The sequence below is a fragment of the Vibrio sp. D3 genome, from assembly GCF_043995865.1.
GTDB classification, from domain to species: Bacteria; Pseudomonadota; Gammaproteobacteria; order Enterobacterales; family Vibrionaceae; genus Vibrio; species Vibrio diabolicus.
In genome coordinates this window covers 173,014-403,699 of record NZ_CP171886.1, presented here as the reverse complement: position 1 = coordinate 403,699, position 230,686 = coordinate 173,014, and the positions used below count along the sequence as shown (strand labels likewise).

At 44.0% G+C, this 230,686-nt stretch carries 209 protein-coding genes and 3 pseudogenes (2 of these 212 running past the window's edge); 112 read left to right on the top strand and 100 right to left on the bottom strand.

Translation table 11 applies throughout. The annotated features are described in order from the left end of the window. From ACHFJ9_RS01785 to ACHFJ9_RS01770, 4 genes are all read right to left on the bottom strand, one after another. On the bottom strand, positions 1-939 hold the beginning of the coding sequence (locus ACHFJ9_RS01785; RefSeq protein WP_395354966.1) for a M48 family metallopeptidase. 951 nt of this gene lie to the left of the window's left edge; 939 of the gene's 1,890 nt are visible here — the first part of the coding sequence; the start codon lies at positions 937-939; its stop codon lies beyond the left edge, outside the window. Then, complete coding sequence (locus ACHFJ9_RS01780) at positions 939-1,529, bottom strand: LemA family protein (protein WP_395354964.1); 591 nt, start codon at positions 1,527-1,529, stop codon at positions 939-941. Before ACHFJ9_RS01780 ends, ACHFJ9_RS01785 begins: the two co-directional genes overlap by 1 nt. Before the next feature lie 226 nt (positions 1,530-1,755). Continuing rightward, complete coding sequence (gene dcuC / locus ACHFJ9_RS01775; RefSeq protein ID WP_005398199.1) at positions 1,756-3,123, bottom strand: anaerobic C4-dicarboxylate transporter DcuC; 1,368 nt, start codon at positions 3,121-3,123, stop codon at positions 1,756-1,758. Positions 3,124-3,478: 355 nt separating this feature from the next. Next, positions 3,479-4,603 carry an acyl-CoA desaturase gene (locus ACHFJ9_RS01770; RefSeq protein WP_395354962.1) on the bottom strand — a complete coding sequence of 375 codons (1,125 nt, stop codon included), beginning with the start codon at positions 4,601-4,603 and terminating at the stop codon, positions 3,479-3,481. Between the two features lie 272 nt (positions 4,604-4,875). On the opposite strand from ACHFJ9_RS01770, the gene ACHFJ9_RS01765 reads away from it, so the two are divergent. Then, a complete protein-coding gene (locus tag ACHFJ9_RS01765; protein ID WP_005398196.1) occupies positions 4,876-5,424 on the top strand; it encodes a GNAT family N-acetyltransferase in 549 nt (182 codons plus the stop codon). Positions 5,425-5,510: 86 nt separating this feature from the next. On the opposite strand, the gene ACHFJ9_RS01760 is transcribed toward ACHFJ9_RS01765, so the two are convergent. Beyond that, the gene (locus ACHFJ9_RS01760) at positions 5,511-6,128 is read right to left on the bottom strand and encodes an HAD family hydrolase (protein ID WP_395354959.1); all 618 of its coding nucleotides are present in this window, start codon (positions 6,126-6,128) and stop codon (positions 5,511-5,513) included. 367 nt (positions 6,129-6,495) lie between these two features. Here ACHFJ9_RS01760 and ACHFJ9_RS01755 point away from each other — a divergent pair, with 367 nt between their 5' ends. Beyond that, positions 6,496-8,541, top strand: coding sequence for a response regulator (locus ACHFJ9_RS01755; protein ID WP_074190596.1), 2,046 nt, complete (start codon positions 6,496-6,498; stop codon positions 8,539-8,541). A 104-nt stretch (positions 8,542-8,645) separates the two neighbouring features. Here ACHFJ9_RS01755 and cqsA read toward each other — a convergent pair whose 3' ends face one another. Both cqsA and ylqF read right to left on the bottom strand, forming a co-directional pair. Further along, positions 8,646-9,827, bottom strand: a complete 1,182-nt coding sequence (cqsA, locus tag ACHFJ9_RS01750) for an alpha-hydroxyketone-type quorum-sensing autoinducer synthase (protein ID WP_395354957.1) — start codon at positions 9,825-9,827, stop codon at positions 8,646-8,648. Between the two features lie 340 nt (positions 9,828-10,167). Beyond that, complete coding sequence (gene ylqF / locus ACHFJ9_RS01745; protein WP_005376521.1) at positions 10,168-11,112, bottom strand: ribosome biogenesis GTPase YlqF; 945 nt, start codon at positions 11,110-11,112, stop codon at positions 10,168-10,170. A 678-nt stretch (positions 11,113-11,790) separates the two neighbouring features. Here ylqF and ACHFJ9_RS01740 point away from each other — a divergent pair. From ACHFJ9_RS01740 to ACHFJ9_RS01725, 4 genes and pseudogenes are all read left to right on the top strand, one after another. After that, positions 11,791-12,978, top strand: a complete 1,188-nt coding sequence (locus ACHFJ9_RS01740; protein ID WP_258614588.1) for an EAL domain-containing protein — start codon at positions 11,791-11,793, stop codon at positions 12,976-12,978. A 19-nt stretch (positions 12,979-12,997) separates the two neighbouring features. Beyond that, a pseudogene (locus ACHFJ9_RS01735) lies at positions 12,998-13,099 on the top strand (LuxR C-terminal-related transcriptional regulator); the annotation flags it as partial. A gap of 6 nt (positions 13,100-13,105) precedes the next feature. Next, positions 13,106-14,467: a GGDEF domain-containing protein gene (locus ACHFJ9_RS01730; RefSeq protein ID WP_395354954.1), complete on the top strand. Its 1,362-nt coding sequence runs from the start codon at positions 13,106-13,108 to the stop codon at positions 14,465-14,467. A 136-nt stretch (positions 14,468-14,603) separates the two neighbouring features. Continuing rightward, complete coding sequence (locus ACHFJ9_RS01725) at positions 14,604-15,491, top strand: LysR family transcriptional regulator (RefSeq protein WP_005395258.1); 888 nt, start codon at positions 14,604-14,606, stop codon at positions 15,489-15,491. Here the strand turns inward: ACHFJ9_RS01725 and ACHFJ9_RS01720 are convergent. After that, positions 15,488-16,096, bottom strand: coding sequence for a response regulator (locus tag ACHFJ9_RS01720; protein ID WP_395354952.1), 609 nt, complete (start codon positions 16,094-16,096; stop codon positions 15,488-15,490). The two genes, ACHFJ9_RS01725 and ACHFJ9_RS01720, sit on opposite strands and share 4 nt — an antisense overlap. A 478-nt stretch (positions 16,097-16,574) precedes the next feature. Between ACHFJ9_RS01720 and ACHFJ9_RS01715 the strand changes: the two genes are divergently transcribed. Continuing rightward, positions 16,575-17,555: a chemotaxis protein gene (locus tag ACHFJ9_RS01715; protein ID WP_025998672.1), complete on the top strand. Its 981-nt coding sequence runs from the start codon at positions 16,575-16,577 to the stop codon at positions 17,553-17,555. Between the two features lie 48 nt (positions 17,556-17,603). Here the strand turns inward: ACHFJ9_RS01715 and ACHFJ9_RS01710 are convergent, their stop codons facing one another. Then, positions 17,604-18,134 carry a prepilin-type N-terminal cleavage/methylation domain-containing protein gene (locus ACHFJ9_RS01710; protein ID WP_046876029.1) on the bottom strand — a complete coding sequence of 177 codons (531 nt, stop codon included), beginning with the start codon at positions 18,132-18,134 and terminating at the stop codon, positions 17,604-17,606. 446 nt (positions 18,135-18,580) lie between these two features. Here ACHFJ9_RS01710 and ACHFJ9_RS01705 point away from each other — a divergent pair, with 446 nt between their 5' ends. From ACHFJ9_RS01705 to ACHFJ9_RS01690, 4 genes are all read left to right on the top strand, one after another. Further along, positions 18,581-19,303, top strand: a complete 723-nt coding sequence (locus ACHFJ9_RS01705; RefSeq protein WP_074190601.1) for a sulfite exporter TauE/SafE family protein — start codon at positions 18,581-18,583, stop codon at positions 19,301-19,303. A 101-nt stretch (positions 19,304-19,404) separates the two neighbouring features. Continuing rightward, on the top strand, positions 19,405-20,310 hold the full coding sequence (rarD, locus tag ACHFJ9_RS01700) for an EamA family transporter RarD (RefSeq protein WP_395354949.1): 906 nt from the start codon (positions 19,405-19,407) through the stop codon (positions 20,308-20,310). A 207-nt stretch (positions 20,311-20,517) separates the two neighbouring features. Next, positions 20,518-20,904 carry an MAPEG family protein gene (locus tag ACHFJ9_RS01695; protein WP_395354947.1) on the top strand — a complete coding sequence of 129 codons (387 nt, stop codon included), beginning with the start codon at positions 20,518-20,520 and terminating at the stop codon, positions 20,902-20,904. Beyond that, positions 20,898-21,431 carry a DNA mismatch repair protein gene (locus ACHFJ9_RS01690; protein ID WP_182032830.1) on the top strand — a complete coding sequence of 178 codons (534 nt, stop codon included), beginning with the start codon at positions 20,898-20,900 and terminating at the stop codon, positions 21,429-21,431. The genes ACHFJ9_RS01695 and ACHFJ9_RS01690 overlap by 7 nt, the downstream gene beginning before the upstream one ends. A gap of 292 nt (positions 21,432-21,723) precedes the next feature. On the opposite strand, the gene ACHFJ9_RS01685 is transcribed toward ACHFJ9_RS01690, so the two are convergent. Continuing rightward, complete coding sequence (locus ACHFJ9_RS01685; RefSeq protein ID WP_395354944.1) at positions 21,724-23,088, bottom strand: endonuclease/exonuclease/phosphatase family protein; 1,365 nt, start codon at positions 23,086-23,088, stop codon at positions 21,724-21,726. A gap of 352 nt (positions 23,089-23,440) precedes the next feature. Between ACHFJ9_RS01685 and ACHFJ9_RS01680 the strand changes: the two genes are divergently transcribed. Together ACHFJ9_RS01680 and ACHFJ9_RS01675 are read left to right on the top strand one after the other, a co-directional pair. After that, positions 23,441-25,546 carry a M4 family metallopeptidase gene (locus tag ACHFJ9_RS01680; RefSeq protein ID WP_395354942.1) on the top strand — a complete coding sequence of 702 codons (2,106 nt, stop codon included), beginning with the start codon at positions 23,441-23,443 and terminating at the stop codon, positions 25,544-25,546. A 150-nt stretch (positions 25,547-25,696) separates the two neighbouring features. Continuing rightward, positions 25,697-26,011 (top strand): DMT family transporter, encoded by a 315-nt coding sequence (locus ACHFJ9_RS01675; RefSeq protein ID WP_005395239.1) that lies wholly within the window; start codon positions 25,697-25,699, stop codon positions 26,009-26,011. Between the two features lie 82 nt (positions 26,012-26,093). Here ACHFJ9_RS01675 and ACHFJ9_RS01670 read toward each other — a convergent pair whose 3' ends face one another. Then, positions 26,094-26,999, bottom strand: coding sequence for a DMT family transporter (locus tag ACHFJ9_RS01670; RefSeq protein WP_005395238.1), 906 nt, complete (start codon positions 26,997-26,999; stop codon positions 26,094-26,096). 184 nt (positions 27,000-27,183) lie between these two features. On the opposite strand from ACHFJ9_RS01670, the gene ACHFJ9_RS01665 reads away from it, so the two are divergent. The 3 genes from ACHFJ9_RS01665 to ACHFJ9_RS01655 all read left to right on the top strand — a co-directional run bounded on the left by ACHFJ9_RS01665 (position 27,184) and on the right by ACHFJ9_RS01655 (position 29,864). Next, positions 27,184-27,642, top strand: a complete 459-nt coding sequence (locus ACHFJ9_RS01665) for an NUDIX hydrolase (RefSeq protein ID WP_006742305.1) — start codon at positions 27,184-27,186, stop codon at positions 27,640-27,642. 111 nt (positions 27,643-27,753) lie between these two features. Continuing rightward, positions 27,754-28,326, top strand: coding sequence for a GNAT family N-acetyltransferase (locus tag ACHFJ9_RS01660; RefSeq protein WP_049873552.1), 573 nt, complete (start codon positions 27,754-27,756; stop codon positions 28,324-28,326). A 125-nt stretch (positions 28,327-28,451) separates the two neighbouring features. Beyond that, entirely contained in the window at positions 28,452-29,864 is a 1,413-nt protein-coding gene (locus ACHFJ9_RS01655) for a coniferyl aldehyde dehydrogenase (RefSeq protein ID WP_330942938.1), read from the top strand. 168 nt (positions 29,865-30,032) lie between these two features. Here the strand turns inward: ACHFJ9_RS01655 and ACHFJ9_RS01650 are convergent, their stop codons facing one another. Next, on the bottom strand, positions 30,033-30,512 hold the full coding sequence (locus tag ACHFJ9_RS01650) for an aminoacyl-tRNA deacylase (protein WP_006742302.1): 480 nt from the start codon (positions 30,510-30,512) through the stop codon (positions 30,033-30,035). A gap of 157 nt (positions 30,513-30,669) precedes the next feature. Here ACHFJ9_RS01650 and ACHFJ9_RS01645 point away from each other — a divergent pair, with 157 nt between their 5' ends. From ACHFJ9_RS01645 to ACHFJ9_RS01630, 4 genes are all read left to right on the top strand, one after another. Next, positions 30,670-32,211 (top strand): glutamate synthase-related protein, encoded by a 1,542-nt coding sequence (locus ACHFJ9_RS01645; RefSeq protein WP_395354938.1) that lies wholly within the window; start codon positions 30,670-30,672, stop codon positions 32,209-32,211. Positions 32,212-32,396: 185 nt separating this feature from the next. Then, positions 32,397-34,568, top strand: a complete 2,172-nt coding sequence (gene katG / locus ACHFJ9_RS01640; protein WP_395354936.1) for a catalase/peroxidase HPI — start codon at positions 32,397-32,399, stop codon at positions 34,566-34,568. Positions 34,569-34,745: 177 nt separating this feature from the next. Further along, positions 34,746-35,198 (top strand): antitoxin Xre/MbcA/ParS toxin-binding domain-containing protein, encoded by a 453-nt coding sequence (locus ACHFJ9_RS01635; RefSeq protein WP_006742299.1) that lies wholly within the window; start codon positions 34,746-34,748, stop codon positions 35,196-35,198. A gap of 1 nt (position 35,199) precedes the next feature. Continuing rightward, on the top strand, positions 35,200-35,670 hold the full coding sequence (locus ACHFJ9_RS01630) for an RES family NAD+ phosphorylase (RefSeq protein ID WP_005376497.1): 471 nt from the start codon (positions 35,200-35,202) through the stop codon (positions 35,668-35,670). An 80-nt stretch (positions 35,671-35,750) separates the two neighbouring features. On the opposite strand, the gene ACHFJ9_RS01625 is transcribed toward ACHFJ9_RS01630, so the two are convergent. Further along, positions 35,751-37,601, bottom strand: a complete 1,851-nt coding sequence (locus ACHFJ9_RS01625) for an acyltransferase family protein (RefSeq protein WP_395354933.1) — start codon at positions 37,599-37,601, stop codon at positions 35,751-35,753. A 241-nt stretch (positions 37,602-37,842) separates the two neighbouring features. On the opposite strand from ACHFJ9_RS01625, the gene ACHFJ9_RS01620 reads away from it, so the two are divergent. Then, positions 37,843-38,118, top strand: coding sequence for a nitrogenase-stabilizing/protective protein NifW (locus tag ACHFJ9_RS01620; protein WP_005498697.1), 276 nt, complete (start codon positions 37,843-37,845; stop codon positions 38,116-38,118). Positions 38,119-38,237: 119 nt separating this feature from the next. Here the strand turns inward: ACHFJ9_RS01620 and ACHFJ9_RS01615 are convergent, their stop codons facing one another. Then, complete coding sequence (locus tag ACHFJ9_RS01615) at positions 38,238-39,338, bottom strand: alkene reductase (protein WP_395354931.1); 1,101 nt, start codon at positions 39,336-39,338, stop codon at positions 38,238-38,240. 11 nt (positions 39,339-39,349) lie between these two features. Beyond that, entirely contained in the window at positions 39,350-39,736 is a 387-nt protein-coding gene (gene gloA, locus ACHFJ9_RS01610) for a lactoylglutathione lyase (RefSeq protein ID WP_046876039.1), read from the bottom strand. 211 nt (positions 39,737-39,947) lie between these two features. On the opposite strand from gloA, the gene ACHFJ9_RS01605 reads away from it, so the two are divergent. Together ACHFJ9_RS01605 and ACHFJ9_RS01600 are read left to right on the top strand one after the other, a co-directional pair. Further along, positions 39,948-40,376, top strand: coding sequence for a PaaI family thioesterase (locus tag ACHFJ9_RS01605; RefSeq protein ID WP_395354928.1), 429 nt, complete (start codon positions 39,948-39,950; stop codon positions 40,374-40,376). Between the two features lie 26 nt (positions 40,377-40,402). Then, the gene (locus ACHFJ9_RS01600) at positions 40,403-40,792 is read left to right on the top strand and encodes a MazG nucleotide pyrophosphohydrolase domain-containing protein (RefSeq protein WP_395354926.1); all 390 of its coding nucleotides are present in this window, start codon (positions 40,403-40,405) and stop codon (positions 40,790-40,792) included. 45 nt (positions 40,793-40,837) lie between these two features. On the opposite strand, the gene ACHFJ9_RS01595 is transcribed toward ACHFJ9_RS01600, so the two are convergent. Next, the gene (locus ACHFJ9_RS01595; RefSeq protein WP_395354924.1) at positions 40,838-41,713 is read right to left on the bottom strand and encodes a universal stress protein; all 876 of its coding nucleotides are present in this window, start codon (positions 41,711-41,713) and stop codon (positions 40,838-40,840) included. Positions 41,714-41,925: 212 nt separating this feature from the next. Here ACHFJ9_RS01595 and ACHFJ9_RS01590 point away from each other — a divergent pair, with 212 nt between their 5' ends. From ACHFJ9_RS01590 to def, 7 genes are all read left to right on the top strand, one after another. Then, entirely contained in the window at positions 41,926-43,272 is a 1,347-nt protein-coding gene (locus ACHFJ9_RS01590) for a magnesium transporter (protein ID WP_395354922.1), read from the top strand. 272 nt (positions 43,273-43,544) lie between these two features. Next, the gene (locus ACHFJ9_RS01585) at positions 43,545-44,081 is read left to right on the top strand and encodes an AAA family ATPase (RefSeq protein WP_180769412.1); all 537 of its coding nucleotides are present in this window, start codon (positions 43,545-43,547) and stop codon (positions 44,079-44,081) included. Positions 44,082-44,194: 113 nt separating this feature from the next. After that, positions 44,195-45,640 carry an N-acylglucosamine 2-epimerase gene (locus ACHFJ9_RS01580; protein WP_395354920.1) on the top strand — a complete coding sequence of 482 codons (1,446 nt, stop codon included), beginning with the start codon at positions 44,195-44,197 and terminating at the stop codon, positions 45,638-45,640. 100 nt (positions 45,641-45,740) lie between these two features. Then, entirely contained in the window at positions 45,741-45,992 is a 252-nt protein-coding gene (locus tag ACHFJ9_RS01575; protein WP_005395194.1) for a DUF2999 family protein, read from the top strand. Positions 45,993-46,306: 314 nt separating this feature from the next. Then, entirely contained in the window at positions 46,307-46,636 is a 330-nt protein-coding gene (locus tag ACHFJ9_RS01570) for a YceK/YidQ family lipoprotein (RefSeq protein WP_395354917.1), read from the top strand. A gap of 31 nt (positions 46,637-46,667) precedes the next feature. Continuing rightward, positions 46,668-47,126: an ABZJ_00895 family protein gene (locus ACHFJ9_RS01565; RefSeq protein WP_029817912.1), complete on the top strand. Its 459-nt coding sequence runs from the start codon at positions 46,668-46,670 to the stop codon at positions 47,124-47,126. A gap of 220 nt (positions 47,127-47,346) precedes the next feature. Beyond that, complete coding sequence (gene def, locus ACHFJ9_RS01560) at positions 47,347-47,853, top strand: peptide deformylase (RefSeq protein WP_395354915.1); 507 nt, start codon at positions 47,347-47,349, stop codon at positions 47,851-47,853. A 64-nt stretch (positions 47,854-47,917) separates the two neighbouring features. Here def and ACHFJ9_RS01555 read toward each other — a convergent pair whose 3' ends face one another. Next, on the bottom strand, positions 47,918-48,325 hold the full coding sequence (locus ACHFJ9_RS01555; RefSeq protein WP_024701298.1) for a helix-turn-helix domain-containing protein: 408 nt from the start codon (positions 48,323-48,325) through the stop codon (positions 47,918-47,920). Between the two features lie 85 nt (positions 48,326-48,410). Here ACHFJ9_RS01555 and ACHFJ9_RS01550 point away from each other — a divergent pair. From ACHFJ9_RS01550 to ACHFJ9_RS01535, 4 genes and pseudogenes are all read left to right on the top strand, one after another. Next, positions 48,411-48,913: pseudogene (locus ACHFJ9_RS01550) on the top strand (DUF2938 domain-containing protein). Positions 48,914-49,146: 233 nt separating this feature from the next. Continuing rightward, the gene (locus ACHFJ9_RS01545) at positions 49,147-50,175 is read left to right on the top strand and encodes a phospholipase A (RefSeq protein ID WP_006742284.1); all 1,029 of its coding nucleotides are present in this window, start codon (positions 49,147-49,149) and stop codon (positions 50,173-50,175) included. A gap of 94 nt (positions 50,176-50,269) precedes the next feature. After that, positions 50,270-50,728 carry an exoribonuclease R gene (locus tag ACHFJ9_RS01540; protein ID WP_395354912.1) on the top strand — a complete coding sequence of 153 codons (459 nt, stop codon included), beginning with the start codon at positions 50,270-50,272 and terminating at the stop codon, positions 50,726-50,728. A 333-nt stretch (positions 50,729-51,061) separates the two neighbouring features. Continuing rightward, positions 51,062-52,066, top strand: coding sequence for a metal-dependent hydrolase (locus tag ACHFJ9_RS01535; protein ID WP_282156611.1), 1,005 nt, complete (start codon positions 51,062-51,064; stop codon positions 52,064-52,066). A 40-nt stretch (positions 52,067-52,106) separates the two neighbouring features. Here ACHFJ9_RS01535 and ACHFJ9_RS01530 read toward each other — a convergent pair whose 3' ends face one another. The 3 genes from ACHFJ9_RS01530 to ACHFJ9_RS01520 form a co-directional block, all read right to left on the bottom strand. Beyond that, on the bottom strand, positions 52,107-52,499 hold the full coding sequence (locus tag ACHFJ9_RS01530) for a hypothetical protein (RefSeq protein WP_395354910.1): 393 nt from the start codon (positions 52,497-52,499) through the stop codon (positions 52,107-52,109). Positions 52,500-53,003: 504 nt separating this feature from the next. Next, complete coding sequence (locus ACHFJ9_RS01525) at positions 53,004-54,764, bottom strand: ABC transporter ATP-binding protein/permease (RefSeq protein WP_258678015.1); 1,761 nt, start codon at positions 54,762-54,764, stop codon at positions 53,004-53,006. 173 nt (positions 54,765-54,937) lie between these two features. Then, positions 54,938-55,552 carry a PolC-type DNA polymerase III gene (locus tag ACHFJ9_RS01520; RefSeq protein WP_193447266.1) on the bottom strand — a complete coding sequence of 205 codons (615 nt, stop codon included), beginning with the start codon at positions 55,550-55,552 and terminating at the stop codon, positions 54,938-54,940. A gap of 195 nt (positions 55,553-55,747) precedes the next feature. Between ACHFJ9_RS01520 and ACHFJ9_RS01515 the strand changes: the two genes are divergently transcribed. Next, positions 55,748-56,008, top strand: coding sequence for a DUF5062 family protein (locus ACHFJ9_RS01515; RefSeq protein ID WP_005376453.1), 261 nt, complete (start codon positions 55,748-55,750; stop codon positions 56,006-56,008). A 240-nt stretch (positions 56,009-56,248) separates the two neighbouring features. Beyond that, entirely contained in the window at positions 56,249-56,743 is a 495-nt protein-coding gene (locus ACHFJ9_RS01510; protein WP_317395788.1) for a YcxB family protein, read from the top strand. Between the two features lie 201 nt (positions 56,744-56,944). On the opposite strand, the gene ACHFJ9_RS01505 is transcribed toward ACHFJ9_RS01510, so the two are convergent. The 3 genes from ACHFJ9_RS01505 to ACHFJ9_RS01495 all read right to left on the bottom strand — a co-directional run bounded on the left by ACHFJ9_RS01505 (position 56,945) and on the right by ACHFJ9_RS01495 (position 60,894). Continuing rightward, positions 56,945-57,802, bottom strand: coding sequence for a LysR family transcriptional regulator (locus ACHFJ9_RS01505; protein WP_256898681.1), 858 nt, complete (start codon positions 57,800-57,802; stop codon positions 56,945-56,947). A gap of 277 nt (positions 57,803-58,079) precedes the next feature. Beyond that, complete coding sequence (locus ACHFJ9_RS01500) at positions 58,080-58,937, bottom strand: alpha/beta fold hydrolase (protein WP_395354905.1); 858 nt, start codon at positions 58,935-58,937, stop codon at positions 58,080-58,082. Positions 58,938-58,995: 58 nt separating this feature from the next. Continuing rightward, a complete protein-coding gene (locus ACHFJ9_RS01495; RefSeq protein WP_395354903.1) occupies positions 58,996-60,894 on the bottom strand; it encodes an alkyl sulfatase dimerization domain-containing protein in 1,899 nt (632 codons plus the stop codon). A gap of 104 nt (positions 60,895-60,998) precedes the next feature. Here ACHFJ9_RS01495 and ACHFJ9_RS01490 point away from each other — a divergent pair, with 104 nt between their 5' ends. After that, a complete protein-coding gene (locus tag ACHFJ9_RS01490; RefSeq protein WP_395354901.1) occupies positions 60,999-61,898 on the top strand; it encodes a LysR family transcriptional regulator in 900 nt (299 codons plus the stop codon). A 164-nt stretch (positions 61,899-62,062) separates the two neighbouring features. Here ACHFJ9_RS01490 and gcvP read toward each other — a convergent pair whose 3' ends face one another. The 3 genes from gcvP to ACHFJ9_RS01475 all read right to left on the bottom strand — a co-directional run bounded on the left by gcvP (position 62,063) and on the right by ACHFJ9_RS01475 (position 66,785). Next, positions 62,063-64,927 carry an aminomethyl-transferring glycine dehydrogenase gene (gene gcvP, locus ACHFJ9_RS01485; protein WP_046876055.1) on the bottom strand — a complete coding sequence of 955 codons (2,865 nt, stop codon included), beginning with the start codon at positions 64,925-64,927 and terminating at the stop codon, positions 62,063-62,065. A gap of 128 nt (positions 64,928-65,055) precedes the next feature. After that, on the bottom strand, positions 65,056-65,436 hold the full coding sequence (gene gcvH, locus ACHFJ9_RS01480; protein WP_046876056.1) for a glycine cleavage system protein GcvH: 381 nt from the start codon (positions 65,434-65,436) through the stop codon (positions 65,056-65,058). A gap of 53 nt (positions 65,437-65,489) precedes the next feature. Further along, positions 65,490-66,785: a serine hydroxymethyltransferase gene (locus ACHFJ9_RS01475; protein ID WP_395203571.1), complete on the bottom strand. Its 1,296-nt coding sequence runs from the start codon at positions 66,783-66,785 to the stop codon at positions 65,490-65,492. Between the two features lie 377 nt (positions 66,786-67,162). Here ACHFJ9_RS01475 and ACHFJ9_RS01470 point away from each other — a divergent pair, with 377 nt between their 5' ends. Beyond that, a complete protein-coding gene (locus tag ACHFJ9_RS01470) occupies positions 67,163-67,786 on the top strand; it encodes a helix-turn-helix domain-containing protein (RefSeq protein ID WP_395354898.1) in 624 nt (207 codons plus the stop codon). A 260-nt stretch (positions 67,787-68,046) separates the two neighbouring features. Continuing rightward, entirely contained in the window at positions 68,047-69,165 is a 1,119-nt protein-coding gene (gcvT, locus tag ACHFJ9_RS01465) for a glycine cleavage system aminomethyltransferase GcvT (RefSeq protein WP_053808456.1), read from the top strand. A gap of 133 nt (positions 69,166-69,298) precedes the next feature. Here the strand turns inward: gcvT and vdeR are convergent, their stop codons facing one another. Further along, complete coding sequence (gene vdeR, locus ACHFJ9_RS01460) at positions 69,299-70,027, bottom strand: efflux transporter transcriptional repressor VdeR (protein WP_006742273.1); 729 nt, start codon at positions 70,025-70,027, stop codon at positions 69,299-69,301. A 161-nt stretch (positions 70,028-70,188) separates the two neighbouring features. Between vdeR and ACHFJ9_RS01455 the strand changes: the two genes are divergently transcribed. The 4 genes from ACHFJ9_RS01455 (at position 70,189) to ACHFJ9_RS01440 (ending at position 76,271) form a co-directional block, all read left to right on the top strand. Then, complete coding sequence (locus tag ACHFJ9_RS01455) at positions 70,189-71,262, top strand: efflux RND transporter periplasmic adaptor subunit (RefSeq protein WP_395354895.1); 1,074 nt, start codon at positions 70,189-70,191, stop codon at positions 71,260-71,262. Next, positions 71,262-72,323: an efflux RND transporter periplasmic adaptor subunit gene (locus tag ACHFJ9_RS01450; protein ID WP_109169935.1), complete on the top strand. Its 1,062-nt coding sequence runs from the start codon at positions 71,262-71,264 to the stop codon at positions 72,321-72,323. Before ACHFJ9_RS01455 ends, ACHFJ9_RS01450 begins: the two co-directional genes overlap by 1 nt. After that, complete coding sequence (locus ACHFJ9_RS01445) at positions 72,323-75,382, top strand: efflux RND transporter permease subunit (RefSeq protein WP_395354893.1); 3,060 nt, start codon at positions 72,323-72,325, stop codon at positions 75,380-75,382. Before ACHFJ9_RS01450 ends, ACHFJ9_RS01445 begins: the two co-directional genes overlap by 1 nt. Positions 75,383-75,557: 175 nt before the next feature. Next, the gene (locus ACHFJ9_RS01440) at positions 75,558-76,271 is read left to right on the top strand and encodes a hypothetical protein (RefSeq protein WP_225461510.1); all 714 of its coding nucleotides are present in this window, start codon (positions 75,558-75,560) and stop codon (positions 76,269-76,271) included. Between the two features lie 82 nt (positions 76,272-76,353). Here ACHFJ9_RS01440 and fruA read toward each other — a convergent pair whose 3' ends face one another. The 3 genes from fruA to fruB are packed head-to-tail and all read right to left on the bottom strand — an operon-like array spanning position 76,354 to position 80,226. Beyond that, entirely contained in the window at positions 76,354-78,093 is a 1,740-nt protein-coding gene (gene fruA, locus ACHFJ9_RS01435) for a PTS fructose transporter subunit IIBC (protein ID WP_005397982.1), read from the bottom strand. An 18-nt stretch (positions 78,094-78,111) separates the two neighbouring features. Continuing rightward, positions 78,112-79,083: a 1-phosphofructokinase gene (pfkB, locus tag ACHFJ9_RS01430; protein ID WP_104972548.1), complete on the bottom strand. Its 972-nt coding sequence runs from the start codon at positions 79,081-79,083 to the stop codon at positions 78,112-78,114. Between the two features lie 9 nt (positions 79,084-79,092). Beyond that, complete coding sequence (fruB, locus tag ACHFJ9_RS01425) at positions 79,093-80,226, bottom strand: fused PTS fructose transporter subunit IIA/HPr protein (protein ID WP_395354890.1); 1,134 nt, start codon at positions 80,224-80,226, stop codon at positions 79,093-79,095. A 374-nt stretch (positions 80,227-80,600) separates the two neighbouring features. On the opposite strand from fruB, the gene cra reads away from it, so the two are divergent. Beyond that, positions 80,601-81,581: a catabolite repressor/activator gene (cra, locus tag ACHFJ9_RS01420; RefSeq protein WP_395354888.1), complete on the top strand. Its 981-nt coding sequence runs from the start codon at positions 80,601-80,603 to the stop codon at positions 81,579-81,581. A 9-nt stretch (positions 81,582-81,590) separates the two neighbouring features. On the opposite strand, the gene ACHFJ9_RS01415 is transcribed toward cra, so the two are convergent. Further along, the gene (locus tag ACHFJ9_RS01415; RefSeq protein ID WP_395354886.1) at positions 81,591-82,544 is read right to left on the bottom strand and encodes an endonuclease/exonuclease/phosphatase family protein; all 954 of its coding nucleotides are present in this window, start codon (positions 82,542-82,544) and stop codon (positions 81,591-81,593) included. A 226-nt stretch (positions 82,545-82,770) separates the two neighbouring features. Between ACHFJ9_RS01415 and ACHFJ9_RS01410 the strand changes: the two genes are divergently transcribed. Continuing rightward, positions 82,771-83,304, top strand: coding sequence for an RNA-binding S4 domain-containing protein (locus tag ACHFJ9_RS01410; protein ID WP_281190285.1), 534 nt, complete (start codon positions 82,771-82,773; stop codon positions 83,302-83,304). A 103-nt stretch (positions 83,305-83,407) separates the two neighbouring features. On the opposite strand, the gene ACHFJ9_RS01405 is transcribed toward ACHFJ9_RS01410, so the two are convergent. The 7 genes from ACHFJ9_RS01405 to ACHFJ9_RS01375 form a co-directional block, all read right to left on the bottom strand. Continuing rightward, positions 83,408-84,226: an EAL domain-containing protein gene (locus ACHFJ9_RS01405; RefSeq protein ID WP_005397994.1), complete on the bottom strand. Its 819-nt coding sequence runs from the start codon at positions 84,224-84,226 to the stop codon at positions 83,408-83,410. A gap of 92 nt (positions 84,227-84,318) precedes the next feature. Continuing rightward, positions 84,319-85,239 (bottom strand): amino acid ABC transporter permease, encoded by a 921-nt coding sequence (locus ACHFJ9_RS01400; RefSeq protein WP_395354883.1) that lies wholly within the window; start codon positions 85,237-85,239, stop codon positions 84,319-84,321. Between the two features lie 81 nt (positions 85,240-85,320). Further along, positions 85,321-86,139, bottom strand: coding sequence for a transporter substrate-binding domain-containing protein (locus tag ACHFJ9_RS01395; protein WP_395354881.1), 819 nt, complete (start codon positions 86,137-86,139; stop codon positions 85,321-85,323). A gap of 9 nt (positions 86,140-86,148) precedes the next feature. Further along, complete coding sequence (locus tag ACHFJ9_RS01390) at positions 86,149-86,946, bottom strand: amino acid ABC transporter permease (RefSeq protein WP_395354879.1); 798 nt, start codon at positions 86,944-86,946, stop codon at positions 86,149-86,151. Next, on the bottom strand, positions 86,946-87,680 hold the full coding sequence (locus ACHFJ9_RS01385; RefSeq protein ID WP_395354877.1) for an amino acid ABC transporter ATP-binding protein: 735 nt from the start codon (positions 87,678-87,680) through the stop codon (positions 86,946-86,948). The genes ACHFJ9_RS01390 and ACHFJ9_RS01385 overlap by 1 nt, the downstream gene beginning before the upstream one ends. A gap of 162 nt (positions 87,681-87,842) precedes the next feature. Further along, positions 87,843-88,499, bottom strand: a complete 657-nt coding sequence (locus ACHFJ9_RS01380; protein ID WP_005376394.1) for a lysoplasmalogenase — start codon at positions 88,497-88,499, stop codon at positions 87,843-87,845. A gap of 295 nt (positions 88,500-88,794) precedes the next feature. After that, positions 88,795-89,943, bottom strand: a complete 1,149-nt coding sequence (locus ACHFJ9_RS01375; RefSeq protein ID WP_395354875.1) for an iron-containing alcohol dehydrogenase — start codon at positions 89,941-89,943, stop codon at positions 88,795-88,797. A 206-nt stretch (positions 89,944-90,149) separates the two neighbouring features. Here ACHFJ9_RS01375 and ACHFJ9_RS01370 point away from each other — a divergent pair, with 206 nt between their 5' ends. Together ACHFJ9_RS01370 and ACHFJ9_RS01365 are read left to right on the top strand one after the other, a co-directional pair. Beyond that, positions 90,150-91,031 carry an AraC family transcriptional regulator gene (locus tag ACHFJ9_RS01370; RefSeq protein WP_053808441.1) on the top strand — a complete coding sequence of 294 codons (882 nt, stop codon included), beginning with the start codon at positions 90,150-90,152 and terminating at the stop codon, positions 91,029-91,031. 277 nt (positions 91,032-91,308) lie between these two features. Continuing rightward, complete coding sequence (locus ACHFJ9_RS01365) at positions 91,309-94,473, top strand: chitinase C-terminal domain-containing protein (RefSeq protein ID WP_395354872.1); 3,165 nt, start codon at positions 91,309-91,311, stop codon at positions 94,471-94,473. A gap of 97 nt (positions 94,474-94,570) precedes the next feature. Here the strand turns inward: ACHFJ9_RS01365 and glgC are convergent, their stop codons facing one another. The 4 genes from glgC to ACHFJ9_RS01345 all read right to left on the bottom strand — a co-directional run bounded on the left by glgC (position 94,571) and on the right by ACHFJ9_RS01345 (position 100,191). Beyond that, entirely contained in the window at positions 94,571-95,788 is a 1,218-nt protein-coding gene (gene glgC / locus ACHFJ9_RS01360) for a glucose-1-phosphate adenylyltransferase (protein ID WP_006742254.1), read from the bottom strand. Between the two features lie 410 nt (positions 95,789-96,198). Further along, positions 96,199-97,947, bottom strand: coding sequence for a formate--tetrahydrofolate ligase (locus ACHFJ9_RS01355; protein WP_253651136.1), 1,749 nt, complete (start codon positions 97,945-97,947; stop codon positions 96,199-96,201). Positions 97,948-98,183: 236 nt separating this feature from the next. Further along, positions 98,184-99,488 (bottom strand): inosine/guanosine kinase, encoded by a 1,305-nt coding sequence (locus tag ACHFJ9_RS01350; protein ID WP_005397615.1) that lies wholly within the window; start codon positions 99,486-99,488, stop codon positions 98,184-98,186. Positions 99,489-99,720: 232 nt separating this feature from the next. Continuing rightward, positions 99,721-100,191 (bottom strand): CreA family protein, encoded by a 471-nt coding sequence (locus tag ACHFJ9_RS01345; protein ID WP_005397614.1) that lies wholly within the window; start codon positions 100,189-100,191, stop codon positions 99,721-99,723. A gap of 262 nt (positions 100,192-100,453) precedes the next feature. Between ACHFJ9_RS01345 and ACHFJ9_RS01340 the strand changes: the two genes are divergently transcribed. Together ACHFJ9_RS01340 and ACHFJ9_RS01335 are read left to right on the top strand one after the other, a co-directional pair. Continuing rightward, the gene (locus tag ACHFJ9_RS01340; protein WP_124007868.1) at positions 100,454-100,963 is read left to right on the top strand and encodes a flavodoxin; all 510 of its coding nucleotides are present in this window, start codon (positions 100,454-100,456) and stop codon (positions 100,961-100,963) included. Between the two features lie 194 nt (positions 100,964-101,157). Further along, positions 101,158-101,826 carry an HAD-IA family hydrolase gene (locus ACHFJ9_RS01335; RefSeq protein ID WP_005397612.1) on the top strand — a complete coding sequence of 223 codons (669 nt, stop codon included), beginning with the start codon at positions 101,158-101,160 and terminating at the stop codon, positions 101,824-101,826. A 429-nt stretch (positions 101,827-102,255) separates the two neighbouring features. On the opposite strand, the gene ACHFJ9_RS01330 is transcribed toward ACHFJ9_RS01335, so the two are convergent. Next, positions 102,256-103,686, bottom strand: coding sequence for a methyl-accepting chemotaxis protein (locus ACHFJ9_RS01330; RefSeq protein WP_395354868.1), 1,431 nt, complete (start codon positions 103,684-103,686; stop codon positions 102,256-102,258). A gap of 569 nt (positions 103,687-104,255) precedes the next feature. On the opposite strand from ACHFJ9_RS01330, the gene ACHFJ9_RS01325 reads away from it, so the two are divergent. Both ACHFJ9_RS01325 and ACHFJ9_RS01320 read left to right on the top strand, forming a co-directional pair. After that, a complete protein-coding gene (locus ACHFJ9_RS01325) occupies positions 104,256-104,858 on the top strand; it encodes an ACP phosphodiesterase (RefSeq protein ID WP_048625021.1) in 603 nt (200 codons plus the stop codon). A gap of 67 nt (positions 104,859-104,925) precedes the next feature. Further along, complete coding sequence (locus tag ACHFJ9_RS01320; protein WP_203342509.1) at positions 104,926-106,185, top strand: DEAD/DEAH box helicase; 1,260 nt, start codon at positions 104,926-104,928, stop codon at positions 106,183-106,185. 27 nt (positions 106,186-106,212) lie between these two features. On the opposite strand, the gene ACHFJ9_RS01315 is transcribed toward ACHFJ9_RS01320, so the two are convergent. Then, entirely contained in the window at positions 106,213-107,001 is a 789-nt protein-coding gene (locus ACHFJ9_RS01315) for an EAL domain-containing protein (RefSeq protein WP_203347439.1), read from the bottom strand. A 186-nt stretch (positions 107,002-107,187) separates the two neighbouring features. Further along, positions 107,188-107,820 carry a hypothetical protein gene (locus tag ACHFJ9_RS01310; protein WP_005395531.1) on the bottom strand — a complete coding sequence of 211 codons (633 nt, stop codon included), beginning with the start codon at positions 107,818-107,820 and terminating at the stop codon, positions 107,188-107,190. 186 nt (positions 107,821-108,006) lie between these two features. On the opposite strand from ACHFJ9_RS01310, the gene ACHFJ9_RS01305 reads away from it, so the two are divergent. The 3 genes from ACHFJ9_RS01305 (at position 108,007) to ACHFJ9_RS01295 (ending at position 109,529) form a co-directional block, all read left to right on the top strand. After that, on the top strand, positions 108,007-108,249 hold the full coding sequence (locus tag ACHFJ9_RS01305; protein ID WP_005395529.1) for a DUF2164 domain-containing protein: 243 nt from the start codon (positions 108,007-108,009) through the stop codon (positions 108,247-108,249). 174 nt (positions 108,250-108,423) lie between these two features. Further along, positions 108,424-108,963, top strand: a complete 540-nt coding sequence (locus ACHFJ9_RS01300; RefSeq protein ID WP_048625024.1) for a cytochrome b — start codon at positions 108,424-108,426, stop codon at positions 108,961-108,963. Further along, positions 108,960-109,529, top strand: coding sequence for a YceI family protein (locus tag ACHFJ9_RS01295; protein ID WP_395354864.1), 570 nt, complete (start codon positions 108,960-108,962; stop codon positions 109,527-109,529). Before ACHFJ9_RS01300 ends, ACHFJ9_RS01295 begins: the two co-directional genes overlap by 4 nt. 138 nt (positions 109,530-109,667) lie before the next feature. Here ACHFJ9_RS01295 and focA read toward each other — a convergent pair whose 3' ends face one another. Further along, positions 109,668-111,119, bottom strand: a complete 1,452-nt coding sequence (gene focA, locus ACHFJ9_RS01290; RefSeq protein WP_012842317.1) for a formate transporter FocA — start codon at positions 111,117-111,119, stop codon at positions 109,668-109,670. Between the two features lie 304 nt (positions 111,120-111,423). Here focA and ACHFJ9_RS01285 point away from each other — a divergent pair, with 304 nt between their 5' ends. Together ACHFJ9_RS01285 and ACHFJ9_RS01280 are read left to right on the top strand one after the other, a co-directional pair. Next, positions 111,424-112,329 (top strand): LysR substrate-binding domain-containing protein, encoded by a 906-nt coding sequence (locus ACHFJ9_RS01285; protein ID WP_005395522.1) that lies wholly within the window; start codon positions 111,424-111,426, stop codon positions 112,327-112,329. Positions 112,330-112,771: 442 nt separating this feature from the next. Beyond that, positions 112,772-113,254 (top strand): DUF1097 domain-containing protein, encoded by a 483-nt coding sequence (locus ACHFJ9_RS01280; protein WP_005395520.1) that lies wholly within the window; start codon positions 112,772-112,774, stop codon positions 113,252-113,254. A 151-nt stretch (positions 113,255-113,405) separates the two neighbouring features. Here the strand turns inward: ACHFJ9_RS01280 and ACHFJ9_RS01275 are convergent, their stop codons facing one another. Next, positions 113,406-115,040, bottom strand: a complete 1,635-nt coding sequence (locus tag ACHFJ9_RS01275; protein ID WP_012842315.1) for an ATP-dependent endonuclease — start codon at positions 115,038-115,040, stop codon at positions 113,406-113,408. Between the two features lie 271 nt (positions 115,041-115,311). Between ACHFJ9_RS01275 and ACHFJ9_RS01270 the strand changes: the two genes are divergently transcribed. From ACHFJ9_RS01270 to ACHFJ9_RS01260, 3 genes are all read left to right on the top strand, one after another. Then, positions 115,312-117,054, top strand: coding sequence for a bifunctional metallophosphatase/5'-nucleotidase (locus tag ACHFJ9_RS01270; protein WP_395354861.1), 1,743 nt, complete (start codon positions 115,312-115,314; stop codon positions 117,052-117,054). A 626-nt stretch (positions 117,055-117,680) separates the two neighbouring features. Beyond that, positions 117,681-118,700, top strand: a complete 1,020-nt coding sequence (locus ACHFJ9_RS01265) for a TerC/Alx family metal homeostasis membrane protein (RefSeq protein ID WP_395354859.1) — start codon at positions 117,681-117,683, stop codon at positions 118,698-118,700. Positions 118,701-118,978: 278 nt separating this feature from the next. Then, complete coding sequence (locus ACHFJ9_RS01260; RefSeq protein ID WP_005376351.1) at positions 118,979-119,170, top strand: hypothetical protein; 192 nt, start codon at positions 118,979-118,981, stop codon at positions 119,168-119,170. 191 nt (positions 119,171-119,361) lie between these two features. Here ACHFJ9_RS01260 and ACHFJ9_RS01255 read toward each other — a convergent pair whose 3' ends face one another. From ACHFJ9_RS01255 to ACHFJ9_RS01240, 4 genes are all read right to left on the bottom strand, one after another. Further along, positions 119,362-119,919 carry a PhnA domain-containing protein gene (locus tag ACHFJ9_RS01255; protein ID WP_005395511.1) on the bottom strand — a complete coding sequence of 186 codons (558 nt, stop codon included), beginning with the start codon at positions 119,917-119,919 and terminating at the stop codon, positions 119,362-119,364. A gap of 289 nt (positions 119,920-120,208) precedes the next feature. Continuing rightward, on the bottom strand, positions 120,209-120,418 hold the full coding sequence (locus ACHFJ9_RS01250; RefSeq protein WP_041853072.1) for a YgdI/YgdR family lipoprotein: 210 nt from the start codon (positions 120,416-120,418) through the stop codon (positions 120,209-120,211). Positions 120,419-120,553: 135 nt separating this feature from the next. After that, on the bottom strand, positions 120,554-122,962 hold the full coding sequence (locus ACHFJ9_RS01245; protein ID WP_395354856.1) for a VolA/Pla-1 family phospholipase: 2,409 nt from the start codon (positions 122,960-122,962) through the stop codon (positions 120,554-120,556). 20 nt (positions 122,963-122,982) lie between these two features. After that, on the bottom strand, positions 122,983-124,227 hold the full coding sequence (locus ACHFJ9_RS01240) for an outer membrane protein transport protein (RefSeq protein WP_005395507.1): 1,245 nt from the start codon (positions 124,225-124,227) through the stop codon (positions 122,983-122,985). Positions 124,228-124,650: 423 nt separating this feature from the next. Between ACHFJ9_RS01240 and ACHFJ9_RS01235 the strand changes: the two genes are divergently transcribed. Beyond that, positions 124,651-125,679, top strand: coding sequence for a site-2 protease family protein (locus ACHFJ9_RS01235; RefSeq protein WP_395355363.1), 1,029 nt, complete (start codon positions 124,651-124,653; stop codon positions 125,677-125,679). 73 nt (positions 125,680-125,752) lie between these two features. Here the strand turns inward: ACHFJ9_RS01235 and ACHFJ9_RS01230 are convergent, their stop codons facing one another. Beyond that, entirely contained in the window at positions 125,753-126,541 is a 789-nt protein-coding gene (locus ACHFJ9_RS01230) for a M48 family metallopeptidase (protein WP_152814675.1), read from the bottom strand. Between the two features lie 203 nt (positions 126,542-126,744). Here ACHFJ9_RS01230 and ACHFJ9_RS01225 point away from each other — a divergent pair, with 203 nt between their 5' ends. The 5 genes from ACHFJ9_RS01225 to cutA all read left to right on the top strand — a co-directional run bounded on the left by ACHFJ9_RS01225 (position 126,745) and on the right by cutA (position 129,790). Continuing rightward, positions 126,745-127,179, top strand: coding sequence for a hotdog fold thioesterase (locus ACHFJ9_RS01225; protein ID WP_012842307.1), 435 nt, complete (start codon positions 126,745-126,747; stop codon positions 127,177-127,179). A gap of 6 nt (positions 127,180-127,185) precedes the next feature. Then, positions 127,186-127,419 (top strand): DUF3389 domain-containing protein, encoded by a 234-nt coding sequence (locus ACHFJ9_RS01220; protein WP_054867596.1) that lies wholly within the window; start codon positions 127,186-127,188, stop codon positions 127,417-127,419. A gap of 79 nt (positions 127,420-127,498) precedes the next feature. After that, complete coding sequence (locus tag ACHFJ9_RS01215; protein WP_395354852.1) at positions 127,499-129,208, top strand: SgrR family transcriptional regulator; 1,710 nt, start codon at positions 127,499-127,501, stop codon at positions 129,206-129,208. Continuing rightward, entirely contained in the window at positions 129,192-129,443 is a 252-nt protein-coding gene (locus ACHFJ9_RS01210) for a hypothetical protein (RefSeq protein ID WP_053349877.1), read from the top strand. The genes ACHFJ9_RS01215 and ACHFJ9_RS01210 overlap by 17 nt, the downstream gene beginning before the upstream one ends. Before the next feature lie 14 nt (positions 129,444-129,457). After that, positions 129,458-129,790 carry a divalent-cation tolerance protein CutA gene (cutA, locus tag ACHFJ9_RS01205; protein WP_031780471.1) on the top strand — a complete coding sequence of 111 codons (333 nt, stop codon included), beginning with the start codon at positions 129,458-129,460 and terminating at the stop codon, positions 129,788-129,790. Here the strand turns inward: cutA and ACHFJ9_RS01200 are convergent. Next, positions 129,752-130,348: a DUF2238 domain-containing protein gene (locus tag ACHFJ9_RS01200; RefSeq protein ID WP_395354850.1), complete on the bottom strand. Its 597-nt coding sequence runs from the start codon at positions 130,346-130,348 to the stop codon at positions 129,752-129,754. The genes cutA and ACHFJ9_RS01200 overlap by 39 nt on opposite strands. Before the next feature lie 242 nt (positions 130,349-130,590). Here ACHFJ9_RS01200 and ACHFJ9_RS01195 point away from each other — a divergent pair, with 242 nt between their 5' ends. Together ACHFJ9_RS01195 and ACHFJ9_RS01190 are read left to right on the top strand one after the other, a co-directional pair. Beyond that, positions 130,591-131,430 carry an isopenicillin N synthase family dioxygenase gene (locus ACHFJ9_RS01195; protein WP_005376329.1) on the top strand — a complete coding sequence of 280 codons (840 nt, stop codon included), beginning with the start codon at positions 130,591-130,593 and terminating at the stop codon, positions 131,428-131,430. 203 nt (positions 131,431-131,633) lie between these two features. Continuing rightward, positions 131,634-132,254 carry a DNA-J related domain-containing protein gene (locus ACHFJ9_RS01190; RefSeq protein ID WP_074190661.1) on the top strand — a complete coding sequence of 207 codons (621 nt, stop codon included), beginning with the start codon at positions 131,634-131,636 and terminating at the stop codon, positions 132,252-132,254. 82 nt (positions 132,255-132,336) lie between these two features. Here the strand turns inward: ACHFJ9_RS01190 and ACHFJ9_RS01185 are convergent, their stop codons facing one another. From ACHFJ9_RS01185 to tesA, 4 genes are all read right to left on the bottom strand, one after another. Next, the gene (locus tag ACHFJ9_RS01185) at positions 132,337-133,992 is read right to left on the bottom strand and encodes a P-loop domain-containing protein (RefSeq protein WP_395354847.1); all 1,656 of its coding nucleotides are present in this window, start codon (positions 133,990-133,992) and stop codon (positions 132,337-132,339) included. Between the two features lie 71 nt (positions 133,993-134,063). Further along, positions 134,064-135,974 carry an EAL domain-containing protein gene (locus tag ACHFJ9_RS01180; RefSeq protein WP_395354845.1) on the bottom strand — a complete coding sequence of 637 codons (1,911 nt, stop codon included), beginning with the start codon at positions 135,972-135,974 and terminating at the stop codon, positions 134,064-134,066. Between the two features lie 180 nt (positions 135,975-136,154). Beyond that, complete coding sequence (gene fabV / locus ACHFJ9_RS01175; protein ID WP_395354843.1) at positions 136,155-137,354, bottom strand: enoyl-ACP reductase FabV; 1,200 nt, start codon at positions 137,352-137,354, stop codon at positions 136,155-136,157. 82 nt (positions 137,355-137,436) lie between these two features. Beyond that, positions 137,437-138,039 (bottom strand): multifunctional acyl-CoA thioesterase I/protease I/lysophospholipase L1, encoded by a 603-nt coding sequence (gene tesA, locus ACHFJ9_RS01170; RefSeq protein ID WP_005395483.1) that lies wholly within the window; start codon positions 138,037-138,039, stop codon positions 137,437-137,439. Here tesA and ACHFJ9_RS01165 point away from each other — a divergent pair. The 3 genes from ACHFJ9_RS01165 to ACHFJ9_RS01155 all read left to right on the top strand — a co-directional run bounded on the left by ACHFJ9_RS01165 (position 138,038) and on the right by ACHFJ9_RS01155 (position 142,979). Next, the gene (locus ACHFJ9_RS01165) at positions 138,038-138,730 is read left to right on the top strand and encodes an ABC transporter ATP-binding protein (protein WP_395354841.1); all 693 of its coding nucleotides are present in this window, start codon (positions 138,038-138,040) and stop codon (positions 138,728-138,730) included. The genes tesA and ACHFJ9_RS01165 overlap by 2 nt on opposite strands. Beyond that, on the top strand, positions 138,730-141,186 hold the full coding sequence (locus ACHFJ9_RS01160) for an ABC transporter permease (protein WP_395354839.1): 2,457 nt from the start codon (positions 138,730-138,732) through the stop codon (positions 141,184-141,186). Before ACHFJ9_RS01165 ends, ACHFJ9_RS01160 begins: the two co-directional genes overlap by 1 nt. 353 nt (positions 141,187-141,539) lie before the next feature. Beyond that, the gene (locus ACHFJ9_RS01155) at positions 141,540-142,979 is read left to right on the top strand and encodes an FAD-dependent oxidoreductase (protein ID WP_395354837.1); all 1,440 of its coding nucleotides are present in this window, start codon (positions 141,540-141,542) and stop codon (positions 142,977-142,979) included. A gap of 27 nt (positions 142,980-143,006) precedes the next feature. Here ACHFJ9_RS01155 and ACHFJ9_RS01150 read toward each other — a convergent pair whose 3' ends face one another. The 3 genes from ACHFJ9_RS01150 to ACHFJ9_RS01140 are packed head-to-tail and all read right to left on the bottom strand — an operon-like array spanning position 143,007 to position 145,377. Further along, positions 143,007-143,942 carry a biotin-dependent carboxyltransferase family protein gene (locus ACHFJ9_RS01150; protein WP_046876110.1) on the bottom strand — a complete coding sequence of 312 codons (936 nt, stop codon included), beginning with the start codon at positions 143,940-143,942 and terminating at the stop codon, positions 143,007-143,009. Further along, entirely contained in the window at positions 143,939-144,622 is a 684-nt protein-coding gene (locus tag ACHFJ9_RS01145; protein WP_301658017.1) for an allophanate hydrolase subunit 1, read from the bottom strand. Before ACHFJ9_RS01145 ends, ACHFJ9_RS01150 begins: the two co-directional genes overlap by 4 nt. Further along, on the bottom strand, positions 144,622-145,377 hold the full coding sequence (locus tag ACHFJ9_RS01140) for a 5-oxoprolinase subunit PxpA (RefSeq protein ID WP_152814691.1): 756 nt from the start codon (positions 145,375-145,377) through the stop codon (positions 144,622-144,624). The genes ACHFJ9_RS01145 and ACHFJ9_RS01140 overlap by 1 nt, the downstream gene beginning before the upstream one ends. 319 nt (positions 145,378-145,696) lie before the next feature. On the opposite strand from ACHFJ9_RS01140, the gene ACHFJ9_RS01135 reads away from it, so the two are divergent. Both ACHFJ9_RS01135 and galE read left to right on the top strand, forming a co-directional pair. After that, positions 145,697-147,655 carry a diguanylate cyclase domain-containing protein gene (locus ACHFJ9_RS01135; protein ID WP_395354834.1) on the top strand — a complete coding sequence of 653 codons (1,959 nt, stop codon included), beginning with the start codon at positions 145,697-145,699 and terminating at the stop codon, positions 147,653-147,655. Positions 147,656-147,709: 54 nt separating this feature from the next. After that, positions 147,710-148,726, top strand: coding sequence for a UDP-glucose 4-epimerase GalE (gene galE / locus ACHFJ9_RS01130; protein ID WP_301575879.1), 1,017 nt, complete (start codon positions 147,710-147,712; stop codon positions 148,724-148,726). 334 nt (positions 148,727-149,060) lie between these two features. Here the strand turns inward: galE and ACHFJ9_RS01125 are convergent, their stop codons facing one another. Beyond that, positions 149,061-151,142, bottom strand: a complete 2,082-nt coding sequence (locus ACHFJ9_RS01125) for a TonB-dependent hemoglobin/transferrin/lactoferrin family receptor (RefSeq protein WP_395354831.1) — start codon at positions 151,140-151,142, stop codon at positions 149,061-149,063. A gap of 232 nt (positions 151,143-151,374) precedes the next feature. Between ACHFJ9_RS01125 and ACHFJ9_RS01120 the strand changes: the two genes are divergently transcribed. Beyond that, positions 151,375-152,262 (top strand): LysR family transcriptional regulator, encoded by an 888-nt coding sequence (locus tag ACHFJ9_RS01120; RefSeq protein ID WP_005395465.1) that lies wholly within the window; start codon positions 151,375-151,377, stop codon positions 152,260-152,262. Between the two features lie 77 nt (positions 152,263-152,339). Here ACHFJ9_RS01120 and ACHFJ9_RS01115 read toward each other — a convergent pair whose 3' ends face one another. After that, positions 152,340-154,973: a GNAT family N-acetyltransferase gene (locus ACHFJ9_RS01115; protein ID WP_395354828.1), complete on the bottom strand. Its 2,634-nt coding sequence runs from the start codon at positions 154,971-154,973 to the stop codon at positions 152,340-152,342. Positions 154,974-155,209: 236 nt separating this feature from the next. On the opposite strand from ACHFJ9_RS01115, the gene ACHFJ9_RS01110 reads away from it, so the two are divergent. The 4 genes from ACHFJ9_RS01110 to yciH all read left to right on the top strand — a co-directional run bounded on the left by ACHFJ9_RS01110 (position 155,210) and on the right by yciH (position 157,746). Further along, entirely contained in the window at positions 155,210-155,779 is a 570-nt protein-coding gene (locus ACHFJ9_RS01110) for an SPOR domain-containing protein (protein WP_005390018.1), read from the top strand. Between the two features lie 149 nt (positions 155,780-155,928). Continuing rightward, positions 155,929-156,918, top strand: a complete 990-nt coding sequence (locus tag ACHFJ9_RS01105) for a D-alanine--D-alanine ligase (protein ID WP_047010388.1) — start codon at positions 155,929-155,931, stop codon at positions 156,916-156,918. A 128-nt stretch (positions 156,919-157,046) separates the two neighbouring features. After that, entirely contained in the window at positions 157,047-157,433 is a 387-nt protein-coding gene (locus ACHFJ9_RS01100) for a DUF3319 domain-containing protein (RefSeq protein ID WP_005395460.1), read from the top strand. Position 157,434: 1 nt separating this feature from the next. After that, positions 157,435-157,746, top strand: coding sequence for a stress response translation initiation inhibitor YciH (gene yciH, locus ACHFJ9_RS01095; RefSeq protein WP_012842285.1), 312 nt, complete (start codon positions 157,435-157,437; stop codon positions 157,744-157,746). Between the two features lie 210 nt (positions 157,747-157,956). On the opposite strand, the gene ACHFJ9_RS01090 is transcribed toward yciH, so the two are convergent. Then, positions 157,957-158,325: a DUF3693 domain-containing protein gene (locus ACHFJ9_RS01090; RefSeq protein WP_395354825.1), complete on the bottom strand. Its 369-nt coding sequence runs from the start codon at positions 158,323-158,325 to the stop codon at positions 157,957-157,959. A gap of 123 nt (positions 158,326-158,448) precedes the next feature. On the opposite strand from ACHFJ9_RS01090, the gene ACHFJ9_RS01085 reads away from it, so the two are divergent. The 11 genes from ACHFJ9_RS01085 (at position 158,449) to ACHFJ9_RS01035 (ending at position 166,689) form a co-directional block, all read left to right on the top strand. Next, positions 158,449-158,721, top strand: a complete 273-nt coding sequence (locus tag ACHFJ9_RS01085; RefSeq protein WP_080540067.1) for a hypothetical protein — start codon at positions 158,449-158,451, stop codon at positions 158,719-158,721. Positions 158,722-158,723: 2 nt separating this feature from the next. After that, positions 158,724-158,939 (top strand): hypothetical protein, encoded by a 216-nt coding sequence (locus ACHFJ9_RS01080; RefSeq protein WP_005488200.1) that lies wholly within the window; start codon positions 158,724-158,726, stop codon positions 158,937-158,939. Further along, positions 158,923-160,071, top strand: a complete 1,149-nt coding sequence (locus tag ACHFJ9_RS01075; RefSeq protein WP_273992008.1) for a replication initiation factor domain-containing protein — start codon at positions 158,923-158,925, stop codon at positions 160,069-160,071. Before ACHFJ9_RS01080 ends, ACHFJ9_RS01075 begins: the two co-directional genes overlap by 17 nt. A 3-nt stretch (positions 160,072-160,074) precedes the next feature. Further along, complete coding sequence (locus tag ACHFJ9_RS01070; protein WP_017822035.1) at positions 160,075-160,428, top strand: DUF1293 family protein; 354 nt, start codon at positions 160,075-160,077, stop codon at positions 160,426-160,428. A gap of 11 nt (positions 160,429-160,439) precedes the next feature. Next, on the top strand, positions 160,440-160,685 hold the full coding sequence (locus tag ACHFJ9_RS01065) for a hypothetical protein (RefSeq protein ID WP_017822034.1): 246 nt from the start codon (positions 160,440-160,442) through the stop codon (positions 160,683-160,685). Between the two features lie 10 nt (positions 160,686-160,695). Next, the gene (locus tag ACHFJ9_RS01060; protein WP_015975175.1) at positions 160,696-160,929 is read left to right on the top strand and encodes a major coat protein; all 234 of its coding nucleotides are present in this window, start codon (positions 160,696-160,698) and stop codon (positions 160,927-160,929) included. 131 nt (positions 160,930-161,060) lie between these two features. Then, positions 161,061-162,590 (top strand): methyl-accepting chemotaxis protein, encoded by a 1,530-nt coding sequence (locus ACHFJ9_RS01055; protein ID WP_395354820.1) that lies wholly within the window; start codon positions 161,061-161,063, stop codon positions 162,588-162,590. A gap of 1 nt (position 162,591) precedes the next feature. Then, positions 162,592-162,906: a DUF2523 family protein gene (locus tag ACHFJ9_RS01050; protein WP_274024933.1), complete on the top strand. Its 315-nt coding sequence runs from the start codon at positions 162,592-162,594 to the stop codon at positions 162,904-162,906. Further along, positions 162,903-164,045, top strand: coding sequence for a zonular occludens toxin domain-containing protein (locus ACHFJ9_RS01045; RefSeq protein WP_395354818.1), 1,143 nt, complete (start codon positions 162,903-162,905; stop codon positions 164,043-164,045). Before ACHFJ9_RS01050 ends, ACHFJ9_RS01045 begins: the two co-directional genes overlap by 4 nt. A gap of 358 nt (positions 164,046-164,403) precedes the next feature. Continuing rightward, the gene (locus ACHFJ9_RS01040; protein ID WP_069501733.1) at positions 164,404-165,312 is read left to right on the top strand and encodes a hypothetical protein; all 909 of its coding nucleotides are present in this window, start codon (positions 164,404-164,406) and stop codon (positions 165,310-165,312) included. 63 nt (positions 165,313-165,375) lie between these two features. Beyond that, positions 165,376-166,689: a deoxyguanosinetriphosphate triphosphohydrolase gene (locus tag ACHFJ9_RS01035; RefSeq protein ID WP_395354816.1), complete on the top strand. Its 1,314-nt coding sequence runs from the start codon at positions 165,376-165,378 to the stop codon at positions 166,687-166,689. Positions 166,690-166,727: 38 nt separating this feature from the next. On the opposite strand, the gene ACHFJ9_RS01030 is transcribed toward ACHFJ9_RS01035, so the two are convergent. Together ACHFJ9_RS01030 and ACHFJ9_RS01025 are read right to left on the bottom strand one after the other, a co-directional pair. Further along, positions 166,728-167,093, bottom strand: a complete 366-nt coding sequence (locus ACHFJ9_RS01030; RefSeq protein WP_069501737.1) for a phage protein — start codon at positions 167,091-167,093, stop codon at positions 166,728-166,730. A gap of 147 nt (positions 167,094-167,240) precedes the next feature. Continuing rightward, entirely contained in the window at positions 167,241-167,441 is a 201-nt protein-coding gene (locus ACHFJ9_RS01025) for a hypothetical protein (RefSeq protein WP_395354814.1), read from the bottom strand. Between the two features lie 508 nt (positions 167,442-167,949). Here ACHFJ9_RS01025 and ACHFJ9_RS01020 point away from each other — a divergent pair. After that, positions 167,950-168,066: pseudogene (locus ACHFJ9_RS01020) on the top strand (LysR family transcriptional regulator); the annotation flags it as partial. A 306-nt stretch (positions 168,067-168,372) separates the two neighbouring features. Continuing rightward, positions 168,373-168,585 (top strand): hypothetical protein, encoded by a 213-nt coding sequence (locus ACHFJ9_RS01015; protein WP_152814274.1) that lies wholly within the window; start codon positions 168,373-168,375, stop codon positions 168,583-168,585. A gap of 102 nt (positions 168,586-168,687) precedes the next feature. Here the strand turns inward: ACHFJ9_RS01015 and ACHFJ9_RS01010 are convergent, their stop codons facing one another. From ACHFJ9_RS01010 to ACHFJ9_RS00965, 10 genes are all read right to left on the bottom strand, one after another. Further along, the gene (locus tag ACHFJ9_RS01010) at positions 168,688-169,077 is read right to left on the bottom strand and encodes a universal stress protein (RefSeq protein ID WP_012842271.1); all 390 of its coding nucleotides are present in this window, start codon (positions 169,075-169,077) and stop codon (positions 168,688-168,690) included. 929 nt (positions 169,078-170,006) lie between these two features. Next, positions 170,007-170,168, bottom strand: coding sequence for a YoaH family protein (locus tag ACHFJ9_RS01005; RefSeq protein ID WP_104970713.1), 162 nt, complete (start codon positions 170,166-170,168; stop codon positions 170,007-170,009). A 42-nt stretch (positions 170,169-170,210) separates the two neighbouring features. After that, complete coding sequence (locus ACHFJ9_RS01000) at positions 170,211-171,332, bottom strand: conjugal transfer protein TraF (RefSeq protein ID WP_395354812.1); 1,122 nt, start codon at positions 171,330-171,332, stop codon at positions 170,211-170,213. Between the two features lie 60 nt (positions 171,333-171,392). Next, complete coding sequence (locus ACHFJ9_RS00995; protein WP_005394478.1) at positions 171,393-172,274, bottom strand: DUF2861 family protein; 882 nt, start codon at positions 172,272-172,274, stop codon at positions 171,393-171,395. 6 nt (positions 172,275-172,280) lie between these two features. Continuing rightward, positions 172,281-172,943 (bottom strand): response regulator transcription factor VxrB, encoded by a 663-nt coding sequence (gene vxrB / locus ACHFJ9_RS00990; RefSeq protein WP_005394480.1) that lies wholly within the window; start codon positions 172,941-172,943, stop codon positions 172,281-172,283. Continuing rightward, positions 172,918-174,372: a sensor histidine kinase VxrA gene (gene vxrA, locus ACHFJ9_RS00985; protein WP_005394482.1), complete on the bottom strand. Its 1,455-nt coding sequence runs from the start codon at positions 174,370-174,372 to the stop codon at positions 172,918-172,920. Before vxrA ends, vxrB begins: the two co-directional genes overlap by 26 nt. Positions 174,373-174,527: 155 nt before the next feature. Next, complete coding sequence (gene pntB, locus ACHFJ9_RS00980; RefSeq protein WP_124007934.1) at positions 174,528-175,904, bottom strand: Re/Si-specific NAD(P)(+) transhydrogenase subunit beta; 1,377 nt, start codon at positions 175,902-175,904, stop codon at positions 174,528-174,530. 8 nt (positions 175,905-175,912) lie between these two features. Next, positions 175,913-177,469 carry a Re/Si-specific NAD(P)(+) transhydrogenase subunit alpha gene (locus ACHFJ9_RS00975; protein ID WP_005394487.1) on the bottom strand — a complete coding sequence of 519 codons (1,557 nt, stop codon included), beginning with the start codon at positions 177,467-177,469 and terminating at the stop codon, positions 175,913-175,915. Positions 177,470-177,905: 436 nt separating this feature from the next. Further along, positions 177,906-178,187: an HlyU family transcriptional regulator gene (locus ACHFJ9_RS00970; RefSeq protein ID WP_005394488.1), complete on the bottom strand. Its 282-nt coding sequence runs from the start codon at positions 178,185-178,187 to the stop codon at positions 177,906-177,908. A 41-nt stretch (positions 178,188-178,228) separates the two neighbouring features. Further along, positions 178,229-178,597 carry a late competence development ComFB family protein gene (locus ACHFJ9_RS00965; protein WP_005394489.1) on the bottom strand — a complete coding sequence of 123 codons (369 nt, stop codon included), beginning with the start codon at positions 178,595-178,597 and terminating at the stop codon, positions 178,229-178,231. 254 nt (positions 178,598-178,851) lie between these two features. Here ACHFJ9_RS00965 and ACHFJ9_RS00960 point away from each other — a divergent pair, with 254 nt between their 5' ends. Beyond that, the gene (locus ACHFJ9_RS00960) at positions 178,852-180,090 is read left to right on the top strand and encodes a GGDEF domain-containing protein (protein WP_395354807.1); all 1,239 of its coding nucleotides are present in this window, start codon (positions 178,852-178,854) and stop codon (positions 180,088-180,090) included. A 24-nt stretch (positions 180,091-180,114) separates the two neighbouring features. Here the strand turns inward: ACHFJ9_RS00960 and ACHFJ9_RS00955 are convergent, their stop codons facing one another. Further along, positions 180,115-181,107 (bottom strand): Solitary outer membrane autotransporter beta-barrel domain, encoded by a 993-nt coding sequence (locus ACHFJ9_RS00955; RefSeq protein WP_256951745.1) that lies wholly within the window; start codon positions 181,105-181,107, stop codon positions 180,115-180,117. Next, positions 181,104-182,063, bottom strand: coding sequence for a diguanylate cyclase (locus ACHFJ9_RS00950; RefSeq protein WP_012842266.1), 960 nt, complete (start codon positions 182,061-182,063; stop codon positions 181,104-181,106). Before ACHFJ9_RS00950 ends, ACHFJ9_RS00955 begins: the two co-directional genes overlap by 4 nt. A 273-nt stretch (positions 182,064-182,336) precedes the next feature. Here ACHFJ9_RS00950 and ACHFJ9_RS00945 point away from each other — a divergent pair, with 273 nt between their 5' ends. Next, entirely contained in the window at positions 182,337-182,774 is a 438-nt protein-coding gene (locus tag ACHFJ9_RS00945) for a DUF3069 domain-containing protein (RefSeq protein ID WP_005394495.1), read from the top strand. A 72-nt stretch (positions 182,775-182,846) separates the two neighbouring features. Here the strand turns inward: ACHFJ9_RS00945 and modC are convergent, their stop codons facing one another. The 4 genes from modC to ACHFJ9_RS00925 all read right to left on the bottom strand — a co-directional run bounded on the left by modC (position 182,847) and on the right by ACHFJ9_RS00925 (position 186,943). Next, positions 182,847-183,953 carry a molybdenum ABC transporter ATP-binding protein ModC gene (modC, locus tag ACHFJ9_RS00940; protein ID WP_104970716.1) on the bottom strand — a complete coding sequence of 369 codons (1,107 nt, stop codon included), beginning with the start codon at positions 183,951-183,953 and terminating at the stop codon, positions 182,847-182,849. Continuing rightward, entirely contained in the window at positions 183,953-184,639 is a 687-nt protein-coding gene (gene modB / locus ACHFJ9_RS00935) for a molybdate ABC transporter permease subunit (protein ID WP_170891720.1), read from the bottom strand. Before modB ends, modC begins: the two co-directional genes overlap by 1 nt. A gap of 27 nt (positions 184,640-184,666) precedes the next feature. Then, the gene (gene modA / locus ACHFJ9_RS00930) at positions 184,667-185,422 is read right to left on the bottom strand and encodes a molybdate ABC transporter substrate-binding protein (protein ID WP_182036284.1); all 756 of its coding nucleotides are present in this window, start codon (positions 185,420-185,422) and stop codon (positions 184,667-184,669) included. Positions 185,423-185,491: 69 nt separating this feature from the next. Next, positions 185,492-186,943 (bottom strand): cobyric acid synthase, encoded by a 1,452-nt coding sequence (locus tag ACHFJ9_RS00925; protein WP_053808500.1) that lies wholly within the window; start codon positions 186,941-186,943, stop codon positions 185,492-185,494. Between the two features lie 155 nt (positions 186,944-187,098). On the opposite strand from ACHFJ9_RS00925, the gene ACHFJ9_RS00920 reads away from it, so the two are divergent. Next, complete coding sequence (locus tag ACHFJ9_RS00920; protein ID WP_395354802.1) at positions 187,099-187,473, top strand: YgiW/YdeI family stress tolerance OB fold protein; 375 nt, start codon at positions 187,099-187,101, stop codon at positions 187,471-187,473. Between the two features lie 153 nt (positions 187,474-187,626). Beyond that, positions 187,627-188,163 carry a hypothetical protein gene (locus tag ACHFJ9_RS00915; RefSeq protein ID WP_005394515.1) on the top strand — a complete coding sequence of 179 codons (537 nt, stop codon included), beginning with the start codon at positions 187,627-187,629 and terminating at the stop codon, positions 188,161-188,163. Between the two features lie 113 nt (positions 188,164-188,276). Here ACHFJ9_RS00915 and ACHFJ9_RS00910 read toward each other — a convergent pair whose 3' ends face one another. The 3 genes from ACHFJ9_RS00910 to ACHFJ9_RS00900 form a co-directional block, all read right to left on the bottom strand. Then, positions 188,277-188,960, bottom strand: coding sequence for an ATP-dependent zinc protease (locus tag ACHFJ9_RS00910; RefSeq protein WP_395354800.1), 684 nt, complete (start codon positions 188,958-188,960; stop codon positions 188,277-188,279). Between the two features lie 11 nt (positions 188,961-188,971). Further along, a complete protein-coding gene (locus ACHFJ9_RS00905) occupies positions 188,972-190,159 on the bottom strand; it encodes an aromatic amino acid transaminase (protein ID WP_395354798.1) in 1,188 nt (395 codons plus the stop codon). A 155-nt stretch (positions 190,160-190,314) separates the two neighbouring features. Then, on the bottom strand, positions 190,315-191,172 hold the full coding sequence (locus ACHFJ9_RS00900) for an AraC family transcriptional regulator (RefSeq protein ID WP_053808398.1): 858 nt from the start codon (positions 191,170-191,172) through the stop codon (positions 190,315-190,317). Between the two features lie 120 nt (positions 191,173-191,292). Here ACHFJ9_RS00900 and ACHFJ9_RS00895 point away from each other — a divergent pair, with 120 nt between their 5' ends. After that, positions 191,293-192,678: an MATE family efflux transporter gene (locus ACHFJ9_RS00895; protein ID WP_395354795.1), complete on the top strand. Its 1,386-nt coding sequence runs from the start codon at positions 191,293-191,295 to the stop codon at positions 192,676-192,678. A gap of 84 nt (positions 192,679-192,762) precedes the next feature. On the opposite strand, the gene nrdG is transcribed toward ACHFJ9_RS00895, so the two are convergent. Beyond that, positions 192,763-193,233 (bottom strand): anaerobic ribonucleoside-triphosphate reductase-activating protein, encoded by a 471-nt coding sequence (gene nrdG / locus ACHFJ9_RS00890; protein ID WP_005394529.1) that lies wholly within the window; start codon positions 193,231-193,233, stop codon positions 192,763-192,765. An 84-nt stretch (positions 193,234-193,317) separates the two neighbouring features. Further along, complete coding sequence (nrdD, locus tag ACHFJ9_RS00885) at positions 193,318-195,438, bottom strand: anaerobic ribonucleoside-triphosphate reductase (protein WP_395354792.1); 2,121 nt, start codon at positions 195,436-195,438, stop codon at positions 193,318-193,320. A 309-nt stretch (positions 195,439-195,747) separates the two neighbouring features. Here nrdD and ACHFJ9_RS00880 point away from each other — a divergent pair, with 309 nt between their 5' ends. Next, entirely contained in the window at positions 195,748-196,665 is a 918-nt protein-coding gene (locus ACHFJ9_RS00880) for an endonuclease/exonuclease/phosphatase family protein (RefSeq protein ID WP_395354790.1), read from the top strand. Between the two features lie 37 nt (positions 196,666-196,702). On the opposite strand, the gene ACHFJ9_RS00875 is transcribed toward ACHFJ9_RS00880, so the two are convergent. From ACHFJ9_RS00875 to ACHFJ9_RS00855, 5 genes are read right to left on the bottom strand one after another with little or no spacing between them, the layout of a single operon-like run. Next, the gene (locus ACHFJ9_RS00875) at positions 196,703-197,758 is read right to left on the bottom strand and encodes an efflux RND transporter periplasmic adaptor subunit (RefSeq protein WP_104970722.1); all 1,056 of its coding nucleotides are present in this window, start codon (positions 197,756-197,758) and stop codon (positions 196,703-196,705) included. Then, on the bottom strand, positions 197,755-201,063 hold the full coding sequence (locus ACHFJ9_RS00870) for an efflux RND transporter permease subunit (protein ID WP_395354787.1): 3,309 nt from the start codon (positions 201,061-201,063) through the stop codon (positions 197,755-197,757). The genes ACHFJ9_RS00875 and ACHFJ9_RS00870 overlap by 4 nt, the downstream gene beginning before the upstream one ends. A gap of 28 nt (positions 201,064-201,091) precedes the next feature. Then, positions 201,092-201,550: a YeeE/YedE family protein gene (locus ACHFJ9_RS00865; protein ID WP_005479357.1), complete on the bottom strand. Its 459-nt coding sequence runs from the start codon at positions 201,548-201,550 to the stop codon at positions 201,092-201,094. 10 nt (positions 201,551-201,560) lie between these two features. After that, on the bottom strand, positions 201,561-201,980 hold the full coding sequence (locus tag ACHFJ9_RS00860) for a YeeE/YedE family protein (protein WP_256898608.1): 420 nt from the start codon (positions 201,978-201,980) through the stop codon (positions 201,561-201,563). Positions 201,981-202,008: 28 nt separating this feature from the next. Then, complete coding sequence (locus ACHFJ9_RS00855) at positions 202,009-202,317, bottom strand: ArsR/SmtB family transcription factor (protein WP_012842251.1); 309 nt, start codon at positions 202,315-202,317, stop codon at positions 202,009-202,011. 178 nt (positions 202,318-202,495) lie between these two features. On the opposite strand from ACHFJ9_RS00855, the gene ACHFJ9_RS00850 reads away from it, so the two are divergent. The 3 genes from ACHFJ9_RS00850 to ACHFJ9_RS00840 all read left to right on the top strand — a co-directional run bounded on the left by ACHFJ9_RS00850 (position 202,496) and on the right by ACHFJ9_RS00840 (position 204,699). Continuing rightward, the gene (locus ACHFJ9_RS00850) at positions 202,496-202,681 is read left to right on the top strand and encodes a DUF2892 domain-containing protein (protein ID WP_012842250.1); all 186 of its coding nucleotides are present in this window, start codon (positions 202,496-202,498) and stop codon (positions 202,679-202,681) included. 71 nt (positions 202,682-202,752) lie between these two features. Further along, positions 202,753-202,917: a pyridine nucleotide-disulfide oxidoreductase gene (locus ACHFJ9_RS00845; protein ID WP_258692309.1), complete on the top strand. Its 165-nt coding sequence runs from the start codon at positions 202,753-202,755 to the stop codon at positions 202,915-202,917. 78 nt (positions 202,918-202,995) lie between these two features. After that, positions 202,996-204,699: an FAD-dependent oxidoreductase gene (locus ACHFJ9_RS00840; RefSeq protein ID WP_395354783.1), complete on the top strand. Its 1,704-nt coding sequence runs from the start codon at positions 202,996-202,998 to the stop codon at positions 204,697-204,699. Between the two features lie 76 nt (positions 204,700-204,775). On the opposite strand, the gene ACHFJ9_RS00835 is transcribed toward ACHFJ9_RS00840, so the two are convergent. The 4 genes from ACHFJ9_RS00835 to ACHFJ9_RS00820 all read right to left on the bottom strand — a co-directional run bounded on the left by ACHFJ9_RS00835 (position 204,776) and on the right by ACHFJ9_RS00820 (position 209,658). Next, on the bottom strand, positions 204,776-205,471 hold the full coding sequence (locus ACHFJ9_RS00835; protein ID WP_395354781.1) for an aspartate/glutamate racemase family protein: 696 nt from the start codon (positions 205,469-205,471) through the stop codon (positions 204,776-204,778). A 145-nt stretch (positions 205,472-205,616) separates the two neighbouring features. Beyond that, positions 205,617-206,417 carry a PhzF family phenazine biosynthesis protein gene (locus ACHFJ9_RS00830; RefSeq protein ID WP_395354779.1) on the bottom strand — a complete coding sequence of 267 codons (801 nt, stop codon included), beginning with the start codon at positions 206,415-206,417 and terminating at the stop codon, positions 205,617-205,619. Positions 206,418-206,558: 141 nt separating this feature from the next. Next, positions 206,559-207,035, bottom strand: a complete 477-nt coding sequence (locus tag ACHFJ9_RS00825; RefSeq protein WP_046875407.1) for a DM13 domain-containing protein — start codon at positions 207,033-207,035, stop codon at positions 206,559-206,561. 298 nt (positions 207,036-207,333) lie between these two features. Continuing rightward, positions 207,334-209,658: an FdhF/YdeP family oxidoreductase gene (locus tag ACHFJ9_RS00820; RefSeq protein WP_395354776.1), complete on the bottom strand. Its 2,325-nt coding sequence runs from the start codon at positions 209,656-209,658 to the stop codon at positions 207,334-207,336. A 663-nt stretch (positions 209,659-210,321) separates the two neighbouring features. On the opposite strand from ACHFJ9_RS00820, the gene ACHFJ9_RS00815 reads away from it, so the two are divergent. The 10 genes from ACHFJ9_RS00815 (at position 210,322) to ACHFJ9_RS00770 (ending at position 223,775) form a co-directional block, all read left to right on the top strand. Beyond that, positions 210,322-211,206, top strand: coding sequence for a LysR family transcriptional regulator (locus ACHFJ9_RS00815; RefSeq protein ID WP_005460961.1), 885 nt, complete (start codon positions 210,322-210,324; stop codon positions 211,204-211,206). A gap of 53 nt (positions 211,207-211,259) precedes the next feature. Then, a complete protein-coding gene (fdhD, locus tag ACHFJ9_RS00810) occupies positions 211,260-212,090 on the top strand; it encodes a formate dehydrogenase accessory sulfurtransferase FdhD (protein ID WP_395354773.1) in 831 nt (276 codons plus the stop codon). Positions 212,091-212,496: 406 nt separating this feature from the next. Next, positions 212,497-213,891: a hexose-6-phosphate:phosphate antiporter gene (gene uhpT / locus ACHFJ9_RS00805; protein WP_021707729.1), complete on the top strand. Its 1,395-nt coding sequence runs from the start codon at positions 212,497-212,499 to the stop codon at positions 213,889-213,891. 139 nt (positions 213,892-214,030) lie between these two features. Continuing rightward, positions 214,031-214,639 carry a transcriptional regulator UhpA gene (gene uhpA / locus ACHFJ9_RS00800; RefSeq protein ID WP_046875403.1) on the top strand — a complete coding sequence of 203 codons (609 nt, stop codon included), beginning with the start codon at positions 214,031-214,033 and terminating at the stop codon, positions 214,637-214,639. Next, positions 214,639-216,141, top strand: a complete 1,503-nt coding sequence (gene uhpB / locus ACHFJ9_RS00795; protein ID WP_395354771.1) for a signal transduction histidine-protein kinase/phosphatase UhpB — start codon at positions 214,639-214,641, stop codon at positions 216,139-216,141. Before uhpA ends, uhpB begins: the two co-directional genes overlap by 1 nt. A gap of 6 nt (positions 216,142-216,147) precedes the next feature. Then, positions 216,148-217,488 (top strand): MFS transporter, encoded by a 1,341-nt coding sequence (locus ACHFJ9_RS00790; RefSeq protein WP_025554330.1) that lies wholly within the window; start codon positions 216,148-216,150, stop codon positions 217,486-217,488. 124 nt (positions 217,489-217,612) lie between these two features. Continuing rightward, the gene (gene manA / locus ACHFJ9_RS00785; RefSeq protein ID WP_395354768.1) at positions 217,613-218,848 is read left to right on the top strand and encodes a mannose-6-phosphate isomerase, class I; all 1,236 of its coding nucleotides are present in this window, start codon (positions 217,613-217,615) and stop codon (positions 218,846-218,848) included. 354 nt (positions 218,849-219,202) lie between these two features. After that, positions 219,203-220,465, top strand: coding sequence for a hydroxymethylglutaryl-CoA reductase (locus tag ACHFJ9_RS00780; protein ID WP_395354766.1), 1,263 nt, complete (start codon positions 219,203-219,205; stop codon positions 220,463-220,465). Positions 220,466-220,871: 406 nt separating this feature from the next. Then, positions 220,872-222,440 (top strand): DUF1800 family protein, encoded by a 1,569-nt coding sequence (locus ACHFJ9_RS00775; RefSeq protein ID WP_395354764.1) that lies wholly within the window; start codon positions 220,872-220,874, stop codon positions 222,438-222,440. A 9-nt stretch (positions 222,441-222,449) separates the two neighbouring features. After that, on the top strand, positions 222,450-223,775 hold the full coding sequence (locus ACHFJ9_RS00770; RefSeq protein WP_395354762.1) for a DUF1501 domain-containing protein: 1,326 nt from the start codon (positions 222,450-222,452) through the stop codon (positions 223,773-223,775). A gap of 86 nt (positions 223,776-223,861) precedes the next feature. On the opposite strand, the gene ACHFJ9_RS00765 is transcribed toward ACHFJ9_RS00770, so the two are convergent. After that, positions 223,862-224,956 carry a ketoacyl-ACP synthase III gene (locus ACHFJ9_RS00765; RefSeq protein WP_005394577.1) on the bottom strand — a complete coding sequence of 365 codons (1,095 nt, stop codon included), beginning with the start codon at positions 224,954-224,956 and terminating at the stop codon, positions 223,862-223,864. A gap of 162 nt (positions 224,957-225,118) precedes the next feature. Between ACHFJ9_RS00765 and trxC the strand changes: the two genes are divergently transcribed. Together trxC and ACHFJ9_RS00755 are read left to right on the top strand one after the other, a co-directional pair. After that, the gene (trxC, locus tag ACHFJ9_RS00760; RefSeq protein ID WP_005394579.1) at positions 225,119-225,553 is read left to right on the top strand and encodes a thioredoxin TrxC; all 435 of its coding nucleotides are present in this window, start codon (positions 225,119-225,121) and stop codon (positions 225,551-225,553) included. A gap of 176 nt (positions 225,554-225,729) precedes the next feature. Then, complete coding sequence (locus tag ACHFJ9_RS00755) at positions 225,730-226,890, top strand: MFS transporter (RefSeq protein WP_395354759.1); 1,161 nt, start codon at positions 225,730-225,732, stop codon at positions 226,888-226,890. Between the two features lie 48 nt (positions 226,891-226,938). Here the strand turns inward: ACHFJ9_RS00755 and ACHFJ9_RS00750 are convergent, their stop codons facing one another. Both ACHFJ9_RS00750 and ACHFJ9_RS00745 read right to left on the bottom strand, forming a co-directional pair. Then, on the bottom strand, positions 226,939-227,328 hold the full coding sequence (locus ACHFJ9_RS00750; RefSeq protein WP_152814325.1) for a nitrous oxide-stimulated promoter family protein: 390 nt from the start codon (positions 227,326-227,328) through the stop codon (positions 226,939-226,941). A 13-nt stretch (positions 227,329-227,341) separates the two neighbouring features. Then, positions 227,342-227,851 (bottom strand): GNAT family N-acetyltransferase, encoded by a 510-nt coding sequence (locus tag ACHFJ9_RS00745; protein ID WP_395354757.1) that lies wholly within the window; start codon positions 227,849-227,851, stop codon positions 227,342-227,344. Positions 227,852-227,987: 136 nt separating this feature from the next. On the opposite strand from ACHFJ9_RS00745, the gene ACHFJ9_RS00740 reads away from it, so the two are divergent. Then, entirely contained in the window at positions 227,988-228,179 is a 192-nt protein-coding gene (locus ACHFJ9_RS00740; RefSeq protein ID WP_012842232.1) for a DUF2986 domain-containing protein, read from the top strand. A 53-nt stretch (positions 228,180-228,232) separates the two neighbouring features. On the opposite strand, the gene ACHFJ9_RS00735 is transcribed toward ACHFJ9_RS00740, so the two are convergent. Both ACHFJ9_RS00735 and ACHFJ9_RS00730 read right to left on the bottom strand, forming a co-directional pair. After that, complete coding sequence (locus ACHFJ9_RS00735; RefSeq protein ID WP_395354754.1) at positions 228,233-230,404, bottom strand: TonB-dependent receptor; 2,172 nt, start codon at positions 230,402-230,404, stop codon at positions 228,233-228,235. A gap of 89 nt (positions 230,405-230,493) precedes the next feature. After that, positions 230,494-230,686: the 3' portion of a siderophore ferric iron reductase gene (locus tag ACHFJ9_RS00730; protein WP_104970740.1), read on the bottom strand. It continues 545 nt past the right edge of the window; the window shows 193 of its 738 coding nt (coding positions 546-738); the start codon falls outside the window, past its right edge; its stop codon occupies positions 230,494-230,496.

Sequence of the window (230,686 nt, the reverse complement as noted above, 5' to 3'; positions counted from 1 at the left end):
GCCAGAAAAGCCGGAGAGTTTGCTTTGACCAAACATCATATGGCTCATCTCATCGCTTGCTTTTGTATTCAATGAAGAACCCGCCATATGACTACCAATTTTCTTGAGTGCACCAGCAATGCCTTGATCGTTTCGAGTAAATTGAACGGCACTGGCATCAGCGAGAAATTCACGTTGACGAGAGATTGCAGCTTTGATCATCGAGCCAAACAAGGTGCCAATCCAGCCCAAAACCAAACAGATAATCGCAATCAGCATGATAACCGCAAAGCCTTTATCGGAATCGGAAGAACTTCTTGATACGCGGCTCGTATGATGAGTGTTATCTAAGACCAAGTGTCCAAAATGTGCAATGCAAGTGATGCCAAACAGTACGCCGATAAGACGCGTATTCAAACGCATATCTCCGTTTAAGATATGGCTGAATTCATGAGCAATGACACCTTGTAGTTCATCTCGCGTGAAGCTATCCAGTGAGCCTTGTGTGACGCCGATGACGGCATCATCAATGCTCATGCCTGCTGCGAAAGCATTGATACCGCGCTCTTCCTGCATCACATAGACGGGAGGAACCGGAATACCAGATGCAATTGCCATCTCTTCCACAACGTTGAGCAGTTGTCTATGTTTTGCATCTAAGGTGTTTGAGGAAATCAGCTTGCCACCTATGCTCTCAGCAACCCCTCGACCTCCATTGGAGGTGAGGGCGGATAAGCGAACCATTGAACTTATCGCAACAACCAGCAATACGCCAGCAAAGCACAACAAGACGTAGGTAAGTGCGGTTTCTTGATCAAAGTGTTCGCCTGTTACTCCGTAATAGATACCAATCGATAATACGCTTACCAAACCAGTGATGGTGACAACTGCTAAGGAAAACAGGAACACCAAAAGCCCAGTGCGTTGACGCGCGGTATCTTGATGGTCAAAGAAATCCATTAGAACTCAACCTTCGGGGCAGCTTGTATTTCAGTACTGTCAGAAAACTCTAACAGTTTGCCATCCTGGAATCCGAATGCGTTGGAAAACAACACTGGCGGGAACGTTTGTTTGTATGTGTTGTAGCTGGTTACCGCATCATTAAATGCTTGGCGAGCAAACGCAACTTTGTTCTCAGTGCTGGTTAATTCTTCTTGAAGCTGACTCATGGTTTCATTCGCTTTAAGCTCAGGGTAGGCCTCCACTACAACATTAAGTTTGCCCAACGCACTTTGCAGCATGCTTTCTGCTTGGTTTAGTTGGCTAATTGCCGCATCACTACCAGGCGCGTCACTGGCTGCTTTCAGGCCAGCAATTGCTTGATTACGAGCTTGGATGACACGTTCAAATGTTTCTTTTTCGTGTTCCATATAGCCTTTTGCAGTATTAACTAAGTTCGGAATCAAATCGTATCGACGTTTTAATTGAACTTCTATTTGAGCGAAGCTGTTTTTGAAACGGTTTTGTAGAGTAACGAGCTTGTTGTAGATACTGACGGCGTACACCACAATGAGCAGGACAATAACGATAAAGCCAATAAATGCAGTCATAATAAATCCCATTTTCTTAATGTATTCAGTTCTTATATAAACTGTTGAGATATTAAGCAAATGCTTCTGAAGAAGCGATGTAATAACCGAGAAATATGTCACGAGTTGAGTAACAATTAAAATGCATTTACAAAGCAATACAGAAAGAATAATGGCACTGGCGAGATGAAAGAAATAGGCCCAGCTAGAAGCCGGGCCTTGTCGATAAGCAATATTGGCGATGCCGTTAGGCACTCATTGGAACAAGCACCATAGTACCAATTATAACTGTGATAAGACCTGCAAGAACCGGAACGGATGTACGTTTTACAACCTCAAACGGGCTGATGTTCGCCATACCGGATGTCGCAACGATTACGCCAGACACTGGTGAGATAGTACGACCTAGGTTTGATGCTTGAAGCATCGGGATAATTAGGAAAGCTGGGTTTAGTCCCATTTTAGCAGCCAAAGATGGTGCCAACTCTACAAATGCATAGAAAGGCGCGTTACCAGACCCCGTTGCAATTGCTGCTGCAACTGTCAATGCAGTAAGGATAAGCATTAAAGCAACACCGCCTGCACCTGCATTGTCTGCAAGGTGAAGTAGGTTATCGATAGCGCCGATAGACATTAGACCTTGCGCAAAAACCCCCGCTGCAACCAAAAGCATCACAACGCCTTTGAACGCGTCAGCCATGCCAGCGTAACAAGAATCTAAATCTTCCAGTGATTTCTTACCATCAAACTTATTTACAACGTAATGGATCAGAGCGCCAAGGAAAATTGAACCGACCACAATAGTGTAAATGTCTAGGCTAAGTCCTGGAATGGTACGACCGTTGAATAGGAACACGCCGATGATAGGTAGAAATGGCAGTGCCGCATAAAACGCTGGTGCATCGGCTTTGATCTCTGATACGTCAATTTTTTCCATTGGCGTATTTTCTTTCTTATCTAAGTATTTGTTCCAGAAGAAAGCCGCGGCAGCCATCACGATGATTGCGCAGATAGAAACAGGCAACACTGTTTGTACCGCAAACACATCAAGCGCCAAGCCAGATTTTTCGGCGGCGATCACCACATCACCAGAGGTTGGAGAAAGAATGATTGCCGCAGGAGAGGCACAAACTGCAACCGCTGCTGGACGAGAGATCCCCATTGCGACCATCATTGGGAACAATGTCGCCATTAATAGTACGCCAAGGCCAGTTGCAGAACTTACCGCAAGAGACATCAAACACGCCACAATGTAAGCCGCTACCAAAAGGACATAAGGAGACTTGATAACAGAAAGCGGTTTAGAGAACTGTTTCACTACAACGTTATTCGCGCCGATGTGAGTCATATAGGAAGCGAAGCCACATAGCAACATGATTTGCATACCAAGGCCGCCGCCGCGGTATTGTAGCATGTATTTCACGTATTCTAGCGCGTCTGTCACCATGTTACCGGTTGAGGTGATTTTTGAGGGCAGCACGTCATGCCCCAATACGCCAGTCATAAGAAGTAAAGCAATACCAGCTGTCAGTAACACGCCCGCAGCTTTATAGCCTTTGACGATAAAGTAACCCACAGCAATGGTGACAACTAAGCCAATTAAGAGCTCTAACATAGGGATCTCCGAATGTTATGAAAAAAAGAAAGAAACTGTTTCATTTTATGACAAGGAATTTACAGAATTCTTAACTGTGGCACGAGACAAATATGGGGCTTGCATGATCTGAGACAAATAATAATTTAATAATTAATTTCGTTAGATTGTATTGTTGGAATTTGGTTTTCTAAGTGTTATGTGCTGGTTTGAAGCTGTTTGCAGGAAGGAAAATATGACCAGAAATTTGAATAAATAGTGAGGGAATTGATTCAAAATGAGAAAAAGAAACAACTCAGTGAGTTGGGAGAGGGTAATAATCCTTGCAACAAAAAAGCTTCGCCGAAGCGAAGCTAAATCGTAAGGATGGGTTAAGTTAAGCGTATCGGCGCACCATGAGGTTCCAACTGCGTTGTTGCCGTTCGAACTCCGCTTTGATTTGCTGATACTTTATCTTTGTCACAGAGCACTCGTATTTTTTTACCACACTGGCTGTTTTTGCACCGAGTACTTCCTTGCGCATTTCATAATATTCCTGCATGTGATGAACTAGCGCATCAAACTCGTGTTGTAACTGATCGAGAATCGTCTGCGTATTCGGTTTTGCTCCCAGTTTTTCTTTTGCTTTCTTCAAGAGTTGAGTTGCGCGAGCTTTTTCTATTCTAAATGTTGGCGTTGTGCGTAATTTAGATGTCAGTCCTAGCCAAGAGCATGACTTAATCAACCACTTGGTTGGGTCGTAATGCCACCAATACACACCATTACGATAGTCATTCTCGAAGATATGATGGAAATTGTGGTAGCCCTCACCAAATGTAAAAAAGGCTAACACGCCGTTGTCGCGAGCGGTGTTTTTGTCCGTGAAAGTCTGTTTTCCCCAAACATGCGCAAGTGAGTTAATGAAAAAGGTCGTGTGGTGGCTCAAAAATAGTCGAGCGGCACCAACTACTAATAACATACCCCAAATATCGCCGTAGATAATACCAAGAGCGACCGGAAAGCCAATATTGGTGAGTAGAGCAAGTGGAACATAGTACTTATGTTGCCACATGACGATTTTGTCACGCTTTAAATCGCGGCAGTTGGTGTATTCGTTTTCCTGCGATTTATTGTAGTCGCGTAACATCCAACCAATATGAGAATACCAAAAGCCACGTTTCGCTGAGTAAGGATCTTTGTCGTTATTGTCGACATGCTTGTGGTGTACACGATGATCAGAAGACCAGTGTAATGCACTATTTTGCAAAGAAAATGCTCCTCCAATCGCAAAAATAGCACGTAAAATTGGATGAGCTTCGTATGTTTTGTGGCTCCAGAGTCGGTGATAGCCTGCTGTAATAGAAAGATTCGTAAAACTGAATGCTATCACTCCCCAAACTAGATGCTCCCAACCCAGTCCAAAATGATATGCATACCAAGGCATTACAATAAAAGTCAGAACAAAACTGGAAGAAAATATCAATGTATTCAACCAGATAATGGGTGGTTTGTTTTGAGTCACAGGTGTATTCCTAACTTTGAGCTAACAACTGTTCGCCAGAATATCAGCGTACACGTGTAAGTCAAATTAAAGTTAGACAAATGTGACTGTTCCTTTGGATGTACATTAAGGAACTTGATGGGATATTTTGCTTTTAATTGAATAATGAGTAGTATTAAAAAATGAGCTCTGGCTTAAGGTGTATAAAATCTGCCAAGAAACAAGTGTTATAAAGGTGGAATATGCCGAGACTCTATAAAGAAGTAAAAAATGTAAGAAAATAGGAATACGTAATGGATTTACGATTAGCGGAATATAAGGACTACGAGCGCATTGCGCATCTTCATGCGGATAGTTGGAAGCGTCATTACCGTGGCATTCTTAGTGATAACTATCTTGATAAAGAGGCGATTGACGACAAACTACTGATCTGGCAAACCCGTCTGACCAACCCACCATTCAACCAGCACATTGTCTTGGCGGAAGAGGGTGGTTTGTTGCTCGGCTTCGTTTGTGTGTTTGGCAACCATGACTTCGAGCGTGGAACCTTTATTGACGCACTGCATGTTGATGACAGCTACCGTGGTCGTGGTATTGGCAAGCAGCTATTACTTGCTGTCGCAGAATGGCAGCAACAGTACTTTAAAGACACTGGCCTTTATCTAGAAGTCGTATCGCAAAACATTTCTGCAATTGAATTCTACCGCCATATTGGAGGTCAAGAATGTCAAGAGCGAACTTGGCGTGCGCCAGGTGGTACAGAAGTATTGGAGAAGGTATTCCGTTGGAAGAATGCTCAGTCATTAGTCAGTGGGATAGAAGAAAACGTTATTTACTCCTAGTCTGACGTTTTAGCTTAGCAATAAGAGCAGCATCAACGCTGCTCTTTTTTGTGCCTGTCCTAAAGTTTAGTGTTTCAGTGGGCGACTTAAAAGCAAAGCCCCATGGCTTTTAGCTCTGACTCGCATTGCTGAGCATTTTCAAATTGAATGGCTTCCATGCCTACCACTCGGGCCCCTTCGACGTTGTATGGCATATCATCAAGAAATACCGTTTCCTCGGCCTGAAGCTGATATGTTGAAAGTAGGGCTTGGTAGATCTCAGCTTGTGGCTTTAGTAACTGCACTTCAGAAGAGATGATTGTACCGTCAAACAGCGGCCAGAATTCATAGGTAGCACGAAGATGCTCAACAATTTCGTTGACGTTGTCTGTGAGCGCATAAACGCTATATCCTGCACTTTTTATTCTTTTTAGCAGTTCGACACTGCCGTAAAGTAATATTTGTGTATGTTTTACGTAGTAAAAAAAGCGGTCCATTTCTTCCGCTGTCACTTTGTGCTCACGTTGATAGCACAGTTTGGCTTCCTCTTCGGAAATGATTCCTTTGTTTAAGTCTTTCCAGATTTGTGATGAAAACAGCAACTGGGCCATTTTTTCCGCTTCTACTGAGTGACCAAATGTTAAGCTAACAATCTCTACCGGAGACCAGCGTACTAATACATTTCCCACATCAAAAATTACGTTTTTTATTTGTAAAGGTTCCATAACACACCCCAAGCCAATTGTTCATCACCGCGTTACATCCACAGTGAGTGCTGTCGTTAAATCTTTGGAAGTTCGAGCCAAAGGCGCGGTTTAAATGTCTCGAACGTATATGAGATTAACATCCCTTAGGATACAACGCGATTATCGCAAAATTACACTAAACTATATGCAACTTCATTTATTTGGTTGTAAATCAAGTGTCTCCATCTTAAAAGATTGAAATTAAAGACAAGCGTCGCGAAATATTTGCGCCATTTCGCGCTGCTTATAAGCGTTAAGTAATATATAATTACTTAATAATAAAACGATAAGAATGAATGCAAATCACACTATTGGGACGTCAGGCGGAGTAGGCAAAATAGATAATATGGACTCGATACGTAAGGTTTATCAATATGCAGAACCCAACCTGACTCTCGTTGGTTGGATGGGGTTTCTTGGCTTTCCGCTGTACTACTTTGTTTGGGATTTTGTTTTCCCACAGGCTTATGAAAACTTGCCGCTCAGATTGTTTTGTTCACTATTGTTCTTTGGCATCATTTTTAGAAATCGCCTGTCGTCAACGTGGCGAAAATATATCCATATTTACTACCAAGTGACGATAACGATCTGCTTACCGTTTTTCTTTTTCTATATGTTACTGATGAATGACTGGTCCAATGTTTGGGTCATGTCCTTTATGTCCGCGATTTTCTTGCACATTCTATTGGTTCATGTCACAAGAGTTATGTTCGCTCAAACTTTTGCCGGAATAGGTTTAGCGACGTTCTTTGCTTGGGTGGCGAAAGGGTTTCATCTCGATTTAACAATGGACTGGACGCATGTGCCAATCTTTCTCTTTATTTATGTATTTGGCAATTTATTCTATTTTCGGAACCAAGTGGAGCACGAAGCGAAAGTGTCGTTGGCCAAGTCATTCGGGGCCGGAATTGCGCATGAAATGCGTAACCCTTTAAGTGGCCTTTGCACGTCAATCGATGTTATCCAATCAGTCTTACCCAATAAAAAAGAAGCCGAGAAAGACCAATATCTAATGAGTGGAGAGGATGTCACCCTGCTGCGTGAAGTTAGTGAGGATGCGATGAACATCATCCAGTCGGGCAACGAGACGATAGATTTACTTCTGACATCGATAGACGAAAACCGTGTCTCGCGATCCAGTTTTCAAAAGCATTCTGCTCACTCAGTGGTTGAAAAAGCGATTGAAAGCTTTAGTTATAAGCGTGCGACGGATCGCTTTGCTATATCCCTAGATGCGAGAAGTGAGTTTGATTTTCTTGGTAGCGATACCTTACTCAAATACGTTATGTATAACCTTTTCAAGAACGCCTTCCATCATCGCACATCTGAAGATTTCCACATACATGTGTCCATGACGAGCACGGAGCACTCAAACCAAATCGTTGTAACCGATAATGGTGCTGGTATTGCTCCTGATGTCCTACGTAATATATTTCAGGACTTTTACACAACTGGTAAGTCAGGCAGCTATGGTTTGGGTTTGCCATTTTGTAAAAAAGTGATGCGTTCTTTTGGAGGTAACATTGAATGCCAGTCTCAGCTAGGTGAGTGGTCTCAGTTCACGTTAACTTTCCCGCCGATCACATCTGATATCGTGACTGAAATTAAAAACGATTTGACCAAACTCAAAACCATCCTAACGGTGACTAATCAAGATATTCTTGTGTCGAAAGTGACGGACATTAGCCGTTTTATGGGTTTTGAATCAACGATCTTAGATGTTAATCAAGTGCTCAAAAAGAAAGAGTATGAGTTCGAATTCGACCTAATTTTTATCGACCTTGAGAGCTTGGACGCAAGAGCAAACCAATTAGATAGATTAGAATCTCTTCTGTCTTTCACGGAAGCTCGTATCGTTTATCTTTTTGAGCATCACCCGACACAGAGAGCATGCAAAGCGGCATATGAGCCTATTTGGGTCGAGACTCAAGCCTGGTTATTGAATACTAAGCCAACCATTGACCGTCTCTTGTATGATTCAAGCTATGTGTCGACACCAACGGCCTCAGTGGCTTTGGATACGTCAAATAAGCGGACAATTATGGTCGTGGATGATAACGAATCTTTGCGAAAATTTACCGCGATGTTACTCGAAAAGCAGGGCTTTGAAGTGATTCAGAAAGAAGACGGGCAGCAAGCACTGGATACATTAGAGCAAGAGAACGTTGACCTCATTCTTATGGATATCGAGATGCCCATCATGGATGGTGTAGAAGCTTCAAGGCGAATTCGAAGCTCGGATAAAAACTATGCGTCGGTACCGATTATTGCGCATACTGGGGATAGCTCACCTGTTACGCTGGACAAAATAGGCTCTTCTGGCATGTCTGACTTTATCGTGAAACCAGCGGATAAAAATCGCTTATTCGACAAAATCGCAAACTGGATTTAATCACTCGCAACTGTGTTATCTTGAGACGAGTTGCTCATAACGACGAATACGAATAAAGAGCTCAGCAAAACTGCTGAGCTCTTTATTTTTACGTACACTCTAGCTTATACAAACTCTAGATCGGGATGAACAAACGCTTCTTGGCAGGCGGAAAGAACGCGATCGACTTCGGCGGCAGTCATGTCCGCATTGACAGAAAAACGAATGATGTTCTTGTTTCTTCCTGTTGCAGGGCGACAGAAAACTGCACCAAAGACATTCCTTTCTTCTAAAAAGTCGCGAACTCGCTCAGTGTTTCTTTCGTTGCCACATTCTAGCGCGATAATTTGCGACTCACTGCGAATAGTAAACCCAATACGTTTTAAACCAACGGCTAGAGACTTCGCTCTTTTAAACAAAATCTCCCGCTTGTCATCGACTTTTTTTATGACGTCCAGTGTTTTTTCTAACCTAATAATCTCTTGCGGTAACACGGTAGAGCTGAAAATGGCAGGGTACGCGACAAATGGAAGCGTCTTCGCCAGCTTTTCTGCCCCTAAAATTGCGCCAGCACGATAAGCAAATGTCTTTGCAAGACTTACGGTTACAAAATCCACCATATGAGTCAAATCCAGCTCTTGCAGTAGCCCAGCGCCTTGCGGACCGTGCGTACCTAACGAGTGCGATTCATCCACAACTAAGCCGCAGTCAAACTCTTGTGCTATTTCGTAGATATCACGTAGAGGAGCAATGGTTCCGATAGTGCTGTAAACCGAATCCACAACAATAATTCCCGAACCATGGCGTGAAATCTGTTTTCGCAAGTGGTTGGTGTTGTTATGCATGAACGGATGAATTTGTGCTCCTGCGATACGTGCGCCTTCCCATAAAGACATATGCGCAAAGAAGTCGATATACACAGGTATGTTCGGTGCACAAATAGTCTGTAATAAACCGACATTCGCAGCCCATCCCGATTGAGAAAGCAGACAGCTAGGCATGCCGACAAAACTGGCTAGTTGAGTTTCAAATGCAGGTTTCGACTCATCATCTTGCAAGAAAATCGCGGACATCACGACGTTGTCATCGTGTTGAGCAATCGCATCACGATGCGCGTTTTGAATCTCCTTGTTATGAGACAGTGCCAGGTAATCATTGCTTTGCATAACAACGGCATTACACGGTGGACGTTTACCAAGAACAAGGTGTTTTTTGTTCTCGTTCGGTTCAATTAGATCTTGAATATGAAAATCTAGGCGTTCCTCAATAAAGGAAGGAAGTGGTTTGCTTTGTATAGTTTCACTCATAATAAATCTCTTCTTCATATGGAAAAACGCCAGCGCTGACACTTATTCATATTGCGGATTTTGGGGAGAGTGTCACTAACCAGGTTGCATAAGTTTGCAGACCCTTGCAAACTCGACATTTGAGGGTTGGATGGTGGCTGTAACTCTATAGGGGCCCGGGGTCTAAACTAGTTTGTGCTTAAAGTTTATACGGCGATTTTGCGGTGTTTTTTTCGTGCTTCATGTCTGGACTTTGTATGAGGAATATAAAGTTTGAAAAGTGAAAAAATGGACGCATTAGATAACAAAAAAGGCGCGAAAATCGCGCCTTAAAATATGATTGGGAAAAGATAATATCAGTTTATCGCTTATTACGTAGATAGCGCTTGCGGCGCTCTTCTTTACGCTTCGCTTTTTCTTCTTCTTTACGAGCGGTTTCAATCTCGACTTCAATCAGCTCTTGAGTGATCATTTCTGGGCGCTCTAGTGTAATTTGGCCTAGTGTTCCTTGGCGAAGTTCGTGCAACAAAATCTCTGATACTTTGTGCAAGTCCACACGTCCACCTGCGCGTAGTGCACCACGGCGACGACCAATTTCTTCCATGATCTCGATATCTGATTCAGGAAGCTCTTCGATTTGGTAACGCTCTTTAAGCTTGTCTGCATAGTGGGCTGCTAGGTACTCAATGGTGTAAAACGCAACCTCGTCGTATTCCATCGCAGTATCTTTTACAGCGCCTGTAGCAGCTAAACGGAAGCCACTGTGTGGGTTTTCCACTTTTGGCCACAGAATCCCTGGAGTATCGGATAAAACGATGCCATTTTGCAGGTTGATGCGCTGCTGACGACGTGTTACCGCGGGCTGGTTACCAGTCACCGCGATCGTTCGACCAGCTAGAGTATTGATGATTGTCGATTTCCCAACGTTTGGGATCCCCATGATCATGGTACGAATGTTTTTACCGATCTCTTCACGGTGTGGGGCAAGTTTACGGCAAAGCTCCATGATTCGATGCACTTCTTGCGGTTCTGACGTCGTGATTGCCATTGCTTTTACGTGTTGCTCTTGCTCCAAGTGCTCAATCCATAATTGAGTTAACTCAGGATCGGCCAAATCACGCTTGTTCAAGACTTTAACGACCGGCTTGTCACCACGGATTTGAGAAATCAAAGGGTTTTCACTACTGAAAGGAATACGAGCATCCAGTACTTCGATGATCACATCCACTTGTGGGATTGCTTCTTCGATCTCTTTGCGTGCTTTGTGCATGTGGCCAGGAAACCACTGGATTGAGTTATTAACCATTTGAATTTAATACCTTAATTTTCTTACTGCTCCAACGGGCGTACGAGTAGTAATTTGAGCTTCGAGCAGCATAGTTTTAGACAGAGTGTGTTAAAACCGTACTTACTTTTGTGGCTCTGTACCGCAAAGTTGAGCGTTTCTTTCGTGTTAATGAGCTAGTTTATCACGGAATGAAGGCGAAGCATTCAAGATGGAGACAAAAAGCCACGGTTTACAAACGAGCAAGCAAATATTTGTTGAGTATGCTCGCCAACGGACTTACAACAAGTATTCACTTTGGTGAGATATTGAGCGCAAATATTGTGTAGTCAAAGGTGGATTGTTTTGTCGGTTTTTTCTGACTTATTTTAAATTTTTATCTTTATATCAGTAATTTATATTTCATTTCGCTATTAGTCGAAATTTGACATTTAGCCGACACAAATTAATCTGACTGCCCAGTCCGAGTAAGGCTTTATGCTCAGTACGATAAGTCGTATTACAGCCTTGTCCGTTGCCACATTTTTGCCAGTAGTTTCTTTTTTAATTCATTGATAGTGAGAGTTATTGAGAAGTGACAAGCAGACGGAGTTTTACATTGAGGCTGAGTAATGCTGGTCGATTTTGATCAGCGAGTGGCAGGATTAATTTAACCAATCGAGCAGGAGATCGAAAATATAGACTATTGGATAGAGATAAATGAATACACAGCTTAATGTGATGGTGATTGATGGTCATCCTCTACAAACCAAGATACTTACCCAAATATTGGGCCATAGTGGCGCTTCAGTCAGTACATTCAATTGTGTGGACACTGCTAGTCAATATGCACAAGAGCAATATTTTGATGTGATCTTTTGCGATCTCCAGATGCCGGGAAAAGGCGGTATCGACATCTTGGAAGTATTCGACCAAATTCAGTATCACGGGCAAGTCGTGCTAGTCAGTTTGTTGGAGCAGAGCATCATCTCGGCAGTACGAGAAATGTGCGAAGGGTTTAGTTTTGAGATATTAGGAGAACTGCCTAAGCCGTACGACGAAATGCAAGTGGTTAAACTCCTCAACCAAATAAAAGATGAAAGAACGCGAAAAACAGCGTTTGCTCAACCTATCGTACTGCAAGACCAAGAGTTTTTATTTGCTTTGGGTGAAGGGCGAGTGAAGAATTATTACCAACCTTTGGTAGACGCACACAGTGGTGAGCTTTTAGGTTATGAAGCGTTAGCGCGTTGGGTGCATCCTATTTATGGCGTGTTGTTACCAAACCACTTTCTTCCGATCGTAAAACGATGCCATTTGTCTTCTGAACTTTTTCAATCAGTGCTGATTAATACAATCTATGACATCAACAATAGGGGATTAACCCAAAAGGTCTCGATTAATGTCGACCACGAAAACTTGAACGACCCTGACTTCTCGCATCGTTTTATTCAACAATGCTCGGAGAGCGGTGTCGACCCGTCACAAATCACCATTGAGATTACAGAGCGAGAAGCTTTCCAAGCTAGCACATCTATCTACAAAAACCTCATCAAGCTCAGAATGAAAGGTGTCACGGTATCAATTGATGATTTTGGTACGGGCTCATCTACATTTGAAAAGTTGGCAAAGTTACCTTTTAACGAGATCAAACTTGACCGCGTTTTTGTCTACGGAGCGAGTGAAGATCTGAAAAAGAAAAGCATTGTCATCGCCATTTGTGCTTTAGCGAAAAGCCTCAATATTCGTATTGTCGCCGAAGGTGTCGAAGACGAAGTAACCTATAAAACCATGCGCGAATGTGGAATAGACATCTGCCAAGGCTTTTATATTGATAAGCCCATGCCGTTAGAGGTAATCACTATTTTGAAGCAAAGATATGAAAAAATTGAACGGTTTGATCTTTGATGATCAGATGCTTATCTGTATGGCTATCAGTGATAAAACCGTGAGTACCAAGAAACGTCGATTTCTAGACAAGTTTAATGTGAATAATGTTGTTGAACTTGCAAAAGTATTGGGAACATAAAGTGTTATGAATGTAAGAAGTTTTGTTTCTTCTTTTGCGGTTGCGATGTTGTTATTTATTGTATCGGTGACCATGATTGGTGCTGTTCTCATCTCTTATGAGGAGAAGCAATTTAATACGTACGCTAACAATTTAGCAAAAACAAAGCAGAAGGTTATTCTGCTAGGCTTGTTGACCGAAGCTCAATTGGCGCAGTATGAAAACTTCAGCATCGAACAAATAGAAGCACTGACTGACTTCAGTTTTCAAGATGCAATTTATGCTTTAAGGCCGTATAAAAACCTAGATTATGTAGAAACTGTTGCTCGTAAAGCCCTACACCAAGCAGAAGCTCATTTGTCCAATGTCTACGATAGAGAAGACGCCATATTGTACTTTCGGTCTTACACTAGTGACAAACTCATCTTAGAACGACCAATCCCAGATCTAGAGGGCTCTAAAGAGACGTTTGATATAGAATGGTGCAGAGTGAATTACGCTTGTATTCTTGCCGCGTGGAAAGAGCAGCTCTCCGACCGAGTTCTTATCTCTAAGCCCTTCAAAACCACGTATTCTGATGAGATGGCATTAAGTATCATGAGTCCCGTCTACTATAGAGGGAAGCTTGTCGGCGAATTTTCGGAACAACTGTATTTATCATCGCTTTATAATGAAGGCAAAGCCGTTGACGTAGAGGTTAGTAACGGAAATAAGCAGATAATTATTTACTTTCCGAGCTACCCCTTAGCTCATTTTGCTTACACTCAATCCTATGTTGCCGACAATAATAATCTTGTTATTTACCAATATCCGTTTAGTAAAATAGTGGTGGACTACAGCTTTATTCTTGTCATCTATTCTGTCGTAGCGTTCGCCTATTATCGAAAAGCCAATGAATCTAAACAGAGCAAAATTCAATTAGAAAATGCTCTGAGTGATGTAACGCAAGATGACTTGACCGGATTATTAAATCGGCGAGTATTTAAAGAAGAGCGGTTTAAACATCGAATGGAGGTTGAACCATACTCTATCATTGCGATTGACGGAAATCGTATCAAGAAGATTAATGATCGTTACGGACACCATGTTGGCGATGAAGTCATTGTTATTATTGCAGACTCAATGAGAAAGGTTTTTCGGAACAGTGACTACTTAGTCAGGACAGGTGGTGATGAGTTTATTGTAATTTTGCCCGGATGCAGCATGAGCAAAGCTTCCATGTTAGCGAAAAAGCTCCGTGGCGTTGTTAAACACAATCGTTTAAATACATTAGATATAGAGATCAGCGTTAGTACTGGTGTTGCTGTGCGCGAAGAGGATGAAACGCTGCAAGAGGTGATCGTGAGAGCAGATGAAGAGTTATATGAAATGAAAAAACAGCGTGTTTGAGGACAACAATACATAACCATGACATAACTGTTTGATAAATTTGACCAAGCAGTACCCTTGGTCTTTTATATTAGTCGAGCAATGCATAATGCTCCTTTGATTGCTGATTAGCATAAGACCCAACTGGTACTGTATCGTGAACAAAGACCTTGATCTAAACCTATTAAAAATACTGGTTCTGTTAGAAAAGCATCGTCAGCTTAAACCCGTAGCGAAAGCCCTGGGTAAGAGTGAGGCGTCGGTCAGTAAATATCTTGCTCGCTTACGCATCCAACTTGGTGATGAACTATTCATTCGTCACCCACATCATTTAGAGCCCACCAACTTTCTGATGCGTCAGCTACCCAAAATTGCAGATGCATTAGATAACTTAGAAACATGCTTAGTTCGATCAGAATTCAAACCAGAAAAATACAGTAAGGATATAACGGTCTGTTTACCCCAAACGGCTCAGTACTCATTTGGACACTTGTTGGCGATGGATTTAATGACGCTGTTTCCTAAAGCTCATATTACTGTCGCAACCATCACGGAATATACGGTGGACGAAATCCTTTTAGGCAAAGTGGATGCCCAGCTTCATTACTTCAATGATGAATTGCCAAAATCTATCCATCAGAAATTTATTGGCTACGCGCCTGCTGTGGTTGTTGTTCCGGAAGAGCTTGGGATCACCACTCTTGAAGAGGCTGCCAAACTGCCATTTATTATGCTTGAAATTATCGGTTGGAAAGAGAAAGAGCAGCTTGCAAAACGAGCAATGGAGAATCACGGTATGGTGATCAATCGAATTGCAGCGCTAGATAACGTGAGCAGTGTGCTAAAGCTGCTCAAACAAAAAAAGGCGGCGACGGTTTTTCTGGAGTATCAGGCGCCAATCGAAGGATACCGTTTTATTCGTATTCCTGAATCTTATTACCCCAACGGCTGGCCAAAGGTTGTACTTCAGATGAAGCAAAGCCATCGTCACGACGCAATGCACCAGATATTAACCGATGCCATTGCAAAATATATGAAGAACTAACGATCGCATTGAATGTTTTCAGCGCTTGGGATCGTATGCAGTAATTCAATCAATGAATCTGCATGGTATTTTTTCAAAATACGAGTTTTGTAAGTGCTGATGGTTTTAGCGCTGAGCGATAGTTGTTCTGAAATACGTTTATTTGAATAGCCCTGAGCTAAGTAGTGGAACACCATGGCTTCGCGATTGGATAGCGTGACATCACCAGTAGAAGGAGCGTGAGTAGACTTAAACATAGAGTACCCACGTGAGACACTCACAATCGCGTCAGTAATCGCTTCTTTTGTCTCGTTTTTATTTAAGAAACCATGAGCTCCCATCTCGTAAGCCGCTTTAGAAAGGCTGGAATAGTCGCGTGAAGAAATAAAAAGTAATTTACCTTGATAGCCCGTTGCTAAAATATTCTTCGCCAAACGCATACCATCTCGATCACCAAGGACAACGTCTAGAATAATAAAATCAATTTTTGTATTTCGAACTAAGTCCATTACTTCTGCGCTGTCTTTCGACTGAATGACTTTGGCTGTGTTGATTACGCTCTCAACAAGAGAAGTCAGTGCTTCGCTGTAAAGTGGTTGGTCATCAATGATAAGAACATTATTCAAATGGAGCCTCACTACTATCCGAGCTGTCATACCGCCCAACGCAATATGATTGTATTAAGAGGGATTGTAGGAAAAACCTTGCTGATGGAAAGGAAAATGACATTTTCTATAATTGAAATTCACTGAGCACAATTGAATAAGATACTGTCGAATACGCCAATACACGAGGGATTTCATATGTGTGGGTATAGTGATAGGCCAACGAAAAACATCAATATTAACCCTAAACTTTTCATCGAAATGGCCGCTAAAAGTGGGAAGGTAAGTTCGCACTAAGTTAACTCATGTTATCCTGTTCAAAAATGAGACATTTTTTCACAGTTTGATATGGAAATGTGCGTTGACCGTCCTTTTGGTGGTTTACAAACTTTGTTGTAACGACTAAAAAGGATGCTTGGATTTTTAGCCTGAGAATGGCTTCTCATGGCGTTTGCATCAAACTTTTTCTGATGCGTATTTTGGTTGGATAATTGGCTTTATGAGTAACGTAACCAGCACCATTTTGACAGAAAGTGGTACCAATGAGCTTGAAATCATCGAGTTTCATTTAGAAAAAACATTGCCGGATGGCAGCACAAAAACTTGTTATTACGGCATCAACGTTGCGAAAGTACGAGAAGTGATTCGCGTACCAGAGACAACCGATTATCCAAACGCACAACCTCACATGATCGGGGTGTTTTCGTCCAGAGATGTATTGACGCCTTTAGTAGATTTAGCTGGTTGGTTAGGTGTACCAACACGCCAGGACCTAGAGCGTAAGTTTGTTATCGTTACTGATTTCAACAAAATGACCAATGGCTTTCTGATTGATAGTATTTCACGTATTCATCGTATCTCTTGGAATGATGTGGAATCACCAAGTCAGTTTTTGGAAGCGGGCGAACAAGATTGTGTAGTGGCCGTTGTTCGCAAAGAAGGCAACCTGATCATGATTCTCGACTTTGAAAAAATCATCGCGGATATTAACCCAGAGCTGAGTATGGAAAAATACGATGTGAAAGGGGATAAGTCGGTAGATCTAAACCAGAGAATGGTGGGTAAGCGTAATGCTAAAACGATCATGGTGGTGGATGACTCAGCATTTATTCGCTCTTTGATTCAAGATACATTAGCTTCTTCAGGTTACAATGTGATCACTTGTAAAGACGGTGGTGAGGCTCATGAGAAATTAATGAGCTTAATCGAGGTCGCGAAAGAAGAAAACTTGCCAGTTAAAGAGCTGTTAGATGCGGTGGTTACAGACGTAGAAATGCCTCGAATGGATGGTATGCACTTAGTGAAGAGACTACGCGATACTGAAGCGTTTCATGAAATGCCGATCATTATGTTCTCATCATTGATGAGTGAGGATAACCGAGCGAAAGCACTGTCTCTTGGCGCAAATGATACGATTACCAAGCCAGAGATTGGCCGTATGGTGAATATGATGGATAAATACGTATTTAACTTTGCGTAAACAAACCCGATAAGATTAAAAATAAGGCTGCCGATGGGCAGCCTTATCTTATTGTGGGCATGGAAGAATTTTTAAGGTGTAACTTTCGTTTGGAGCCTGCGGTGGTCCATATAAAATCCCGCATTGTGTCAGGCTTGCTCTTTTTTCGTCTACTGCTGCAATGACCATTTCTCGTGTTGTTGAACCCGCTGGGTGATGAAATGTTTTCCAATCTGAGCCTTCTTCGTTCAGCCCTTGCACAAGCAATTTCATCGACTCGCTATCAGAATCAGGATACCCATATAAGAAAACACAGCGTTTTGAACCACCAATATTACAACCGTCAAATGGTAAATCGGCCATTAAAGCACTGTCTACGAAGTTTGAAACGTAAGATTTGCTCTCCAACCCTGCAATCGCCATTTTCCCATAACCGACACCGAGCGCTGATGCAATCGCGCCCTTCATGCCTTCTAAACGCGCTTCACGCGCATCACTTTGAAGGTTTAAAAAGCGTGGTGCGGCAGTGACAGCAAGAATGCCAAGCACGACAATAACTACGACTAACTCTATTAGAGTAAATCCAGTTTGTTTTCTCATATTATTTTCACAGCAAGTTAAAGGTAGAAAAAGTAACACTGACCGTACACTTGTTGTTGTGTAAATAAGTACGGTAATGACAAAATGATCAATAGTATAAAGCGATGAGTCATAAAGTGCTATACCGACGTAGTGAGAATCGGCTACGCCTACATAGAGCGGGAGGAGGGTTCAAAGATCTAATGCGGCCGTTTTTGAGCAGTCATTAATTCCGTGTAAGAAATGCTGCATGAACAGTCGAGCATGAATTCGCCTAGATATAAGCATACGTGTACATCGGCTGAATGAAAGACGAAAAGAAGTGACAGCAAACCGCACAAATGGATTGTCTTTTTGTTCACTTTGATGAATGCTACGCGAGATTCATATCACAACACACTCGACGCATTCATCGTGCGAATGTGCTTTGGTTTCGTGTTTGGCTTTCAAATATAAGAATAATCTAAATGGAATTCGATTCGATAAACTTGCTTGCGATAGGGCTAATATTTCTTGGCTCTTATGTACAAACCGCAATAGGCTTTGGCTTGGCAATTGTTGCCGCACCTTTACTGATTCTTTGGGCGCCGGAGTATGTGCCTGCACCAATCTGTTTAGTCGCGTTATTTATTTCGTTGATGAATTCGATGAAGCACCGCAGTAGTGTTGAAATCGGCGGTTTAAAAATGGCATTGATTGGGCGTGTGCCCGGATCGGTCGCTGGCGGCTTGCTACTGTTTTTTGTCTCGACTCAAGCTCTTACACTTTGGATTGGTTTTTTGGTGTTATTCGCGGTTGTGGTGAGTGTTTTACCGTTTCGGGTTGAACCGACACCAGCGCGTATGACATTAGCAGGATTCTTTTCAGGATTGTTTGGTACCAGTTCGGCGATTGGAGGCCCACCGATGGCGTTGTTGTTGCAACATCAAGAAGCGAATCAGTTACGTGGTAACCTATCGGCATTTTTTGTTTTCAGTTCCATCATTTCGCTCGTTGTTCAAATTCCCGCTGGTTTCTTCACATTACACCATTTGGTGATTACTATTCCGCTATTACCTGCGGCAGCGCTTGGGTATTGGCTCGCGATGAAAACCACCCAATCGTTACCAAAAGAAAAAATTCGGTTTGGAGCACTTATGTTGTGTTTTGTGAGTGGGTTTACAGCAGTAGTACAAGCGTTGAACCAGTAATGCCCTCAGCATCTTAAACTCACAGGGATATCGATCTCCTTTTATTATGCATAGCGCCATTTGTTTGCGCTGACTTGTTCGTTTAGATGAGCGATAGTTTTATGAATAACACTCGTTATGGCACTTTTATGGCAGCATTCTCCTTTGTAATTTGGGGGCTGCTACCCATTTATTATCGTTATTTACCGAATGCTTCAATGGATGAGTTGCTGGCATGGCGAATCATCGGCTCAGTTCCTGTCGGTTTTTTAATTGTGCTTGGTATAACCCGTCGAGGACCGAATTGGAAAGAAATCTGGTGTGACAAAAAATCTTTGTGTTACACATTTGTCGCGAGCAGTTTGATGTGTATTTCATGGAGTGCGTTCACTTGGGCTTTGACTCACCATCGAGTCATTGATGCAAGCTTAGGCTTTTTTATTGGACCGTTAGTGTCAGTGGCACTAGGTGTGTTTATTCTTGGAGATAAGCTCTCAAAAGGCAAACTCATCGCAATTGTGCTAGCAACAATTGGCGTGATGTATCAAGTGATTCATTATGGCCAGTTGCCTGTTATCGCACTAACGATGGGGTTGTTCTTTGCTTTGTATGGGTTGTACAAGAAGAAGATAACATACGACTGGAGCACCACCTTATTTGTTGAGGCGCTGCTATTGACTCCAGTTGCCGTGGCGTATTTGTTCTACAAACAATGGACAGTGGGTGAGTTGGCTTCAGGCGTAGATATCACAACATTGCTTTTGTACTTTGGCAGCGCACCGATCACGCTTTTACCACTGATTTTTTATTCTATCGCGATACGTATAACAAACTTATCGACAGTTGGTTTAATGCAATACATTGAACCAAGCTTGCAATTTTTTTTGGCTGTGATGTTTTTCGGTGAACTGTTTGATGAAGTTAAAGCAGTGACCTTTGCCTTTATTTGGGTGGGGCTGTTATTTACAATCTTTGAAAGTATTGTCAAAGGGCATAAGCGTAAAAAGCTGGCCAATCATCCTTTATAGTGCACTATTCTTGAATATTCACGATTCCACTCTCACGCCCTCTATTCGAGGGCGTTTTTAGTTCCATAAGGTATTCTCTTACTCGTTTTCTTATATTCGAGTCAAAGCATAATTTGAGGTTAACTGACGCATTATCATTAGGATACCGCTATATTTATAGCCAAGTAACACGCTATATAATGAAAACCGGATTAAAAAGGACGACATATGATCACAGCTCTATACGCTAGCATTCTTGCAATACTGATTATTTGGTTGGCCGTTCAAGTGATTAAGCAGCGTCGCTTAAATCAGATTGCTTATGCTGATGGAGGAGTGGAGGCTCTCCAAATCGCTCGTAGTGCACAGAGTAACGCGACAGAATATATCCCCATTACTCTGATTCTAATGGCACTGTTAGAATTCAATAGCGCTTACCCAATCTGGATACATCTCACAGGCATTATTTTCGTGATCGGTCGAATTATCCATGCTCGAGGTATATTGAAAGAGGACTTAAAAAGGCGAGTTAGGGGCATGCAGGTGACATTTCTAGTGATACTTTCTCTGGTTGTGCTGAATATGATTTATCTTCCGTACGATAAGTTATGGTAAGTCTTCGTAGCTATATCCCGCCGCCATGGGTACTCGTTCTGATTGGGTTAGTACTGAATATTGGCGCGATCGTTCTTACTAGCTTGGTCCTTGATAGGCTTGGCAAACAGTATTCGCAACTCGCAGAGCAAAAGGCGGAAAACTTGTATTCCATCCAACTCGCGTGGAATAGCGTTGAAACTCTAGAAAGAAAAAGAGAGGCGTTGCTGCTTCACTTGCACATAAGTCAGAGCGAAGCGATACCTTCGGAGATAGAGCAGATAGTGGAAGGGCATTTATCCTCTTGGACTCATCACGAATCGGATGAAATACAAATAGATAAACTCCCTCAGCTAATGTCAAAGATAAACCAAGCACAAGCTTCGTATAGAGATCGCATTGATGACTATTACATTGAGAATGTAGAGCTCAATGAGCTAATGGCAAAGCAAGATGAAAAGATCGCTTGGTACAAGAATATCGGGCTCTTCTTGCAAGTATTCGGACTCGCATTAATCCTCGCACGTGATTTGGCTAGGAAGCCATAGAACAAAAGTTAATGGTAGGGTTTATTGCGAAATGCCAATAATAATTTGCAAATTGCAATTCATTGCGTGAGCAAACAGTGGCTATTGGTGAAGTTTTAATGAAAGTGATTAAATAACAACCTGTTTTTGTGCGCTACAAAGTTGGCACGCCTCATGCTTTAGTATGAGTGACCCTTTCTAAGCCGAGGGTCACCTAGCCAACTGACGTTGTTAGTGAACCACTTTGTTCACAAATATATACAGCCAATCACGAATCCTTGTTGTTGGCTTTTTTTTATTTAAATGACACAGTTTAGAACTGTGCTTTAATCCAGATCATGCGATGGTCGGAAGACACATCTTTGCCATCACCATACTTACCAATACGCGCATCGTTAAATAGCTTACGACCTTCTTCATAAGAAGCTGACCAGTATACGCCAGAGTCCACCACATTTAGGTTTGCAGAAGGCAAGGCATAATCTACACCCAAGCCAAACGTCGAAGTGATGCGATTCGGATATGGGTGGGTGGAGCTGCGGTCAACAGCGTGTTCGGCTGCACCAAAGCTTGTCGGATAAAGCTTGCCATTCATCACGGTTTGGTTAACCAATGGATCATTATGCAGTTCTTGCATTACTGAGCTAATCCCGTCACCGGCTACTGGATCAAGGTTTTGATCGCCCATCATTACGAATTTAGCCCCGCTCGCTAAGCCGCCTTTCTTACCTGCATCGTCGTAGAAATAGTCTTTACCTTGAATGTAGTGATGCCAGAACTCTACTTCGGCTGCGTTTTGCGCTCTGTTTTTACCTGGGTCGAATACTGGTGGAGTAGGGTGCGACATCAGTAGATGCACAACTTCCTCACCATTGCGAGTCGGAATGATAATTGGTGCATCTACGTGGTTTTTAGAAGATAGGCGTACTTGATCCCATTCTTCTGCAGAGTACCACTCATCATCACACTTCATGCCATCTGGAATTTTTTGTGAGCCGTCACAGATAGTAATGGTTGGAATCTTCGCACCTTCCATATCTTTCCATTTAAACGCTTGGAACGTGCGCGTATTTGCCGTATCAATCTTGTATTTAGACATTAGGGCAAAGGCATATTGACCGTGGTACATGCCAAAGCCCCATGCATCGCCCGGCATTTGACCTGCAGTTCCATTGTTGTCGAGGTCAAACTCGCTTAGCAAACCTGTGTTGGTAGAGTAAGACTCCGCGTAAGGATATTCGATAGGTTCAAGGTTCGCTTCACCGCCTGCACCATTGATGCTTTGCGCGACAGACAGGTAGTTCTTCTGGAAGCCTTCAAGGGCAGCTTTGTTTTCGCCTGTTCCGTCGTTGTTGTATTCCGCCATCATAAGAACGTCAGGGCGATTCTTCTGAATAATCGCAGCAACGTTCCGAATTTGAATGACTTTTTCCGCAGTGGTTTTGTCTTCAGCGGCGATAGAACCGTCTAAATAGGCAGTAACCAATACAGTTTGCTGCGCTGGTTCAATTTGCATTTCACTCACTAAAGCTTCAAAAGTTGCACGGTCAAAAGAGAGGTTGTAAGTCGCTATTTTTACTTCTTTAGGCTGAACATTGACGTATTCAGTGTCGTCATTACATCCAGGTAATAGAGCGGCGCCAACCAGGAGAGCGATAGAGGTTTTGATTGTTTTCATGGGTACGTCATACCTTATAATTGATTCGGCTGAATATTAAAGTCATCAGTGATTGTTTTAAGCGATATCAATCACACAAACGTTTTCATATTTACATGTTCAATTAGTTTTTGTGTGATTTGTGCAATAAACGCAACACTTTCAACACCAAAAGGTTATATGCAAATTGTTAAAAAACGGTGTCGCTTTTAATAGATGAAATGGCACTAAAACATAAGCTGTATGATTGTGTGTGCTAAAATCAATGAGCGGGATGATTACGATAAGTTTGACTTCACTTTCGGGTGAGAAACAAACAAATAAGAACTGGTCAGTTTGGCTTTGCTATTGATGCAAAATAGGGGGCTAACCGATGGGTTCAGTATCAAACTACCAGAGCAGGTTATTTGTCACGGCAATGCTTGCTTCACCACTTCTTTTTTCAACATCTTTATCCGCCGCTCAGTCCGAACGGCTAGAGCAAAACCATGGTCTTGTTGTTGCTTTAGAAAAACGCAACCTTGCAGCCACACAAAATATAGATCGTGTGTTAGGTTTACAAAATGGAAATCGTGTACAAAAGCTGAAAACCAACAAAGGTAAAAACGGCGGTACGCATAGTCGTTATCAGCAGATGTTTAAAGGCGTCCCGATTTGGGGCAAGCAAATTGTCGTACATCGTGATAAACAGGGCCAAATCAAGCACATCAACGGCACTCTCGTAAAGGATATTGCCCGAGATATCAATGATATGGTGCCTAGATTGTCGCTTTCTCAAGTAATGTCTTCAACGCAAAAGTCGTACCGTGAAAACGGGTACCAAATAGATAATCAGCGCCAAGGTTTGCGTATTTATGTCGATAAAAGTGACGTGGCGCACTTAGCTTATATTGTCCAGTTTTTTGCTGATAATGAGCATGGTGGTAAGCCTACGCGTCCCACCTTTCTTGTTGATGCTAAAACAGGAAACATTTTGCTGCAATATGAAGGGTTAGCGCACGTAGAAGCGAATGGTCCAGGAGGAAACCAAAAAATTGGTCGTTATCATTATGGTGTGGACTTTGAGTCTCTATTAGTCCAGCAATCCGGTGATACGTGTTTGATGGACATTCCTGGCGTGGTCAAAACCATCAACTTGAATGGTAGGACGTCTGGCAATACACATACGTTCGTTTGTCCAACCAATAGTGTTAAAGAAATTAATGGAGCGTACAGCCCGTTAAACGATGCGCATTACTTTGGCAAAGTGGTATACGACATGTACAAAGATTGGCTAAATACCGCTCCCTTAACGTTTCAGCTTCAAATGCGAGTGCATTACCGCAAACGTTATGAAAACGCCTTTTGGAATGGCTCGAGCATGACTTTTGGCGACGGTGCGAGTTATTTCTATCCTTTAGTGAGTTTAGATGTCTCAGCGCACGAGGTTAGCCATGGATTTACAGAACAAAACTCTGATCTGATTTATTCAGAGCAATCAGGCGGAATCAATGAGGCTTTCTCAGATATGGCAGGTGAGGCGGCTGAATTCTATTCACGTGGTTCTAACGATTGGAAAGTTGGGTACGATATTAGAAAGGCTGCCAATGCGGCGCTGCGCTACATGGATAATCCGCCCCTTGATGGTCGTTCAATTGATCACGCGTCTCAGTATGTGAGTGGCATGGATGTGCATTATTCAAGTGGTGTGTTTAACAAAGCGTTTTATCTATTGGCGGTTGAGTACAATTGGGGAACGCGACAAGCGTTCGAGGTTTTTGCGTACGCTAACCAGAACTACTGGACGCCAAGCGAAACGTTTGACTCTGCAGCTGCGGGTGTATTGGCCGCCGCCCAAAGCTTAAACGTGGCGGCGAATGATGTAGCCGATGCTTTTGCTCAGGTCGGTGTTTCAGTTGATGGCGGAGTCGTCGAGCCACCATCTAGCACGTGTGAGGCTATCGCCCTAAACAATGGTGTTTCCAGCAACATAGACTCTTCATCTACTGGTGAGTGGCATTGTTTTACGATTGATGTGCCTACCAACAGTTCAGACTTTACTGTTACCACATCGGGAACAAACGGCGATGCGGATCTTTACGTTAAGCTGGGAAGTGAACCAAGTTTAACCAGCTACGATTGTCGCTCATACAGTAGCAACAGTAATGAAGCATGTAGTATTACTTCTCCGAATGAAGGAACGTGGCACATTGGCGTGTACGCTTACAGCAGTTACAGTAACTTGAACGTGGAAGCAAGTTATGTAGGACAAGAAGCGCCACCACCATCTGATGAAGTTACTACACAATCAATCAACAATGGTAAAACATGGACGGCGATTATTACTGGTTCTGGCTTGATGAATGGCGTGTGGAATGTTATTTCAAATACGCCGTGTGATAACGATAACGAGTGCAGTTTATCCGGTATCGGAAAGAAAACCAGTGAGGTTAGCTTTACGTTGACGGATGGTACCGTATTCATCATCGCTAAGCCCTAGCGATTTTTATGTAAATAGGCCCTGAAATATCAGGGCCTTATTTTTTTACGTTCAATTTTCTGTATATAATAGCGAGTCACAAAGAAGTGAGGACGACCTCACCGCTCTATCTTTTCTCGGGGACGACCCCATCTCGTTGGGAAATATGACATGGCTTGGGGAATTCTCTTCATTGCTGGCTTATGCGAAGTGGCATGGGCTGTCGGACTAAAATACTCACAAGGTTTTACCAAATTGGCGGCATCTGGCTTTACCGTTACGTTTATGGTGTTGAGCTTTTGGTTACTTGGAATTGCATTAAGGACGCTACCACTCGGTATCGCTTACGGCGTTTGGGTAGGTATAGGAGCGATTGGAACGGCAATCGTCAGTATCTACATATTTAACGAGCCCGCGACGCTGATAAAATTGCTGAGTTTACTGCTTATTGTTGCCGGTATCGCTGGATTAAAATTATCCGCTTAACGTCAGGTTAAACATAAAAAGAAAGCCAGAGTCGACTCTGGCTTTTTACGTTTTAGTGTTATCTCGCTTTGGGGCTGAAGGGTTAAGCGCTGCGCTTAACGAATGGCAATCGCAAATGGTGGCCAAATACGTTAATGAGTGCGCCCGCTACAATTAGTGCACCACCGATGTACGTCCAGATGAGCGGGATTTCGCCGAAGAAAATGATGCCTAACAACACAGAAAATACGATCTGAATATACGAGTAAGCAGACGCTTTGCCCGCTTGCTGAGTTTGCATTGCTTTGGTTAATCCCAATTGCCCAACTTGGGTGAATACACCAACCAAAACCAACATGAAAGTCAGATACAGGTCGGGCATAACAAAATCATCGCCAATCAGTAAGAGTGAAGCGGGCAGAGCAACCAGAGGGAAATAGAAAATGATCACTGAACTATCTTCAGTTTGGCTAAGTTTTCTAACAATGACATAAGCAATTGAGCTACCAAATGCGCCCAAGATTGCAATCATTACGCTAAACATAGGTAAAGTGCGTTCTGCTTCTTGTCCGGTTTCTGGACTTACCATTATATAGATGCCGAGTAAGCACAAGGCAATACAAAGGAACGTCGATGGTTGAATGCGTTCCTTCAAGAAAAAGACGGCTAGGAGCGCAGTAAATACTGGGTGAATGTATTGGAATATGGTCGCTTCTGCCAAAGGTAAGGTAGTCACCGAATAATATACGCACATCAATGCCATGGTGCCCACTGCGCCACGCGCAAACAGTAATGGCTTATTATTGCCCCATACAGAAATTCGTTTTCGCTTAACATCTAAATAGCTGATAACAAGTGAGACGAGTGCCCTCGCTGCAACAATCTCAAATACAGGGATACCATGAAGACTGACATGCTTTACTGTGGCAGACATTAGCGCGAAACCGAATGCGGAGAGCACCATAAAGCGCACACCAATGGGAACCAGGGTGTTGAATGAATTAGACATTTTACTGCTCATTTGTTGCGACAGATCGCACTTTAGCATACTCAGCTCACAAAATGATCCGTGATATTCAAACACATCTGCCGAGAGTGAGAATAAGCAGTAGACTATGGAGTCTCAAGCAACCCTATCTTTGATTCGCGCATGGAGCGCATCTAGGAAATATCTAGATATTTAAGGAGCATACATGATCCCAGTACAAGCGACGCATACTTCTGGCGTTGTCATTTCTAAAATTGATGGCGTCGATAAAATGCTGTTGCTCAAACGTGTTAAAGGTGGTTATTGGTGCCATGTTGCTGGTGGTGTAGAGGCCGGTGAAACCGGATGGCAAACTATTCTCAGAGAACTGAAAGAAGAGACGCAAATTGACGATGTTGAGTTACATACTGCAGACTTTCTAGAACAGTTCTACGAAGCAAAAAATAACCGCATCATGGTTATTCCATGCTTCGTATTATTTTGTCCACCTAACCAATCGGTTGTACTTAACGAAGAACACACAGAGTATTGTTGGTGTACGCTTGAAGAAGCAAAGCGACTAGCCCCGTTTGCAAATCAGCACCACCTTTACGAACATGTGTGGAGGCATTACGTGGATGTGGAGTCGTTGACGCCATTTACGTTGATTGAACAAACAGACTAGACGAGATAACCATCCTTTTAAGCACGTTTGAAATAACGAATATGGAAGTTTGTTCTCAACGCAATGAGGCGGTAGGATTTGTGAGTAGTTACTGAAAAAGGGATAATGTGGATGGATGAGGTCATGTGCCAAAAGGCGTATCAAGGAAATAGCATGCAGGCCAGTTTTTCTGTTTCAGACAGGGTCTCAATTGAGCCTCTTACCACCAAACACGCGACCGTTTTACTGGAAGTTGTGAACACGTATCGAAACAGCCTCTCTGGCTATTTGCCTTGGACGGACTTTGTGACCAACCGCAGAGAAGCGGTGAACTACATCTCTCAGCGCGTGAACAGCAAAGCGTTAGATGCCCACTGGTGCGCTATTTATTTTGATGGGCAGTTTACGGGTGTTATTGGCATTAAAGGTGTGGATTCGCACACACGCGTCACTGAGATTGGCTATTGGCTTGCCAACAATGGGCGAGGACACCGAGTGATCGACCAAGTACTCGCGGTGTTGATTCCTTTTTTGAAGCAGAAAGGGCACGCGCAATTCATCCAATTCCACTGTATGGAAGACAACATTGCCAGCATCAATATTGCTGAGCGTGCTGGTGCTACATTAAAAGAATACATTGATCACGAGTTCGAGACGCTTGACCGCTCTCAACGGCTCGGCATTTATGAGTTGCGTCTGACTTAGCTCCAAACCCACTGATATTTTAATCAGAGTTCGAACTCTAATTTCGCGAGCGCTACAATAGTAACATTGTTGCGCTCGTGTTAATTTGGAGCGTCATTGGTTGAAACTAGGTTAGGAGAAGCATCATGAACGCAATCGCAGAGGTTGAAGTGGACAACCTGTTACAACAAAGCCTTGATCGCTTAAAAGCGGCGTATGCCGCCGAACCTTATCCTAGTTTGGATGAGCGTAAGCAGCGCCTTGTCTTGCTAAAACAAGCTCTGATTGCGAATAAACAAGCATTGGTGGAAGCGCTGAGTGACGATTTTGGTTATCGTTCCGAATTTGATACCGCCATGACCGACGTTTTGCCGACGGTCTCGCACATCAATTACACCATCAAGCAGCTAAAAAAGTGGTGCAAACCAAGTAAGCGTGAATCCGGTCTGTTGCTTGCTCCGTCGAAAGTGACTGTTCAGTATCAGCCACTCGGCGTGGTCGGGATCATTTCGCCGTGGAATTTTCCTGTCATTTTGAGCCTTGCGCCTTTAGTTACTGCTTTGGCCGCAGGTAACCGTGTGATGATGAAGCTCAGCGAATTTACGCCCAAAACCAATAAAGTCATCGTCAATATTTGTCGCGAGTTGTCTGAATATGTCGAAGTATTTGAAGGTGAAGCGGACGTTGCACGATCATTCAGCCAACTGCCATTCGATCATCTTTTGTTTACTGGCTCGACAAATGTTGGTCGCGCTGTGGCAAAAGCAGCGGCTGAAAACCTGACTCCAGTGACGTTAGAGCTGGGCGGGAAATCTCCGGTGATCATTGCAGAAGATGCAGACATGAAGAAAACCGTTGATGCGATTTTGTTTGGTAAATGCATCAATGCTGGCCAGATTTGTGTGGCGCCTGATTACGCGTTTGTACCACAAGAACGCGTCGAAGAGTTCATCACGCTGTTCTTAAAACGTTTTGAAAAACTCTATTTGAAATCCAACAAGAATCAAAAGCTGACCCATATTATCAATCAACGACAGTATGATCGTTTGACTGCGCTACTTGAGGATGCCAAAGCTCAGGGCGCAAGCATCCATACTGTTGAAGCGTCACCTCAACAGGAAAGGCTTTTGTATCCTCATTTGATCACTGACGTGTCGAGAGATATGCGCATCATGCAAGAGGAAATATTTGGGCCATTTCTACCCATCAAGCCTTACAAAGCGGTAGATGAAGCGATTGACTACATTAATCAGCACCAGCGACCACTTGCGCTGTATGTTATGTCGGACAACAAATCGACCATCAGACATATTGTACGCAACACACACAGTGGCGGCGTCGGCATCAACGACACGGTATTACACGTTGGCGCTGAAGATGCGCCTTTCGGTGGCGTTGGTGAGTCAGGCATTGGTCATTATCACGGAGTGGAAGGATTCAGAACCTTTAGCCACGCGAAAACCGTACTCCACACGCCTAAATGGCTGCCAAGGACGGGGGCATTAATGCGTCGCAGAGCTATGGCGATAAAAGCGATTCAAAAGATTTTTGTTCGATAGTGGTTGGATTGAAAAAAACGCCCAAACGGGCGGTTTTTTTGGTTTCTATGCGTTCTAAATTGCGGATTACTAAAAGCCGAGAAGCTTCCGACATGCACCGCCAATAGAAAAAGAAAGGCTCTTTTTGAAAGAGCCTTTTTCACGAAATGTCGACAGATTTTTGGAAGTTTAATGCAGAACTTCACTGCTGAATCTTAAGTATTTGCAGTCGTTCATTAGCTCTTTAAATGCCTTTCTATCTAGCTTAATCAGAGTTTCATGATCGCCGGCTTCAAGATAGACATGTTCCAAGTTTGCTAATCTTTCATCACAAACGGTCGACATGTGGTAAGGACTACCAATCGGTGGAATTGCGCCGTGCTCACAATCAGTGAAGAGTCGGTAAACCATACGCTCTTTCACCAAGTGGAAAGTAGCGTTAAATTCATCGTTTAATCTCGACAAACTGATTTTGTTGTTGGCAGGTAAGACTGCCATCATATGATGCCCTTCATGATCCTCAAGAATGACGCCTTTTGCGATATTCATTAAAGGCACACCTGCGGCAACACCACTTTGTAGCGAGCTATGACTGTGGCTGTGATTCACGGTTTGAAAGTGAATGTTATGCTCAGTCAAATATTCATCTAATCGGGTTGCAATCGTCATATAGCCTCCACGTGTATGAGACCCATAAAGAGTATAGGTGAGGCAAGCGACAATCGCGTATTTTACTCTGGTTTCGCTGACGCTCTTTCCGCTCCTGTTCTACGCTTATTGCAAGCCAGCGAGAAAGCGTGGTTAACAATAATAAACAGGGGGCAACATGAGCAAGCCAATCATCGCAGATAATAAGCCGATTAAAGTGAATCTAACCGAAGGGCAAGAATATTACTTTTGCCGATGTGGACGTTCTAAAAATCAACCTTATTGCGATGGGTCGCATTCGGGAACAGGCTTAAAGCCAATGAGCTTTACTGCGGAAAAAGATGAAGAAGCGTATCTCTGCCAGTGCAAGCATACCTCTAATGCCCCATTTTGTGATGGAACACATAAGCGTTTTTCTGCTGAGCAAGTCGGCAAAGAAGGCCCTGAGAAAAAACGAGAGAAAAGTGACAAACCGACTGCGTCTGCTACTCAAGAAGAACCAACCCTAGAGTTTATCCACCAATTAGCGAGAGAAGGGCTCTCTAAACTCGGTCATCATGGTCCGATGGCTGCAATGGGGGTTCCTAGGCATTTGCTACCACATTGGGATGCTATACAAATCATGGTGGCGCAAATGGCGACACAACCGTTGTTGGAAGACGTTCCCGTATCAACTGAGTTGATTGTAGGGCCAAACGCGCGTAAGCCGCTCAAACTTGCTATCCCTTTATTGGTATCGGACATGAGTTTTGGCGCACTTTCGGAAGAGGCGAAAATTGCGCTAGCAAAAGGTGCTGAGTTGGCAGGGACTGGGATTTGCTCCGGTGAAGGGGGGATGTTACCTGAAGAACAAGCTGCAAATTCGCGGTATTTCTATGAGCTTGCCAGTGCTCAGTTTGGCTACGATGAATCTAAGCTTCTTAATGTTCAGGCTTTTCATTTTAAAGGTGGGCAGGGCGCCAAAACAGGCACGGGAGGTCATCTTCCAGCAAATAAAAATGTGGGTAAGATCTCTCAGGTGAGAGGTATCCCCGAAGGGCAACCAGCGATCTCACCGCCAACATTTAAAGATCTTCATACTACTCACGATTTCAGAAAGTTTGCTGACAGAGTCCGTGGCATCACGGGCGGCATTCCAATTGGCTTTAAACTCAGTGCAAACCATATTGAGCAAGACATACAATTTGCGCTCGATGCGGGTGCCGATTACATCATCTTAGATGGTCGCGGTGGTGGCACGGGCGCGGCGCCAACTATGTTCCGTGATCATATTAGCGTGCCAACCATTCCTGCGTTAGCTCGTGCGCGTAAGTACTTAGATGAAAAAGGCGCAAGTGACCGCGTCACATTAATCATCACTGGTGGGTTGCGAGTTCCTATGGATTTTGTCAAAGCGTTGGCACTTGGTGCAGACGGAGTGGCGATAGCAAACAGTGCGATGCAATCGATCGGTTGCGTCGCGGCCAGGATTTGTAACACCAATAATTGCCCTGCGGGGATCGCAACGCAAAATGCCGATTTGAGGCAGCGTCTCGATATCGAAAAATCATCTCAGCAACTGAAAAATTTCTTCGAATCCTCGGTCGAGCTCATGCAAGTTATGGCAAGGGCATGTGGTCACCACGCTCTGAATGAATTTAGTCATCATGATTTAGCGACCTGGGATCACAACATGGCGAGGCTGTCTGGAATCAAGTATTCAGGTATGGACTTAAACTGATCTCTATCCATATTTTCTGCATATAGGTACATGTTTGATAACAATTATTTATTAGCCGAGATATGGAAATTTTGACTTGGCGTTAACTAAAAATTCAGTGTATGAACTACGCTGTTTGAGGTGGATATTCGATTTATTGAATAACAAAGAGTGGTTACCACAACCACGATACGAAGGAGCATTATATGAGCAACACAAACGGCGGTTCGGTAGGTAAATGTCCAGTTATGCATGGTGGGCAAACATCTACAGATAAGTCGGTGATGGATTGGTGGCCGAATGCCTTAAACTTAGACATCCTGCATCAACACGACTCCAAAACCAACCCATTTGGCCAGGACTTTAATTACAAAGAAGAACTGAAAAAGCTAGATGTCGAAGCACTTAAAAAAGACTTAAAAGAGTTAATGACTGATAGCCAAGACTGGTGGCCTGCCGACTGGGGACATTACGGCGGTTTAATGATCCGAATGGCATGGCACGCAGCGGGTAGTTATCGTATCGCGGATGGACGTGGCGGCGCTGCGACAGGCAACCAGCGTTTTGCTCCTCTCAACTCTTGGCCAGATAACGCAAACCTCGATAAGGCTCGCCGCCTTTTATGGCCCATCAAGAAAAAATATGGCAACAAATTAAGTTGGGCCGATCTGATTGTCCTTGCCGGTAACATGGCGTATGAATCCATGGGCTTTAAGACCTTTGGTTTTGGCTTTGGGCGAGAAGACATTTGGCATCCCGAAAAAGACACCTACTGGGGTTCCGAGCAAGAATGGTTAGCCACAAGTGACGCTGATAACAGCCGCTACTCTGGTGAGCGAGATTTAGAAAATCCACTTGCCGCAGTAATGATGGGGCTGATCTACGTGAACCCAGAAGGGGTGGACGGGAACCCTGATCCTCTCAAAACAGCACATGACATGCGTGTGACCTTTGCGCGAATGGCAATGAACGATGAAGAAACTGTCGCGCTCACAGCGGGTGGTCACACGGTCGGTAAGTGTCATGGTAATGGTGATGCCGCAAACCTTGGTCCAGAGCCCGAAGCCGCAGACGTGCATGAACAAGGTCTTGGCTGGATTAACCATAAAACACGTGGCATTGGCCGTGACGCGGTAACGAGCGGTATTGAAGGTGCTTGGACGACACACCCTACACAATGGGACTACGGATACTTCCACCTACTATTTAAGTACGATTGGGAACTGAAGAAAAGCCCAGCAGGTGCGTGGCAGTGGGAGCCAATCGACATTGAAGAAGAAGACAAGCCTGTCGATGTTGAAGACGGCTCTAAGCGCTACAATCCAATCATGACTGACGCCGATATGGCGCTCAAAATGGACCCTGAATATCGAAATATTGCAGAAAAGTTCCAAAATGACCCAGCGTACTTTGATGACGTTTTTGCTCGTGCCTGGTTTAAGTTGACACACCGCGATCTAGGACCACAATCATGTTATTTCGGCCCTGATGTGCCAAGCGAAGATCTTATTTGGCAGGACCCAACGCCTGCAGGTAAGACAGACTACGATGTTGATTTAGTGAAAACAAAAATCGAAGCAAGTGGCCTATCCATTAGTGAGCTAGTAAGTACGGCGTGGGATAGTGCGCGTACTTACCGTGGCTCTGACCGCCGAGGTGGCGCAAATGGTGCGAGAATTCGTTTGGCTCCGCAAAAAGATTGGCAAGGAAACGAGCCAGAGCGTCTAAGTCGTGTTCTTGCTGTGCTAGAAAAAATAGCAGCAGAAGAGGGCTGTAGTGTTGCGGACGCTATCGTGCTTGCTGGTAACGTAGGTATTGAACTGGCTGCGCGTGCCGCAGGTCATGATGTTTCCGTACCATTCGCGCCAGGCCGAGGTGATGCCACCCAAGAGATGACGGATGTTGAATCATTCGAAGTTCTTGAGCCTGTTGCTGACGGTTTCCGAAATTGGTTGAAGAAAGACTACGCGGTTAAGCCGGAAGAGTTGTTGCTCGACCGAGCGCAGCTTATGGGTTTGACAGCACCAGAAATGACGGTACTCATCGGTGGTATGCGCGTTTTAGGCAGTAACTACGGCGGTGGAAAAGAGGGCGTATTTACTGACCGAGTAGGCACTTTGTCGAATGATTTCTTCGTGAACCTTACTGACATGGCATATACGTGGAAACCTGTGAGTGCTAATCAATATGAAATCCGTGATCGTAAAACCGACGCTGTGAAGTGGACGGCAACCCGTGTGGATCTTGTCTTTGGTTCAAACTCGATTCTACGTTCATACGCAGAAGTGTATGCGCAAGATGATAATCAGGAAAAATTCATCCACGACTTCATCGCTGCATGGACGAAAGTCATGAACGCCGACCGTTTTGACTTGTAATAAGTGAAACGATGCAAATCGGTAGATGCGTAAACAAAGTTGATGAATAAGTAAGAGAGGCGGGCGCAAAGCTCGCCTTTTTCTTTACCTGTCTTTTTACTTTGATTGTTACTTTGATTGAAAGTTAAGCTCATTTGAGCCATAATGACTAGACCATGTGAACCATAGGAGCTTGATATGGCAACTGCAGCATTAAAAAGTTTTAAGCCGAAACAATCTCATAAAGCCAATTTCTGGCTTATGTTAGGTATTGAAGATGCTGAAACGGGTCGTATTGATGCGGTTCACAAAGGCTTTGAGCCCAAGGTATACCGGAACATTGTTGATCGAGTAAAGCTTTCTCAAAGTGAATTCCAACATGTGACACTGATTCCTGTTAGTACAATTAAGCGTCGTCTTAAAAATGATGAGCGTTTTAATACTCAAGAGAGTGATGCAATCTATCGATTAGCGATGTTATTGAAACTCGCGACAGAGTTGTTTGACGACGAAGAGCGCGCGTTAAAATGGATGAGAGAAAATGTATACGGCTTGGGTGGCAAAAGGCCGCTAGACATGGTCTCGACCACGGTGGATTTTGAAATCGTAAAAGATTTGATCGGCCGTTTAGAGCACGGGGTGTTCTCGTAATATGAAACTCTATCGTCTCACACAAAAGAAATTCGCTGACACGCCATTCAGCCCCGTTGGCGCAAAGTTATTTGGAGGGCGATGGAACTCAAAAGGAACCGAAGCCCTCTACTTCTCTGAATCGGAATCCCTTTGCTCGTTGGAAGTGTTTGTTCACGTAAATAACGATCCAGCTATCACCAAACTGTACGATTTATATCGTATTGAAATGCCAGAATACCTCATCGCCACCTTAGATGAAGAAGATCTTCCAGTGACGTGGCGAGCAATACCGGCGAGCGAGTCTACGCAGTACATTGGTGACCAGTTTCTCAATGACCCTCATCCCGAGTTTGCCGCACTGCAAGTGCCTTCAACTATTTCACCTCGTGATAAAAACTACGTGGTGAATCCAAATCATCCCAAAATGAAAGAGATCATCAAGAAAGCCGAAAAGCTCGATTTCGCGTTTGATCCACGTATTTTCAAATAAACGCGCTGGCTTTCTCTCGCTTTAAAATATTCAGCGCTTACCTGAGATAAGCGCTGAAGCATAAAAGTTTATTCTCTTGGTTATTGTCGGTCGTAAGTGAACTGCTGAGCTTCATTCGTACTGCTGTGGTAATGCCCAAGCACCAACTCAGCACCTTTGTAAGATAAATGGCTGTCGTCGGTATACATGGCGTTGTTCGCACCAACTTTCATTCGACATACACCATTTCTGCAAATGGCCTCGGTCAAGTCGACAAACTCAACATGCTCAAATTGCTCAAAGTAGTTCACTAACTTCGCCACGTTTTGAGGGTGATGTTGTTTAGGAGAAAAATCGCAGGCGGACTCTTCCGTCTCGCCAAACAAACGCGCTTTCCAAAGGCATTCTCCTACCGCAAAAGGTGCAGAAGGCGTTGGGCCGAAAACGACCACTTCTTTCCCTTCCAGTTCATTCAACAATCCAGTTAATGATGCCTCATAATCGGCTTGTGAAAGCTCTTTATTGAAATTAGAAGAGATAACGACGCGACGAATAGAAGGGGTACGCAAAATGGTATCGACTGCCTGTTTGAAGAACTGTCGGCAAGAAATTGATCCAGCATCTTTGATGATGTCGACATAACCGACTGCACAGGAATCTTGAGTAAGTTGCACCACGCCAGTTGGTGTTACTTCGGACAGACGCTTCACGTACACCATGCTGTGACTATTGCCTAACACAGCGATGGTGGGCTGCGGCGCAGACGAGCACACATCGTTAACGTCAGTGTTGCCGTTGCAATTTAAACCGTAACCGTTGTTCACGCGCATGGCCTCGAAAAATGCGCTTCTTTCTGGAAAACCACCGTTTTGATGACCGATAACGCCGAACGTTAGCAAGGGCAACGTCAACAACACAATAACCGCGGACACAGTGCGCATGCTCATGGCTTTTCGGCTACGGAACGGCTTTTCAATAAAGCGCCAAGTGAAGTAAGAAAGTACAAACAGAGTGACAACGTAAAGTGGGATATTGACGTCTTGTGTTGCGTCCAACACGTAGCGGTAAAAGACAAATAATGGAATGTGCCACAAGTATAAGCTGTAGCTGATTAAGCCGACGAACACGACCCATTTTAGGCTCAGTAATTTACCGCAGACATTGTCTTTAGAGGCAAACAAAATCACTAACGCGCTACCGATGACTGGCACCAGCAAAGTGATACCCGCGCCATCTTGCGATTTTTCAAACAAAAGTGCAGAGGCCAATATCAAAACGATGCCAATGGTTGCCAGCGTATCGTTGGATTGAACTTGGGTTTTTCTCATTACTAATGCGAGTAATGAACCGGTTGCCAGTTCCCAAGCACGAGAGAAGATCATGTAGAAGGCGAAATCAGGATCGTTGCTCGCATAGACAATAGTCATCAAACTCAGCGCAAATACCGCGATGAAAAAAGTCAGATAAAACGCGTTTTTGCCACGAGCGAGTAGCATGAGTAGCAAAGGAATGACAATGTAGTATTGTTCTTCAACGCCCAAGCTCCAGGTGTGAAATAGCGGATTGGTTTGATCTTCTAAACCGAAGTAATTGTGGCCTTTTAAATACAGAAGAATGTTGGATGAAGAAAGAATAGAAGACACTGCGAACTGACCAACGTCTTTGTGTGCTTGTGGCAAAAATAGCCACCAAGACATCAAATAGCTGACGGCAATCACCACCAGTAGCAGGGGAAGTATGCGGCGAATGCGTCGCTCATAAAAATCACCGAGGCTAAACTTCTGGTTTTCCAAATCGTTAATCACGATGGTGGTGATCAAATAGCCGCTGATAACAAAAAACACGTCGACGCCAATAAAGCCACCAGCGAACTGCTCAACACCTGCATGAAACAAAATCACCAACGTGACAGCAATCGCCCTTAATCCGTCTACTTCCGCTCTGTAAGTCATATCGTGTCCCTCCAACATTCCGTTTAACGAAGTAGAGCAAAATATGAACCAGAAATAATGTTGCTTTAAATCAGGGCCTTAAAGTGATTATCAAAATGAAAAGGCTGGGGGAAATAGCGAATTCCCAAATTGAATTTCAATATGGAAATCCCAGAAAGAGTGATGTTAAGAAGCGCCAAATCAAAGAACGTAAAGCGCTAGGCTCTTAGACTTCATTGAAAATGATAACGCTAAAGAAACGATGACAGAGAATACGATTCAGGAAAAAATTGCCAGCTTTACTTGTATCGAAGAAGCGTTGGATTACTTCGAAATCGAGTTTGATAGCCGATTTATCGAAAACAACCGAACCGAGTTGGTTAAGAGATTTAATGGCTATTTAATCCTCACTAAGCCAGATGATTGGTTTTCAGGCCGCCGCGCACTGAAAAATGCCTACTGTAAAGTACAACGCAGTTTACTAAGTAAAACGACGCGCTCTGCGTGCCGAGGTTGTACATCTTGTCAAAGACGTTAACCCTTGGTGGCTTGCCTAAAAAAGAACCCTGCATCTTGGTGTCACAGGGGGAAGAGCAAGGTTCTTTTGGTTTCGCTACTGGCTTGTCGCGAGTTGCGAATCAGCTTTACGCAGATGAATTAACCCGAGTGATACGCAGGGTAGTCCACTAAGCCTTTTTCATCGCCGCCGAACAATGTGGCAGGGTCATGTTCTACCAGCGGATAGCCGTGCTTGATGCGGCTTGGTAAGTCTGGGTTTGCAACAAACGGACGACCAAAACCGATCATGTCGGCTAAACCACTTTCAATCGCGTGTTGCGCCTTTTCTGCGTTGTAACGACCGGCATAGATCAGTTTGCCTTTATACGCCTCACGAACTGCGGTTTTAAAGTCGTGCGGAGCGTCTGGCGCGTCGTCCCAATCCACTTCTGCAATGTGAATGTAAACCACATTGAGTTTATCAAGTAGCGCAGCAGCAGCGGTGTAGGTGTCGACAGGTGTGCTATCAACGGTGCCGTTTAACGAAGTGAATGGTGCAAGGCGAACACCAACACGCTCTGCGCCAATGGCTTGCGTCATCGCTTCGACCACTTCACCAAGAAAACGCAGACGGTTTTCAATTGAGCCGCCGTATTCATCGGTGCGGTTGTTCGCTTCAGAATCGATAAATTGGTTAACCAAGTAGCCATTTGCTGCGTGAAGTTCGACACCATCAAACCCAGCTTCTATCGCGTTTAATGCGGCTTGGCGGTATTCTTCAATAACATTCTTGATGTCTTGTTTGGTCATTTCACGTGGCTCAACCACGTCGACAAAGCCAGGTTCGTCTGTGCCATTGTCGATAAATACTTTCACGTTTTCTGCTTTAAGCGCAGAAGAAGAAATAGGTTGCTCGCCGCCGATGTTGTCAGGATGAGTCACACGACCAACGTGCCATAATTGCGCGAAGATAACGCCGCCTTTCTCGTGCACTGCATCAGTTACTTTTTTCCAGCCAGCAATTTGCTCTGGGCTATAAATACCCGGTGTCCACGCGTAGCCTTGACCCATTGGTGAAATTTGCGTGCCTTCAGCAACGATTAATCCCGCTTCGGCGCGTTGAGCGTAGTAGGTCGCCATCATGTCGTTGGCAACATTACCCGGTTGAGAGGCTCGAGAGCGCGTCATCGGAGGCATAACGATGCGGTTTTTTAATGAGAGAGAGCCAAGTTGAATCGGTTGAAATAATGCATCTGTCATAGGAAACCTCGTTATTGTTTAGTTTGAATCAGTTCGATTGGGTAGCCGTCGGGATCTTTAATGAAGGCGATGTGCGTTTCTCCTCCTTTCATTGGACCGGGTTCGCGAGTGACGTTACCACCAAGCGCTTTGATTTTTTCGCAAGCTGCGTAAATGTCTTCACACCCAAGCGCCATGTGTCCGAATGCGTTACCTAAGTCGTAACTGCCGGTATCCCAGTTATAAGTTAGCTCGATGGTCGCGCCATTTGGTTGATCAGGGTTACCAACAAACACCAGTGAGTAACGGTATTCTTGGTTTTCAAAACGATCCAAAACGCTCATTCCCAGAACGTTTGTATAAAATTCGATAGATTTGTCTAGGTCAACAACACGGATCATCGTGTGGAGAAACTTCATAAGTCGCCTTTCATAACGTTGCGTAATCACGATGCAAACCTTATCGCCACTCTAAACAAACTGGAAATTATCGTTAATTATGAAAATGATTATTTAACGTTATGGACAATGAGGTTGTTGGTCCTACAACGTGCAAACAAAGATTACTCGCCGTTTCTTTTTAATAATTGGCATATGCTAATTACTCCTTTTTACAAGCCGAGTACTTAACATGTCCGCAAATAGTCACTTTCATTCTACTCACGAATCTCATTATCAATGTGCGGTTTGTTCTTCCATCGATGCGAATCCGAACTCTTTGGCTGTGAACTACCAGTGCCTAGCCGATGGTTCTGTTGTCGGAGAGTTTCACGTTTTACCGCGTCATCAAGGTTACACAGACCTGTTGCATGGTGGCATTGCGAGTTCGCTGCTCGATGGTGCAATGACGCACTGTTTGTTATTTAGAGACATTCAAGCCCTTACCGCGCAGTTGGATGTGCGCTACCATGCACCTATTGAGCTAGATGAGCACGTCACGATTACTGCACACTGTGAAGGTGAACGCCGCGGTATATATCAATTGGTGGCTAAACTGCTGGTCAATAATGAAGTTAGAGTGACGGCAAAAGGGAAGTTTATTCGTCCTAAAGAGGCGTAAATAAAAACTCGTTCTACGGAGAGATAATGAAGAAATTTGATGAGCTGTACGCAATTGCGACGAGAAAATCTCAATATGACCAAACCAACACTTGGTTTAAAGGCGTAGAGACTTATCTGGAGGCCATTGGCAAAGAAGTCGATGAAGTCCGAGAAGAGATTCGTGAGGACCGCCTTTGTCATTTGGAAGACGAGTTAGGCGATGTGTTGTGGAACTATCTTAACGTATTAAAAGCGTTGGAAAGAGAAAAGGGCATAGATCCTGAGAAAGTACTCGAAAGAGCCTGCACTAAGTACGAGCAGCGTGTATCTGCGATTGAATCGGGACGCAGTTGGGATGAGGTTAAACAGCAGCAGAAACAAGCCTTGGACGCGGAACATGAAGCCGCGCAGTTAGAGACCATGAAGAGCCAATAACTGCGCGAGATATTATTTAAGATGCGGCGGAATGGGGAAGCCTGATCAATCCTTCGTGCTATTGACCAACAGCAGGTCACAAGGAGGTTGATCAAGTAACGTGTCTACAGTGCTGCCAGACCAAAATTGGGATGACATGCTTCGTTTACACGCGCCCATAATCAGAATTGCCGCTTGTGATTGCTTAACTGCTTTTGGTAACGCTGTTTCAGGGTTTCCTTCTGGCAGCAGTAGTGGTACTCGTGTTAACTTTTGCGCAGTAATAAAGTCCGTAATGCCTGCTTTTTGGTTGCTCAAAATCTCTGCACGATAGCGAGACAGATAAGGCGCAACGTAGCGGCAGTAAACTAACGTCATTTTTCCGCCCAAGGTTTTTTCTAGCTTTGAGCCTCGCGATACGATGGCTTTATCTACGACTGATTTTGCATCTCCGCGATGAAGCGGATCTATCGCGCAAAGCATGTTGGCGTGAGAAGGCCATGAACGCTCACTTAATAGCAATAAATCACAATCGTTTTTTGCTAGCTCGGTGAGTAAGGTTTGAATGTCGTGCTTGTTAAAATGCCCCACGAGCAGTAAATCTGTGTGGTCGACAAGCCGTTTCGCGACTTGAGCAATCCAATGACTCCCTTTGAAATGCTCGTAAGAGAGTGTTGGCGTTTCAACTTCCTCTTCTTCACAAAGTTCGATAACGAAGTCTTTAAATTTTGATGTCCAAGCTTCAAACTCAGCTTGTCTCTTTTCTATATGGTCAGAGTTGAAACTAAGGAAATGCGCGAATGCGTGATCTTCACTCCGGCGGTGATCTTCCACCAATACCACGATGGGGTGAGCCAGCGCTGTCGCAAACTGAATCACTTTACGAAGTACCTTACGACTTGGTAAGGCGGCTTGCTGAGTCAGAAAAAATACTGGTGCCATTGATTACTCCATTATCAAACGAGGCAAATGCGCCTAATGCACACTAAAAGTTTATACCATCCCCTTATGCAAAGACGTTCTGTTTCTGCGAGCAAAATATAAATTCCGCAATTGTGCGCGCCATTGCCTAGAATTTTAACATCAGGATCTCATGCCTTTAGATAATAGACATCGTGTTGACACTAACGTGATGCCCAAGGAAATCGGTGACAATGATGATAGATTCCAGCCAATTACAGATTAATCGCAAAGTGCCTCATTTGCTTGCCGAGATCATTAAAGCGATAGAGTCGACCGAAGACCTCAGTTTTTTGAAAGACTATCAGGAAGCGCAAATCGCGAACATTTTGGAGTCGGTCAACATTGCTTATCGTAAACGCGTGATAGAAGCAGTGCCGCCAGAGAAGTACTGGACGGTATTAAATTTGCTGCGATACGACACCGCCAAGCACATTCATCAATCACTCAACAAAGAGCTGCAACATGAACGCTTAGCGTACATCACGGATTCGGAACTTATCATCTTTGCAGACTTTCTACCGACCGAGTTTGTGGATGAGTACCTTATCGACCAAAGTGAAGAGTCGGTCGCGCACATTCAACAAGCGCTGTCGTATGAAGATAACAAAGTGGGGCGATATGCTGAGCCGCATTTTTTAGTCGCAAATCCTAAAAACAGCGTAGGAGGCATCAAAACCGAGTTGTTAAAACGCGGACAAAGCCCGGTGCGATTGATCATCGTGCGCGATGTCGGAGGCGTTATTGGGACGATAGAACCTCAAATCCTGTTGCTGCATGAGAACCATACCAAACTCACAGACTTGACCGTAGTCACGCCAATTCTGGAAGATATCCAAACGATTCAAAGCGTCAGTAAACAGGTCTCGATTGATGGTGGAGCGTATTGGTTTCCTATCATGGCTGGTGGCAAAATTATGGGCGTTTTGTCGATGGCGACCATCGCGATTACCTTGCGTGAACTCAGCCTACAAGCTGTAGTGGCAGAAAACGTACGAAGCGAAGAAGATTTGTTCACACCATTAACTGTGGCGACAAGGCTAAGAGCACTTTGGTTGGTGATTAACTTGCTGACCGCTTTTGTTGCCTCTGCCATCATTGGTATTTTTGATAATGTGGTCGAGCAAGTCGTTGCGCTTGCTATCTTAATGCCCGTTGTGGCGAGTATGGGCGGCATCGCAGGTAGCCAAACCTTAGCGGTGGCCATTCGGGGTATCGCATTGAACCACTTGCACCAAAGTAACTTGAAGCTATTGGTGAATAAGGAATTAAAAATCGCCACCATTAATGGCTTGATCATGGGATTAGTCATCGCGGGGGTCGTCTACATGGTGTTTGACTCTTGGCCATTGGCGCTTATTATCTGTTGTGCAATTTTTCTCAATAGTCTGGCGGCTGCGGCATCGGGTACGTTGATACCATTCACGTTGAAGAAGTTTAACATTGACCCCGCCGTGGCTGGCTCGGTAGTATTAACAACCGTTACCGATGTCGTCGGTTTCTTTGCGTTCTTAGGCTTAGGTGCCATCTTCTTGATATAGAAAGCCAATTGACGCGTTAACCTGATGATCCAATCTCTCCATTTCCCAACCCAATATTTTGGGCAAGTTTGGTTCGCTCAAAATTCCTCCGTTTTTCATAAACGCTGAACACGCCGTTTAAGCTTTCATTTCATCAATATTTTTCACTGCTCATTTCTATCCCAAAACTTTCCACTGCCTATCTCGATTAACGCTGGTGTGCCAAATGCCATGCCAATTTTCTTGGCCGTACACGCATTACTTCACTCAAACAAAAAAATAAGGAAAAGATTTTGAACAAACTCATCGTATTCACTGGTGGTCCCGGTGCAGGAAAAACCTCGGTTATCGAACAACTAAAAATACAAGGCTTTATCTGTGCGCCGGAAACTGGTCGTCACGTGATACAAACGCAGGTTGCGAATCACGGTTCAGCATTACCTTGGAATGACAAACAAGCCTTTCGAGATGAAATGACAAAAGAAGAAGTGAGCAACTACCGATCTTTCAATGTCCGCCAAGGGGACGTATTTTTTGATCGCAGTATTGTGGATGTATATGGCTACAGCAAGTTGGAACAACTGCCAATCTCGGATGAGCTCATCACGCATTGCCAAACGCTTCGTTATCATTCTCAAGTATTCATTTTTCCACCGTGGGCATCGATATTCAGCAACGATGAAGAGCGAAAGCAAGATTTTTCTGAAGCGGTCGCCACATATCAACAGATGGTCAACGCTTATCACAAGTTTGGGTATCAATTGATCGAAGTGCCCAAAATGTCAGTCGAAGACAGAGTGGCGTTTATTCTCGGCTCAGTCATCGAATAAGGCAGACAGATGAATAATGCAAACAAATGCTTAAGGCGATTGTGACTACGACGACAATATGCGTAAAGGGAGTTATTTATACTGGATAAAATTCAATAACTTAATTGAGTATTATGTCTTTTAAATATCTTACCTTATTGCTCGCAACGACGAGCATGAACAGCTTTGCTGATGTGGACCTGCCTTCTGGGGATGATTGGTTAAACCATGTGACAAATGGCCTAGCGCCATATTGGATGATGGAAAGTGCGCATGGGCAACCTGCGGGGAATTTTCCGACATTTCGTTGTGATAACGGTGTCATTCTCGACCCACAAAAGCCGTGTGAAGAATTAAACAAAGGGTGGATTAGCCCGCACTTCGATCGCGAATACACACGCATGAAATCGCGTCAAACTTACGCTTATGGCGTGCTTTTTCATCTTACGGGTGACAAACAAGCATTAGAGCTAGCCAAGAAAGGGGCTTATTACCTGATTGATCATCTACAAGATGAGAAAAACGGTGGCTTCGTGAGCTTTACGCGTAGTGGAAAACCGGGGATGGAGTGGCAACAGCGAACTTCTCAAGACCAAGCTTACGCCTTGGTGGGCTTGGCGATGTACTACTACTTGACGCAAGATCCAAAGGTTGAACAAGCACTTATCGACCAGCAAGCGTTTATATTTAAACAATACCGACGAAGCGATGATCGCGGTCTGGCGTGGGTTTTGAAAGATGGTGATGGGGAAAGTGAGAAGCAGCAAGAGTTAGTCGCTCAACTTGACCAAATTAATGGCTATCTGTTGCTAACGGCGCCACTTTTACCAGAGCCAGCGCAAGCCAAGTGGAAGCAAGATCTGCAATGGCTGACGCAAGTGATGCTGGATAACTACCACTCCGACAAAGAGCAGCGCTTTTATGGCGCGATACACCACAAAGCGGTAATGATGCCAGATGCGAAACACAATGATTTTGGACACACCATCAAAGCGTATTGGATGACGTATCTCACTGGTCAGTGGTTGGAGAATTCCAATTGGACAGAGTTTGGTTTCAAAGGAATGAAACACACGCTTAAACAAGCGCAATACCAGCAAAACTTTGAGCAAGTCAAAGCGCTCTTCTCTCCAGAATGGCAGGGTAAATGGACGCAAGAGAGCATTCTTGCTTGGCAATCAAGACCGCACAAGCACTATAGCTCGTCTTGGGAATGGGCAGAACTCGATCAAGCGGCGATGACGGTTTCTCTTGTTGATGGTTCGATGAAAGAAACGCTTCAATACACGTTACCCACCTTTATGGACGTGTGGGTGGATCATCAGTACGGAGGTGTTGGTCTGAATCCTAAATCAACCAAAGCGTTCCATTGGGGAAATGGTTACCACCAGTTTGAACATGCGTTGGTCGGGTATTTGTACGCGCAACAAATGGCAAAACAGCCTGCTAAGCTTTACTACGCGCGACCAGCCGAGAGTAAAATGCCACTTAATCCATATTACTTTAACGCGGATATAAAAGCGTTCTCATCGCAAAGTGATGGAGTCACTACCGCAACGTTCACCAATATTCGACCATAACTTGGTCGATGGTGGAGTGGTGGTTAAAGTCTGCGTGCAAACTAACAAAACCCAATGGTAAACTGCGGGTCTGTTTTAAATAGTATTTAAAGGTAATTTGATGAACCCGATTCTTGCGATGTTGAAAGAAAACAATATTAGCGACGAGCAAATCAACGAGCTATTTCAGGCGTTAACTCAAAACCCTCTGGCTGCAATGGCAACTATCAGCCAACTAGGTCTGCCACAAGATCAGCTTCAAGCGTTAATGGCGCAGGTAATGCAAAATCCTGTACTGATTAAAGAAGCAGTGGAAGAGCTAGGCCTAGACTTCTCCAAAGTAGTAGAAGCCAAAGCGAAGCTACAGCAGTAATCGAGTTTTCGATAAAAACAAAAGCCGCCAGAGCCAAATGGTTCTGGCGGCTTTTTTACATCAGATGAAAGGTACGCGACTCCAACGGGAAAGCGAATAGGTTGAGCTTAACTTGGTGCTTGCATAAAAAATTAAGTGCGATTCTAGTCACGTCGCATGAACTCACGGGTGCTATTGGAAATAAATGAATTGTTTCTAATACATAGAACGTATTAACATGGTTGCACTAGGCCCATATGAGTAAATTCATTGAATATACAATTTGAGAGAGGGTTTAGTTTTAAAAAATAATAGTTAGTTGGAATCTAGGTTAAATGAAAATAAATATATTTAAAAAGCTACAAGTTGTATTTCTTGTGGTGTCAGCATCTTTAATGGTGGGGTGTTCGTCTATAGATGCGCATGCTGGTGGCGGATACGGAAAGCCGTTTTCAGGCACAGCGTTATCAGTCGCACGACAACCTTGCTATTTAAGAGCTGATATTACTTCCATCGCGTTATATCCACTTTCATTGATTGACATCCCTTTGTCGTTAGCAACGGACGTTGTGTTTCTTCCTGTTGATTTAGTCATGGTAGCTACACCCACAACGAGTTATGGCGGCGTTGTTTCTCTAGGTTGTGCAAGCGGCAGCATGATCTAAAGTCTGATTTTATTGAAATAAATGGAAGGAAATGAAAGTGGAATCGAAAAATAATTACTCAACAGAAAACAACGCTCCCTCGGTGCTCTTTGTAACGTCGCTTTTGTGTTTGGCATCAGTTTGTTTGGCCATACTGCTATTTATTATTGAGTACATTTCTGGCATGGAAATGAACGGTGTCGGCTTTCTTGGGACGTTAATACCAGCGATGAGTGTAGGATATTATTTTGGCTATAAAACAGGGAATATAATGCCTTCGACAACGAGATGGTATTCAGTGCTGCTTTGGAATTTATCGAGCTTAGTGGTGTTTTCTCTCATCTTAATGTTTTTGGGCATCTCTATATTTGAACTGATAGCGGAACTAGGCTGGTTCAGTATTATTATCGTTGTATTAACGTTAATAACCGTTTGTCTCGGGTACTTTATTTTCAAGAGTGGTGAAAAAATGGCGATTAAGGTTTTGCTAAAAGCGCAAAAGAGTGCGTAACTCACAAATAACGAACGCTTAAAGATAGATACGTAAAAAAGACGCCAGCCATATCGTGCTGGCGTTATTGTTTTCTCTTTCTTTTTGCCTCTTTGGTCTCAAGCAAAATCGAATGTTTTAGACGAAACGGTCTTTCCACGAAAACTCAACATGTTTATGTCTGCCGAAACGTGTGTATAATTCGCCGGAAATTACGATTTACAGATAACGAAAGGTAAGTATGGCAGTCCTCGAAATTCTCTCCATTCCAGACCCAAGGCTTAAAGTAAAAGCAGAAAAAGTCACTGACGTATCGACAGTACAAACGTTGATCGACGATATGCTAGAAACACTTTACGCAACGGGCAATGGCATCGGTTTAGCTTCAACCCAAGTGGGCAGAAAAGAGGCGGTTGTTGTCATCGATATCTCTGACGAACGCAATGATCCTTTAATCTTGGTCAACCCAGAAGTGGTGAGCGGAGAAAACAAAGCACTTGGTCAAGAAGGGTGCCTATCTGTTCCCGAATACTACGCCGATGTAGAGCGTTACACATCAGTTGTTGTGTCTGCATTGGACCGTGATGGTAACCCGATGACAATCGAGAGCGATGAGTTCTTGGCGATTGTGATGCAGCACGAAATTGATCACCTATCTGGTAACTTGTTCATTGATTACCTTTCACCGTTAAAGCAAAAAATGGCGATGAAAAAAGTGAAGAAGTACGTAAAATCGCAAGCTAAGTAATATGAAAGGGAGTAACTCACAACCGCGAGTTACTTCCTTTTAAATCAAGAATAAGTAGAGTGCTTTATCTCGGTTTTTTGGGGACATAACGCTTTACGACCTTCATAAGCCTCTGAAATGAAGAGCAGTCCATATGTGATTCATGAGGGCAGGAGGCAACATGGTTTAGGCTGTCTCGCACCGCTTTCAAACGTGTTATTTGCTCATCAATCTCAAGCGCCTTTTTCGCCAGTAAGTCACGATCAATGTATGGTTTTGAACCTTCTGAGTGATTCAACATTTCCGCCATTTCGTTAAGTGATATTCCAGCGATACGCCCTAAACTAATTAAGTTGAGTTTATTGAGTACCTCTGGCGAATATTGACGTCTCAATCCATTCCTTCCTATTGAGCGAATTAACCCCAATTGTTCGTAGTATCTGAGCGTTGAGGTCGGCAATCCTGACTTTTTAACCACTTCTGCAATATCCATACTATTCCTCATTGACTTCAAGTCGGCTTTAAGTTGTAGCATGCAACTAAGACCTTAACAAATCAAAAACTTGAGGAGTGAAAAAATGCTGTTTTTAATAGGATTACAAGCGGCGCTAATAGGGATTGGTGCGACTTTGATAATGGATTTATGGGCTTGGCTACAAAGGAGAGTGTTTGGTATTCCCTCACTAAACTATGCATTGGTTGCGCGCTGGGTTTTGTATATGCCCAAAGGAAAGCTTATGCATGCGCCAATTATGGCAACAGACCCGATGTCGGGAGAAAAAGCACTCGGTTGGTTTTTGCACTATGCCATTGGTGTTGTTTTCGCTTTGGCTCACATTGCTGCTTTGGGCATCATTGGTTGGTAGAGCCTAGTCTAGTGCCCGGCTTAGCCACTGGTGTGGTCACGTTGGTGTTCCCATTTTTTGTCATTCAACCTTGTCTAGGGTTTGGTTTTGCTGCCAGTAAAACCCCAACACCTTGGAAAGCCCGTTTTCTTAGCACATTGGCGCATTTGGCTTATGGCTTGGGTTTATTCATAGCCGGGTTTGCAATCAAAGTGGCGAGCCAGTATTTTGCATAGGGAATATGAGCATCATGCAAACGAGTCTTTTTTTATTTTTATTTATGATGCTCAACTCTTGGTCGTTTTTGGCGCGTTGCTTATAGTGGGCCGATATGTTTGAGGTCTGTCGTATTTATCCAAGACGTAAAGTCGGCGAACATTTAACATTGCCTTAACGCCAGAATGGCAAGCGGTTTACCAAGAAAAATTAAAATTATCTGGTTTGACATAAAGAATATTAAGGGTTTCAGATGGCTTCAAAAGTGGCAGGGATATCAATACTGAGCTTATTGGCAGCGCCAGTTGCGATGGGAGAAACAGCCAGTGCTTATGATTTATGTTTGCTAGACAAAATCAAGCAAAGCAAAGGTGAGGAAACCATAAAGAGCATTCGCGCGCAGTGTGAGCTTGATGCAGTAACAAGTACAGTGCCCGCAGATCCAGAAATTGAAGAACCTGAGGAGCTTCAGGAAAGCTTGGTCGACAAGCGTTTGGAGTCAGAACGAGAAAACGCCTTTGAACCATTTAGTTTGGTGGCGCATCGTGTTAACTACATCTTGCCGTTCACTTACAGTGATCGCGTAAATAAGCGTGCTTATGCGGACACTAAGTACGGGGATGAGCTGCGTAAGGAAGAAGCGGAGTTCCAAATTAGTTTTAAAGTGCCAATGAACTACGACGATTTGTTGTTTGATGGGGATGGTTTGTTCTTTGGTATGACGCTCAAGTCATTTTGGCAAGTGTATACAGGAGCCGCATCGCGTCCATTTCGTGAAACCAATTATCGTCCTGAGCTTTTTTATTATACCCCGACAGACTGGAAGCCACTTGATGGTTCGACTTGGTTAGGTTTTGGTATTGAGCATGAGTCGAATGGGCAGAGACAAGAGTTATCGCGCAGTTGGAATCGTGTTTACGCCAACTTAACCTTTGCGAAAGACAATTTTGCGGTTTCTCTTCAACCGTGGTGGCGTATACCTGAGGATGAAAAAACATCTCCGAATGATCCTAAAGGTGATGATAACCCGGATATCGAAGATTACATGGGGCACTTTGAGCTATCGAGTGCGTACAAATGGAATGGTTATGAGTTTACCTTCTTAGGCCGCCAGAACTTCCAAACGCATAAAGGCTTTGCCGAATTAGGGGTGTCATTTCCGATCTGGGGCAAACTTCAGGGATACGCACAGTACTCGACGGGGTATGGTAAGAGCTTGATTGACTATGATCATAATCAGCAGCGTATTGGTGTTGGTATTGCGATCAACGGTGTTCTGTAGTTTTTCGGTAGCCCAATAGAAATAAACGCTGGCAATTGAGATTTCAGTATTTAGAATGCGTGGCTGAAATTGATTTCCAACCTAGAGTGATTTTATGCTTCGTGATTACACCTTCGATTGTCTTGTAACCATGCCTCGTCATGAACTGGAAGAGTTTAGTGCTCGCATGATCAGTAAAATGGTGCCTGAAGACGTGATGAATGAGCTATTTACTTTCGATCAAGAAGAAGTGGATAGCGAAGACCGTATGTTGTCTGCACGTCTTGATGCCATCTTACGCATGACAGCAATCGCACTGAGCGAAATTCAACAAGCGTTTGATGACTCAGACAATGCGAAGCAAAATAGCGAGCGAATGACGCGACTGGTTCTTTGGCATTTCTATGCGATTTCATTCCATTTGGAAGAGGCGATCACGTTAGAAACACACTGTGCACTAGTGGAAAAGCTACTCGAAAATACACCTTCGGATGTTTTTGATTGGGTAAAAACATTGACGGAACTTCTGCACACTTACGCTGAAATCAACGCGAAAGAAAACCCTCAAGACTAAGGTTTTTGTCGTTAATCCTTCAGTAAACAAGGCGAGCCATCCGGTTCGCCTTGTTTTATTTTTGCATCTGTAAAATCCGCAGTTTTGTACTTTTGACGTACACCACAAGCCTCGCTTTAGGTTCGCTTCTCACTAGCGAATAGGGCGATTCCTTCTTACACTAAAATCAAAGTGTTTGTTTTCGAACACTTTAATGCGTCATTAAGGTGTGTCTTCCAATCCACTTAAATACGGATAATTTATGTCGGAGAACGTTCTGGTTTTTAAATTTGAGCCTATTTTGAAGCGTATATGCCTTCTATCTCGGCTACATTTTCGTTGCGGGCGTAAATAATGGACCCGTTAACGCAAGGTTTACTTGGCGCTGCTTTGCCACAGTCTGCAAGTAACAAGCGGCACATTGTGGCTGCTGGCGTGTTAGGCGTGGTTTCAGGGATGGCGCCGGATTTGGACGTACTTATCCGTTCATCAACTGACCCATTGCTGTTTTTGGAATATCACCGACACTTTACCCATTCATTGTTGTTTATCCCTTTTGGCAGCTTTCTCTGTGCTTTAGTGTTGTATCCGTTGTTTGCAAAAAGACGAGGGCTAAACTTCCGACAGAGTTGGTTTTATTGTGCCCTTGGTTATAGCACCCATGCGCTGTTAGATGCTTGCACCAGCTATGGGACTCAGCTTTTTTGGCCGATAAGCAACACACGCTATGCTTGGAACACAATCTCGGTTATCGACCCCGCTTTCACATTTCCTATTTTGATCCTGCTTTTGTTTGCCGCACTGAAGCGAAATCGAAATTACGCGCGTGTCGCATTTCTATGGTCTCTGGCTTATCTGACTCTTGGGGTTATTCAACGAGATAGAGCAGAAGCGGCCGGGTGGAAAATCGTCCAAGAGCGACAGCACAGTGCTGTGCAGCTAAAAGCAAAACCAACCTTCGGCAATCTTTTGGTCTGGAAAGTGATTTATGAAACGGAAGATAACTACTATGTGGATGCAGTAAGAGTGGGGCGCTCAATAAAAATCTATCCTGGTGAATCCACACCAAAGCTCAATGTGAAAACACAATTTCCATGGCTCGACCCGCAATCGCAACAAGCGAAAGATATTGAACGTTTCCGCTGGTTTTCAAATGGTTTTGTAGTGCAAGACCCGGATGACGAAATGCGAATTGTTGATGTGCGTTACTCCATCGTGCCAAACCAAATTAATGCGCTGTGGGGCATCAATCTATCCCCAAAAGCCAGCGCGGATGAACACGTCGAATACACTGCTCATCGAGGTAGTACAGCGGAAGACCGCCAAACTTTTCTCAATATGCTTACAGATTTTGAGTGATGGTTTTACTTTGGATACCGATGCGGTGCCGTAATAACTATTACGCGGACTGAAAGTCCTTCACTAGGGTCGGCTTGCTGGCGAAGAAAATTTTGCCAAACAGGGACTTGTACTTCCAGCCAAGAGACAACAGTCGTTTTGCTAAGTTCTTGTTTTCAATGATAGCGACTTCAACGCCTTGGTAATGATATGGATGGCTTTTAATGTAGTCGATAAATGCAGTAAGCACACCTTGCCCGCGAACGGAGGGCACGAAGTTGACTGCAACAATGGAAAAGCGCTGACTGCCAACAGGGCAACGGACAAAGCAGTGTCCAAGCGGATGAGTGATGGTCTCGGAAAACTCAGGAAACGCGCGAGACTCTAGTTCTTGAGAAAGCGCATCGTATTGCTGACATAAATGATAAAAAAGTTGTTTCGCTTCACTGTTCATCTCGGTGCCGCTTACTTATAACTTGGTTTAAAGGCTTTGATTTCAAAAACATTGTAACCATAGGCAGCAAGATAAAATGCGGTGAACTTTTACAGTGGTAATTTCCTATTTTTGAAAGCTAACTTGTTACAAATGAAGTTAATTGGATTTTATATGGTACTTGGGGATGAGTGTTTCTAGTTGAAGGGAGAGTACGCTGGTTACTGGATTCTTACCTGAGTTCCTGTATTAAAACGAGAACCACTTGGTTTAATGCCGCTCGTTTAACTACGAGTGGCATCTTTTTGTATTTCGTTATCTTGTACAGCGGCGAAGGTGCGTGATATAGGATCTTCTATCCTAGCTCTTTATGGTCAAAATTGTCTCTTTAACCACTCCTCAGCACGTTGCTATTAGATTCCTAGTCTCGCCAAGGCTCGCTGGAATGACACAAAAACATCGTTAAGCTATTGGCATTAAATCACTTGGTCCGTTTTTGCTTATTCTTGAGGGCTTAACTAGGCGTTACTCTAAGTGCTTAAATTGTAACGCCACGAGTCGCTGATACAACTCACAGCTTTGCATTAATGATTGGTGGTTACCAACATCGACTAACTCACCATTGTCCAGCACCGCTATTTTATCCGCATGTTGGATAGTCGAAAGGCGATGAGCAATGATAAGTGTTGTGCGTCCTTTCATCAGTGCTTCAAGTGCTTGCTGAACGTGATGTTCACTTTCACTATCAAGGGCGCTGGTAGCTTCGTCTAGTAGTAAGATTTTTGGATCTTTTAGAATCGCGCGGGCAATCGCAATGCGCTGCTTTTGACCACCTGATAGTCTAACGCCGCGCTCGCCTAAAAAGCTGTGATAGCCTTCGGGAAGCTTCTCAATAAACTCATGGGCATGGGCTTTTTTGGCGGCTTCGATGACTTGTTCATCTGTAGCTTCTGGATTGCCGTAACGAATATTGTGAAACACATCATGGCTAAACAGCGCTGGCTGTTGTGGTACGAGTGCCATTTGGCGTCGAAGCTCTTTTGGGTCGAACTGTCGAATATCTTCGCCACCAAACAACACTTGCCCCTGTTGTGGGTCATAAAAGCGTTGCAGCAATTCGAATAGTGTTGTTTTACCTGCACCAGAAGGGCCAACCAACGCCAATACTTTGCCTTGTTCTGCGGTTAGATTTAATTCTTTGATAGCTGGTTGATTTGGGCGAGAAGGGTAGTTGAAACTCACCGAATTAAAGTTAACCTCAGCAGGCATGTCGGGACGGACAGGCAAATAGTTGCTTGGCGCTTTAATATCGCTGTCTACTTGAAGGATCTCAATCAGTCGCTCGGTAGCGCCTGCGGCCCTTTGCAGTTCACCCATCACTTCAGAAATGGTTGCAGTCGATGAGGCAACCATAATGGCATAAAACACAAACGCTGCTAGGTCTCCCGCAGACATCTTTCCGTGAATCACATCGCTGCCGCCAACCCAAAGCATGCCTGCAATTGCGCTGAACACAATCACAATAACGCCTGATATCAGGATTGCGCGTTGTTTTACTCTCTGTCTGCCCACTTCATACGCTTTTTCCACCTCGACAGCGAAAGCCGCTCGTTCGTACGGCTCTGAGCTAAAACTTTGCACGGTTTTAATATGTTCTATCGCTTCACCTGCGTAGCTGCCGACATCGGCCATTGAGTCTTGACTTTGGCGAGAGAGCGAACGCACGCGTCGTCCATAAAACAAAATCGGAACGAGAACCAAAGGCACAGAAGCAAGCACAATCAGCGTGAGCTTAACGTTGGTAGCGAATAACATAATGATGGCACCAAAGCACATCAAAGCGCTACGCATCGCCATTGAGAACGATGAACCGATAATGCTTTGCAGCAACGTGGTATCGGTAGTTAGGCGCGACATAATATCGCCGCTACTGTTGGTCTCAAAATAGCTCGGATGCAGCGTAATCACATGGTTAAACACTGAAAGGCGAATATCCGCACTGACGCGCTCACCTACGGAAGAGACAAGGTAAAAGCGAAAGAAGGTCCCAATGGCAATACACAATGTGACACCGACAATAAACTGAATCGCATTGGTAAGCTCTTGCAATGATTGCTGAGCAAAGCCTTGGTCGATAAGAATACGTACTCCATAGCCAACGGATAACGTCAAACTTGCTGTCGCGACAAGGGCAACCAAAGCCGCCGCAACCCGCCATTTATAAGGTGCAATAAAGGTGTTGAGTTTAAGAAGAATGCTGAGATTTTTGTTATTTTTTCTGCTCATGAGTGGCTCACAAAGCGTTTTAGGTAACTGGCATAGTAAGCCAGTTTTGTAGGGGAGACCAGCGAACTGCCGCTTTCGGAGTAGGAAGTTCACTGGGATGCACAATATCTTATGTATATCGAAACTTGCTTAAATGTCTAAGAGTCAAAAATGAACTTTGAGTGAGGAGGGAGTTAAGCACGGCTTTTGGCGAGTAGCAGGTCGACCTTTCCTTTTGCTGTTTTACTAACCGTTTGCATCAACTGAAAACTTGGCTTAACGATACCTGAGTTTTCTAATCCTTCGACCATTAAGAGCCAAAGCTTGGCCGTCATTTGCGCATCGGCTAGTGCGCGGTGAAAAACACCGTCGTTGTCGATATTTTTATAGCGAACAAGTTCTCCTAGTTTGTGCGATGGGGCATCTTGAATGAGCCGTCTTGCCACCAGTAAGGAGCAAGCAAACTCACCTGAATAACCACAGTTGATTCGCTCAAGTTCTGCATCTAAAAATCGTTTATCGAATGAAGCGTTATGAGCGATAAGGTTCTCGCCAGCAATGAACTCACTAAATGACGCCATTACCTCTTCGCAGCTTGGTGCCGATCGCAACATATTGTTGGTAATGCCGGTGTAGTTCTCAATGAAAGAACTCACTCTGAAACCGGGATTCATGAGTTGCTGAAAACTATCGACAACCTCGCCATCGACTAACTTTACCGCACCAATTTCTATTGCGCGATCACCTAAAGTAGGAGAGAGACCTGTGGTTTCAAAGTCGAGTACGACCACAGAGTTTGCTTGAGGCATAAAATTTTCCAGCTGAGTATTATTGCGCAAGAGTATTATCGAAAGTGACAGAAAAAGAAAGGCGAACCAATTGGTATATCTTTGTCGATGTAGATTCCAAAAAATCGACTCTACGTAATCAATATGAGAGTTTTATAACACGTTATTGGCGATACTTAATGTATTCTTAGCCGAAGCGAAGAAGAGGATTTATCAATGTCAAAAAGCTCCAAGCTTCACAATGAAGACAAACTGGTCAAGAAGGCACTAGAGATTGGTGGGAAGATGGCGAAACTACAAGGTTTTGACCTTCCACAGTCACCACAACCTCTGAGAGTAAAAGCGATTTACCTATTCTTGGTCGATGCAAAACAGATAACGCCACTACCGGAAAGTAAGCTAGACGGCGCAAGCATCAAACACCGACTGGCAGTATGGATACACAGTGCACTGCCAGACAACGACCCTCTAAAGTAGAAAACTCAAGAAGTCACATAGGTCATTACTTAACGCAGGCCATTAATTAACAAGGCGAGCCAAATGGTTCGCCTTGTTTGATCTTGGCGGGTGCACCGAGGTCTTTTTGCGTGGCGGTATCATTGATTTACAAAACAGAATCAAAAGGACTAAAGATAAATCCCGAGAAGCGCTACAATGCAGGCGTTGCGAGAGTGCAAACAAGATTACTCATTTACAGAAGCCTTGAAGTAACCATACATGTCTAAAGATTTCGAATTCACTACAGAATACATACTCGACAAACCTTTCTTTGCTGAGTGTTATGATCAAACTAGCCAGCCAACGAAGTTCCCACAAGCGTACCTAAAAGGGATGCTGTTTCTTATCTTTGGTGTGGTTTTATTGGAGTTTGAACTGCTACCTAACGGTTATGTTGGTTGGTTCTTTATCGTATTGAGTGTGATTGAAGCGTGCAGCGTTTACTTCAAAAGAACTTGGTGGCTGTGGCGCCAAACCATCAGTTCAAGCCGTGGCAACAAAGTGGTGTTTGAAGTGAATGCAGACGGAGTGCGCTATAAAAGCGGTAAAATTGACCGTAGCCTCGCTTGGAATGAAATCGACCAACTCGAGCAAACCGATTTGGGCTTAATCCTTCACCTTGGGAAACAACGCCAATACGTCAGCAAATCCTGCTTAAATGAAGAAGTGATCGCGTTTATGGTAGAGCAGCACGCCGGATCAAAAGCGAGCTAACAAATCCTTACTGACAAAAGAGGCGAGCCAATGGGTTCGCCTTTTTTGATCTAGGCACATAGTTTTAAAAAGGTTGTTAGGAAGAAACTGCGACGCTGGCTAACTCGTTTTTGCCCCAAAACAATTCAGAACAAAGGAGCTTGCTTACTTCAAACCTAGTAATTCCCCCTCTCAAAAGTTATCCGAAGGAGTTGAGGTGGTTCAGAAATTCCTAACCATCAAGTTTTGAACGAGGTCGTGACGAATTTGCCTTCTCAGTTTTTGGTGGGCAACATTATGTTCATCTCTTTTATGATAAATCATATTATAACCAATAGATTGACTTTTTATGGGACATGGCAATATTTGTAGTTTAAGAGAATCTTGCCATTCTCTAGCAAAAGAGAGTGGCAAGATTCCAAGGTAGTCTAGCTTAGATACGTTCAGTACCATTCCAGATAGAGATACGGTTGTCATGCCTATATGTAAATGTTGTGTAGGGTCGAGGAGCGCCCCACCAAGATTCACTGCCCGATGTTCCGTATCAACCAATACACAGTGTTGTTCGGCATAGAACATTGATGAGTTAAATTTATTGCCAGTGATACGTGGATGTCCTTGACGGCAAATCACCACAATTGGCTCTTCGTATACCAACTCACATACAAATGAGGTTTCTATAGTGGGGAGGTTGTCAACAACCAAGTCCACTTTGTGTAGACGAAGATCGTCAAGTAAGGAGAGGGACGAAACAGGAGCGCAACGCAACGAAAAGCTTGGAGACGCGGTCAGTCTCGGAAAAGAGGGTTCGGTACAGCAGACTTGAAATGTGGTTTGCTCAATGACAGCATCATTAATTATGCTTAATGCTCGTCTGAATAATGGAACCCAATGGTGTGCGGTTGAGGTCAACTCAATATTTCGCCCTTTTCTAACAAAAAGACTTTTGTTAGAAAGTTGTTCTAGTCGTTTCATCGATGCACTAATTGCGGGTTGTGTTACCCCTAAGTGTTCCGCCGCTTTGGTATAAGACTGATATTCAACGACAACAAGGAAAGTATTGATTAAGTTCAAATCCATTATATTTGACCTTATAGTGCAAAGACCGAACAGCAGGCTACCTTGGTAGTTGAAGTGTTAAGCGGTAAGAATGAATATTAAAAAAAATAGTTTATCCACTACTTAACACTGGTTACTAGAGAAATTAGCCTTGAGAATTAATATGCAATTTTCAAGCGGTTATAATTGATAACATTTTGTACCGCGCTCGGAGCTAGGTTACTTGGAGATAAGAAAGCCAGCGACATAGTCTTCTGGCTTAATTTGTAACCATAGCATTTGCACTTGGAGTTGTGTTTTAACGGTACTTAGACGTGAATTTAAGCACAACGTCATTAATTTCTTGAGGTTTATCGAGTTGTACCCAGTGAGTGGCATCATTCACCCGAACAAATTCAAAGCTGGCATTTTCACCGATGAAGTGTTTGGAGTCTTTCATTTGTTTTTCTCCCAAGTAGTAGTCATGCTCAGACCAGATACCTAAGCAAGGCGCTTGGACTACACCCAAATCTTCAGGTTTCATCGGGCTCTCTAAATTCAATGCGTTGCGGTACCAGTTTAATCCTGGAATGATATCTTTGCTTTCTTTAAAGGCTTCTTTCCACTGGTTCCATTCTGGGTGATTTCGTACCCACTCTTTAAGGAGCTTCCAATCTTCAGCTGCAAGGAGGTCTTGAGCCATTGGTAATTGGAAAAAGAAGAAATACCATGACATTTCACGTTGTTTAATATCAGGCATGCTTAGTAGACCGAATGGATGCCCAACAGATATTGCCGTTAGAGATTTTGTTGTTTCTGGGTAGATACCAGCAAACGCCCAAGAGACAGCTGCGCCCCAGTCATGGCCAACGACATGAGCTTTTTCGATATCGAGGTGATCTACAACCGCTTTTACATCCGATGCCAGCATGGTGATGTGATAATGTTCTTTTTCAATCGGCTTAGAAGTTTTACCGTAGCCACGCATATCTAAAGTAATCACACGGTAGCCAGCATCTACAAATGGATCAATTTGGTTACGCCAAGCGTTGGCAGAGTCGGGGAAGCCATGTACAAAAACAATCGGCTCTCCTTGACCCTTTTCATAAGCCTGAATGGTAATATCACCATTTTGCACTTGGAACGCACGACCGAGATATGATAAATCGTTATTCATATTTTTATCCTTTTTAAATAAGTAGTAGCCGTAGCTACTACTTATAAGCTACATAGAATTATTGTTTTGCAGAACTAAGCATTTTTAATAGGTCTTGTAGGCCTTTATCGTTTTTCCAATCATAAATAGGGTCAAATAATCCCATTAGCTGAGAGGCTTTAGCGTTACTACCTTGAATGACTTTAACTTTTCCATCTTTTAGCAGATCATCAAAAGTCGCGAGGTTGTTGTAAATTTCAGCCCAAACTTCTGGTTTCATTTGTACAGTGACATCTGATTTAGCTTTGCTTACTTCAGCGTTATCAAGGTAATTTACTACTGCTCGGCTGATTTCCAATCCATAAACATGGTCTCCCCCAAAATCAAATTTAATTGTTGCTTCAGTATTATCTGAGCGTTCAGGGTTAATACGAATACGGTAATAGTTAACGTAATCATTGATGTTTTGTACGATTGAAGCAGGGGCCGCTGGAACATTCTTAATAATATTTACTTGACCGCGAAGTTCAGCAGCTTGTGCTAAATAGAAAGAACGTGAGTTGGTTGATGTGGCACGGTAGCCCATTTGTTCCAATGCATCGGCTTTTAACTCTTTGTTTTTCTTATTAGGGTTACTTTGCACTAAGTAATCAGACACTTGTGCTGACCACAAGTAATCACCGTTATCAAATGCTTGTTTGGCTAGGTTGTAGGTTTTATCTTCCCCTCCCATCGCGCTAACCATACGCATCGCTTCATCTTTTGGATGTAACTTATTTAAGTGAGCGGCATTGCGGTCATATTGACCAAACAACGCGGTATAAATACGCGGCGGCATAATCGAAATTTCACCATAGTTTTGAACTAGAATCGGTGATTCTTTCAGATATTTAGGCAGTTTTACGCTATAGCGAAGTTCGTCTGGCCCCTGACCCAAAGCAATATTTTTTAATGACTGATCAAGAACAAACGCTAAACCATCGTGGTAACTTTTCAAGCGAGCATCGATTTTATCTTTCCCCACAAGTGAAGTGGAATGAGTTGAAAGTAAGATTTCAGGCTTTAGTTCTTTTATCTTGTTTAATGCGCCCATCCAATCATTTGGGTTGCGGTAACGACCACCACGGGCACTATAGATATTAGGGAACCAACCCCAAACAACATTATTCAATACCGCTTTTTTGCTTGGAACATAGACCATCAACTGGTTTGAGGTATCAGTACCAATTCCGTCTGTGTAGAACACCATATCCAAGCCTGCCACATTGATGGTTTGACCATCATGAGTTGGCGATAAATTCACGGGTACGAAACCACTTTGGTCTGGCATTACGGTATTTTTATAGGCGGCATTATCCCCTCCTTTATTAGGCAGGTAAGCGTTAAACTGCTCGATACTACGAGCCATGGTGATGCCGCTAGTCTCAGGATGTATTGACGATACACCACCATTTTTGGCAATAGATGCATTGGTGTTAGGGTGTCCAATAATCTTAATATCAGTATTACCACGGGCCGCTTCTTGTTCTAACATGTAGCGTGCGCCGAAAGTGTAGTGTTCATGCGAATACACGATGGCTGCAATAGGTTTATCCGTTTCTTTACGCAGCATAGTATAGAACTCTTCTGCGTCATGACCGTTGTCGCCAGTGTCGTAGATAATTAGACCTTCAGGAGCTTCGATGGCACTCATGTTAACAATTGAGCGTGAGCCAAAAGTCCAGATACCGTCGGCAATTTTTACAGTAGTTGGGTCATCATAAGAGGCTCGCTGTTCACTATGTGTGCCTAAATTCCAGAATGACGCGGTTTCTTGATTGACCTTCGCTTTATTGCCATTTTCTGGAAGGTGAGTTAATGGGGTATCTTTAGCGTTCATGTAAGGAGAGCTAAAGTCAGGATAATTTGCTGCAAATGTAGTAGTGGTTGTTAATGTCAATGCAGAAATTAAGGCGATGTTCAGAGCTTTCATTTTCATATCTATACTCTTCTGTTTGGACCAAATAAATACTATTTTGCTATTGTAAAAATAGTAATGATAGTTAAGACTATCTTGCGAATATTGCAAGAAGGTGCACGAGCATGGATTTACAGAAGCGTTATTTAGATTTGCCATTAGAACTAATGAAAACAATGGTGTTGCTCTATCACAATCCTAATCTTAAAAAAGTTGGAGATATTCTAAAGAAGTCTGAAAGCGCAGTGAGCCGCGATATAACCAAGCTGCGTGAAAGATTGAATGACCCAATTTTCATTCGCAGCGCTCGAGGAATGGAACTGACCCCTTTAGTACAGCAACTTGCCCCACAGATAGAGCAGAACTACAATCAAATCGCGAATATATTGAAGCAAGCAACAAGTTCTCGTACTGATTTTTCTCAATATACACAACCCATTGTTATTGCGCTTAACTCTTATATTTATCAGTATGCAGCGGCAAAATTGACCAGTGTGCTGCTGCAACACTTTCCTCAGGCGACATTTCATATTCAGCGGTGGGGAAAGGATACCCTTGATGCTATTACTGCTGGTGATATCGATATTGGAGTTCACTTTAGTGACTTTGACACCAACAAAGATATTGCTCTACAGCATATTTCTGAGTATCACGTTTATTTAGCCTGCCATCCCGATGTGCAAATCACCAAGTTAGATGATGTGCTTGATAATTTGCTGATTATCGCTAGATTACCGTCTTGGAATGAACATCGTTATCGTCTTTTAGAGAAGCTAAAGCTTGAACCTAAGAAAGTTGTTTATGTTGATTCATTAGCCACAGCTTATGAAGTCGTGCAAAGCGTACCATCGGTTTCTTTTTTACCTGACTTTGTCTACGACAATTTAAAAGTTAAGGTCATAAAATTAGATGAGAATATGAGTTATTCGCTTTCGTCTTTTTTTAAACAAAGTCATCGGCGAGAACCATTTACTCAACATCTACATAACTTAATACAATCCGTTGTTTCACCCAAAGAGTCCTGATGTTTAGTTGGATTAAAAAGTTGGGATACAAAAAGTTATCCGTAGCTACCTAATTTAGTAAAGTCACTGACAAAGTTTTGTCCAGAAGTGAGTTAATACATCAGCAATATAAACAAAAAGGCGAACCAAACGGTTCGCCTTTGTCTACTTAGATTCTACAAAAATTAATCTTCGTAGTTATCGATGCTTGGGCATGAACAGATTAGGTTACGGTCGCCGTATACGTTATCCACGCGATTTACCGTTGGCCAGTACTTCCAAGATTTGGTCGCTTTAGAAGGGAAGCAGCCAAGCTCGCGAGAGTAAGGACGGTCCCACTCTTCAGCAGAAAGGTCAACTTGCGTGTGTGGCGCATTAACGAGAGGGTTGTTCTCTAGTGGCCATTCACCGTTTTTCACTTTTTCCATTTCTTCGCGGATAGCGATCATCGCATCACAGAAGCGGTCTAGCTCTTCTAGATCTTCCGATTCCGTTGGCTCAACCATTAGCGTGCCCGCTACAGGGAACGACATAGTTGGTGCGTGGAAACCGTAGTCCATTAGACGCTTCGCAATGTCTTCTTCGCTGATGCCTGTTTCTTCTTTCAGTGGACGAATGTCGATAATACATTCGTGCGCTACACGACCATTTTTGCCACGATAAAGAACAGGGTAGTGTTGGCGAAGTGTTTCCATCACGTAGTTTGCGTTCAGAATTGCTACTTTTGTTGCATCTGTTAGGCCTGCTTCGCCCATCATTGCGATGTAAGCCCAAGAGATCGGTAGGATAGAAGCGCTACCCATATCTGCTGCTGATACTGCAAAATCTTCGCCTTCTACGCCGTCTTCAATATGGCCTGGTAGGAAAGGCGCTAGGTGAGATTTCACACCAATAGGACCCATACCCGGACCGCCACCACCGTGAGGGATGCAGAAGGTTTTGTGTAGGTTTAGGTGAGAAACGTCTGAACCAATAAAGCCTGGTGATGTTAGACCAACCTGCGCGTTCATATTAGCGCCGTCTAGGTAGACCTGACCGCCAGCGGCATGAACCATTTCACACACTTCTTTCACTTTCTCTTCGTAAACGCCGTGCGTAGAAGGGTAAGTGATCATAATGCTTGATAGGTTGTCTTTGTGCTTCTCGATTTTCGCTGCTAGGTCGTCGATGTCGATGTTGCCTTCTTCATCACACTTAACCACGACAACTTTCATTGACACCATAGATGCTGTCGCAGGGTTTGTACCGTGCGCAGAGCTCGGGATCAAACATACGTTGCGGTGACCTTCGCCACGGCTTTCGTGGTAACGTTGAATAGCGATAAGACCTGCATACTCACCAGATGCACCAGAGTTTGGCTGAAGTGAGAATGCGTCGTAGCCTGTGATCTCACAAAGCTTCTCTTTTAGATCTTTCGCTAGTGCTGCATAGCCCGCCGCTTGTTCTGCTGGCGCGAATGGGTGGATAGAACCAAACTCTGGCCAAGTGATTGGGATCATCTCTGCTGCTGCGTTCAGCTTCATCGTACAGCTGCCTAGTGGGATCATGCCGTGCGTTAGCGAGAAGTCTTTGTTCTCTAGCTGTTTCAGGTAACGCATCATTTGCGTTTCGCTATGGTGCGTATTGAATACAGGGTGAGTCAGGTATTCTGTTGTGCGGCGTAGCGCTTCTGGAATTGCCGCAAACTCGTTGCCTGCGATTTCCGTCGATAGTGCTGCTACGTCTTCTTTTACACCAAAGACTGCAAATAGTGCTTCTACATCAGCGACCGTGGTTGTTTCGTCACAGCTAATACCTAGCTTGCCAGGTAGTAGACGTAGGTTAATGTCTGCTGAAAGTGCTTTTGCGTAAAGCTCTTCTGTTTTTGAACCTGTGTTGATCGTGATGGTATCGAAGAAGCTGTTATGAGCAAGTTCAAAGCCGCCTTTGGTTAGGCCAGCGGCGATAATCGCAGTCATATGGTGTGTACGGCGAGCAATAGTGCGTAGACCTTCTGCGCCGTGGTAAACCGCGTAGAAAGACGCCATGTTCGCTAGCAATGCTTGAGCGGTACAGATGTTCGATGTCGCTTTTTCGCGGCGGATATGCTGCTCACGAGTTTGCATTGCCATGCGCAGTGCTTGGTTACCGTTAGTATCGATAGAAACACCGATCACACGACCTGGCATGGTACGCTTGTGTTTGTCACGCGTTGCCATGAATGCCGCGTGTGGACCGCCGTAACCCATAGGAACGCCAAAACGTTGTGCAGAACCGATTGCTACGTCTGCGCCCATTTCACCAGCAGGTTTCAATAGGGTAGAAGCAAGCAGGTCAGTCGCAACAGTGACAAGCGTTTTGTTTGCTTGCGCTTTTGCGATAATGTCCGTTAGGTCACGAACTTCACCTGTTGTGCTTGGGTATTGAACTAATGCGCCGAACACGTCTTGCTCTGGTAGGGATTCTAGCGAACCAACCAGAACTTCAAAGCCGATGAATTTTGCACGAGTTTTTACTACTTCTAGCGTTTGTGGGTGAACATCGTCAGCCACAAAGAATACGTTGCTCTTGCTCTTACCTGCGCGCTTACACAGAGTCATTGCTTCTGCTGCCGCTGTTGCTTCGTCTAGCAATGAGGCGTTCGCGATTTCCATACCAGTTAGGTCGATGATCATTTGTTGGAAGTTTAAAAGGGCTTCCAAGCGACCTTGAGAAATTTCAGGTTGGTAAGGTGTGTAAGCGGTATACCAGCCAGGGTTTTCTAGCACGTTACGTAGAATGACGTTTGGAGTAAACGTGTTGTAGTAGCCCTGGCCAATGAATGTACGTTTAATTTGGTTTTGTTTAGCAAACTGCTTCATCGTCACTAGCATGTCTGCTTCGCTTTTCGCTTCTGCCAACGTCATTGGTTGTTCTAGGCGAATTTGTGCAGGCACGGTTTCTTCGATGAGGGCGTCAAGGCTTACCGCGTTGATGGCATCCAACATTTTTTGTTGGTCTGATTTGCTTGGTCCGTTGTGGCGTCCAACGAACTCATTTTGTGTGCTGAGGCTTTGAAGTAATTCAGTCATTGTCCTTTACCTACTCCTTGGCTCGGGTAACGGGAATGGTCGTTAGTGACACATTTAATTATACGTCCGAACCTAGAAAAAAAGCTGCTCTCTAAACAGGCTAGGGAACAGCTTTCGTCACATCCTAATTACTCTTCTTCGATAGAGTTTAGGTATTCTTCCGCGTCTTTTAAGTCATCCAACTCAGATGGGTTTGAAAGCTTCACTTTCACAATCCAACCACCTTCGTACGGTTCTTCGTTGATTAGCTCTGGGCTGTCTTCTAGTTCTTCGTTGATTTCTACGATTTCACCGGTAACAGGAGAGTAGATATCTGACGCTGCTTTTACAGACTCAACCAAAGAGAAGCTTTCACCTGCTTCTACTTCGTCTTCTACGTCTGGTAGGTCAACGAATACTACGTCACCCAACATTTCTTGCGCATGCTCAGAAATACCAAGTGTTACTGTGCCGTCACCGTTGTCACGTACCCACTCGTGGCTATCTGTAAACTTCAGTGTTTTGTCCATTGCTTAATCTCCAAATAACTTGTCAGGAATTATTGTGATTTTTAAAAAATCGTTTATTGGTAAAGAGGGAAGCGACTGCAAAGTTCTTTTACTTCTTTGCGAACGCGTTTTTCAACGTCTGCGTCACCTTCTGGGTTGTTCACCAAACCATCCAGTACGTCACCAATCCAATTACCGATGAGTTTGAATTCTTCAGCGCCAAAGCCGCGGCTTGTACCCGCAGGCGTTCCTAAACGGATGCCCGATGTAATCATAGGCTTCTCTGTATCGAATGGGATGCCATTTTTGTTACATGTGATCCCAGCACGTTCTAGAGCTTCTTCTGCTTTGTTGCCTTTCAAGCCTTTAGGGCGAAGGTCAACCAGCATTAGGTGCGTGTCTGTGCCACCAGTTACGATGTCGCAACCGCGAGTTTGCAATACTTCCGCTAGGACTTTTGCGTTATTGATCACCGAATCAATATAAGTTTTAAATTCAGGGCCAAGTGCTTCTCCAAATGCAACCGCTTTTGCTGCGATAACGTGCATCAGTGGGCCGCCTTGTAGGCCAGGGAATACGGCGGAGTTGATTTTCTTAATGATGTCTTCGTGGTTAGTCAGGATCATACCGCCGCGAGGGCCACGCAATGTTTTGTGTGTTGTGGTGGTCACAACATGCGCATGTGGCAATGGGCTAGGGTGTGCACCTGTTGCGATAAGGCCAGCAATGTGCGCCATATCGACCATAAGAATTGCGCCAACTTCGTCAGCGATTTCACGGAACTTAGCAAAATCGATAACGCGTGGAATAGCACTGCCACCCGCGATGATCATCTTTGGTTTGTGCTCTACTGCAAGTGCACGAACGTCGTCGTAGTTGATTTCTAGTGTTTCGCGATCAACGCCGTATTGAACTGCGTTAAACCATTTACCAGAAAGTGCAGGGCGTGCACCGTGTGTTAGGTGGCCTCCAGCGTCCAAAGACATGCCAAGAATGGTGTCGCCTGGTTGAAGAAGAGCCAGTTTCACCGCGCCATTTGCTTGAGCGCCTGAGTGAGGTTGAACGTTTGCGTATTCGCAATTAAAAAGTTTTTTCGCGCGTTCGATAGCAATGGCTTCCACTGTATCTACGTGCTCACAACCACCGTAGTAACGACGACCTGGATAACCTTCAGCGTATTTGTTTGTTAGGCATGTGCCTTGAGCTTGCATTACCGCTTTAGAAACAATGTTCTCAGAAGCGATAAGTTCGATTTGTTCGCTTTGGCGAGCGGATTCCGCCTGAATTCCAGCAAAGACAGCATCATCTGTCGCAGAGAGGTTGGTAGAGAAAAAGTTTTCCAAGCTGTGGTTAGGGTAACTCTTATTCATGGTAGTTGACCTTCCAAATCTTAAAATGAACCCGCAATAGATGAATTATGATTTGCGGTTGTGGTTCATTTGTCCTCAAAACAGCTGAACTGCATAGCAGAACAGAGTGAACATCCGGCCCTAAATGTGGGCAAAAACTCCGTCGGATTGCGTGTTTCCTTTACCAATCTCTTACGGAAATATGCATCTCTACATCTAACAAGTTGGTAACATAGCGCCTGCGGCGGGAACAATCAACCAAAAATTTCCTATAGGAAACAAGATTTCAAAAATTGTTAACAAGAGCACGGTTTAATTCACTTGGTGGACTTTTATCCACTATGTGCTTCATGCACAATGCTAGTAGGATAAAAATAAGGATATCTATAGAGGGATTTATGACAGAAAGTATTTACGATGAATACCCATCGATGACGTTAGCGAAAGAGCAAAATGAGCAAAATATCGAGCCATTAAAGCTGGGTCAGCGTATCAAGGATATCCGCTCAAAACTTGGTATTACACTAGAAGAAGCCAGTCAGCGAACAGGGCTTGCTCGTTCTACACTGAGTAAAATAGAAAATGAGCAGATTTCTCCGACATTTCAAGCAATGCAAAAATTGGCGCTTGGCTTACAAATTGATATGCCGCAACTCTTTGAGCCACCTAGAAAAAAGGTTGCGACAGGGCGTAGGGATGTTACCAAGAAGAATGAAGGCAAACCACACCCAACGCAAACCTATGAACATGAACTGCTCGCTACTCAACTTTCCAATAAGAAAATGATGCCGTTTAAGAGCCAAATTCGTGCTCGCAGTTTTGATGAATATAAAGACTGGGTTCGTCATGATGGTGAAGAATTTCTGCTTATCTTATCTGGTGAGGTCATGTTCTATTCTGAGTTCTACGAACCTGTCGTTCTAAGCGAGGGCGACAGCGTCTATTACGATGCGAACATGGGACATATGTTGACCAGTGTTAGCGAGGAAGATGCGCACATTTTGTGGGTGACAGCCAAATAGTAATAAATTATTGTAAATTTCCTATAGTGAAAGCAAACGATTGCTGTCGGTGGTCGTTATGATGAAAAGGCGCTTTTTTGATGAGAACACACTCATTAAAGCGCTTTTTTTGTACGATTTGTTGTGATTAAAATGTTAAGAGTCACACTTTTGCAAGTCGATCTACGTCTTGTTCGTGCAAAATAGAATGAGCCGTGTTTATTATTGGAAACACATCGAATGCCGATAGCATTCTCGGGTCTATCTAAATGGAGACGAAAATGACTCAAGAACTACTGAAAACACCACTACACGCACTTCACGTTGAAGTTGGTGCCAAAATGGTCCCGTTCGCGGGTTACGATATGCCTGTTCAGTATCCTCTAGGCGTAAAAAAGGAACACTTACACACTCGTGATGCCGCAGGTCTGTTTGATGTTTCTCATATGGGACAACTTCGCCTAATTGGTGACGGTGCAGCTGCGTTCCTAGAAACATTAGTGCCAGTGGATATTGTGGATCTTGAGTCTGGTAAACAGCGTTATGCGTTCTTCACTAATGAAGAGGGCGGCATCATGGATGACTTGATGGTAGCTAATCTAGGCGATCATCTTTTTGTGGTTGTGAACGCGGCATGCAAAGAACAAGACATTGCACACCTACAAGCGCATTTGCCATCTGGTGTTGAGCTAGAAATTATCGAAGACCGTGCTCTGCTTGCGATCCAAGGTCCTAAAGCGGCAGCTGTATTGGCGCGTTTTGCCTCAGAAGTTTCTGACATGCTGTTCATGGATATTCGTAAAGTCGATATTTTAGGCGCCGAATGCATTGTTTCTCGTAGTGGCTACACTGGCGAAGATGGTTACGAGATCTCGGTTCCTGCTGACAAGGCAGAAGAACTCGCACGTAAACTGACCGCGGAAGAGGAAGTTGAATGGATTGGCCTTGGTGCTCGTGACTCACTTCGTCTCGAGTGTGGTCTTTGCCTATACGGTCACGACCTAGACACAACAACTACGCCTGTAGAAGCAAGCTTGTTATGGGGCATCCAAAAGGTTCGTCGTATCGGCGGTGAACGTGAAGGTGGTTTCCCAGGTGCGGATATTATTCTTAAGCAGATCGAGACCAAAGATGTGGCGCGCAAGCGTGTCGGTTTGGTTGGCCAAACAAAAGCACCAGTCCGTGAAGGCGCGGAATTGTTTGATGCTGATGGCGTTAAAATTGGCGTTGTAACCAGCGGTACTGCGGGTCCAAATGCAGGTAAGCCTGTCTCAATGGGTTATGTGCGTGCTGATCTTGCTGCGATTGGTACCGAATTGTTCGCTGAAGTACGTGGTAAAATGCTACCAATGACGGTTGAGAAAATGCCGTTTGTACCGCAACGTTACTACCGCGGTTAGGTTACCCATTATTGTCATTCTTCGCGTATTCGCGAGGCAAGAAACAAGCAAAAATGCCGAGCTTTCTAGCTCGGCATTTTTATGTATATCGGTTTTATTTATACGCTTGGAAGTTATCGTAGTTTCTGCAGCCTTATCCGACCGCTTTGTCTATTGTACAACACATGTCGATAACGATATCTTCAAGTTTTTCCGGATGAATCATGTCTTCTTTTGCAATCCCAAACTGAGACGCCATGATCGTATTAAACAACTCCCAATGTTTGATCAGCATTTTTTCGCGATTATCAGCGATGTCAGGCCATGTCTCTTGCATCATCGGAGTAAGACTGATTGCACCATGTGCAAAAATCAACATCTGCCACTTTGATTCCCACTGATCAAATTGGGCGTTAGGGTTTTCACTGTTGTACTGCTCAAAAATTCCGGTAAATATCGCAGCAAACTCATCTTTTGACTTTAAGAAATACTGCAGCAGGGCACCATCATCACCTTGGCGAATAGCATCAGCGATCATCTGTACTGGGTGAGGATTAACGAGCGCAAATGCCAGCATGCGAACCATGAACAGATAAATTTTTCTATTCGAAGGTGTGTTCTCAGGCATCTCATTGATTAATTCAGCCATATAGCACTGCATGAATTCATCCATCGCGTCGCTAACCGCTTGCCAAATCTTCTCTTTGCTGCCGAAGTGGTGACGGATCAAACTATGTGAAACACCAGCCTTTTCACTGATATTGCGCAGTGAGACACGCTCGTAACCAAGTTCACAAAACATATCTGCTGCCACCTTAAGGATCAGACACTTAGTTTGTTCTGCGGCTTCAGCACTTCTACGCCCCTGCTTTCTTTCATTCATAGTTCGAATTTTCCCGAATATTAATCAACGCGCTTACTTTTACCAGAAACCGGACGCTTTGACTAATTAATTTGCTTTCCACCTGGAAAATATCTTGATCGATTTCAAATTCTGCATATACTGCACGGCTGTGTAATAAATAAAACCTACGGAGAAAGCGGGTGCGAAAACAATATTTAAAGCGCACTTTAGTTGGCGCAGTGGTGACATTAAGTCTTTCTGGGATGCTAACTGGGTGTAATAAAGCCATTTCTGAGCCGTCTGAACCTTTAATCAAACCTGTAAAATTACTGGCGGTGAAAAACCTAGAACTTGAAGACTCGCACGCCTTTTTAGCGCGTATTGATGCAACACATCGCGCGCAGCTTTCTTTTCAGGTTGGTGGAGAGGTTGATGAATTACGTGTACGCATGGGCCAAAAGGTCCAAAAAGGTGAAGTGCTTGCAACGTTAGACCCTAAAGATCTTCAGCTTGCGTTAGATGCCGCTCAAGCGCAGTACGCGTTAGCGAAAACACAATGGGACCGCGCGAAAAACCTTTACGGAAAAAAACTCATTAGTACTGATGAGTACGATCAGAAAGAAACTCAATATAAAGCGGCATTGGCGAACTACGAACAAGCTAAAACCGATTTGAGCTATACCAAAATTCATGCACCGTTTGATGGCATTGTGTCATATACCTATGTCAACCCGTTTCAAGTAGTAGCAGAGAAGCAGGAGATCTTGAATCTCATTGATAACACGACGTTGGATGTGTCTTTCACCTTGCCAGTAAGTTATGCGGAATCTGTATCACTTGAGTCACTGCAAAACTCCGATATGTGGGTGACGATGGATAGCGAGCCAGGAAAACGTATTCCTGGGCAATTTAAAGAAATTTCGACGCAGCCAAACATCGATACCAATAGTTATGAGGCGATCGTGACCATCACTCGACCAGAAGATCGCAATTTGCTAACAGGTATGACAGGGCAGGTGCACATAGCTAAACAACATCTATCGGACGCGATGACGTTGCCTCAATCTGCTTGGGTAAACAAAAAAGAGACGCAAGGCGAAGTGTGGGTAATGGACAGAAACACACAGCAAGTTAATAAAGTCACAGTGTCTCTTGATGCCTCTGGAGGTGTGAAAGCAGGGCTTGATAACAATGATTACGTTGTTGTTGCTGGCGTTGAGCGACTGGTCGAAGGACAAGTCGTGAAAGCTTGGGTTCGTGAGGGAGGCATTTAATGAAACGATCTCTATTTACGATCTCTGCAATTGCGCTTGCAGTTTTAACGGGTTGCAAAAATGAAAACCAAGCTGTCGTCGAGCAGCCGCTTTTTGTGTCGACTATCTCTGTGGATGCGCCGGTACAAAGCCAATATCGAGCTTTTAAAGGAATAGTTGTACCAGCAGAGCAAACACCTATGGCATTCCGCCGCGCGGGAGAAATTCAACACGTGTTGGTGAAAGCGGGCGACGTTGTTAAGCAAGGCCAAATGATCGCAAAGTTGGATGACAGTAAAGAAAAGCAAGCCGTAAATGACGCAGAAGCGCAATATACACTGGCGATTCGTCAGCTCAAACGCGGCGAAGACCTACACGCACGTCAGATGATCTCAAAGGCCGAGCTTGATGAGCTAACGGCTAATAAAGAGTTGGCAGAGGCTAATTTCTATAACGCCACCAATCAATTGAACTACACCCGTTTATTTGCCCCGTTCGCCGGTAAAGTGTCGGACGTTTTCAAAGAGCGTTTTGAACGTGTGGCAGTTGGAGAGCCGGTGTTGAACCTATACCAAAACGATTTGGTGTACGTGCGTATTGAGCTTTCCGATAATGTTCTCGCTATGGTGGACCCAAATTCAGACAACATGAGTTACAAGCCCAGAGCAACCTTCTCCGGCATTAATGACACATTTGCTTTGGACTATTTAGAGCACACAAGTGAGCCTAACTCCGAAACTCAAACTTACGAAATGTATTTGACGATGCCACAGCCAAAACCAGAGATATTGCCGGGAACCAGCGTCAGTGTTCTGGTCGATATGGTGAAAGCGGGGATTACCTCCATCGATGGTTACAGTATTCCAGTGACGGCGCTTCAAGCGGGCAGCGAAGAGAATGAGTTCTTTGTATGGAAAAAAGAGGGTGACGTTGTCACTCGGGTGCCTGTGATGATTTCCCAAGTGAATGGCAACGGAGCCATTGTGTCGTCAGGAGTTAAGCAAGGCGACGTTCTGATTAATTCAAACCTACGTAAATTACGTGAAGGGAAACATGTGGATGTTGTGGAGAATAAACAATAATGAACATTGCTGAGTACTCAATAAAAAATAAAGTCATCAGCTGGTTGTTTATTATTATCCTTGCTGTTGGTGGTCTAACGTCGTTTTTGGAGCTTGGACGACTAGAAGACCCGGCATTTACGATTAAAGATGCCATGATCATTTCAACATACCCTGGCGCGACGTCGAAAGAGGTTGAAGAAGAGCTGACGTACCCTTTAGAAAAAGAGATTCGAAAGCTTCCTTATATAGACAAAATTACCTCTACGTCTTCTGATGGTATGTCTCAAATCACGGTCAGTATGGAAATGGACTATGGTCCTGATGAACTGCCGCAAATTTGGGATGAAATGCGCCGTAAAATTAATGACTTGCGACCAACTTTGCCTCAGGGCGTACAATCTTTGCAGATCATTGATGATTTCGGTGACGTTTATGGTGTGATGCTGATGCTCACTGGTGACGATTACGATTATGTCGAGCTAAAACGCTATGCTGATTACTTGACTCGTGAAATCGAGCTGGTTGATGGCGTAGGAAAGGTGGATATCACGGGCGATCAACAAGAAATGCTGTTTGTTGAGATCTCTCTTGACCGCCTTGCGGCATTGAACTTAGACATGAACGTGGTTGCGAGCTTGTTGAACCAACAAAATAATGTGGTTTCAGCAGGGGAAGTGATGGTCAATGGCGAAAGCCTTGTCATTCGTCCAAGTGGTACCTTAAACACCGTAGAAGCGCTAGAAAACTTGATCATTCATGGTCGTGACACTGGGAACCTAATTCGTCTAAAAGATGTAGCAACGATTTCTCGTGGTATCCAAGAGAAGCCAAGCAACGTCGTACTCTTTAACGGTCAAAAAGCAATTAATATCGGTATCTCGTTTGCGTCAGGTGTGAACGTGGTTGAGGTTGGCGAACGTTTGGATGCGGAGCTTGCGAGCCTTGAGTCTATCAAGCCTGCTGGCATCGATATGAACTACTTTTACAACCAAGCCAATGAAGTGGATGAGTCCGTGAAAGCGTTCGTAATTAGCCTAGCAGAGGCAGTGGCGATCGTTATCATCGTTCTGCTGTTTACGATGGGCTTACGCAGTGGTGTCATCATTGGCGTCGTGCTGTTATTGACGGTGTTCGGTACCTTCATCTTGATGAACTACAACAATATCGAGCTGCACCGTATTTCTCTTGGCGCGTTAATTATTGCTCTGGGTATGCTGGTTGATAACGCGATTGTGGTCGTGGAAGGCATCTTGGTTGGCCTAAAAAAAGGGCGGACTAAAGTTCAAGCGGCCGTCGATATTGTAAAGCAAACACAGTGGCCTTTGCTTGGCGCAACCATCATTGCGATTACGGCTTTTGCACCTATCGGTTTGTCGCAAGATGCAACGGGTGAGTTCATGGGCTCTCTATTCTGGGTGCTGTGTTTCTCACTATTTTTGAGCTGGATTACCGCTATTACGCTGACGCCATTCCTCGCAGATCTATTGTTGAAAGAAGAGGACAAGGGCCAAGATACCAACGAAGAAGATCCCTATAAAGGTTGGCTGTTTGTTGTATTTGGCGCATCGCTGAAATTCGCACTGCGATTCCGTTGGCTAACGGTTGCTGGCATGCTCGCGCTATTAGTGGGTGCTGTCGTGGCATTTGGTAATGTAAAACAGCAGTTCTTCCCACCATCGAACACGCCGATGTTTTACGTTGATATGTGGATGCCAGAAGGTACGGACATCCGCGAAACGATCAAAAAAGCTGAAGAGGTCGAAAGCTACATTCGTCAGCAAGATGATATTGACTTTGTTTCTGCTTCAATTGGGCAGGGTTTGCAGCGTTTCGCTCTGACTTACCAGCCAGAGAAAAGCTACGAAGCGTACGCCCAGTTCCAAGTTCGCGCCACTGATCGTGAGAGCATGTTCGGTTTGTTGCACAAGTTAGATGCTAACCTTGCGAAGACGTTTGATGCACCGACATTTCAATTTAAATTGATGGAATTTGGCCCTTCACCAGCGTCTAAGATCGAAGCGCGTATTACTGGTCCCGATCCACAAGTTTTACGTGATTTAGCGGTGCAAGTTGAAGACATCCTTCATACCGACCCTGGTGCCCGAAACATTCGTCACGATTGGCGAGAGCGTACTAAGGAGCTTGTGCCTGTTTTCAATGAGTCTAAAGCTCGTCGCTTGGGCATTTCGAAAGAAGATCTTTCAAGCACACTGCAAATGGCGTTTGGTGGTAGCACGTTGGGTTACTTACGTGATGGTACACACACTTTGCCAATTATGACGCGCCTTCCTGAAGAAGAACGCGTGGACTTTGAATCACTACAAAACGTGACCATTTGGAGCCCATCACTGCAAACGTATATTCCGGTCGACCAAGTGATTGATGGCGTTAAATTGGATTGGAGCGAGCCGCTAATTCAGCGTCGTGACCGCAAGCGCACGTTAACTGTGCTCGCTGACCACGATGTGTTGAGCGACGACACGGCGGCAAGCTTGTTTACGCGTGTGCAGCCTAAAGTGATGGCACTGCATATTCCAGAAGGTTACGAAATCACATGGGGTGGTGAGTATGAATCATCGAAAGATGCGCAAGAAGGTCTGTTTGGTTCGTTGCCGATGGGTTACTTGTTGATGTTCATCATTACTATTTTGCTGTTTAACTCAATTAAAAAGCCGTTGGTCATTTGGTTCACCGTGCCGTTGGCGATCATTGGTGTTGCCTTTGGTTTACTTACCACTAATATGCCGTTCAGCTTTACAGCATTCCTTGGTTTGCTGAGCCTAAGTGGCATGATTTTGAAAAACGGTATTGTGTTGCTTGATCAAATTAACCTTGAGTTGGAATCAGGGAAAGAGCCTTATCTCGCGATTGTCGATAGTGCGATCAGTCGTGTTCGTCCGGTAAGTATGGCTGCTCTGACGACCATCTTGGGGATGATTCCACTCGTCTTCGATGCCTTCTTTGGATCGATGGCAATAACGATTATGGCAGGTCTTGGTTTTGCTACAGTACTGACACTGATTGTAGTGCCAGTAATGTTTGCGATTCTGTTTAGGGTAAAACCGACCACTGCATAGGGACTCCTGGCTATTTGCCAGCTTCCTGCCTAGCCCTGAAGGTTTTCTTCAGGGCTTTTTTGATCTTACCAATGTACACCAACCCATTCATTTACTTGATTCTAATGATTTTCTTACGAATGCAATGCAAATCATGCGTATACTGATGGAACGATACATCAAAGAGCGAGATAACATGAACAAGCGCGTATTACACGGACTCTTCTTCGTCGGTTCTTTCACCTTGGTCGGCTGTACTACGACAGACAGTATGACTACAGAAGAGGCTAAGCAAGCCGTTCCTAAAATCAACAGCGTTAGCACTGAAGTCATCTCCAACTGGATTGATAACAAGGTTTTAGCGCCTGAAGGGCTTTCACTCGAACAAGACGATCTACGTTATATATCGGGTAGCGCCGACTTAAACAGCGATGGCAATGCAGAACACATTGTATTGCTACAAGACCGTTATTTCTGTGGCAGCGGTGGTTGTGCAGCTTATATGTTTGATAATGAGGGGAACGTTATCAATCGAATGTCTGTCACTCGCACGCCTATTGTACTTGCCGATAGTTACAGCAATGGCTGGCAAGATTTCATCGTTTGGAGTAATGGCTCATATCGACTCATGAGTTACAACGGTGAATCTTACCCGAGTAACCCTTCTTTGGAGCCAAAGGTGGATCGTGACTCAAACCAGCAGGCGGCAATTGCGAATGTAATGGCGACAGAGCTTTATCAGCAAGATGGCTATGACATTATGCCCGCTGATTCGAAAACTTTGTGGACGCCAGCCAATGTATACCACTTCACCTTTAAACATTACGGTGATCCGCATAGTACTTATAAAGCGACGGTGGATATGAATAGTGGGGAAGTAGACATTGTTGCCGTTCCGGCTGCGGAATAAAAAACACCTCCCTTAACCGGAATTAAAGGGAGGTGCTGAATGCCAAATTCGAGGGTGGCATTGTTAAGCGGAGTAATTCTGTTTATGCCGCGACTTCTTGTTTGGCTTCTGCTTTGCTTTTTAAGAAAGCGTAAGTAAAGCCAGTTACTGCTGTACCAGCTGCGATAGCCACTAAGTACATTAACACTGGTGAAATGGCGTTAGGGATTAACAGTACGAACAGACCGCCGTGTGGTGCCATTAATTTTGCACCGAACAGCATGGATAGGGCACCAGTAAGCGCGCCACCTGCCATACAAGATGGAATCACACGCATTGGATCTTTGGCGGCAAATGGAATTGCGCCTTCAGAGATGAAACACAGGCCCAATACAAATGATGCTTTACCAGCCTCACGTTCATTTTGTTCAAATTTGTTCTTCGCAATGAAGGTCGCTAAACCCATACCTAGCGCAGGAACCATACCAGCTGCCATGATTGCTGCCATTGGCGCGTAAGTTTGCGAAGCCAATAGACCGACGCCAAATGCGTAAGCGGCTTTGTTTACTGGGCCACCTAGGTCGAAACACATCATCGCACCAAGGATAATACCTAGCAGAACTGCACTGTCAGATCCCATGTTGTTTAGGAAGTCAGTCAGGCCGTTCATGATGCCTGAAACTGGGCCACCTACGATGTAGATCATCACAAGGCCGGTGAACAGTGTTGCCACAAATGGAATGATCAGAATTGGTTTAAGCGCTTCCATCGATTGTGGGAGTTTTACTTTGTCCGCAAGGAGCTTCGCTGCATAACCGGCAATGAAGCCAGCTGCGATACCTCCTAGGAAACCAGCACCCGTTGAACTTGCTAGCATACCGCCAACAAGACCAGGAGCCAGACCCGGACGGTCAGCAATTGAGAACGCGATGTAACCCGCAAGAACAGGAATCATCAATGCGAATGCAGAGCCACCACCAATGTTCATCAATGCTGCAGCTAGCGTGCCTTCTTCTTTAAATGCTTCAATGCCAAACACGAACGATAGGGCGATGATCAAACCACCAGCGACAACCACAGGCAGCATGTGCGATACCCCTGTCATCAAGTGTTTGTAAGCGCCTTTCTTCTCGTCTGCTGCCGAAGCAGAATTTGCAGAACCTGAATGTTGGTAAATCGTGGCTTGCTCGAATGCTTTGTCCATCTCTTCGGCTGTTTTCTTCAGAGCTGGGCCTGTTTTCGTGCGGTACATCTTTTTGCCGTTGAAGCGATCAAGTGGCACTTCGATATCTGCAGCAATGATCACTAGATCAGCGTCTGCGATGTCTTGATCTGTCAGTTGGTTTTTCGCACCAACTGAACCACGAGTTTCCACCTTGATTTGATGGCCACGGCGTTTGCCTTCTTCTTCTAGCGCTTCTGCTGCCATAAAGGTATGCGCAACGCCAGTAGGACAAGCGGTGATTGCGACAATTTTCTTCGCTGCTGATGTTGCTTCTGGAGTGATAGGGGCTGCAAGTGTGGTTGCTTTTTCAAGTAAAGTGGCGTTTTCAACCGCTTGCTGGAGAAACGCAGTTGCGTCTTTTGCTACTTCGCTGATTTCCGCTTGGTAAACCTTTTTCCCTACGAAACGAGAAGTATCCACGCTAGTATTTGCCGCAATGATAATGACTTCTGCTTTTTCAACGTCAGTTTCCGTCAGCAGTGTAGGTTCAACCACACTTGATTGACATTCGATTTTTGCATTCCAGGTTAATTTTGCGGCTGCTTGTTCTAGTAACCCTGCCGCAAGGATGCTATTTGCAACACCGCTCGGACAGGCAGTAATAATGGCAATATTCATACGATAACCTTCTGTTCCTTAGTTTTGTTCTAAGTTTGTAATAGGGTAAAGCTCGCTAACTTCAGTTTGCTGCTTGATGTTCTCCAGTTCTTCCTGACTGGTTAGCCCTACGCCGACTTGACTAACTGCCAAGGCAGAAAGTGCTGTAGCGAAGCGCAATAAATCGTTTTTCGGCATCAGTTGCATGTGACCCCAACACAAGCCAGCAACTAGCGTATCGCCAGCGCCAACGGTGCTTACTACATTCATTCGAGGGGGTTGTGCACGAAGCCATTTGCCTTGGTTTAGCCACATCACACCGTCAGCGCCCATCGACACAACAATGTTCTCGATGCCTTTGTCACTCAGTGTTTGCGCGGCGGCTTGGCATTGTTCTGGTGTTTCTAGGTGTTCGCCAACAAAATCACCAAGTTCTTCATCGTTAGGCTTAATCAACCATGGGTGAGCCTCAATACCTGATTTCAATGCGGCTTTACTGCTGTCGAACAACACCTTTTTGCCTTGTTGATGCAGTGCTTTTATCCACGCAGCACATTGTTCGGCGGTTACGCCACCAGGTAAGCTACCCGCAAGCACAAAGTAATCGTGAGTCTCTGCGAGACGGAATAGCGTCTCCTCAAAGCGAGCAATTTCGTCAGCCGTTACTTGAACACCAGGGAAGTTAATGTCACTAACGTTGCCACTAGCCTCAACGAGCTTGACGTTGATACGAGTGGCACCTTGTACTTCTACAAACTCATTCTTGACGCCGATGTCATTGAAAAGCTGATGGAATAGCTCAGGGTTATCTTTACCAAGAAAGCCGGTAACCGTGACATCTGCGCCTAAATCGCTCAACACTTTTGCTACGTTGACACCTTTACCTGCAGCATGGAGATTGCTTTGCTGCACTAGGCTCACGGAACCAACGTTTAGCTCATTTACTGAACCTGTTAAATCTAATGCCGGGTTGAGCGTAATAGTGACAACTTTACTTGTTTTGTTCGTCATATCGGCTCCTTAACCTTCACCAAGGCCAGAAGCGATAGCATTCCCGATAGACTCCAAGGCTTGCGGTGCATCAGGGCCTTCCGCAGTAAATTGAAGTTGGTGACCGTGCTTAACGCCAAGCGCAATGACTTTCATTAGGCTCTTCGCGTTTACTGTTTTGCCATCACCGTCTAGGTTGGCAACGCGAATGGTGGATTCAAATTTTTTCGCTTCCGCCACTAACATTGCACCCGGACGAGCATGTAAACCATGAGAGTTTTTGATTTTAAATACAGCGATATTGCCTTCTTCTGAAGATGCAGGTGTGACTTCTTCACCTTTAAACAAAGCAAGAATCTGTTCTACTGATGCATCTAAAAGCTTGCCGTGCTCATTGTTAAACACAATATTAGAAAGCGTTTTTAGGATAGGCTGGTGAGCATTGTTACATGCCGCAAACGCGACAAGTGCACGCACTTTTTGACCTTCATATTCGCAGTCGTTTGCCGTCGAGACAAATGACACGCCTGTGCGAGTTAAATGTTTGTCACTGCCAATTAACCAAAGGCCATTACCTAAGTGAGTTGGTGTTTTGGTAACGAGATCTGCGACGAACTCGTTATCAGCACAGCCCGTGTTTTTCAAAAGACCACCAGCAACAGCACTCATTTGTAGCATATCGCTCGCAGGGAACATAAGTTGAATTAAAGAAGCGTCAAAGTCTGCTTCAAGCTGAACATCACCGTGGAGCAGGGCAATAATCTCGTCTTCATTTTTTGCATTACGTAGGCGTTCTTCTACGCCGTCAGCGCCTAGCACTTTCGTTAGCTGTTTAAGAATGCCAAGGTGCTCATCAGATTTAGCTGCAATGCCGATAGCGACGAATACCGTGTTACCATCACCCCAGTCGACACCTTGTGGAAAGTGGTGCACAGCAACACCCGTTGTTTTCACCATTGAGCGAGTGTCAGTCGTGCCATGTGGGATAGCAATACCGTTCCCCAAAAACGTTGAGTTTTGGTTTTCACGGTTTAGCATGCCTTCCACATAACCGTGCTCAACCAGACCTTTATCAGTCAGGCTATGAGCAATACTTTTTATTGCTTCAAACTTATCTGTCGCTGATTGCGAGAGGGTAATGTCGTTCTTATTTAGCTTAAGCATGGTGCTTCTCCAGCCTTAAGGTATCAATTTAAAAATGTATTCTGTGTGAAAAGTTGAAAGCTGCTTCTGCTGAGCGCTTATCACTCCTCAAACCATTCTATTTTTCAAGCTAAATCGATTCAGCTTATTGGTAAATTTTTTAAAAGACTCAGAAAAACTATTTTAAAAACTGACGTTAACAAATGAGTCTTTGGCGCTGTCCTATAGCCTAGCCTACAAATTGGTTTGTTGTGTATTCAGGTGATTTACGTCAATTTTTAAGTTTTGCTGAATCCTTTCAGCTTTTATACTGAATCGGTTCAGCTTATAATTCAACTTATCGAAAGATCGCTGATGTATTAATATGATCGCGCGCACAGAATAAGGTTTAGAATATGACACTGGATGAAATAGCCAAATTAGCAGGCGTTTCTAAGACAACTGCAAGCTATGTGATTAACGGAAAAGCGCAGAAATACCGCATCAGCGAGAAGACTCAGAAGAAAGTGATGGCCGTTGTAGAAGAATACAATTATAAGCCAGATCATGCGGCGTCTTCTTTGCGAGCAGGTAATTCACGCTCATTTGGGCTTATCATCCCAGACTTAGAAAACACCAGTTATGCGCGTCTTGCAAAACTGATTGAGCAAAACTCGCGTAAAGCAGGGTACCAAATTTTAATTGGCTGCTCTGATGATGATCCTGATACAGAGCAAAAGGTGGCGGAAGCGTTAGTCAGTCGTCGCATTGATGCGTTGTTTGTGGCAAGTGGTATGCCCACTGCAAACGAGTATTATCTTAAGTTGCAAAATTCTGGTACGCCAGTTATCGCGCTAGACCGCCCAATGGATGATGAGCACTTTTGTTGTGTCATCAGCGAAGATTTTGACGCCGCACTTGAACTCACTCAGTCAGTACTGTCCGAGGATATAAAGTCCATTGGCTTAATCGGCGCATTGCAAGATCTTCAAGTTTCAAAAGAGCGTGAGCTCGGTTTTCGATCCGCTTCTCAACAAGGTGGCAAAACGGCAACAGTGGGTTATGGGCAGCACTTCTCCCGAGAAGAAGGTAAGAAAGTCTTAGAGAGATGGCTAGCAGAGAACGAGCTGCCAGATGCCATTGTCACAACGTCATACACACTGTTAGAAGGTGTGTTGGATGTGATGCTCGAAAAGCCAGAACTCATGAGCAAAGTTCGCCTAGCGACGTTTGGTGATAATCGACTGCTGGACTTCTTGCCAGTGAAAATCAACTCTTTACCTCAACAATTTGAGTTTATCGCGGACAGCGCAATGGAGTTAGCGCTCAACGCTTCCGCCAAACGTTATAAACCGGGTGTTGAGTTGATTCCACGTAAAATTGTTAAACGTCACTAAACAGGTTACTCAAAGCTTTACTTCAGCCGTCAGCGCCACAAATGCGTGGTCGCTGGCGTTTTTATCTCTGTCATAAATCGGGTTGATCAGATGTTGGTTAGACACCTGATAATCAACAACCTCGGCAACCGATATATCTGATAAGGTGTCAAACTCTTGAGAGAGCAAGATATAGTCGAGCACATTCCCAGTGGAAAAATGATAATGCGTAGCGGGGCGTTCATCCTTCAGAGCGTCACTTTGTAATGACCATCCATCTTTGAGTTGCAATTCAGTGACGCTGTCACCAGCATTGGATACCAATGCGCTATTAACACTGGTTAGAGTGATAGGTTGATTCATATCACCCATTAACACCGTTGGCATTGGCTCCTTTCTATACCTTTTTTGCATCGCGTCTCTTAACATCGCTGCTTCCCAACCTCTTTGCTGGGTGGATAACCAGCGCCCAATAACCGTGCTAGACGTTTCTGGTTGTTCTGAGTCGGCTGGGCGTTGAGATTTTAGGTGCGTCACGTAAACGGCGATATGACCGAGTACAGGATGTATGACTTGGGCATAGATAGGTTTGCGACTGAACTCTGGAGCAACACTTACTCCAAAAGGCTCAAGCGTTGCTAAGTCAAATTCTACAGCTTGTACTTTTTCGATTGGAAACCGAGATGCGATTGCCACAACAGGGCTTGAGTAAATGTACTCATCCTTTACATGTGGGGTGTCAACGGTCGCAAAGTAGGGGTAGCCGATGGTTGAAAAGAATGCGCGAGTTTGCTCAATACTGAACACCTCTTGTAAGCCAATCACGTCAGCTTCCAGTTTTTCAACTTGACGTTGCGTCCAAGCAAGTTTGTCTTGCCATTGCTCTAACGAGTAGATGTTTTCGAAATCATAGTAGGCATCAGGAGGTGCGACAAAATTAAACAAGTTAGCCGTGACAAAGGTAATTCTGCTTGGTTGAGACAAAGTATTCGCTCTTTTCAACAATAACTTGAAGAGTATATACCTTCAGACTGCGTAATTGCAGCTTCGTTTGAGCCAAGCCTCGACATACAAGCTAACGAGCAGCAAGTTAAATGGGTTAAGAGGTGCTCAAATGCCAAGGCTAATCAGTGATTGAGCATCGGCAGAGGTTTCTATTTTTAAGCATTGCGTTTAAACTTCAGGGCATCAAATAGTAAGAGTAAGTAACATGACCCAAGATTACGACCACGAAGAGTATTTAGAAGGCGAAGAGATTGAGATCGAAGCGATTGGCATCGACGTTGATGCGCATCCGATCGAACTGTACAAGCTTTTTAAAATCGCGAACTTGGTCAGCGGTGGCGGCGAAGCAAAGCATATCATCGAAGAAGGTTACGTCGCGGTGAATGGTGAGCTAGAAACACGTAAGCGCCGCAAGATGTATGATGGTGACTTTTTTGAGTTTAACCAGGAATATTATGTTGTGGTTTGCGATGCGCCAGTAACTGAACCTGAAACGGCAGAGCAAAAAGCGGAAAAGAAAGCGAAGAAAGAAGCGCAATCTGCACGTAAAGAGAAATCTCGCCAAAGCAAGTCAGCTAAAGGCTCTGGACCTAAGTCAACAGGCCGAAAAGCAGCGCATAAAGAGCGGAAAGCACAACAAAACGCGCTGTCGCAACCGGCGAAGAAAGGTAAGAAAGCTGAAAAGCCGCAAGCGACTCGTGATCCGAAGAGCGGACGTAACTCTATTGACTTTTTCTAAGCAAATTAATACCTAGCTAGGCATGTCATCGCCAAGCAAAACCCAAAAGCGCCGAGTATATATCGGCGCTTTTTTGGTTTTACTGTATCGTAAGGGGGCAGTGTCAATGCACTGTCGTCTCAATGTTTAGGCTATCGGTCCAGTGATGAATGGCGCAAGGCTTACCTAAGTAAAAGCCTTGGTAATAATCCAAATCAAGTTGATACATCGCTTGCAGCTGCACGTCTTCTTCTACCCCTTCTATGATCACTTTTGCTCCCATATGAGCCGCGAGCTCAACGGCGCTATGTATGGAAAAGGTTTCTCCGGCGCAGTAATCAAGTAGATAGGAGCGATCGATTTTTATGATGTCAGGGCAGAGCTGCTGAACACGTGCGATATCAGAATGTTGAGCGCCAAAATCATCGATAGCAAAGATAAAGCCATTAGCTCTCATTAACTGTACGGCTTTGATCAGTAAATCAGTATCACCGCATGACTCTTCGACTACTTCAAACACCACGTCTGATGGGCTCATACCAAGGTCGGAAAGGCGCTTGTAAAGCAGGCCGTTGTCTTTAAAGCCCATGTCTTTGGTTAGGGTGAGTAGGGTTTGAGGCATGACATTGAGAAACAGTTTGATAGGCGTTCCTGCGAAACAGCGTGCAAAATTTCGAATGTGCATTGCTCTGGATAAAAACTCAACACACAATCGAAAGTAGGGATCAAGGCCATTGTTGGCCAGAAATACATCAGGACGAATTAACGAACCATCAATGCCACGAATTCGCAGTAGAGCTTCCATTCCAATAATACGCTGGTGCTTATCAAAAATCGGCTGATAAACACTGTGAAAAGTGAATTGATTGAGAACTACGTAATATTCACCAAGATTATCTTGCTTAATGTATCGCTCGTAGTCCGATTGATTCTTTAACTCCATGAAAAACGCCGAAAATTTAGCATCTTTTCAATGTAACAGGATGCAATTCTGATTTGAAGATTCAAATGTGTCTAATTACATATACGGTTGAGTTAATTTGAAATGGATTCCGATTTTGCTTCAATGTAGCGAAAAATAAGTGACAACCCGAAACAAATCAAAAAGTAAGCAAGGCCGACAATGAGCCAAATTTCAAAGATATAGCCTGATGAATTTGCCATTTCGGTCCCAACAAACGTCATTTCTTGTATCGAGATCAGGGAAACGATAGAGGTGTCTTTCACTAGAGAGATGGTTTGACCTGCAAGTGCTGGGGTGATGACTTTGAGCACTTGCGGCGCGATAACGAATCGGTATTTCACCCACCGAGACAAGCCCAATGAATCTGCCGCTTCCCACTGTCCTTGGTCGATACTTTGTAAACCTGCACGCACCACTTCTGCAACGTAGGCAGAAGATAGTAGGCCGACGCATAACACGCCAGAGGCAAGATTTTCCCAAAGGTTATAAGGCCCAAAAAGAAAGCTCTGTAGCGCATTTGGTTCGCTGTTATAGTTTCGTAGAATATCTTCCAAACCGAGTAACGGGATCAACTGGTTAGAAATGAAAAAGTAGAAAATAAAAACAAAAACCAACGGTGGGATGTTTCTTACCAACTGGATAAATGTGTTTGCAGGTGTGCGCAACCAAACGGAGCGAGAGAAGCGTGCTAAGCCTAACAAAGTGCCAAGCACTAACGCGAAGCTGATGCCCCAAATACTGAGCCTTAACGTCGAAATCAAACCTTGGAAGAAGTAGGGCAAACCACCATCGGCTCTTGGCGTGAAAAGTAATTCAAGCGCCTCTTTCCACTGCCACAAATAATGCACACCAACGCTGGAACGATGGTACAGCCAAACGCCACCAATACCACAGATAACAAGCAGTAACCAATCTAGCGTGTTTAATCGCGATAGAAAGGAACCTGTGTTGGAATTAGTGGATACTGTGCGAGTGGTGGTTTGTTCGCCCAAAAATTTGACTCCGATAGATGATGGAAAAGTAAAATGGATGATTGGAAAGTATAGGCTCGCGAAGACCACGAGCCATTTAGATTACTGGCCTTGCGCGACTTGATCTTGCCAATCTAATGTCGAGAACCAGTATTCATAACGCTGTTTTAACCATCCATCTTGGGTTCTTGCTTCAATCCATTTATTGAAAAAGGCTTTTTTATCTTCTTCCCCCAAGCGAACAGCAAAGGCTTCGTTACCTTTTGATAGTCGCTCAGAGAATGGAAGGAATAGTTTGTCGCTGTGTTTCACTGTCTCATATTCTGGTTTTGGGCTAGAAGCAATGACCGCGTGTGCGTTACCATTCAGCACCTCTTGGAACGCTTGTGCGTCGTCATCGAATTGCAGGATCTTCGCTTTCGGGAAGGTTTCTCTGGCTACTTGAACGGTGAATGCGCCGCGACGAGCCGCAATTTTTACGCGTCGTGAATCAAAATCCGAAAATTCGCTAAAACCAGAGGCGAGTTCTTTGTTTGCTGCTACTTGAACGCCTGAGTGCGAGTAGGCCTCAGTAAACAACACGCTTTTGGAACGCTCAGGCGTAACCGACATGCCACCGATGATCACGTCGAACTTTTTCGCCAGTAGTGCGGGAATAATGCCATCCCACGCAGTCGGTACGAATTCCACTTTCAAACCTGAATCTTGTGCTAAGCGTTTGGCAACATCGATTTCAAAACCGATTAACTCACCTTGCTTGTTACGCATTGCCCAAGGTACAAATGTTGACATACCAACGCGCAAAGTGCCTCGTTCTTTGATTTGATCTACATTGGGTGTGGCAACACCTTCTTTCGCGAGAGTAGGCATAGCGATGGCTAGCCCTAATAATGCAGTAATGGTCGCTTTGAATAACTTCATGTTATCTCCTTATAATTTGCGCCAACTGGCTCCGAGTTTGTGTTCTAGCCATGCAGACAAGCCAGAAAGTGACAGAGTGAGAGCAAGATAAATTGCTGCCACGGTAAACCAAATTTCGAACGGCATCGCCGTCTCTGAGACGATGTTGCGTGCCTGTGTTGTCAGATCAAAAATCGCCATCACGCTTACAATGGAAGAGTTTTTGATCAAAGAAACCACTTCATTGGTTAATGGCGGTAATGTGCGCTGTAAAACCTGAGGCAAAATTACGTCTTTGTAGGTGTAAAACGGTGATAGTCCGAGAGTTTGTGCTGCTTCGAATTGCCCTTTAGGAATACTGTTTAAGCCTGCACGGAATATTTCCGCGGTGTAGGCACCTTGGAAAAGGGATAATGCCAAAACGGCAGTGCTGAATCGGTCCAAACCAATCACGGGGCCAAACACGAAGTAGAGTAAATAGATTTGCACCAACAATGGCGTGTTACGTATTACTTCGACGTAAGTTGTACCAATAATATTGCCGACTTTCGAATCGCTCAGCCTTAGTAACGCGGTAACCAACCCTAATACTAAGGTAAAAAATAGACTAATAGCCGAGATGTTAAGCGTGACCAATAGCCCATCAATAAGTTCTGCCGGCCACCATTCGCCATCTTCATAAAAAGCGATGTAATCAGGTACGCGCTCCCATTGCCATTGGTAGCCCATAGCGTCGGCACCAGAGTCCAACACCCACACAATCGCGATGAAGAGGAGCGTCATTTGCAGTAAAGCTTGAAGGACAGGTTTGATTACGCGAATTATCATCAGTAACTTAAAATTTGGTTCAAAAATGCTTGGGTTCGTGGATGCTGTGGTGTCTCAAATAAGGCGACTGGAGAGTTCATTTCCACGATTTGGCCTTCATCCATAAATACCACGCGGTTCGCTACTTTTTTGGCAAATCCCATTTCATGCGTGACGCAAATCATCGTCATTCCGCTTTGAGCCAGCTCAACCATGACATCCAACACTTCGTTGATCATTTCCGGATCAAGCGCTGAAGTTGGCTCGTCAAACAGGAGTAAATCCGGTTCCATACACAAGGAGCGGGCAATCGCGACGCGTTGCTGCTGACCGCCAGAAAGCTGGATAGGATACTTACTCCCTTGCTCTTCAATATTGACTCGCTTTAGGTAATGTCTTGCGCGTTTTTCAGCTTCTTGTTTTGATAATTTGTGTGTGCGAATCGGCGCTAAGGTGAGGTTTTCCAGTACAGTCAAATGAGGAAAAAGGTGAAAGTGTTGGAACACCATGCCGATTTTACCGGGCTTGAGAGATTTTGCGTGAGAAGGCTGGTCGAACACATGAAGCTGGCCTTCTTGAATCGATTCAAGATGATTGATGCAACGAATGAGCGTTGATTTTCCGGAACCTGAAGGGCCACACACCACGACGATCTCGCCAGAATGCACGGAGAAGTTGATGTCTTTTAGAGCGTGGTAATCGCCATACCACTTATTTACGTCGCTAAACTCAACGACGGGAGTATTCTCTTTCAAAGGGGCACGCTATAACGGAAAAATATCCTTTTACAATAGCAAGTTGTGCGCGTAATTTCATTAAGAATAAGCTAATGTTTAGGCGATGATTTTAAGACTCTATTCAGATCGCTTACAAGATACATCCATGTTTCTTTAATGTTGGTGCAGTCTAGAGTATGACTAACTCAGTTCAACGAGATACGGATAACGAACAACAATCGCAACAACAGACATAACCATTAGTGTCTGTGCAGAATAGTAGGTCACCATGACAACTTGTCGTGAAAATATTGACCGTCCTCCAAAGCGTTCGAAAGCCAATACGATGCCAGAGATAATAAAGATAAAGCTTCCGAGCACTGCAAAAGAGGAGGATTGTGTTTTCCCACTCAAATAATACTCGATCGAGGCCCAGCACATAGTCATCAGTACCAATATATAACTAGCAACTGGCCGTTTTTCTTTACCGAGATCCGGTCGGAACAACCAGTAGACGCATATACCGAGTCCGAACAAGGCAATTGGGAGCCAAGGTGTAAAATGCCACGCTGACATGATGGCAAAACCATAACTATAGGAGAGATGGGCAGAGCAAAAGAGCACTAATCCTGTAATGAACTTGTCTCTAGGGAGCATTAATAACACGTCACCAAGCAACGAGAGCGATAAGCCAATCAAAATCCAATGCGCATATGGCATTGGGTAAGCCGGGGACTGAATTAAAATACCAAGCATACAGAGCACTGGTAATGGTTTAGAAACGTAAAAGAGCCATTTAGAGCCTTTACGGATACTGATGATATGTATGAATGCTAATACGACAACAACTAGCCACATAAAATGGATTCTCGAACAGACAAGCTAATGTAGTGGATAACTACAACAAATAAAAGGTCCATTAAATTAGTAAGTTAGACCTTTGAATTCAATTTTATTTTTGTTTGTGTAAAGCTGGACAGTTGTCTCTTTACTGACCTACACGATCAATGAGTTTGTAGGGATTAATCGTTATTTTGAGGAGTTCCCGAACTTGAACGTGATGAAGCTTACAAAATAGCATAAAAAAACGGTATTGTGACCGTTAAGTCACAATACCGTTAAACCCTAGAAGGGCAGTGAACTGTTTTTGCTGTTAGGCAACAGCGAGTTCTAAAATTTCACGACTACGTTCAAGAGTAATCGCTTGGTTTTCACCGAGAACGGTCATTCCGTGTTTGTTGAGTTGTTCGATGATGGCACCGATCGCTTGTTCACGACTTTCACCATAGTTTTCTAGCTTAGTTGCGACATCAAGTTGATGATAAAACGCTTCGATCGCTTCGATGGTACGTTCAGCAAGATCGTCTCCAGCTTCAAGTCCAAATACGTTGCGACCCATTTGCTCTAGCTTAGGACGTTTAAATTGCATTTGGTTGCGAAGTAGCGATGGTTGGACGATTGCAAGAGAACGTGCATGATCGACGCCCCATAGAGCCGTTAATTCATGGCCGATCATATGTGTCGCCCAGTCTTGTGGAACGCCACTACCAATTAACCCGTTCAATGCTTGGTTAGCAGACCACATTAAGTTTGCGCGCCACATATCGTCGTCTCGCTCGGCAAACTGTTCTCCGAGTGTTTTTAAGGTTTTCAGCAGTGTTTCTGCATAGCCATCTTGAACCATTGCGCCGGTAGGAAGCGTCAAGTATTGCTCACATACGTGCACCCATGCGTCAACAATGCCGTTGATAAGCTGGCGTTCTGGAAGTGTTTTCATTACATCCGGGTCTAACACAGCAAATTTAGGCTGTACTGCTGGAGACATGAACGGAAGTTTGTCTTGAGTTTCTTTTTTAGTGATAACTGCGCCCATGTTTGACTCTGAGCCTGTTGCTGGCAGTGTCAAAATTGCAGCTAGAGGCGTCGCTTCAGTGACTTGGTGTTTACCAATCATGATATCCCAGCCATCACCATCATACTTAGATGCTGCTGCTACGTATTTCGAGCCATCAATGACTGAACCACCACCTACAGCAAGAATAAAGTCAACACCATGTTCTTTTACCATTGCGACCGCTTTATCGAGTGTTTCTTTAGTTGGGTTGGGTTCAACACCAGAAAACTCTAGCCATTCATGTCCCTCTAGTGCTTCTGAGACTTGGTCGTACACGCCATTTTTTTTAATTGAGCCACCGCCGTATACCACTAAAACTTTTTGGTCGGATGGGATAGCTTCTTTGATTGCAGCGATTTGTTTTTGACCAAAGAAAATCTTGGTTGGGTTTACATAAGAAAAGTTCATTATTAGCCCTCTTGCTTCCAGTAAAGGAGATTGAATACGTGCATATTAGTCCTGATTAACGTTCGTTAACAGGTCGATTTCTGCAAATATTTTGCCTATTTCTACAAAATTGATGCTTTTGAGCTAGAAAGTTAAAGTCGAGAGGAAGTATAGTGCTCGAAATGATAATAGAGACCAAACTCGTTGGTCATTGATGGAGCGCTCTAATGCACACTCTCGCAGATATCATGCAGCAATATGTTGAAAAGCAGGGACTGCATGACTTAGAAGGTATGAAGAAAACCGCAATAGATGGCGTATGGTTTTATCGCAGTAGCAAAGGAAATCATCGCCAACCGTTTGTCTATCAGTCTGGCATTATTGTTTTAGGTCAAGGACATAAGAACATTCATATCGGTGATACACCTGTCCAATATGGGCCCGATGATTACCTTGTCGTAGGAGTTCCCATGCCCCTGGAGTGCGAAGCGTTTGCGACAAACAATGAGCCTTTACTTGGCATCTCGATAGATATTTCGCCAACGCTTCTTCATAAGCTCGTTAAAAAACTTGAGGCTGAGAAATTCAGTAATAAGTGTCTGGACGCTACCCGTTGCGGCCTTAAATCGGTACGCATGAGCGAAGGTATGCTGGATGCATGCAAGCGACTAATGAGCGCGTTGTGTAATGAGCTAGATGTTGTCATGCTCGGTGATCTACTTCTTGAGGAAATTGTTTATCGCACTTTGGTAAGCAAAGAAGGGTATGTTTTATTTGACTTAGCACACCAAGAAGGCTCTTACGCTAGAGTGGCCAAAGCATTGAATCGTGTTCATCAAGCGTATCATGAACAGTTGAGCGTACAAACATTGGCTGAAGAAGCCAACATGAGTGTGTCTGCTTTCCATCAAGCATTTCGCAATGTCACGCTTGAATCTCCGTTGCAATACATTAAGAAAGTTCGACTTAATAAAGCGCGCGAGTTGATCCAGTTGGAGGGGCGACGTGTCAACGATGCCGCGAGACTGGTCGGGTACACGAGCCCATCACAGTTTAGTCGTGAGTACAAGCGACATTTTAATGAAACGCCAAGGTCAACAAAGGCTTAGTGATCTTTATTTCAAAATAACGACTTTTTTTGCCTTTTTTATTAATTTGCGAGTGACATATTTATTTGATTTATAAAATTAGTTACTGGTGCCAAATAATAGGTACGTTGTTGCAAGCATTTAGTGGATTGTTGCGAGGCGGTGTGGAAAACTCGTAAATAGATAGTGTGAAATCACCAACTTGTACTTAAGTTATTTTACGTCGAAATAAAAGTATAAGTGCGCTTTGTTTAGCGCATTTAGTATTGTTTTAACAATAACTTAAGGAAGAGCGATTATGCACCTTAAAAACGGCAACGCAGTGAAAAGCGTGTTCACACTAAGCACTCTCACCGCTTCTTGTCTTATGGCCTTCAATAGCTACGCAGCGGTTGACTGTGCCCCTCTAGAAACTTGGCAATCATCAAAAGTTTATAACGGTGGTGACCAAGTTCAACATGAAGGTAATGCTTACAAAGCACGTTACTGGACGCAAAACAGTAACCCAGCGCAATCTGGTGAGTGGGGCGAGTGGGAAACACTTGGCGCATGTGATGGCACTGGACCGGTTGATCCACCTCAGAATGAAGTCCCGACTGTTACTCTAACATCGCCTTCTGCGTCGGCTTCTGTGACTGCAGGGGATGTTGTTAACCTAGCTGCAGATGCAGCTGATACCGATGGTACTGTTAGCAAAGTAGAATTCTTTGTTGATGGCGTATTAGTTGGTCAGGCAACGTCTGCGCCTTATGCTGCGTCATGGACAGCGACTGAAGGCCAGCACGAATTCTCTACTAAGGCGTATGACGATACAGGTGCGGTAAGCACAGCAAGCGCTGTGACGTTAACTGTGGCACCGGCACAACCTGGTAACGAAGCGCCGACAGTGGATGTTGCACTTTCTGCGACTTCTATTGACTTGGGTGGCTTCGTCACACTGACTGCGAATGCCGCAGATGCGGATGGCACCGTTGCTAAAGTTGATTTCTATGTGGCGGGCGTCCTTGCTGGCACCGCAACAACTGCGCCATACACGCTTGATGTAACGCCTTCACAAGCTGGTTCGCTAAGTGTTTATGCGAGAGCAACCGATGATGCTGGAGCAACAGCAGATTCTGCACTCGCGACGTTAACGGTAAACGGTGGCGCGGTGACATCTAACTGTCGCCCTGATGGCTTGTATCAAACAACGGGTGTAGACGTTCCTTACTGTTCTATTTATGACGAAGAAGGTCGCGAGAAAATGGGCGCCGATCACCCACGTCGTGTGATTGGTTACTTTACTAGCTGGCGCGCAGGTGAGGACCCTCAATCTACTTACCTTGTTAAAGATATTCCTTGGGAGCAACTTACTCACATTAACTACGCGTTTGTGAGCATTGGTTCTGATGGTAAAGTAAACGTTGGTGACGTTAATGACCCTAACAACCCTGCTACGGGTAAAACTTGGCCTGGCGTTGAGGTAGATCCTGCTCTTGGCTTTAAAGGTCACTTTGGTGCGCTAGCGACTTACAAGCAAAAACATGATGTTAAAACGCTAATCTCTATCGGTGGTTGGGCTGAAACGGGCGGTCACTTCGATACGAATGGCGATCGTGTGGCTGACGGTGGTTTCTACACCATGACGACGAATGCAGATGGTTCTATTAACCATGCAGGCATCGAGAAGTTCGCAACTTCAGCCGTTGAAATGATGCGTCAGTACAAGTTCGACGGTCTGGATATTGACTATGAATACCCAACATCAATGGCTGGTGCTGGTAACCCTTACGACAAAGACTTCATGGAACCACGTCGTCAGTATCTATGGGCGTCTTACCAAGAGCTGATGAAAGTATTGCGTGAGAAACTTGACGCGGCATCCGCGCAAGATGGCATTCATTATATGCTGACTATCGCAGCACCATCTTCAGGTTACCTACTGCGTGGTATGGAAACCTTCGATGTAACTAAGTACCTAGACTACGTAAACATCATGTCTTACGACTTGCATGGGGCTTGGAATGATCACGTTGGTCACAACGCAGCATTATTCGATACAGGTAAAGACTCGGAGCTAGCGCAGTGGAACGTATACGGCACGGCTGCATACGGTGGTATCGGTTACTTGAACACAGACTGGGCTTACCACTATTTCCGTGGTTCTATGCCAGCAGGTCGTATCAACATCGGTGTTCCTTACTACACCCGTGGTTGGCAAGGTGTTACTGGTGGTGAAAATGGTCTGTGGGGCCGAGCAGCACTGCCAAACCAAGCTGAGTGTCAACCAGGTACCGGTGAAGGTGAGAAGAACAACTGTGGTCACGGTGCTATTGGTATCGACAACATGTGGCACGATACAGACCCTAAAGGCAACGAAATGGGCGCTGGCTCTAACCCAATGTGGCATGCGAAGAACCTAGAAAATGGTATCTGGGGCTCTTACGCAGCCGCTTACGGTCTTGATCCAGTTAACGATCCTTCGGATAAGTTTGTTGGTACATATACTCGTCATTACGATAGCGTTGCTGTAGCGCCTTGGTTGTGGAACGCAGAGAAGAGCGTGTTCCTATCTACGGAAGATAAAGCTTCTATCGAAGTGAAAGCTGATTACGTTATCGATAAAGAAATCGGCGGTATTATGTTCTGGGAACTGGCAGGTGACTACAACTGTTACGTACTGGATGCAAATGGTAATCGTACGGCAGTAGATGCAACTGAACAAGCTTGTGCGGCTGGTAATGGTGAGTACCACATGGGTAACACTATGACCAAAGCTATCTACGACAAGTTTAAGTCTGCAACACCGTACGGTAATAAAGTCGCGACGGGTCCGACACCAACAGAAGCGGTAGACATTGCAGTCAGCGTTGGCGGCTTTAAGGTTGGCGACCAAAACTACCCAATTAATCCGAAGATCACGTTTACGAACAACACTGGTCAAGCGATCCCTGGTGGTACTGAATTCCAGTTTGATATCCCAGTATCAGCTCCTGATAACGCGAAAGATCAATCTGGTGGCGGTTTGAAAGTCATTGCTTCTGGACATACTCGAGCAAACAACATCGGTGGCTTAGATGGCGTAATGCACCGCGTATCGTTCTCTCTACCTGCTTGGAAAGATTTACCAGCGGGCGGTACTTACGAGCTTGATATGGTTTACTACCTACCAATCTCTGGTCCGGCTAACTACTCAGTGATTTCTGGTGGTAAAGAGTTTGCGTTCAAGTTTGAACAGCCAGAACTGCCAATTGGCGACCTAAATGCAGGCTCGGGTGATGGTGGTACTACTGAACCAGGTACGTGTGATACGACAGGTTTAGTGACATACCCAGCTTTACCACAAACGGATTGGGCTGGTAACCCAAGCCACGCAAACCAAGGTGATAAGATCATCCACAACGGTGTGGTTTACCAAGCGAATTGGTGGACAGCGGCTGAGCCGGGCACAGATGGTAGTTGGTCAACGGTATGTAACATCTAATCGTTTTTGATTAACTGTTATAGCCTATCGTTAATAGGCTCTTAAACAAAAGCGCACGATCATCATCGTGCGCTTTTTTGTTGCGATGGTTTGTCGTTTAATCGAATTGATAACTTTCGGGTATGACGACAATACCTTTGTCTGAGATTTTAAATCGCTTCGCATCTTCTAGTTTGTTGATGCCAATTTGAGTATGTGGCGGAATACGAACATGTTTATCAACTATGCAGTTGACCAACTGACTTCCTTCACCGACCTCTACGTCATCAAAAATGATGGAATCGACTACCGTGGCACTGTCTTGAATGCGTACGTTAGAGGAAATAATGGAATGCTGTACTGAGCCTCCAGAATTGATGACACCGGTAGCAATGATGGAGTTAATAAAAATACCTTCATTGCCCGTGGCTGACGATACGGTACGAGCTGGTGGAAACTGCGGCTCGTAAGTACGAATCGCCCAATTGGATTGATATAGGTTCATTGGTGGTACTGGCTCTAGCAGATCCATATTCGCTTCATAAAAGGAATCAATGGTACCCACGTCGCGCCAGTAGCAATCCTTATCAACGCGCCCTTTACTGCCACAAAATTGATAAGCATAAACGGATTCCGTATCAATCAGCTTAGGTATAATGTCTTTTCCGAAGTCATGACTTGATGAATCGAGTTTTGAGTCGTCTTCGAGTGCTTCTTTTAAAACATCCATATCAAAGATATAGATCCCCATGGAAACGAGGCTTCTGGTTTTGCTTCCTGGAAGGGTAGGTGGGCATTCTGGTTTTTCTATAAATGAAGTAACTAGCCCGTTTTCTGCGGTGCCCATTACGCCGAATGCTGAAGCATCCTCTACGGGAACATCCATACAGGCAACGGTGAGCTTAGCACCTTTCTCTTTATGCTCTTCAAGCATTGCGGCGTAGTCCATTCGATAGATATGATCGCCGGATAACACAACCACATACTTCGCGTCATTGCGCGATAGTAACCACATGTTGTGATAAATCGCATCAGCGGTTCCTTCATACCATGCACCACCTTTGCGCATTTGAGGTGGAACCGCAGTAATGTACTCGCCAAGCTCTGGATTGAATATTGACCAACCATCTCGCAAGTGTTTTTGAAGTGAATGAGATTTGTATTGGGTCAAAACAAGGATTTTACGTAAACCTGAGTGTAAACAGTTGGTTAGTGTGAAATCTATAATTCTATACTTTCCGCCAAAAGGTACTGCCGGCTTGGTTCTGTCATCGGTGAGTGGGCTGAGTCTAGACCCCATCCCTCCAGCTAAAATTACGGCGAGTGCGTCTTCCATATTGTTCCCTTTCCCTTTATTGCATGCATCAAAACGGTGCTAACCAGGAGGAAGTGGTGTACAGCGCAGAGGTTTTGAAAGTGCATGTGCTGATGTGTTTACTACTGCAAACTTTAGTACAAGATTCGAGCCATAGAATATCTCTTTAAAAATCAAAGGGGTTAAAAATTCATCGCAAGGTAATTGCACCACATTAGTGAAGTGCTAAGTAGGCCGTGCATCAAATTGGCGCAAGATTATAGGGAAGGGGAGAAAATAAGTATGGATTTACAATGTAAAGTGAGGATAAAACAGTAAGATAAAGATAATCAAGCACGCCTCTTCATCTGTTCAAAGTGAGTGGATATAGAAGTAAACCACTCACTCTTTAAACGTGCTTCCTTTATAGTCAACTATACGTTGACGTTACACTAAGAGAGACCGACGATATTTCCTTCATCATCAAGGTCTAAATTCATAAATGCAGGTTTATCAGGCAAACCTGGCATCGTCATCACCGTGCCTGATAACGCATACACAAACCCAGCGCCAGCACACAGACGTAACTCGCGGATAGGGACTGTAAAACCTGTCGGCGCGCCTTTGACAGCGGAATCTGTTGTTATCGATAGTGGGGTTTTCGCTATGCAAACCGCTAAGTTGTTAAAACCTAGATTTTCAAAATGGTTGAGCTGTTCAGTAGCAAGGGAACTCATTTCTATATTGGCGGCACCATAGCCAGCTTCACACACAGCCATAAGTTTTTCGTGTAACGATTGTTCTTTATTGTATAAAGGACGAAACTCTGTAGGCTGGGTACAAGCGTCAATAACATGTTGAGCTAACTGAGTTGTGCCTTGCCCGCCTTGCGCAAAAGCGGTGCTGATAGCGACTTTAACTTCCGGATTAAATTGCTGAACCAGCTCTTTAAGTATTTTAAGCTCTTTCTCACAATCTTGCGGGAACTGGTTAATAGCGACAACAGCTGGAATGCCATATTTATGAACGTTATTAATGTGCCATTTTAAGTTTTCAAATCCCGCTTCCAATGCTGCTTGGTCTGGATTAAAAATGGAATCTGGAATGGCCATACCTGGTCGTAAATCATAGTGTCCAGAATTTGCTTTGAGGCCGCGTAATGTCGCTACTATCACTACACAATCTGGCGCCTTGCTGGCGGCGGCAGCTTTAATGTTACACGCTTTCTCAAATCCCATGTCCGAACCAAACCCCGCCTCAGTTACAGTGTAACTTGATAGTTTTAGCGCGATATCGTCGGCAATAATAGATGAATTTCCATGGGCGATGTTTGCAAACGGGCCTGCGTGAATCAACGTAGGAACACCTTCCAGAGTTTGCATCAGTGTCGGTGCTATGGCCTCTTTTAATGTCACTGCCATTGCTCCTGCAACTTGCAGATCCTCAGTGGTTACCGGGTTTCCGTTCAAATCGTACGCTACGACAATTTTCCCAATACGCTGACGTAAATCTTTTAAATCTTTAGCCAGTGCAATGATAGCCATTAACTCAGACGCGGCAGAAATATCGAACCCTTCGTCGCGTTCGTATCCATTGATGACTTTTCCTGGCTCATTTAACCCAATTTTGACTTTACGTAGTGCACGATCATTATGGTCCATTACTCGTTTCCAAGTAATGCTCGCCGTATCGATTTTAAGTGCCTTTAATCCAGTACGTGCTTCAAAGGCATCATAGCCTTCGCGTTGTTCATGATACAAGCGAGCATCAAGCGCGGCTGAAGCTAGATTATGCGCCGCCGTCACCGCATGGATGTCACCAGTAAGGTGTAAGTTCAGTTCTTCCATTGGAGCAACTTGGGAATAACCACCGCCAGCAGCACCGCCTTTAATACCGAATACAGGCCCCATAGAAGGTTGTCTAATACATGCGATAACGGATTGTCTAAGCTTAGCTAAACCTTGCGCCAGTCCGACTGTTGTAACGGTTTTTCCTTCGCCAAGTGGGGTAGGAGTGATCGCAGTAACAAGCACAAGCTTACCGTTATCATTCTCTTTTAGCCGCTCCAAACATTTTGGATGGACTTTGGCTTTGTGCTTCCCGTGAGTGTCATATTCTTCGGGTAATAACCCTACTTTTTCCGCAATAACATCAATAGAAGAAAGTGGTGTGTTTCGGCAAATTTCAATATCTGACTGCATGGATAATCCCTAAAGTGACTCGCAGGTAGTGTTGAAAAACAATCTGAGTTGGAGCAAGTATTATTGTTGGGCAAACGTTTGCTCGGTGATGGTACGGTTTCGATTAGGTATGTAAAGAGTTTACTGCTCTATACTGTGCTACATACTAACAAAATCTACTAATTACTGCGCCAGATCAAAACAAAAAGGCCACCAAATGGTGACCTTGATGTATTTTTAGATTTAAAGCTGTGATCTTAACGATCCCAGTAAGTTTCTTCTAAGCTATCTTCTCGTTCAGGAAGTGCTCGCGATAGGCGAGGAGAGTGTTGCGTCAACACTTCATAGCTTACTCGGTTTGCATATTTACAGATCTGAGAAAGTGATGAGTAAGTCAAACAGCGTACTTCGTGCTTTTCTGAGTTAGGCACTTCTTTTTGATGGAAAGAGTTTGCAGCCATATCATGCAGTAAAGCAGAAAGCGCCGCATCACCTGCGCCGTTGGTGTTCTTAATCTCTAGTGGACCACCTAGGTAAGGACCAATGTAAGAGTATACCTTCATTGGCTTCTCACAATCTCCTTTACGCATCGCACGACTAAATTCGTATTGATTAAAGGCTTCAATTGAACCTTCAAGAATGTCGTGTGTGGTTTCTCGTTTTACTTTTTCGTCGGTGTAACCTGCCATGTATAGGCCATTTGGCCCAGCAGTACATAGAACAAGATCAACCCACTCAAGTGCTTTATCAGCAGCCGCTAGCGGTTCTGTTTCGCCTGTTAATGCCGCGCCTTCTTCTTCATTCATTGCAACAACAGATATGTTCTCGCGAATGTACTCTTGCCACCATTGCGCGTTACCTTCGATAACATACTTTGTGCCTAAAGTCAGTACAACAGGGACATCGTGCTTCTTGGCAAAGTCGATCGCTTTTTGTACCGCTTTCGGCATTGGATCCTCTTCTTTACCGCGCATTAGGTAAGAAGAAACAACTAGAGCTGATGCTTTCTCAAAGATCTCTTCAGGAATGCTTTCCGGAAGTAGTTGGTTCATGTGACCTTCATTGATAGCAAATGTGCGTTCGCCATCTTGAGAAATCAGGGTATAACAACGACCAATAGGACCATCTACCGTTTGTAGGTGGTTGAGGTTCATGCGTGAAGAGGTGCGGCAAAGGTAACGGTAAGCAAAAGAACCAACTTGAATGTTCTTGGACATCACACCGAGCAAAACGGATTTGCTATCCGCCAATACTGAGTAATTGTGGAGCGTGTTGCCAATCGTGTCACCTGGGTATTGGTGTGTGATTAGGCCTTGCTCAACCAGTTCTTCGTAAAGTGCATCTGCTTTGCTTTCTTCAAGAACGAGTGAATGTCCTTTACTTAGGTTGTATTTTTCTAAAAACGCATCATCTACACGCGCTTCGATATCTACGATGGTTTGACCGACACCAACAATAGTTGGGCGATATAGCTTAGGCGCTTGTCGGATTTGGTTTACTAATGGATCTCGAGCGTGAGTTGGGAAGTAGTGTTTAGATTTACGCTGACCAGGAAACTTCATGCTTGTTCTTGAGTGAGAAAAAAAAGAGGCGGGATTGTATCACAAAAAAATGAAAATCGTGGCGTTTTATTACAAAGAAGTTTGCCCGCTGAAAAAATCAGCGAGCTGGAGAAATTGCGACCAAGATAGCCTAAATTACTGATGCTTATAGTACTGCAATTGGTCGCTTTTCAGATTGTTGATCGGTTATTCTCTTTAACAACGAGCTTGGAGCTACCCAAAATTAGCTGCGTTACTTTTTCACTTCAGTTGGCTCAACGTAAGCCTTGGTGCCCCAAAGTGGAACCGTCGATAGGCTGTGCTTAAAGCTACCGTCTGTCTCTTTTGTTGTGTAAGACAGGTAGAGTAAGGTTTGGTTGTCTGCATCATAAATTCGGCGAACCTTCATTGTTTTGAAGAAAATACTTTTTGACTTCTTAAATACAATTTCGCCAGACTTACTTTTATCTATTTTTGCAATCATTTCCGGCGTGATTTCGCCTGTCTGACGACATGATATTGAGCTGTCACTTGGATCCGCTAAGCTAAAATCGGCTTCGATAGAAGCTATATGACACGTTACCCCCGTGACAACCTCGTCTTTTAATTCACCTACTTTGATGTCTTTCAAAGTAAACCAACCGAGTCCTACATCAGCAACATCGTTATCTGAACAACCAACCAGCGTAGTAGCAAGCAATGCACTTAACAGCATCTTTTTCATTATTTTTGTCCTTAACTAGGAAAGATATTGATGAAATCTATCAGAGGTTTGCAACTAAAACAAAATTTAGCCAAGGAAAGGTCTACGTACGCTAGGTTTGTTGTGGGCTTCATGCTAATGTACTGCTCTAAACGAAATGATGAGTTAGAGTGACCATACTTTCTCCCAATATGACTTTATATCGCTTGTCGCTCTGTCTAAGCTTCACTCTATGTGAGAATGAAACACTTTGCACATTTCGTTTTGCAACTAAGGTATCAAAATGAATGAACAACAGTTAGCCAGTATCGAGCGTAAAAATACATGGCTGTATGATCTGGTTGAAGTTGAATTTCCAACACCAGAGAGTCTGAAAGGGCGTGATGTCTATTTCAAAGCACTAGAACAAGCAACCTATCAAGTGGTCGACAAAGACACGCTACTTGAGAGTAATTCTGAATTTAGCTCTGACGATATTTTTCTGGTCGATTTTCACCGACTTACTATCATGTTTTCTGTCCTGCAGTCTCAGCGTTGGGATCAACAGTACGATAAAGATATGATTGTGGAATATCTCACTCAGATAATTCTAACGCCAGATTTTGAATTATATGTTGGTTTTAAATCTGGAGCTCCAATTGGTGCCGCTATTATTAGCCACCTTGAAGGAAACACGCTTATCTCTGATGTCGCGATTTCTGAATCAAAATACAAGAGTTCGTTTGTGGCGGATCTTGCTAAAAGACTAAGTACCGAACACAAGCTTTTAGATTCGGTGATTATTGAAAGCTAATTTGCGCACTCAAATGCATAAAAAGCAAAGCAAGATGACGATAGGTGATCTTGCTTAGAAAAACTGTAATTGCTCCCCTCTATTTCCATGAAATGCCAAGCTCGTCGTTTCAACAATCCCAAACTTAAATAAGATTAAGCCAACATTTTTAAAATCAGCTAGGGCATTAGCCTTTAAGATGTCTGGAGATGGCTATGGCAATTACCAATATTAAGTGCGTGATATTTGATTGTGATGGTACGTTGGTCGATAGTGAACGATTGTGTTGCCAAGCTCTCGTCAATGTATTTAACCTGCATGGCGCAGAATTAACGATGGAAGAGTGCGTTTCTCATTTTAAAGGAGGAAAGCTCGCTGACATCCTTTTAGATACTAAAGAGCTGAAAGATATCAAAGTCCCTATTGATGTCTTAGAGCCGCAATACCGTGAAGAAGTCCAGTCTCTTTTTGTTCGCCACTTACAGCCGATGGATGGCGCAAAGCGATTAATTCAGTTTTTAGATTCGCATAATATCGAATATTGTGTCGCGTCCAATGGGCCGAAAGATAAAATAGAATACGCATTGGAGTTAACAGGATTGCTCGATGCTTTCCAGGGGAAAGTGTTCTCTGCATTCGATGCGAATAGTTGGAAGCCTGAACCTGACTTAATTATGTACAGTGCAATGAGCATGGGCTTTTTACCGAGCGACTGTCTTTATATTGATGACACACCTAAAGGCGTAGAAGCGGGATTAAACGCTGGCATTAAAACCGTACAGCTATTTAATGGTGAGGCAATCAATCGTGTTGATGATGAACGCGTAATTCGCATTCAACATTTAGATGAATTAAAAGAGCAGCTATTTAGCTGCTCTGTTTAATCTCTTAATGGCACACCGTACTTAAGCTATGGATATGTTTAAGTTTGGACTGTAGGTAAGGGGTTTGATGTAGGCATTGGATGGATGAGAAGCTTTTTGTATGAAATCCGCAAGCAGCGCATGTGAATTTCTCTCCATCCGATGAAATGAGATATTCATCCCCCTGGCAGAGAGGGCAACTTAGGTTTTCGATGTCTTTTGTATCTTTGTAATTATTCATATTGTTTTCCAGCAGCAAATTGGAATTGGCAGGATTAAGCATAGCGGAACGCTTTGTTTATGAACATTATTTCATCAGGTACAGCGAGAACTTGAGATTCACTTCAAATATCCACTTGTGTGTAGTAGAAAATATCGACGATAACGGCTGAAAACGGTTTAAAGAAAAGGGCTCCTGAGGAGCCCTTGTTGATCATAAATGCTGCAAAGTTATGCTGTGCGGTAGCGTTGTAATACCTCACCAAGAGACACTGACGCCTGAGTGAGATTAGCTACCCCTACGGTAGATTGCTCTGCAACTTCTCTGATTGTGCTCGACTGGCTGCGAATTTCTGAAAGCTCAGATGCAATATCGTTGGCGACTGCGCTTTGTTCTTCTGCTGAGGTGGAAATTTGGATACTCATGTCCATCAATGAGCGTGCGGATTCAGCAATAGACGTCACATCATGACCAATTTCATCAATAAGCTGGCTACTGGTTTGCGCTTGTTGAACGGTTCGGTCAGTGATTGAAGCAATGTTCTGGCTCTCGGTTTGTAGTTTCTCAATCATGGCTTGAATTTCTACTGTTGCCTGTTGAGTTCGGCTTGCCAATGTACGCACCTCATCAGCAACCACAGCAAATCCACGACCTTGTTCACCAGCGCGTGCTGCTTCAATTGCCGCATTCAGAGCCAATAGGTTGGTTTGTTCTGAAATGGCATTGATCGTTGTGATAACGTCATTAATCTGCGTCGTGTTTTCATTTAAATTGGTTACTGAGGTGGAAGCCTGTTCAATATAGCTGGATAACGTCTCAATTTCTCCAATCACATTTTGCACGCGATTTCTGCTTAGCTCGATCTTTTGAGCATCCTGATCGGATTGCATCGTCGCTTGTTGGGAAATGCTGGATACTTCTTTTGCAGAGGCTGTCATTTCTTCCATTGCTGTCGCGACGGAATCGAGTGTTTGATATTGATGAGATATCTGCGTTTCGCTCAACTGCATATCTTTTTCGAATGCAGAAGATGTCTCACTCAATGTAGCCGCATTATTTTTCACACTGTTAACCAGTTCACTTAAGGTGTCCATAGATTTATCTAACGCGCAACCAATGGTGCCAAACTCGTCTCGGCCAGGATGAAAACCAAGGCGAGAGGTTAAATCACCTTCACCAATTTTTTCGGTTGTCGTATATAAAACCCACAGGGCGCCTCCTATAAAGGTCGCAACCCAGTAAGAGAAAAGGGCAAAAGGAACAACCCATAAAAAGCTGAGTAACAGAGAGGTTAAGGCTGACGACTTTGCAGATTCGTATTGCGCGGATACGTTTTGAGTCAACTTAATCACTTCGCCAGAATGCAACTTTGCATAAGCGGTGACAGAGCCATCAACAAAAGAGCTCTCGCTTACGCGACTTGATTTCGATACGCCGTCAATTTGTGGAACATGACCTGGTTGAGTGTCAACAATACCAGAAAGTTTCGCTTCGCTAGCAGAAATCGCTTGTTGTTTAAATTGTTGTATTTCATTGAAGTAGCGGCTTCCAGCCACAGAAGTGAGGGCTACTAAAAACAGCAGGAATATAACCCACATTTTGTCGTTGATAGACATCTTGATAAACAGCCTGTCTATCGTTCTAAACTCAACTTCTCTCATTTAAAGCTCCATTAGAGATAAAAGATATTGACCAAATCTATTGCTATATCGAAACAAAATATGCGAAGTTAATCAGCAAAATATGTAACGAAAACTAAATTTAGTTTAAGAAATGAGATCTAAGGACGCCTATAACGGTATGTTATATCTTTAAATTGACATAAATATTGATAAAAGAGCTATTTCTATGAAGTGCTAAAGTAGATATGAAATCTGGTTGCAAACGTTTACTTTTGATTCTGCTCATAGGTTTTTAAATCTTTACTTCTCGCTGTCATGAATGTGTCATATAAAGACTATAAAAAGGAGTTGTTGACGTGGAAATGGCAAGGCCAAGCCGTCAGCAAGTACAAGCAAGAGAGCTTAAAATAAAGGAGGTCACAATGAGCGACCAATACCAAAACGATGAGAGCCTAGAGCTGCTAGATGCGCTTGAAATTGGCATTATCTTGTCGGAATACGTTGGCTCAGACAACGAAGCCGAATAGCGGAACATTCTCATCTCGTCGTAATAGACGTTATACTAGGTTCATGTCACACCAAGCCTTAAAGGCCAAAACTGGCGTCGGATGAACTTTCTAGCCCACCTGCATATCGCAGACCACTGTAACAGCCATTTATTGGGAAACTTGCTTGGAGACTTCGTAAAAGGAGATCCAAGCAAGCTGTATGAATGTGATATCTCGAACGGCATCAAATTGCATAGATTTGTTGACCGCATTACCGATCACCATCCTATTGTTAACGAATGCAAACCTCACTTCAAAGGTACTGCGCGGCGCTTTGCCCCTATCGCTCTCGATATGTTCTGGGACCATTGTCTCGCAAAACACTGGAACGACTTTTATGCCGTATCTCTCGAACACTTTGTTGATTCGGCATACGAGCGAGTAAACCGTGACGTTAATGAACATTTGCCGCCGCGTTTTTTGGTGCTCCACAGCCGGATGTGGCACGGTCGATGGCTTCAGTCATACCAAGACCTGGATAATATCGAATTTGCATTACATCGAATGTCGCAAAGAAGCCCGAGAATGGCTGACCTTACTACAACATTTAAAGTGATTGAGAGTGATTACACATTATTGGAAGAGAAGTTCTCGACACTCTATCGAGACGTTTTACGTCAGTCGTATGATTTTCAGCAACATCTTATTGATTCAGCCCAATGAGATAGAAAAGTAGTATGGCTATTGGGGCTCTGGTAAACTCTGCGCTCCAAAAATAATGAGGTTACACATGTCTGTTAATTTTGCTGACTTAGGCATTGAACAAAAGCTAATCGAGACGCTAAGCAATCTAAATATCGTGACGCCAACACCAGTGCAAGAAAAGTCTATTCCACATGTCCTTGAAGGAAAGAACTTACTTGCTGCTGCACAAACTGGTACGGGGAAAACAGCTGCGTTTGGTTTACCTATTATACAAACCGTTCAGCAAAAGAAACTCAACGGTACGCCTCAAGCATTGATTTTGGTTCCAACACGCGAGCTTGCGCAGCAGGTATTTGATAATTTGAATCAGTACTCTGCACAAACAGAACTTCGCATTGTGTGTGTTTATGGTGGTACAAGCATTGGCGTACAAAAAAGGAAGTTAGAAGAGGGCGCTGATATGTTGATTGCAACACCAGGCCGCCTTTTGGATCATCTGTTTAATGGCAACGTAAACATCTCCAAAACCAGTATGCTTGTTCTAGACGAAGCCGACCGTATGTTAGATATGGGATTCTGGCCTGACTTGCAACGCATCTTCCGACGTTTACCCGCCGAAAAACAGATCCTGTTGTTCTCTGCGACATTTGAAAAGCGAATCAAGACTATTGCGTACAAACTCATGGAATCGCCGATTGAAGTTGAAGTGTCACCAGCAAACACGACGGCTGAAACGGTAAAACAGATGGTTTATCCGGTAGACAAAAAGCGTAAACGTGAATTATTGGCGTACTTGATTGGCTCGCGAAATTGGCAGCAAGTGCTTGTATTTACAAAAACTAAGCAAGGTAGCGATGAGCTAGCAAAAGAGCTTAAGTTAGATGGCATAAAAGCGGTTTCAATTAACGGGGATAAGTCACAGGGTGCGCGTCAAAGAGCGTTGGATGAGTTCAAACAAGGTAAGGTGCGTGCGTTGATTGCGACAGATGTAGCTGCACGAGGACTGGATATTCAAGAGTTAGAGCAAGTGGTGAACTTTGATATGCCATTTAAAGCCGAAGATTATGTCCACCGTATAGGCCGTACTGGCCGTGCAGGAAAGTCAGGTTTAGCTGTCTCTCTAATGAGTCGGGATGAAGAATATTTATTGCATGCTATCGAGAATTTGCTTGATCAACGCCTACCGCAAGAATGGTTGGCAGGCTTCGAGCCAAGCCTTATAGAAGAAGTCGAGCCTGAGAAAAATGGTAGTGGACGCCGTCGAAGCCGTTCATCAGAGAAGCGTAAGCTAAAAGCAAAATTAGCGATTCATAAGAACCGTGGTAAATCACGTAACTCTCGCTAAACCGCACAAACTTTTGTTCTTACATAGTCAGGCTGTTTTTGCCTCTTCATAAACGTCTAACGTTTGCGGGATAGCGAGTAGGTATCCTTGATACATATCGAAACCGAGTTTTTTCATTAAGTTAAGTTGATGCTCGGTTTCAATTCCTTCGATAACGGTTTTAGAACGCAACGTTCTTGCTAGTGATAATGCATCGACTAGAGCTTTCCAGTCACCATTTTCGTATCTCAGCATTAACGAGCGATCCATTTTTATTATGTCTGGACGAACGCCTTTCACTCGTTCAATTGTTGATGCATTGACGCCATAATCGTCGATCGCCAATTTAAACCCGCCTTGGCTTAACTCACGAGCTGCTTGCGACAAAGAGGACTCGTCTTCTACGTTCAACTCAAGCAACTCCATGACGATTTGTTCATTTACTAAATGAGATTGATAAATGGTTTGTTTTAGCAGCCTATTGTACGTGATGTCTCTGGCTAGTATTTTTGCTGCTTCTGGTAATACATTAAGAAACAGGTGTTTATTGTGAAAGTGAGATTGGGCAAAGTTTTTGATATGAATTAGGCGACTTAAGCGTTCAACATTGAGTAGGTCTTGAGCGGCAATGGTTTTTGATTGGAAAAACTGATCTGGCCTGATCATGGCACCATTAGCATTGGTAATTCTTACTAGTGCCTCAAGTCCAACGATAGAAATATCTTTTTTATATATAGGTTGAAAGACACTTCGAAGAGTGAGCTTTGCGTATTTCGCAATATATTGCCCGTCGGCTTGTTTGCGGATGCAACTAAGAAGTTGCGAGGTGCTCATCATTGTTACAACAACCTAAATCAATGCTTCTACATCAGCGCTATCGCGCTAATTTTTTATTTCATTGGCAGTGAATCTAAGTGGGCTCATGAACTCAAGCAAGAATGATGGTAAGAGATGATTAGATTTGTCGAGTGATATCAAACAAATTGATGAAATGACTGACAATCTTCCTAATGCAATTTGATGTTACCATTGTAGTACTGCATACAGTTGTAAGTATTTTCTGACCAACTGTTGTTTGTTCGAGCGACGCAAAGGATGACCAAACTTAATGTAACAAGGGCTAATGCCAAATCGAGTGTCTAACGATTGCGTGAGCTGCGATTCGCTGGTGTACAGCGTGATGCCTTGCTCCGTGTATTCGTTGATCTGATCGGGCAGTTCACCCATCCACCAATGAAGCAACTCTCGGCTCGTTTTGCTGCGACTGATCCAATGATCACAAACTAAAAAGAGTAGATCATTCGGTTGCAGTGCATAACCATATTCGCTTTGCCATTCCGTAATTGATGAGAGTAAGTTTTCTCGACAAGATTTTCCCGCACTGACCATATGGTGGCTCAGGACCCAAACCGTGCCTATTTCAGATGAAATACGGTAGTGATGAGGCAGGTCCGGAGTATTTAAAACTTCAATTGGTTTTACCACGCTGTTGTATCCGAAGTGACGGAAAGTGTGTTCCATTCGTCTTGAAAACGCGAGACCAAGATGATGCTCACTCATGCCTTGGTTATGTACCGCAGGGTAATGCTTTTCACACAGCTTAAGACAGTCGTCTTGAAAATCATTAACACTTTGAATCACTAGGTCGAGTAGCAAAGAATATCCCTTAATAATTAACAAAACGAACTGCAAAAGGTTAGCATAGTCTTTTGAGAATAGACTAATTTACTTCGGCAACTTCTTGATCTAAACACCAAATTTCTCACAAATGATCGCGCCTACTCTTTAAGAGAGCAAGACGATAGAAGCACACATAGAACAAAATTCTGAAAAAGGGCAAAGATGATAAAGTTAGAACGTGCGCAAAAAGAAACGCTGGCAACCGCCATTCAAGATTATATGCAGGACGAACTAGATGTTGAGATTGGCCAGTTCGATAGTGAATTTCTTATTGATTTCATTACAGAAAAACTAGGGCCAATTTATTACAACAAGGGGGTGGAAGATGCAAAATCACTGGTTGAACGTAGAATGTTAGAAGTGTCCGAAGAGCTGTATGAGATAGAACAAGAAGTTAAGCTGTAAGTTTCAGTTTTATAAACGATTTAAAGTTCCTTCAAAAAATTCGAACAACTTGATAGATACGGTGCCATTGGCTGGATGTAAATGATGGTAAATAATCTGTTTCATATGACGTAAATAGGTTAATGTAGTGTTTCTTGCTCAACATTAACTTAGGAATATATCTAGGAACTTGAGATGGATACACTGGTAAAGAATTACAACCTTACTGCACGCGTGATGCACTGGTTATCTGCGCTGTGCATTATTGGTCTATTTGCAGTGGGTTTGTGGATGGTCGACCTTAGCTATTACAGCGAATGGTATCGAACTGCGCCACATTACCATCGCTCTGTCGGTATTTTACTCGCTATTTTAACTTTGGCACGCATTGTATGGAAACATGTTACGTCGTCACCAAAGGTAGAAGGCAAACCTTACGAAGTGCTTGCTGCTAAAGCGGCGCATGGTGTTATGTACCTACTATTGGTCACCATCTTTGTTTCAGGTTACCTCATTTCAACGTCTGATGGACGCGGTATCGAAGTGTTTAATTGGTTTACCGTGCCAGGAGCGGGAGAGTTATTCCCAGGACAATCAGACATAGCGGGTGAAATTCACTTCTACGCAGCTTGGGCCGTCATCCTGATAGCAGGTTTGCACGCTATTGCTGCGCTAAAACACCACTTTATCGATAAAGACAACACATTAAGAAAAATGTTAGGAGCTTCAAAATGAAAAAGTCACTCTTCGCTACAGGATTAGCTATCGCTATGGCACTACCATTTGGTGCGCAAGCTGCAGATTATGTCATCGATACCAAAGGTGCTCACGCTTCAATTAACTTTAAAGTTAGTCACTTGGGTTACAGCTTCATCAAAGGTCGTTTCAATACATTTTCTGGTGACTTTTCTTTTGATGAGAACAACATTGCTGATTCAAAAGTGAGTGTTGTTGTTGATACAACTAGCTTAGACTCCAACCACGCTGAACGTGACAAGCACATTCGTAGTGGTGATTTCATTGATGCTGGCAAATACAGCGAAGCGACCTTTAAAAGCACAAAAGTGGTTGATAAAGGCAATGGCAAGCTAGATGTAACTGGTGATCTAACGCTACACGGTGTTACTAAGCCTATTACTATCGAAGCTGAATTTGTTGGCGCAGGTAGTGACCCATGGGGTGGTGAGCGCGCTGGCTTCGTTGGTAACACTCGCCTCGAGCTTGCTGACTTTGATATCCCAGTAATGGGTGCTTCAAGTTATGTTGATATGGAACTTCATATCGAAGGCGTTAAGAAGTAACGAACTTCTTTTAGATACAGTAAAAGCGCTCTCCAACGGAAGAGCGCTTTTTTATTACCTCAATCACAATCGACAACATTGGCAAGCCAGTCAGTGACAGCGATTGAAAGCCAACAGACGTTGCGATCGTTTAATGAATTACGCTGTTTCTAACTCGTTTTTTTCTACTAGGTTTAAACGCTCACCAAAAATCGGGCGTAGTGCTTTTAATACTTCAGTACGAGTAACAACACCGACCATCTGGCCATTTTCAAGTACAGGAAGTACTTGTGGCTTGCTCACTTTGATGCTTTTTGCGCGTTCTTCTAAAGATAAAGACGTCATGCGAGTGGCGATGCCCATGCTGCTCGTTGGGTACAACTGCTCTTTATCGATACATAGGAATTCGACAACATCAACGAGACGATCACCAGCATCAATTGCGACCACATCGCGGCTCATGATGTCGACGACTTTTTGGTCTTTCACCGGAATGTAGTCCTCACACCATAGTTCTACCATCACATCGTGAGCAGAGAAGAAGCCAACCAATCGATTTTGTACGTCTACAACAGGTGCGCTAGTTACGTTGTTATCAAGTAGCACATCCAGTGCGATTGCTATCGGTGTTTCTGCACTGATGGTAACTGGTTTTGGGTTCATAATATCTTTAACAAAAGATGCGTTTTTCATGGTGAAATCCTTAACTGACGAGAGTGTTGTAGTCGTTGTGATAGAAGAGATATTCGCTGCTTTTAGTTCTGGTCGGCGAAAAATACACCAGTTTGCAAGACCAACTAAAACCGCTCCGCCGACGATGTTGCCAAGCGTGACAGGAATTAAGTTAGCGGTAATAAAGTGGCCAATATTTAAGTCTGCATACTGTGAAGCGGGCACACCGACGGAGGCCCAAAAAGACTCAGGTGCAAAGTTAGCGATAACAATGCCAAGTGGAACCATAAACATGTTCGCGACACAGTGTTCAAAGCCACTGCTGACAAACATGGCCACAGGCATGATTGTCATTGCTGCTTTTGTCATTGCATTTGCAGAGCTAAACGTTAACCAAATCGCGAGGCAGACCAATAGGTTACAAAGGATACCGAGCGCAAACGCCTGAATGAGAGTGTGATGAAGCTTGTGCTGCGCGATGTTAAGCGCATTTAACCCCCATTGACCGCTATCCATTTGATAAAGACCAGCTGCAGTAACTAGCGCAAGTAGGAACATCGCACCAATGAAGTTGCCAACGTAAACCTTGCCCCAAATAGAAAGCATTTTTCCGAACGAGATTTGCTTATTGGCCCATGAGATACTGGAAAGAACTGAGCTGGTAAATAGTTCACCACCGCAGATCACGATGAGGATCAAGCCCATACTAAATGCTAATCCGCCAGCAAGACGGCTTAAGCCCCAACCAGCGCCAGCGCTGCCAGTAGTCACCGTGATGTAAAACAAGAACGCCAATCCAATGAACGCGCCCGCCATGATGGCAAGACTCAGTGTCATACTGCTGGTTTTGTTTGCTTTACTTAACGCAAATTTTTCCGCTTCAGCCATCATTTCTTTTGGAGAAAAGTACTGGTGATTTTGAGAGCTGGTCACCGCCATATTGACTCCTTAATTTGTAATCGCATAAAAATTCCTTGGTTATTAACTCAAAAATGAAATTGTTGTTTTTATTTAGAAGCCTCAATGACTTCAGTCTCAAAGTCATTGAGGCTTGCGGTGTTCCCGAACCGCACAGTCAGAATAAGGAGAAGGGTTTGGTAGGTAAAATTGATAATATTTAGAAACCTCATCAAATTAATTGATAACTTTATGCGGCTAGGTAAAATGAACTCTATTGCTTATTGGGGCATGTTTTTAACGATTGTGAGGGTATGAAAAATACTCACCAATAATGGAGGACACTTTGCGCTACTCACTTAAGCAATTAGCGGTTTTTGACGCAGTTGCAGATACCGGCAGTGTAAGCCAGGCCGCAGAGAAACTGGCTTTGACACAATCAGCGACAAGTATGTCGCTTGCGCAATTAGAAAAAATGCTTGGCAGGCCTTTATTTGAGAGGCAGGGCAAGCAAATGGCGTTAACCCATTGGGGTATGTGGCTACGACCAAAAGCAAAACGCTTATTACAAGACGCACTGCAGATTGAAATGGGCTTTTATGAGCAACATTTGTTAAGCGGTGAGATTCGCATGGGCGCGAGTCAAACTCCGGCAGAGCATCTGGTTCCAGACCTTATCAGTATCATTGATAATGACTTTCCAGAAATGCGTATTTCCCTTGGTGTGCAGAGTACAAAAGGGGTTATTGATGGTGTATTAGATTATAAATATGACTTAGGGATCATCGAGGGGCGTTGTGACGATAACCGTTTGCACCAAGAAGTCTGGTGCCGAGACCATCTTACTGTTGTCGCTGCATCTCATCATCCTTTTGCTCGCAATCAATCTGTAAGCCTCGCGCAGTTAGAACAAGCGAAGTGGGTGTTGAGAGAGCATGGCTCTGGCACACGAAAAACATTTGATAGCTCTATTCATCATCTAATTGAAGATTTGGATGTGTGGCGAGAGTACGAGCACGTTCCGGTGTTACGCAGTTTAGTTGCTAACGGCCAGTACCTTACTTGTTTACCGTATTTAGATGTAGAGCGATATATAGAAGCGGGTCATCTTGTTGCGTTAAATGTGCCCGAGCTAAAAATGGAAAGGACACTTTCATTTATATGGCGAGCTGATATGGCAGAAAACCCACTAGTCGACTGCATTAAACGAGAAGGTCTGCGCATGATGAAAGGTAAGCCTTCGGTATTGTAAGTTACTACTCAATACACGCAATAAACTCTAGAAGCACAGCAATGCCACTCGCTTAATTGGGAGTGGCATATTTCTATGTACAGTATACTGAACTTCGAAGAACAAGTGTGATTTAGGAGCTTTTATGCACTCACTTGGTGACCCATGATTCTACACGCCGATATTAGCTTCCCAGTCTCGTTAAAGCTTGCTGGAGTGACCTATTGGAGCTATCCAACACACATCCTTTTTACCTAGCACTAGAAATACTCATTCCCTAAATCTGTTGATTTATCGGTTGCGTCAAACTTTTAGTGCAAGTCATGAAATTGTTATAACCTTATTGTGATCATTATCACCGATAAACAAGGCTGATGTATCTAACATGTGTCCTTGATTTCAATGTATGAAGGCAGTTATTGAGCCATATGGGTACGATAATAGCCAAGCAGGTACGACTACCATGACGACACTTTTAGCTATCTCTATCACTACAGGAATTTTATCTGGCGTATGGGGTTGGATCGCCATTTCTTTAGGTTTGCTTTCTTGGGCTGGTTTTTTAGGTTGCACGAGCTACTTTGCTGCGCCAACTAGTGGATTGAAAGGACTTGGTATCAGCTTAATCACTAATATGACGGGTGTATTCTGGGCAATGGTAATTATCCACGGTTCAACTTACGTTGGTTTGGAAATTATCGGTTATGTGATTACCGCTATTGTGGCATTTTTCATGTGTATTCAAGCGAAACAGGCTTGGCTCGCGTACATTCCAGGCACTTTTATTGGTTCCTGCGCAACATTTGCCGCTGATGGAAACTGGCAACTTGTCATTCCATCTTTGCTGCTAGGTGGTGTGTTTGGTTATCTAATGAAAGCGACTGGACTTTGGTTGCATACGAAATCAAGCACTACTTCTTCTACGCTTGCTGAGCAAGCACAGTAGTGAACCCCCGATCTTATTTGTATCCACTGTGTATTGAGTTTTATCCCTCTCAATACCTTTAATCAAAATTAATGATGTTTGATACAAGCACACCAATTTGGTGTGCTTTTTTTGTTTTACAAGGCAAGGTGTGAGTGTGAAATACTCTAACTCATGTATTGCCGTTTGCCATGGTGACAACGCGCTTAAGTGTCCAACGCAGAAGTACAGGAATGCATTCCATACCTCTCTCTTCACAGTGAGATACAATGGCCAAAGCTAAGTCCGGTTTTGCATGCTTTTTCAAAACACGGTTGACGACTTTTTTAGCTGGGATAGGGTGATCATGAGGAACTTTGATGATGTCCTTAAAGAAAAGTTCAAACCCATGATTGTATAGAAAATGTTCGATATCTCGATCAGGTAACTCTGTAAGTCTATGCCTTTCCTGATCATGATCGAGTTGCGCTCTCACGGCATGCGCGTACTTTTTACCTGCCGGGTCACCATCGGTAACAACATGCCAGTCGATACCGAACTCTTTTGCTACTTTGATCAGTGATTTCAGCCCTGACTGCGCAAATTCAACGATTTGAACTCCTTCCGCAGCTAAGTCATATCCGCATTGACGAGCCAGTTCATGAAATAACCAAACTTCAGTTTCGCCTTCTACGAGCAACCAACACCGTGCAAACAACGCCCCTGAGCGATGAAAACGAATGTGGAAACCAATTCGGCGTAACTCATCTCTACCAAACTTGGCAGAGTTTAAGCTCTTGGCAATGGTTCGGTCTGACAAGCGAATCAAACGCCGGATTGAATAAAGTGGAACCGAGCCAAGTAACGTACCGCTGTTGGTAGTTAAAATCTTTTGCATTGGCAACAACTGCAATAATGACCACGCTCTAGCGAGATGAGTCGGGTGTAGTCGGCCTTCCGGGTCTTCGATGATCAGTATCGGTCTTGCGCAGCGTCTTAAATCGGTAGGGCCTTTTGCTTGAAGGTAAGCATTGAGAAGCCCCATTAAAAGCAAGCGGCTTTGTTTATCATTTGTTTCCTTAAGGAATTGACTTAATCCTTTATCAGAGGAAGGGCTTGTATAAAAAAGACCATCACGAGGTTTTCGTGGGTTACCTTTGCTGACGCTGCGGAACGCAAAATAGTGTTCGACAAGTGTTTGCATTGAATCGAGACTACTGCGAATCTCACCCTTGTTTACGTGCCCAGGCATCGCCAATAGCCGTCGACAGGTGTTATTGATTCGTTTTTCAATCCGAGCATTTTTGCTGTCGCCGTTGACGTGGTTTAAATCTGGGAAGCGTCGGGAGTCTCGTAGGCGGATAACAGGGTGAAGAGTCATCAACTCTACAGCGAGTTTCTCAGAGTGGTGCAGTTTCTTCGGCTTGCCGTTATGATCCAAAAATGCGTATTCAGTTTTAATATCATACTCGTCGCGAGACGCACTAATTCGATAGTAAATGACCTGCTCACCATCCTCGTTTGTGCACCATGCAGGTTTTATCCGTCGATAACGCCCAGCTTTTACTTCGTTCTTGTCTTGTGCTTTAAAGCAAACAATGATCTGCAAGTGTTGGGTTTGTGGATGAGAAATTGAGTAATCAACGTGAAAATCTTTTAGTTCGAATTGATATAATGAGCCATTAGCAGGTAGCGCGATAGAAAGGGCATCGAGCAATGATGATTTGCCCCACGTGTTCTCACCGATGAGCGTAGTGAGTTCGTCAAAAGAGAGTGAAAGGCGTTTGATGCCTCTAAACCCGGAGATTTCGATGCGTTCTAGTCTCATCTCAATCCTCCTTGCAATTATTTGAATTATAGAGAGTTATTTTGCTACTCCTAAGCATATATTAATTCGAAATATTGGAGTTAAGCTCAGTTCACAAAATTACGAGAGCCCCTTACTGAATAGAGACCGCAACAAGCGACGCTTGCTTTCAAAAGTAGTGTAGATAGCATCGTGATCACTTAAACATGAAATCAAAAAATCACAGTTTCATAAAATTCATGATTCTGTCATGATTCACTTCTTATTATTATAAGGAATGAAAAGAGAGAAGATGAAGATGAATAACAATCATAAGCCAGTGAGAATCAAACTGGCACACATCAATGACACACATTCCTACTTTGAGCCAACGTCATTACAGTTAAAGCTTAAGATCAACAAAGAACTCACGTTAGAGCCATACGTGAGTGCTGGCGGGTTTTCTCGCATCGCAACCCGAGTAGAGCAGCTACGAGACGACGCTCAACGTCAAGGGCATGGGATGTTATTTCTCCATGCTGGAGACTGTTTCCAAGGCACACTTTATTTCTCATTATTTAAAGGTAAAGCCAACGCCGATTTGTTGAATGCATTAAAGATTGATGCGATGGCGTTAGGCAACCATGAATTGGATATGGGTAATGAACCTGTTGCCTTATTCTGTCAACGCACTCAGTTTCCATTGCTTGCTGGTAACTGGGATCTATCAAATGAATCGCTTCAAAAGCCTCACCGAGTCAGCGATAGCAACAACGTGTATAGCTATCAAACGGAGACACAAAGCGCACAATACATCGTCAAAGAGTTTCATGGTGAGCAGGTTGCGATTTTCGGATTATCCATTGATAAAATGAGCGATATCGCGAACCCAGATGCAGATACGCCATTTAAGTCTGCAATTGAAACCGCTAAGGCGACCGTAAAACAAATTCACTCCTCTGGTATTAAAAATATCATTCTTCTAAGCCACTTAGGTTATGAAGGCGATTTAGAGTTGGCTGAACAAGTTGAGGGGATTGGTATTATTGTTGGTGGACATAGCCACCGACTGCAAGGCGATTTCTCATCAATAGGTTTAGGGCAAGATGATCCTTATGGTGTCAAAGTAAAAGATACCTACGTTGTGCAAGCGGGCTTTCATGCTTTGACCATGGGGCACTGCGTCATTGAATTTGATGAAAACGGCAAAGCAACCATGCTGAGTGGTCAAAATGAACTGTTACTTGGCCGACGTATTTTTTGGGACTCGACACTAAATCAACAGCTTGACCAAGGCGTATTCGAAACCGCATGTGACTTTATCCATGGCCAACCTAATGTGGTGGTCTGTAAGAAACACCCGGAGACTCAAGCAATCCTAAGTGATAAATACATCCCTCGGGTAAGGCAGTTACAGTCACAAGTCATTGCCAGTATTGACACCAAAAAGCGTCATGTGCGAATCCCAGATGAGTTTGGTGAGAGCGAGCTGGCTTCTTCTGTTGCTCGTTCATTTTTGTACAGCCTAAATAAACGCGGACATGAGGTTCAATTTGCGATTCATAATGCGGGTGGCGTGCGAACATCATTGAATCCTGGCAACATCACAGTGGCAGATATTGCCGGACGATTGTTGCCTTTTGCCGTTCCGATCGGCTTTTACGACGTAAGAGGCAGTGCTATTCGCCGAGCACTTGAAGGCGCCATAAACAATGCACTCAACAATGATGTGGAAGGTACTGGCTCTGGCAGTTATCCATACACTTACAATTTAAACTTTGAGTACCGAGCTGATGCCCCTAAAGGTGAAAGAATTCAGTCATTAGCAATTTTTGATGGTCAACAATGGGTCGACGTTCAAGACGACACCTGGTATCGAGGCACTTCCTCCGCTTATACCATGAAAGGGAAAGAAGGTTACGATGCGCTACTGGAGATGAAAGGCGAGGGGCGTGTAACCAACTTATCCATGGCAGACTGTTTTATTGAACTTCTGACCGATGAGCCAAACTGCTTGAATCAAAGTCACAAACTTTATACACAGCAACACAGGTAGTAGATATTGGTATCGATTTTGCTGTCTTTCAATTGCTACATGCGATGATGAGGGTGGCAGTATGTGGAATAAAGATTGGACAGATACGGCAGTGGTGGTTGCTTGGGTCGCAATTTGGTCAACGTTAGTTTACTTTGTACCTTTGAGCGGTTTTTGAATTGCTAATAACACGGAAGTTAGGAAAGGAGCAGTTATGCTCCTTTTTTGTGTCTATGTTCTCAGAGACATCGCTCTGACTCTTAAATGTATCACCTTGAGTCACTTGCTGATCTTTACATCTAATAACAAAAGTTCACGTGGTTGAACCAATTCCTTTGTTTTTATATTTCTTTCTGATTTTTAATAAGAATTTTATTTCGATTAGACAAAGTTTTTTTGTTGGAAAGCGTTACATTCGGCGTTATCATTGCGGCGTTTGGGGAGTAGTTAGCGCAAGTTTACTTATCGTCATCTCGTTAAGCATCAGCTTATCCGGTAAGTAAAGGTGTTGCGTGATTCATCCACGCCGACACTTCAACGAGACCAACGCATTCATTGACTGGCAGCACATGATTACTATGTGACTGCTTGTTGTTATTGTCTGCGGAAGGTCACCAAACTCATGTCCTTCCGCCATGGGAGGAAGCATGTCTCTTATCGAAAGTACCACCCAATTGAGCCAATCGGCACCACTTCAAGAGTCATTAGCGATGTATGGCGCTTTTGGCCTTTTTACGCTTGTTCTTGTTACGCTTGATATCTATCAAACGCGTGGTGGCGTTATAACGATGAAAAAAGCCATCCTTTGGAGTGTTTTCTGGTTCTTACTTGCCTTTGTTTTTGCAGGTTCTATCTATTTATTCTGGGACTTTTACGCACCGCACAGCACTTATACGAACGATAAAGCAACGGTTTCATTCTTAACAGGCTACTTACTAGAGAAGTCGCTAAGCGTGGATAACTTGTTTGTGTTTGCCATCATCTTTGCACAATACAGTGTGCCGGAGCATTTGCGTCCGCGAGCGCTGCTTTGGGGCGTGATTGGTGCGTTAGTTCTACGGGCTATCATGATTGCGGTTGGTGCTCAGTTACTTGCGCAGTACCACTGGGTGTTGTACCTCTTTGCCGCATTCCTTATTTGGACAGGTATTAAGCTTGCTCGCGACAAAGGTGAAGCAGAGGAGGTTAACCCATATCCTGAGCAGTTTATTCGCAAAATATTGCCAGTTACGAATGATTACCAAGGAAATCACTTAATCTTAAAGCAAGCTGGTAAGTGGGTGGCAACACCAATGCTGATCGTAGTCGGTGTAATTGCAGTGATGGACGTAATGTTTGCACTGGATTCTATCCCAGCCATATTCGCGGTAACACGAGAGCCATTTTTAGTCTTAGCCGCGAACGTGTTTGCACTGTTGGGTTTGCGATCTTTGTACTTTGTTCTGCAAGCGATGTTAGACAAGTTTGTGTACTTAAAACCAGCATTATCGGTGATCATGATGTTTATCGGTGTAAAGATGTTATTGGTGGGAACAGAGTATGAGATTCCGACAACGTGGTCACTCACATTCTTAATCGTTGTGATGGCATCAGCGGTTGTGGCATCGCTCCTCAAAAATAAGTCGAACAGTCGCTCTAGCGTTAAAATTACTAATCAAAAAATATAAGTAAAGCGCTAAAAATAAAATAAATAACGAAACTTAATGTTAAAAATATGTTGTTAGTCGAGATGACTTTATGCAGGTAACGTTAAGTTATTCAACATAATTAGACAGTTTGTGACTATTTATGCTGTTATTGTTCATTTGTATTTTTGATGTTTGTAATGGGCTTGTTTTATTAGATAATCTAATTCGAATAGGTAAAATTTGTCATTTCTTAAACAATAAGAAACTGACTAATATACAACCAACAAAACAGACTACTGCTTTAAAGAGAGGCAATCATGGCACAAGCAATGCAAATGACAAATGTAGCTTTACCAACCTCTATGGATAAGAAAACCTACGCGGTTAACTTCAAAGGACTGATTGCTCACTTACTAGACATTCTATTCGTAGATAATACTGCACCACGCAGTTACTATGCGGAAGATTTGTCAGCTCACATTCAAAAAGATATCGGTATGTACCGTTAATCTTGAAATAATGAATGAAAATACCGGCTTATAAGCCGGTATTTTTTTAGCTGCTCAAACGCGAATAACGGAGCTAGAACTCTATACAGAGTCAATACCGGAGTAGAGGAGCTTATTCCAAATTGGTGTTCATTAGCAATGAAAACGGGGCACTAATAGTGCCCCGTTTTGACTTGTAGAGTAATACGATATTACTTCTTACGGCAGTATTCTGCGATCACGTACATTGACTGACCGCCATTTGCCTTGCCCGAAACTAGTTTCGGATCATCACCAAGGCTGATACCACGGATCACTGTGCCTTGTTTGATTACTTGGTTAGTGCCTTTAACTGGTAGGTCTTTGATTACCGTTACATCGTCACCTTTCTTAAGTTCAGTGCCGTTGCAATCCAACGTTTTGTCATCATCAGACATACCCTTCATCGCCCAGTTCATTTGCTCTTCTTCCATGTACATCATGTCAAGAGCATCTTGAGCCCAGCTTTCAGAGTTTAGGCGAGTGAGTTGGCGCCATGCTGTCACTTGTACTGCAGGAACCTGGCTCCACATGCTTTCGTTTAGACAACGCCAGTGGTTAATGTCTTTTGGCTCATCGATCTCACCCAGACACTTATCACAAACCATGATAGCAGTATCAACAGTCACGTTACCGTGAGGTGGGACAGCGTATGCTGTTAGTTGAGATTCAGAAGAACACAGTTCACATTTTGACTCGCAGCGCGCAAGCAGAGTAGCTTCAATAGACATAAGGACTCACCTTAGTAATGTTATTTTGTGGCGGTATTATCCACTTTATCCTGAGAAATAAAAGGGTGTTAGCGAATTAAAGCCGAGATTTTACAATATTCCAACCTGATTAGGGTGAAGATGTAAAATATTCGCTAAACAAATAATACCTGTATATAAGAAAATGCATTGATTGCTTTGGGTGATGAATTGGTTGCTTCATTTATTGAGGAAGTTAGAGGTTCGTTGTGAGTATTAACTGCGCTCAGAAGTGTGGGTAGGGCCCTCTAAAAATATAGAGGGCATATTGCTAGCGTTCTATAATCTGCACAATTTGATCTTTTGAAATGCTCATTTCTTTCCCATCCATGTCTTCATACTCGTACATACCCGTTTCTTCGTTAAGGTCTGGTTTACCGTAAGAAGTAATAATTTTTCCTTCATTTGTCGACATAAGATATTGGCTACTTCCGCATGCAGCAAGAAGTAAAGCAGTGGCCATTATAGTGAATATGCGCATAGAGTTTTCCTTTCAAACAAGTAAGTTAGGTACGACACCGATTTAACTATAGCAAAGGATATACGGGACGGTTTTTTATGATAGAGAACGAAAAAGCCCAGTCGAAACTGGGCTTTGGTAAGAGAGGTGATACGATTACTTCAGAACGGAAGTATTAGTCACACCCGTTAAAGTGTCATCCATTAAGAAGTCTGTGTTTTCCATTTGCATCTCAACGTGATGGTCAATATCAGAAAGTGTGCCATTTGGCGAAGCAAAAGTACTGTGCGATGCAGCAGCATTAAACTGTACAAAGCTCGCAGTTGCATTCACAGTAGTGTCCGTACTGTTCACAGTCTTCAATCCTAGCTTATTAGCAAGCGGTTCAGTACCCGCGAATGGTGCATTTGGAACGCTGTTTGGCACTGTGCTATCGCCATCCACCTCTGTCATAAAGAATGGTGTCGTTAGCGAACCAGATGCCACTAAATCTGAAGCGTTTGTGAACGGATCGACTGTATCTAGTGTAGTCTGTGCTGCATAGATAAATTGTGAGAAACCTGCTTCTAGGGCTGCTACTTGAGCTTCCGTTGCCGCAGCCTCAAATGCTTCGTAACATGTTTTATCTTCTAGATCCGCACATGATGCATCAGCGTAATTCGCATAGTCTTTTGATGCTGCATAAGCGAGGTTATGTTTGATCTGAGGGCCGTAGTTGTCTGAGCCCAGTAGCAAATTACCAATTTGACCACCAGAGTTCTGCACAGAAGCAGAGCTAAATGTGTAAAGTGCATCTGCGTTAGGGCTACCTAGCGTGTTATTTGCTGCTGCCACGGCAGATGTAGCCACAATACCGCCAAGTGAATGACCTAACATTTTGACTTTAGAACCCGTCATTGGGTTAAAGCCTTGTAGAGGACCTCCAGCTAAAAGACCGCCTTGCGCCGATACTACCAAGCTAGCGCGCAAACCTAACACATCCAGAACACTTTGACGTAGATTGTCACGCGCAACGGCTAAGTTGGAAAGATTTAGATAAGCCAGTACATTCGCATTTGCGGAACGTTGTTCATCTAAGCTGCGCGTACCGTGAATAGGTAAGTCAATAGCAATAACAGCCACACCTGCTTTTACCATATTGAACGCGAACGCGTACGCATTCTCTTTCGCTGAAGTGATGCCGTGTTGATAAATCACAACGTCGGTCGCGACACCAGATTTAGGTGTGAAGACCAGTACTTCGACATCTTCTACCGATTTAACGACTGGAACTGGGGAGTAGCGAGTCACAATACGTTCACTGTCGAGTTGGGTACCATCGCTTAATGTGAGTTTAGCACCCACCAGTTTTAGCTGCTCTGTAGGATCGGTTGCAAGCTTTGTCACGTCAACAGGGTTATTTGCGAAAACGCCAGTTGATAGCTGCTGAACCATGTTCGCTTGCTCGTTCGGATCCGCCAGTGCTGCACTTAGCTTCGCTAGGCTTGGCATCGCAGATACCATTGGCTGCATGTTCCAGTTTGCCCCTTTTTCTAGATAATGAGGCAGTCTGACCACACCTTGAGTCACATTTACATCGGAACCTGACTTCGCATAAAGGCCTTTAATTGCCGTTTTTGCCGCGTCTAGGTCACTAACGTACTTACTAAAGTCATCGTCAGCGTCTAGCGCAGTGCTAAAGTCTTGGGTTGCACCAAGTGTCATTGTGTAGGCTGTTGATAAATCTACTGAACCTTCGTTCGCATCGTTTTTGTAAACGGCGTTTAGTGTATTTGCACCCGTTGAGAAACCGGTTGCCGTTACACCTTTAACCGCCGCCAAAGTGTCACCTACAGACTGAGTGCTGAACCATGAGGAGTAAACGATGTCGTCAGGGTTTACTTTGGCGATACCAAAAATGCCTTCTACCGCTTGTGTCACCGCTTGAATAGAAGCAAGAGCACCAGTTTCATAAACGATTTCTTTCGATTTACCTGTCGCGTAACTGGCTGATGTACCGATTGGCTCACCATTCACGTCAGTGACATCTTGTGTTACTGCAAAAATGTACTCGCTTGACTCATCAAGCGCATCCATGAACTGGATATATAGAGAGTTGCCTTTTGCTTGAACAACGTAGTCTTGGTTCTGAACGAGAACTTCTTCGATTGGGTTAGACTTACCATCCCACTCGGTCAAACGTTGATTAATCTTGATGACTTTAATACCAGACGGCAGCATACCCGTTGCAAAACCATCGCCTTTAAAGTTCAGAACGATTGGCATAGACGTTGACCATCCATCCATCGTATTCATCGAGGCTCTAGGGTTGGTTAAGGCATCATCACCGTCAGTTGGCAGACCAAGCGTGCCATCTGTTGTGTCCATTAATAAGTAAGAGGGCGCAGGTACATCCGCATTCGCCCCTTGAAGCGTAAAGCTGATAGATGTTCTACGGTCGAGCAGTGCTTGGACTTCATCTTCAAATTGAACTTTGTCGGAAGTACCAGAGCTTGATGTATTATCACCACAACCAGCAAGAAGGATTGCAGAACAAAGCATTGATAATTTAAACGTGTGTTTCATTGGTTTACTCCGTAATCCCATTATTTGAAGGTGTAGTTCATCTGTACCGCGCTGATGTAAGCAGTACCTTCAGAGTCGAACTTGATCTCTTCATCCTGAGCGTTCGTCTCGGTGAAAGAGCCTGATTTACTCTTAACAAGTGCAAAGCCTGCATCGAAAGTTAAATTCTCATTCATTGCGTAAGTCAGGCCCGCGCTGTACCAAAAACGGTCACTGTCAGGGATGCTCAATGTGGCTTCACCTGCTTGTTCGTCGTATGCAAAGCCTGCACGGAATGTCCAATCCGCATTGAGGGTGTAAGTTGCACCAATAGAATAACGGTTGTTGTCTTCGTATTTCTCTGGTTTGTAGAAACATTGACCAGCAGTTCCATCATTACATTGAGGACTCGTCGCTTTCAGTTCTTTAAATGTGCTCCAATCGGTCTGTTGCCAGCCGTAATGTACTGCCCATTGTTCATTCAGTTGATGGAAAGCCGATAATTCGATAATTGAAGGGAGAGAGATTTTTAAACGGCCATCCACTTTTGGTGATGGAGCTCGGCCTGAGTCGTAACTACTAAACTCACCGTCGTCAAAATCTAGATCAACTTTAGAACGGTAACCAAAGCCAAAACGGTTGTTTTCATTTAGCTCGTACAAAGCACCAATATTCCAACCCCAAGCAAAAGTTTCGCCTTCCATGCCGACAAGGTTATCGGACTTATTACCACCTAAAATACCGGCGAGTGCGCCTTTATGACGAGTCAGCTCCGCTTCCGCGTACACTAGGTTGATACCGCCACCGACACTGAAAGACTCGTTAATACGGTAAGCGACATTAGGATTAATGTTTACTGAAAGTAGGGAAGTGTCACCCGCCATGTCACCCGCAGAAATATCATCTGGATAATCAGTAGCAACACCGTATGTTGTGAACATACCGATACCCCAAGCCCAGTTATCGTTGATAGGGCTGATGTAATAACCCGCTGGCACGACTTGTAAAGGGGCAACATCTTTCGCATGTTCTTTGTTAACCGTGTCATACACATCGACTTCAGGATCGATGATAGATAACGCGCCCGAGAATTGAGCTTCTTTGAAAAGCGTCATCGCTGCTGGGTTTCGTGCAAGAACGCTGGCATTGTCTGCGACCGCTCCTTCACCTGAAAATGCTCGACCAAGACCAGATGCTGAATGCTCAGCTACCTGGAAGCCCGCTGAATGGGCATTACACGCAAACAATATCGAAATTGTAAGCAGAGAGCAGTGCTTCTTGTTCATCCTTGACCCTCCTAGGGTGTCATAGTGTTGGACCGAAGTCCTTGTAATTGTTGTGTGATACTTACACCAGTTGTTAATACGTGAAATACAACTGTGATGTAAATGTAATGTTAATTGTATGTTTAATAACTTGTCAAAGTTTGAGCGTATTTTGCGTTTTAAATATGATGCATAGGTCAAACGTTGATTCGTAAGGGCATGTATTATCGTTATATTTTTTAAGAGAATGGTACGACCAGAATTGTTTTACGGGCTTTATGGTTAAATGGCATTCAAACCAAGAGATAGCGGGCTTTGCCGTTTCTGTACTTAGCAGGCATAATTCGCGCCTCGCTTTGTTGTTATTCAATAGACGCAATAGGAATCGTGTTGGAATTACTGAATGTTGAATTTTTAGGTCGTTCGTTAAGGCTCGAAGGATCGATGGCTGGTTGGCAGCAGTTATATTGGGATAACACCTTGGTGTCCCAAATAGATGCCAGTGATAATGTTGCAGACACTTGTCTTCACCAGTTTAGACTCTCTGCAGGGGAGGAAGTCCTGGTATGCCATTTGGAGTGTTCATTAACATGGCAACCGTTTGAATTGAGTTACAAGGTCACAATTAACGATGAGCTTATTAGCGAAGGTTGCCGAAATGAAAAAGACATCGAAGGCCAAGTACCAGAAGTTGAGCCGCCAACGGAAAAGCGTTTAAGTGTGATAGGGCTAGTATCGCTTGGAATGAAAGCACTCAAGAGTGCGAAAGTAATCAAAGTGGCGCTAGCATCTGCAAGTCTTGCTGCATATTCTTGGCTATTTTCTATCGAGTTCGCGTTAGCTTTGATCGCCTGTTTAGTTTTCCATGAGTATGGCCATATTAGAGCGATGAAGTACTTTGGAATGAAGACCAAGGGCATCTATTTGATTCCATTTCTTGGCGGTTTAGCGCTGAGTGATGAAAAGATCAACACACGCTGGCAAGATGTGGTTATCTCGATTATGGGACCATTTTTTGGTTTAGTTCTTAGCATCGCGTTTACTTTGCTTTATTGGATGACTGGAGAGGTGCTCTTCGCTGGCCTAGCAGTGTTTAACGCGTTACTAAACCTGTTTAATCTGTTGCCTATTCTGCCACTAGATGGTGGTCATGTACTCAAAAGCATTACCTTCTCGATGAACACTTGGGTTGGATTAGTCGGCAGTATAGCTGCTGCCTTGTTGGGTATTTTTATCAGTTATTCTTTCGGGCTGACGTTGCTAGGGTTTTTATTGTTGATGGGGATGCTAGAAGTGGTCATGGAGTGGAGAGGTCGACATCATAGTCATTTATTGCCGTTAACCCGTTACGGACAACTCTTCTCACTTGCTTGGTACTTGGTTTCTGTCGGTGGTTTTGTCGCTATCATTTGGTATTTTGCTACCCTTGGAGATAGCCTGTTGAGCTTGCCACTACAGATACTGGGTACTTAAACTATTCCTTATACCCATTAAAAAAGCTCCCTAGGGAGCTTTTTTGCGAAAAATAGACACTGGTAGCAGAAGTTTAGCCACATTTTGGCGCTTTCGCCTTATACGCAGGCAACTTATTTATGGTTGCTTGTAAATCTTTAATACGCGTACTGTGCGATGGGTGAGTTGAGAAGAATTCAGGTGGTTGAGAACCACCGGATGCAGCACTCATATTTTTCCATAAATCGACACTTTGACGTGGGTCGAAGCCTGCTTTTGCCATAAACTCAAGCCCGACAATATCAGCCTCGGATTCCTGTGTACGACCGTATGGTAAAATAACACCGTATTGGACACCGACACCAAGTGCCGCCATCGTCATTTGCTGATACTGTTTGTACTCGGAAGCTCCTATAGCAACGTTTGCCAGAGACAATCCCGCATTTGCTAACTGGCTTTGTGAAAGGCGTTCATTACTGTGGTCAGCAAGGACGTGAGCCACTTCGTGACCAATGACTGTTGCCAACTGATCTTGGTTTTTCGCGACACCTAAAAGCCCGGTGTAAACGCCGATCTTCCCACCAGGTAGAGCAAACGCATTGACTTGTTCACTATCAAAAACAACCACCTCCCAATCTTTAAACCCAGCTTGCGCAGGGATGGTGTCAGTGATGTGTTTGGCAACGCATTGTACGTAGGCATTCGTTTTGCGATCTTTGCTGATTGGGATATCTTTCTTCATTTGTTCGAAAGATTTGGCGCCAAGCGATGACATTTCTTGATCTGAAAACATCAGGATCTGATTACGGCCAGTCGGTGATGCGCTACATGCCGTTAAGCCCGCGATAGTTAAAAGAGCAGAGGCTTTCATCCATACCTTCATAATAGGCTCCATCTAAATTATTTTTGTTTTGAAGCAATAGTATATACCCAAATAGTAACACGATGCATAGATCAAATTATTCATCAACTGGCAAGGAGGCCAAGATGTTACACCTTGAAGTTAGACCTAAGTAAAGTCTATGCTAGCTCTCTAATAAATCGTTACAATCCGACAAACCAGTTTGTGAAATTAAGAGTAAAACAATGAGTATATGGAAAAAGCCCGTTAGCATAGAGATTCTGAATGCTACGTCAAAAAATACCCTGATCGAGCACCTACAAATTGAATACACAGATTTCACGGATGACTCCCTTACAGCAACCATGCCTGTATGTAGTTTTACTCATCAACCTTTAGGAATGCTTCATGGTGGTGCTTCTGTTGTACTCGCAGAAACATTAGGCTCTTTAGCTGCAAATTTCTCTGTTGATGAGGGGAGTTACTGTGTCGGTTTGGATATCAACGCGAACCATGTACGTGCAATGCGAAGTGGTCATGTGATTGGTACGGCAAAACCCGTACACCTTGGCGTTTCAACACAAGTGTGGCAAATCGACATAACTGATGAACGAGGCCGATTAGTGTGTACCAGTCGCTTAACTATCGCAGTGAAGCAACATAAAACGAAGTCGGTATAAAGCAAGATGGTGATTGAGTTTTCATTAGGAAAAATCATTGCTACCCAGCGTGAAATCGTGATTAAGCTCTCCGGCAGTGCAATGGTAACCTTACAAGCGCAAACCGATTCTATCCAGTTACTGGGTAGAGGAGCGAACGTTGTTTTATCTCATGGTGCAGAGTGTAAATGGTCTATCAAGCTGGATAATGAGGAACAACTTGTCGGTCTTGCACGAGAAATTGGCATCGATATTCAATAATTTACTGCGTGACGTTTGCACTTTTTGATAAAAATGAGGAAACTTAGCTTATCAACAATAAGATAAGAATTTCCTCTTTATGAGTAGCCCTCGTTTACGTGTTCAGTTCGAAACACTGTTTGAAAAATTCGCCGGTCACGATACGGACGTTCAGCTAGAAGACATTACCGAAGCGCTGTTTTGTACACGTCGCAATGCCCGTATTGTTCTCAATAAATTAGAAGAGGAGGGCTGGATTGAATGGCATCCAGCCGCCGGTCGAGGAAAACTCTCAAAACTCGTTTTCAAACGTAACCGTAGCGATGTCAGTGAAAACCTCGCCAGACGTTATCTTGACGAAGGGAAAATTGGCCAGGCTCTAGATGCGCTTGATAACGACGCGGCTCGATTAACGCAGGTTATTCAGGGGTATTTAGGGCTTCAGCATCGACAGGGCGAGCAGGTGGTACGTTTGCCTTATTATCGACCATTGGCGATGTTAAACCCACAGAAACCGATGCGGCGTTCTGAACAGCACATCGCCCGACAAATTTTTAGCGGGCTCACTCGCCTTGATGAAAATGAACAACTTCAGCCAGATTTAGCCCACACGTGGGAAGCCATTTCTGATACACATTGGCGTTTTTATCTTCGTCGTGGAGTACGCTTTCATAATGGTGAACCGTTAACAACCAGTTGTGTTCTTGAGAGTGTGCTTGCGTTAAATAGCTTGAACTTGTTTTCTCACATAAAACGGGTGTCTTCACCACAAGAGTGGACCGTTGATATTGAGCTCGTCCGTCCTGATCGTTACCTGCCTTTGGCGCTGAGTGAGTCGCAAGCAAAAATTTTGCCACCAAGCGCTTTGCGTTCAGAAAACTTCGATAGACAACCGATTGGGACAGGGCCGTTCCAAGTTAAAATGAATGATGATAAGCGTCTCATTTTGACTGCTTTTGATGGCTACTTTGGCTTTCGTCCCTTGCTGGACCAAGTTGAGGTATGGGTCATTGATGAGGCGTACTCTTCAATGGTCTATCCAAGCTTGTCTAAGCCAAAGATGGATAAACAAGGTTCATCTGATGAAGTCGAGCTTGATCCTGGCTGTACATTCCTATTACTAAACAAAAACACCGGGATTGCAAAAGATCCACGCTGGGCAGAATTTCTATCACAAACTCTCAACAGTCACCAAATTTATGCTCATGTTCCTCAGGATAAAGTGATGGAACTGGGAGTATTGCAAGCCTTTGGCCTTAAGCCAGGTTGGATTGACCTTAGGCCAGCAGAGGCGGGCAGCGTGCCGCAGGCTGATAAGGTGATTTCTGTAGCGTATCAGAAAAAGCATCCGATGTTTCCAGTAGTTGCTAAGGCCATCAAGACACTCTTAAAACCGCACGGTATAGAGGTCGAGTTTATTCGTTATGATTCTCAACCGCCCGCACCGGAGGAAGTGGATATTTGGGTGAAAGCCATGGGCATTGCAACGAATCGAAATGATGCTTTGGCTGGCTGGCTTCTGGATTACAGTGATATTGAAAAGTTCAGCTCTGGTTACGATTTTAGCGAATGGGCTAAGCTCGTTGATCAGTGGCGTGCTGGTGTTTATCCAGACTTCCCTGCACGTGAGTTAGGACGTCAGTTGGTAAAAAGTTGTCAGGTGATTCCGATGTTTCACTGCTGGTTGGGTGTCAATAAAGACCACAGCGGTGCCTTACAAAATGCAAAGTGTAATGCCTTAGGTTGGTTTGACTTTAATAACGTATGGGTAAAACCTGATATAGAAAATAATCATGGCGAAACCGAATAAGAAACAGCCGACGAAAACCGTCGATATCTATTGCTCAAAGTGTAAAACTCAACTATTCAAGTACCGTAAAGGCGGAAAAGGCGCACTGGTCAAGTGCTTCAAAGAGCGCATTGTTGACGACTTCACACAAACCCCATGCATCTGTCCCAGTTGCGGGCAAGAGTTTGCAAGAGATACCCTAGTGAGAGGAACGCCCGCTTACAAAATGATTGGCGGCAAAGTGACAATGAAATAATGAAGGGCTAGAAAATGAGTATAAAACATGACTACTGCATGGTGTTAAGCACAACCAGCAACGAAAAAAATCGAGATCAGATCATTAAAGGTTTGCTAGATGCCCAATTAGCCGCGTGTATTCAAACGATGCCTATTGAAAGTCACTATGTGTGGAAAGGGGAGATTTGTACTGACAACGAATGGTTGCTGGTGATCAAAACTCGCCGAGAGCTCTATGAATTGGTGGAAGAGAAAATAGAAAACCTGCACGAATATGAAGTAGCACAGATCGTACAGGTTCCAATTGTTGATGGGTTTAACCCTTATTTAGAGTGGCTGAGAGAATCGACGCTGAGCCGACATTAAAAACAGCGACAACGCTGCACCAACGGTGTCGCACAACATATCTTTCTGGGCGTCCCATATGTCACCTTGCGAGCCCAGAAAGGCGATTCCTTCATTGCCGCCAGCCAATTCTGCATACCACCATTCGATAATCTCATAGCCTGCTGCAAGCGACATGATCGCAAACAAAGCAAACCAGCAAGAGAACGTTTTGTTGAACTTGTTCTTGTGTATCAAGTATTCAGCTATCGGATACGCATAAAGGCCAATCGAAAAGTGCGCAACGCGATCAAAGTTGTTTCTATTTGAACCAATCATGTCGTTAAACCAGTCAAATGGTACTTCGGAAAACGTATATTTCGCTCCGATAGTGTGCAAACAGAGCCAGATGAACATTAAAAAGTAAGCCGTATTACTGAATTGATAGCGAATCGAGATTGCCCAAATAGCAACAAGAATACCAATTGCTGGGATAATCTCCGCAAACCAAACGGCACGTGAGTTAGGTTCTAACGCAGAAAATAAAAACACGATGGCATAAAAAATCGTCAATCCTAAGAGTGTCGAGGTGCTTTTCATAGAGTTACTTGATCCTTCAATTTATCTTACAGTGGGACTCCATAGACTTGGGTAATGATTACACTTAATTGAACGGTGTGCAATTGTTATTTTGATGGTGTTTTTGATCACTGAAAATGTTGATTTATTGCCAAACTGCTCAACATTAAAACGTTTGCGCGTGCACTTTTCATTAAAGTTTGATTTACAACATGCCCATCCATAGAATCCGTGATTCAGTCTAATAAAAAAGAAGTAAAGCCATGAAACTGGAAACTGTCGATTATCTTGCTGACGATGCTGCTCAACAGTTCGTTACCTCTCTGCGCGAAACTGGGTTTGGTGTGTTGAAAAACCACCCGATTCCACAAGAGCTTGTAGAGTCAATTTACAAAAACTGGCATGAGTTTTTCTGTTCAGATCAAAAGAATGATTTTCACTTTAACGTAGACACCCAAGATGGCTACTTCCCACCTTCTGTGTCTGAAGTAGCGAAAGGGCACAAAGTGAAAGACATCAAAGAGTACTTTCATGTTTACCCTTGGGGTCAGATCCCAGAGCAGCTTAAAGCTGAAATCTTAGAGTACTATGAGCGGGCGAATGCATTTGCTCAGGAGCTATTAGGCTGGGTTGAAGCGTACGCACCTAAGGACGTTCAAGAGAAGTTCTCTATCGCGTTGTCAGAAATGATCAATAACAGCGACAAAACATTACTACGCGTTCTTCACTACCCGCCAATGACAGGGGAAGAAGAGCCTGGCGCTATTCGTGCTGCTGCGCATGAAGACATTAACCTGCTAACGGTTCTGCCAGCCGCTAATGAGCCTGGACTGCAAGTAAAGAGCAAAGAAGGTGATTGGATTGATGTACCCTGTGACTTTGGTAACTTAATTATCAACATTGGTGATATGCTTCAAGAAGCGTCGGGCGGTTACTTTCCTTCAACGACTCACCGTGTAATCAACCCAACGGGTGGCCGTCAAGAAAAGTCGCGTATTTCATTGCCGTTGTTCTTGCATCCAAAGCCAGAAGTGGTTTTGTCAGAGCGCTACACCGCACATAGCTACCTTATGGAACGTTTACGTGAACTAGGGGTTATTTAACCTTTACGTGATCTCCTTACAAAGGCCGATGGTTGATGACTATCGGCCTTTTGTTGTTTATGGTACAAAATGATACCCACGCTTAATTCGGTGCCACAGAAATTGGGCCTGAAACACGCGTCAGCAAGCATTTTTACCAGTACAGATGAGCAGCTTTCTCTGAGATTAGTGTGATGCTTCAATATTAAAAACAGAGAGGATGAATGGAAGGACAACGCACGGTCAGTAGTATTGAGACTCACGCAATAGAAAACCCGTTGCTTTGGCCAATGCTAGAAATTCTTAGAAAGCAGCCTTCCGATTGGAAAGTTCACACCTTAGCAAGCAAGTTGAGTGAACAGGGCTACATTTCGAAATTGGATGATTCTCCTGATAAGGATTTATTCAAACGAAATTTCTTAATCATGAACGCGCTATACCAACTGCAAGAAACGCTTTACCCAGATGCCTGGCTGCAAGTTGAAGCGATGAATATCCAGCTGATGTCTTCGTTAGAAGCTTCGAGGCATATCGTTGATATTAACGATCCTTTGCGTGAATATTACCTGGATTGGCGCAACTACGAAGCGGACGAAGATGAAGTGCGTCGATTGTTGAATGAGTTTTGGACCACTTATCAAAAATTCATTGGTGGTTCGTCTGTTGCAAGTGTAGATAAGACAAAGGCACTGTCACTGTTTGAGCTTAACCCTGATGCAACACCCGCAGAAATTAGAAAGCAGTGGCGAAAACTCGCGCTTCGTTGGCACCCAGATAGAGAGAATGGTGATGCAGAAAGGTTTAGAATTCTTTGTGAAGCGTGGAATGTACTGAGAAACGAATGATTCGGTATGAATAAAGATAAAGGAAGGCAGCTAACTATTAGCTGCCTTTTTTCATTGGATTATCTCAATCAGCGTATCAAAACTAGCATGAAGGCTTAAACTGAGATTTTCTCATGCGATTAAGCGCAGCCATTACGTCTAGTGTGCGTGGTTTGGCTAAGTCCCCTTGCTTAGGAAGCGATGCATGCCACTCACCAGACAGCATTTCTTCAATTTCCTTCGCTGGATGATTACACCAGCCTGGAAGCTGAGCAATTTGAAACCATAACCAGCCAATCGTGTTGACTTCATCAGCGGACTCAATCTGTTCCAAAGCGCTAAGGTCAGTAAACTCTTTGCCAAACCGAAGTGACTCTTTGCCTTTCGCATTCACACGGAATTTACCGTCAGTGAGAATATTCATCAAAGCAACGCGATTCAGGGCGCGAGGCGGGAAGGTTTGTAAACGTTCTTCCGATTCGTTATGACGTTGAGTAGGGTGCTGAGCGATCACTTCTTTCGCTTTTTCTGTCACATCAACCGCTTGGTAGTCGTGCATCTGAATGACTGTGTCGGCAACGTCTAAGTAGTCGCCTGAACCACCCATAACGATAATGGTAGAGATATCGAGATCATCTCGCAATTGACCAATGCGATCGACAAGAGGGGTAATTGGTTCATCACCTTTTGCCACCAATGCCTGCATACGTTCATCTCGAATCATGAAGTTCGTCGCAGAGGTGTCTTCATCAATCAATAACGTGCTCGCACCCGCTTCAATAGACTCTTGAAGCCAAGCGGCTTGTGATGTTGAGCCTGATGCATCTTGAGTCGAAAAGTCCGCTGTATCTTTACCCATTGGCAAATGGTTGATGTAATTCGACAGGTTCAAATGATGCACACATCGACCATCTTCGGCACGGATCTTCATTGCTTTGTCATCAGCTACGATGTATTCACGACCATCTCCTGGAATATGATCGTAAATCGAACGCTCAATCGCATTCAGTAAGGTAGATTTACCGTGGAAACCGCCACCTACGATAAGTGTAATGCCCTTTGGAATCCCTAATCCCGTGACATGGCCTTTGTTTGGCGCATGTAAAGTCACTTGCAGCGATTCAGGGGCTTTGAATTCAACCGCCTCTTTCATTGGGAGATCACAGTTACCGGCAATTCGAGGGAGAATGCTGCCATTTGCGACAAACGCAACTAGGTTATTGGCTTCCAACTGTGCACGCAGGGCATCTTGATCTTCAACAACTTGGCAATGCTCAATCAATGCTGCTTTGTCGAGTTCACGCTCTAAGGTTGCTCGACGGATAAACTTAGGCAAATGGAAAGTCAGTATGTTGTTGGCTTTTTTCCCCAACACTGAACGACCTTCAGCAGGCAAGTTAACTCGAAAACGCAGTTCAATACCTTCCTCGGTAAACAATACTGCGGTGCTATCCAATACAGTTTGGCCATTCAATGAAATGGATACTGAGTTTTCTTGTTTAGCAAACTGCTCAAAACTGCGCGCAATAAAATCACGTGCTGCTCGTTGAAAAGCAGGGGACTCGTCTTTTAACCATTCCAGACCAGTCAAGGACCAGACGCGAGTTGCACGAAAACGTGACGCTGAAGCATACGGGTCTCCTTGTACGTGATCGATGAACAAAGTGAAATCAGTGAAGTCGTATTGACCTTTGATTTGCTGATAAGCGCGGTAGTTCTGCTTTTCAATTTTCTTAAGCGTGGCAGTCAACTGATCCATGAAGATATTGGCCTTTTAATAGAAGCGGGCGGCGATTATAGAAACCACCGCCACCTTAGTAAAGAGAATGCTTAGGAAGAGTAGGCGTATTGTCCGCCTGAAAGATGCTGATTAAACAAACTTTGCTCAAATTCATTACAAGGCATCGGTTTACCATAGAGAAAGCCTTGCCCGATATCACAACCCTCACCAATAAGAAACTGCTCTTGTTGGGGGGATTCAATGCCCTCAATAACCACTTGGAGGTCCAGTTTTTTAGCTATGTGTATGATAGAGCAAATGATCGCACGATCATCGTCCGACTTTTCCATTTGCTGGACAAAGCTCTTATCAATCTTGATGGCATCAAATGGGTATTTCTTCAAATAGCTGAAAGAGGCGTACCCTGTACCGAAGTCATCAAGTGACAATGTCACACCTAGTTCGTGCAATTTGTTTAGCGTTGTGCGTGCTACTATTTCGTCGGCAATTAAAGCGCTCTCGGTCACCTCGAGTTCAAGAAAATGTGCTGGTAAATGGAAGGATTCGAGTAGGTGTTGCACTTGCTCTGCAAAGTTCACGTTTTGTAATTGAATTGGAGAGACGTTAACGGCAATTTTGAAATTATCAATTAACTCCGACCACTGTTTCGCTTTGTCTATCGCGGTACGAAGAACAAAAGAGCCAACTTCAAAAATAAGCCCGTTTTGTTCGGCCATATGTATTAATGCTTCGTTAGAGACGTCGCCCAGTATTGGGTGTCTCCAGCGCAGCAATGCTTCTGCGCCAATCCATTTGTGAGTATGGGGGTGAACTTTGGGCTGAAAGTACAGCATCAGGTCGTCATTTCTTACCGCTTGCAATAAGTAGCTTTCCAATTGATTGTGGTTGTTTAGCTCATTCGAATGACTTTCACAAAAATAACTATACGCTTCGCCAGACTCTTTACACAGCAACATGGCATAGCATGCATTTTGAAGAAGTTGTTTGGCATTGCTGGTTTGGTGGGCTTGTACAACACCAATATAGGAGTTGAGGTGAACCTCTGTGTCTTTTATATAAAAGCTTCCCAAGCCAATATTGGTGATATCATCCAGTAGCTTACGCAATTTCATATCAATATCGTTGCCCCAAATGAGTAATACAAGGTCATTCGAGCTCGGCCTCCCGGTAACAAAATAACTCGATTCTCGTTTACCAAGGCGATACCGAAATTCTTTTAATATCTCGTCAAAGGCCTCAAAGCCATAACGGGTTTGGATACTGCGAGCATTACTAAAGCCAATGTTTATCACGAGCAGTGATTGCTGACTATGATCCAACGTTTCGAGTGTCTCTCCGACAACACTTTCCAGTGCTGCGCGATTTAAGAATCCGGTTCCCTGATCGTGTGTTTTTTGGTAGCTCACTTGTTTTTCTGCAGCCTTACGACGATCAATCTCTTTTGTTAGGGAGTAACTCAACTGCGCTAGGTCAGTAGTACGGTTCTCAACTCGATTTTTGAGTTCATTATTAAGACGCTGGAGTTTGTGTTGCTGATACACGACGGAGAGCTGCGCTTCGATTGAGTCTTTGAAAGTTCCGAGCAATTGGCGGTAAGTGTCGCTGTATTCATTCTTCTTGGAATCAAGCATGCAGATGGTTCCAAACGTCTCTCCGTTTGGCCAGAATAACGGTAAACCACAATAAGATATCATGCCTAGTTTGATGTCAGGGTTATTGCACCATTCTTCATCCTCGAGCGCATTAGGAACCATGAGTTCGCTCTTATGCTCAATGACATGCTCACAGTACAAACCGTTGCCGAGTAGTTCAGCATCGCCGGTACGATAGGGGTTACCTTGAGTTTCACTGGATGTGTTGACTTCAATACGATCTGGATGGATACGCATGATTAATGTGGTGGGTACGTGCGTTATTTGAGCCAGTAAGTTGACGATTTCCTGCCAGCTTTTTTGCATAGACTCAGGGATTTCATAATCTAATGTTTGCAATCTCCCCATATAGGTCATCCTTTACGTGGTTTCACTTCCTGTGAATTTAAAATGTAGACTGCTCTATCTTGTTCTCGGTTTTTAATTAAGTATAGGGTGGCTGGGGCTTGAAACAAAAAAAAGTCCTGAAAAGTGTTCAGGACTAGGAATAGTTATCACATATCTCATACTTGAAACAGATAACAAGCATTACGGTTTAAGCGATTTTAGCGACTCAATAGAAATGTCTTGCGAATAGTCGACGTCTTCAAAGTTAAAGCCATTTAGCTTCATAAACTCATCTTTAAAGCCTTGGTAATCACCAATCTCTTTAAAGTTATTGGCGTTCATTTGCTCTAAAAGAGCATGGACTTCTTGTTGTACTTGCGGGTCAAGCTCTAAGTCGTCTATTCGGATTAAACGTTCGCCGTCAACAGGCACTTTATCTTGATCGTACAATTTAGTGGTAAACAGTCGCTGCATTTGTTCAATACAACGTTCGTGAGTACCTTTTTCCTTCATCACTCGATAAAGTGCTAAAAGGTAGGGACTTAGCGCAGGAATGAACACACTGGCTTTCGTCACCAACGCCTTACACACTGTTGCGTAAGCACCGCCGTCAAAGTTGGCAAGTTTTAGATTTAACGAGTGACTTGTTTGGTGTAAATCTATTTTCGCTCGACCTAACGTACCATCGAGATAGATAGAGTGCGTAACGTCTGGTCCCATGTAAGAAAACGCGATGGTTTTGCAGCCTTGTGCAATCGAGTCGTTATTAATCAGTGTATCAATCCAGCTTTCCCAGTCTTCACCACCCATCACTTTGATAGTGGCTTCGGCCTCTTCCTCTGTTGCGGGAGTTAAAGTGGTTTCTACCCACTGATCGTTTTCCAGCATAATTGAAGCGCCAGTAACAGGCTCACCAATAGGCTTAATGACACTGCGCCAAAACTCATCAGACTCTGGTTTAGGTCGAACACCCGTCGCTAAGCTATAGATGACTAAATCAACTTCACCTTCAAAGTACGTTTCAATGGCTTCAATCACTTGATTGCGGACAGAGTCAGAGAATGCGTCACCAACAATATTGATGGCGGTACGCCCCGAGTGATTTGCTTCTTGTTTAAAAAAGATGTTGTTATACCAACCCGCACTTCCAACGCCTTTATCTGAAGGCCCGCGCTCGAAGGAGACACCAATGGTATCAGCTTTAGCACCTCCGAAGGTGAGGGCAATACGAGCCGCTAACCCGAAACCAGAGGAAGCACCAATAATCAAAACCCGTTTTGGACCGCTTTTGATCTGCGGGGCGTGTTTTACGTATTCAATTTGCTCTTTAATGGATGCATGACACCCGTATGGGTGAGCAGAGCGAGCAACAACACCTTGAATTAAAGGGTCTATTCGCATGTTGTTATCTATCCTCGATGAGTGGAATTGAAAATAGATTAACGTAAAGTTAAGTAAAACTTATTGAGCTAGACCATTAAAATTAGAGATGTTTAATTAATTCTTGAGCAACAAAGTCAGCAATCCAAGGCTGTGCATCAGGCTTTGGGTGAAGACCATCATCCATCATCCACTCGGGTTTGATGACCACATGCTCCAAGAAGAATGGCATCAAGGTAACTTGTTGATGTTGTGCAAGCTTAGGGTAGATATCGTAAAACATATCGCTATAGCGCTTACCATAATTAGGTGGCACTCGAATTTGCATCATGACAACGTCCGCACCTGAATCTTTTATCATGGTAATCATTTTTGAGAGATTCGACGTAATAAGTTTAGGAGGGAAACCTCTTAGGCCATCGTTGGCACCTAACTCAATGAGCACCATATCAGGGCTGTGTTGGGTTAGTAGCTGTGGTAATCGAGCTAAACCGTTGCCTGTGGTATCGCCAGAAATGCTGGCATTAATAACTGTTACATCTTGACCATGTTCTGACAACGCATCAGGGAGTAAGCTAGGCCAACTCTTTTCGATCGGCATCTGATAGCCCGCGCTCAGGCTATCACCTAAGACAAGTAGCTTTTCGCTCGCATGTGCAGTAGCGGAAAAACAAAAAAATAGAACTAAGGAAAGTATACGAATCATGCAAACACCTGTACTTAATGCACCTATTGTTCAAGCCAATTTGGTTTCTAAACAAGTCTCTACTAATCAAGAGCAATTAACAATCCTCAAAGATGTAAATGTTGACATCAGGAAAGGAGAAAAAATCGCCATCGTCGGTACTTCCGGTGCGGGTAAGTCAACGTTGATGACGTTGTTAGCTGGCCTTGATACACCAACATCAGGTGAAATTACCTTGTTAGGTCATAAGTTATCAAAACTTGACGATGAAGCTCGCGCAAAAATTCGCGCTGACTCTCTAGGTTTTGTTTTCCAAAGTTTCTTATTAATCCCGAGCTTGAGTGCATTACGCAATGTCACGCTTCCTTGTCTTTTACGTGGTGAAGCCGAAGATGAAGCAAGAGCCGCCGAATTATTAGCTGCTGTTGGATTGGAAAAACGTGTCGATCATCTACCAAGTCAATTATCTGGTGGTGAACAACAACGTGTCGCGCTAGCACGTGCCTTTATGACACAGCCTGAACTGTTGTTCGCAGACGAGCCTACCGGCAATCTTGACCATCAAACCGCAGACAAAGTGATTGAGCTGCTATTCGATCTTAATGAGCAGCATGGAACAACGCTGATATTAGTTACACACGATGGTCATCTAGCAAGTCGATGTGACCGTATTTATCGTATGGAGGCGGGTGAGCTTAAGGAGGAGGTGTAATGTCTGCAGTATCATCAAGCGAAGCAACATCGACAGAACGAAGCAGTGCAATAAAACACTCGTCAAACAAAAGCCTAATACGTTGGAGTTTCGGCGAAATAAGACAGGGGAACCTTTGGCCTATTAGCGTTGCTCTTATTCTTGTGATTGCGAGCATCTTTGCGCTTTCTGCATTAGCGGAGCGAATGGAGCAGGTGATCGTCAAACAGGGGAAGGATGCATTGACAGCGGATGCGGTGTTTGTGTCTGCTAATCCTATACCTGACACGTTGTTATCCTCGACTGAAAACCTAGAACGTTCGACGATGACACGATTTGCCACGATGGCATTTAGCGACAATGGTATGCAGTTGATTTCCGTAAGGGCAGTGGACGACAATTACCCTTTAATGGGAGAACTGGTACTAGACAACAACCCATCCGGTCGCGTTAAAGAGAACCAACTCTGGCTTGATGAGCGGATTATGGCTCAACTAGACGTCAAGTCGGGTGACAGCGTCACTATAGGCGATGCCGATTTTACGGTTTCAGGTGCAGTGCTGATGGAACCTGGGTTAAGCTTTAACCCATTTCAACAAATGCCTTCTGCATACATCCATCAAAAAGACGTTGAGAAAACGGGAGCGATTCAAGTCGGGAGTCGAGTTCAATACCGTCTGTTTCTACAAGCCGATGATAAAACGCTAAAAGGCCTGCAAGAAGATACTGTTCTTTCTCCTAGTGATCGCTGGCGCACGCAAGATACTGCCAGTCGTAGCAATGAGGTTTTTGAACGTACGACGCAGTATCTGTCGTTGACCGTAGCGATTGTCATCATTATGGCGGCGACAACATTGGTTCTTACTTGCCAAAACTATGTGAATAGTCGAACACAAACCATTGCGATGCTAAAAAGCCTTGGCGCAAGTCGACGATGGATTGAAAAATGGCTGTTTATTCAAGTCACAATCCTGCTCATTAGCGCCAGTGTCGTTGGGTTATTGTTGGGAAGTGGGCTGGAGTACTTGTTGCGCATTCCACTCAAAGACTTATTACCCGAGCCACTACCTAGTTACGGCGTCACTCCATATCTAGTGTCGTTTATCTCAGCGGTCCTGATCACCGTTCCTGCCCTTGGCATACCATTGTTGGGTTTGATTAAAACTCCAGCCTTAGAAGTGCTACAGCAGGGCAAAGCACAACGTTCTTGGAAGCGAATGTTGCTCGTTCTAGTCCCCGTTGTTCCATTACTTTTGCTTTATGCTGATAATACCTTAGTTTGGATTGTTCTTATTGGTATTGCAGTACTGTTTGTTGTGCTTGCTGCTGTGAGCGTCGCACTCACAAAATTGTTTGCGCGTATTTCAACACAACCTGCCATGAAGCTTGCGTTGAGTCGTATCAACCGCACGCCAGTAACCAGTGGCCTGCAGTTTGGTGCTTTAGCGTTGTCTTTGATGCTGCTATCTATTATCTGGCTTGTGCGCAGCGATATTCTCGCGGATTGGGAGAGAACCTTACCTGCAGACGCGCCAAATGTCTTCGCATTAAATATTGGTGATTACGAACTCGATAGCTACCTAGAAACCTTAGATAAAAATGGGGTTACACGGTCACAAGCTTATCCAATTATTCGTGGTCGATTGACAGAGATTAATGGTCAAAACGTCAAAGAGATTGAATACGAAGGAGAAGGCTCTGACGCAATACGTCGTGAATTGAACCTTACGTGGGGAGACGGCCTGCCAGAGTATAATGATGTGCTTGCGGGTGAATGGACAAATAAAGGGAGTGTCTCTGTAGAAGCCGATGTAGCAAATGACTTGGGCATCGAACTTGGTGACAAACTGCGCTTTGTTATTAATAGCCAGAACTACGATGCGGTAGTAGATACCATTCGTTATGTTGAATGGCGTGATATGAAGCCTAACTTTTACTTTATTTTCTCATCCGACGTTATGGCTAATCTACCGGGTTCTTACCTCATCAGTTATAGAATTGATGAGGGGAACGAAGCACTATTAACGTCTATGTCTCGATCTCACCCAACGGTATCTGTTTTAGATATTCGTACCATGGGCGAAAAAATCCAGGATTTGATTCAACAAATCGTATCGGCAATCACTATTCTTGCTCTTTTAGGCGTGGTTGCGGGATTGCTACTTATCTTCACGCTATTGAGATTAAGCTTATCCCAACGTCAGCAGGAGATTCGTTTGTATCGCACATTAGGCTCAAGTAAAAAACGGATCAATACGACTCTGTGGGCCGAATACGGCATTATGGCGTTGATAGCTAGCGGTGTTGCGGTATTCGCTGCGGAAGTTTGTGTGGCCGCGGTAATGACATATGGCTTCGATCTGAACGCACAAATTCACCCCGAATTGTGGATAGCTTTACCACTGGCAACATTTGTTACGTTGGCACTTGTCGTAATGAGTTTGTTGAAAAGATTGTTAACGCCAGTAAACACTTAATCACTGCAAATGTTATTAAATGTGGAACACTCCATGACACTTTTATTTTAGTTATCCACAAAAACAGTGGATAACTTTTGGGATAACTAAATGGGGTAAAAAGTGGGGTGTTTCTGCAGGCTTTGCGCCATGGGTCTTACAGTGAAATTGTTATTCACATAGGCATAAAAAAGTGTCTTCCTAACCATGTCGTCAAGTACTTTTTTTGCAATTTTTTTCTACTTTAACGCACCATAAAGGCGCAGTTGGATATTTCGCAAACCCATGAACTTTTTGTGATTTTAATCAAGCCCAAACACGAGTAGAATCCACCGTTAGTAAAGAATTTTCCTTATAAAATTTTTAGTGAAGCAATGAAGTCTGAGTTTCCAAATTACAAAGATAAGCACATCGCTGTTGTTGGTGGCGGTGTCGCAGGTGCAACAGCAGCAATTCATTTTGCGGAGCTGGGTTTTAAAGTTTCCGTAATAGAGAAGGGCGTATCACTGGTAAATGGTCCGCCCATTTGCCATTTACATGCAGGTGGCAACTTATATCGAGAGATTTCTGAGCAACAATGTTTAGATTTATTAGCACAATCCATTGATACCGTTCGCCTATATCCGCTTTCACTGAATATTCGCCCGACGATCATTGCAGTCCCTTATTCTGATGGTGGAGACCCATCCGCACTTATTCCTCGACTAGATGTGGTGAAAAATGCGTATCAAACGCTCGTTGATAAAGATCAAAGCAACAAAGTGCTTGGTGAGCCAAGCGAATACTACAAATTGTATTCAAAAGAGGATCTAGAAGCACTCGCACAACGTACTCAACCAAGTCACCCTACAACCTTTGATGAGTGGTGTATTCCTTTTGCTCAACATGCTGATCTAGAAGCGCTAAAGTACCCAGTTGTGGCGGTTCAGGAATATGGCTGGAGTGTTTTTCGCCTTGCCGCAATTGCCAATTTAACGTTGAACGCTCTGCCAAACGCCTCAGTATGCACACAAGCAACGCTCAAACAAGCGGACTGGATGGGTAATCACTGGCAACTTGGTTACGAACGAGATGGCATTGATTATCTTATGACATGTGACTACTTGGTCAATGCATGTGGTTTTGAAACAGGATCCATTGACAATACCATCGGTGCCAAGCGTGATAGGTTAGTTGAGTTTAAAGCCGCTTACGTAACCAAGTGGGCAGACTGCCAACAACTTTGGCCAGAAGTTATTTTCCATGGACCGCGTGGAACTGATAAAGGAATGGCTCAACTGACCCCTTATGGTGATGGTTATTTTCAGCTTCACGGCATGACGAAAGGCATTACGCTATTTGAAGATGGCTTAGTTGAGAGTACACCGTTCTCAGCTCAGCCTGAACTGCCAGTTCCTTTACTCTCAAAGATACGTAACGGTTGGCGAGAAGAAGTCTTAGAAGAACGAACCAATAATGCTATCAAACACATGGCGCAGTTCATTCCCGACTATCATTCTGCTATCAAAGGGGGAAAAGCCCTGTTTGGTGCCCAGCAAATTCCTGGAACGGATCCGGTACTCAGGGCAGCCGATGTGACCTTTGAAGACAACCATTACGCGCGGATAGAAGTGGTAAAAGCGTCATCAACACTACTTGCAGCGCAAAAAATGCTTCAGTTCTGGTTTGATATTGAACCTAACCAAAATGTGGAATCCCAACATCCTGTCGCTGTGCATTGGTCTGAACAAGAAATTGAACAGTACGCGATTAAACTCACGCAAGAGCGAGATTATCCGCAAGCGTTAGCAGAGCGTTATGGGATGCCTGCATAACAGTTACGTATGGGCTCAGAGGTTGTATTAATATCCAAAAAACTGAGCCCATTGGCACCATACTTCTTGCAAGCCTTGTCTATCTCCTTTCACAAAATTGACTTTTTGCCCGGGTTTCGCCTGTGCCAGCCTTGGCAGGTCAATACGTGCTACACAGCCAAACTTAGGATAGCCACCGATGGTTTGGTGATCGTTGAGCAACACAATGGGATTACCATCGTTAGGAACTTGAATCGATCCTAGCGCAATTCCTTCCGACAGTACGCCTTCGTAAGGCGGTTTGATTTTGTTTCCTTCAAGACGATAGCCCATACGATTTGAATCAGGGGATATGGTGAATGCGTTGCTATAAAAGGCTTGGCGAGCGTCTTCATCAAAGTCCTCATTTTGATAGCCTTCAATCACTCTCAGCTTGATAGGTAAGTTGTAATCCGGCTTAAAGCGAAACGTCATCAGCCTTGGTTTGTGTTTCGGTAAGTTATGAGGAAAAAAGGGAAGAATATCGCCTGCTTTTAAAGCGCCACCATTTGAGTCATAACCACCAAGAGATTCTCTCGTGACGGTAGAGGCACTTCCTAAGTGCTGAGCAATATCGAATCCACCTTTAACCGCAAGATAGGATCGAAGTCCATTTTTTGCGACTCCGAACTGCAACTTCTGCCCCTTCTTCAACGTAAAGTCAGACCAATTTGAGATAGGCTCACCATCTACTTTTGCATTCAAATCACCACCACATATTGCAAGATGGCAGTTATGTAGTGCGACAAAGCAAGCGTTACCCAAAGTAATTTCAATCGCAGCACAATTGACTACGTTACCAAGTAAATGGTTTGCCCAACTGTAGGCGTAATCATCTACGGGACCACCTTGAGTCACGCCAATATGCGCTAAGCCAAAACGACCAAAGTCTTGAATCAAAGAAAGTGGCCCTGACTTTTCCACCAGCAATCCAGCGTAACTCATAGAACACCTCCTAACTCGATAAACTTTTGTTTGGAAATGGCATCAAACGTGACCTTGTCACCTACTTCAAACGGTATAAATGGTGGCGTATCAGAGAAAAGGGGAAGCGGGCTTCTACCGATAATGTTCCATCCGCCAGGACTATCTGATGGATAGACGGCCGTTTTAGAGTCTGCGATTCCCACACTTCCGGCTGGTACTCGCGTTCTTGGTGTAGCTAACCTTGGCATATATAATTGAGTATCGACATCGGATAGGAATGCAAAACCCGGAGCAAAACCAATCGCTGAAACCGCATACTCGGCTTGAGTATGTAAGGAAATGAGCGCGTCTAATGATAGTCCACGATCTTGAAAGCGGGGCAAATCTAGCGCGGTTTCTTCGGAGTAGTATACGGGAATAGTGATGTGGTTAGGTTGAACAAGACTGAGCGATTGAGTATTAAACTGACGGATCATTTGATGCAGTTTATGCACTAAATCTTTTTCATTGATTCGAAAAGGCAAGTAATCAATGAGGATGGTTTGATAGGAGGGGACCACATTCATAATGATTGACGCTAAAGTGTCTTTGATGTTTCGAGCAAGTTCTCCGACCGCATTTTCAGAGATACTCTCGTCAAACTTAATGAAAATACTGCACTCGGAGATCAAAGAGATACTAAATTTCTCTTTATGCATTAATTTCCTCCCGCGTATAGGCTTTGGCGGATCTTTTGGATCAGCGCGATCGACTCTTCATTATCACCATGAACACAAATCGTATCGGCTTCCAGTAAAATGTAGCCGCCAGAAGCGGTTTTGACACGACCAGAATCTGCTAACGTACGGACTTGCTCAAGTATCGCATGCTCATTCTTTAACACGGCATTAGGCTGTGTCCTAGGTGTAAGTAATCCGTCATCTTGATACAAACGGTCTGCAAATGCTTCAAACAGCAAGGGAACGTCATAATCATCTGCGATTTCTAAGTATTTTTCGTTTTCCTGTGACGCTAGAATCATTAACGGCACTTTGAATAAAGCTGCCGCCTTTACGACTGATCTAAATATCGCATCACTTTTCATCATGTCGTTGTATAACGCGCCATGAGGCTTTATATAGCTGATATCTGTGTATTGAGCCCGACAAAGTGCCTGTAAAGCGCCTACTTGGTATATAACCATGTTAGTAATTTCATCACCCGTCATGTTTATACTGCGCCTGCCGAAGCCTTGGAGGTCGGCGTAGCCCGGGTGCGCTCCAATATCAACATCGTTGTCGTTGGCGAGACTGATAGTGTCGTGCATGACATTAGGATCGGAAGCATGAAAACCACACGCGATGTTTGCCATATCAACATGAGGCATAACATCTTCGTCTGCCCCCATAATCCAAGAGCCAAAGCTCTCACCCATGTCGCAGTTCAATGTAAGTTGCTGTTTATTCAATGTCATACGTTTTATTTCTACACAAGCAATGGGTTCACGATGCAGGAAAATGCATCTAGGTTCAGTGACTCACTTCATTCTTCTATCATGAAAGCGAGGTTTATGATCTGATGGCTGACGAAAAAGATCACTTTAGTCCATAAAGATGTTGCCGTTATTTGAGTTGATCCGAATTTTAAGGTATTTCGTTCCTTTTCCATCCAATTTTTGAGAATTTAAGGTTATTTTGCATTGGCATCGTGTTAATCTTGTCGCCCTTAATGGGTAATAGATTGCATAACAACGCTTCTGTCATTTTTAGTGGTTGTCTGCGACAGGAATACATATGTCATTACGAGCAAAGCTTATTTGGCCAATTTTGGTCTTTATAACGGCTATCTTTGTTATCTCAAAAGGTTATACCTCGTATACTGCATACCAATCGTCTAAGCATGAGTTGGTCGAACAAACGAGAAAGTTGATTAACAATGTTTCTTTCTCAATTAAAGATGCGCTAACGACAAAGAACAAGCAAAAAGCTCAAACTACTCTCATCAACTTTTTAAACCAGCCAAATGTTACGCGGGTCAAACTTTACGACCAAGATGATCAACCTTTCGTTGTTCTTGAAGGAAGTGGGGCATCAGCTCCCGTCCCTAATCAAACTGAAAGAAGCAAGTTACACGCGCTAGGTTATGCCTTATCAGCCAAATTTCTTTATGTTCTAGAACCGATTATTCACGATGGTCGTGTCATTGGCAGTATGAGGGTTACGCTTTCCCATCGTCCAATCATAGAAGCCCAACAATCTTTACTTCAAGATGGTGCTGTACTTCTTCTGTTGCTGTTCGCTGGTGGCACTATCTTTTACATAAGTATCGATAGGCTTGTTCTCAAACCTGTCATAGAACTGAGTCATACGATAGAGAGTGTGACACACGGACAAAATACGGATACTCAAGTTCGCTATTACTCCAAGGATGAAATTGGAGAACTCGCACATTCCTTCAATCAAATGATGAACAAGTTAACAACACGCGAGAAACAGCGGCAACATTCATTAGAAATGTTAGAACAAAAGCGGGCGTTTTCAGAAGAAGTCATTGAATCTATTCAACATGCATTAGTTATTACCGACAACTTCGGGCGTGTTATTTACTGTAATACTGCGACTCGGCAGATATTTCAAAAAAAGTCAGAGGAACTTGAGCATGCCAATATCCGTGATCTAATTAAAACGAAAACACCGAATGAGCTGAGCCAAATCCTAAGTAGGGGGTTAGAATGCGATGACATTCACCTCAAAAATGCAGACAACGAACAGCAGTTGAGTTTAACCAGTCGTCGTTTGTCCACACATGGACACTTATTGTTTTCGATTCAAGATATCACCGAAATTGAAGAGGCCATGAGCAGGCAGCGTGTTGCGGGGCGTGTTTTTGAGAGCAGCCAAGATGGCCTCATCGTTCTTAATCATCGAGGTGTTATCACAATGGCTAACCCTGCGGTCACTAAGTTAGTTGGACTAGAGATGGATCAGCTTATTGGGAAGTCATTTATCCAAACACTTAAGTGGCGCAAGTTGCAGGAAATGATGCCTAGCATCATTGAATCGATAGAAAACTACGGGGTATGGCAAGGGGAAGTTATTGAACAGAACCATCTTGGCCAGTTTGTGCCGATGTTTGCAAGGGTTAATCGTATCGTTAAGTGTGAAGACAATGGGTTCTACGACCTAGTCATTGTTCTTACCGATCTTTCTGGTGCAAAAGAGATGGAACGACTTGAGTACTTAGCTCATCACGATGCACTAACGGGGTTAGCGAATCGCTCCAAGTTCCATTTAGAGTTGGAAGAATTAGTACAACGGTCGGGATACTTACGTGACGAATTTGCGGTGCTTTACCTCGATCTCGATGGTTTTAAAGAGGTTAATGATACCTATGGCCATGACGCAGGTGATGAAGTTCTGAAAAAAGTCGCCGAGCGTCTAACATCTGCGACTCGACATAGTGATTTAATCGCAAGACTTTCGGGTGATGAATTTGTCATGTTGGTTAATCCTGCCAACCAAAAAGTCGTCACCCGAATTGCAGAACAACTGCTCGAAAGCGTATGCACACCAATCAAGTACAAAGGTAACTCGCTCAAGGTTGGCGTTAGCATCGGCGTAAAATTGGTCGGTGTTAATGAGCGAGATGCCACTCGAGTGTTAAAAAGTGCAGATACTGCAATGTATCAAGCTAAAAAAGCCGGAAAAGGCCAAGCAATATTAATGGGATGCGAATTGCAGGAGACAGTTTAAATCGTAACGTCAAAGCTTTAAACTAAACCCATTCGCGTCAAAAGGAATGATAAAATGAAAGTACTTGTTACGGGTGGTATGGGCTATATTGGTAGCCATACATGTATTCAAATGATCGAAGCTGGTATGACGCCAGTGATTCTAGATAACCTGTACAACAGTAAGTCTACGGTCTTAGATCGCATTGAAAAGGTATGTGGCGTAAAGCCAACCTTTATTCAAGCCGATATCAGAGATAAATCGACAATGGTAGAGGTTCTAAAATCGCACGATATCGAAGCGGTTATCCATTTTGCAGGTTTAAAGGCCGTCGGTGAGTCCGTAGCAAAGCCTCTAGAGTATTATGACAACAATGTGAATGGCACTTTGGTATTGGTTGATGCAATGCGCGAAGTTGGAGTTAAATCGTTGGTATTTAGCTCCTCAGCAACTGTCTATGGCGATCCTGCTTCTGTTCCAATCACAGAAGACTTTCCAACTAGCGCAACTAACCCTTATGGACGCAGTAAATTAATGGTGGAAGAATGTTTAACGGACTTCCAAAAAGCGAATCCAGATTGGAGCATCACACTTCTTCGTTACTTTAACCCTGTAGGTTCACATCCAACTGGTGAGTTAGGTGAAGATCCTCAAGGTATTCCAAATAACCTAATGCCGTTTGTTTCTCAAGTTGCGGTGGGCCGCCGAGAGTTCCTCTCTGTATTCGGTAGCGACTACCCAACGAAAGATGGCACCGGCGTGCGTGACTACATTCATGTGATGGACTTATCCGATGGTCACGTCGCTGCTTTGGAAAAAGTAGGTAACAAAGCTGGGCTTCATGTCTACAACCTTGGCACTGGCAATGGCTACAGTGTGCTTGAAATGGTGAAAGCATTTGAAACTGCAAGTGGTAAAGATGTTCCATACCAACTTGTTGAACGTCGTCCAGGCGATATTGCTGAGTGTTGGGCTGATCCATCAAAAGCAATGAATGAGTTAGGTTGGAAAGCGTCTCGTACTCTAGAAGAAATGACGGGGGATACATGGCGTTGGCAATCTAACAACCCTCAAGGTTATCCAGACGCCTAATTTTGATTTACATAATAATAACAAAAAGACGCATAATTGCGTCTTTTTTGATCCAAATCGGAAAAAATCGTAAATTACTGGTTAAAAGGTAGCAAGTCTATATAGAGCTGTTAAACTATGTCCGACTCTTAATTTGGGTTATAAATTTTCTCATAGCTATTGGGGTAGTTCATGGAACTCGGTCTGATCATCACTTTTATCATTGCAGCAGCAGTAATGGTGAAAAAAGAGATGGCAAAACAGTAAACTTTCATTTTTCATACTTTTCTTTACATTTTTGAAATGAAAGCCATAAAAAAAGCCAGCATTACGCTGGCTTTTGTGTTTTTAAGGTTTAGAACTCGTATTTAGCTGTAATTGACCAGTTCCGCCCAGCTTGAGTCAGATCTTTGTTTTCTGTCTGAAGGTCACGCACATCATTCCAATTGTAGTACTCTTCATCTGTTACGTTGAACATACCTGCTCGCAACGTAAGGTCTTTAATAGGTTTGTAGTACGCGGTGATATCTACAACCGTAGCTGCGGAGATAGGCAACACTTTATCGTCATTTATGTCGCTTTTATCTTTAGATGCGGTGTAGTTAATGGTTAACGTGGTTCCCCAGTTTTGTTCTGAATCGTAATTAAAACCAGCGACAAGGTTCCAAGGGTTAACACTGTTTAGTGGATTATTGTTTCCATCTTCACCTTCCGTATACGCCGCTGCTACACGAGAGCTAAATCCTTCGATTGGCATGAACTTGTTCCACGAAAGTTGGTTTGAAAACTCAATTCCTTTAATTGTCGCTTTGCCAATATTTACGTACTGCAGAATCGCAGGGTCAGTCACAGGAGTCCAAGTGCCAGAGACGGTTTTACTTTCGATGAAGTTGTCGTAATCGCTGTAGAAAACTGACACTTCACTGCTAGAAATGTCATTATTATGTCGCCAACCAAATTCGTACGAAATGCTGTCTTCTGCTTTTAAATCAGGATTTGGCTTAAAAATATAGCCATGCATTGGGTTGCCGAAGGAGTAGTACAACTCTTGGAAATCTGGAGCACGGAAACCTTGGCTGATTTGCGCGAATAAACGATGTTGTTCATTAAGCTTATAAACAGAACCTAAGCGGCCTGTAAATGCAGAATCAGAAAACTTTTTGTAGTCGCTAGCCGCGTTACCACTTGGGTTGCTGCTTGTGTCACCTGGATCGGTTTCAAATGCATCCCACCGTACGCCCGGGGTAATCGTAAAGTTACCTACCGTAATTTCGTCTTGTAAAAAGAGCCCGTAACGACGCTCGCTCGCAGAAGGGATATAGAAAATTTCTTTGTTTCCGCTTGCACTGTTGTACTCTTTGTTAACGTTCTTAATGTCTTTATCACTGAAGGATGCACCGTACACAAAGTAATGCTCTGTACTACCAAGCATGAGATATTTGTCGAACTGAGAATCAAACTGGTAGCCTTCATCCTCGTAGATGTAGTCTTTACGTTGGTTATTCTGACCTTTAACACGATCAGTAATGCCGTTTTCTTCTTTGCTAAGCCAATCTAGTTGCCAGGTAAGGGAGTCCGCTGCGGCCGTTTGCATCTCCCAAATATGTTTTATACCAACTTGATATTGTTCTGTTACATCTTCACTTGTTGCATTAGTATAACCGTTGTAAGACTGCTTTCCGTTGCCTTTGTTGCGAATATAATTCCCATTGAACTCAACACGATGTGCATCATTGAGTTGGTACTGAAGCTTAACCAGTAAGTTGTTCGCTTCTGTATCTGCATCTGCTAGATCTCCAAAGTTATCCAGTTCATTGCCGTCGCGACGCGTATAAGCAAGTAAAGATTCCAAATCACCAATTTTGTGCGCTAATGCCACAGATTCACTGAATGTATTGTCTTCGGAAGAGTAGTTGAACTTCGCATGGCCACCAAAGTTACGACCCTTAAGGACATCAGCCGGATCTTTGGTTTCAAATGCAACAATGCCACCAATTGCGTCAGAACCATGTAGAGACGATGTTGCACCTTTTACAATTTCAACCGCTTTTATTAGGTCGGTATCAACGTTAACGCGAGCAGAGTTAATGAACGTATTCCCTGATTCGAACTGGTTACCTTGAGATACGCCGTCCACAAGAACTTTAATTCGATTGCCTTCGATGCCACGGATATTGATACTCTGGACACCTTGGCGAGAGTTTGTCTTAACCGTGACTCCTGGCGTGTACTCAAAGAGGTCATCTAAGCCAGTGACCATGCTTTCTTCGATGTTCTTATCAGTAACGACCGCAACAGAAGCAGCAGTGTCTTCGATTTGGCTATTAGTACGAGTCGCAGTCACGACCACTTCATTGAAGGTTGAATGATCTTCAGCGTAGGCACCTTGGGATAGTGCAATCAGAATAGAGGCTGACAAAATGGTTTTTTTATACATTGGCTTCAATACCTTAGATCCATAATAGGTAACAACAAACGGGATACTAATAGATCTAAATAATAATTACTATCATTACCATTGTTATTTGTGGTTTTATCTTGAGTAGAACTCTTAGGTTATGAGCATTTCTAGTCTTTAGTTATCAGTGTGTTATATTGTTTAACGTTAGTTCTTGATAAGATCATCCAAATACAATCAATGTGACAAAAATCACATTAAGAGAGGCCATGTGCAGAGTCCAATTACGTTAGAAGCGCTCCATATTCTGGATGCCATTGACCGAAGAGGGAGTTTTGCAGCTGCTGCGAATGAGTTAGATAGAGCCCCGTCATCACTGAGTTATCAGATCCAGAAACTCGAGCAAGACTTAGACATCATTATCTTCGATCGCTCTGGTCACAAAGCCCATTTTACTGAAGCAGGAAAGCTCATCCTTGAAAGAGGACGAGCCATTTTACAAGCCAGTGAAAAGTTAGTGAATGATGCAACGTTATTGGCGAATGGCTGGGAACTGGATATTACCATTGCCTTTGATGGCATTATTCCTATATCCAATTTCTTCCCTATGGTTGATGCATTGGCTGAAGTAAGCTCAACACGAGTCAGACTGCAAGAAGAGATCTTGGCTGGTAGCTGGGAATCGCTGAATACAGGTAGAGCGGATTTACTGATTTGCCCATCACTGGATACACTTCCTCAAGAAGTCAAATCAGAAAAAATTGGTAAGATGAGCATGTTTTGGGTAGCGGCAGCTGATCACTATGTGCACAAGCGTAGTGGTAAGTTTGATGAGGCGGCGCGAGAAAAGTACCGAATTATTGCCATTGCAGACACTGCACGCGAACAACCTGCGCTCTCAATTAATATCATTCAAAAACAACCTCGCTTGACCGTCACCAACTTTACGGCAAAAGTAGATGCGCTCACTGCAGGTTTAGGCATTGGTACGTTACCAAGCCAAATTGCACAACCTTTGATTGATAGTGGCGTATTGAAGCGAATCGAAGGTACAGAAGAGCAGCCGATGGATATTATCTTAGCATGGCGCCGAAATACCATGGGTGAGGCGAAATCCTGGTGTATTCAATACTTGAAAAAGAATTGGAAACTAAAGTAACAACGTAACTTTTACTTCTTAGGTTCCCATTGATTATCGAATGTAAGAAGTAAAAGTCATCGCTAATGCTGCGCTTTTCAATTTAAAGGGAGCACCATATCTGCCGTACCATCGGCAAACTGAACATCGACTTCAAATCCCAGGTTTTGAGCTAACATCAACATCCCTCTGTTTGTAGGCATGGTCATTCCAGACATTTGCTTTGTGCCTTTAATCTTGCAATAGCTGATAATTTTCTGCATCAGCACTTTACCTAAGCCTTTTCCTTTCAAATCTGAACGAACCAAAATAGCAAACTCAGCATCACTATTATCTGGTGTAATCAATGCGCGGGCTACGCCTATGATAGACGGTCCGTCGGTATTAAACGCTACCGCAACAAACGCCATTTCGCGGTCATAGTCGATTTGAGTGAAGTTTGCCAAAGCCTCATGGTTGAACTCACCAACCTCAGAAAAGAAACGCTTATAGAGATCTTCTTTCGATACGCTATTAATGAATTGAGCATGCAGCGGCTCATCTTCAGGCAGGATAGGGCGAAGCAGGATAGGTTGGCCATCTCGAAGCGTTACAGTTTCGACAAATTCTGCCGGGAAAGGACGAATCGCCAGACGTTTTTGCGCATCTCCCTCGTATTTGCATAGTGTGATGTCCGCATCGAGGATAGTTAAATCGCTTCCCGACACCAATACTGGATGGATATCCAGTCTTTGTATTTCTGGCAACTCAACCGCCATTTGGGAGATACGAACTAAGAATTTCGACAACTCACTAATATCGAGCGCATCTTTTTGTTTCTGCAGGCGAATCTTTCCAGACTTTAAAGCGACAACGACAAGGTAGCGCGCAAGCGTCATGTTCAAAGGAGGAAGTGCAGCGACGGCATCTTGGGCGATATTCCACTCCGAGCCGCCTTGACCAAGCAAGATCACAGGTCCAAAGACCTTATCTACTGCAATACTAATCCGTAGCTCTTCAGCGCTGCCGAGCTTTGCCATACCTTGTACCAACAGACCGTGTACATTGGCAGAAGGGTAACTTAGCTTTACGGTATCTAGAATGGATAGCGCTGCGTTGGAAACTTCTCGACTGTTTCTTAAATTCAGGGCGACACCGTGTACATCCGATTTATGAGGAATATCTGGAGATCGCAACTTAACCGCAACAGGGTATCCGATATTTTCTGCCATATGCACGGCTTCAATTTCGTCAGATGCAATCCATGTTGGCAGAACATTAAACCCGAACAGCTTAAATAATGGGCTGGTTTGATGCGTATCCAAGGTAACTGTATTTTTATCCAGTAGTCGTTCATTTACCCATTCTTTTGCAGAACTCACACTTCCAGAGTGCAATGGCTCAGCCGTCGTTGGCGTTTCCATTAATTGCTTCTGGTTTCGCTGATACTCAACCAGGTGCATGTATGCAACGACCGCACTTTCCGGCGTTCGATAGGTTGGAATGCCAGCTTGAGTAAATGCCAGTCGTGCCTCTCTCGACGTTTGTTCTCCTGACCAGTTGGTCAAGATATTAAAATGCTTATGCCGAGGGTGAGCCTTGATCGCCTCAATAACAGCTTGAGCAGTTTCAAGAGGGTCGGAAACCGCAGAAGGACTATGCATAATCAAGATCGCATCTGCACAGTCGTTATTCATCAGTGCGTTAATGGTATCAATGTAGCGTTTTTTTGTTGCGTCACCAGACAGATCAATCGGATTTCGAGCGCGCCAGTTGGACGGGAGTGCAGTTTGTAATTGCTCAATGGCAGCGTCATCAAGTGTTGCGAGCTGGCCACCACGTTCAATCAAAGTATCAACGGACATAACAGCAGGGCCGCCGCCATTGGTGACGATCGCTAAACGCTCTCCACGAAGTGGCACAGAATGCGTGAGTGTTTCTACCGCAGCGAATAGCTCATGCGTATTGCTGACTCGTAACATACCAGTTCGACGGATGGCAGAATCGTAAATTACATCAAGCGTATCACCATCTTGCTGTTCGAAAGTATTCATCTCTTTAGAGCGGCCCGCTTTTAATACCAATATACGGCGGTTCCGTGAAGCAGCTCGCGCAGCAGACATAAATCGCCGAGCATCCTGGATATTATCCACATAAAGCAGAATAGCTTCCGTATTCCCATCCATACTTAAGTAGTCAAGCAAATCTGCAAAATCGATATCCTGTCCGCGTCCAATCGAAATGAACGAAGAAAAGCCAATATTCTTATCATTTGCCCAGTCTAACACTGTGGTACAAACCGCCGCAGATTGTGAGATGAACGCAATTTTTCCGGGCTTAGCCGCAACAGGAGAAAACGTGCAGTTAAAATTGTGCCAAGGCAAGATAATACCTAAGCTGTTTGGTCCTAAAACTCGAATATTCAATGATGAAATATTTAAAGGCTGGGCGTCATCAGAGATAACAATCGCAAACGGTGTGCCTCTCTCATCTAACTCTTTAAGCAGTTGCTCGTTGCGTGAAACGTTCGTACATAAAATCGCAATATCTGGCGTATAGGGTAGGGAAGCCACATCCGGGTAGGCTATAACTCCGGATACCGCTTTGTATCGCGGCGTTACTGGCATAATCGCGCCACCAAACCCACTTTGTAGAAGGTTGCGCATAACTACATGTCCTGCTCGCAATGCTTTTTGAGATGCCCCAATAACGGCCACAGAGTTGGGTTTAAAGAGTTTATGTAGTTTATTCATGCTGACTCCTAGCCGTTTGCAAGTAACGTTTGCCTATCGGTTTCATATCAATCATAAACGAATAATTTATTGATAAAACGTCTTCAGACCAGACATTGCATAAAATGTGGGCGATGCTTATGGAGTTTGTGTTATTCATCACATCAAAATCACAGATTATTGTATTTGATGCTTGATAAACGGCCCTGCTATCGGCATGATTTATCGTAATATTTATCCAGAGCATTTGTTACTTCATGAAAAAAATCGCAATCATCGGCTTGTCAGTCCTGCTTTCTGCTTGTGCATCTGAAACTTACATCACAGACGTAACTTCTGAAAGTTATCGAGAGGACTACAAATCAGATCGTATCTCTAAGCCAATTATGGCGTCTGAAAACGCTGTAGTAGAAAAAGACGTACAACCAACTGTTGTGAAAATGACGGCAAAGCCTGAAGAGAAAAAAGTAGTCAAGCTAACGCCAAAAGAGCAGGCGAAGCCAGTTAAGATCGTACCACCGAGTAAAAAGCAAGCAGGCATTCAACGATTCGGCTATACCATTCAAGTCGCGGCTGTGGGTAGCCAAGCGAAAGTCGATCAGTTTGCAAATAAGCTGCCACAGAACGGACAGCCAATTTGGGAAAACTACAAAGTCGTCAACGGTACTAAGTGGTTCTCAGTTTTATACGGAGACTACGCAACAAGCGCGGAAGCCAAGCAAGCGATTTCGACTTTGCCTGCTCAATTTCAGCAGTTAAGACCATTTGTTAAAAGCATTGACGCCATTAAAAACTCAGCTTACCCAACGCTTAACAAATTAAACTAACACATCAAATAAGGGAGCGAATAGCTCCCTTATTTATTTGTTCAAATCCTACTCGAACAAAATTCCTCACACTAAAATTACTGTACGTCACACTTCAAAGGTTTATCATAATAAATAGTATCTTTTGTAGGTCACGGAAAGATTGATTCATGATTAAAAATATTCTTCTACTATGCGGCGGCGGCTCTTCTGAGCACGAGATTTCATTATTGTCTGCAAACTTTGTCGAACAACAATTAAATCTTATTGAAGACGTTCACGTTACACGCGTAGAAATTAAAAACGAAGGTTGGATGACCAACCAAGGTGAGTTGGTTTACTTGGATCTCAATACCAAGCAGTTGTGCTCAAGTGAATCTAATCAAACCATCGATTTCATTGTGCCTTGTATACATGGTTTTCCAGGCGAGACAGGTGATATTCAATCTCTGTTTGAAATCGCAGGCATTCCTTACCTTGGTTGCGGGCCAGAAGCAAGTAGCAATAGCTTCAATAAAATCACATCTAAGCTTTGGTACGACGCTATCGGCATTCCCAATACGCCTTACTTATTCTTAACGCGCAACGATGAAGAAGCTCATGCTCAAGCTCATAAAGCGTTTGAAAAATGGGGAAAAGTCTTTGTCAAAGCCGCTCGTCAAGGGTCATCTGTTGGATGTTACAGCGTAACAGAAAAAGATAAACTTTCCAATGCAGTAAATGATGCGTTTGGGTTTTCTGACCAAGTGTTGGTTGAAAAATCAGTAAAACCACGAGAGCTTGAAGTTGCTGCATATGAGATGAATGGCCAGCTGCACATAACGAAGCCAGGCGAGGTTATTGCCCCTGACGGTGCTTTTTACTCGTACGATGAAAAGTACAGCAGTTCAAGTCACTCGCTCACCGAAGTTGAAGCGAAGAATCTAACTCAAGCACAATTAGATGCAATCCAGCACGCATCTGAGAGGGTATTTAAGCAAATGAATCTTCGCCATTTGTCTCGTATCGACTTTTTCTTAACGGAAGATGATGAGATTTACTTAAACGAAGTAAACACATTCCCAGGTATGACTCCGATCTCGATGTTCCCTAAAATGCTTCAAAATAACGGGCACAAATTCCATGAGTTCTTGGAAGATTGTATAAACAGTGCAAAGTGATTAACGTTATAGAGGCGCGTTTTATGATAGAAATTGTTTTCTAGAGCAAGGTTTATTCAAGCCGTATTTGAATATTGCTCAGTAGCAATTATGATTATATCAACGCATTAAACAGATGACTCAGTGGTATGGCGATTTCAAACTATAGAGGTTTTAACCTGCAGTCAGGCGGACCAGATGGCAGTATTTGGAAGGTTAAAATCAAGAACCACGTCTTACAAGGTAGTTTGACGGCGGTAAAGAAAAGCATTGATTGGTGGTGCGATACCGCATCAATTATTGATCCCAAAGAGTTTGCCGCCCTTGGACAAAGAGCGCAGCAAGTTGGTGGTGCAAAATCAGAAGTCTTTAACGGTTATACGATTCAAAATGATACAGGTCAGCCCAACTCTTGGTACTGTATGTTTAATGGTAAACTGATTAAGGGTAGTAAAACTGCTATTCAACGTCATATCGAAGCTTATTTAGTTGCAAAGCAAAAAGCGATGCAAGCACAACAACAAAAGAAACAATAGAATGACTCTGGTATATTCAACAGAAACCGGTCGAATTAAGCCGGAAGAAGAAAAAACATCTCGCCCTAAAGGCGACGGTATTGTACGAATTCAGCGCCAAACGAAAGGCCGTAAGGGTAAAGGTGTATGCATCGTGACAGGTTTAGACTTGGATGATGCACCTTTAAAATTATTAGCTGCAGAGCTCAAAAAAGTCTGCGGCTGTGGTGGCTCGGTAAAAGATGGCAATATCGAAATTCAAGGTGATGCTAGAGACAAGATCAAAGCGCATCTTGAAAAGAAAGGCATGACAGTCAAATTAGCCGGTGGCTAATTTACATTAAGGAAAACTCAGAATGGCGTCTAAAAATAGACGCCATTTTTTATTTTGGTAAGTAATACGCTAATTGAAGAACAAGCAATCGCAGATTGATAGATCGATATTAGCTATTTTATGGTAAATAGCTATTATGTTTAATACTCACAAATTCACAGGGGAATAGGAGCGCTCATTGGCTACATTTGGCGTACGAGCACGTTCAATTTAACATAATATACATAATGCGCACTGTAATAGTGATTCTTTAGGACTTGCAATCACTAAGGCTAATCCAGCACAAGCCATTGAAATGCTTGATAATCCAAGTCCGTTAAACTTTTTTCCTATGTTCTGCCATAGTGTCTGCGCTTCGTGCGTTTTTGCTTTATCCATCGCTAAGCCAATCAGAGCCTTTTCTTTGTCTTCACCGATAGCTTCGGCAAGCATAAGTATCTGATTTTCTTTTAAATACGTTCTTCCTTTACGCACATCAGTAAGCATTTGAGGACTTATGCCTAAGTCTGGCGCGATTTGTTTGTATTGCACGTAGTTCATCTGCTCTTTATAAGCGTCAATGAGCTTGTTTGTGTACATTTTCCAATCCTGCCTTTCAATTTCTTTTCTTGATTCTAGCTTATATGTACGGAATTTATCGTATTTACACTATGAAAAATCTCGTATTAACTATACGAAATATTTCGTACTGGAGTCGCCTAAATGGAACGCAATAAACCACTTGAGCTTTTATGTATGTTAGCTGGGCTCCTAGCTATTGCGTTTGTCTTCTATGGACGCGCGAATTTTGACGTTCCTGCGAGCTCTTATGCTCAAGCTCAGCGTTGGATTGAAGAAAATCCATCCGCTACTTCAATGCTTAACGAGTTCATGAGCGACGGCAAGCTGACACAAAACGAATTTGATGATCTTCGCGTTTACATCAAAAACGCACCAAAGCGCGCTCTTCTTTCAAAAATCGCTGAGGCTCAATAATCATGAACGAAGCTCAAATCATCTATTACGACTTGCTGCCTGACTACACGGTTTCTGTGTTGGTCAAAGGTTGCGACGAATGGGATTTGCTTAAATCCATGTCTCATCTTGAGTCTTGGGCTTCGTCTCAGTTCGCTTCTTATGAGTTGGTGTCCATCACCAACACGACCGTTGAACAACGTATCAATATGGGGGTGTTCGATGACTACTGCAACTAACATCCTTAAAAGTTTCGATGAGCAAAGCGTTCATATTGATTACCTGTGTTTTACGTTTGCCGTGAAAGACTTACGTCATTGTCATGATGCGGTTCGTCGATTGCACAAGCATGAGGAATACAAAGGCTTTGCCAAATCTGGACTGTTACAGCGTCACTTCCGTGCACCTAAGTTCCCTGCTCCACCTGTGTTTAATCCGACGGTCGCTCAGACTTCCGATGAGATTGATGCGTACAACAAAGCGTTTGATATCTGCTATCGCAATTACTTGGAAGATTGCTTGCGTATCTTCACCAATCAAGTGCTTGGTTTGTCGCTGTCTGCACCTCGTGGTTTGGGTTTCCAGTTCTACACCGAATCCATGAAACTGACTTCGCCAGATGGTGAGGACTTCTGCGGCTTCGTTGGTATCGGCGGTAACAATGACACGGTGCATTTCCAAATCAACGGAACGGGATGCAAGCATGTATTTGCCCGTCGTCCTACGTGGTCGCTACATGACTGGCTGACCAATGTGCTTGGTGTGCAAACTTTGGCGCGTGTTGACTTGGCCTATGACGATTACGACGGGATTTTTGATTGCGAATACGCTTACAAGGCGTGGCGTGACGACTGTTTCCGCACCGCTGAACGTGGTCGTGGCCCTGTGCTTCATGAAGATATGACCATTGCCAGTATCGGCAAAGATGGCAAACCGATTTACACCAAAGAGCAATACTCGATTGGTTCGCGTACCTCGCGCATTTACTGGCGTATCTACAACAAGGCTCTTGAGCAGAAACTCGCGAACACGGGTCTTGTCTGGTACCGCTCTGAAGTCGAGCTGAAAAAATGGAATGTTGATGTGTTGCTGAATCCAGCTGGCGCGTATGCCGCGCTCAATGATTTTGCTGCATCAATTTCTACCGCTAAGAAATTCAATACCAAACCCGTCCCGACTAAACGCGCGGCGTTAGACCTGTTGGCCTCTGCGCACTGGATGCGCCGCCAGTACGGGAAAATCCTTAATTCACTTATCGAGTTCCATGAGGGCGACATTGAAACCGTCGTCGGTTCCCTTGTCCGTGATGGAACGAAATTCACCTTCCCCGATACCTACGGCAAGTTGGTGACTCACATATTGGAGACTTAACAAATGGCTAAATCCGTTTTTGTACTTGGCATGGATATCACTTGGAACTCAGCACGTGGTGACAGTGCTCAACTGAACGTGTCACGACCTCTACGTGAAATCAACTCAGAGAAATTCAAACGCCGCACTATCGGGGAATCCGGTGATGTGAACCCACAGTGGGATCAACCGTTGATGATTGATCATCAATACGCCCTATTACTTGAACGTACGGGCGCCCTCGTTCCTCGCCGTGAATACCAATTGCGTTTGGAGATTAACCCAGACGATCCATTGGCAGGTGCCATTGTGACAGAACTCATCCCTGTGGATGACGACATCAAGAAACATTTTGAAGCCTCGTTAAAGGCTAAATAAGGAATTTCGTTATGCCTGTGTGTGCTTTACCTAACGCGGACGGTTTTCTCGCTGTCGTTCCTGACATTGAAGCGGCTTCATGCCGTGGTTATGTCATGGTCACGGCTCAAGAATATGACACGTTAATGAGCTACACACAGCTGACTCCAGGAGAGATATCTCAAGCGTTCGGCTTGGGTTTCACCTTGGTGTTCGTTGGCGGATATCTCTCAACTTACGCCATCAAGATGGCAATACGTTTAATAAAACTACTTTGAGGAATCTGTTATGAAACGTCTAAACGCGCTTAAAAAGTTCGGTAAACAAGCGGCGGCAACCGTCACTGTTGCGGTGCTTTCTGTCCCTGCTATGGCGGCGGAAGGTGGTGCAGCTGACCCGTTCTCCGCTATCGACTTATCTGGTGTGGCAACCAAAATCGGCGCGGCAGGTCTGGTGATTGTCGGCATTACTATGGCTTACAAATCCATCACTCTTGCTAAGCGTGCTGTGAACAAGGCTTAAGTTTATGTTGGCCGTTCTCCACGATGTCCAACTCATCGTCTTTGTGCTTTTGGGTGGCATTGCCGGATACGTGGCCAGCCAAAACTTTAGAGGATAAGGGGGCTTCGGTCCCCTTTTTTAATGGTGAAAACGTGAATAAATCACTCTTTTTACTTCTGTTTTCGTGCTTGTTCTTATCACTTAATGCAAGCGCAGTTCAACCAACTTACAGCGCTAGCGATGTTGCCGCTTATCCTAACTGTAACTTGTCCTTGGGTAAGAGGGTTAACCCTTACTCGTATGTCTCTTGTTATGAAAATAAGTTTGTTAACTACAAAGACTTCTATACGAAGTCATGCTCTATAGAGAGTAGTAAATTCTCTTTAATGATTATTTGTAACACAACCAGTCCCAGTTACCCGAGATATCACGCTGCAACGTTTCTTCATCGTACCGCTAAGTGTCCAGCAGACCATGAAAGAATAGAAGATGGTGACGGTTACACCTGTGAGCCTATCGTTCCTGCGTGTGAGTATGGTGAAAACCCTGACGGCACCTGTATGGACGCTTGCCAGTTTAAAAAATTCATTGATGAAACCAAGCTGCTTCAATGGGTGGCGTACGTCTACGGTGAACAAGTTACTGGGGCATGCTATGGCGATTTTGGCGCAACCCGTTGCGAACTAGAACGCATTCCTAGTGATACTACGCTGTGTACGGACGTTGATTCTGGCGAATGGACACAAAACACAATCTGTCATGGAACATTCCAGTTCAAAGGAAATCAATGTGAAGGCGGTACACTCTTCTGGGGTAAAGATGGCCCTGACACCCCTATTATTCCTGATGACCCCATTCATGACCCTGACGACCCAACAGGCGACATCGAAGACCCTAGCGTATTACCTGATGGCTCAACCAATACGGTGAATCCACCGGATACCGACAGTGAGCCAGACGTGGAAGAGCCTGACACTGATGAATCGACAGACACGGCAGTTCTTAAAGCCATTACAGGGATGAATAAGGACGTCAACAAAGCGTTGAATGACATGAACATCGACATCAATCAAGCCAGTGCTGACGTTCAAAACCAAATCATTGCGCTGAACGCGTCGATGGTCACCAACACGCAAGCCATTCAAAAGCAGCAAATCAACGACAACAAGATTTACGAAAACACTAAGGCCCTTATCCAACAAGCGAATGCTGACATCACCACGGCCATGAACAAGAACACCAATGCCATTAATGGTGTGGGTGACGATGTAGAGAAAATTGCAGGGGCAATGGATGGTATCGCGGATGAAGTTTCCGGTATTTCTGACACCTTAGACGGTATCGCGAATACAGATACGTCTGGTGCAGGTACGGGTGGTACGTGTATCGAGTCTCAAAGTTGTACTGGCTTTTATGAGTCGGGCTATCCCGATGGCTTAGGTGGTTTGGTGTCCGGTCAGTTAGATGATCTTAAACACAACACCATCGACAACTTTGTAAACTCGTTTGGTGACCTCGACTTATCCAGTGCCAAGCGCCCTTCTTTCGTGCTCCCTGTGCCGTTCTTCGGTGACTTCAGCTTTGAGGAGCAAATCAGCTTTGATTGGGTGTTCGGTTTTATTCGTGCGGTGCTCATCATGACGTCAGTGTTTGCGGCGCGTCGTATTATTTTTGGAGGTTAATATGGATTGGTTAGTCGATTTATTTAACAAGCTGTTGGTGTTCCTCTATCAGATCTTAATCTCGCTGGTCAACATGCTCAAAGACCTGTTCTTTTGGGCGGTTGAGCAAATCATGGCAATGGTGAATCTGTTGCTCTCTGGTGTGTTCTCCCTATTCGCTCCGGTCGATATGAGCCAGTACATGACCAGTATTCCGCCTACCGTGGCTTGGGTCATGGCGGCGGTCGGCGTGCCCCAATGTCTGTCCATCATTCTGGCCGCTATTACGGTGCGTTTGATGCTGCAATTGATTCCGTTTACGAGGTTAGGTTCATGATATACGCCATAGCAGGAAGACCAGGAGGCGGTAAAACCTATGAGGCGGTTGCCTACCACATTATTCCGGCCATTAAGGATGGCCGCAAAGTCATTACCAATATCACCTTAAACATAGATTGGTTCGTTAAGGTATTTGGTGAAGACGTTCGAGAACTCATCAAAATCGTGGATGGCCGTTTAACGGATTTTGGTTCAACCTCGCGCCCGTTCAGCCAGATTGAAGACTACTCCGACGAATGGCGTAATGAAAAAGGACAAGGGCCACTTTATGTGGTCGATGAGGCGCACATGAGCTTGCCAAGTCGAGGCTTGGCCGCGCCCATTCTAGAATGGTACTCAATACACCGTCACTACGGTGTCGATATCATCTTGCTCACGCAGAACATCCGCAAAGTGCATCGAGACATTAAGGACATGATTGAAGTGACTTACCGATGCACAAAGAACACGGCCATGGGCTCAACCAGCTCTTACACCAAGAAAGTGCAAGATGGTTGTGCCGGTGAAGTGGTGAACACCTCTACCCGGTTTTATAAGTCAGAGTACTTCCCGTTCTATAAGAGTCATTCGCAATCCAACAAGCAAGTGCAGGAAGCCGAAGCAAAAGACATTCGCCCGTTCTGGAAGCGTTGGCCTGTCGTCGGAACGGTGGTGCTGTTATCGCTTGGGTTAGTTTTCAATCTCTGGGCTTGGTGGCCGGAGCCAGAGCAACCGCCCGACCCCGTTAAACCACCACAACCAGCACAAGCGCAGCTGCCTGACGGAACGCCAACGGTAGATACGGCAGAAACCAAAACGAAGAAGAAAAAGAAAGCTTCAGGATTCGGGCCTTTGGAAGACTACGACTTCTATATCACCGGATACGCAAAGCAAATCGCCTACGCCAAACGGCTGAAGTATGCTGCCGAACTCGACCGTGACCTGACGTTCTACAAGATATACATCGATGTGTACGATGGCCGCGACAAGCTATTCAGTTTCGATCATCTGGACTTGGTAAAGATTGGGTATCAGTTCGAAGTGTTGAGCGACTGCGTATATCGAGTGACTTGGGAAGAAACAGAAAGGATCTTCACGTGCGGCCAAAGAGAAAAGCCATCAGACATATTGCAGCAAAACATGCCTGTCCATATCTAGACCGCTCGCCACAGCGTCGAAGCTAGCGCAGTCTGCGTAGACCGAGGAAGCGGAACATGTAGGACACCAAACCTTGGCACTTCCACACCGAACTTAATCATGGGGCTCTATACGAGCCCTTTTTTATTACGTGCGCGGTATTGCGAGCATTTTGGGAGGGGCCCGCTTTGCGGGAGGGACCTAAAAGCGGAGCAAACCCCCGAATCTGTATTACGGGGGTAAATTCCACGATAAACCTAACCTTTATCAAAATCTTCATATTAAAAATCACAAGAACACCAATATGCATCACATGGTAGTGAGTCATGTGTTATATGTAGTCTATCTATTAATAATAAGTTCAATGAATGGTGAAAATATGAGTCAAGAGTTAACTTCAAATTCGCAGATGGATTTGCCAAATGTTCCCGTCAAAATTGGGGAAGTCGATGGAATCAATATGGGGGTATTATCTGATGGAACTCCGTTTCTTTCCGCGCGTGGAGTTTCGAGATTAGTCGGTCAGGCACCGAGTAGCATTATAACATTAGTTTCCAATTGGGATGAAGAGCGCTTAAAACCTAGAGGCGCAAAGATCTCTCAGATTCTAAGAGAGCAAGGGATAGATGATAATAAAATTCATGTCGAAGTAACGCTGAATGGTGTTAAAAACTATGCTATAGACGATGCGGCATGTTTAGCAATACTAGAATACTATGCGTTTGATTCAACCTCGAAAAATCAAGAAGTTGCACAGACAAATTATCGACTATTGGCTAGACGCTCTATTCGTGAGTTTGTATACACAAGCTTAGGCTATGACCCTGCTAATGTTGTTCCAGTTGAATGGAAACATTTTCATGATCGGATGTTATTGAATGAAGTGCCTAGAGGTTATTTCAGTGTTTTCAAGGAAATTGCAGACCTAATGGTCTCTTCTATCCGACAAGGTCTTGTTGTTGATGAACATGTAGTACCAGATATTAGCGTTGGTCAAGCTTGGAGTAAGCATTGGGAAACCTCCGGTTTTGATGATTTATATGGGCAAAGAACCAAGCATCCTCATCACTACCCTGATTATTTTCCACAGTCAAAAAATGGACCAGTCTCTGTCTTTATCTATCCTCTTGCTTCTCTTGGTGAGTTCCGAAGTTGGTTTGAGGCAGTTTACTTACAAGAGAAGTTCAAAACATATATAAGCGGACAAATTAAAAAGAAAGCTATATCTGTATCTAGTGCTGAATTACTTCTTGAAGCAGTTACACCTAAAGAAATTACTAAACACTAAATTTCATCAAATGCGCCTAGTTCTAACACAAATCTAGGGGCTTATTAACATTTGGGCTAAATAATGGACTGGAATCAATTACTTTCAACAAAAAGAGAGCACTCAGCAGAGGCAAGCCATAACGATGATACCTCGCGTTCTGAGTTCCACAAAGATTATGACCGCATTGTATTTTCATCTGCTTTTCGCCGTTTAGGTAGGAAAACACAAGTACACCCTCTGTCGAATCACGATCATATACATACTCGGCTTACGCACTCGATTGAAGTCGGCAGTGTAGGAAGAAGCTTAGGTAACAAAATAGGAGCATTCCTACATTCTAGAGGTGAGTTACCTAGCGAGTACTCGCCTGACGATATTGGTACTATTGTTCAGGCCGCTTGCTTAGCTCACGATATAGGTAACCCACCTTTTGGTCATGCCGGTGAGTTTGCCATTAGACACTGGTTTAAAGAAAATACAGATCTTCTACTACTAACAACAGCTGGCGAACGTTCAGATCTCACAATATTCGAGGGCAACGCTCAAGGTTTAAGGGTTGTATCCAGAGTTGAAGATAATTTAAATGAAGGTGGACTACGCTTAACATATACAACACTAGCATGTTTGATAAAGTACCCCTGGTTCTCAGACAATGCGCTAGCTTCTTCTAAAGGAAAATTTAATTTCTTCCAGTCAGAAAAAGAGCTTGTTCATAAATTGGCAGATGAGCTTGGGCTTTGGCATGGCACAAGTATAATGAGGCATCCACTCTCTTATTTAATGGAAGCTGCTGACGATATCTGTTACAAGATACTAGATATAGAAGATGCATTAGAATTAGGGATGCTTGATTTTAAGCGTGTTGAAAAGATATTTTCACACTTAGCAGGGGCATCCGAAGTTATATCAAGCCCCGTTCCTTCACAACATACGCTAAGAAAAAGAATCGTACCTCTAAGAGCCAAAGCAATCGAAAACTTAATTGAACAAGCTGTTGAAGCTTTCGAAGAGAACTACGATGATATAATGAATGGCAACTTTCAAGGTGACCTAATCGCAAGATTAACAGGCAACGAAAAAATAGGTCTAGATGATGCGAAAGATATAACAACAAACAACATCTTCTTGAGCCGCAGAAAAATAGAATTGGAGCTAGGTGCCTACAGTATTATGGAAACGATTCTAGAATCATTTGTCATTGCGATTAAAGAGTTGCATTCGGAATCCCCTATACATTTCAAATCTAAACGTGTTATCGACTTAATGGGAGCCAACAAAATTACGTCTGAAATGACCGAATACGAGTGTTATATGCGCGTTATGGATATGGTGTCAGGAATGACCGATAATCATGCGGTTCACATAGCCAATCAGTTATCAGGCCGTGCTATATAACTGTTGAAGTTATGAAGGCTCCTCTCGGAGCCTTTTTATTAAACTATTCTCTTCAGTACCCGCGCATATTTCAAAATTTGGTGTGCAATAGCAATATCATTTGATGCACCTAACTCTAATAAGGCGACTCCAACCAAAACTTGCTGCGCAGTAACCAACTGACCAGTTGGAAGCTCTAAGCGATCATGCCGCATTACGAAGTTTTCCCAATCTTCACAAGAGCTCAATTCCCTACCCTTATTCATCCTCATCAAGCGTTTACACTCTGGCGGAATCGATTTTCCCTTATCCCATTCTTTGACCGTTCTCACAGTTTTTAAACAAAGTTTAGCAGCTTCTTCGACGGTTAAACCACATTCAAATTCACGAAAAATATAGTTTTTAGTCATTTCGTGATACTTCATTGAATTGTCCCTCAAAAGAGAGACATTTTATAGGATACGCATATGCAATCGCATTCAACATAAGCGCCCATAATGCGCACTTTAGAGTTAGGAGATTAGCAGTGGCGATGTCAGCTTGGTTACACCGTATTTGGCTGTTGCGGCCTTTCAGGCTTCATCGGCTGTCTTGTATAGGCCATGAACTTCGATTTCACCGCAGCGGCCACTTGATAAGAACCAGTCATCAACTTTAAAACCGTTTAGCAGATTAAGTTCCTGCACTGTATCTTGGGTTACGTTCGACACTATACGCGTTTGTTCTGTATCTTGCTCATTCAAGTAGACGAACAGTTGGATTGGATATTCCATTATTTCTCTGCAACTTTCTGAGTTAACAAGATCTTTTGCTGGCGTTCTTGAAGTTCTGATACTAACTCTGCTGGTCATGAGCTAGTGTTTAAGTTATATCAGATAAGCAACCTAACGATTGCTTAAAGTCTTTGTCTTCAAATTTACTGCTCACATTATATCCTTTCGATAACTTATGTTTTAAGTTATCGAAAGGATGAGAAAAATCAATGTTCTCACTTATGGGCACGTATTGTTCATCCCAAAAAGTGTAATTATTACATTAGCTTTATAGGAACAAGGCATCCATTAGATGTAAACTCTCTACTTTTCAATCTATACCTAGATCTTTCTTCATATGTTCACTCAACTCGCTAGTGGTTCTTACATTAATTTTATGTTTGCAATGATGGACTCTCAACTCTTCACCAAATAATTTTACTAATGAATTTGTATACAAAGCACTAATATCATTTATTATTCTATACAATGTACCTTTCTGATAAACAGATCTTTTCGAATTTTGTATGAACGCTCCATGTATATCGCCTACCCTTATCAAAACCCTTTACCAAGAAAGCTAGCTGAAATATCTACTTTTATTAGGTCTGAGTTATCAAAAATATTGAAAAATGAATCACTTTAGGATGGCTTTTCAGGCTAATAATTTTCCTTTGATAACTCATGAGGCCTAGCGAGAAGCTTTGTAACGTATTGTTTCAAAGAGCCTCGTTAGGCATTTATGAAAATCCTCATCTTTATGCTTGTTATCACAACATGAGATGCTATACCGTTTCATTATCAAGGCTTTGCGTGGAATAAATCACGTGGGTTAAACAATAGATTGACTTACATTAAAAATTTAATCGAAAGCAGCTTTATATTAAATTGATTTCATACCGTTCTGCGTGTATCTTCTACCCATATCCCCACAATAACCAAGGAGAATGCCATGGATAAGCTACTCGCGTCTGCACTAGAAATTAAGCAGCGAACTATGGTGACTGGCTTTTTTGCTAGAAATGGATTCAAAATCGCTATGACCGATTTTGATGATGTCACTTTTGAGCGAGAAGGTGTGCAAGTTAACGTACATTTTGATTTGCAGTCAAACGCAGAGTCTGCATCTGTTTTATCCCAAGAGGCATCTGCCATTCCTGGTTAATTATTTTGTTATCAATCATACGCAAAGCCGAACGCAAACGTTCGGCTTTTTAATATGCGAAAAACGCGATTACAAAAGATGCGGCACAAACCTGCGTTACTGTCACTCATCCAAGTAAACAATCAATAAATCCGCTTCAACCTCATTCGCTACCCTTGGTACCGATGAAAAGAAACGGCTCAATAAATTATGATGATGACCGCAGACAACTAGGTCTATTCCCTCTTTTTTTACGATTCCCGACAATTTGATATGAAGGTCACCGATAACTGCCATCGTCTCGTGTACTGGATATAGGCATTTATCAGCGAGTTCTTGTAGCTCCTTTTGCAACTTTTGTTCTTCTTTCGGCTCCATGATCACACGATCAACATCCACATAAACGAATGAAAGTTTGGCGTTCGAGTTCTTTGCTTGAGTTATTGCTTTTTCGATAACGACTTGGCTAGATTGAGATAAATCAACAGCGACTAAAACGTGCTTGTAACTCATTCTTTCTCTCCTAGTTAGTTTTCATGTGCTTATAGTAAGTCTAGTTCACTAAGAGCGAATGCAATGTCTAAACTCATATTTCATGAAAATATTGGAGTTTGATATAAGAATGTGGAAACAGCCGAGCGATCAGCTATCTAATAGCCATTGAAGGCTCGTGAAGTCAACTAGTGACTTAGGAATCGGTTATTGATATGTGGCCCATTTTGTCCTCCCTCCTTAAGATGTACATAGCTATGTAACTAACGCAAACAAACCCACGTTACACTGTCACTACGTTTCTAAATCCTGTCAATTTCTATTGCAGCTTGTTTTATATTCCTAATTACAACGTCGCCTAGTTTAGTAAAACCACTTGGCAATAAGTAATTTTTTCGTGTAATCCATCGATCAAGATTAAGAGTTATTTCATAGACAACACTGAATTAAAGACAAGATTTAGAGTTAAAACAGAGTCCAACACTCCTATGTTCAACCTAAAACCGACATACGTCTGCGAGCACTTACTGTCTATATAACGTCAACTATATAACTATATTCAGATTTTATTTTTCTGTTACAACGTGTCTTTTTTATCTTCACAGCATAATCCTCTACCTGAAAACATACCCAATCATCATCTTGTAATTTAATTACACAAAAAGATGATCGAAACATAACCACAAGACAAAAAACCAACGCAAGTTACTGACTTTATTAATTTTAATTTAAAAAATAGCATTTCACCCCATATTCGTTCAAGCCAGAACGCATCAAGGTTAACTTAAACAAGTAAAATTTTACCAATTACTTAGTACAGAATAGAGGAAGTTGAATAAATTGAAAGGTATAGAAATAACGTTACGACGTAACTACGTTAAGGTATGAAAATATTTGAGGATAAATATGAGGACCAAAAAAAACAGGGCCAAAGCCCTGATATGAATTAATTAGTTTTGTTGCTGTTGTTTTTCCGCGTACTCAGATCGAATCTGTTCGGCAACAATTTTGATGGCTTCTGCTGTACTTGTGCCCTTCGACATCAATTCTTGAATTTTCTCTACAGCTTGTTGTTGCTCTTGGTGAGATAGAGGGGGTAAATCGTCAAACATAAAAAAGCTCCTCATTTTGAGGAGCAGACTATAACGATTCAATTAATAGGTCGCAAGGAAATTAATGGATGCCCCCATTGCGTTCTCGTTCGTGTACTGAGCAGCAATATCTAATTCGATCAACTTAAGTGGAGACAGTCCAATACCTGCAGTAATGGTACCTTCGTCGCTAGTTCGAGCTAAGTTTTTCATATAACCCGCTCGCAATGCCATTTGACGCAAGATATCAAATTCAATACCAGCTCGAATCATTTGTGTATTATCATCGAAGGATGAAAAACGTTTTTCTTCATTAAGATCGTAGTCGACACTCATAGTAAAGTAATCGGCAACAACCCCTGCCCCGACCGTATATACGGGACGCATGCTGTACTCGTATGATTTTATCGTATCACTGCCATACATGAACGATTTTGTTTTAACGTCTCTTCCGATCAAGTTTTTTGCTGAAATACCGAGACGATATGGGCCAAAGAACCAAAGCGCGCCCGCATCCAAGTTAAACATCGTTTCCGCTGTCTCATGTTCACGTAAGTCTTTGGTATCGAAATTCTGAAAACTCGTGGCGTAAGAGTACGTATAAATACGCTGAAGTTTAGGCGTAACACCAAATGAAAGGTGTTGATTCATAAAGTTGGTGTATTTAGCAAGTGATACACCTGCTTCAGCAACACCAATAGAAACACCTTGTACGTAGCTATCGTCTAACGGATTAGTACCTGACGTATCTACTTTTGGTTGTACGAATGATTCAGTGTATAACTTACCGTATGCAGTTGCAGATAAAAATTTATTAGGAATACCTATAGCGACAACGCCACCAAGATCAAAGTCAGTTTTTTTTCCATCTATGGCATTCATCGATTTTTTGATTTCATCGACATCGGTCAATTTGCTGATGCGTTCGATTTCATCGACAAGATCATATTGATCATCGTAGTTACCACCAAAACTTGGCACGATCATTCCTGCATCATCGTTTCGGCGATAAATTGCAGTAAGTGCGGGGTTGAAAAAAGGAGCAGTCAGATAAGTTGCTGATACCGTACCAACGCCACCCATCGCATCGCTACGAGCTTCTATCGCATAAGTGGCAGCCGAAGCAACGTTTGCGAAAAGTGTGGTGGCAACAGAGGTGGCTAGAATTTTATATTTGGTTTTCATACTACACTTGTGATTTTGGTTCTTCCTGAACCTTTATCGGCACAAATGGTATTTCTTTAACTATTCTTCTTGGGAAAGATCATAGGTTCGGCTAATAGTTTGAGCTTGCTCAACAATTATATCGCCCTGCCAACGACGACTGTTGATACTCACTGCTAGCACGTATCTATCATTTGGGACGCCCGCAAGCTCTAGTGAATTGGGATAGTTAGACTCGTACGTCTTTTTCCACATTTGCTCGTATTGACCATCAATGTAGTCATATAAACCAACCTCAAGTTGCGGTAATGGACAATGGGGATTACGAAGTGCGCTCTTTTCTACTTTCCAATTCTCTTTAGATGTCCAACGAACATATTGCGAAGAATTGGAATCTCCTAATATTACCCAAGTTCGATACTCTTGTTTATCTTTAGAAACAATAGTTAAGTGATACAAGCCTGCTTCAAGCTTACCCGTGAGGTTATAGCGTTTCGAATAACTACGCTCATTGGCTAATTCCGTACCGCTCGGCTGTTCTTCATAACTGAATGAACTGTCTGCGGATATAGAATCATCCACCCATCTATTAAATGAAATATTTTCGATGTCAGTTGTAGCTCTTAGCTTGATCACTAACCTAAATGTATCTCGCCCAGGGCTTTGGATGGTCTGACGAATAACGTTCACGCCACTTATCCATTCAGGCAGCGTTACACCAGTGAGAGACTTGCCACAGTTTTTAGATAGTGACTGACCAAGAAGATCATTGAGATGAGGAGTCAAATCTTTGCTTGGTTCCGTTTGCCACAGTTCAACAAGAGAGTTGAACATACCGGCAAGATCATCTTCAAGTAAGTGTTGATGTGCCTGCGTTAAAGGCGTGTTGGTTTGAAACCAGTCCATTGCATGGACTGGTTTCACTAACGCTAATGAGAGAACTACGGGGAGTAGTGTTTTCATTATGACTTATGCTTTCATCTTGTAGCCAACACCGCGAAGTGTTTCAATTTCCAGTCCGGGCAGTTTTTGACGAAGCTGCAATACGTGCGTATCCACAGTACGTGTTGTTGGGAAGTGATTATAACCCCAAACATGGTCAAGTAGCTCATCACGAGTAAACACGCGACCTAAGTTCGACGCTAAAAATAGCAGTAGATCAAACTCTGTACGAGTTAACGTAATTAGCTCATCTTTATAGGTAACTTCACGAGTTGAACGATCAATTTCTAAGTCTTTTGTGATCACTTTATCAGCGCTGCTTTGCTCTGCTGAATCCGGTGCTCGTAGCTGTGCACGGATTCTCGCAAAGAGTTCCGCTTCAGCAAAAGGCTTCGTTAAGTAGTCGTTCGCGCCGGAATCAAGGCCTGCAACTTTATCTTTTACGGTAACAAGTGCCGTTAGCAAGATAACTGGTACGTCTTTAATCTGTTTCCATTCTGGGAGACATTGTACAGAGTCACCATCTGGGAGTTGGCGATCGAGAATAACCAAGTCAGCTTTTTTCCATTGTGGTTCTACGTCTGCAATACGTTCCACATGTAAACACTCATATCCTGCTTGTTCCAGGCTTACTAACAGGCCATCAGCCAAGTTTTTATCGTCCTCAACGAGAAGCAGTGTCTGTTTCACAAGGTATCTCCAATATAAAGGTTGTAGGTGGTCCCATCAGGGACATTTTTCCGCCCATGCGGCCTACCATAGATTCAACGATTGTTAACCCAAGTCCTAACCCGCTCTTACTGACGAACGGTTTCTTCAAATTTGCCCAATCTTTAGCCGTTAGGCCACCAGCATCTCGGACTTGGAATACTATTTTTTCTTCACTAGTTGAAACATCCAATTCAACTGGTGCAATACCGTACTTAAGCGCATTACGAAGCAAGTTATCGATACAAGTTCCTAACCAGTACACATTAACTTTAGCAGCCACATCTTCATTGATGTTGAAAAGCACGGCACTATCAAATTCTTCTTCGATCTTAAATTCTAACCAGTCTGCGACAGACGGAACCCAATCTGTTGCAAGCATTTGGTTATCGGATTGCAAATAATCTTTACTCGCTTCTGCCAATTGACGCAAACGACGTGTATCTTCACACAATCTGCGAAACTCGTCATATACACTTTCAGGTAGATGCTCGAACTCTCGGCGAAAGCCCTCAACCGTCAGTGATAGAGATGCAATCGGTGTTCTGAGCTCATGCGTTAAAATTTGCAACACAAGCATTCTACTACGGAGCTCTTCTCGCTTACTATTCCAGCGGTATACAGCCCAACCAATCACTAGAAGAATATTTGCGATCACCAGTATGATCATACTGATCCGCAAAACTTGTGAGTGATCTTCTACATCCCAACAAATATTGCCTCGTTTAACAAAGCAACTTTTGCTTTGAGACGCTAAAGCGTACGACAGACCCGCATTAGCGACGTTTTCTTCCCAGATATCTTTCTCGAAAACAAAGTAACGGTCACCACGTCGTAACCAAAGTTCGTTACCTTCGATAAACATGCTCGCGCCTGCAATCAAAGCATTAATGGCGTCGTCGTCCATGTTTTTCAAGCTTTCTAACAACTCATCCCCTTCCTCATTGTCACGCTCTTTAATATGCATGTATTGAGCAAGCTTTGGTTTGAGTTCTGGATACTTATCCACATAGCGTGCAGCATAAGTCCCACCACCTGGGTGAATGAGGCCACTACGCGAGAACCAACGTGGTGTCAGTTGCGTCCCTTTACAGATAGCTCTTGTAAATACTAACGGCTCAGTAATTAAAGGACTCAGTGGCAATTTACCACGACAAGTATTCGCTAAGCTGTAAAGCTGCTGTATATCTTTTAACGGATAGTCAGACGTTTGCGGCAGAAGCGAATCTGGCGCAAGTAACTTGGTAGGATAATTTGATTGCAGAATACGAATATCATACGATTTAAGAGCTACTTCATAATTAAATAGCTCTGTAAACGTATCTATTCTTTCTGGTAGTGAATCGGAAAATGCAGGTGCCGAAAAAAGCGGCAATACAGTTGCAAAACCGAGCAAAAACTTTTTAATCAAACTGTTACCGTCACTTGTTACATTAGCCAAAACTATACATCAATCTACAAGCAATTGACATCTGCTAACAGAAGGATTTGCATTACTATAACATTGAAACGGAACAAAAAAGGGCCAGCGATTGCTGACCCTGTATAGTTTTAAATCAAGAATGGTTAGAGTGCTTTAAAAATAGACTCAACACTTTCCTTCGCATCACCAAATAGCATTGATGTATTTTCTTTGAAGAACAGTGGGTTCTGTACACCTGCGTAACCAGTATTCATTGAACGCTTGAATACCACTACATTTTTCGCGTTCCAAACCTCCAGTACAGGCATACCAGCAATCGGGCTGTTCGGATCTTCCAGAGCTGCTGGGTTTACCGTATCGTTAGCGCCGATAACCAGTACGGTATCTGTTTCAACGAAGTCATCATTGATTTCATCCATTTCAAGAACGATATCATACGGTACTTTCGCTTCAGCAAGTAACACGTTCATATGTCCCGGAAGACGACCTGCTACTGGGTGAATACCAAAGCGAACCTCAATACCTTTTGAACGAAGTACGTCAGTAATTTCATGCACTGGATACTGCGCTTGCGCTACAGCCATACCATATCCTGGAGTGATGATTACTGATTTTGAGTTCTTCAGCATTTCAGCGACTTCTTCTGCCGTTGTTTCGCGGTGTTCGCCCTGCTCTTCGTCACCTGAAATTACAATCTCTTGACCAAAGCCACCAGCAATAACACTGATAAACGAACGGTTCATGGCTTTACACATGATGTAAGAAAGAATCGCACCTGAAGAACCAACCAACGCACCTGTTACGATTAATAGATCATTTGCGAGCATGAAACCTGCTGCTGCTGCTGCCCAACCTGAATATGAGTTCAGCATTGAAACGACAACTGGCATATCAGCACCACCAATTGAAGCAACTAAGTGGTAACCGAACGCGAACGCAATCAGTGTCATCACAATCAGAGCGAACATGCTGCCATCTGCTTTTACGAAGTAGATCATAAGAAGCGTAGAAATCACAACCGCTGCAAGGTTCATTTTGTGCTTGTGAGGAAGGTTAAGCGGCGAAGAAGAAATCACACCACGTAACTTACCAAATGCAACAATTGAGCCCGTGAAGGTTACGGCACCAATGAAAACACCCAAGAATACTTCTACAAGGTGGATAACATGTTCAGCATGAGTTGCTGCTTCTGGCGCATCAAGGTAACTGTTGTAGCCAACTAAAACCGCAGCTAAACCTACAAAGCTGTGCAGTATCGCAACCAGTTCTGGCATCTCGGTCATTTCTACTTTCTTCGCATAGAAAATACCGATCGCCCCACCTATCGCCATCGCAATAATGATCCACCCAAAGCCTTGAGCATCAGGGCTGAAGATCGTCGCGATCAGCGCGATCGTCATACCTGCGATACCATAGTAGTTACCATTACGAGCGGACTCTTGCTTTGAAAGCCCCGCCAAACTCATGATGAAAAATAATGCAGCAACAATGTAAGCTGCTTGTACTAATCCTGCAGACATTGTAACTCCTATTTATCTTTGCGGAACATTTCAAGCATACGCTTGGTGACGGTGAAACCACCGAAGATATTGATGCTGGCGATCAATACAGCAATAAAGGATAGGAATGAAACGACCCCATTACCTTGCCCAATTTGCAGTAATGCACCAACCACAATAATGCCGGAGATAGCATTCGTTACCGACATAAGCGGAGTATGAAGTGCATGGGTAACATTCCAAACCACGTAGTAGCCGACAACACAAGCTAAAACAAATACAGTAAAGTGAGAAAGGAACGCTGCCGGTGCAACCGATGCAATCCAAGCAAAAGCACCTACTGCCGCGGCTACACCAATAATTTTCTTAGTTGGAGAGGTAGGTTCTTCTACTTTAGGCTCTGGTTTCGCAGGTTGCTCTTGTTTCACTTGCGGCTGAGCGGAAACCTGAATTGGTGGTGCAGGCCATGTAATTTCACCTTCTTTAACCACGGTGACACCACGGATAACAACATCTTCGAAATCAATATTGATGTTACCGTCTTTTTCTTTACACAGCAGTTTTAGAAGGTTAACAAGGTTTGTCGCGTAAAGTTGAGAAGATTGCGTTGGCAAACGGCCGACCATGTCAGTGTAACCAACAATTTTTACGCCATTATCTGTCATGATAACTTGGTCTTTCACTGTGTATTCACAGTTACCGCCATTAGCAGCTGCCAAGTCAACAATAACACTGCCCGCTTTCATACTGTCGACCATTTCCTTGGTGATCAGCTTCGGAGCAGGTTTGCCAGGGATTAGTGCCGTTGTAATGATGATATCAACATCTTTAGCTTGCTCTGCGTATAACTCTGCCGCTTTTTTGTTGAAGTCATCGGACATTTCTTTTGCGTAGCCGTCACCAGAACCAGAGTCTTCTTGGAAATCCACGGTCAGGAACTCTGCTCCCATGGACTCAACTTGTTCTTTTACTTCTGGGCGAACGTCAAATGCACGAACAATAGCCCCTAGGCTACCCGCAGCACCGATTGCAGCCAAACCAGCCACACCCGCACCCGCGACCAATACTTTCGCTGGTGGTACTTTACCGGCAGCCGTGATTTGACCTGTAAAGAAACGACCAAACTCATGAGCTGCTTCAACAACCGCACGATACCCAGCGATGTTAGCCATCGAAGAGAGCGCGTCTAAGGCTTGTGCACGAGAGATACGAGGAACGGAATCCATGGCAAGAACGTTAATGTTCTTACTTGAAAGTTGTTCCATCAACTCTGCGTTTTGAGCAGGCCAAATAAAGCTAACAAGTGTTGCACCATCTTGTAGTAGTGCGATTTCGTCAATGCCTTGTTCTTCATCTACGATTGGCGCATTAACTTTTAGAATAAGACCAGATGCCCAAACTTCTTCACTAGAAACGATTTTCGCACCAGCAGCTTCATAAGCAGCATCATCGAAACTCGCAAGCACCCCCGCTTGGGATTCAATCGCGATATCGAATCCCAACTTTATTAACTGCTCAACCGACTTCGGCGATGCAGCTACTCGCGATTCACCCGCAAGTATCTCTTTAGGTACACCGATTTGCAAAACGCATACTCCTTGTATACATATCAATAAATTAGTCCCAAAACAGAGCGTCGCTCTACTCTAACTCTTTTTTATTTCTATCTGTTTACCACGCAAGACAATTGCAAACGAAAGATGGTGTTTGGGGCCACCCATTTGCACAATAACACCTTGACTAACAGCCCTGTTATTATTCTGTTTGTATCGAACGCGTCTCATTACTTCAAGTGTTTTGTAATTTAAATACTAAATTTCATTACATATAACGCTAAGTAATGAATGATTGTCGCTCTGAGCACGAAAAATAACAACGCCATGCCTTACTAGACTGAGGTCTAACCAGATCATAATTAAATGCTGACTTAACAAACATTTAAGCTCTAAAAAAAGAAAGAGCCATCAGCATATATACTAATGGCTCTTTTTAAGATGATTGGAATCAAGTTGCGGTGAATTGTTAGTCGAAGATTTTATCGCCCATTTGATCGATAAACATCTGAGATTTCTTCAACATAAGTTCATTGGCATCTTGTTCCGAGCCGAGTAAATCTGAACGAATAAATCGATGTGTTTTTACCTCATCGTCGTATTGCTTTTCTATTCGACCAGCAATGCGGTATTGCCCACCCTCTGAAAGGCTCTCTTGGTAAATAAGGAAACCTTTGTACTCAACTGGTTCCACAGTTTTTACTTCAGCAGTCTTTTCACTACCACCAAACAAACGCGAAAAAAATCCCACGGTTCCTCCTAGGGTAAGCTCATCGATAGATTAAGCTTGTATCACTTAATATTGACATTGAGGATTGGTTTTTCATACCAGTCCAATTCTTTGTCTTCATCATAACTGGTATGAGTAAAAATTACAGGTACATCATGATCTCGGTTTTTACGCCGGTCTTCTTTCACCATTTCTGCCGCGTTTTTCACCGCGATATCCGCACTTTGCTTAAATTGGGTGAGCTTTTGTTCCGGAAGCGAAGATAAAAAATCAATATCATGACGAATATAGACGGGTTTGAGCTGAATAAGTGCAAGGCACGCGATATCTGCGAGCTGCTCGTTGTCATACTGCTCTACAAACTGAGGCAAACTGAGCACTTGTCCAACAAGTGTTTCCATGTAGTTATGCACATCTGAACTTATCTGCATTGGCAAATCTCCCTTGTTCTATGAAAACAAGTATAGCAACGACTTGTTTATAACAACTTATTGATTGCTCTTAATTTAATCAATCTCTCTCTTTTTGTCGTAATGTCTCCCAAAATACTTGGGAAAATGAGCAAATAGACGTATTCTTGCTAGTTCTCGAAGCAAGAAAATCGATAGCAGATTAATATCTATATTGATGAAACGCTTAACCTAACCAATTATATAATCAACTATTTTCAGGCAATTTGTAATAGATGTCCTCATCATCAATGACTTCATCAGGCTTTCGATTCCTTTTCCCATTTATGTTGTTGGGATTAGTGAGTTCGAGCATGAACAACATCATTCAGATGACTCAGTCAAACTGGGGTATTGCCGCAAATTTGCCGTACATACTGTTAGGCTGTGCACTGCTCCTTTGCTATTCATTTAAGCAAGGTCGGGAGTCAATGGTGTGCTTAGCGACGTTACTGGCCTATTTCGTGATACAGCACAGGCTACAAGTTCCACTTCAAAGTGGTACAGCCTTACTTGAGCTGACCATTTTAGCCACGCTACTTCCTGTTTCTTTTCTTGCGGTATTTTTGTTTAGTAAAGACGGTTTCGACTCAAGAGCCATGTTTACTTACCTCTTGATGTTAACGATGTTCGTTCTTTGGTCTTACCTTACGTTAGCGTATTACGTTGAAGGTGGGTTTGAACAATGGACAAGCGGCATTTTATTTATCGTACCTACGGTTTCTAAACTGCCTTTTATTCTAGTTTTATATTGTGTGGGTATTGTCTGCTTCCTCGGTATTCTTGTTTTAAAGAAGAATGAAATCATCCATGCGATGACCTACTCTGCAATGGTGCTGGCGTCCGCAACATTCATTTTCTTTGATGTGCAATACATATCTAGCACCATGTTTACGCTAACGGGGTTGCTTATCATTATTTATGCTGCCTCTGCCAGCCATCAATTGGCTTTCACAGATAGCTTAACGCGGATCCCGAGTAGACGTGCACTCGACCTTGAATTAAAACACATGGGCAAAAAGTTCACGATCGCAATGCTTGATGTTGATCACTTTAAAAAGTTTAACGATACCTACGGTCACGATACGGGTGATGACGTATTAAAAATGGTCGCTTCGCGTCTAACTAAAACTCCCGGTGGCGCAAAAGTATATCGATTTGGCGGAGAAGAATTTACCATCGTCTTTAAAGGCAAGTACGCAGATGAGTGTAAAGAGTTTTTAGAAGAAGCACGTAAATCCATCGCAGAGTATGAGATGATTTTACGTGATGAAGAATCCCGCCCAGATAACCATAAACAAGGCCAAAAAAAGCGTGGTAACGACAGTTCGAGGAGAAAGTCGGTCTATGTTACCGCAAGTTTCGGAGCGGCCGACAGCAGAAATGGGCAAGCACCTCAGGACGTGATTAAGTTAGCGGACGAAGCGCTTTACAAAGCGAAAAAAGCTGGACGCAATTGCGTGAGGCTTCATTAATACCCCAGAGCGAAAGTTAGCTGACTAATCTTGATTAAAGAACAAGACTAAGCTTCCTCCTTTTAACGCACTGCCATAATTGATCGTTAATCCGATCCCGATATTATCTATCCAATCGGAGTCAAATGGTGGTGTCATTAACCATCCAACACTGGCTTCGTAGTAGTGCACAGTATTCATGGGTTTTCTTGTATCACCACCAATATCAACTCGATTGAAGCTCGAATACACTGACTGCACAGTATCTCCGATGTGGGTAAAATCATAAAACACCTTTATTCCATTGACCCAATACCAGCCTTCCGGATTGCCAATATCACCATTATTTGCTTTACCCCAGCCAGTGCCATAAAAATAGTGAGGAGCCGACCAGAGGTACCATTTCCCCCACGATTCATGCTCTAGGTATTTAAGCTTTGTGTTGACTTCTCCGACAACGGCCCAAGCACTGGTGTTTAGGTATACACCTTCTAGAAATGGTTTTAGGTCATTCAGTGCATTACTACGATAACTATAATCGTTTTGATAGTACATTAAGTGTGAGCCGATTGCGCCACTAAGCGTTAGCTTATCAGTGAGGTGTTTTTCTCCAGCAAACTCAATATATCCGCCCATGACTAACTCTTTACTTTTATCTGGAATCTGTCCTTTTTGGTCTACATACACATCTTGCTCTGTACTTAAGGCATAAACTCGGCCATTTAATAGGTAGTGAGTTTGCATTCCCTCTTGTTCAAACAAATCAAAACTAAATGGTAGCGTTGATACTGCGATCTTCTTTCTGAGATCAACCGAATCTTGAGTACCAATGTCTTCGTTATCTATGTTGAAGTATTCGTTCGGATCGAAATCATGAAATCCTACCGTAAAGACATCGCTATCTGACAGAACGATCCCAATAGCAAAGTTCCTTTCATACTCTTTTTGTATCTGATCTTGAATCGAATTAGCCTTAGAACATAATGAAAAAAGTGACAGTGTAGCTAAGGCATAACTATTGATAACAGATTGTTTCAACTTGCATTTACCACCGTATGTGTATTTCTTCCTAAAGACTTTGAGGTATACAGCGCTCTATCCACCGTCGCATACAAATCAGACTGCTGCTCTTTTCCCGTTGGTTGAAAAACAAAAACACCCTGTGACACTGTCACCCTATTGGACACACTAGAATACTCATGTGGGTAATCCAGAAAGTACATGGCCTCTTGTATACGTTCTGCTTCTCTCTCTGCGGTTTGGGCGTCTGTGCAACCCAGTAACACCACAAACTCTTCTCCGCCATAGCGCCCTACGTATTCGCCAGAGCGACAAAATGTTGCTTTAAGTTGGTTCGCAATGGCTTGCAAGCAACGATCTCCTTCTATATGACCGTAATTATCATTAAACGGTTTGAAAAAATCGACGTCCAATAAAATCAAAGCCATTGGCATGTTGTGACGGCCATGCCATGCAACCATCGATTCTAACTTATGATCGATATAACGACGGTTATAGAGTTTGGTTAAGCCATCTTCATTCGCTTGCTGGGTCAAAAGTTGGTTCACTTTCTCCAATTGAGCTGTCGCTTGTTTAAGCTCTCGTCTCATATGGGCAATACGCTGCATTGCGATAAGCTTAGAGTTCAGTACGAGTTTATCTACGGGTTTAATTAAATAATCATCACCGCCGGCCTCTATGGCTTTTGCAATCATTTCTGGCTCTTCGTGACTGCTCAGGAAAATTATTGGGATCCAATCGGGAAAGGTTTCTCTGATATGAAGAGAGACTTCAAAACCGTTCATATCTGGCATCGATATATCGAGTAATACCAGTTCAGGATCAAAACTCTCGTAGGTGTTTAGTGCTTCTAGCCCACTACCCACCGCTTTTACAATATGTCCAAGTTGCTTAAGACGAATAGCCAACTGCATCCTGTCTAGCTGAACATCGTCAACCAGGAGGATTCGCATTGATGTCCCTGTCGGTTGCATAACGCGTTCCATTTCTTATTTTGTCTTTATTAAACATATACCATACTCATAGAGTTGTTGCATTCGACTCATAATTAAGTGCTATATTTTTGTTTAAATATCACGGAATCAATTGTCTATAACGATTACACTGAGAATTGCCCTACCAAAACATGACCAACGAACGTTAGTTCAACAAACTCACGTGTTCTGGTCATCTTGCGGACACATGGGTATAGCTATTTGATGCATTTGGTATTAATATTCCCGCCTTTTTGTAATGAGAGACACACCATGTCAGAAGCAACTAACAGCGAAAGCAAAAAAATCGATCTAGCAACCATTTCTCCTGAACTACGTAAAGTTATTGAGTTTGACGAAGTTCCAGAGCAAATGTTCGAAATGGTTACCTCTATCCATGAAGTGTCTGAAGAAGCAGTGCGTGAGTCTTGGGACGAAATGCCTGCAAGTGCTCAGAACATTCTAGATAACTTCGAGCAATTTCATGCTCTAGTTTCTGTTGGCCAAGCATTTGCTGGTATCAACGTGATGGAAGAATTCCCTACTCTTAATCTGCCAGAAAACATGACAGATGAAGATAAAGAAGAATACCGCGCTCAATTACTTGATAATGTGCTTCACAACTGCGTGAAAGACATGGTTAAGCAACTTAAGAAAGCACGTCGCGACCCACTTCTTAAACGCGAATTCAAAGAAGTGTTCGCAAAATAACGTTTTTCCGACAAAATAAAGGCCGCGTTTGCGGCCTTTTTTTGATCATTAAGCGTGCGTAGCTTTAAACGATTAATGCGGCGCTAATGCCACGTCTTTTTGCGTGACACTGACACCTTTAATTTGTGCGAATACACTATCACCTGCCTTTAAGTCGAGATCATCAAGCGCCCAAGGTGTTATCGTTGCCCACAAATAACATCCCTCATCTAGCTTTAGCGATACATTAATACTCTGTTTATCATCAGCCGCGTTAAACACCTCGATTGAATCGACCGTCGCAGGCAGGATATTTCGAATAGAAGTCGCCTTAGGTTGCTCTAGCGTAATAGAAACGTCGTTGGCACGCACTTGTAAGCGAATTGGCGTCTCTGGCTCACCATCAATCTTTTGCACCCATAGTGATGCATTAGGTGCAAGGCTGACACAAGTCAGCGCATAACGCTCATGATGTTCAGCAATTCGGCCTTCAAATAAGCTGCTTTGATCCGAGAAAGACTGCCATGGACGCATCGCATGAGAAGCCCACACTTCTTCAAGCTTACCTGAACTCGTAATTTTACCTTGATCGATAATAGCGAGGTGTTGAGCGAGTCTTAAGATCTCCTGCAGGCTATGCGTGACATAGATAATCGGAATATTAACCTTATCCGACAATTCCTCCAGAAATGGCATCACCTCACGTTTTCTCGGCATATCAAGCGACGCAAGTGGTTCATCCATCAAAAGCAAGTTGGGTTTTGATAGTAATGCGCGCGCAATCGCAACACGTTGCTTTTCACCACCAGACAGTGAGATCGGGAAGCGCTTTAGTAACGGTTTGATAGACAAGAGTTCGGTGACGGCATCAAAGTACTCGTCATCTTTTTCTTTAACGCCATACAACAAATTGCCTTGAACCGAATAGTGAGGAAATAAACGTGAATCCTGAAACACGTAACCAATACCGCGCTTGTGTGTTGGTAAGTTGATCCCCTTTTCACTATCAAACAAAACGTGATCACCAATCGCAACATGTCCCTGTTTTGGTGCCACTAATCCGCTGATAATATTAATTAACGTGGTTTTTCCCGCACCAGATCGCCCAAACAAAGCGCTAATTCCGTTACAAGGTAACTCAAGTTTGATATCGAAATCAGTATCACCAAGCATTTGTTTAAATTGAACTTTAATCGTCATTACTTTGCACCCAACCGACTTGCCGCTTTGCGATTTAGCCATTCAGAGATCATTAATGTAGACAAAGCTAGCGCGATAGAAATGATACATAGGCGAGCCGCCTGCATTTCCGCGCCTGGCGTTTCAATAAAGTTATACATTGCCAGTGGAATCGTTTGGGTTTCTCCCGGAATGTTAGAGACGAAACTGATCGTCGCCCCGAATTCACCAAGACTACGAGCAAAGGACAGCATCGTCCCAGTAATAATTCCGGGAATGGTCAGTGGTAACGTAATGGTGAGAAAAGCTTTTAAAGGAGAAGCGCCTAACGTTGACGCGGCATGTTCCAGTTTAGGGTCAACGTTCTCTAAACTTAACCGCACAGACCGAACCATCAAAGGCAAGGCCACCACAATACAAGCGACTACTGCTCCTTTCCAATTAAAGCTAAAGACTAGCCCTACATGTTCATAGAGCCACTTTCCAAGAAACCCTTGCCGCCCAAGAGAAATCAACAACAAATAGCCGATAACCACTGGCGGCAATACCAGTGGTAAATGAATTAAGCTATCGAGAATCGATTTACCGAAGAACGTTTTTCGAGAAAGTAGCCAAGCAAGAAAAACGCCGAGAGGAATGAGCCAAAGTACTGCGTACGCGCCCACTTTGAGGCTTAACATTAAGGCTTGGTATTCCAGTTCTGTCACGCTTCGTTCCTATTATTGAAAGCCGGTTTATTGCTGAAAGCCATATTGAGCAAAAACGCGTGCGGCTTCGTCCGATTTTAGGTACTGGAAGAACTGCTCGGACTCAATAGAATCATTCACAACCGCAGCCGGATAAACAATAGCCGCATGCGTATCACTCGCGAATTCACCAACAATTTTGACTTTGTCGGTTAACTGCGCATCGGTTTTGTAGACCACGCCTAAAGGTGCTTCCCCACGTTCAACCAACGCCAAAGCTAGGCGCACATTCTTTGCTGGTGCGATTTGAGTTTGGATCTCTTTCCATACACCTAGTGTAGTCAGTGATTCTTTCGCGTACATACCAGCAGGCACTGACGTCGGATTGCCTAACGCAAGGCGATTTCCATGCAATGCCTTTTCCCATGCTGTTGCATCAGAGAAGTTAAATGAGGTTAATTCTGAAGACTGAGGCGCAATCAACACTAAGCTATTGCGCACCAAGCTTGTGACATTGTCACGAGAAATAACGTCTTTATCGACCAAATAATCCATCCATTTAGTATTCGCAGAAATGAATATATCCGCTGGTGCGCCGTTGATAATTTGTCGAGCGATAGAAGAAGAACCACCATAAACGGGAGTGATAGAAACGTCATACTTTTCTTCAAAGTTTTGTGCGATTTCGTCGATCGCATTCGTCATCGAAGACGCCGCATACACTTTGAGGTTCGTAGCTGCGTTAGCTGAAAATGAAATGCTTAATATTGCCGCAAGGCAAGCATGCGTTTTCCATGCTTTCATAGAGAAACTCCAATACAAGGCAAGCGAAAGAACTGGTTATTTGGGTTGAAAGTTCAATCAGTTAATGTGCTATTTAAACAAAAAATCAAGGTTCATATGTTGTTCTATCGCATCTGCAATACGATTAATTCCTTGTTCCTTTAACTCTTCAAAGTCTTGTTGTTTGATTTGAGTGCCGTTTACCCACTCTGACACCAGGCTTAAGACATCTGCCTCATCAAAGAACCCGTGAAGGTAGGTTCCCATGATTTGGCCACACTTGCTGATAGCCCCCTCTGCTTCACCAGTACTCAATGTAAGAGGTTGAATGCCCTGCACTTCACTTTGTCCTACGTGGATTTCATACCCCTTTACATTGGCTGTTTTGCCATTAAGAGAAAGCTGTGCTTGTGTATTTGTAAGCTGTTTGCTGTTAGTTAGCGTCGTGGTGATGTCTAGTAAGCCAAGCCCTTCGCTTTGACCCGGCTGGCCTTCGACGCCATTTGGATCATCAATCAAGTTTCCAAGCATCTGGTAGCCACCGCAGATACCAATCACTTTTCCACCAAGACGAATATGACGTAAGATATCTTTATCCCACCCTTGGCTTCTTAGATACTCTAAGTCGTCTCTAACTGATTTGGTCCCAGGCAAAATAACAAGATCGGCTTTATCTATTTTCTCGCCTTTGCCTACATAACGTAGATTGATGTCGGGATTCAATCGCAACACATCAAAATCAGTATGATTACTAATCCGGGTTAAAACAGGCACAACGACATTCAGTTTTACCTCAGAGTGCAACTCTTGCTGCGCGGTGATCGCGTCTTCTGCTTCTAAATTCAAACCATGAAGAAAAGGAAGCACGCCGAGTACAGGTTTGCCTGTTTTTTCTTCTAGCCAGTCGAGGCCCGATTGCAATAAACGAATATCACCTCGAAAACGGTTGATAACAAATCCTTTTACTCGCGCTTGTTCAGATTCAGAAAGTAACGCGAGTGTTCCGTACAAATGTGCAAACACACCACCACGATCAATATCAGCAACAATGATCACCGGAACATCAGCGGCCTCCGCAAAACCCATGTTCGCAATATCGCCTTCTCGTAAATTGATTTCAGCAGGACTCCCTGCGCCCTCGATCATGATCGAATCAAATTCTTGAGTCAGACGAGAGAAGGAATCTAACACCGTGTCCATCGCAACTTTCTTGTAATCATGAAAGCCAGCCGCATCCATATTGGAAATTGCCTTGCCCTGCAAAATGATCTGAGCACCTGTATCACTATTGGGTTTAATCAAAACCGGATTCATGTGCACGGTTGGCTCAATATTACACGCCTGTGCCTGAACTGCCTGAGCTCGACCTATTTCACCGCCATCTTTGGTTACCGCACTATTTAGTGCCATGTTTTGTGGCTTAAATGGGGCAACGTTTATCCCTTTTCTCGCTAATACACGGCATAAACCTGCCACAAGGACACTTTTTCCGGCATCCGAAGTGGTGCCTTGAACCATTAAAGATGGGATCGCTGATTTCATGAACATTTGTAAGGAATAGAGGAAGATGAACAATCATAACGTCATCGTCCCCACTTACTCAAGCAAATGAATAGAATATGAATGTTGAAATCATCATTGGTTCAAACAAGCTCTGTTTTAATGAACCCATCAAAACAAACCGATGAGGATGTAACATGAAAAAGAATACTATTATCGCAACAATCGCCGCCTTAGTTATTGCTCCTTCTATTGCATTCGCGAAAGATGACGCTAAAAACCAATCAAACTTGCAGTTTAATGGTCCTGTCACTGTGGAAAAATTGGACGCCTTGCTAAACGACTCCAATATGTTTACTGAAAAAGATGTAGTCGTTGAAGGTAACTTATTACGTCAAGTTCGCGCGGATAAGTTTGTCTTTAGCGACGGTTCCGGTGAAGTGATGGTGGAATTCGATGACGATATTCAGCTAAACACTCCGATTGATCACACGACTAAAGTCCGTCTGTTTGGTGAATTTGAAGGCGGAAATAAGCCAGAAATTGAAGTCGAGCAACTGGTGATCATGTAAAACAACCCCGATTGCTTTGGATATCAGCATGATGTGGTGACCATTACAGCTAAATGGTGACGGCAAGCACTTAAAATGATAGCTTTATCAATCTTGGTCTGCTTTTTGCAGACCATTTTTTTGTTCATTTTAATCATCTTGCCCGGAGACACCATGCTAGGTAAAGCTCTAAAGGTTGCAGCCTTTGGTTTGTGCGCTGTTTTGCCACTTTCCGCACATGCAAATAATTTCAACTACAACACGATGGAATTTCGCATGGGCACTAGCCCTGGTACATTTGGTGGCGAGTTCAATACCTACTTTACGGAAAACACCCACTTCATTGCTCGCGCAGACAGTGAATTCAGCGGAGACTGGGACATTGCTGGTGGTATTGGCTTTAACGGCCCAGCAGGCCAATTTGCAGATATTTATGGCCAAATGTTAGTACACAACATTAAAGAAAACGGCAGTGATAAAGTGGGTGACGAGTGGCGCACTGAGGTGAATATTGGTACTCGTATTTGGTTCATGCAAAATGTTGAGTTACATGCCCGTATCGGTCAAATAATGGATAACGACGATTCCAATACCGTTTATAATTTTGGCGCAAGATTCCACTCTACTCAGCAACTATCACTTGGCGCGGATTTCAAAAATAATGGTGTCTATGGCCAACAAATTGTGATGTCTGCTCGTTTTGCATTTTAATTAAGTAACTAAGCAGTTGCATTAATAAGTGTGTGATTCAATAAAAATGGCCTCCGGTTTCGGAGGCCATTTTTGTTAAGTACCGATTGTTAGCAGGAACTAGTAACAAGGCTTTAATTTTTGCCGGATTTTTTAGGTTTATCTTGGACATACTTTTTCGATACATCCACAACGGCGATATCTCTAAAAAAGCTTCGACCAAGTAAAATTGGAAACTTCATATGCCCACGCTCAGCTAACGTAAACTCTGTCTTTTCTTTGTGGTCACCGACGGTAATATACGCTTTTACTACCGCTCGTTTATCCACCTCTTCTGACGATGACTGCTTGATTTTAGCCCAGCGCTCTACAGGTACTTTAAACTCTTTAGTTTCTTTATCGCCCAAGTCGATCTTAAACTGAACCCAATCTTTACCATCACGCTCAAACGGAACAATGTCTGTCGCGCTAATTGATGATGTTGTCGCCCCTGTATCAACCCTAGCTTTGAAGGTTTGATCAATTTCAGGAACGTAAACCCACTCTTCAGAACCAAGAATCAACATGCCGTCTGGTGTCTTTGTCACTTTGGCTGGTTTTGTCGGTTTTGGCTCGGGCTTTTTCTCAGGCTTTACTTCAGGCTTAGGCTCCTCTTCAGGCGTTGGATCGACCTCTGGTTTCACTTCTGGCTCTACTTTGACAGGTTCTTCGACCTTCGGCGACTCAGGCTCAGCAGGTTCCGGCGTCGTTTGAGTTGACGTACAAGCAATTAAACTGCCGCTCATCATAAGCGGCAGAATCAGTTTCCAGTTTTTCATCCACACTCCAATTAAGCTTGAGATACTTTCTTAATTGCGTCCGCTACGTATGGAATATGAGTTTCGGTAAGTCCAGCGATGTTAATTCGACCATCGCCGACACCATAAATGCCATAATCTTCACGCAGTTGCGCCATTTGGTTTTCACTAAAGCCTAGCACAGTAAACATGCCTTTGTGACCCTCAATGAAGTCAAATTGATCGGTATTATGGTTGTTTCTCAATTCGTTACACAAACTTTGACGAAGACTAACCAAACGATGTTGCATTTCACTCAACTCTTGCTTCCAAACGGAAGTCAGGTTGTCATCTTGAAGAATCGTCTTAACCAAAGCAGCTCCATGATCGGGTGGCATCGTGTAAGTAGAACGCGCTAACGTAAGTAGCTTGCCTTTTGCGTTGGCCACGTCTTGCATGTTCTTACCAACGACAATCGCCGCACCTGTGCGCTCGCGATATAGGCCAAAGTTCTTCGAACATGACGTCGTTATTAACATCTCTTCAACTTTATCTGCCATGAAGCGAAGCCCTTTTGCGTCTTCCTCTAGGCCATCACCAAAGCCTTGGTAGGCAATATCAACAAATGGGGTGAAACCGTTCTTCTGTGACAATTCCGTAATGGCTTGCCAAGCAGAAAAATCGATATCTGCGCCTGTTGGGTTGTGACAGCAACCATGCAGCAATACAACATCGGAAGGCCCTGCTTTCGCAAGATCATCCATCATTTTTGCTGTGTCTACTTGTTTCGTTTCTGGAGAAAAGTAATGGTAGAACTTAACTTTAAGACCTGCCGCTTCCATCACTGGTTTATGGTTTACGTAGCTAGGGTTTGAAATCCAAACCGTCGTATCTGGCTGTGCGACCTTCATCAGGTCACCTAACATACGCAGCGCACCACTTGCACCTGGTGTTTGAATGGCAGCAACACGATCCATTGCTGACGTTCCCGTCAGTAACAAATCGATCATGCTTTTATTAAATTCTTCGCAACCCGCAAGACCAACGTAAGATTTGGTTTTTTGAGTTTCAACAACGACATCCTGCGCCATTTGAATGGCTTTCATGATCGGCGTTTCGCCTGCGCTGTTCTTATAGACGCCAATGCCAAGGTCAACCTTGTTTGGACGGTCATCGTTACGGTATGCAACGGATAGAGATAAAATAGGATCTAATACGGGAGTTGGGAGATTAGAAAACATGAAAGTCATAACCCTTTGAAATTCAAGTACCGAACCTCACGTTAACACCATCGCAAAAAATGGCGAAATGATTTTTCACTTATTTCATCAATTAGAGAACAAAATTCTGGGTTACGATAAGTTTTGTGCGCTCTATCGGTTATAAAAAGAACGATTCACTCCTCAATATACCAATCCACTCTTCCGTTTTTCCTAAATTCTCTTGGCGTCATGCTCGACCACGCTTTAAAACGTGTACTAAAGTTGGCACTAGTTGGATATCCGACTATCTCTCCAATATGTTGAATCGGCCATTCTGTTGAACGAAGTAACCTAGCAGCGTATTCCATGCGCATACGTGTTAAATGTGCCATCGGGCTTCGACCGAACTGCTTTTGAGTCAGACGGTGCAAATGTGGCTCCGAACATGGATATAAAGCTGCCACTTGCTCGACACTCCAATCCTTATGGAGCTGACGCTGGACAAGATCGAATACGCGCCGAAGCCTCAATTGGCTGCGTGATATCGACTCTGAGGGCGGCATGTTTAACATCAGCTCTAACTGAGCCACGCTATGTGCACCAACCGCACCACCATAATCAATAGGAAGATTAATACTGCGTAACAACGTTTGGATACACGCATACATCACCTCAGGTGCAGATGTGAGCTGGTAACTAATATTACTCTCTATCATTGGCCATGCTCTATCAGGAGTAAGAAAAAGCCATGCGATCTGCCAGGGTTCCTCTTCCATACCAAAACCGTTTTCAACACCTGCAGGCACCGTGATCAACGAGCCAGGCTCCAAATCATATCGACACGCCCCACTTTCTAACCAACCTTTACCGCGCACGGTGTAAAGCAGCATGTGTTTTTTTTGGTTTTTACGATAAACAGAGAAGAAGTCACGACAGGTTGCAATTCCGCACTGCACAATGCCTCTCTCCTCCAATGCCAGTACTCGACTGTGATCAATAAACTCTTGATAGGTTTTTTCTGAAATCGCGTAGCGTTCTTGTTTATCTTCCATGATTTATTGGCTCACATATACACTAGTGGAGAGTTTTACAAAGGTTTTGGATGCCTTTGAAAAATACACCGCCAAATCATAGGGATAAACTACTCGCATTAATCTTTAAGGAGAAATGCGATGCTCTTAACACGCGAATACATCGATAAAGCATTTTGGCAAAAGCTGATTGCGATTGGCCTTCCTGTTTCACTTCAATCCATGCTTTTTGCGTTACTCGGCGTCGTGGATATTTTCATGGTGAGCCAACTCGGTGAATCCGCCACTGCAGCCGTTGGAGTCGGAAATCGCATTTTTTTCTTTAACCTTGCAGTCATTTTCGGTCTTTGCGGTGCAGTAACAGTGCTGGCTTCTCAATATTACGGTTCAGGGAACCTGGCAGGAATCCGCAGAACATTGGCGCAATCTTGGTTTATTTCCATTTTAGTGACGCTGCCGTTTATTGTTCTTTATGCGATTTTTGATAAAGAGATCGTCTCTTTCATGTCAGACGATCCTGAATACGTCACTTATGCACGTGATTATCTTATGGTTACGGGCTTTAGTCTTATTGCAACGGCGATAGTGGTACCTATTGAAGCGGTATTGCGCTCCGTAGGCCAAACCAAACTGGCAACCAACGTTAGTATCTCCGCGATTGTCGTGAACGTCGTGCTTAATTATGTTTTGATTTTCGGTTTATTCGGCTTCCCTCAATGGGGCGTATTTGGTGCAGCCGTTGGCAGCTTTGTTTCTCGATTTTTCCAAACGGCAGTGTTGATTTACTTTTTCTGTAAACGCTACGCATACCTTATTCCGACCAAGTTCGATTGGGTGCAAGGCCGTTTAAAGCAGTATCGTCAAAAATACTTTAAGGTTTCTCTACCCATGTTGGTCCACGATGCGCTCTGGACTGGTGGGCTGATCGTTTACAGCATCATCTATGGTCAATTGGGCGTTTCAGAACTTGCGATCATCTCATTCTTATCACCAATTGAAGGTGTACTGATTTCAACCTTTATGGGGTTTGCGGTCGCAGCATCCGTTCTTCTTGGTAATGATATTGGCGCAAAACATTATGACCGGGTCGAGAAAACGGCATGGTGGTATGTGTTAACCAGCGCAATCTTAGCCACCTTACTGTTTTTCCTTGTGTGGTTGAGCTCGCCTTTAATTCATCATCTATTGGTACTAAGCCCATTAACCGATGCAGAAATGGCACTTAACGTATGCTTAGTCATGGCGCTGGGTATGATTTTGAGAGTGTTTAACATGGTAGGGATTGGCGGCGTACTAAAGAGTGGCGCAGATATTCGCTACAGCATTTTTATTGATACGTTCGGTCAGTGGGCTATTGGTATTCCCCTTACCTATTACACTGGTATGGTACTCGGGTTGCCTTTGCATTTTGTCTTGATGTCTTTGCTAGCTGAAGAATTTGTGAAAGGCGTACTGACGACTTATCGTATCCAATCTAAACGTTGGATAAACAATATGGTCGAAGATGACCAAACAGTGACAGCGTAACTGAAAATACACTGACGAACTCACACCAAAAGGGCTCACACGTTATGCACGTGTGAGCCCTTTTTATGTTTGGAGAATACTTGATTAAATATCCGTAAAGCGATGAATGATTTGGTTTGAACTGCCACGCCATTCGAGATTGAGATCTTTCTTGTCTTGTTCAAACTTACCATCAATCAAAACGTCGATGTATTGCACCACTTCTCTTTGCGCGTCATCCAGTTCAGCCAGCGTATAGCCTGTCCAAACCCAGATGTCTTTACCGGGACACTCTTCTCTCACCCTTTTCACGATCTTTAAAATATGAGGCACATTAGCAGGATGAAGCGGATCTCCGCCCGACAACGACAAACCGCGACGTTTAATGCGCGTGTCATTCAAGTCATTGATGATTTTGTCTTCCGCTTCTTGCGTGAACAACACTCCCGAATCCAATCGTTGCGTCGACTGGTTATAACAGCCACGACACTGATGTACGCACCCCGACACAAACAATGTGCAGCGCGTACCCGGTCCGTTAACAACGTCAATTGGATAATATTGGTGGTAGTTCATAATGCGTCTCTTTGTTATCGCGAAAAAGAAAATCAACCTAAAGCAGGTTGATTTTCAAAGTGTTGAATCGAGTGGTCATTAACCTTATAGGTGTTTCACTCGACGTTTAACTTCTTCTTGTTTGCCGAAGTTAAACGGACGTGCGTCTGGGCTGCCCAAGTAGCCACATACGCGACGTGTCACCGATACTTTGGTTGAATCGTGGTTGCCACAACTCGGGCAAGTAAAGCCTTTGCTTGTACATTCAAACTCGCCGGTGTAACCACATTCGTAACACTCATCAATCGGAGTGTTGGTTCCGTAGTAAGGAACGCGGGTGTAACTGTAGTCCCACACGTTTTCTAGCGCTTCTACGTTACGTTGCATGTTCGGGAATTCACCGTAACAGATGAAGCCACCGCTTGAGATTTCTGGGTAAGGCATCTCGAAGTCGATCTTGTCGTAAGGGTTAACCTTCTTCTCAACATCCAAGTGGAAGCTGTTGGTGTAGTAACCTTTGTCTGTTACGCCTTCAATCAAACCAAACTCTTTGGTGTCGATGCGGCAGAAACGACTACATAGGTTTTCACTTGGTGTTGCGTACAAGCTAAAGCCATAGCCAGTTTCGTCAGCCCATTGATTCACCGCATCTTTTAGATATTTGATGATCGCGACCGCTTTTTCACGCAATACGGCATCATCGTAAACGTGCACTTCAGTACCAAACAACGCGTTGATAGTTTCATGCACGCCAATGTAGCCTAGAGAAATTGACGCACGGCCGTTTTTGAAGATTTCTGCAATCGAATCGTCCGCTTTCAAGCGCACACCACATGCACCTTCCATATATAGAATTGGTGCAACGCGCGCTTTTACGTTCTCTAGACGAGAAATACGCGTTTCCAGTGCTTTACGAGCAAGACGTAGACGATCATCGAGCAGTTCATAGAACTTCTCTTCGCTGCCTTTTGCGCGAAGTGCGATACGTGGCAAGTTCAAGCTAACTACACCAAGGTTGTTACGACCTTCATGGATAAGTTCGCCATCCTCTTCGTAAGTGCCTAGGAAGCTACGACAGCCCATAGGTGTTTTGAATGAACCCGTTACTTCCACGACTTTGTCGTAGTTAAGGATGTCTGGGTACATACGTTTTGAAGCACACTCAAGTGCAAGCTTCTTAATGTCGTAGTTAGGATCTTCTGCCTTGTGGTTTAGACCGTCTTTAATACCGAACACCAATTTAGGGAATACGGCGGTTTTACGGTTTTTGCCAAGACCAGCGATACGGTTTTTCAAAATCGATTGCTGAATAAGACGAGACGCCCAGCTTGTACCAAGACCAAAACCAAACGTAACGAATGGCGTTTGACCGTTTGCCGTGTGCAGTGTGTTTACTTCGTACTCTAGCGATTGGAATGCGTCGTAACACTCTTTCTCGGTGCGCGCTTTAGCGAACTCTTCTGGCTCGGCAATGTTCCACTCTTTCGCGATCTCTAGATGTTTCTCGTAGCTTGTCATAACGTACGGAGCAAGCACTTCGTCGATACGGTTGATTGTCGTACCGCCATAAATATGGCTAGCTACTTGAGCAATAATTTGCGCCGTTACGGCAGTCGCAGTTGAAATCGATTTAGGCGTGTCGATTTCTGCATTACCCATTTTGAAGCCGTGCGTTAGCATGCCTTTCAAATCGATAAGCATACAGTTAAACATCGGGAAGAAAGGCGCGTAATCCAGATCGTGGTAGTGAATGTCACCCACTTCGTGTGCTTGAACCACATCACGAGGCAGGATGTGCGTTTTCGCGTAGTGCTTCGCCACGATACCCGCTAGAAGGTCACGCTGAGTTGGGATAACTTTGCCGTCTTTGTTCGCGTTTTCGTTGATCAAATCAAGGTTACTTTCTTCAATCAAACCCTCGATTTCACGAGTTAGTGCACTTTGCTTTTCACGCGCGATGTCGCGGTCATGGCGATATTCAATGTAAGAACGTGCTAGGGCTTTGTAAGGACCTTGCATGAGTTCATTCTCGACTAAGTCTTGAATCTCATGGATGTGAACTTCATCGTGATCTTTTAGCTGTAACTCGACAGCAAGAGCGACATTAAGAGCATAAATGGCGACATCTTTATCTTTGTTTTCCGCTGCCGCTTCAACTGCTGCTTGGATACGATCCCTGTTGAACGGAGCTCTTGAGCCGTCACGCTTGATTACGATTGGTTTCACTTTCTTCTCCTTACCCCAGCATACTCACAGAGTTATCCACAAACACACTATATGGGGTTATTTTTTATTCTGCTAACACAATATATTGTGGCGTATTTAACGAAAAGCACTACTTGAAAACATTGATTTTGATCAATAAAGATCGGCTAGCGGACAAGAACAAATCGATCTTATTGGTACTGATCTCAGTTGCGAAGAAAACCATGAAAATTGCAAAATTGGTACGAAATCTACTTGCTTTTTTTAGAGCGCTTATAGGATAAAGGTTGGAAAGGAATACGCTAAAATCCAGGAGTGAAACAAACCAATATGCGATCACTATTTGTTACTGCCTTATTAATTTTTAGTTCAACGTCACTTGCTCAAAACTCCATCAACTTAACCAGTTGGAATATAGAATGGCTGTCTATAGATGGAGGTAAGGTTTCGAGAACCAGTGACGATTTCGTCAAACTCAACCAATATGTGGATAAAACTCAAGCCGACATCATCGCCTTTCAGGAGGTCGACTCCAAAGCCGCGGTTCAAAAAGCCGTAGGCGATGGCTACGCGATTTACCTCTCTGATCGAGCTCAATCAAACAATAAGCACCTTCAGTTTTCTGATACCAATCAGTACACCGGTTTTGCTGTGCGCAAAGACATTGAAGTGTCTGACCCAGCAGACTTCGCGATCACGCGTGGTAATAGCAAGTTGCGCTTTGCCAGCTACATCGTCGTTAACCCAAACCAAAAGGACGAGCTTCACCTGCTCTCTGTGCATTTAAAAGCTGGATGCAGCGGAGCATACAAAAACAACCGCAATTGCCAAACACTGAGCCAACAAGGAGAAGCACTTGCTAAGTGGATGAGCGAGAGAGAAAAGAAAAAAGAGCAGTACGCCGTAATGGGCGATTTCAATCACAACTTGTCGTATCAACGTGATTGGCTGTGGGCGATCATGACTCTTGGTAACGATGCACAATTGGTAACGCGAGATACCAAAGCGGATTGCAAGGTTCGCTCAAATAAGAACCCAAGAAAAACACACCAATTCCGCTCTTTGATTGATCACATTATTGTTAGCCCGCAAATAAAAGCGAAAAACGCACATCAAACGCTGTTCAGCTCACAAGATGTTTTGGATTACAAACTGAGCGACCATTGTCCTGTAAACGCAACGGTAACGCTTAACCGAACGAACAAAATAGCCCAGCATCATGCTGGGCTGTTTTATGTTCTTTGTTAGATAGACGTTTAACTAGTTAACAAAAGAAACCGTTCTATCAAAGCGCTCTTGGATTCAGCAGTACGACGTCACCCTGCTTCAACCCCGTTCGCACTCTCCCCAACTCTCCAAGCTGAATAAGCCGAGTTTCTACCTCACCGCTGTCTTGCACCACTTTTACGTAGTCCAATTGGCCAACTTGGTAAACCGCCTCTTTTGGCACGCGAAGTACAACATCGTCGGTCAAGGTCAACGCGACTTTGGCGTATGTACCTGGATAGATAGCCGTTGGCGGCTCGAATTGAAGCTTTACGGTATAACTACGCGAGTTGGCATCTGCCGACGGCGTCACTTCTTTTACTGCCGCTTGCGCGTTGAGGTTGTAAGACGGAAAAACAACGTCCACTTCTTTATCGTAAGTCACATAAGGCATGACAGACTCAGCAAAGTTCACCTCTATTTCCAACGAGTTTGGATTGTACATTGATAAAAGCAAAGCCCCCGGCGTCGCGGTATCACCTTTGTTGATGGGCTTTTGCGTGATCAAACCATCAAACGGTGCAGTAATGATGCTGTAGCCAAAGGTCGTTTCCGCCTCAGAGACCGCCGCCTGCGCTTTATTAAAGTTGGCTTGTGCGGTTTGCAACGCACTTTCCGCTTGGTCAAATTGCGATTGAGGGATCAGCTTTTTGTTTAAAAGCGCTCTGACACGAGAAAACTCCTTTCTCGCCGCATTGAGCTGCGCTTGTGCAGAGGATAAAGCCTGCTCACTTTGACGAACTCGCGCGTCGAGATCATCGCTTTCTAGCCGCGCCAACACGTCTCCTTGCTTCACTCTATCGCCAACCTTCACCAATACCTCCATCACCGATGCCGTTAACCGTGCCGCGATATCGGCGTGCTGCTCTGCAACGACGACGCCCGGAAACTCTCGAACAACCGATTCGCTGGTTAACATCAGTTGATGTGTCTCTGCGTTATTTACATCAATCTGGTTGGTTTTCGCGTCATGTTCTGTCGGCAACTTTTCTGTAAAAAATCCAGCCATATAGAGAAAAAGAAGCGCGAGTATGGCAAACAGAATCACGCCTAACCATTTGGTATCTAATTTCATTGCTCTTCCTCCATCTGAGGTAATCCATGTCCTTTGGTGTTTTGGTATGCAAGGTTGTAAACCACCGGAACCACAAGCAACGTAAAGATGGTCGAGGCGGTAATTCCGAATATGATTGCCCAAGCCAAACCGTTAAAAATTGGGTCTAACGTAATCACGACGTTACCCAGTAACGTTGTACCCGCAGTCAGCAAGATTGGCCGCATACGAACAACACCAGATTCAATCAACGCATCATGTAGGCTACGACCTTCAGCCAGCGATTGCTGAACAAATTCAATCAAAACGAGTGAGTTACGCACCACAATCCCTGCTAGCGCAATCATGCCGATCATCGCGGTCGCCGTGAACAGAGCCGGGTTCGGGTAATTACCGATATCACTGCTTAACACATTCAAAATCCAGAACCCCGGCATAATCCCAATCACGGTCAGAGGTATCGCCAGCATGATGATGCCCGATACCGCAGGTAAACCAGTTTGAATCAACATCACCACAAATACGCCAAGCAGCGCAGCGCCATAAGCAATGCCTAAATCGCGGAATACGTCCACTGTGATTTTCCATTCCCCCTCACCGCTCCAAACCACTTCGATGTAATCTGGCACGCTCCAAGTGACACCAGCGCCATTGCTCAAGTACGTGCGATCTTGCCAGTGACGATGCACATCTTCCGCGTGAGTTGTATCTTGGTCAGCCATCACATCGGCAATCACTTCACCCGGAACACGCCCAACTACCTCGGCGTAGACATACACAACAGGCTTGAGGTTTTTATGGAAAATCGGTTTGTCCGCTGCGCGTTTCACAAAATGACCGACTTCAGACAACTGCACGATAGGCTGAGGAGCATCCACAACCGCCCCATTGGATTCTACTTTTGCAATGCCCGGACGGCCTCGCACATAAAGTTGCTCTAGTTGATTAAGGTTATCTCTGTCTTCGCGTCGGAGCTGCACTTCGATAGGTAATGGAGCCACTTCTCTTGGATCGGCGATATAACCGAGCACTTTGGCGTTCGCGGCGGTAATAAGCGTGTTATTGATATCAGCAACAGAAACACCAGACAGCGCCGCTTTTTCTTGATCAACGATGAATTGCCACGTTTCTAAATCACCTTGGATGCTGGTATCCACCTCAGAAACCAACTGTTCTTTGCGAAGCCTATCCGCGACTTTCTCTGCTTGGCTCATCAGATCTTCATAAGATGTCGCTTCATCACCGTAAACTTCTGCCGTAATGGTGGCGATAACAGGCGGGCCTGGCGGCACTTCGACTAGCTGCACGTCAGCGTCAAACTTATCTGCAATCTGCTCTAAATCCGCCCTGAGTCGTGTCACCAGTTCGTGTGATTGCATTGCGCGGCGATTCTTCTCTGCAAGAACGACTCGAAGCTCGCCTTGGTATGGTTCGCTACGCATAAAGTAGTGGCGCACCATGCCGTTGAAATCCATTGGGGAAGCGGTGCCTGCAAAGCCCGACACACTTGTCACTTCCGGCACCGTCATTAAATAGTCCGTAAAGCTCGACAGCGCGTTGGAGGTATCCACAAAGCTTGAAGACTCTGGCATGTTTAATACCAATTGGAACTCATTTTTATTGTCATAAGGCAGCAACTTGAGTGGAACTAAGCGAAGTGCTGGCAGCAATGCTGCCAAGACGAACAACAAGGCAACCAAACCAAGGAAAAGCCATGCTTTCTTGCGGCTTTCAAGTAGCGGAATCAACACACCACGATACAAACGATACATCGGCGAAGATTGGATGTCATAGTGGCCGTTTTCTTCAACACCTTTGAGTAGCTTCTTGGCAAGCCAAGGCGTGATCATAAACGCGACAACGGTACTAAAGATAACGCTGATCGGAACGTTGAACGCCAGTGGCGCCATGTAAGGCCCCATCATCCCAGTGATAAAAAACATCGGCGTAAACACGATAACAATCGCGACCGTCGACATTAACAAGGCGCTACGAATTTCTGCCATGGCGAGAACAATCGCATTGGTTCGTGTTAGATTTTTTCGTTTGAGGTAGCGTTCAATGTTGTCGATACTCGCGATCGGATCGTCCACGATCAAACCTAGCGCCAAAATCAACGCAAAGAGTGTGACTCGGTTGATGGAATAGCCAAATGCCAAGTCCATCCCGAGCGCGGCACCATAGCTAATCGGAATCGCGATACCAACCACCAATGCGCTTCGCCAGTTCAAGAACAAACCGACAAACACCACGACCGTTAGAATAGAGATGCCAAGGCTTGATACCAAGTTGTTCACTTTCGCATTCGCCGTTTCGCCATAGTCACGAATGACTGCAACTTGAACTTGCGGAGGAAATTGCTCGGATTGAAGCTCCGCCAGTTTATCCCGAACAGACTGAGCGACGTTAACCGCGTTCGAGCCTTTTTGTTTAGCGACAGAAATGAACACCGCTGGGTATGCTTCATCGTAGTTTTTATCGCGATACCAAGTATCGGATGTTGCCTCACCTTCACCGTCGTAAATACGCGCGACATCTTTCAAATAAACGGGTTTGCCATTGAGCACCGCGATAACAAGATCGCCAACCTCTTCGGCGTTAGTCAGAAACCGTCCCGATTCCAATGTGTAATTTTGCCCGTTTACGCGAACGTTCGTGCCTTGGGTTTTGCTATTACTGAGCTGAATGGCCTGTTCGAGGTCATCGATGGTTACTTTGAAGTTTGCCATCGCAACGGAATCAAGCTCTATCTGGATTTTTCTCGGCTCACCGCCAATCACTTCCACCTTGTTGGTGGCATCCAATGATTTAATACCTAACGTGGCTTGGTCTGCAATACGTCTCAGCTGATGGCGATCGAGAATGTCTGGATCGGTGGAATAAATTGCGGCAACAACAATGGGTACATCATCGATTTCAACAGGCTTTACAAGCCAGTTAGTGACAGAAGGAGGAACTTTATCTTGGTTGGAATAGAGTTTGTTGTAAAGCTTAACCAGAGCATCTTCGCGGTTTTCGCCGACATAGAAACGAACGATGACTTGCGCAGCACCTTCCATTGACGAAGAATAAACGTATTCCACACCGTCAATTTGGCTAACAAGCTTTTCTAATGGTTCAGTGATTTGATTTTCGACTTGAGAAGCGCTGAGTCCGGGAGCCGAAACCAATACATCCGCCATCGGCACAACGATTTGCGGGTCTTCCTCTTTCGGGGTCAACCACAAAGCCGCGGCACCGACCATAAGCGCGAGTAAAATCATGATCGGAGGAAAAAAGCTGTTCATCACGGACTGAACAAAACTTCTCTTTAGTTTGTCGGGCATCCTTTCCCCTCCATATCAGATTGATTGTTTACGCGTTCGCGGTTTTCATCTTCTTCGCGTTACGGTGAGTAATGATCGCCTTCGCGAACAGAGATCCAACTAACATCGCAAGGAAGAACACTACAATGCTCACGTTGCCTAATGCCAGACTCGCAACTGCAGGGCCAGGGCAAATACCTGCCAACCCCCAACCTAAACCAAAGATCGCCGCACCAGATAACAAACGTCCGTCGATGTTCTTATTGGTTGGTGTGCAAAACGCTTCACCGCTAACTGATTGTTTTCTCGGCTTGATGATTAAAAAATAGCTTGGCATGAATACCGCGAGTGCGCCGCCCATCACAAAAGCCAAACTTGGATCCCAACTGCCAGAAATATCTAAAAATCCAATGACTTTAGCTGGGTCGATCATGCCAGACACCGCCATGCCCATACCGAATAACACACCGCTCAAAAGAGCAGAAAAACGAAAAATAGTCTTGTTCATGGAATCTCTCTTAAACTAGGTGAAGTCGAACGAATACCGTTAGACCAGCGACAGCCATAAATACACAGGTCGCCACAATAGAGCGCTTAGACAAACGGCCCATGCCACAAATGCCGTGTCCGCTAGTACATCCGTTACCCAGTCTGGTCCCGATTCCTACCAATAAACCAGCGGCAATCACCATCCCTAAAGAAAGGTTCACGGTACTAGGAACCGCAACGCCCAACATTAGGACACTAATCAAGCCACCAGCTATCATTCCAACCGCAAAAAGCAATCGCCACGAATAATCGCCTTTTTTCGGTGACATAATGCCATTCATAATTCCACTGATTCCGGCAATTTTCCCGTTAACCAACAACAATATAGTGGCGGAGATCCCTAACAAAAGGCCACCAAACAACGATTCCCATGGAATAACGTTTAACATTATTTACCTCTAAAATCTTAGCTATGAATTAGTTACAGAAAACGCTATGAAGCGCCTTGATTAATGACTCAACTCTCGGTTCTGACAACGAATAAAACACTTGCTGTGATGCCTTACGAGCCTTGATCAATTTGTGTTTGCGAAGCACCGTCAAGTGCTGTGAAAAGGCGGATTGGCTAAGGAACGAGTTCTTTTGTAGCTCCCCAACACCAACCTCACCTTGGGTCAGTTGGCACAACACCATTAGCCTTTCCGGATGTGCCATTACTTTTAGGAGATCAGCAGCTTCATTGGCATTGCCTTTCATTGCTGCTACATCCATATCTGTATAGCTCATGACTCACCTCTATATTAAAAACTAAATTAGATATTACTAAAGTAACGTATTTAGTCAACACTAAATTAGCAATGATGAATTTAGATAAATTAACATTAGACATTTCTAATTTAGATAATTATAGTGATGAATATCAAAGGATGGCGTTCTCAGTTTGAGAGTACGAAGGAGAAGAGTTATGACGTTAGAAAATGCAGTACGAATTTTTGCAGGCACGATGGTATTGATCTCGGTCATACTAACCGTGTTCGTTCACAGTAACTTCATTTGGTTCACCGTGTTTATCGGCGTTAATCTTATTCAAAGTGCTTACACGGGAATCTGCCCTGCTGCTTATTTTTTAAAGAAATTTGGTTTTAGATAATCTAGAGCGTAGTGACCTTTCACACAGGCTATTCGTGAAAGGTCAGCTCGCCCTAAAACTTGGAGTTAAAAATGACTAAGATCTTAATCGTCGGTGGTGGTGCATCTGCGGCGGCGCGTGCTCGTCGTCTAAGCGAAGATGCCGAAATCATCATGTTTGAACGTGGCCCATTCGTTTCATTAGTCAACTACATGATAGGCGACATTAAAAATAGTTTAGCACTACTCCTAATATAATCTTAAAAACAAACAAAAATTCACTTGTTTTCGAGTGTATTATTGTTTGTTTTTTACTCGCTAAGTTGGAGTGTCTATATGACCAAAATTCTCATTGTCGGTGGTGTTGCAGGTGGTGCATCTGCGGCGGCGCGTGCTCGTCGTCTGAGCGAAGATGCCGAAATCATCATGTTTGAACGTGGCCCATTCGTTTCATTTGCCAACTGTGGCTTGCCTTATCACATCGGCGGCGATATCCAAGAACGCAGTAAGTTACTACTACAAACGCCAGAAAGCTTTTTAGCACGCTTTAACGTTGATGTTCGCGTGATGAATGAAGTGGTTTCTATTAACCGACAGGACAAGACCGTTACGATCAAAAACCTGTTAGATGAGTCTGAATACGTAGAATCGTACGATTTTCTACTGCTTAGCCCAGGTGCTGGCCCTATTGTTCCGCCAATCCCAGGCCTCGATAACCCGCTCACCCACTCGCTACGTAACATTCCAGATATGGATCGCATCATCGAAACGATCCAAATGAACAAGCCAGAGCATGCGACAGTTGTTGGCGGCGGTTTCATCGGTTTAGAAATGATGGAAGCCTTCCACCAACTTGGCATTCAAACCTCTCTGATCGAAATGGCAGACCAAGTCATGACGCCAGTAGACCGTGAAATGGCAGGCTTTGCTCATGCAGAAATTCGTGACAAAGGTATCGACCTAAAACTTGGCGTCGCGCTTGAATCTGTGAAATTCGTACCTAACGAGCACGTTGCAAGTTTCGACTCTGGTGAGAGTGAGAAACACCAACACCTAGAAGGTGAATTGGAGTTAACACTGAACAACGGTGAAAAACTCACTACCGATATTCTGATCATGGCAATCGGTGTACGTCCTGAGACAAAACTGGCGCAAGAAGCTGGCCTTCAAATTGGTGCGCTAGGCGGTATTTACACGAACGAATACATGCAAACCAGCGATCCTTCGATCTACGCTGTCGGCGACGCGATAGAAGAGAAAGACTTCGTGACTGGCGAGCAAACTCTAGTGCCACTTGCAGGCCCGGCAAACCGTCAAGGTCGTATGGCTGCCGATAACATGCTAGGTCGCAAAGAAACTTACCAAGGTACACAAGGTACTGCGATTTGTAAGATCTTCGACCTTGCTGTGGCTTCAACAGGTAAAAATGAGAAACAATTGAAACGCGCTGGCGTTGAATACGAAAAAGTGTACGTGCATACCGCAAGCCACGCGAGCTACTACCCTGGTGCAGAAGTGGTGTCGTTCAAAATGTTGTTCGATCCAAAATCAGGCAAGATTTTAGGTGCTCAAGCAGTTGGTAAAGACGGTATCGACAAACGTATTGACGTTATGGCTGTTGCACAACGTGCTGGCATGACGGTTGAACAACTGCAGCATCTTGAACTGACTTACGCGCCACCTTACGGCAGTGCAAAAGATGTGATCAACCAAGCGGCGTTTGTGGCAAATAACATCATCAAAGGTGACGCAGCGGCGATTCATTACGATGAAATCGACAATCTGACTGAAGATCAAATTCTCCTCGACGTCCGTAACCCGGGTGAATTGGAGTCTGTTGGTTATCTTGAAGGGGCAATCAACATTCCGGTTGATCAGCTACGCCATCGTATGGGTGAACTACCAAAAGACAAAGAGATTGTGATTTACTGTCAAGTAGGCTTGCGCGGTAACGTGGCATACCGTCAACTGGTCAACAATGGTTACAAAGCTCGTAACTTGATTGGTGGATACAGAACACTCAAATTCTCGCGCTTATAACGGGATAATAAAAACAGAGAAAACCGAGGGATTGGTTTTCTCTTTTGTTTATTTACATGGACTCAAATCTAACTCATTAACCTTCTATCGCCAAACGGACTGCCGCTTGAGCATGGATAGAAGTGGTATCAAGTAGCGTAACATCGGTGTGACTTTGGTTTACAAGTAAGGCAATTTCAGTGCACCCGAGAATCACAGCTTCAGCTCCCTGCTCTTTTAGTTTTTCAATGATTTTCAGGTATATCGTTCTCGATTCCTCTTTGATTTCACCTTGGCATAACTCTTTATAAATAATGTTATGCACTATAGAGCGATCATCTTGAGCAGGAGTTATGATATCCAGCCCATAGAGGTCGGAAAGCCGTCCTTTGTAAAAGTCTTGCTCCATTGTGAATTGAGTACCTAGGAGTCCGACCTTTTGAACCTCTTTCTCACGAAGTAACTCAGCAGTCGCGTCTGCGATATGTAGTATGGGGATATTAATGCTGGCTTCAATTTGAGGAGCAACTTTGTGCATTGTGTTCGTACAAATAAGAATAAAATCAGCGCCCCCTTTTTCTATTGAAGATGCAGCATCAGATAGAATACTTGCCGTTTCTTCCCATTTACCTTGGTGTTGAAGTTTCTCTATCTCTGAAAAATTCACGCTATACATACAAACTTTTGCGGAATTTAGGCCACCTAACGCCTCTTTGACCCCTTCGTTGATCAATTTGTAATAACTAAGCGTCGACTCCCAACTCATGCCGCCTAGAAGACCGATAGTTTTCATATAACTCTCCAATCGTTATACACCACTATGGGAGGGGTGTTTTTACAAACAAAATCAACCACGTGAATAGACAGCCTTCTAGCTTTGTCACTAGTGAGAACTGGATAAACCTGCAATCAGAAAAAACGAGAACCAAAAAGGACGACTACGCAATTCCCATATCTCCTCGCAACATTGTTACCGCACTTCCAGAAAGCTTAACGCATTCCGGATTCAATAATTCTGTATAAACAACTCCACTTCTCTTGGATGCTTGAAAGCCTTTTAATTGCGCTTTACCGAGCTCTTTAGCCCAGTAAACACATAAAGCGCAATGAGCAGAACCTGTCACTGGATCCTCATCAACACCCACCCAAGGGGCAAAATAGCGAGAGACAAAATCAGCGTCAGTGCTTGATTGAGCAGTGATAACAACTCCACGACCTTTTTGTTTAAGTAACGCACTAAAATCAGGTTCGAGTTGCTCTATCAAAGACTCATCATTGATGACGATCAACTGCTTATTATCAAACTGACCATAAGCAATTACATCAGCCACATCGAGCCCTAAGCCGTGAAGCAAATCTGTGTTAATACTTGCTCGCATATCTAAAAGAGGGGCAGGAAACACCAAATGAATGTCCTCATGATCAAGTTGTGCAGTTAAAACGCCGGATAGCGTGCCAAACTCAATGGTATCACCTGTACTATATAACCCTTGCTCTCTCAGTACGTGCGCCGTGGCCAATGTGCCATGTCCACACAAAGCGACTTCCGTTTCAGGTGTAAACCAACGAAGTTGCATTGTATTTAATGACAGAAACGCGGTTTCAGATAGTGACATCTCTGCCGCTATGGCCAACATCATTTCCTCATCAAGGCTTGATTCTGTGATACACACACCTGCAGGATTGCCTTTGAACACATCTGATGTAAACGAGTCGACCTGAAAAATTTTAACTTCCACAAAATATCCTTAAGTTCTATCAACCACTGTAGAACCATTAGCAGCGCTTAGTGCATTTGTACCACGTAATGTATTGCACCAGTTATTTGAGCAGTAAACCTTTCTTAACTAAGAAGAAACCACTTCTTCTCCTGATGGGATTTATTGGTATTTTGCCGAAGTAATGAACTCACCGAATGTTTCACACCAAACAACAACAGTATTGTATTCAGAAATGGAAATCCCTTGAGGAACCTCAACAACGAAGTTATTGAATGTTTTGACATCACCAACCAAGCTCATCTCAGATTTAAGGTCATTAAACGCTTGTTCAGTCTCGACAAATTTGGGAGATAAATAGAGTTTATAGTCAGGCCCGGGAGCGAGTTTTCCTACCAGCGTAATAGCTTGGGAACTCAAATGAATTTCACCTTCTCCCCAATGAAAAGCGTCGCTATCTTTGAGGTCCCTCGTGACAACTGCACTGTATTCTGCACCTTGCATGCGCTCAGAAACTTGCTCATCGGTCGGCGCAGGCGGTGCAATAAGAATCGGTAAAGTATAGATACCTATCGCAATACCAATCGCAACAGCAACTAAGTGGCTTAACGTTAATTTAATTATACTTTTCAAAGTCATCTATCTTCTTATTAGTTTCATCAGCTTAGATCTAGGCTCAAATACAGACATCCGTCAGGTTATACGTCTAATAGCCTAATTTCATTAATATTATACACAAGCTGGACCAATGCGCCTTAATTGCTGCCTTTTAGAGTGCTATCCAATAACCCCGTTATTAACGAAAATAACTATTTTAATTCAGCCCCCCTACACGCCTTCGACGAAATGTTCTAAAGGCAAAGTGAGCAATTAAAAACGGCTGATAATTGATATCAGCCGTTTGGTTATCTGGAATGTCGTTGTGCTGGTTTGGGAACTATTCTGCTTCCACCAAAGCGATCTTATCGGATGTCGATTTTTCCAATTTGATCGCAATAAACTTAGAGGTTGGCGTAAACGTTCTATCCCCATAACTATCTAAAGGAACCAATGGGTTCGTTTCTGGATAGTAAGCCGCCGCCTGACCTGCTGGCACGTCATAGGCAACAAGCGTAAATCCGCTCACGCGACGCTCTACGCCATCTTCCCATAATGACACCATGTCCACTTTGTCTCCCGGTTCAAAACCGAGTTTACGAATATCCGCTTCATTGATAAACAGCACTTCGCGCATACCAAATACTCCACGATAACGGTCATTCAAGCCGTAAAGTGTCGTATTGTATTGGTCGTGTGAGCGCATGGTTTGCAAGATCAAATCTGGCTTTTGGCCTTTTTCGAGTATCGCTTCGCTGATCAACTGCTTCGGCAACTCGCTAGAGCTGAACTGTGCTTTGCCGCTTGGTGTATTCCATCGACGCTCGGCAGCTGGGTTTACCAAGTGGAATCCACCCGGGTGTTTAAGCTTATGGTTAAAGTCGGTAAAGCCCGGAATCGTGTCGGCAATCAAATCGCGAATACGGTCGTAATCTTCAATCGCCCACAACCAATCAATTGGTTTTACCCCGAGTGTGGCATTAGCAATACCGGCAATAATCGCTGGTTCTGAACGCAAATGCTCCGAACGCGGTTTTAGCTGACCAAATGAGATATGTACCATGCTGAAAGTATCTTCAACCGTCACACCTTGTGGGCCAGTCGCTTGCTGATCAATCTCGGTACGGCCTAAGCACGGAAGAATAAGCGCATCTTTACCTGTGACAAGGTGAGAACGATTTAACTTCGTCGAAATGTGTACGGTTAAATTACAGTTTCGCATCGCGTTGTGCGTACGTTCTGTGTCTGGCGTTGCTTGTGCAAAGTTACCGCCCAAACCGATAAATACTTTCGCTTGCCCTTCTTCCATCGCTTTAATGGCTTGCACAGTGTTGTGGCCTTCACCACGCGGGACGGCAAAGTTAAATCGACTTTCAATGCGATCCAACAACAGATCTGAAGGTTTTTCATCAATGCCCATCGTACGGTCGCCCTGAACGTTACTGTGACCACGCACTGGTGAAAGACCCGCGCCCGGCTTACCAACGTTACCTCGTAACATTTGCACGTTTGCGACTTCTTTAATGGTTGGTACAGAGTGACGATGCTGAGTCAACCCCATCGCCCAACACATGATCACACGTTCTGCACGTCGATACATGCTCGCCACCATCTCGATTTCACTTAAATCAAGACCCGATTGTTCCGCGATGTGTTCCCAAGAGGTTGCATCCACTTCAGCCAAATACTCATCAATACCTATCGTGTGTTGTTTGATGAATTCGCGGTCAAATACCGCTTTGCCACCGTTTTGCAATGCCTCGCGCTCCCATCGCAACAAGAATTTCGCGATGCCACGAAACACTGCCATGTCTCCGCCTAAAGCAGGACGCAGGTACGCCGTGTTGGTAGGCTCTGAGCCGTTACTCAACATCTCAATCGGCATTTGTGGGTTTTGGAAACGCTCTAATCCGCGCTCTTTCAGCGGATTTAGACAGATAACCTGTGCACCACGTTTTACCGCTTCGCGCAGAGGTTCAAGCATTCGTGGGTGGTTCGTGCCCGGGTTTTGACCAATCACGAAAATCGCATCAGCTTCTTCAAAATCATCAAAGATCACTGTGCCTTTACCAACACCAATGGTGTCTTTCATCCCGATAGCACTGGCTTCGTGGCACATGTTGGAACAATCTGGGAAGTTGTTGGTACCGAATGCGCGCACAAATAGCTGATACAAAAACGCCGCTTCGTTGCTTGCACGACCAGAGGTATAAAACTCCGCTTGGTGTGGTGAATCCAATTGGTTGAGATGTTTAGCCACAAGAGAAAAAGCCTCATCCCAAGAGACAGGCACATAGTGGTCGTACTCGGCATCGTATCGCATTGGGTGCGTGATACGGCCTTGGTATTCCAACCAGTAATCGGTTTGCGTTGAGAGAGAAGAAACGCTGTGATTGGCAAAAAACTCAGGATCAACCAGACGATTGGTCGCTTCCCAGTTTACCGCTTTCGCGCCATTCTCACAGAAATTGACTTTACCACTATCTGGCGACTCACCCCATGCACATCCCGGGCAGTCGAAACCGCCATTTTGGTTGGTTTTGAGCATAGTGCGAATGTTTTTAACTGCATTTTCACTGCCCCACCAACTTCTGGTTACGGCTTTCAGTGCACCCCAACCACCAGCTGGACCTTTGTATGCTTTTATTTGTTCTTTTTGGCTCACGACTTTACTCCTCGCAGATATACCAGCAAGCAGGGTGCCCGTGAAAACAAGCGCGTTATTTATTGAGATAATGCGGAAGTATTGAAGGGCTTAGTTTCTAATCCATGTATTTTTTAATCCAAATAAGTAACCACTCAACACGCTCTCGCTTGTCCGAGCGTTTACTTATCTAGATTCTTGATATCGGATACCCGCCTACTGTTTCTAAGACTGGTAGATTCAATTCGCATTGTTGCGTCTTGATCTAAATCAAAGATTAAGTCGATATTCAATATGCGTCCAATTGATAATCCTGACCGAGTGATAAACAAAATCTATGACGAATTTTTCCACTGACGGTCATCACATTTTTAATCAATACAATTTATGAGGTTAATCGTTTTCCCATTCGATTCCACCTAGTTCGCTTAACGAACTCAATAAAATCGGCACTCTTGATAATAGATAATATCTATCACACTATAGATACTTTAAATTTGACCCTAATTAATATCAGGAATAGCCTTGATTCAGATCAATTTTGAGTGTGGTTTTATTCTTGACTTGGTTTTGGTTTTCCATTCCCCAGTTAAAACGCTCCAGCGCTTAAAAAGTACGGTAGTGCTGTGCCCTTTTTAGGGACCCCCGTACATGTGACTCACAACGCAAGGTTAACAAGCCATTATGGATATCAAACAACTTAAATATCTCATCGCACTTGAACAGACCAAACACTTTGGTCAAGCCGCCGCATTGTGCCACATTACGCAGCCTACCTTGTCCATGAGAATCCGAAGCTTAGAGGAAGAACTCGATCTCGAATTAATCCAAAGAAGTCAACGATTTGAAGGATTCACTGAAGCCGGAGAACGCATTTTAGCTTGGGCAAAAACCGTCTTAGCAGCTCATGATGGATTGCAAGCCGAAGCCGCCAACTGCCGTGGTCAGTTAGTCGGCTCTCTTCGGCTTGGAATGGTGCCACTCGCCAGCCAAAACCCTATGCAATTGCTCAAACCATTAGCTCAACAGTTCCCTGAGTTACGCTTTCAAATACTCTCCATGACGACCGAACAGATCATAGACCAACTCAATCGCAATCAACTTGATTTGGGGATGTGTTATGTCGATCAAGTCAACACCGCTTACTTTGATGTTATCGAGCTAGACTCGACCAAACTTGGCGTTTTATTCGATGAGCGTCATTTTGATTTTGCCGAATCTGAAGTGTTATGGGAGTCACTCAATAACATTCCGCTAGGGCTGCTTTCGAAGGGCATGCACTATCGCCACTCAATTGATCTTAGCTTTGTGAGTAAAGGGCTGGTTCCGCAAACCGTCATTGAAAGTAACTCAACCTTTCACTTGATCCAAGCAGTAACCAGTGGCCTTTGTTGCGCCATTATGCCGCTGAATTGTGGATTGGAAGAGTTGAACGATACACTTCGCATTATCCCTATCGAAGAAGCCGCCGTTCACGCACCGCTAGGTTTGTTAAAGCGAAAACAAGAACCCTTCTCCGCGCTAACCGATCAGTGCTTCGCAGAAGCAAAAAACATATTCAATCGATAACAAGAATCCACACGTCAATTTTTGGCATACATAACGGCTTATGAGGTGATTTCATGAGATGTACTACTCAATCTTATTTTGAACTGTCCGATTTCAATCAAGCACCACCTCAACCAAGTGCGTTCAATTACCGAGAATTGATTGATGGCCGCACAGTGCAACAAATGTCGCTGGCGAGTGAATCCGCCTTAGCTATCAGCTACAACGGCATTAGCCAAGCGGTCATGATGGTGACGCCAGGCCATCTGGAAGACTTCGTGAAAGGATTTAGCCTAAGCACAGGCATCGTCCACGACTTCAAAGAGATCAAAGACATTGAAATTGGTGGCGATCACGAATCTCACTATGCGGAAGTGGAAATCAGCAACCGCGCTTTCTGGGCGTTAAAAACACAACGCCGGAATCTTGCAGGCACAACCGGATGCGGCATTTGTGGTGTCGAGGCTCTGGAACAAGCTTTGCCTGATTTGGCGCCGCTGACACCGTCTCTTCCTCCGCGCTCGGATGTATTCGAAGGGCTGCAAGACAAAGTCACACTGCATCAAGAAGCCGCACGTGAATCTGGCGCGTTACACGCCGCTTTATTTGCAGATTTACAAGGCAACATCAAGTTGTGCCGAGAGGACATCGGCCGTCACAACGCGCTAGATAAGTTGATTGGCGCATTGGCCAACAATCACATCGAGCCTCAAAGTGGCTTCGCAATCATGACCAGCCGTTGCAGCTTAGAGTTGATCCACAAAGCCGTTCGCGCGCGTATCCCCACTCTGGTTTGCTTATCTGCACCGACAGCGTTAACCGTCGAATGGGCAAGAAGAAACCATTTGAACCTAATTCACTTGCCAAAACACGGCTCGCCGCGTCTATACAGCCCTGCGCCTTAACACGTCAACTTAGCAGAATTCCTAATATTTCTAACAGAGACCTCTGGGTCTCTGTTGCTTGCTTCTCGTTCCCAATTGATACTTGGCGACAAGACACTATTCTATCCAACCAAACGTGCTCCCCCCTTGTCAGCACTAAGCTTGCGTATATTAACCTGCTTGCATTTGAACGCTTTCCAATCCGATAAGAACCCTATCAAAAACCCATAAGTTGGTAAGGATTTTGTGTGACTCTTTTCACGCTTTTCCGCCTTCCTAGGCATTTCTAGGAATTTTTCCTAGCCGATCTAGGCAACCATCTCATGTGCCTCACAAAACCACTCTCTAGAATTCCGCTCAGTCAAAGGTAACAAGAGCGCATAACGGTCTCCGTTGTGTTTCTAAAACAATTACAAGAGAGTTCATCATGTTAAAATTCCTCGAACAGGTGCGGAAGCCGACCCTCGATCTTCCTGTCGAAGTTAGAAGAAAGATGTGGTTTAAACCGTTCATCCAATCTTACTTGGTCGTATTCATCGGCTACCTAACCATGTACTTGATTCGTAAGAACTTCAATGTCGCGCAAAACGACATGATCTCAACTTACGGTTTGAGCATGACAGACCTAGGTCTTATTGGCCTTGGCTTCTCCATCACATACGGCATCGGTAAAACCGTTGTGTCTTACTACGCTGACGGTAAGAACACCAAGCAATTCCTCCCTTTTATGCTGATCCTTTCTGGTCTTGCAATGCTTGGTTTCAGCTTCAGCATGGGCGGCGGTAGTGCAAGCCTGTTCTTGATGGTGGCTTTCTACGCTCTGAGTGGTTTCTTCCAAAGTACTGGTGGCCCTTCTAGTTACTCAACCATTACAAAATGGACACCTCGTAACAAACGCGGCTCTTACCTAGGCTTGTGGAACATGTCACACAACGTTGGTGGTGCGGGCGCAGCGGGTGTTGCTCTTTTCGGTGCTAACTACCTATTCGACGGCCACGTAATCGGCATGTTCGTGTTCCCTTCTATCATCGCAATCATCGTTGGCTTTATCGGTATGCGCTTTGGTAGCGACTCACCAGAAGCTTACGGTCTAGGTAAAGTAGAAGAACTTTTCGATGAAGCAGTGAGTGAAGAAGACACCGCCGCTGAAGAAAACCAGATGACCAAGAAAGAAATCTTTGTTGAATACGTTCTTAAAAACAAAGTTATCTGGCTACTTTGCTTTGCAAACATCTTCCTTTACATCGTTCGTATCGGTATCGACCAATGGTCAACGGTATACGCATACCAAGAGCTTGGCCTGTCAAAAGAAACGGCAATCTCTGGCTTTACTCTGTTCGAAGTCGGTGCACTTGTGGGTACGTTGATGTGGGGTTACCTGTCTGACCTAGCAAACGGTCGCCGCGCATTGGTTGCTTGTGTATCTCTTGGTTTGATCATCGTATCGCTTGAGTTCTACCAGCACGCCACTAGCGAGTTCATGTACTTGGCCTCTCTATTTGTATTAGGCTTCTTGGTGTTTGGTCCGCAACTTCTTATCGGTGTTGCCGCGGTTGGTTTTGTCCCTAAAAAAGCAATCAGTGTGGCTGACGGCGTAAAAGGTACTTTCGCTTACCTAATCGGCGATAGCTTTGCAAAACTAGGCTTGGGTATGATTGCAGACGGTACACCTATCTTCGGCTTAACAGGTTGGAAAGGTACCTTCGCAGCCCTAGATACCTCCGCCATGATTTGTATTGTTTTGCTTGCTTTCGTCGCTATCGCGGAAGAGAAGAAAATTCGACACGCGAAGAAGCTTCAACTTGCACAAAACCAAGCCTAACTTCTCTGCGCGCTTTACTTCGGTAAAGCGCGCAAGATCATTAAAATGAGTTGATCAATTCAGTATCATTAAAGGTTTTTCTATTAGCTCCGTTTTGGGGCTTATTGTTGTTTGTTGTCTGCTCTATTTGGTTGTAATGATGATTCATGTTGCTCTAGTTGATGATCACGTCATCGTGCGTTCGGGTTTCGCACAATTATTAAATTTAGAAAGTGATATTACCGTTGTTGGTGAATTCGGCTCTGTCGCAGAAGCACGCACAGGCTTGCCTGCAGTACACCCACACGTCGTCATCCTAGATATTTCCATGCCAGATGAAAGCGGCTTAAACTTTCTTAGCGAAATACCAACTGGCATTGCCTGCGTGATGCTTAGCGTGCATGACTCCCCTGCGATGGTGGAAAAATCACTAAAGCTAGGTGCAAAAGGCTATCTTAGTAAACGCTGTAGCCCAGACGAACTTATTCAAGCCGTGAGAACCAGTGCTTCTGGTGGCTGTTACCTCACATCAGATATTGCACTTAAACTTGCAACGCCTAGCGACAACACCACCTCTCTATGCCAACTGACAAAACGTGAAAACGAGGTATGTCAGCTACTTGCGACCGGGTTGGATGTAAAGTCCGTCGCGGCAGAGCTTGGCTTGAGCCACAAGACCGTACACGTTCATCGAGCGAATGCCATCGACAAACTCGGCGTTAAAAACAACGTTGAGCTCGCCAAACTATTTTCTCAAGAGTCCTTTTAATGCGAGCTTATGCTGTTACCACCATTTGCGGACTTTTTGTTATGGCTTGCGCCTGGTTCTGCTTATGGGTGATTGCCTATTACTTTGTCAATGATCCCGAGCTGGCGATCTTATTGTTTCCTTTCGCTTTACGATTAGGTGTCGCCCTGCACACTCGCACCGCTTACTGGCCAACGATTTATCTTTCAGAGTGGGGGCTTTCCATCGCACTTGCGATGTTACTGGGTCAACCGCAGTGGCTTACCGTGCTGATTGCGAGCATTGCCAGTATCCCGGTCACTCTGATTGCGAAAAAATACTACTACGGAGATCAAAACCGCCATTTAGCCGTGATGAGCGTTGTCATTATCATTAGCGCGTTTATTAATGTGATGGCCGTTGGTTTTCACGTTCCTTCGGTTTACATGGTGTGGCTGGCTAGCATTTCTGGAGGCTTGCTCGTGGTGCCTATGTGCTACTTGTTATGGAGTTATTTGTTCCAAAGTCGTTGGTCTCCGCTTAGCTCTCTCCTACTTAGTAATACCGTTGTATTTCAGGTGCGTCATATCGTGCTTTATGCGCTGCTTTTGATCGGCAGTATTTTGGTGCAAACCAGTTTGCCTGAAGAGCTAAAACGATTTGCGCCATTTTGTATGGCGATTCCAATCATCGTGCTTGCTCTGCGTTACGGCTGGCAAGGTGCCCTACTCGCCACCATGCTCAACAGCATTGCGCTGATTGCGGCTCGCAGCGGCGTGTCGAATCTAGAAATCACCGATTTGTTGTTATCTCTCTCAGCGCAAACCGTTACTGGCATTATGCTCGGTTTAGGGGTTCAGAAACAAAAAGACCTCAATCAAAAACTGCGCGGCGAGCTTGCACGCAATCAGAATTTGTCTCGCCAGCTTATCAAAGCTGAAGAGTCTGTAAGACGCGATATTGCGCACGAGCTACACGACGAAATTGGACAGAACATCACGGCAATCCGCACACAAGCCAACATCATTAAGCGGGTAAATAACGCAGAAACAAGCGTGGGTTGCGCCGACATGATCGAAGGGCTTTCCCTCAACGTGTACGACACCACTAAGCGACTGTTAAGCAAGCTAAGACCAAAAATGCTGGATGATTTGGACTTAAAAGAATCCGTCGAGCAACTAACGCGAGAGATGGAGTTCGCCAATCACGGAACCAACGTTCAACTGAACTGGCAGGGCGATTACACCAGCCTGAGTGACACACTCAAAGTCACCCTATTCCGTTTATGCCAAGAATCATTAAACAACGCAGCCAAGTACGCAGAAGCGCAGTTGATCAATATTGAACTGACAATTGGAGAAGCTGCGGTGTCACTGATGATTCACGATGATGGTGTCGGCTTCAAAGTTCAGGACAGCATGAAAGGCATGGGCGTTCGCGGCATGCAAGAGCGTGTGCACGCGTTAGGTGGAAAAATGGTTATCTACTCCACCAGCGATCAAGTGATCGGCACACAAATCAGCATTACTTTACCTAAGGTGTAACTCAAGATGTTTGGATTTTTACGTTCACCTAAATTTACTCAACCGAGTCTGAGCAACGAGCAAATCGACCAGCGTTACCGCCATTGGCGTTTGCACATTATGTTGGGGATGTACATCGGCTACGCAGGTTTCTACTTTACCCGTAAGACCTTTAACTACGCCGCACCAGCGATGATTACCGACCTTGGCTTAGATAAGGGCGATTTGGGTCTAATCGGTACGCTTTTCTACATCACCTACGGCTGCTCGAAGTTTATTTCTGGCACGATTTCAGATCGCTCTAACCCTCGTTATTTCATGGGGCTAGGCTTGATTGCGACAGGTCTGGTCAACATCGCGTTCGGCTTTTCTAGCTCACTCGCGGCTTTCATTACTCTGTGGATCTTAAACGCTTGGTTCCAAGGCTGGGGCTGGCCTTCATGCTCCAAGCTGTTAACCACTTGGTATTCACGCTCCGAGCGTGGCTTCTTATGGGCGATTTGGAACACCGCACACAACGTTGGTGGCGCGCTGATCCCTATTTTGGTGGGCTATTTAACGTTACACTACAGCTGGCGTGAAGGCTTTATTCTACCCGGCATCATCGGTGTATTACTCGGTCTATTCGTTTGTTGGCGATTGCGCGATAAACCCACAACAATGGGCTTACCAAGTGTCGGACAATGGCGCAACGACGCACTAGAACTTGCGCAAGAAAATTACGGACGTGGCCTCACCTACCGCGAAATTCTGAAATCGTACGTATTTAACAACAAATACATCTGGCTGCTCGCGTTCAGTTATGTGTTGGTTTACATCGTCCGAACCGCAATCAATGACTGGGGAAACCTGTACTTAACCGAGCAGCATCACTATAGCCTGATTAACGCCAACGCTGCTCTGTCGATGTTTGAAATCGGCGGTTTTGTTGGTTCATTGGTTGCAGGCTGGGGCTCAGACAAACTCTTTGGTGGTAACCGTGGGCCAATGAACTTGCTGTTCGCGATTGGGATTTTCTTATCTGTCTCCGCGCTTTGGCTGATGCCTCTGACCAACTTTGCATTCCAAGCGGCGGGATTGTTCTCCATCGGCTTCTTTGTCTTTGGACCACAAATGCTGATCGGTATGGCGGCAGCTGAGTGCTCTCACAAAGATTCTGCCGGCGCGGCAACAGGATTCGTGGGCTTGTTCGCCTACATGGGCGCAGCATTGTCTGGCTATCCACTGGCGTTAATTCTTGAAGAATATCATTGGACGGGTTTCTTCATCACCATTTCAGTTTGTGCAGCCGTCATTGGCCTTTTGTTGCTGCCATTTTTGCAAGCACAACCATCACGAAAACCACTCGACCCAAAACCTCGGTTGTAAATCGACTTATCGCCCTTCGGGCAAATTGGCGAGTGACCTAACCGCGCTCGCCATCCTTATTTAACGTATCTCTGCTCAATTTTTCTTCCGATTCAGTTCGGAGGGTTAACTATGGGAAAAATTCATGAATTTGAACACTATTTCATCGCATAGCTTCTTTCAAATGAACAACAAAATCCAAAACTACGCTTGGGGAAGCACCTCTTCTATTCACGATTTGTTTGGCTTTTCTAACGAAACGAATGAGCCTCAAGCAGAAGTATGGATGGGTACTCACCCAAACGGCTGCTCTGAAGTTCAGGTTGAGCAAAACACGCTGCCTTTGTCTGAACTGATCAAACAAAATCAACCCGCCTATTTATCATCAGAAACCGCAGCAAAATTTGGCGACCTGCCCTTTCTGTTTAAAATCTTAGCGGCCGAACACGCACTGTCGATTCAAGTTCATCCAAGCAAACAAGATGCCGAAATAGGTTTCGAAAAAGAGCAAAGTGCTGGCATCCCACTAAACGCGAGCCATCGTAACTACAAGGATCCAAACCACAAACCTGAGTTGGTGTACGCGCTGACAAGTTACCAAGCCATGAACGGTTTTCGCTCGTATGCCGAGATTATTGAGGCATTTAGCCTTTGCGATATCGATGAGCTACGCGCACCGCTAGATGCATTCAAACGCGAAATCAACTCACAAGGTTTACGAGATTTCTTTGTGCACATTCTGACCATGGAAGGAGAAACAAAAGAGCGAGCTCTGAAACAGCTTCTTGCCCACGCTTCACGCCAATCGGAACAATGCACTGACTCGGAGCAAGGCACTGACAGCGATGTTTTCCAGCTCATCTTGAATCTATCCACTCAATACCCCGGCGATGTCGGCTTGTTTGCGCCATTACTGTTGAATGTCATCACGCTGCAACCTGGCGAAGCGATGTTCCTGAGCGCAAGAACGCCACACGCTTACATTAAAGGTACGGGATTAGAGATCATGGCGAACTCAGATAACGTTTTGCGTGCAGGACTCACGCCGAAACATATGGATGTTGAAGAACTGGTTAAATGCACAGACTTTGTGCCTAAGCCGTTTAACAGCCTTGTTCTTGAACCCAATGCAAATGGTTGCCAAAGCCTTTACCCCGTTCCAGTGGCAGACTTTAGTTTCAGCATTATTAACCAACCGAACAATGAAGTGGTTGAGGCAAACAGCGCAGAGATTTTGATGGCGATTGATGCCGACCTGACACTCATCAGTGATAACGGTGAGACGTTAACCGCTGCGAAAGGACAATCGGTATTTGTTCCTGCTTACGTTGGCCATTACCGTATTCAAAGTGCGGGACGTGTGGCTCGCGCCTTTAACTAACTTCTGAATAACGGATTCAAGCTAGCGTCTGACCCAAGGGACTGGGTTAGACAATTTATTCCTCTCATAGATTGAGCCTGTCCGGTTTTAAGACACTCATTCTTACACCTTATCGACTCAAAGCCGCTGCGGTCTAAACCATCTAAGTTCTCTGAGAACCATAGATTCCTCTATTCACTGCAACATTCATTGTCAAAACCCATTTATTTCCGGTAAATTCGCCGCTCCAATATCAAATCACTTGGATAATAAAGGCGCTTGCACAGTGGTATTTGTTGCAAAACGTATAATCAACGTTGTAATCAAAGCCTCAATCACTACAATCTCTGGTTCGATTTTTCAGTTAACGTTTGTATGCCGAAGTTAAACCAAGATAACCCTGTTCAAAGCTCCGCCCTTTCCGATATCGAAACCAGCAGTAAGATTCAATCGGCATTAGAACCGAGGTTTCACAAGCCAGAGAAACGTCTCTGCTTAAGCCCTGGTCTATCGGATAAGCATTTGGCGCGCCGTTGGCAAGTATTGGAACACGTGACCAATAAAGATCATCTTCTTGATCCTTTCACGCAGTCACATTGCGACGCTTACTCCAACAACATCGAGCACTTCATTGGTACTGTCAATGTGCCGGTCGGCATCGCAGGCCCTTTGCGCATCAATGGATTGTATGCGAACGATGACTTTTTGGTTCCGCTCGCAACGACAGAAGCCGCGTTAGTCGCTTCCTACAACCGTGGCGCAAATCTTATTACCGCCGCTGGTGGCGCGAGCGCATTGTTGCTGAGTGAAGGGGTGAGCCGAACACCAGTGTTCGCCTTTAATAACCTTGCCAACGCTGGCCAGTTCGTCAGTTGGGTTGTGACCCAGTTTGAAGTATTTCGTCAAATAGCGGAATCCACCACCTCACATGGCAAACTCAAAGACATCAACGTAAATATCGAAGGAAACCACGTTTATTTGGTCTTTGAATACGTGACCGGTGACGCTTCCGGACAAAACATGGTGACCATCGCAACAAACGAAGTGTTCCATCATATTTTGGCGACCAGCCCAATCAAACCAACGCAAGCCTTCTTGGATGGCAACTTATCAGGCGACAAAAAACCAAACGCGCACACGCTGCGCTCGGTACGCGGTAAGAAAGTATCCGCCGAAGTGACCATTCCTGCTGAGTTAGTGGAAAAATATCTGCATACCACGCCAGAGTCTATGGTTCAATTTGGCAAAATGACCACGGTGGGCGGTTTACTCAGCGGGACGATTGGCGTCAACGCGCATTACGCAAACGCTCTTGCCGCGCTGTACATTGCTTGCGGTCAAGATGCCGCTTGTGTTGCAGAGTCTGCCATTGGTATCACTCGTATGGATGTGGACGCTCAAGGCAACTTGTACGCGTGCGTGACCTTGCCAAACATCATGGTGGGAACGGTTGGCGGGGGCACAGGCCTTCCAACGCAAAAAGCATGTTTGGATATTTTGGGGTTGCACGGCAACGGCAATGCGAAAGCCTTAGCCGAAGTCGCAGCTGCGCTTTGTCTGGCCGGTGAACTCTCAATTGTCGGCGCATTTTGTGCCGATCACTTCTCCCGAGCTCACCATAAACTTGCTAGAAAATAATCCTTTTACTTTGTACAAGAGAACACCCATGCGGTTTTCTCTTGTGCCAATAAAACAACTTTATTTATTAGCTCATAAATCAGTTTAAGTTATATTGCAGACTTAATGATTGCATCACTCTCACGTTGACCGCATTATTGCAGTATCACCACACATTCCTCGCTATATCACTGTTTGACCCTATTCTCACGCGATATTAAATATCAGTACGTTACCTAAATAAGTATCAAAAACATCTAGCACTAAAGTACCAAATTCATAGATTGAGTTTTTTGTTAGTCACTTATAGAGACTATACTCGTTCCTGCAGCTGCTTGATTTTTCTAAATTTATTATTTAGCTCAAATGAGCTTAATCACTCCCGTTAAATGGATTTAAGTCGTTCCCTCGGGTAAGCGAGTTAACTATGAGACGTCAGAAACAAAATGAAATCTCTTGTTGGGTACTAGGGTTGATTATCTTATTACTAAGTTACGTCCCTTCAGTACCAGCAGAAATGGAACTAACGCCCTCCGATCAAACCGTTGCGCGTTTCCTCTATCAGAGCACTTTTGGGCCAACATCAACATTAATTGATGAGGTAGAAGAAGTCGGGATGGAAAGTTGGATATCTCAACAAATCCACCTTCCTGCCACCTATCATCAACCGCTCTATCGGACACCTTTTTCCAAAGGCGCACAATCCAATCGAGAAAACGCTTGGTATCAAATTGTTATTACTGCTGATGATCAACTCAGACAACGCATGGCGTATGCATTAAGCCAGATCTTAGTGGTCTCTCGCTATGGCGGTGTTCTTTCCAGTAAGCCCACTGGTCTAGTCGACTACTATGATGTATTGATTGCTAACGCTTTTGGCAACTACCGAGATTTATTATATGACGTTTCCATTCATCCTGTTATGGGCAGCTATTTGTCCATGCTCGGTAGCGCAAAAAAGAACAACACGACGGGGGCATTACCTGATGAGAACTTCGCTCGAGAGTTGATGCAGTTGTTCACCCTAGGCTTGTATGAACTGAATATCGATGGCAGTAAAAAGCTTGATCGTAAAACGGGTAAGCCTATCCCCACATATACCCAAACGGATATTCAAGAGCTCGCTCGAGTATTAACTGGTTGGAAAAATGCCGATTTAGCGTTTGTCGAACCGATGCGAGTCATCAGCCACCGACACGATGGTGGCGAGAAACGATTGCTTGGTAACACAATTCCTGCTGGTTTAACTGCGCAAGAAGAGCTTTCAAAAGTGATCGATATTTTGATGTCTCATCCAAACATGGCGCCGTTTGTTTCTAAGCTACTTATCCAACGTTTTGTAACTTCGAATCCAAGTCCGGAGTACATCGCACGTGTTGCTTCGGTATTCAACAACAATGGCAAAGGAGAAAAAGGAGATTTAAACGCGGTCATTCATGCCATCTTGCTCGATTCTGAGGCTCTAGGCATGACAGATACCCCGCCAATAAAAGTGAAAGAGCCAATACTGGTCCTAACTAATTTTCATCGAGCAGCGGGTTTTACAATCAAATCTACACGTTACGAAGACGCTACTACGATGATGAATATCGCCAATCAAGGACCTCTTCGCTCTCCTTCCGTATTTAATTTTTACTCTCCTGACTACCAACCATCTAACGAGTTTACGGAGTCTGGTATTAGCTCTCCGGAGTATGAGCTACTGAACTGGTCCGTTTATACCGATTTGGTCAACTATATGTTGACCAGCACTCGCAGAGGCGGCGGTGATTCCTACACTCTCGATCTCGGCGAGTTTTATCTTCTTTTGGATGATCACGATGCCTTAGTCGAGCTGGTTAACGCACGCTTCTTTGCTGGAACGGCCTCGGCGGAATTAAAAAAACTCATGCTCACCGTGTTAGATGAATATCGTGAGGACTATGTGCCAACAACAAAGCTCGCCTTGGTGATTTTTACCGCCATTTCCGGCGATGAATTCTATATTCAGGATTAGGAGTGGATTATGGATATTTCACGACGACATTTTATAAAAAGCACTGCATCGATGGGCGCTTTAGCTTCGCTTGGTCTACCGGGTTATTCTCTCGCGGCGCCATCTAATGACTTTCGAGCATTAATATGTGTCTATTTAGCAGGTGGAAACGATGCGTTCAACACTGTACTGCCGTTGTCTGACGCGCACTATAACCAATATGCCAAAGTCAGAGGGGCTCTTTCTGTCGCCAAAGACGACATACTCCCTATCAATTTGCGTACCGCCGATAGCTCGGATAATCTGGTAGAACTTGGCTTACACCCCAAACTAAAGGCGCTGTCTTCAATTTTCGAACAAGGCGATGCCAATATCGTGCTCAATAGCGGTATTCTCAACCATCCCGTTACAAAACAAGCGATTGAGCTAGGTGAAACGTCACTTCCCGAGCAACTGTTTTCCCACAATTCACAAACTGACGCTTGGTTACTTGGTGGTATGCAAGAATCTAGCAATTTGGGTTGGGCGGGCAGAATGTTGGACGTATTAACTTCTGAATCAGAAATAACCCCGCTATACAGTGTGCACGGGAACTCGCTTTGGTTACGCGCGATGGAACACCGCCAAACCGTGCTGAAAAAAGACCGTGCGGTTCAGCTTACCGCGATTGATAACCCACTATACAAGGGGATCTATGATCAACTGCTTTCTCATCAAACAGAGAATCCGTTTAGTGGTCACTTTAATTTGATGGTTGATGAATCGATGATGATGAGCCGCGTGCTAAGCGAGCAACTCAATCATATTGATGATGCGCCGCTGTTCACCTCATCAACACTCGGCAAGCAGATGCAAACCGTCTACAAATTGATCGCAAGCCAAGATGTGTTAAAGCAACAACGACAAGTCTTCTTCGTTAAACACTCTGGCTACGACCTACACGATTCTCAATTAGTTCGACACCCCGTACTGCTCGAAGATCTAGCGACTAACCTCTTAGGAATGTATCGTGCGATTGACGGGTTGGGGCTAAACAAGCAAGTGACCTCTTTTACAATGTCTGACTTTGGTCGACGGATGACAAGCAACGGTAACGGCACCGATCACGGTTGGGGTGGTCATCAACTATTGATTGGGGGCGCGGTGAATGGTCAGCGACCTATCGGCACATGGCCTGAACTAGTATTGGGCGGAAACGATGACTATTCTCAAGGTCGACTCATACCCCAAATTGCAGCAGATCAGGTGGGCTCAACCCTCGCGCAATGGATGGGCGTGAGTGATAACGCGGCATTGGAATACGTGTTCCCTAATATCCGCAACTTCGCTAATTCAAACCTTGGCTTTATGGCTTAATCTGCTTTAATAAGCTCTTAATTAACGTGTCATGAAAAAGGGAGCATTTACGCTCCCTTTTCAATATCATTTCCGCTGAGTGTCCGTTACGCTTCGTCGCGACGGCGCTCGTTACACAGCTTAATGGCACGCTCAAGCAATTCTAGCGCGGATTGCTCACATTCAGGCAGAGCCGCATCACTTTCACCAATTGGCGTTACGCGGTCACCCCATTTCAATACTGCCGCCCCCCATGTCAAACCTGCACCAAATGCAGCAAGAAGCATGTTATCACCTGGGTTAACTCGGCCTTGCTCTACCGCTTCACATAATGCAATTGGCACCGTCGCTGCAGATGTATTGCCGTAGTTTTGGATGTTCACAAACGCTTTGTCGTGTGGGATCCCAGATAGGTCACATAGGGTTTGAATAATACGAATATTCGCTTGATGAGGAATAACAACGTCGATTTGGTCGGTAGTTAACTGTGATGCTTTAAGCACGGTTTTCGCAGCTAGCCCCATGCCTTTTACCGCACGTTTGAAAATTTCTTGTCCTACAAAGTTGAAATCCCAGTAACCGTTGTCTTCCGCAAAGCGATCCATACAAGTACCAAACTTTGGCACGGATAGAATATCGCGACCTTTAGCGTCACAACCAATTTGAGATTGCAATAGACCCGTTTCTTTTTCTGTTCTTGATAACACAACGGCGCCCGCGCCATCACCAAATAGAACAGCGGTATCTCGCATGGCCCAATCAATGTAGAAAGACAATCTTTCCGCGCCAATAATGATCGCGTTGCGATAGTTACCTGATTGAATCAAACGTGTGCCCGTTTCAAGGCCGTAGACAAATCCCGTACATGCGGCATTTAAATCAAAGGCCGCCGCAGAACGAATGCCCAAGTTCTGCTGTATTTTAGATGCGATGTTTGGAATAAGTGAATCCGGAGAACAAGTCGCCACAATGATTAAATCAACGTCGCTTGCGTCAACGCCCGCGCGCGCCAATGCGTGTTTGGCAGCAACGGTTGCCATGTCTGAAGTATTTACATGGCTAATACGGCGGTTTTCGATACCGGTGCGGGTACGAATCCACTCATCTGAAGTATCAAGGAAAGTGCTAAGATCATCGTTAGAGAGCACGGCAGGAGGAACACATTTCCCCCAACCTGTAATTTCAGCGTAGTAATTTGTCATCGCAGACCTATTTATTGTTGTATTTTAATAAAATTTCTTAGAACCTTAGGCTCAAATACAAACCTGCTCTGCGTTATTTCGGCAGGTTAAAAAATAAGTATACAAATAATGAGGCTGACTGGTAAGTCATGTTTTCATCAATACGTAATAAAGGAAGAAGTCATGTCATCGTTTAAAACTCGCTGCCCTTCATGCGGCGGTCTGAATCGTGTCCCTAATGAGCGTGTTGCAGAGTCTGCAACTTGCGGTAAATGTAAAAGTGCACTTTTTGATGGCGCGCCTATCGAAGGAACGCAAGATAACTTTTCTGCCCTATTACAAAGTGATACGCCTGTTGTCGTCGACTTTTGGGCCCCTTGGTGTAATCCGTGCGTCGGTTTTGCCCCTGTTTTCTCGGATGTCGCTCATGAACAAGCAGGAACGGCTCGTTTTGTAAAGATTGATACAGAAGCACAACAAGCGCTCGCTGCACAATTTGGCATTCGAAGCATTCCTACCATCATGGTTTTCAAGAACGGTCAACGCGTTGATATGATCAATGGTGCGCTACCTAAGAGTCAGTTTGATCAATGGTTAAATCAAGCACTTAATAAGTAATCCTCCACGCCAACCTCACTGGTAGGTTGGCGTTTTTATGCAACTTATCGACCTATCTATTTAACAAATATTATTTGTCGAAACGACTTAAATTAATCATTTTACTTGCCTAACTATTAGCCTCATATTCGCGCCGAATAACCCATAGATTTCATTTAACTTATAGGCGCAAAACAGTGGAAAACACAGTCGTTCCTGCAGCATCACCACGAGTTACAGTTCCAGTCGTCGCACTGTCTCTTTATGCGGTGGCTTCGGGCTATTTAATGAGCTTGATCCCTCTCATGCTCGGTGAATACAACATCTCAGCAGATTATGCGAGTTGGTTGGCGAGTGTTTTTTATGGCGGCTTATTGGTTGGCGCGATGTTTATTGAGCGTGTCGTGCGTCAAGTTGGTCACCGTAAAGCGTTTATTGGCTGCTTAGCGGCATTCTCGCTAACGATTGTCACGCTACCCGTTTTTGCTAATGGGTTAGTGTGGCTTGCTGCTCGTTTTATCGCAGGTATTGCCGTTGCGGGCGTTTTTGTCATTGTTGAATCTTGGCTAATGTCTGGCGACGAAGCATCACGTGCAAAACGTTTGAGCTTGTACATGCTATCGCTTTATGGCGGTTCTGCATTAGGCCAATTTGGCATTGGTGTACTTGGCGTCAGTGGCGGTGTTCCGTTCATTGCAATTACAACGCTGATCCTAATGGCGATGTTGGTGCTAATGTTTATTGAGTGTGAACAACCAAACAGCCATGAATCAACCGCTTTGTCATTTAAGCAAATTGCCAAGCTAAACCATGCTGCAATTATTGGTTGTGTTGTATCAGGTTTGACCTTAGGCGCGATCTACGGATTAATGCCTGTTGAGCTCACTAACCGTAAAATCAACCATCAAGACATTGGTACATTGATGGCACTAGTGATCCTAGGTGGCATGTTGGTTCAACCAATGGTGACCACATTGAACAAATACATGAGCCGCACAGTGCTAATGGCGTTCTTCTGTATTTTGGGTATTTTTTCGATCGGTTTGACCTTTATTTCATCGTCAGCCGTGGTATTAGCTGCTGCTTTATTCTTTTTAGGTGCAGCTACTTTTGCCTTGTACCCAATTGCGATCAACTTAGGTTGTGAAGGACTTGATGAGCGCTTTATTGTCTCTGCCACACAAGTCATGCTGTTCAGCTACAGCATTGGCTCTGTTGCTGGCCCGGTTGTGGCTGATAAATTTATGCGCCAAGAACATGGCTTACTAGGCTACTTGTTTGCCGCTTTGGTTGCGACTGGCGTATACATGCTACTTGCAGCAAGCAAAACCAAGCAGCGTATGGCGGCTGGCCTCTAACCACGCAACTTCCACTCAACGAAAACGAGGGCATGTCGCCCTCGTTTTTTATTCTTCGCTTTTTTGTTTAGATAAACGTTTGTGACGGTTTGACGCGTTCGCTGCAGGTCTTTCCGGTACCGCGCGCTTTTCATGAAGTAAATGACGAACCGCCAAGATGGGATGTTTCAATAACATTCTGGGGCCGGAGTAACGCATGACTAAACGCATTTGCTCTTTCGGGTCCGGTTTATAACAGTGAATCGGACACTTGTTACACGTCGGTTTATTCTCTCCATAAGGACAGCGATCGAGACGAACTTCTGCGTATTCAAGCAGCTCACGACATTCTGAGCACAAGTCACTTTTTGTTCCATGGTGATCGTGACAGTAAACCTCTACCATGGCTTTTACCGTCTTAAATTCAGTGGCGAGCTTGCCAAGTAAAATATCGCTCATGAGCTTCCAAAAATCACAACGTCATTGTGTAAAGTTCTAACGTTCGGCCATTATCGTATTGCTGCTCAACTCGTTCAAACTCAAAGCCCAGTTTTTTGAGCAAACTTATACTACGAATATTGTCATTGTTGGTGATGGCAGCCAACTTATCGAGTTTCATTTCCTCTCGAGCATATTCCAGCACCGCGGTTGCCGACTCGACTCCGTAGCCGCAACCATAAGCAGAAGGTAAAAAACCATACCCGAGATCGTAGTGTTGCAATGTGTCACGCTTAACTAGCCCACAAATACCGTTCGGCTGTCCATCGTCCTTTTTCTCTACTACGAGTAAACTCACGCCTTTAACTTTTTGCATGCGTAGCATGTTTTCTTTTATATAACGCGCCGCTTCATATTCAGTACGAATTTGTTTATCTCCGACAAAACGGTAAAAGTCTGGGTGGTTATAAAGTTCTAATATGAATGGTGCATCATCTACACTCACAAGACGTAGTATCAAACGTTCAGTGATCAGTGTTTTCATTTGGACTCCATTAAAACGCGAGAGATGATTGGGCATAGAAACGTACTTGAATCTTGCGACCGACGTAAGGGCTTATTTAGTTGTAACTTGATAAAAAAATAACTATCCTGCCCCGCTAAATTAAAGGACCACCACCATGAACCGCAAGAAGAAAATCAATCAGATCTTAAAAGCGAAGCAGAAGAAGCATAACGCTAAGCTACATAAGAGCAATAAGCCGCGTTATATCTCCAAAGCTGAACGTGCAAAAATGGAAGCTGAAGAGCAAAACCAAGCTTCGGAAAGCACGGAAAATGTTGTAGACACAGTGCCGACAGATCAAGCCTAAAAGAAAAGCCGCTTTATGCGGCTTTTTTGTTTGTTGAACGAGAAGAATTGACTCTAATATTCAACACTGTAGTTCAGTGTGAATGTGCGACCTCTTCCTTTGTAGTCGTAAGCTGCTGCATCGTAGTGTGCCGCGTAAAGAATCTGCGCACGTTGACCCCAAGCGGTTGTGTAGTCTTCGTCAAATAGGTTTTGAATACCAAAGCCTAACTGCCCAACAGGTAGTGTTACATTACCCAGAAGATCAAACGTGGTGTATCCATCTAGTTTATTGTTTGCGTCATCTTCGTAATCAAACATCGTCTGGCTTTGTAAACGTACTGAATAGCCATCCTGATAGTAAGCCGCCCACGCGTTCGCTTTTGATGTACTTGCTTTACCTGCGCTCAAATCTTCCCATTTACCATCGGTTTTCAGCTCAGAAACTACGTAGTGTCCTGATGCCCCTAACAGGATATCGCGGGTCACCCAGTAATTGATGTTTGCTTCTGCACCGTAAACACGCTGCTCGTCGTCAACATTCGTAATCAACAACGTTTTTCTATCATACTTGATGGAGTTGTCTGAAAGCGAGTAATAGCCTGCCGCCTGAAGCGCAAGAGAGTTGGTATCAAGACGGTAACCGATCTCATAGCTGTCCGTTTTAATACCTGACATTTTTGAGTCAGACACATTAATGCTGTTGTTCAACGCATAGTGACCGTTTGCATCCACAGCATCATAGCTGCCTTGACCATAGTACTTCGCAGGGTCAGCAAGTTCGAAACCTTGGGAGAAATTTGCCCAAAGTTGAGATTCATCATTAAGCTGATAAATGGTGCCCAAATTAAACAGACTTACAGAGTAGTCGGTGCTGCCACCTGGTACCGCATCCGCTGACACCCCCTTACCCGAGGCAATCTTCTTTTGTACGCTATAGGCAACAAAGTCGTCAATCTTGTTGTCCATGTATTGATAGCGGTAGCCTGCTTGAACGGACCAATCTTGATTAATTTGATAGTCACCTTGAACAAACATTGCGTAAGACGTTACATCTACACCTGGGTAACGACCAACTTCGGCGTACGTTTTATTAATCAAGTTTCCAGAGTTGTTTGCAATGCTTGGATCGAATAGAGCTTGATTGCTCTCAAAACGGTCTAAATACGTATCAACACCATAAACAAGATTGAATGATTCCCAGTTTTTTGCCAGTGCCAAACGTCCAGCAAAAACCTCTGTCTTTTGCTGAGAAGCGCCTTGGTAATAAGGAGTAAACGTTTGGTCTTCACTTCGGTAAGACAACTCGCCAATCAGTTGATGGTCTAATACGCTGTCGTGAGCGTAGTTCGCACTTAAGAGAACTCGCTCTGTACCGTGTTCACGATCGGAATCGAATCCCTCTCGTACATCAACAAATTTATTGTTAACAATATACAAGCCGTATGGCGAATCTTGCTGGCTGTCATAGTATTGTGCGACAAGGTTTAACTTGCTGGCTTCGGAGATTTGAATCTCTGTCGATCCCATTACATCAAGCGTCGAGTTGTATTGCAGAGAGCCTTGGGAGATATCTGGGGTGACAATGTCGCCATTTGCGTCAAATGCACCTTGTGTCTCGGTGTACACAACCGAACCCCTAGCGGCAATTCGCTCATTACCACCTGAGATAGACTGAGCTAGTTTGTAATCAAAGTCATCGCTGCTGTTAAAGCCTGAAGTCCCACTGACATACGATTCAAATGACAAGTCATCGGAGTAAGCTTTCTTGGTGATAATGTTGATAACACCACCTGTAGCGCCTGCCCCATAAATGGAGGTCGCACCAGATATTACTTCAATTCGCTCGATGTTGAATGGGTCAATCGCATCAAGCTGACGACTAATTGGGCGAGAAGACTGCAGTGAGACACCATCAATCATCACCAACATCGCTCTGCCACGCAGGTTCTGGCCGTAGTTAGTTCGACCACCCGTACCAACGTCTAGAGAAGGGATGGTTGCAGAAAGAATGTCACCAAGTGTCTTGCCCGCGCGATATTGCTGAGCAATTTCCTCTTGCCCTACAAACCAAACCGTTCCTGGAATATCAGAGATCGATTTCGGCATCACACTGCCCACGACCACCATTTGTTCATCACTTGGTGTTGATGTTTGTTGAAGTTCTTCCGCAGCTATTGAGCTAACTGCGTATCCACTGCTCATCGCAAGTACGATGAGATTAAGAGAAAACGTCCTTTTTATCATTGTATTTATCTTTTTGTTGTCAACAAGAGCGTGCAATGATACTTATTCTCACTCTCAAATCGAGCACTGTTACATAAGTTAACCAAATGTTAATTAGGATTATGCTTGCTCATAAGCTGTCGATTTTTTTCTAAACGAGGACAATCTTCACAAAGCTTTCTGCCTTCACACTTATAGACTAAACAACAGCTTTTTCTGACCAATTTTAGCGGCTGATCCAGTGATGTCTCATAAAGTGAATGACTATTGTTGGCATCTAAACCCAATGCCTGTAACCACAAG

Bases quoted from the DNA above. Each gene is read 5' to 3' on its own strand.
- ACHFJ9_RS00960 (WP_395354807.1), top strand. From the start codon at position 178,852: ATGTCCTCATCATCAATGACTTCATCAGGCTTTCGATTCCTTTTCCCA.
- ACHFJ9_RS01495 (WP_395354903.1), bottom strand. From the start codon at position 60,894: ATGAAAATGAAAGCTCTGAACATCGCCTTAATTTCTGCATTGACATTA.
- ACHFJ9_RS01250 (WP_041853072.1), bottom strand. From the start codon at position 120,418: ATGCGCATATTCACTATAATGGCCACTGCTTTACTTCTTGCTGCATGC.
- ACHFJ9_RS00965 (WP_005394489.1), bottom strand. From the start codon at position 178,597: ATGCAGATAAGTTCAGATGTGCATAACTACATGGAAACACTTGTTGGA.
- ACHFJ9_RS01110 (WP_005390018.1), top strand. From the start codon at position 155,210: ATGAAAAAAATCGCAATCATCGGCTTGTCAGTCCTGCTTTCTGCTTGT.
- ACHFJ9_RS01780 (WP_395354964.1), bottom strand. From the start codon at position 1,529: ATGACTGCATTTATTGGCTTTATCGTTATTGTCCTGCTCATTGTGGTG.
- ACHFJ9_RS01245 (WP_395354856.1), bottom strand. From the start codon at position 122,962: ATGAAACACACGTTTAAATTATCAATGCTTTGTTCTGCAATCCTTCTT.
- katG (WP_395354936.1), top strand. From the start codon at position 32,397: ATGAGCAACACAAACGGCGGTTCGGTAGGTAAATGTCCAGTTATGCAT.
- ACHFJ9_RS01545 (WP_006742284.1), top strand. From the start codon at position 49,147: ATGGCTTCAAAAGTGGCAGGGATATCAATACTGAGCTTATTGGCAGCG.
- ACHFJ9_RS01520 (WP_193447266.1), bottom strand. From the start codon at position 55,552: ATGCCTCAAGCAAACTCTGTGGTCGTACTCGACTTTGAAACCACAGGT.
- ACHFJ9_RS01475 (WP_395203571.1), bottom strand. From the start codon at position 66,785: ATGAATAAGAGTTACCCTAACCACAGCTTGGAAAACTTTTTCTCTACC.
- ACHFJ9_RS01355 (WP_253651136.1), bottom strand. From the start codon at position 97,947: ATGCAGTCAGATATTGAAATTTGCCGAAACACACCACTTTCTTCTATT.
- ACHFJ9_RS01450 (WP_109169935.1), top strand. From the start codon at position 71,262: ATGAAACGATCTCTATTTACGATCTCTGCAATTGCGCTTGCAGTTTTA.
- trxC (WP_005394579.1), top strand. From the start codon at position 225,119: ATGTCATCGTTTAAAACTCGCTGCCCTTCATGCGGCGGTCTGAATCGT.
- ACHFJ9_RS00950 (WP_012842266.1), bottom strand. From the start codon at position 182,063: ATGCAACCGACAGGGACATCAATGCGAATCCTCCTGGTTGACGATGTT.
- ACHFJ9_RS01410 (WP_281190285.1), top strand. From the start codon at position 82,771: ATGACCCAAGATTACGACCACGAAGAGTATTTAGAAGGCGAAGAGATT.
- ACHFJ9_RS01340 (WP_124007868.1), top strand. From the start codon at position 100,454: ATGAATGAACAACAGTTAGCCAGTATCGAGCGTAAAAATACATGGCTG.
- ACHFJ9_RS01230 (WP_152814675.1), bottom strand. From the start codon at position 126,541: ATGAAGGTATGGATGAAAGCCTCTGCTCTTTTAACTATCGCGGGCTTA.
- ACHFJ9_RS01590 (WP_395354922.1), top strand. From the start codon at position 41,926: ATGATGATAGATTCCAGCCAATTACAGATTAATCGCAAAGTGCCTCAT.
- ACHFJ9_RS01225 (WP_012842307.1), top strand. From the start codon at position 126,745: ATGAGTATATGGAAAAAGCCCGTTAGCATAGAGATTCTGAATGCTACG.
- ACHFJ9_RS01350 (WP_005397615.1), bottom strand. From the start codon at position 99,488: ATGAAGTTTCCTGGTCAGCGTAAATCTAAACACTACTTCCCAACTCAC.
- ylqF (WP_005376521.1), bottom strand. From the start codon at position 11,112: ATGGTTAATAACTCAATCCAGTGGTTTCCTGGCCACATGCACAAAGCA.
- ACHFJ9_RS01215 (WP_395354852.1), top strand. From the start codon at position 127,499: ATGAGTAGCCCTCGTTTACGTGTTCAGTTCGAAACACTGTTTGAAAAA.
- glgC (WP_006742254.1), bottom strand. From the start codon at position 95,788: ATGGAAGACGCACTCGCCGTAATTTTAGCTGGAGGGATGGGGTCTAGA.
- ACHFJ9_RS01630 (WP_005376497.1), top strand. From the start codon at position 35,200: ATGAAACTCTATCGTCTCACACAAAAGAAATTCGCTGACACGCCATTC.
- ACHFJ9_RS01535 (WP_282156611.1), top strand. From the start codon at position 51,062: ATGGACCCGTTAACGCAAGGTTTACTTGGCGCTGCTTTGCCACAGTCT.
- ACHFJ9_RS01580 (WP_395354920.1), top strand. From the start codon at position 44,195: ATGTCTTTTAAATATCTTACCTTATTGCTCGCAACGACGAGCATGAAC.
- ACHFJ9_RS01260 (WP_005376351.1), top strand. From the start codon at position 118,979: ATGGCACAAGCAATGCAAATGACAAATGTAGCTTTACCAACCTCTATG.
- ACHFJ9_RS01375 (WP_395354875.1), bottom strand. From the start codon at position 89,943: ATGAACTTTTCTTATGTAAACCCAACCAAGATTTTCTTTGGTCAAAAA.
- ACHFJ9_RS01570 (WP_395354917.1), top strand. From the start codon at position 46,307: ATGAAAATAAATATATTTAAAAAGCTACAAGTTGTATTTCTTGTGGTG.
- fruA (WP_005397982.1), bottom strand. From the start codon at position 78,093: ATGAATATTGCCATTATTACTGCCTGTCCGAGCGGTGTTGCAAATAGC.
- ACHFJ9_RS01345 (WP_005397614.1), bottom strand. From the start codon at position 100,191: ATGAAAAAGATGCTGTTAAGTGCATTGCTTGCTACTACGCTGGTTGGT.
- ACHFJ9_RS00865 (WP_005479357.1), bottom strand. From the start codon at position 201,550: ATGAACAAGACTATTTTTCGTTTTTCTGCTCTTTTGAGCGGTGTGTTA.
- ACHFJ9_RS01445 (WP_395354893.1), top strand. From the start codon at position 72,323: ATGAACATTGCTGAGTACTCAATAAAAAATAAAGTCATCAGCTGGTTG.
- ACHFJ9_RS00875 (WP_104970722.1), bottom strand. From the start codon at position 197,758: ATGAAATTAGATACCAAATGGTTAGGCGTGATTCTGTTTGCCATACTC.
- focA (WP_012842317.1), bottom strand. From the start codon at position 111,119: ATGGCGGTGACCAGCTCTCAAAATCACCAGTACTTTTCTCCAAAAGAA.
- ACHFJ9_RS01655 (WP_330942938.1), top strand. From the start codon at position 28,452: ATGAACGCAATCGCAGAGGTTGAAGTGGACAACCTGTTACAACAAAGC.
- ACHFJ9_RS01135 (WP_395354834.1), top strand. From the start codon at position 145,697: ATGTCATTACGAGCAAAGCTTATTTGGCCAATTTTGGTCTTTATAACG.
- ACHFJ9_RS01605 (WP_395354928.1), top strand. From the start codon at position 39,948: ATGTCCGCAAATAGTCACTTTCATTCTACTCACGAATCTCATTATCAA.
- ACHFJ9_RS01710 (WP_046876029.1), bottom strand. From the start codon at position 18,134: ATGAGAAAACAAACTGGATTTACTCTAATAGAGTTAGTCGTAGTTATT.
- ACHFJ9_RS01510 (WP_317395788.1), top strand. From the start codon at position 56,249: ATGTCTAAAGATTTCGAATTCACTACAGAATACATACTCGACAAACCT.
- ACHFJ9_RS01765 (WP_005398196.1), top strand. From the start codon at position 4,876: ATGGATTTACGATTAGCGGAATATAAGGACTACGAGCGCATTGCGCAT.
- ACHFJ9_RS01370 (WP_053808441.1), top strand. From the start codon at position 90,150: ATGCACACTCTCGCAGATATCATGCAGCAATATGTTGAAAAGCAGGGA.
- ACHFJ9_RS01680 (WP_395354942.1), top strand. From the start codon at position 23,441: ATGGGTTCAGTATCAAACTACCAGAGCAGGTTATTTGTCACGGCAATG.
- ACHFJ9_RS00995 (WP_005394478.1), bottom strand. From the start codon at position 172,274: ATGAAAACACTACTCCCCGTAGTTCTCTCATTAGCGTTAGTGAAACCA.
- ACHFJ9_RS01600 (WP_395354926.1), top strand. From the start codon at position 40,403: ATGAAGAAATTTGATGAGCTGTACGCAATTGCGACGAGAAAATCTCAA.
- ACHFJ9_RS00870 (WP_395354787.1), bottom strand. From the start codon at position 201,063: ATGCCCGACAAACTAAAGAGAAGTTTTGTTCAGTCCGTGATGAACAGC.
- ACHFJ9_RS01395 (WP_395354881.1), bottom strand. From the start codon at position 86,139: ATGAAGTTATTCAAAGCGACCATTACTGCATTATTAGGGCTAGCCATC.
- ACHFJ9_RS01335 (WP_005397612.1), top strand. From the start codon at position 101,158: ATGGCAATTACCAATATTAAGTGCGTGATATTTGATTGTGATGGTACG.
- ACHFJ9_RS01380 (WP_005376394.1), bottom strand. From the start codon at position 88,499: ATGTGGCTAGTTGTTGTCGTATTAGCATTCATACATATCATCAGTATC.
- gloA (WP_046876039.1), bottom strand. From the start codon at position 39,736: ATGAAGTTTCTCCACACGATGATCCGTGTTGTTGACCTAGACAAATCT.
- ACHFJ9_RS00735 (WP_395354754.1), bottom strand. From the start codon at position 230,404: ATGATAAAAAGGACGTTTTCTCTTAATCTCATCGTACTTGCGATGAGC.
- ACHFJ9_RS01525 (WP_258678015.1), bottom strand. From the start codon at position 54,764: ATGAGCAGAAAAAATAACAAAAATCTCAGCATTCTTCTTAAACTCAAC.
- ACHFJ9_RS01190 (WP_074190661.1), top strand. From the start codon at position 131,634: ATGGAAGGACAACGCACGGTCAGTAGTATTGAGACTCACGCAATAGAA.
- ACHFJ9_RS01195 (WP_005376329.1), top strand. From the start codon at position 130,591: ATGAAACTGGAAACTGTCGATTATCTTGCTGACGATGCTGCTCAACAG.
- ACHFJ9_RS01065 (WP_017822034.1), top strand. From the start codon at position 160,440: ATGCCTGTGTGTGCTTTACCTAACGCGGACGGTTTTCTCGCTGTCGTT.
- galE (WP_301575879.1), top strand. From the start codon at position 147,710: ATGAAAGTACTTGTTACGGGTGGTATGGGCTATATTGGTAGCCATACA.
- fruB (WP_395354890.1), bottom strand. From the start codon at position 80,226: ATGCTTAAGCTAAATAAGAACGACATTACCCTCTCGCAATCAGCGACA.
- ACHFJ9_RS01625 (WP_395354933.1), bottom strand. From the start codon at position 37,601: ATGACTTACAGAGCGGAAGTAGACGGATTAAGGGCGATTGCTGTCACG.
- modC (WP_104970716.1), bottom strand. From the start codon at position 183,953: ATGACGATTAAAGTTCAATTTAAACAAATGCTTGGTGATACTGATTTC.
- ACHFJ9_RS01760 (WP_395354959.1), bottom strand. From the start codon at position 6,128: ATGGAACCTTTACAAATAAAAAACGTAATTTTTGATGTGGGAAATGTA.
- ACHFJ9_RS01180 (WP_395354845.1), bottom strand. From the start codon at position 135,974: ATGGGGAGATTGCAAACATTAGATTATGAAATCCCTGAGTCTATGCAA.
- gcvH (WP_046876056.1), bottom strand. From the start codon at position 65,436: ATGGACAAAACACTGAAGTTTACAGATAGCCACGAGTGGGTACGTGAC.
- ACHFJ9_RS01755 (WP_074190596.1), top strand. From the start codon at position 6,496: ATGGACTCGATACGTAAGGTTTATCAATATGCAGAACCCAACCTGACT.
- ACHFJ9_RS01040 (WP_069501733.1), top strand. From the start codon at position 164,404: ATGAGTCAAGAGTTAACTTCAAATTCGCAGATGGATTTGCCAAATGTT.
- tesA (WP_005395483.1), bottom strand. From the start codon at position 138,039: ATGATTCGTATACTTTCCTTAGTTCTATTTTTTTGTTTTTCCGCTACT.
- ACHFJ9_RS01505 (WP_256898681.1), bottom strand. From the start codon at position 57,802: ATGGATTTGAACTTAATCAATACTTTCCTTGTTGTCGTTGAATATCAG.
- manA (WP_395354768.1), top strand. From the start codon at position 217,613: ATGAATTTGAACACTATTTCATCGCATAGCTTCTTTCAAATGAACAAC.
- vdeR (WP_006742273.1), bottom strand. From the start codon at position 70,027: ATGAATGAAAGAAAGCAGGGGCGTAGAAGTGCTGAAGCCGCAGAACAA.
- ACHFJ9_RS01305 (WP_005395529.1), top strand. From the start codon at position 108,007: ATGATAAAGTTAGAACGTGCGCAAAAAGAAACGCTGGCAACCGCCATT.
- ACHFJ9_RS01675 (WP_005395239.1), top strand. From the start codon at position 25,697: ATGGCTTGGGGAATTCTCTTCATTGCTGGCTTATGCGAAGTGGCATGG.
- ACHFJ9_RS01280 (WP_005395520.1), top strand. From the start codon at position 112,772: ATGACGACACTTTTAGCTATCTCTATCACTACAGGAATTTTATCTGGC.
- ACHFJ9_RS00925 (WP_053808500.1), bottom strand. From the start codon at position 186,943: ATGAAATCAGCGATCCCATCTTTAATGGTTCAAGGCACCACTTCGGAT.
- ACHFJ9_RS01185 (WP_395354847.1), bottom strand. From the start codon at position 133,992: ATGGATCAGTTGACTGCCACGCTTAAGAAAATTGAAAAGCAGAACTAC.
- ACHFJ9_RS01025 (WP_395354814.1), bottom strand. From the start codon at position 167,441: ATGGAATATCCAATCCAACTGTTCGTCTACTTGAATGAGCAAGATACA.
- uhpT (WP_021707729.1), top strand. From the start codon at position 212,497: ATGTTAAAATTCCTCGAACAGGTGCGGAAGCCGACCCTCGATCTTCCT.
- ACHFJ9_RS00745 (WP_395354757.1), bottom strand. From the start codon at position 227,851: ATGAAAACACTGATCACTGAACGTTTGATACTACGTCTTGTGAGTGTA.
- ACHFJ9_RS00840 (WP_395354783.1), top strand. From the start codon at position 202,996: ATGACCAAAATTCTCATTGTCGGTGGTGTTGCAGGTGGTGCATCTGCG.
- ACHFJ9_RS01500 (WP_395354905.1), bottom strand. From the start codon at position 58,937: ATGAATAACGATTTATCATATCTCGGTCGTGCGTTCCAAGTGCAAAAT.
- gcvT (WP_053808456.1), top strand. From the start codon at position 68,047: ATGACTCAAGAACTACTGAAAACACCACTACACGCACTTCACGTTGAA.
- gcvP (WP_046876055.1), bottom strand. From the start codon at position 64,927: ATGACTGAATTACTTCAAAGCCTCAGCACACAAAATGAGTTCGTTGGA.
- pfkB (WP_104972548.1), bottom strand. From the start codon at position 79,083: ATGACGAACAAAACAAGTAAAGTTGTCACTATTACGCTCAACCCGGCA.
- ACHFJ9_RS01440 (WP_225461510.1), top strand. From the start codon at position 75,558: ATGAACAAGCGCGTATTACACGGACTCTTCTTCGTCGGTTCTTTCACC.
- ACHFJ9_RS01050 (WP_274024933.1), top strand. From the start codon at position 162,592: ATGGATTGGTTAGTCGATTTATTTAACAAGCTGTTGGTGTTCCTCTAT.
- ACHFJ9_RS00815 (WP_005460961.1), top strand. From the start codon at position 210,322: ATGGATATCAAACAACTTAAATATCTCATCGCACTTGAACAGACCAAA.
- ACHFJ9_RS01405 (WP_005397994.1), bottom strand. From the start codon at position 84,226: ATGGAGTTAAAGAATCAATCGGACTACGAGCGATACATTAAGCAAGAT.
- ACHFJ9_RS00860 (WP_256898608.1), bottom strand. From the start codon at position 201,980: ATGTTAAACGTTATTCCATGGGAATCGTTGTTTGGTGGCCTTTTGTTA.
- ACHFJ9_RS01660 (WP_049873552.1), top strand. From the start codon at position 27,754: ATGGATGAGGTCATGTGCCAAAAGGCGTATCAAGGAAATAGCATGCAG.
- ACHFJ9_RS01005 (WP_104970713.1), bottom strand. From the start codon at position 170,168: ATGTTTGACGATTTACCCCCTCTATCTCACCAAGAGCAACAACAAGCT.
- ACHFJ9_RS01670 (WP_005395238.1), bottom strand. From the start codon at position 26,999: ATGTCTAATTCATTCAACACCCTGGTTCCCATTGGTGTGCGCTTTATG.
- nrdG (WP_005394529.1), bottom strand. From the start codon at position 193,233: ATGAACTACCACCAATATTATCCAATTGACGTTGTTAACGGACCGGGT.
- ACHFJ9_RS00845 (WP_258692309.1), top strand. From the start codon at position 202,753: ATGACTAAGATCTTAATCGTCGGTGGTGGTGCATCTGCGGCGGCGCGT.
- ACHFJ9_RS01665 (WP_006742305.1), top strand. From the start codon at position 27,184: ATGATCCCAGTACAAGCGACGCATACTTCTGGCGTTGTCATTTCTAAA.
- cqsA (WP_395354957.1), bottom strand. From the start codon at position 9,827: ATGAGTGAAACTATACAAAGCAAACCACTTCCTTCCTTTATTGAGGAA.
- ACHFJ9_RS01320 (WP_203342509.1), top strand. From the start codon at position 104,926: ATGTCTGTTAATTTTGCTGACTTAGGCATTGAACAAAAGCTAATCGAG.
- uhpB (WP_395354771.1), top strand. From the start codon at position 214,639: ATGCGAGCTTATGCTGTTACCACCATTTGCGGACTTTTTGTTATGGCT.
- ACHFJ9_RS00790 (WP_025554330.1), top strand. From the start codon at position 216,148: ATGTTTGGATTTTTACGTTCACCTAAATTTACTCAACCGAGTCTGAGC.
- ACHFJ9_RS01650 (WP_006742302.1), bottom strand. From the start codon at position 30,512: ATGACGATTGCAACCCGATTAGATGAATATTTGACTGAGCATAACATT.
- ACHFJ9_RS00900 (WP_053808398.1), bottom strand. From the start codon at position 191,172: ATGGAAGATAAACAAGAACGCTACGCGATTTCAGAAAAAACCTATCAA.
- uhpA (WP_046875403.1), top strand. From the start codon at position 214,031: ATGATTCATGTTGCTCTAGTTGATGATCACGTCATCGTGCGTTCGGGT.
- ACHFJ9_RS01645 (WP_395354938.1), top strand. From the start codon at position 30,670: ATGAGCAAGCCAATCATCGCAGATAATAAGCCGATTAAAGTGAATCTA.
- cra (WP_395354888.1), top strand. From the start codon at position 80,601: ATGACACTGGATGAAATAGCCAAATTAGCAGGCGTTTCTAAGACAACT.
- ACHFJ9_RS01490 (WP_395354901.1), top strand. From the start codon at position 60,999: ATGGATTTACAGAAGCGTTATTTAGATTTGCCATTAGAACTAATGAAA.
- rarD (WP_395354949.1), top strand. From the start codon at position 19,405: ATGAATAACACTCGTTATGGCACTTTTATGGCAGCATTCTCCTTTGTA.
- ACHFJ9_RS00895 (WP_395354795.1), top strand. From the start codon at position 191,293: ATGCTCTTAACACGCGAATACATCGATAAAGCATTTTGGCAAAAGCTG.
- modA (WP_182036284.1), bottom strand. From the start codon at position 185,422: ATGAAAGCATGGAAAACGCATGCTTGCCTTGCGGCAATATTAAGCATT.
- ACHFJ9_RS01270 (WP_395354861.1), top strand. From the start codon at position 115,312: ATGAAGATGAATAACAATCATAAGCCAGTGAGAATCAAACTGGCACAC.
- ACHFJ9_RS01390 (WP_395354879.1), bottom strand. From the start codon at position 86,946: ATGATAATTCGCGTAATCAAACCTGTCCTTCAAGCTTTACTGCAAATG.
- ACHFJ9_RS01740 (WP_258614588.1), top strand. From the start codon at position 11,791: ATGAATACACAGCTTAATGTGATGGTGATTGATGGTCATCCTCTACAA.
- ACHFJ9_RS01090 (WP_395354825.1), bottom strand. From the start codon at position 158,325: ATGTACACAAACAAGCTCATTGACGCTTATAAAGAGCAGATGAACTAC.
- ACHFJ9_RS01530 (WP_395354910.1), bottom strand. From the start codon at position 52,499: ATGAACAGTGAAGCGAAACAACTTTTTTATCATTTATGTCAGCAATAC.
- ACHFJ9_RS01615 (WP_395354931.1), bottom strand. From the start codon at position 39,338: ATGACAGATGCATTATTTCAACCGATTCAACTTGGCTCTCTCTCATTA.
- ACHFJ9_RS01365 (WP_395354872.1), top strand. From the start codon at position 91,309: ATGCACCTTAAAAACGGCAACGCAGTGAAAAGCGTGTTCACACTAAGC.
- fabV (WP_395354843.1), bottom strand. From the start codon at position 137,354: ATGCGAATAGACCCTTTAATTCAAGGTGTTGTTGCTCGCTCTGCTCAC.
- ACHFJ9_RS01470 (WP_395354898.1), top strand. From the start codon at position 67,163: ATGACAGAAAGTATTTACGATGAATACCCATCGATGACGTTAGCGAAA.
- ACHFJ9_RS01715 (WP_025998672.1), top strand. From the start codon at position 16,575: ATGAGTAACGTAACCAGCACCATTTTGACAGAAAGTGGTACCAATGAG.
- fdhD (WP_395354773.1), top strand. From the start codon at position 211,260: ATGAGATGTACTACTCAATCTTATTTTGAACTGTCCGATTTCAATCAA.
- ACHFJ9_RS01575 (WP_005395194.1), top strand. From the start codon at position 45,741: ATGAACCCGATTCTTGCGATGTTGAAAGAAAACAATATTAGCGACGAG.
- ACHFJ9_RS01085 (WP_080540067.1), top strand. From the start codon at position 158,449: ATGGAACGCAATAAACCACTTGAGCTTTTATGTATGTTAGCTGGGCTC.
- def (WP_395354915.1), top strand. From the start codon at position 47,347: ATGGCAGTCCTCGAAATTCTCTCCATTCCAGACCCAAGGCTTAAAGTA.
- ACHFJ9_RS01515 (WP_005376453.1), top strand. From the start codon at position 55,748: ATGTCAAAAAGCTCCAAGCTTCACAATGAAGACAAACTGGTCAAGAAG.
- ACHFJ9_RS01075 (WP_273992008.1), top strand. From the start codon at position 158,923: ATGACTACTGCAACTAACATCCTTAAAAGTTTCGATGAGCAAAGCGTT.
- ACHFJ9_RS01540 (WP_395354912.1), top strand. From the start codon at position 50,270: ATGCTTCGTGATTACACCTTCGATTGTCTTGTAACCATGCCTCGTCAT.
- ACHFJ9_RS00855 (WP_012842251.1), bottom strand. From the start codon at position 202,317: ATGAGCTATACAGATATGGATGTAGCAGCAATGAAAGGCAATGCCAAT.
- pntB (WP_124007934.1), bottom strand. From the start codon at position 175,904: ATGTCTGCAGGATTAGTACAAGCAGCTTACATTGTTGCTGCATTATTT.
- ACHFJ9_RS01690 (WP_182032830.1), top strand. From the start codon at position 20,898: ATGGTAAGTCTTCGTAGCTATATCCCGCCGCCATGGGTACTCGTTCTG.
- ACHFJ9_RS01685 (WP_395354944.1), bottom strand. From the start codon at position 23,088: ATGAAAACAATCAAAACCTCTATCGCTCTCCTGGTTGGCGCCGCTCTA.
- ACHFJ9_RS01300 (WP_048625024.1), top strand. From the start codon at position 108,424: ATGGATACACTGGTAAAGAATTACAACCTTACTGCACGCGTGATGCAC.
- ACHFJ9_RS00835 (WP_395354781.1), bottom strand. From the start codon at position 205,471: ATGAAAACTATCGGTCTTCTAGGCGGCATGAGTTGGGAGTCGACGCTT.
- ACHFJ9_RS01155 (WP_395354837.1), top strand. From the start codon at position 141,540: ATGAAGTCTGAGTTTCCAAATTACAAAGATAAGCACATCGCTGTTGTT.
- ACHFJ9_RS00905 (WP_395354798.1), bottom strand. From the start codon at position 190,159: ATGTTTTCTAATCTCCCAACTCCCGTATTAGATCCTATTTTATCTCTA.
- ACHFJ9_RS00740 (WP_012842232.1), top strand. From the start codon at position 227,988: ATGAACCGCAAGAAGAAAATCAATCAGATCTTAAAAGCGAAGCAGAAG.
- ACHFJ9_RS01165 (WP_395354841.1), top strand. From the start codon at position 138,038: ATGCAAACACCTGTACTTAATGCACCTATTGTTCAAGCCAATTTGGTT.
- ACHFJ9_RS00765 (WP_005394577.1), bottom strand. From the start codon at position 224,956: ATGACAAATTACTACGCTGAAATTACAGGTTGGGGGAAATGTGTTCCT.
- ACHFJ9_RS01240 (WP_005395507.1), bottom strand. From the start codon at position 124,227: ATGAACAAGAAGCACTGCTCTCTGCTTACAATTTCGATATTGTTTGCG.
- ACHFJ9_RS01555 (WP_024701298.1), bottom strand. From the start codon at position 48,325: ATGGATATTGCAGAAGTGGTTAAAAAGTCAGGATTGCCGACCTCAACG.
- ACHFJ9_RS01100 (WP_005395460.1), top strand. From the start codon at position 157,047: ATGGCGATTTCAAACTATAGAGGTTTTAACCTGCAGTCAGGCGGACCA.
- ACHFJ9_RS01080 (WP_005488200.1), top strand. From the start codon at position 158,724: ATGAACGAAGCTCAAATCATCTATTACGACTTGCTGCCTGACTACACG.
- ACHFJ9_RS01315 (WP_203347439.1), bottom strand. From the start codon at position 107,001: ATGATGAGCACCTCGCAACTTCTTAGTTGCATCCGCAAACAAGCCGAC.
- ACHFJ9_RS01140 (WP_152814691.1), bottom strand. From the start codon at position 145,377: ATGACATTGAATAAACAGCAACTTACATTGAACTGCGACATGGGTGAG.
- ACHFJ9_RS01330 (WP_395354868.1), bottom strand. From the start codon at position 103,686: ATGAGAGAAGTTGAGTTTAGAACGATAGACAGGCTGTTTATCAAGATG.
- ACHFJ9_RS01255 (WP_005395511.1), bottom strand. From the start codon at position 119,919: ATGTCTATTGAAGCTACTCTGCTTGCGCGCTGCGAGTCAAAATGTGAA.
- ACHFJ9_RS01325 (WP_048625021.1), top strand. From the start codon at position 104,256: ATGAACTTTCTAGCCCACCTGCATATCGCAGACCACTGTAACAGCCAT.
- ACHFJ9_RS01235 (WP_395355363.1), top strand. From the start codon at position 124,651: ATGGCTGGTTGGCAGCAGTTATATTGGGATAACACCTTGGTGTCCCAA.
- ACHFJ9_RS01695 (WP_395354947.1), top strand. From the start codon at position 20,518: ATGATCACAGCTCTATACGCTAGCATTCTTGCAATACTGATTATTTGG.
- ACHFJ9_RS00825 (WP_046875407.1), bottom strand. From the start codon at position 207,035: ATGACTTTGAAAAGTATAATTAAATTAACGTTAAGCCACTTAGTTGCT.
- ACHFJ9_RS00770 (WP_395354762.1), top strand. From the start codon at position 222,450: ATGGATATTTCACGACGACATTTTATAAAAAGCACTGCATCGATGGGC.
- ACHFJ9_RS01045 (WP_395354818.1), top strand. From the start codon at position 162,903: ATGATATACGCCATAGCAGGAAGACCAGGAGGCGGTAAAACCTATGAG.
- ACHFJ9_RS01115 (WP_395354828.1), bottom strand. From the start codon at position 154,973: ATGAATAAACTACATAAACTCTTTAAACCCAACTCTGTGGCCGTTATT.
- ACHFJ9_RS01635 (WP_006742299.1), top strand. From the start codon at position 34,746: ATGGCAACTGCAGCATTAAAAAGTTTTAAGCCGAAACAATCTCATAAA.
- ACHFJ9_RS01210 (WP_053349877.1), top strand. From the start codon at position 129,192: ATGGCGAAACCGAATAAGAAACAGCCGACGAAAACCGTCGATATCTAT.
- ACHFJ9_RS00750 (WP_152814325.1), bottom strand. From the start codon at position 227,328: ATGAGCGATATTTTACTTGGCAAGCTCGCCACTGAATTTAAGACGGTA.
- ACHFJ9_RS01105 (WP_047010388.1), top strand. From the start codon at position 155,929: ATGATTAAAAATATTCTTCTACTATGCGGCGGCGGCTCTTCTGAGCAC.
- ACHFJ9_RS01565 (WP_029817912.1), top strand. From the start codon at position 46,668: ATGAAAGTGGAATCGAAAAATAATTACTCAACAGAAAACAACGCTCCC.
- ACHFJ9_RS01160 (WP_395354839.1), top strand. From the start codon at position 138,730: ATGTCTGCAGTATCATCAAGCGAAGCAACATCGACAGAACGAAGCAGT.
- ACHFJ9_RS01150 (WP_046876110.1), bottom strand. From the start codon at position 143,942: ATGAGTTACGCTGGATTGCTGGTGGAAAAGTCAGGGCCACTTTCTTTG.
- ACHFJ9_RS01015 (WP_152814274.1), top strand. From the start codon at position 168,373: ATGGATAAGCTACTCGCGTCTGCACTAGAAATTAAGCAGCGAACTATG.
- ACHFJ9_RS01705 (WP_074190601.1), top strand. From the start codon at position 18,581: ATGGAATTCGATTCGATAAACTTGCTTGCGATAGGGCTAATATTTCTT.
- ACHFJ9_RS00920 (WP_395354802.1), top strand. From the start codon at position 187,099: ATGAAAAAGAATACTATTATCGCAACAATCGCCGCCTTAGTTATTGCT.
- ACHFJ9_RS01145 (WP_301658017.1), bottom strand. From the start codon at position 144,622: ATGCATAAAGAGAAATTTAGTATCTCTTTGATCTCCGAGTGCAGTATT.
- ACHFJ9_RS00850 (WP_012842250.1), top strand. From the start codon at position 202,496: ATGACGTTAGAAAATGCAGTACGAATTTTTGCAGGCACGATGGTATTG.
- cutA (WP_031780471.1), top strand. From the start codon at position 129,458: ATGAGTATAAAACATGACTACTGCATGGTGTTAAGCACAACCAGCAAC.
- ACHFJ9_RS00915 (WP_005394515.1), top strand. From the start codon at position 187,627: ATGCTAGGTAAAGCTCTAAAGGTTGCAGCCTTTGGTTTGTGCGCTGTT.
- ACHFJ9_RS01200 (WP_395354850.1), bottom strand. From the start codon at position 130,348: ATGAAAAGCACCTCGACACTCTTAGGATTGACGATTTTTTATGCCATC.
- ACHFJ9_RS01125 (WP_395354831.1), bottom strand. From the start codon at position 151,142: ATGTATAAAAAAACCATTTTGTCAGCCTCTATTCTGATTGCACTATCC.
- ACHFJ9_RS01060 (WP_015975175.1), top strand. From the start codon at position 160,696: ATGAAACGTCTAAACGCGCTTAAAAAGTTCGGTAAACAAGCGGCGGCA.
- ACHFJ9_RS01030 (WP_069501737.1), bottom strand. From the start codon at position 167,093: ATGAAGTATCACGAAATGACTAAAAACTATATTTTTCGTGAATTTGAA.
- dcuC (WP_005398199.1), bottom strand. From the start codon at position 3,123: ATGTTAGAGCTCTTAATTGGCTTAGTTGTCACCATTGCTGTGGGTTAC.
- ACHFJ9_RS00780 (WP_395354766.1), top strand. From the start codon at position 219,203: ATGCCGAAGTTAAACCAAGATAACCCTGTTCAAAGCTCCGCCCTTTCC.
- ACHFJ9_RS01000 (WP_395354812.1), bottom strand. From the start codon at position 171,332: ATGAAAACCAAATATAAAATTCTAGCCACCTCTGTTGCCACCACACTT.
- ACHFJ9_RS01265 (WP_395354859.1), top strand. From the start codon at position 117,681: ATGTCTCTTATCGAAAGTACCACCCAATTGAGCCAATCGGCACCACTT.
- ACHFJ9_RS00945 (WP_005394495.1), top strand. From the start codon at position 182,337: ATGTCAGAAGCAACTAACAGCGAAAGCAAAAAAATCGATCTAGCAACC.
- ACHFJ9_RS01070 (WP_017822035.1), top strand. From the start codon at position 160,075: ATGGCTAAATCCGTTTTTGTACTTGGCATGGATATCACTTGGAACTCA.
- ACHFJ9_RS01275 (WP_012842315.1), bottom strand. From the start codon at position 115,040: ATGAGACTAGAACGCATCGAAATCTCCGGGTTTAGAGGCATCAAACGC.
- ACHFJ9_RS01010 (WP_012842271.1), bottom strand. From the start codon at position 169,077: ATGAGTTACAAGCACGTTTTAGTCGCTGTTGATTTATCTCAATCTAGC.
- ACHFJ9_RS01620 (WP_005498697.1), top strand. From the start codon at position 37,843: ATGACAGAGAATACGATTCAGGAAAAAATTGCCAGCTTTACTTGTATC.
- ACHFJ9_RS01295 (WP_395354864.1), top strand. From the start codon at position 108,960: ATGAAAAAGTCACTCTTCGCTACAGGATTAGCTATCGCTATGGCACTA.
- ACHFJ9_RS01730 (WP_395354954.1), top strand. From the start codon at position 13,106: ATGAATGTAAGAAGTTTTGTTTCTTCTTTTGCGGTTGCGATGTTGTTA.
- yciH (WP_012842285.1), top strand. From the start codon at position 157,435: ATGACTCTGGTATATTCAACAGAAACCGGTCGAATTAAGCCGGAAGAA.
- ACHFJ9_RS00910 (WP_395354800.1), bottom strand. From the start codon at position 188,960: ATGAAAAACTGGAAACTGATTCTGCCGCTTATGATGAGCGGCAGTTTA.
- ACHFJ9_RS01595 (WP_395354924.1), bottom strand. From the start codon at position 41,713: ATGGCACCAGTATTTTTTCTGACTCAGCAAGCCGCCTTACCAAGTCGT.
- ACHFJ9_RS01035 (WP_395354816.1), top strand. From the start codon at position 165,376: ATGGACTGGAATCAATTACTTTCAACAAAAAGAGAGCACTCAGCAGAG.
- ACHFJ9_RS00880 (WP_395354790.1), top strand. From the start codon at position 195,748: ATGCGATCACTATTTGTTACTGCCTTATTAATTTTTAGTTCAACGTCA.
- ACHFJ9_RS00775 (WP_395354764.1), top strand. From the start codon at position 220,872: ATGAGACGTCAGAAACAAAATGAAATCTCTTGTTGGGTACTAGGGTTG.
- ACHFJ9_RS01220 (WP_054867596.1), top strand. From the start codon at position 127,186: ATGGTGATTGAGTTTTCATTAGGAAAAATCATTGCTACCCAGCGTGAA.